Below are 228,593 nucleotides of genomic sequence, written 5' to 3'. Positions count from 1 at the left end.
TCTCGATGTATTGGGGCGAGAAGCGGTCGCCGTGGGATGTCTTCGCCATGTCGCGCACGCGGTCGATGACCACGAGATGGCCCTTGCCGTTGAAGTATCCGGCATCGCCGGTGCGCATCCAGCCCCCTTCCGCGAACGACTTCTTCGTCTCCTCATCGTTGCGGAAGTAGCCGGTGAAGCAGTTGGGGTGGCGCGTCACCACCTCGCCGAGGCCGTTGGGATCAGGATCCTCGATGCGGATCTCCACCCCCTCGAACGGCACGCCGACCGTATCGAAGTCCACGTCGTCCGCCTTGTGGAGCGTGTAGGCGCCCAGCGTTTCGGTCTGGCCGTAGAGCTGGCGCATGGGCACGCCCAGGGCGAGGAAGAAGCGGAAGGTGTCCGGCCCCAGCGCCGCGCCGCCGGTGGCCGCCGATTTCAGGTGGGTGAAGCCCAGCCGGTCGCGCAAGGCGCGGAACAGGATGAAGTCCGCCAGCGGCGAGCGCTTGCCCTCGTCCAGCGCCTTGAGGCCCAGCTTCATGCCGAGATCGAACATGGCGCGCTTGAGGGCCGAGGAATCCATCATGCGCGCGCGCACGTCGGCGGCGATCTGCTCCCACACCCGCGGCGCGAACAGCACGAAGGAGGGGCCGATCTCGCGCATGTCGGCCATCAGCGTCTCCGGCTCCTCCACGAAGTTCACCTTCATGCGGGAGATGAGCGCCTGCCCGAAGGCGTAGATCTGCTCCATGATCCACGGCATCTGCAGCACGCTGACGTATTCGTCCGTGGGCCCGCGCGGGTCCATGTCGAGATAGGCGCGGCAATGCTTCAGCACCGCGCCGGCGGTGAGCATGGCGAGCTTGGGGTGGGAGGTGGTGCCCGAGGTGGTGCACAGGATGGCGACATCCGCGCCCTGGCCCACGCTCACGAAGCGGGCGTAGCGGTTCGGATCCTTGGCGGCGACGGCGCGGCCGCGCTCCTCCAGCGCCTTCAGCGAGACGAGGCGCGGGTCGTCGTACTTGCGGATGCCGCGCGGGTCCGAATAGACGATGTGGCGGACGGTGGGGATCTTGTCGTCGAGCGACAAGAGCTTGTCCACCTGCTCCTCGTCCTCGGCGAACACCACGGCCACGTCGGCATAGGTGACGAGATAGGCCACCTCGTCCGCCAGCGCATCCCGGTAGATGCCGAGGCTCATGCCGCCGAGCGCATGGGCGGCGATCTCCCCCATCAGCCACTCGGGACGGTTGTCGCCCAGGAGGGCGACCACGTCGCCGCGCCGGACGCCCAGGCTTTCGAGGCCGAGCGTCATGGCCTCCACCCGGTCGGCGACCTCCTTCCAGGTGTAGGAAATCCAGATGCCGAGGTCCTTCTCCCTCAGCCAGGTGTCGCCCGGATGCCGCGCGGCATTGTGGGCCAGGAGCTTGGGGAAGGTGTCATGCTGCGTCACGTCCGGCCAGTCGCGGGCGGAGGAGGTCGCGGCGGTGGTCATTGCGGTCGTCATGGCGGCGCTCACGCGGAAAGGGCGGCGGGTTCGGGCTCGTCTTCCAGCAGAGGGTCTTCCTCGCCGAGATAGGCCTTGCGCACATGCGGGTCGGCCAGCACGGCGGCGGGCTCGCCCTCCACCAGCTTGCGGCCGAAATCGAGCACCATCACGCGGTGGGAGATGTCCATCACCACCCCCATGTCATGCTCGATCATGATGATGGTCATGCCCCACTCCTCGTTCAGGTCGACGATGTAGCGGGCCATGTCCTCCTTCTCTTCCAGGTTCATGCCCGCCATGGGCTCGTCGAGGAGGATGAGCTTGGGCTCCAGCGCCACGGCACGAGCCAGCTCCACCCGCTTGCGCAGGCCGTAGGAGAGGGTGCCGGCGGTGGCCTTGCGCACGTGCTGGATGTCGAGGAAGTCGATCACCTCCTCCACCTTGCGGCGATGCTCCAGCTCTTCCTTCTGCGCGCCGCCGAACCAGTAGAGGGCTCCGGTGAAGAGGTTGTTCTTCAGCAGATGGTGGCGGCCGACCATGATGTTGTCGAGCACGCTCATGTGGCTGAAGAGGGCGAGGTTCTGGAACGTGCGGCCGATGCCGATGGCGGCCCGCCGGTTCGGCTTCAGGCGGGTGACGTCCGCGCCGTCGAACACCACGCGGCCCTCGCTCGGGGTATAGCGGCCCGAGATGCAGTTCAGCATGGAGGTCTTGCCGGCGCCGTTGGGGCCGATGATGGAGAAGAGTTCTCCCGGCTTCACATGGAAGCTCACGTCGGTCAGCGCCTTGAGGCCGCCGAAGCGCAAGGAGATGTTTTCGACGCTCAGAAGCGCGCGCGCGTCCGCAACAGCTTGCGGGACCACGGAAGTGGTGCTCAAGCTCGTTCCTCCCTATGTGACGGGAGAATCGGGCTTTTGCCCCCTCCCCCGCTTTGTGCGCCCCGCTCCGCCAGTGGCTTTGCGTTTGGCTCGGCGCATGTGCCCGATCGTTGCGTCAGGCTTATGGAAACAATCAAGCGTTCTTTTTTTATCTGGTCAAGCGGCTTTTCATGCCGCAGGATGAACTTGCATCACCGGGCCGGCGCGACCAGTCTGGCGGGCATCGCAGCAAAAGGCACGCGCGTTCGCGCGGGCCTCGTTTCCCGGGCCGGGCCTGCCGGCCGCTCAACGTCCTGAAGGCCATGGCGCGCACCATCGGTTCCAACGGTACCCGCACCGCCGAGGCGATCCGCCAGGCCGGCGTGAAGCTCATCTACCGGCACGGCTACGAGGCCATGAGCCTCCGGCAGCTCGCGGCCGAGGTGGGGCTGCAGTCCGGCTCGCTCTACAAATATTTCGAGAACAAGCAGAACCTGCTGTTCGACATCGTGCGCGAGCACATGCAGGACCTGCTCGCGAAGGCGGAGGCGGACCTCGCGGGGATCGAGGCCCCCCTCGCCCGGCTGAAGGCATTCACCGCCTTCCACCTGCGCTACCACATGACGCGGATGGCCCACGTCTTCATCGCCAACATGGAGATCCGCTCGCTCGAGGACGAGCACCGGGCCGTCATCATCGCCCAGCGCCACCGCTACGAGGGGCTCTTGGAGGAGACCCTGCGCCGCGGCGCCGAGGCCGGCGTGTTCCAGGTGAGCGAACCCAAGGTCGCCACCTACGCCATCATCTCCATGCTCACGGGCATCTGCATGTGGTACCGGCCCGAGGGCCGCCTGTCCCAGGACGACATCGTGGAGACCTATACCGGGCTCGTGGTGGGCGGCGTCACCGGCGCGCAGGGCGCCCTGGCGGCGGCATCCCTCCAGGCGGCGCCGGCGGGCGAATCAACGCGCGGCGCCCTCGCCGGCGCCACCCCGGACACGGCGGGGATCGCCGCGGCGCCGGACAGGACCGCCCCCGCCAAGAGCACGGCAAAAGCGCGGAAAAGCGCCGCGAAGGACACCGCGAACGGAGCCCCGCGGCCGGCGGCGCGCGCACAGGGCTGAGCCCTCGGGGACCGCGGGCCGCATCGCGCCCCTGCGGTCCCGCGCAGAAAGAAGCCCCGCCCCCTCTTGCGTCCCACGGAAAAAAACGTACGATCGTTTCCAAGCCGACGACGATCGGCATGGAGGACACGCCCCGACCGAACGCCGCCGGCTCCCCGCCGGCGCAGGGCGCCGCGCCCGCGGTGCCGGCGGAGCCTCGTCCTCCCATCACGCGAACGGGCCCAGCGCCCTGAGGACGAGGCCGCTCATGGCGATCATCGAGGATGCGGTGGACCGCCGCTCCGACGCATTCCGCCGCAACAGGGAGGCGCTGGAGCAATCCGTCGCCGACCTGCGCGCCAAGGTCGAACAGGTGTCGGAGGGCGGCGGCGAGGTCGCCCGCGAGCGGCACCTGAAGCGGGGCAAGCTGCTCCCGCGCGACCGCATCCGCACCCTGCTGGACACCGGCTCCCCGTTCCTGGAGCTCTCCCAGCTCGCCGCCTTCGGCATGTACGAGGACGATGTGCCCGCCGCCGGCATCATCACCGGCATCGGCCGCGTCTCGGGCCGCGAGTGCGTCATCGTCGCCAACGACGCGACGGTGAAGGGCGGCACCTACTATCCCATGACGGTGAAGAAGCACCTGCGCGCCCAGACCATCGCGCGCGAAAACCACCTGCCCTGCATCTATCTCGTGGATTCCGGCGGCGCCAACCTGCCCAACCAGGACGAGGTCTTCCCCGACCGCGAGCATTTCGGCCGCATCTTCTTCAACCAGGCCAACATGTCCGCCGAAGGCATCCCGCAGATCGCGGTGGTGATGGGCTCGTGCACGGCGGGCGGCGCCTATGTGCCGGCCATGGCCGACCAGTCCGTCATGGTGAAGAACCAGGCCACCATCTTCCTAGGCGGCCCGCCGCTGGTGAAGGCCGCCACCGGCGAGGTGGTGACCGCCGAGGAGCTGGGCGGGGCGGACGTGCACACCCGCACCTCCGGCGTCGCCGACCACATGGCGGAGAACGACGCCCACGCGCTGGGCATCGCCCGGTCCATCGTGGCGGACCTCAACCGCGCCAAGGCGCACAGTCTCGACATCCGCGAGCCGCGCGCGCCGCTCTACGATGCAAAGGAGATCTATGGCATCGTCTCGGCCGACCCGAAGCACCCCTTCGATGTCCGGCAGATCATCGCCCGCATCGTCGATGCTTCCGAGTTCGACGAGTTCAAGCCGCTCTACGGGCCAACGCTGGTGACGGGCTTCGCCCGCATCTTCGGCTACCCCGTCGGCATCGTCGCCAATAATGGGATTCTCTTTTCCGAGAGCGCCCTGAAGGGCGCGCATTTCGTGGAACTGTGCGCCCAGCGCAACATTCCGCTCGTGTTCCTGCAGAACATCACCGGCTTCATGGTGGGGCGGAAGTATGAATCCGGCGGCATCGCCAAGGATGGCGCCAAGTTCGTCACGGCGGTATCGTGCGCCAGCGTGCCGAAGTTCACGGTGGTGATCGGCAATTCCTTCGGCGCCGGTAATTACGGCATGTGCGGGCGCGCCTTCGACCCGCGCTTCCTGTGGATGTGGCCCAATGCCCGCATCTCGGTGATGGGCGGCGAGCAGGCGGCCGGCGTGCTCGCCCAGGTGAAGCGCGACGGCATCGAGGCGCGCGGCGGCAAATGGACCGGCGCGGAGGAGGAGGCGTTCAAGGCCCCCATCCGCGCCCAGTACGAGCGCCAGGGCCACCCCTATTATTCCTCCGCCCGCCTGTGGGACGACGGCGTGATCGACCCGGCCGACACCCGCATGGTGCTGGCCCTCGCCCTCTCCGCCGCCCTCAACGCCCCCGAGCAGGAGACGCGCTTCGGCGTGTTCCGCATGTGATGGCGCCCCTCCAGCCGACCGGAAGGCAGCCATGAGCCTCCTCACCGCCACTGAGGACGGCGTCCGCGTCCTCGCCCTCAACCGGCCCGAGGTGCTCAACGCCTTCGACGACGCCCTCATCGCCGCGCTCACCCGCGCCTATGAGGACGCCATAGCCGATCCCGGCGTGTGGGCCATCCTGCTGAAAGCCGAGGGCCGCAGCTTCTGCGCCGGCGGCGACCTCAACTGGATGCGCCGCATGGCCTCTTACTCCCATGCGGAGAATCTGGAGGACGCGCGCCGGCTGGCCGCCCTCATGCGCACCATAGACCTCTCCCCCAAGCCCACATTGGCGCGGGTGCATGCCTCGGCCTTCGCCGGCGCCACCGGCCTCATCGCCGCCAGCGACATCGTGGTGGCGGTGCCGGAGGCGGAATTCGCGGTGACCGAGGTGCGTATCGGCCTCATCCCGGCGGTCATCAGCCCCTATCTGGTGCGGGCCATGGGCGCCCGGCAGGCGCGACGCTATTTCCTGACGGGGGAGCGCTTCTCCGCCGAAACAGCGTGCACCCTCGGCCTCGTGCACGAGGTGGTGCCCGCCACGGAGCTCGACGCGGCGCTCGCCCGCCACCTCAAGGCGCTGAAGGCCGCGAGCCCGGCGGCGCTCACCGCCACCAAGGACCTCATCGGCGCCGTGGACCGCCCCCTCGACGACGCCGTCGTCGAGGACACCGCCCGGCGCATCGCCGACATCCGCGCCAGCACCGATGGCAAGGAGGGCGTCTCGGCCTTCCTGGAAAAACGAAAAGCCCAATGGGGAAAAGGGGAAACGCCATGAGCCGAGCGATCCGCACCCTGCTCGTCGCCAACCGGAGCGAGATCGCGGTCCGCGTCATGCGCACCGCGCGGGCGCTGGGCCTCGGCACGGTCGCCGTCTATTCGCAGGCGGATGCCGACGCCCTCCATGTGGCGGAGGCGGACGAGGCCTATCCCATCGGCCCCGCCCCGGCCCGCGAGAGCTACCTGAGGATCGACGCCATCCTCGACGCCGCCCGCAAGGCGGGGGCGGACGCCATCCACCCCGGCTACGGCTTCCTCTCGGAGAATGCCGAATTCGCGGAAGCCTGCGAGAAGGCGGGGCTGGTGTTCGTGGGGCCGCCCGCCGCGGCCATCCGCGCCATGGGCTCCAAGAGCGCGGCCAAGGCGCTGATGGAGAAGGCCGGCGTGCCCCTCGTGCCCGGCTATCACGGCGAGGACCAGGACCCGGCGCTGCTGGCGCGCGAGGCGGCGCGCATCGGCTATCCCGTGCTCATCAAGGCCTCCGCCGGCGGCGGCGGCAAGGGCATGAAGGTGGTGCGCTCCGCCGCCGAGTTCCCGGACGCCCTCGCCTCCGCCCAGCGTGAGGCGAAAAGCGCCTTCGGCGACGACCGGGTGCTGGTGGAGAAGTATCTCACCACCCCGCGCCATATCGAGGTGCAGGTGTTCGCCGACAGCCACGGCAATGCCGTCTACCTCCACGAGCGCGACTGCTCCATCCAGCGCCGCCACCAGAAAGTGGTGGAGGAGGCCCCGGCTCCCGGCATGAGCGCCGAGCGCCGCGCCGCCATGGGCAGGGCCGCGGTGGATGCCGCGCGGGCCGTGGGCTACGTGGGCGCGGGCACGGTGGAGTTCATCGCCGAGGGCGACGCCTTCTACTTCATGGAGATGAACACCCGGCTCCAGGTGGAGCATCCGGTGACGGAGGCCATCACCGGCCAGGACCTGGTGGAATGGCAATTGCGCGTCGCCGAGGGCGCGCCACTGCCGCTTCGGCAGGAGGAGATCCCGCTGAAGGGGCACGCCATCGAGGTGCGCCTCTATGCGGAGGACCCGGCGCGGGATTTCCTGCCCCAGGTGGGCACCCTCGACCATCTGGTGCTGCCCGCCCACGTGCCGGGCACGCGCGTCGACACCGGCGTGCGGGCCGGCGACACGGTCTCCATCCATTACGACCCGATGATCGCCAAGATCATCGTGGCCGGCGCCGACCGTTCCGAGGCGGTGGGCCGCCTCCAGGCCGCGCTCGCCGCCACCGAGGTGGTGGGCCTGGCCACCAACCGGGTGTTCCTGAAGGCCATCGCCACCCACCCCGCCTTCGCGGCGGCCGAGCTGGACACCAATTTCATCGCCCGCCACGCGGCGGACCTGCTGCCCGCACCCCGGCCGGCGGGGGACCCCGTGCTCGCCCTCGCCGCCCTCGCCATCCTGAAGGACGAGGCGCGCCAGTCGGCCGAGGCGGTGGACCTCGCGGACCCCTTCTCCCCCTGGGGCCGCGCGCCGGGCTGGCGGCTCAACCGCGACGCCCACGTGGACCTCACCTTCCAGGATCCGCACGCGGAGGGCCGCACGGTGGTGCGCGCCCACTTCAAGCCGGAAGGCTTCCTGCTGGACCTGCCCGGCGGCCGCATGAGCGTGGAGGGCGAGGCCGACGGCGAGGGCCGCCTTCAGGCCCGGCTCGACGGGGTGAAGCTCTCCGCCCGCGTGGTGCGCGCCGGCAGCCAGCTCACGGTGTTCGTGCGCGGCGGCGAGTTCACGCTGGAATTCATCGATCCGCGCCTCGCCTCGCTGGCGGCCACCGGCACCGCCGGGCGGCTGGTGGCGCCCATGCCGGGCACCATCATCCGCATCGCGGTGGAAGCCGGCCAGCAGGTGGCCAAGGGCGCGCCGCTGGTGGTGGTGGAGGCCATGAAGATGGAGCACACGGTGGCCGCCCCGCGCGACGGGCGCGTCACCGCCCTCAACTTCGCGGTGGGTGACCTCGTGGACGAGGGCGCCGAGCTGCTCGTGCTGGAGGACGCCTGATGGCCCGCCCCGCTTCCGTCCGCATCGTCGAGGTGGGCCCGCGCGACGGGCTCCAGAACGAGCCGGGCCTGGTGCCGGTGGCGGCCAAGGTGGCGCTCATCGATGCCCTGGCCGACGCGGGATTGCGGGCGATCGAGGCCGGCTCCTTCGTCTCGCCCCGATGGGTGCCGCAGATGGCCGACACCGCCGAGGTGCTGGCCGGCATCACGCGGCGTGACGGCGTGCGCTACCCCGTGCTCGCCCCCAACCTGAAGGGGCTGGAGCTGGCGCTCGCCTCCGGCGTGGAGGAGGTCGCGGTGTTCGCCGCCGCCTCCGAGGCGTTCTCCGCCAGGAACATCAACTGCACCATCGCCGAGAGCCTGGAGCGCTTCGCGCCGGTGATGGACCTGGCGCGGGCGCGCGGGGTGGCGGTGCGCGGCTATGTGAGCTGCGTGCTGGGTTGCCCCTACCAGGGCGAGGTGCCCCTCGCCAAGGTGGTGGAGGTGGCCGAAACCCTCGCAGCCATGGGCTGCTACGAGGTGTCCCTGGGCGACACCATCGGCGTCGGCACGCCGGACAAGGCCAAGGCCATGGCGCGGGCGGTGGCGGAACACATCGGCCTCGCGCGCACCGCCGTGCATTTCCACGACACCTACGGCCAGGCGCTGGCCAACGTGCTCGCCTGCCTGGATCTGGGCATCGCCACGGTGGATGCGGCGGTGGCCGGGCTCGGCGGCTGCCCCTATGCCAAGGGCGCCTCCGGCAACCTCGCCACCGAGGACCTCGTCTACATGCTGGACGGGCTGGGGGTGGAGACCGGCGTGGACCTCGGCCGCCTCGCCGCCGCCGGCCGCGCCATCACCACCGCCCTCGGCCGCGCGCCGTCTTCACGCGTCGCCCAGGCGCTGGCGGCGAAGGCCGGCTGAGGGCGGGGCCGGCGCCTCACGCGGCCGCCCCGTCCTGCGGCTGGAAGCGCCATGGGGAGCGGCCCGCGGGAAAGTCTCGCGGGCCTTTGGCCTCACAGGGGGCCCAGCTCGGTCACCTCGCGGCGGAACGGCAGCGCGTCGCCCAGGTCCGGCGTGTCCAGCTCGCGGGCGTAGCGATGGCCGGCGTAGGTGGCCCAGGCGATGGGCGCGGGCGCGGCCGCATCGCCGAAGATCTTCACGGAGCGGATGCCGGCGTCGGCCCATTCGGCCTCGCGCGCCAGGAGGTCCCGGTAAAGGGCGTCCTGCGAGAGGCGGGAGGCCACCATCACCACGCCGTCGCACGCCAGCGGCCGGCGGGCATCGGTGTAGACGCAGTTCGTCTCCACCCCGTCCGCTCCGATGGCGGTGACGCCGGTATTGAGGCGGATGTCGACCCCGAGCCCGGCGAGGCGCACATGGATGGCACCCTGCTCCAGGGTGTTGCGCGTCCAGTCCGAGACATAAGCGGAGGGCGTGACGAGGGTCACCTTCGCGCCCGCCCGCGCCATCACCTCGGCCATCACCCCGCCCATGTAATAGTGGTCATCGTCATAGACCACGATGGTCCGGCCGGAGAGATCCTGCGGATGGGCGCCGGCCATCACGTCGTCGGGGGTCCACAGGGGCATGGCGGGGTCGATGGCCATGGGCACCACGTGCTGGCGCGCCACGCCGTCACCGCGCCAGCGCGCGCCGGTGGCGATGGCGACATGCTCGAAGCCGAAGGCGAGGATGTCGTCGGCCGAGAGGCGGCTGTCGAAATAGGTCTCCACATTGGGGCGCTGGGAGATCTGGTACTGGCGGTAGTCCACCACCCGACCCCAGGCGGAAAGCCCCGGAAGCAGCCGCTCGCGGGCGAGGCGCCCGCCCAGCACGGTGCCGGCCTCGGCCAGCGCCACGTCGTAGCCGCGCAGAGCGAGCGCCCGCGTGGCCTCCAGGCCCGCCGGCCCCGCGCCCACCACCAGCACGCTATGGCTCTCGCCCTTGGGATTCATCCGCTCGGGGTGCCAGCCCTTGCGCCACTCCTCCATGAAGGTGGGGTTCTGCGTGCAGCGGCTGATGGACATGGTCATGTCGCCGGTGATGCAGATGTTGCAGCCGATGCACTCGCGGATGTCCTCGATCCGGCCTTCCTCCACCTTCTTCGGCAGGAAGGGATCGGCGATGGAGGGGCGCGCGCAGCCGATGAAATCGAGCACGCCCTGGCGGATCATGCGCGCCATCACGTCCGGCGAGGTGAAGCGGCCCACCCCCACGACGGGACGGGACGACAGCTCGCGGATGCCCTTCACCAAGGCTTCCTGGGCGCCCTCTTCCTTGAAGCGCGAGGGGCCCGAGCAATCCTCCCAGGCGCCGTGGGCGAGGTCCCACAGGTCCGGCAGGTCCGCGTTCATGGCCACGTAGTCGCGCACCTCGGCATTGGAGAAGCCGAGCGTGCCGATGGTCTCGTCGAGGCTCACGCGCATGGTCACGGCCATGGTGTCGCCCACCGCGTCGCGGATGTCGGCCACCACCTCCTGCGCGAAGCGGGAGCGGTTCTCCAGGCTGCCGCCGTATTCGTCCGTGCGCTGGTTGGTGGCGCGCGAGAGGAAGTGCTGGAAAATGCCGAAGCCGTGCGCGCCGTAGAGGCAGATCAGGTCGAAGCCGGCGAGCCTGGAGCGCAGCGCAGCGTTCACGAACCAGCGGCGCAGGTTGCGGATGTCCGTGCGGTCCAGGGCGCGGGCCTGCACCGGATCGTTGGTGAAGGTGCGGATGGGCAGGGCCGAGGGCGCGAGCGGCACCTCCTTGGTGTAGAAGTTCGGGCCGTTGATACCCGAATAGGCAAGCTGGATGCCGGCCAGCGCCCCGTGCGTCTTCATCGCCTCCGACATCCGGCGCAGGGCGGGGATGTCCTTGTCCTCCCACAGCCTCAGCTCGATGAAGGGCGTGATCTCCGAGGTGTGGTGCATCTCGGTCTGCTCGGTGAAGATCACTCCCCACCCGCCTTCGGCCTTGATGCCCCGCATGGCCGCCGCCGCCGAGGGGTCGCGATAGCCGCCGCCGTTGCAGTGGGGCACCTGGTAGAAGCGGTTCTTCGCCGTCAGCGGCCCGATCTGCCGGGGCTCGAACAGGATGTCGTATCTCGCGTCGCGCATCGAAGCTGTTCCTGGCGCCCCCTGCCGGGTGCGCTGGGTGAGGGGGGCGGCGCGGGCCGGAAGGGACGGCCCGCGCTCCGGCCGATCAGGCCCGGTACTTGATCCAGGTGGTCTTCAGCGCCGTGTACTTGTCCAGGGAATGGAGCGAGAGGTCCCGCCCGAAGCCGGACTGCTTCATGCCGCCGAACGGCGTCTGGGCGGAGAGCGCGTCCACCGTGTTGACCGAGACCGTGCCCACGTGGAGCCGCTCGGAGACCCGCAGCGCCCGGCTGAGGTCGTCGGTCCACACCGAGGCGGCGAGGCCGTAGATGGAATCGTTGGCGAGGCGCACCGCCTCCTCCTCCGTGTCGAAGGCGACCACGGAAAGCACGGGCCCGAAGATCTCCTCGCGCACCAGCGGATCGTCGGTCCGCACCTCGTCGAAGATGGTGGGCGCCACGAAGCAGCCCTTGCCATCCACCTGCACGCGCGCGCCGCCGGTCACGAGGTTGGCGCTCGCCTTGCCCGCCTCGATGAAGCGCATGATGCCCTGGGTCTGCTTCTCGTCGACGATGGCGCCCATCTTCGAGGCCGGATCCAGCGGGTCGCCGGGCTGCATGGCCTGCGCGCGGGCCGCGAGCTTCTCCACCAGCGCGTCCTTGATGGAGCGCTCCACGTAGAGCCGCGAGTTGGCCGAGCACACTTCGCCCTGGTTGAAGAAGATGCCGAAGGCCGCCATGTCGGCGGCGGCGTCGAGGTCGGCGCAGTCGGCGAACACGAGGTTCGCGCTCTTGCCGCCGGTCTCCGGCCACACCGGCTTCAGGTTCGACTGCCCGGAATACTGCATGAACAGCTTGCCCACCTCGGTCGAGCCGGTGAAGGCGAGGCAGTCCACATCCATGTGCAGGCCCAGCGCCTTGCCCGCCGTGGCGCCGAAGCCGGGGACCACGTTGAGCACGCCGTCGGGCACGCCCGCCTCGGCCGCCAGCTCGGCGAGCCGCAGCGCGGAAAGGGGGGATTGCTCGGCCGGCTTCAGCACCACAGAATTGCCGGCCGCGAGCGCGGCGGAGGCCTTCCAGGTGGCCATGTCCAGCGGGAAGTTCCACGGCACCACGGCGCCGACCACGCCCAGCGGCACCCGGCGCACCAGCGCCAGGTCTCCGGCGGCGGTGGAGGCCACCTCGCCATAGAGCTTGTCGATGGCCTCGGCATACCACTGGAAGAAATGGGCCGAGCCGGGCGCGTCGATGGTGGCGGCATCCGTCACCAGCTTGCCCATGTCGAGGCTGTCCAGCAGGGCCAGTTCCTCGAGATTGGCGCGGATCAGCTCGGCGAGGCGCAGCATCACCGCCTTACGGTCGCCCGGCGCCATGCGGCTCCAGCGCCCGCCCTCGAACGCGCGCCGCCCCGCGGCCACCGCGCGGTCGATGTCGGCGGCGTCGCAGGCCGCCACCTGCGCCAGCACCGCGCCGGTGGCCGGGTTGATGCTGTCGAAGGTCTCGCCGGAGCGGGCATCGACGAACCGGCCGTCGATGAACGCCTGCCGGCGGAAGCTGATCCGCGCCGCGCGCGCCGCCCAGTCCTCTCGGGTGTAGTTCCGCATGGCGTGCCTCTCCCAAAGCGTCTTCAAGCGAAGCGGAAACCGGTTCGCGTGACGAAAACGCGCAACATAAAAGGGCCAGGGCGCTTCATCGCTTCCGGGAAGCCATGAAGCGCTCCTGTCTCATACCATCGGCCCCGGCCTTTGACCGGTGCCGAGCGGGTCCGCTCAAGCGCCGCGCAGGCTTCCCCAAGGGCCCTTGGTGTCACTCGTCTCCGGGCACGCCGTAGGACGGCGCTTCCCGCGGGTCGAGGGCGCGCTGGATGTAGGCGCCCATCTGCGGCTTGTAGATGCTCCACGCGGTGGCGACAGCCTCGATGGGGCAATCCAGCGTCCAGTCGCAGCGCAGGTCCGCCACCGGCCAGCTCACCTTGTCCACGATCCTGATCCCAGCCGAATGGACGGGACCCGCCTCGCCCCCGGCCGCGAGCCCGGCACGCAGCGCCGCCACGAGCCGGTCGCCCAGATGGCCGGTCGCGGCGCGGAAACCGTCGATCATGGCCTGGGGCACGTCGCCGTCGGCGAGCAGGTTGCCCCCCGCCGCGGCATCCTCGCCCCAGGCCTCCGCCCAAAGGCCCAGGGCCCTGGCGCCGGAATGGACGGCGGCGGCGCCGGTGCGATCCACCGCCAGCACCTGCCGGTACTCCATGAAGCGGCAGGACCGGCGCAGCTCGGCGATGGCCTCCCCGGCCCCCATGCCGCTTTCCATGAGATCGAGCGCGCGCGGGCCAAGGGCGGGGTCCGTCACATTCTGCGAGGCCACCGCCCCCACCCCGGCGCGGGCGAACGCGCAGCGCGCGGCCACCGCCGGGGAGGAGGAGGAGATGGCGACGCCGAACATGCCCGTCTCGCGGCAGCGGGCGACCAGGGAGAAGGTCATCGCATCACTCCGGGATGACGGCGGTTCCGTCGATCTCCACCAGCCACTCGGGCCGCGCCAGGGCGCTCACCACGAGGCCGGTGGACACCGGGTGCACGCCTTTGATGTACTCGCCCATGGTGCGGTAGACCGCCTCGCGGTGGCGGACATCGGTGATGTAGACCACCACCTTCACCAGGTGCTCCATGGAGCCGCCGGCTTCCTCGATGAGCTGGCGCATGTTCTGCATGACCTTGTGGGTCTGCTCCACCGGGTCATGGCTCGTGATGTTCACGGCGTCGTCGAGGTTCTGCGGGCACTGGCCGCGCAGCCACACGATCCTGCCGCCCTGCGTCACCACCGCCTGGGCGAGGTCGTTGTCGAGCTTCTGCTCGGGGTAGGTGTCCTTGGTGTTGAACTTGCGGATGCGGGTATGCGCCATTTCGCCCTCCGTTGGGTCGCGCGCGGGGTCTGAAGGGAACGGGCCGCGCGCTCAGGCGGGCTCGGGCGGGCGCCGCGCTGCGGCGTGGTAGTCCATATACTTGCGCTGAATCACGATCTGGTCCGCCAGATACCTGGCGTCGTGCCACACGCCCCAGATGAAGCTGGAGCCGCGCCGCGACTGCCAGGGCAGGCCCAGGAAATAGATGCCCGCCTCGCAGGAGACGCCGCGCTGGTGCCGCGGCTTGCCGGCGGCGTCGAAGGCATCCACCTTCAGCCAGCCGTAGTCGAGCGCGAAGCCCGTCGCCCAGATGACGGTGGAAACCCCCGCCTGCGCGAGATCCAGCGAGCGGAGCGGCTGGGTGATGCAGGGGGCGTCGGCCACGGTGAGGCGCGCCTCCGGCTCCTCCGGCAGGTCGAGGCCGTTGCGGGCGATATAGGCGTCCGCCTCGTCGAGCAGGGCGCGATGGCTCTCGTCGCCCAGCGCCAGGTTCGCGGCGAGATCGGGGGAGAAGGTCACCGCGCCGTCCTTGAAGCCCTCGGTGCGTCCCACCAGGGTCATGCCCCGCGCGGCGAGGCGGCGGAAGTCGATGGTGTGGCCGCAGTGGGCGCCGCTCACGGCGATGGTCACATGCTCCTTGCCCGGCTCCTGGGCGGCGGCGTCCCACTTGCCGAGCACGCCGAGCCACCAGACGAAGTCGCGCCCGCGATAGCTGCGCGGCGGGCGATCGTGTGGGCCCACCGAGAGATAGACCTGCCGGCCCGCCTCCATCAGCTCCTCCGCGATCTGGACGCCCGAGGAGCCCGCCCCCACCACCAGCACCGCGCCTTCCGGCAACTGGCCGGGATTGCGGTAGGCGACGGAGTGCATCTGCGTGATTCCGATCCCGGCCGGGACCACGGCGGGGATGATGGGCCGCTGGAAGGGGCCGGTGGCCGCGACGATGCGCTCGGCCTCGATCACGCCCGCGGAGGTCTCCACCCGGAAGCCGGAGCGGCCGGCGTTCCGCTCGGCCTTCAGCACCTCCACGCCGCAGCGTACCGGCGCGCCGGTCTTCTCGGCGAAGGCGACGAAATAATCGGCGACCGCCTCCTTGGGCACGAAGTCGTCCGGGCCGTTGGCGGGGTCGACGGCGGAGAAGTCGAGGTCCGGGAAGCGGTCGTGCCAGGCCGGGCCGTTGGCCACCAGGGAATCCCACCGCTCCGAGCGCCAGCGCTCGGCGATGCGGGCACGCTCCAGGACGAGATGGGGCACGCCGCTCCGCCTCAGGTGCTCGCTCATGGCCAGCCCCGCCTGCCCGGCGCCGACGATCAGCGTGTCCGTCCTTTCAACCGACATGTCTCATACCTCGCTTACCCTCAAAACCTTCCGAATGAAGAGCCTGAGGTTTGATCGTCACCCTAGCGGCCGCGCTGGATCATAAAAAATATCATTTTCTTCGGCACTGCTTCGGATCTCCCGAAACATGATGTCTTGATGAGATCTATTCTTCCATTCTCAAGACAAGCGCAGGCGCACCGGGATGAAGCCATCCCGGTGTCGCGCGTCCTCGCCGCCATCCCGCCGCCGGGCGGGAAGCCCTCAGGCCGCCGCCCAGGGCAGCGGCCCCGTGTCGAGGCCCGCCACCTCGCGGCGGAACGGCAGGTCGTCGAGCCCCCGCGGCGGAGCGTCCAGCTCCTCGGCGAAGCGGCGGCCGGCCCACACGGCGGCGGCGATGGTGCCCGGCGCCAAAGCGTCGCCCACGCGGGTCACGGAGAGGAGGCCGGCATCGGCCCATTCCGCCCGGCGCGCCTCCAGCTCCTCCGCGAGGCCCTTGCGCGGCAGGCGGGCGGTGACGAGGACGACGGAGGCGCAGGCCCGCCGTTCAAGGCGCCCGGAATAGACGCAGGCCAGCTCGATCTCGCCCCTTTCCACCCGCGTCGGCAGGCGATGGGGCACGATGGTGACGCCCACCTCCAGGAGCCGCGCCTGCACGAAGTGCTGCTCCATGGTCAGCTTCATCCAGGTGGAGGCCTCGCCATTGGCGGTGACGAGGGCCACCTCCCGGCCTTCCCGCGCCAGCAGCTCGGCCAGTACGCCGCCCATGTAGTAATGGTCGTCGTCGAAGACGATGACGGGGCCGGCGGCGGGGCGGCGGCCGGCCATCAGGTCGTCGGGCGTGAGCACCTCCACCCCCTCGGCCACGGGCAGCGGCTTCAGCAGGCGGCGGCCGATGCCGTCCGCCCGCCATGTGGCGCCGGCGGCCACCGCCACATGGGCGAAGCCGAAGCCCAGCACGTCCTCCGCCGTCAGCCGGCTCTCGCGATAGACCTCCACGTTCGCCATGGGGTCGATCTGGCCCACACGGTAGTCCACCACGCGGCCCCAGGCGGAAAGGCCGGGCAGCCGGCGCTCGGCCACCAGCCGGCCGCCGAGGTCGCGCGTGGCCTCGGCCAGCGCCACCTCATAGCCGCGCCGGCCGAGCATCATGGCGGCTTCGAGCCCGGCGGGGCCGGCGCCCACCACCAGCACCTTGGCCTCGCTCTCCTTCGCCCGGATGCGCTCGGGGTGCCAGCCGCGGCGCCATTCCTCGCCCATGGAGGGGTTCTGGGTGCAGCGGATGGGCGTGGTGGTGTGGTCGCCCGAGACGCACATGTTGCAGCCGATGCACTCGCGGATGTCCTCCATGCGCCCCTCCTCCACCTTCTTCGGCAGGAAGGGATCGGCGATGGAGGGGCGCGCCGCGCCCACGAGGTCGAGGATGCCCTGGCGGATCATGCGCACCATGGTGTCCGGCGAGGTGAAGCGCCCCACCCCCACCACCGGCTTGGTGGTGAGCTTCTTCACGCCGGTGACGAACGGCTCCTGGTAGCCCTCGTCGGCGAAGCGGGAGGTCTGGCTGTCGTTGTCCCAGCTTGAAAGGGTGAGGTCCCACAGGTCCGGCACCTCGGCGAGGTGGGAGATGATGTCCCGCGCCTCGGCGGCATGCAGGCCCTCGGGGCCGATCAGCTCGTCCACGGAGATGCGACAGGCCACCCCCATGGTGTCGCCCACCGCGTCCTTGGTGTCCTCGATCAGCTCCTTCAGCAGCCGGCAGCGGTTCTCCAGGCTGCCGCCATATTCGTCGGTGCGGTCGTTGTGGCGGCGGGAGAGGAAGAACATGGCGCCGCCGAACAGCTTGCCGGCATAGACATAGGTGATGTCGTAGCCCGCCTTCTTCGCGCGCAGGGCGGCGGCGCGGTGCCAGTGGCGCAGGTTGCGGATGTCGGTCTTGTCCATGGCGCGGGCCTGGACCGGATCGTCATAGATGGAGAACACCGGCAGGTCGGCGGGGCCGAAGGGAATCTCGCGCGAATAGAGATTCGGCGCGTTCATGCCGTTATGGGCGAGCTGGAGGCCCGCCAGCGCGTCGTGGGAATGGATGGCGTCCGCCATGCGGGCCAACGCCGGTACGTCCTGGTCGGACCAGTTGCGCAGCTCGACGAAGGGGGAGATGTCGCCGGTGGGATGGATCTCCACCTGCTCGGTGCACACCACGCCCCAGCCGCCTTCCGCCTTGATGGCGCGCATGGTGGCGAGGGCGGTCGGGTCGCGATAGCCCATGCCGTTGCAGTGGGGCACCTGGTAGAAGCGGTTGCGGGTGGTGACCGGCCCGATCTTCACGGGCTCGAACAGGATGTCGTAACGGGGATCGCGGGCCACCTGAGGACTCCTGGGCAGCGTTCTGGGAGGTCTGTCAAAAACTATCCGTGGGTTCGCCGCATCGAAATTCGCTTTTTTCTAAGCCATGGTTCGGGAGTTCCGAGCCCGTCGCCGCCGCCGCGCCTGCTAAGGAGAAGGCAGCCGGGCGCCCCCCAGCGCCCTCCCCTGCGCGCAACCGCCCGCCGCCGCCGGCGCGGAGACCTCCATGACCGCCCGATCCCTCGACCTTCTCGAACGGCTCGTCGCCTTCCCCACCATCTCGTCCGCCCCGAACCGGGAGCTGGTCGCCTTCGTGGTGGAGTTCCTCGCCGCGCGCGGCATCGCGGCCATGCTGGTGCCCAATGCCGAGGGCACCAAGGCCAACCTGTTCGCCACCATCGGCCCGCGCGACACCGGCGGCGTCATGCTCTCCGGCCACACCGACGTGGTGCCGGTGGAGGGGCAGGCCTGGAGCGGCGATCCCTTCCGGCTGCGGGAGGAGGACGGGCGCCTCATCGGCCGCGGCACCACGGACATGAAGGGCTTCCTCGCCTGCGCGCTGGCGGCGGCCGACCGGGCGTCGCGCATGGAGCTGGCGCTGCCGCTGCACCTCGCCTTCTCCTATGACGAGGAGATCGGCTGCGTGGGCGTGCGCGGCCTGCTCGATGCGCTGGCGCAGGCGCCGTTCCGGCCGCAGATGGCCATCATCGGCGAGCCCACCTCCATGCGGGTCGCCACCGGGCACAAGGGCAAGACCGCCCTCAGGGCCCTGTGCTGCGGGCGCGAGGCCCATTCCGCCCTGGCGCCCACGGCCCTCAACGCCATCCACCTCGCCGCCGCCTATGTGGAGAAGATCCGCGCGCGGCAGGCGTTGTACGCGGAGCGCGGCGCGCGCGATCCGGCCTATGACGTGCCCTACACCACCTTCCACGTGGGGCGCATCGCGGGCGGCACGGCGCTGAACATCGTGCCCAACGCCTGCACCCTGGAGCTGGAGTTCCGCAACCTCGCGCAGGACGATCCGGCGGTGCTGCTCGCGGAGCTGGAGGCCGATGCAGCGGCGGTGGCCGCCCCCTGGAAGGTCGGTTTCCCCGAGGCCGAGGTACGGCTCACGCAGACCAACAGCTATCCCGGCCTCGCCACGGCGGACGACGCGCCGGTGGTGGCCTTCGCCCAGTCGCTCACGGGCGCCAATGCGCGCGTCAAGCTCGCCTTCGGCACCGAGGGCGGGCTGTTCAGCACGCGCCTCGCCATTCCCACGGTGGTGTGCGGCCCCGGCTCCATGGACCAGGGCCACAAGCCGGACGAATGGGTGGCCAGGGACCAGATCGCCGCCTGCGACCGCTTCATGGATGCGCTCCTCGCGCGGCTCGCCGCCTGAGGGGACGGGGCTGGTTCGGCCTTTCCGAAGCAATGGACCGGAAAGCCATATTTTCCCCCCGCCCCGCCCGGCGACAGGATCGGCCCGGTGACGGGACGGCAGGCCCGCCCGTCCGCTCTCCGCAGGCAAAGGTCCCGCCATGATCCGCACGGGCGCGCAATATCTCGAGTCCATCCGCGACGGGCGGGAGGTCTACATCAACGGCGAGCGGGTGCGGGACGTGCCCACCCACCCCATGTTCAAGCCGCTGGTGGACATCCGCGCCCGCATCTACGACATGCAGTGGGAGGCCCGCACCCGCGACGTGATGACCTTCACCCAGGACGGGGAGGTCAACGGCGTCGGCAACAAGCTGCCCATCACCCAGGAAGACTGGTGGGACAAGCGCCGCGCCACCGACTGCGTGATGCGCGAGATCGGCGGCATCGTCACCCGCGTGGGCGACGAGACCGTGGGCGAGATGTGGTCGCTGTTCGACGGGCAGGACGTGCTCAACGAGGTGGATCCGCGCTTTTCCGAGAACATCCGCGAGCATATCGACCGGGTGCTGTACCACGACCCCTTCCACGTCTCCGCCAACACCGATCCCAAGGGCGACCGCTCCCGCCTGCCGCAGGAGCAGGACCCGGACATGCTGCTGCATGTGGTGAAGGAGACCGACGCCGGCCTCGTGGTGCGCGGCGCCAAGTACGAGACCGCCGCTGCCTACGCCAACCAGGCATTCACCAAGCCCACCATCGCCAACTGGGGCGACAGCGCCTATTCCGACTATGCGGTGGGCTTCATCTGCGATCTCGGCTCACCGGGCATCAAGCTCATCTGCCGCACCGGCTTCGCGGGGCAGAGGCCGGAGGCGGACTATCCCCTCTCCAGCCGGTTCGACGAGGTGGAGGCGCTGGTCGTCTTCGACGACGTGCTGATCCCCTGGGAGAACGTGCTGTTCTACCGCCACACGCGGGCGGCCATGTTCATCCGTGCCACGCTGCACCGCTACTCGGCCTTCGCCTTCGTGCAGCGCCACCTCGCCTTCGCCGACATGCTGATCGGCGCCGCCCTGTTCAACGCGCGCTCCACCGGCATCGACCGCCAGCAGGCGGTGCAGGAGAAGCTGGCCGCCCTCGCCGTCTACCGCGAGGGCATCAACGCCCACCTCACGGCGGCGCTAACCCTCTCGGAGCGCTCGCCGGGCGGGCTGCTGATGCCGAACCAGTCGCTGCTCTATGCGGGACGCGTGCACGCCTGCTCCCAGCTCCACGAGGTGATGCACATCGCCCGCGAGCTGTGCGGGGGGCAGATCTGCGTCACCCCGGACGCCGCCGCCTTCGCCCACCCGGAAACGCAGCCCTGGCTCGAGAAGTTCTACACCCTCAATGACGAGTGGGCGGCGGAGGACCGCAGGAAGCTCTTGGCCTTCGCCCGCGATCTCCTGAACTCCGACTATGCGGGCCACCGCCTCGCCTTCCAGCTATTCGCCCAGTCCCCGCCCTATGCGCATCTCGCGGCCGTGTACCGGAACTTCGACTGGGACGGCCCGCTCGACTTCGTGCGGAAATCCGCCGGCCTGTCGGATGCGGTGACGGGCGAGGCCACCCGCACCGCCGCCGACAGCGCCGTCTCGCGCTGGTTCGACACCCGCTCCCGCGCGGCGGAATAGGGCGGCGCCGCCGCCCATCCCCGACACATTGACGCCCCGCTGAATTGCCAGGATCAAGCATCGAGTTGTGCGCCGGAACCGCACACTCCGGAATCGCTCGCGCAGGGTTCCGGAAACGGGGTAGGAAAGGCGCATGCGCTACACGCTGAGGCAATTGGAGTATTTCATCGCGGCCGGAGAGACCGGCTCGATCACGCTCGCCTCGGAGCGGATCAGCATCTCCCAGCCCTCCATCTCCACCGCCATCAGCCATCTGGAGCAGGAGCTGGGCGTCCAGCTTTTCGTGCGCCATCACGCCCAGGGCCTGTCGCTGACGCCCGCCGGCCGCAAGCTGCTCGCCGAGGCCAAGCACCTGATCGAGCAGGCGGAAGGGCTCTACGCCGTCGCCTCCGAGGCGACCGACCAGGTGCGCGGCCAGCTCTCCGTGGGCTGCATGGTCACCCTCGCTCCCATGATCATGCCGGAACTGTCCCACGGCTTCATGTCCGCCTTCCCGGCCACCCAGGTGCGCCATGTGGAGGCGAATCAGGAATGGCTGCTGGAGGGCCTGCGGCGGGCCGAGATCGACATCGCCGTCACCTACGACCTGCAGATCCCCGACGGCATCGCCTTCACCCCCCTCGCCAGCCTGCCGCCCCACGTGGTGGTGAGCGAGGCGCACCCCTTCGCGCGGCTCTCGGCGGTGAGCCTCCAGGACCTGGTGGACGAGCCCCTGATCCTGCTCGACCTGCCCATCAGCCGCGAGTATTTCCTGGCCCTGTTCCTCAAGGAGGGGCTGCAGCCGAAGATCCACTCGCGCTCCGCCTACCAGGAGGTGGTGCGCACCATGGTGGCCAACGGCTACGGTTACACCCTGTTCAACGTGCGCCCGCGCTCGGAGCTGGCGCTGGACGGGCGGCGTGTGGTGCGGGTGCGCCTCTCGGGAGACCACCGGCCGATGGTGGTGGGCACCGCCACCGTCTCGCAGTTCAAGAAGTCCCGCCTGCTGCAGGCGTTCGAGTCCCACTGCCGGTCGTTCATCTCCGATGCCTACATCCCCGGCATGGTGCCCCCCGCCCTCGACCGGCGGGTGCGCAAGCCCTGATCCGCGCCGCCGAAGCGGGGAAGCCCCTACTTAGGCCAAGGCGAGGCAGAACCCTCGAAAAGACTATTTTTGCCGAAGAAGGGTGCGTGTTTAGCTCGTCATCGGAGCTGATCTCCGGGGTTTTACTGAGGTCTGGAAAGGCTTCCCAGCCTTTCCGCCACCTTGGAAAAGTGTCGGCGTCAGCGTGTTCCACCCCGGCCCGGACCGCCCCGTGCGGGCCCGGCCGAGACCCGCGACGGAACCCGAAACAATGATCAAGAAGACCTTCCAGACCGCCACCCTTCTCGCCGGCCTCGCCGCCGGCATCGTGCTCGGCGCGCCGGCCGAGGCGGCCGATGCCGCCAAGATCCGCCTGGGCATGACCACCTGGGTGGGCTACGGCCCGCTCTATCTCGCCCGCGACCTCGGCTACTTCAAGGAAGCCGGCCTCGACGTGGAGCTGAAGACCATCGAGGACGCGGCCATCTACATGGCGGCGGTCGCCTCCGGCGACCTCGACGGCATGGCCTCCACCGTGGACGAGGTGATGAAGTGGCGCTCGCCCGAGTTCTGCTTCAAGTCGGTGCTGGCGCTCGACGACAGCCATGGCGGCGACGGCGTGCTCGCCGGCAAGGACGTCAAGTCGCTGAAGGATCTCAAGGGCAAGCAGGTGGCGCTGAACGAGGGCTCGGTGTCCGAGTTCTGGTTCAACATCCTGCTCGACAAGGCCGGCATGAAGGAGACCGACGTGCAGGTCACCAACATGACCTCCGACGACGCGGCCGCCGCCTTCATCGCCGATCGCGTGCCCGCCGCCGTCACCTGGGAGCCCCACCTCACCGAGGTGCGCAAGTCCGGCAAGGGCCAGGTGCTGATCGATTCCACCTCCACCCCCGGCGCCATCGTCGACACCGTGGGCCTCAAGTGCGACTTCATCGCCGGCCACAAGGCCGAGATCGCCGCCTTCGTGAAGGCCTATTACAAGGCCGTCGACTACATGAAGGCGAACCCCGAGAAGGCCTACGCCATCATGGCCAAGGGCGTGGGCGGCTATCTCGCCGACCCCAAGGACTTCGCCGACTCGGCCAAGGGCGTGAACTTCTACGACAAGGCCCGCAACATCGAGTTCTTCGGCAATCCGCAGAAGGGCGAGGCCGCCGAGCTCATCCAGCTCGCCAACAAGATCTGGGGCGGCAAGGGGATGATGAAGATGAAGGTGGACTACGACACCCTGGTCGATCCCTCCTTCGCCACCGCCCAGTGACACCACCAGCCGGGACAGGCCGCCGCCGGCGCCCCACCGGGGCCGGCGGCACGCCCGCAGGAGACATGACATGAGTTCCCGACGCGCGCCCTGGACGCTGATGACCACCCCCTTCAGGGACATTTCCCGCAAGGCCGCGATCACCACCGGGGTCGTCGTATGGGTCGTCGTGGTGGCGGGCTGGTGGCTCGTCTCCCACGCCAGCGTGGTGCCCGCCATGTTCCTGCCCTCGCCGGAGAAGGTGTGGGCGGCGGGCAGCCGGCTCCTGGCCGACGGCAGCCTCTTCGTCCACACCCTGGCGAGCCTGGAGGTGGTGATGCTGGGCTTCGCCATCTCCTCCGTCCTGGCGATCCCGGTCGGCCTGTGGATGGGCAGCTACCGCGCGGTGCAGGCGGTGCTGGAGCCGCTGGTGAACTTCGTGCGCTACCTGCCGGTGACGGCGTTCGTGCCGCTGCTCATCCTGTGGATCGGCATCGGCATCCAGCAGCGGGTGAGCGTCATCATCCTCGGCACCTTCTTCCAGCAGGTGGTGATGATCGCCGACAGCGCCCGCGCGGTGCCGCGCGACCTCGTGAACGCCTCCTACACCCTCGGCACCAAGCGCTCCGAGGTGGTGTGGCACGTGATCTTCCCCGCCGCTTTGCCGGAGATCCTCGACACCCTGCGCGTCACGCTGGGGTGGGCCTGGTCCTACCTCGTGGTCGCGGAGCTGGTGGCTGCCTCCTCGGGCCTCGGCTACATCACCATCAAGGCCATGCGCGGCTTCCAGGTGGACGTGATCTTCATGGCCATCGCCACCATCGGCGTGCTGGGCCTCCTCTCCGACCTCTTCTTCCGCTTCCTTCGCGCGAAGGTCGCGCCGTGGGCACATCGATGACCGATCTTTCCCCCGCCTCCCCCATGGACCCGGCGCCCGTCGAGCTGTTTCCGAAGAAGCGCCGCCCGCTCGGCAGCCCGGCGCGGCTCGCCATCGAGAACGTCACCCTGCGCTATGGCGGGGCGGGCGGCACGCTGGCGGTGGACGACGTCTCCATCGACGTGGAGCAGAACGAGTTCTGCGTCATCGTCGGCCCCTCGGGCTGCGGCAAGTCGAGCCTGCTCTACCTCGCCGCCGGCCTCACCGAGCTGACCGCCGGCGACATCCGCGTGGACGGGCACCTCGTCAGCGAGCCGGGTCCGGACCGGGGCATGGTGTTCCAGGGCTACACCCTGTTCCCCTGGCTCACGGTGCGGCAGAACGTGGAATACGGCCCCCGGCGCAAGGGCCTCGGCAAGGCCGAGCGCCGCGCCATCGCCGATCGCTACCTCGGCGAGGTGGGGCTCGGCCAGTTCGCGGACGCCTTCCCCTCGCAGCTTTCCGGCGGCATGAAGCAGCGTGTCGCCCTCGCCCGCGCGCTCGCCAACGACCCGAGCGTGCTGTTCATGGACGAACCGTTCGGCGCCCTCGACAGCCAGACCCGCGGCACCATGCAGAAGCTGCTGCTGCGGGTGTGGGAGCACACCCAGAAGACGGTGCTGTTCGTCACCCACGACATCGACGAGGCGATCCTCCTCGGCGACCGGGTGGTGGTGATGACCGCCCGGCCGGGGCGCATCAAGGCGGAGATCCAGGTGGAGTTCCCCCGCCCCCGTTCCATGGACCTGGTGCTGGAGCCAGAGTTCATCGCCCTGAAGCGCCGCATCCTCGGCCTGCTCCACGACGAGATCGACGAGGAGCACTGAGGCCGGCGCCCCAGAGCATAGGGAAGCCCGGCTACCCGCGCGCCAGCTCGTTGATGAGGGAGCGGCCGAGATAGGTCGGCGCCTCGAACACGAAGGTGTCGAGGCCGCGGTAGGCCTCGATCTGCGGGCGGATCTCGGCGGCGGTGGCGGCGCGCAGCTTGTCGCCGCCGGCGGGGCGGAACGCCTCCAGGATCATGCGGAACCGCTCGCGGCCGAGCTTGGCGATGAGCGCCTCGCCATATTGGCGGGCCGATTGCGGCGTGCGCATGTAGAGCCCCACCCCGTCCTGGAAGAACAGGCCCACGTCCTTCGGCAGCCAGCTGTTCACCCAGTCGGCGAAGGGCCCGGCGCCGATGTTGGAATTGTCGTAGGCGCTCACCCACAGGGGCCGCGGCAGGGCGGAGAGCAGCGCCCCCATCTTGGGCGCATCGGCCCAGGTGGGATCGGCCTCCACCGGGAAATAGTAGCCCGAGGCGCGGAACGGCAGCGGCTTCTCCGCGATGCGGGCCGAGAAATCCACCAGCGCCGCCACGTTGCGCCGCGCGTCCGGCTCGCTGGAGAGGCTGGCGAGACCGACGATGATGGAGCGCGCCCAGGGCTCGCGGGAGATGCGGGCCCAGTTGGGCGGATCGGCGATGGTCTCGACGCCGAGGCCGGGCACGAAGGCGACCCCGTTCAGCACGATCCACTGCAGCAGCAGCGCGCGGGCCCCGAGCCGCTCCCACTCCCCATAGGGATCGAGCGAGCCGGCGTGGAGCTGCCAGACGATGCCGTCCACGAGGCCCTCGGGGGCGCGGGCGCGGCGGTTGATGAGCTGGTCGAGGCCCACGAGGCCGAGCACGCCGGCAGCCCCCGCGCCGACGAGCAGCGCCCTACGTCGATCCATCATCGCCCTGGCTTATCCCCTCGATCGCATCCGGCCGTCGGCATCCGTGCCCTGCGCCCGGTTCCTGCCCGGCCTGAGCGGGCTTCGCCCGCATGCCGCGCGGACATGGGCGAAGGTCCAGGCATTCGGCCCCGCACCCTGGCGGGCACAGGACCCGCGCCTCGCGGGGGAAGCCGGCGGCCGCAGCCGCCGGCCGGATCCCTCACGCGTCCCGCCTCAGGCCGGCATGAGCATCAGGCGGTTCTGCTGCTCCTTCATGGCCTCGGCGAGCGCCTCCGGCGTCACCACCCCGCAGCGCACGAGATACTCGCCGATGCGCCCGTCCACATCGGGGCGGTAGTGCTCCATGGCGGCCTCGAACGCCTCGCGCTGCATGGAGCCCTTCTCCAGCAGCAGGTCGCCCAGCAGCGGCGGGGACTGCGCGCCCTCGAAGGCGCGGCCGGTGCCGCGCACGAGGCGCAGGCCGTCGTTGATCTCGCTCTCGCGGGCGATGCGCTGCTCCGGCAGGTTACCGACCGCGACGCGCAGCTCCTCGAGGGCCCTCTCGCCCAGCGGCGAGGACACCGCCACCACCAGGGTGCCGGTCTCGTCGCGCCCGACGGGGATCACCCGGTGGCGCACCATGAGGTCCACCGGCAGAAGGTCGTGGAACTCCTTGACCATCTCGGCGGTGACATGGGTGCGCGGCAGGTTGCCCTGGTAGGCGATGGCCTCGGCCAGGGTCTCGTCGTCGAGCCAGCCCTTGGAGATGAGGATGCGGCCGAGCGGCTGCTGCTGCCCGCGCTGGATCGCCAGGGCCTCCTCCAGGTGCTCGGGCAGCACCGCCTGCCACGTCACCAGCAGCTCGCCGAGCCGCTGGCGCCGGTGGGCGAAGGGGTCGTTCTCCGGGAAGTCGTGCATGGTCTTGTCCCAGACGATGCGCCGACCGAGGAAGATGTGCCCGAGGAACAGTTTCCAGGCCCGAAGGGTGGCCGCGAAGTTCACGAAGTTGCCCATCACCACGCGGGGCACGGACATCAGCCCCTGCTCCCAGCCGTAGATGGCCGAGACGAAGTAGAAACGCTGGACAAGGCGCAATGCGAACGCCGTCGCGTTGGCCGCCAGCACCATGAGCAGCCAGCCGTCCGTCGCGAAGATGGAGGGATAGCGCTCCGGGATGAAGCCGATCTCACTGCCGAAGTAGATGAGCAGGAACATCACCGCCAGCACATAGGCGAGGACGGTCACGATGGACGTGAACACGCCCTTGCGGTCGCGCATCAGGAAGTATTTGGAAGCGAGGCTCCCCTGCCAGCCCATGTGCTGCCAGCCCTGGAAGGCGATGCCCAGCGCCCAGCGCGCTTTCTGTCGGTAGGAGGTGCGGAAGGTGTCGGGGAAGAACTCTCGCACGCACAACGGCATGGAGAGCTGGATCTCCTTGTCCGGGCCGAAGCCGAAGAAGGTCTCGCGCTTCACGCGGAACTCCACCGGGAAGCGGGCGATGATGGCCTGCATGTGCGCGTCCTTCAGGCGCGCGCTGATGTCGTAGTCCTCGGTGAGGCTCGCGGTGTTGAACACCTCGCCCTGGTCGTGGGTCCGCAGATGCATGATCGCCCGCCGGGAGAAGCAGGTGCCCACGCCCGCGGACGGCACCTCGCCCGCCACGCTCTCGCGGACCACGAGGTCCTTGGCGTGCCATTCGGCGAACTCGTCCATGTAGATGCCGGCCACCAGCTCCGACCAGTGGCGCTCGAGCGACACCACCGGCACCTGGATCATGTCCTTGCGCGGCAGGAGATAGTTGAAGAAGCGCAGCTCCAGGGGATGCAGCACGTCCTCGCTGTCGTGCAGGATGAGGCCGGCGAACTCGGTGCCGCTCATCTGTTCCTGCTGGAAGATGGCGCGGACCACCGCGTTGAGGCAGTCCGCCTTGTTGGTGGGGCCGGGATGGCGCAGTTCCACGCGCACCAGCTGCTTGTAGCGCCGGCGCATGCGCTCCACCTCGGAAATGGTCGCCGGATCGTTGGGATACGTTCCGACGAACACCATGTAGCGGCGGTAATCGAGAGTGCTCACCATGTTCTCGATCATGGCGGCGATCACGTCCGATTCCTGCCAGGCCGGGATCATGATGGCGAGCGGCTGCTCGTCCTTCTGATACAGGGCCTGCGCGGACAGCGGACGGATGAACGGCTCGATGGCGAACCGCCGGTACACCCGCCGCGTCCAGTACCACGCGTCGATGAACAGGTCATCGACGGAGGACAGGAGGATCAGGACCGCCACCACCGCCGACGCATATTCGACAACGACGATGAAGTCGGCGAGCAGGTAGGGCCAATAGAGAGACATGGTGGCGATCCCCCGATGCCTCAGTTGCCCCGGCGACGCACGTAGGACGCGCGCATCAGCAGCAGGAAGAACAGGGCGGCGGCGCCGACACCCAGCGGCAGGCCCCACTCGGCCGAGTTCTGCCACAGGCGCTGCAGGGTCGCCACCGGGCCCTCGGTCTCCGTCACGCGCACGGTGCCGGGCTCGGCGCCGGAGGCGGACAGCTCGATGAGGGTGCCGTCCACGCCGACGATGGCCACGTCGCCGCGGGAGAGGCGCACCGGCTTCTGGGGCGTCATGGGCGCCGGGCCGATGGACTGCCACAGGATGCCGCGGCTGCCGTCGGCGCGCACCGCCTGCACCAGCGCCACGTTCTTGAGGCCGGTGATGTCGAGGATGCGGGCGCTCTCGTTGCCGCCGACGATGACGCGGTCACCCTCCACCTTCGCCTTCAGGTCCGCGCCCTGGGCGGGCACGTCGAGGGCGAGGAAGGAGCCGTTGACATGGAACGGCACGCCGGTGGGGTTCACCTCGAAGGTGGAGCTGGTGCCGGCCGGGACGCCGGCCGCCGCCGCCGCGCGCACCACGCGCACCACGCTGGAGCGGGCGGAGGAGAGGTAGGTGTCGGGCACCACCACGCGGCCGCCGCCGGACATGGACGAGATCACGCCCAGGAAGTCCGCGCCGGAGACCGAGCCGCCGAGCTCGATGTTGGAAGAGGGCAGCACCTGGACCGGAAACGCCTGGGGCGTCTCGAGGCAGCGGTTGGAAACCGGCTGGCGCTGGAAGGTCACGCGCAGCTGGTTGCGGGCGCCGAGCGCATACACCGGAATGGCGGTGGAGAGGTGCTCCGGCCGGCCGTCGGCGTCGAGGCGCTTGGCGGCGAGCAGCACGTCGTTGAGGAACACCGCGACCACCGGCTCGGTGGAGGAGGCGCCGGGGGCGGCCGACACGTCGAGGTTCAGGCGGCTCGGCAGGGACGAGCCGGCGGTGGCGGAGGCGAGGTCGAAATTCACCGTCCAGTCGCCGCGGGCGAGCACGTCGAGGTTGCCGGCCGCGTTGCCGAAGGTGGAGAGCGGGATGGTGTTGCGCACCGCCGGCTGGGTGTCCACCGCGCGCACGGTCACGTTGCCGGCCGAGATGGAGCCGCGCCAGAAGCTGTCGAACAGCTGGGCCGCCTTGGAGCCGGCACCGGGCCCGACCGCGATCACCGGACGCCCGGCGAGGGTCTGCAGGCTCAGCTCGTCAGTGGCCACCACCGCGCCGCCGAGGCTCGCGGCCTTGCTGCGCCAGTCGTTGAAGAGCGCCATGTTGGGCCCGCCGAGCCGGGCCGAGAGCGCCTCGAGGGCGCCGCGCACCTGGCTGAGCAGGGTCGGGTCCGCCACCACGATGTCCGCGCCGATGGGCGAGGACGGCAGCAGCAGCAGCGCGCCCACTTCCGCGAGGTCGCGGATGCGGTAGGTGTTGGCGCCCACGAAGTTGGAGAAGGGCGCGACCACGCGCAGCGCGTCCGGCACGTCGAGGCCGGACACGTCCACCTCGTCGCCCACGTTGGGCAGGGTCTTCACCGCGATGCGCTTGCCCGCGGTCTCCACCGCCAGGCCGAGGCGCCAGGCGGTGTCGAAGCTCTCCTTGGCGAGGGTGCCGCCCGCCACCAGCACCGAGCCGGTGCCGGGCATGGCGCTCCAGGCGGTGGAGAGGTCGCGCACGTGGCTCGCGTCGTAGGAATAGATGAAGCGGCTGGTGGGCATCAGCTTCAGCACGTTGCCGATGGCCCGCTCGTCCGCGCACAGGTCCGAGCTGATGACCGACGACCAGGCGACGCCGAACCGCATGAAGCCGGTGGGCCGCGGCGTGCCGGGCACGTCGATGGTGGTGTTCACCGTGCCCTTGTCGCCTTCGAGCTGACGGGAGAACAGCGGGTTGCCGTCCACAGCGACCACCATGGTGGTACGACCCCCGTCGCCACGCAGGTAGTCCGCATTCACCATGAAGCGCGGATTGGAGAGCGGCACGCCCGCCGGCACCGGAATGTAGAGATCGCGCCGCGCGTCCATGCCTTGGAACACCACCGGCGCGTCGACGCCGAGCTCCGTCAGCGTCACCTCGCGGGTGATGAGGCGGTCCTGGATGCGCTCCTGGAGCGCGGAGGCGATGGGATCTGCGGATTGAGCAAGGGCCGACGCTGCGAACAAGGTCAAGGCGACCAGTCCGGCCGGGATTGCGCAAGCCGCGCGACGTGCGGGATGAGGTGTCATGTCAATCTCTCACGATGGCGGGTGATGCGAGCGCGACGCCCGAAGGTGCGCGTTGCGGCGATGAGGCGACCTGCGGGTCGAACTCCGAGACGGAGCGTCCGCAGATGCGATCCACGATGCGGCGGCAGGCCCTGCCGTCGCCGTAGGGGTTGACGCGGTTGGCGAAGCGCGCGTAGGCGCCGGCGTCGTCGAGCAGGGCGCTCACCGCCGAGACGATAGTCTCGCGGCGGGTGCCGACCAGCTGCACCGTGCCGGCATCCACCGCCTCGGGCCGCTCGGTGACGTCGCGCATCACCAGCACCGGCTTGCCCAGCGCGGGCGCCTCCTCCTGCACGCCGCCGGAATCGGTCAGCACCAGGTGGGCGCGCTGCATCAGCCGCTGGAAGGGCAGATAGTCGAGCGGCGCCACCAGGTGCACGTTGGGGCGCCCGTCGAGGGCCTCGTGCACCGGGCCGCGCACATTGGGATTGAGATGGACCGGGTAGACGATCTCCACGTCGCCGCGCGCGGAAAGGTCCGCGAGCGCCCGGCAGATGTTCAGGAAGCCCTCGCCGAAATTCTCCCGGCGGTGGCCGGTGACGAGGACGATGGGCTTGGCCGGGTCGAGCCCAGCGAACGGCCGGTCGAGCTCGGCGGCGAGGGCGGGATCGGCGGCGATGCGCGCCTGGGTGGCCTGGAGGGCGTCGATCACCGTGTTGCCGGTGACGATGACCTCGCCTTCGAGCCGCTCGTTCTCCAGGTTCGCGCGGGAGCGGGCGGTGGGGGCGAACAGCAGGTCGCTCGCCACGTCCACCACCCGGCGGTTCATCTCCTCGGGGAAGGGCTGGTCGAGGTGATAGGTGCGCAGCCCCGCCTCCACATGGCCCACCGGAATGCGGCGGTGGAAGGCGGCGAGCGCGGCGGCCATGGCGGTGGTGGTGTCGCCGTGCACCAGCACCCGGTCGGGCTTCACCTCGGCGAGCACCGGGTCGAGCGCGGCCAGCGCGGCGGCCGCCAGGGCGTTCAGCCCCTGGTTCTGCGCCATCAGCTTGAGATCGAAGTCGGGGCGGATCTCGAACAGGCGCAGCACCTGGTCCAGCATCTCCCGATGCTGGCCGGTGACGCAGACGAGCGACGTCAGCCCGCGCTCCTCCGCCAGGGCCTGCACCAGCGGGGCCATTTTGATCGCTTCCGGACGCGTGCCGAATATGGACAGAATTCTCAAGGGACCCGCCACCGCTGATTCGAGGCAGGCGGACATGACGGGAGAGTGTCAAGAGCCCAGCTACCCACCTTTGTGTGTGTCGCCAAAAGACGTGCGACGCAAGCCAAGCCTGAATCTATGCCTAATTTTGCCCTACACCATAATACCGCTGAAGGGAGCGATGACCCAGGGTGGCACGGGCAGGGCTGTCGAAGGCTTAAGCGGAAGGCGGCAAATTCCCTAAGGTAATATTAAGCCTGACCAATGGTTTACGCAGGGGCTCCGCGATACGCGCGGAGGCGCGCCTTGGGCGCCCGCACGGCCGGCGCTGATCTTCAAAAAGCCGGCATGGAAGTTCCGCGTCCCGCGCAGGGCTGCCCTGTCAATCGCGGCCGGCGCGATCGGCGCCGAGGGCGGCCTTCACCAGGGCCTGGGCATCGGCCCCGCCCCAGGCCGCCGGCCCGGCCAGGAAGCCGAGCTCGCAGCCGTCCCGGTCCACCAGCAGGGTGGTGGGCAGGCCGAAGCCGCGCCCCACCGACCTGAGCGCCTGGAAGCTCTGCCCCTTCGGATCGGTGAAGGCGGCAAGGTGCGTCACGCCGGTATCGCGCAGGAAGGCGCGCGGCTTCTCCGGATCGCGGGTGTCGAGATTGATGGCCACCACCTGGAAGTCCGGCCCGCCGAGCTCGGCCTCCAGATGGTCGAGCTCGGGCATTTCCTTACGGCAGGGCACGCACCAGGTGGCCCACAGGTTCACCAGCAGCACCCGTCCCTTGAGATCCGCCAGGGTGACGGGCCTGCCGGCCGCGTCGAGGAAGGAGAGGTCCGGCAGGGGTCGCGGCGGAACGGTGAGCTTCAGCGCCGCAAGCTCCCCCTTGGCGAAGGGCTCCAGCGCGCGGGCCCGGTCGGCGGAGGCCGCGCAGGCGCCTTCGGCCGGCGCCGCGGCGGGCGCGGGGTCGGAAGGCGCGGCGGCGAGCTGGTGGACCGGAGCGGTTTCGCGCGGCGAAACATTGCCGGAAAGGTGGTTCATCCCGTATAGGGCGAGCGCGCCGACCGTGGCCCCGATCACGATGCCCAGCGCGATCTGGGCGATGAGGGGGTTCATGGTCGCGCGGCTCTCGCCGTCCTCCCGGCCCTCCCCCGCCCCGCGGCGTTCGGGATCGGTCTTCGGGCGCGCCTGTTCGGAATTGGTCATCACCGGAGGTCCGTCATGAGCAACAAGATGTGGGGCGGGCGGTTCACCTCCGCCCCCGACGCCATCATGGAGGAGATCAATGCCTCCATCGGCTTCGATCAGCGTCTTTACGCGCAGGACATCGCCGGCTCCAAGGCCCATGCGGCCATGCTCGCCGCCCAGGGGATCGTCGCGGGCGAGGATGCGCAGAAGATCCGGGACGGTCTAGACACGATCCTGTCAGAGATCGAGGCGGGCGATTTCACCTTCCGCCGCGAGCTTGAGGACATCCACATGAACGTGGAATCGCGCCTCGCCGAGCTCATCGGCGCCTCCGCCGGGCGGCTCCACACCGCCCGCTCGCGCAACGACCAGGTGGCGACCGACTTCCGCCTCTACATGCGCGACACCATCGACGCCCTGGACGCCCAGCTCGCGGACCTGCAGAAGGCGCTGGCCGAAAAGGCCCTCGCCCATGCCGCGACCGTGATGCCCGGCTTCACCCACCTGCAGACAGCCCAGCCCGTCACGTTCGGCCACCACCTGATGGCCTATGTGGAGATGACGGCCCGCGACCGCTCGCGCCTGAAGGATGCCCGCGCGCGGCTGAACGAATGCCCGCTGGGCTCGGCGGCGCTGGCCGGCACCTCCTTCCCCATCGACCGGGAGGCCACCGCCTCCGCCCTCGGCTTCGCGCGGCCCACCGCCAATTCGCTCGACGCGGTCTCCGACCGGGACTTCGTGATGGAGACCCTCTCGGCCGCCTCCATCTGCGCGGTGCACCTCTCGCGCTTCGCGGAAGAGGTGGTGATCTGGACCTCGCCGTCCTTCGCCTTGGTGAAGCTCTCCGACGCCTTCACCACCGGCTCCTCCATCATGCCTCAGAAGCGCAACCCCGACGCCGCCGAGCTGGTGCGCGCCAAGGCCGGGCGCATCATCGGGGCGCTCACCGGCATCCTGGTGGTGATGAAGGGCCTGCCGCTCGCCTATGCCAAGGACATGCAGGAGGACAAGGAAGGCGCCTTCGACGCCCTTTCCGCCCTCTCCCTGGTGATCGCCGCCACCGCCGGCATGGTGCGCGACCTCACCCCCGATGCGGAGCGCATGAAGGCCGCCGCCGGCCAGGGCTATTCCACCGCCACCGACCTCGCCGACTGGCTGGTGCGCGCGCTCAACATCCCCTTCCGCGAGGCGCACCACATCACCGGGCGCATCGTCGGCCTCGCCGCCGACAAGGGCATCGCCCTGGAGGAGGTTCCGTTCGCGGAGATGAAGGCGGTGGATGCCCGCATCACCGACGACGTCTATTCCGTGCTGTCGGTGGAGCGCTCGGTGAACAGCCGCACCAGCTACGGCGGCACCGCCCCCGAGCGCGTGCGCGCCCAGGCGGAGCGCTGGCTGAAGCTGCTGAACGGAGAGTAAACGGCCGGCATTGTTTCATGTGAAACAATGCCTTGGCATGCCGTGCCGGCGCGCCGGCACCCATAGGGGCCCTCCACGCGGGCCACGCCGACCCCGGTCCCGGCCATATCGCGCGGCGGCGGCTCCTCATGCCGTCGGCCCCGGTCCAGTACCGGAGCCGATCGGGCGCCGCTCAAGTACCACGCGAGCGTTATCGAAGGCCCAAGTGTCACGTTCGCCGGCTGAGTCTCGCTCATCGCCCCTTGGCATCACTTGGCGCCGGCAGGCTCATCCATGCCACCGGCCCGGCCCTTGGCCGGCGCCTCACCCGAATGCCGCGCGCCTGTCGAGAAACCCGTGAGGCAAACTCATGGTCCCTGGCTCTGCGGCATAGCCGAGGCACGGCCCACGGCCGTGCCTCGGGCGTCGCGCGCCTACTTCTTGTTGCCCTCGGCATCGAACTGGGAGAGGAACGCGATCAGGTTCGCGCGCTCCTCGTCGTTCTTCACCCCGGCGAAGGCCATCTTGCCCTTGGGGGCCAGCACCTTCGGGTTGGTGATGTAATTGTCGAGGGTGGCGAGGTCCCACACCTTCCCGGCGGCGGCACCGTTCTTGATGTCGTCGGAATAGGGATAGCCCTCGAAATGAGCCCACTTGGCGCCCACGATGCCGTTCAGCGGCGGACCGACCTTGGTCTTCGCGCCCGGGCCGATGGCGTGGCACGCCATGCACTTCTTGAAGACGATCTCGCCCTTGGCCGGATCACCGGTGACCGCATCGCCCTCGGCGAAGGCGGCGCCGGCCGACAGGGCAAGCGCAAGGGTCGTGGCAAGCAGAACTTTCATTGGGCATCCTCCATTGGGCCGGCTTCCCTGCCGGCTCGCATTTCACACCATCGCCCTCCGACCTTCCACAGGTTCCGAGCGGGCATCACTCAAGCGCCGCGAGCCCGGAACGCCCCGGACGCACGAGGCGTCAACCGCTTCGCATGAAAACGCAGCGGGCGACGGCGACGCAATCCAGGCTCACCGGCCTTCGGCATTGCCGGCCGAGGCCTCACTGCAGCAGCAGAATCTCTCCCTCCCCGCCCGCCAGGCGGTTGCCGGCGAGGCGCCGCGCGCGGCCCGAAAGGCCGCCGCCGAACAGGCGCGCCAGCTCCGGCACCCGCCGCGCCAGCAGCAGCAGCGCCACGAAATCGTGACTGCCGGTGTCCACGAAGCCGGGCGCCAGCTCCTCGGGCGCGGAACCCAGCAGCAGGGTGCCGCGCCGCATGCCGCGCCCGGCATCCGGCCCCGCGCGCCCGGCCACCGCGATGGTGCCGGCCACGAGGTCCAGCGCGGCGCCGGCGCCGGCATCGCCGCCCACCAGCACCAGCCCGCCGCGCAGCCGCTCGCCGAGGCCCGGCCCAACGTTGCCCGCCACATGCACCAGCCCGCCGCGCATGCCGAGGCGCTCGCCCGGCAGCGCGCAGCCGAGGCGCGGCCCGGCGGCACCGGAGACCTCGATCCGCCCGGCCACCAGCCCGGCCGCGAGGCTTTCGCCCGCGTCCCCGCGCACCACCAGCCTGCCGCCGGCCATGCGCGCGCCGGCCAGGGCGCCCACGGGCCCCTCCACCAGGATCTCGCCCTCGGTGAGGTCGGCGCCCACGAAGTCGAGGCGCGGATCGCCGCTCACCACCAGCGCCTCCGAGGCCACCTCGCTCACCGCGAACAGCGCGCCGAGCGCCACGCGCCGGTTGCCGAGCAGCACCTCCCGGCGCGCCACGCCGGCGGCGCCCAGCCCCGCGAGGGCGGCGGGGGTGACGCCGGTGAAATCGAGCCGCGCCTCGAGCGGGGCCGAGAGCTTGAGACGATAGCCGGTCATGCCTTGCCTCCCGCCGCGAATTCTCCCGCGTCGGCCATCAGCTCGCGGAGCTTGAAGTGGAAGGGGCCGAGGTTGCCGCCGTAATTGCCGGCGTCGATGGCGATGATGCCCGCCTCCGCGCCCAGTTCGCACACCGCGGCGATGCCCGCCCGCGTGCTGCGCGCCACGTCCGCCTCGCTCAGGCCGTCGATGACGATCTCCATCACGCTGCCCGCCTCCGCCGGCAGAGCGGAGGGCACCACCCCGCGCAGGGTGGGGCAGTAGGCATCGTTGGTGGAGGCGATGAGGCCGGCGTATTTCGAGCCCACCTTGGAGCCCGAGCGCACCACCCCGCCAGGGAAGGGCAGCACCGCGCCCTCCACCTTGCCCATGGCGTCCACCGCCGCCTCGGCCGCCGCCAGCGCCGCGGCGCGGCTGCGGGCGAGGATGAGGAAGTTGCCGCCGCCCACCGCCGATGTGACGGAGCCGGTGATCTCGTCGCAGACGAACTCACCCTCCATCACCGGAATGCGCCAGATGCGATCCTCGCCGATCTTCTTCGCGATCTGGTGGCCGTCCGCGAAATAGCGCAGGGCCCGGCCGAGGGGGATGGCCGGCCCGCCCTTCAGCCCCGCGTAGCAGGCCGAGGTGGGCGAGGTGAGGACGCACTGGCCGACCCGGAGCGGCACCACTTTCTTCAGGTCCTTGAGCGACATGGCGAAGATGAGCACGCTCACCCCCGGCCGCCCGTCCGGGGTCTCGCTGGCCGGCAGCTCGCGCTCGATGGCGGCCTCGCAGCCGCAGCCGATGACGGAGGTGGCGAAGCCGGTCATGCTCGCCGCGGCCGTGCGCGCCCAGCGGGGCGTGTCGGCGGTGATGAGGAGGCGGGTGCCCGCCATGGGGAAGGCTTCCGCGAAGCTCTCGCGGATCTCGACGCCGTTGATGATCATCGGGCGCTCTCCGGCGCGGTCGCCACCAGCTCGGGTCCCTCGCCGCCGCGGATCTCGTGGTCGGCGATCTGGTAGTGCTTGGATTTCAGGCCCACCGCCTCGTCGAACCAGCGGTCCAGGCGCTTGTCCATGAGCGGGTCGGAAGGGGGATGCACCGCGAAGGTGCGGCCCTGCTTCAGGGCCACCACCGCGCCGTCGCGCACCACGATCTCGCCGTCCTTCAGCACCAGGCGCGGCGCGGAGAACATGGCCTCGCGGTCGGCCTCCTCGCGGTAGAGCACCACGTCGGCCCGCGCGCCGGGGCCGAGATGGCCGCGATCCTTCAGGCCCAGGGTGCGGGCGGGGGCGGCGCGGGTCATGATGGCGATCTCCTCCAGCGTGTACTCGCGGGAGATCTCGGCGAGGCGCGTATGGGCGCGGGCCGCCTTGTGGAGCCGCTCCAGCTGGGCGTCGCGGAAGGGCTTGTCCATCAGCAGGCGGATGAGGTGCGGATAGGAGGTGAACGGCCCGCCGTTGGGGTGGTCGGTGGTGAGGTAGACCCGCCAGGGGTCTTCCACCAGCAGGAACAGCTCCAGCCCGATGGCCCATTGCAGGGCGTTCACGAACGAGGTGTCGCGATAGTTGAAGGGCACCACGCCGCAGCCCGCGTCCAGCTCGATGTCCATGCCGATCCACTTCTTGGGATCGGCGATGCCGTGGTTGCGGTACTGGGACATGAGGTCGCCGGAGACGGTCACCGTCTGACCGAACATCACCTGCCCCACGTCGATGGAGATGTGGGGATTGGCGTTCACCGCCTCCGCGATCTCCACCGCGCCGGAGGAGAACTTGCGGTCGCCCTCGGTGCCGTAGGAATGGAACTGGATGTGGGTGAGGTGCAGCGGGAAGCCTTCCGTCGCCCCAATGGTGGCGAGCGTGGTCTTCACGTTGCCCGGCACGCCGAGATTGCAGCCGTGCAGGTGGATGGGGTGCGGCACGCCGAGCGCCGTCACCGCCCGCTGCAGGGTGGTGAGGATGCGGCGCGGGGTGAGGCCGTAGTGCGGGCCCGGCTCGTCGAAATCGAGCGTGCGGCCGTTGAACTTGAAGGCGTTGATGCCGCCGGGGTTCACGATCTTGATGGCGCAGCACTGGGTGGCCTTGAGCATCCAGGCCACATAGTCGTTCACCGCCTGCTGGCCCTCGCCCTCGGCGATCATGCGCAGCAGGAAGTCGTCATTGCCCAGCACCAGGAAGCCGCCGGTGTCCAGGTTGGGGATGTCCGCCATCTCCAGGTGGGCGTGGCGGGCATTGGCGCCCACAACGGCCGGCTCGAACACGGCGGTGTAGCCCATCTCCGAATAGCGGCAGCCGGTGGCGTGGGTGGTGGGCGCCGCCCGCCCGCCGCCGCAGCCGCACATGACGCCGCCGAACGGCTCGGGGAAGCGCGCGCGGTCGTCGTTCATCAGCAGCCGGCCGAGGTTCACCTTGCCGCCGGCGATGTGGGAGTGAAGGTCGATGCCGCCCGCCAGCACGATACAGCCGGCGGCGTCGATGATCTCGTCGCTCGCCTTGGCGGGGCCTTCCGCCGCGACGATGCGCCCGTCCTCGATGACGAGGTCGCGGACGACGTCCACGACGCCGTTGGCGGGGTCGAACAGGCGCCCGCCGGTGATGCGCGTGGTCATGCCGCCCTCCTGAGGCTTTCGAGAATCGCGCGGGCCGCCTGCGCCACGCTCGGCAGCTCGGCCGGGCGCAGGGCGGCCAGCGGCAGGCACACCACCGCGTCCATGCGGAAGGCGTGGCCGTCGTGGTCCACGCCCGGCGTGCCGACGGGGATGAACACGTCCGGCTCGCGGGCGAACACCGTGTCGGGATGGGCAAGCGCGATCACCGGCCCCCGCTCGAACTCCGGCGGGGCGTCGGGCCGGAAGCTCGACGCATGGAGCACCAGGTCCGCGTCCTTCAGGGCGGCGGCGGTGGCGTAGAGCTCGGGCACGTGGCGGGCGACGCCGCCGCCCACCGCCGTGCGCAGCGGATAGCCGAAGCGCCACAGCGCCATCTGGTGCGCGCCGGTGATGTTGTCGCGCCCGCCGAGGGGGAACACCGCGGAGCGGGTGGCGGGGCTCAGCAGGTCCACCGCGGTGGCGGCGGATTCCGCCACGCTCGCCGCGTCGCGCGGGCCGAGGGTGGCGGCATTCCAGGTGAAGATGGAATAGCGCGCCGCCTTCAGCGCCTCGGCGAGGGCCGCGAGGGCCTCGCCCACCACCCCTTCGAGGGTGGGCGCGCCCGCCGGCCGGCGCCCGGCGACAAGGGCGGCGAGCCCGCGTGCGGCGAGCGCCACCTCCGCCGGCGACACCACGATCTCCGTGACGTCGTGTCCGGCGAGCGCGCGGCGCGCGCCCTCGGAGAGAATGTCGCCCACCACCACCACGCGGCGGCGGCCCGCCACGAAGCGGGGCGCGGCGTCGCTCCCCTCCCCGCCCGCCGGCACCACGCGCTCGAAGAAGCGGTGGAAGGCGATCTCCGGGTCGGCGCCGAACACCACCAGAAGGTCGCAATGGTTGCGCACCTCCGCGAGGGTGGAGGCGATCCAGCCCCGGCGCGACAGGCGCTCCAGGTTCGCGAACAGGCCGTCGGAGGCGGCATGGTCGAAGCTCGCGCCGGCCGCCATGGCGATGTCGAACAGGCCGCGCAGGCCGTCGAGGTCGGCGCCGAGGCCGGTGATGGCCGCCGCGCGGGCCGCCTTCAGGTGGCCGGCAGCCGCCTCGGCCGCTTCGGCGAGGCTCGCCGCCCGCCCGGCGATGCGGGGGGCGGGAGCGGGCGCGTCCTTGCGCGCCAGGAGCCGGCCGGCTTCGGCGCAGGCCTTCACGGGGCGCACGCTGCGCCCGCGCACGGCCACTTCCAGATCGTCACAGCCGAGGCCGCAGAATGCGCAGACCACGTCCGTCACGATGCGTTCCGCATCGTCGCGGGACACGTCGTCACCTGTCATGATGTCACCGTGCGAACAGCGCAGGGAATGCCGGGCAGCGCGCCGCGACGGCGGCGCCGGTCCCCCGCGAGGGCTGCGGACGAGAGGGTGCTATGAGGGCAAAGGGGCGATCAGCGGCCATGGCACTGCCTTGGATGGGAGAAAAGGACCCGATCAAGACGCCGCGGCGGTTGCCCGCTTGTCGTTGCAGTGCGCTTCGGGGTCCGATTCCACTTTGGGAACTGCCCCGTGCGCCATGCGTCTGTTCTTGGAGCGGCAAGCTAACACAGGCGATCGCGCCTTGAAAACCCGTCTCATATGCCGCACCGCGCAGAAGTGTTGTGCGGCGCGGAAGACGAGGCCGGCGCGCCGCCTCACCTGAAGCAGCGCACCTCCGCCTCCGCCTGCGCGCGGCGCAGGTCGGCGATGATGTCGTCATACATCTTCACGCTCCGGAACACGCCGGCCGCCTGCCCCACCCCCTGGCGCATGGAGAGGATGGTCTCCGCCTGGACGTAGCGGTCGTAGGGCAGGATGGAGGCGAGCGTGTCCACCGAGCAGGAGCAACGGGTCATCGCCTCGCGCGTCTCGCCATTGGCGCCCATGCATCCGATGACATAATCCACCCGCGCCGCGGTGGGATAGTCGTTGGCGTCGAGGGCAAGGGCCGGGGTGGTGAGCGCGAGGGCGAGGGCCGCGCCCTCAAGAGCCTTGCGGATCATAGGTCAGGACCTCCTCCCACAGGCGGCCGTCCTTGGTGTCGGCCGTGATCGTGATGCGCGCGATCTCGCCGGGCAGGTCCGGCGCGACATCGAACGCGTAGGTGAGCGTGTCGAGGCCGCGCATCCGCTTCACGTTGGGATCGCCGGCGAAGGGCGAGACCTTCACCCGCCAGCCCGCATAAGCGCGCCCGCCGATGGTAAAGGCCTGCCGCGTCACCTCGGCCTTGTCGCGCAGGGCGGCGCGGATGGCGGTCTTGAAGTAGCGGGGGTTGCCGAGGAGCTTGCCGGAGAGGTCCGCGAGGTGATTCTCCAGGAACAGCACCGTCACCGGATTGCCCGTGACATCCTCGAACGGGCCGGCCGCGCGGTGGCGCTCGGCGCTGAAGAAGTTCGCCTTCAGCGAGCGCGCGCCGGCCGGCGCCGCCGCGCCCGCCGGCTCCACCTCCAGTTTGATGGTGTCCTCGAAGGAGGGCCCCAGCTCCGGGTCGGAGACCTTGCGGCTGTAGCGGTAGGTAAGCGTGCGGCCCGGCTGGGCGGCCTCCAGCTGCGGCGTCTCGAACAGCAGCGCGGCGGCGGAAGGCGGCGTGGCGACGGGCGGCGCCGGCTCCTGGGCACGCGCCGGAGCGGCGAGCGCCGCGCCGAGAAGGAGCACCCCCGCGAGCCCCCTGAAAGACGGACCGCTCACAGATGCCCCTCCCCTGCCTGCGGCGCCGGTGCGCCGCCGATGGTGCGATAGATGTAGTCGGGCGCCGCCCCCGTCGCCTCGGCGGTGGCCAGCGCCTCCATGCGGGCGTGGAAGGGCGACTTCGAGCAGGCGGGATCTGTGGCCGAGGCATCGCCCAGCAGCGCCATGGCCTGGCAGCGGCAGCCGCCGAAATCCATCTCCCGCCGCTCGCAGCTGCGGCACGGCTCGGGCATCCAGTCGGTCCCGCGATAGGCGTTGAAGGCCGGGTTCAGCCGCCAGATGTCGCCGAGCGCATGGTCGCGCACGCTCCAGAATTCGAGGCCCGGAATGCTCTCCGCCGCGTGGCAGGGCAGCACCCGGCCGGTAGGCGTCACGTTCAGGGTCTTACGGCCCCAGCCGCCGGTGCAGGGCTTGGGATAGCGCGCGTAGTAATCGGGGATCACCATGTCGATGACGAGCACGCCCTCGAGCCTCCGGCGCGCCGCCTCCACCAAGGCGATGGAGCGGTCCACGTCGGGCCGGGCCGGCATCAGCGCCGCGCGGTTGGCATAGGCCCAGCCGTAATACTGGGTGTGCGCCACCTCCAGCCGCTTGGCCTTCAGCTCCACCGCCAGCGCGATGATGGCTTCCACCTCATGGATGTTGCCGCGATGAATCACCGCGTTGAGGGTCAGCGGCAGACCCAGCTCCACCACCCGACGGGCGAAGGCGAGCTTGGCCACGTGCCCGCCCTTGTAGCCGCCGATGCGATCACCGGTCTCGGCGGTGGCGCCCTGCACCGAGAGCTGCACATGGTCGAGCCCGGCATCATAGAGGGCATCGATCATGCCGGGCGCGCGGCCGATGCCGGAGGTGATGAGATTGGTGTAGAGCCCCTCCTGCGCGCAATGGCGGCTCAGTTCCACGAGATCGGGGCGGGCCGTGGGCTCCCCGCCGGAGAGGTGGATGTGCAGCACGCCGAGGGCCGCCGCCTCGCTCAGCACCCGCTTCCAGGTGGCGGTGTCCAGCTCGGCGTCGCGGCGCTCCAGCTCCAGCGGGTTGGAGCAATAGGGGCAGCGCAGCGGGCAGCGGTGGGTCAGCTCCGCGAGCAGGCCGATGGGGTGGCCCACGGCCGGCATCCCGCGGGGCTTTGGCTCGATCACGTCCAGGGACGCGCTCTGGCTGATGTCGGTCATCTCTCGATCACCCGGCGGGCGACGAGATCGCCGATCATGGCGAGCACATCGCCGGCGATCACCTCCCGCTTCTCGTCATACTGGGCGGCGAGCGCATCCACGATCTCGCCGCAGGTGCGCTGCCCGTCCACCAGCGCCAGCACAGAGGCGGCGATGGCGTCGATGTCGAAGGCCCGCTCGGGGGCGAGCAGCACGTGGCGCTCGCGCACCGTGTCGTACTTCAGCTTCACCCCGCGCGGCAGGCGGGGCACGTCGGTCTCGGCGGCGATCATGCCGCCGCCATGCCCACGCCGGGAACCCACGCGCCGGGAGCCGGCCAGCCGGGCTCCACATAGGCGAAGTAGAGCGCGTCGAGCTGGGCCCAAAGAACCTCGGTCTTGAAGGTGAGGGCGCGGATGACGGCGCGCTGCTGCTCCACCGTGCGGGCATTCGCCTTCACGTATTCGAGGGCGAAGTCCGCATCCTTCGGCGCCTGGTCCAGCCGGCGGCGGAAATAGGCGACCACTTTCTCGTTGATGAAGTCGTAATGCTCCAGCATCCCCGAGATTCGCTCGGCGTGGATGCCGGGCGCGAACAGCTCGGTGAGGGAGGAGGCCACCGCCTCCAGCAGGGAGTGGTCCGCCACGAAGCGCACGTAGGCCTCCACCGCGAACTTCGTGGCCGGCAGCGCGCCCTGCTTCGAGATCACGTAGGCGCGGTCGAGGCCGAGCCCGTCGGTGAGCACCAGCCAGCGCTCGATGCCGCCGGAATCCGCGCCATGGCCGTCATGGTCGGTGATGCGGTGCAGCCATTCGCGGCGCAGCGCGCGGTCGTCGCAACGGCTCATCAGCGCCGCATCCTTGCGGGGAATGGCGGACTGGTAGCAATAGCGGTTGAGCGCCCAGGCCCGCACCTGGTCCTGATCGAGCCGGCCCGAATGCAGGAGCTTATGGAAGGGGTGCAGGTTGTGATAGCGCCGCGCGCCCACGGCGCGCAGGGCTTCTTCCAACCCTTCCGGGGTGAAGGGCACGTCGGTCGGCGCCGGCAGCGGCTCGCGGTTGATGTCGAGATGCACGGTCATAGCGCGAACTCCATGCCGTCGCCGGCGACGACCCAGCCCGCCGCCTCCACCGCCTGCCGCTCGGGCGAGCCGGAGACCAGGGCCGGGTTGGTGTTGTTGATGTGGATGAACACCCGCCGCGCCGCCGGCACGTCCGCCAGCTTCGCGATGGTGCCCTCGGGTCCGGACATGGAGAGATGGCCCATGCGCGCGCCGGTCTTCACGCCGGTGCCGGCGGCGATCATCTCGTCGTCACGGTAGAGCGTGCCGTCGAAGAAGAGGAGGTCCGCCCCGGTGATGCGCGCGCGCACGGCCGCGGAAATCGCCGCGCAGCCGGGGATGTAGACGAGGCGCCGCCCGCCGCAGGTGACGCTGACGCCCACCGTGCCGCCGGTCTCGGCGCCGATGACGAGCCCTTCGTCCTCCTGCCACAGGGGCACCTTGCCGGGCACGGCGAACATCTCCAGCGTCACGCCCGGCAACGGCTCGAACGGCACGCCCAGCTCCACCGTCCGGCGCGGCACGAAAGCCGCGTTCACCACGCCGAACACCGGGTTGGCGTTCACCATGGCCAGGGTCTCGGCGGTGCCGAACAGGGTGAAGGGCTGGGATTCGCGCAGCGTCAGCAGGCCGGCGATATGGTCCACATCGCCATTGGTGACCACCACGGCGGAAACCGGTGAATCGCGCTCGCCATGGCGCGGATGCAGCGCCCGCGTGGCGGCGATCTGCGCCCTGAGGTCCGGCGAGGCATTGAGCAGCAGCCAGTCCACGCCGTCTCCGGAAACCGCGAGCGAGGATTGTGTGCGCGGCGCGACCCTCGGGTCGCCCGTCCAGGCGAGGCTGCACACGGGGCAGCGGCAGTTCCATTGCGGAACGCCGCCTCCGGCCGCGGAGCCGAGAACGATGGCTTGCATGTGAAGGCTGGCGCCCCTGCTGCGCAGCCCGCCCCGGTTCCGGAAGCGGGCCCGCTCGAACCGGACCGCGCCTGCGGTCCTCGACCGGCGCCGGAAGGCATTCGCCCCGGCGCCGCGTGGGCTTCGGCGAAAGCCGGCGGCTGCGGCGCGCCGGCCCTCGGCCTTCAGAAATCGGCCGGCAGGTAGGCGGTGACTTCCATGCCGACGCAGACTTCGCAAACCTGGGGCTTCTGCCAACGCATCGTCTTTCCTCCTGGTTCGGCCGATGTCGGCCTTGGTCGTATTGAGTTCCAGATTTTCATAAGAAAATCATAAGAACCAAGCTGTAATGAGGTCTCACTACAGTCACGACAAATATTGGCGCGCAGGTGAAATCGCGCAAGGGGAATTTTTGCCTACCCCCGGAGAGCGGATGTTTCCGACGCCACGGAACACCTTTTGCGGCAGCGCACAAATCATGTCGCCGCCCTGCATACCATGCGCTGTGCGGCTCAGTGGGGCCCGGCGCCGGAGCCCGCGAGATCCAGCATGAAGCCGCGCCCGCGCACGGTGGCCACCTGCGGCCCGCCGGCGCGGCTCACCGGCGAGAGCTTGTTGCGCAGGTAGCCCACATAGACGTCCACCACATTGAGCGAGGCGCCGCCCTGGCTCGCCCACAGGCGGTCGAAGATGTCGCCGCGCGGCACCGGCCGGTTGGGAGTGGCCATGAGCAGGGCGAGCAGGTCCGCCTCCCGCTCCGTGAGGCGCACGTGGATCTCGCCGAACAGCACCTGCCGGGTGGCGAGGTCCAGCACCAGCCGCCCGGCGTTCAGGCGCTTGTCGGTGGCGCCGCCGAGCCGGTGCATGAGGTGGGCGCGCAGCCGCGCCACCAGCTCGGCGAACTCGAACGGCTTCACGATATAGTCGTCGGCCCCGGCGCCGAGGCCCTCGGCCCGGTCCGCCACCTCGTCCTTGGCGCTGAGGAAGAGGATGGGCCCCGCGTGGCCCGCCCCCCGCAGGGACCGGCACACGTCGATGCCCGAGCCGTCCGGCAGCATGATGTCGAGCACGACCGCGCACGGGTTGTAGGCGCGGGCGGCGTCGAGCGCGGCCTCGGCGCTGGTCGCCACCTCCACGTCGAAGCCCTCGGCGCTGAGCCCCCGGCTCAGCATGGCGCCGATGTCGCCGTCGTCCTCCACCACCAGGATGTTCATGGCGTCTCCTCTTTGCCCGCGCGCCTTCAGGCGTCCGTAGGGGCGTCCTCTATCTCTTGGGGTGCCGGCAGGGCGATGGCGACGGTCAGTCCCGTGCCCGCGCCGCCGGCGGCGTCCTCCAGTGTGATACGTCCACCGTGCTGCGTCACCACCCATTCCGCAAGGGCGAGGCCGAGCCCGAATCCGGAGTGCTCGCTCGCGCCGCGCGCGAAGCGCTCGAACAGGCCGGCGCGCTGGGCGGGGGGAATGCCGCGCCCGTCGTCCTCCACCGCGATCCGCACCCCGTCGCGGCTCGCGCCCTGCCGAACGGTGATGCGCGAGAGCGGCGCGCCGTGGCGCAGCGCGTTGTCGATGAGCCCCTCCACCACCTGCCGCAGCCACTCGCGATCGGCATGCACCAGGGGGCCGGGCGCCTCCGCCTCCAGGGCGAGGCGCACCCGCTGGCGCCGGGCCGGGGCATCGAAGCTCGCCACCGCCTCCTCCAGCAGCGGGCGCAGCGGCACGTCCTGGAACACGAGCTCGATCTCGCCGCTTTCCGAGCGCGCGATGCGCAGCAGGTCCTCCACCCGCCGGTGCAGCCGCGCCGCCCGCTTGCGGATGGTGGCGAGCACGCCGCGGGTCAGCTCCTCGGGAATGGCGCTGGCGCGCTGGGTCACGTCGCATTCGCCGATGATGACGGTGAGCGGCGTGCGCAGCTCGTGGCTCACGTCGGTGAAGAAGCGCCGGCGCGAGGCGTCGATGGCGGCGAGGCGCGTGTTGGCGGCGGTCAGGTCCTGGGTGCGCTCGGCCACGGTGCGCTCCAGCACCGCCCGGTCGGCGGCCACCTTGCGGGCGCGGCGGGCGAGGCGCTCGGCCATGCGGTTGAACTTGGCCATCAACAGCCCCAGCTCGTCGCGTGAGCCGATGGCGAGGCGGGTATCCAGCACGCCGGAGCCGATGGCCCCGGCCGCCTCGTCGATCCGCCGCAGCCGCTCCAGCAGCGGCCGCGCCAGGGTGCGGTGCAGCACCAGCGCCGCCGCCAGCACCAGCGCGGCCACCAGCACCGCCCCGGCGCGCAGCCGCATGGAAAGCGCGCGCGCCTCCCCCCGCGCCTCGACCACCGCGCGGCGCTCGTTCTCCACCAGCATGGAGAGGATGGGACCGGCGGCGGCGGCGAAGGCATTGAGCGCGCCGCGCACGGCATCGCCCCGGCGGGCGGTGTCGCCATCGGCCAGGGCGAGGCCGATCTGGCGATCGAGCAAAGTGAAGTCCGCCTTCAGGTGGGCCAGGAGCCGGGCGCGGCCCTGGCTCGCCGCCTCGGCCGCGGTGAGGCCCTCCGGGCTCTCGGCGGCCACGGTGTCCAGCACGGCGGAGACGCGGTCCCGCGCCGCGGAGACGCGGTCGCGGTCGGTGGTGGGGTGGTCCGCGTCCGCCACGGCCGTGATGCCGTAGGCGGAGAGGCGGGCGGAGGCCTCGGTGAGCAGGTCGAGCCGCCGCTGGGCGGCGATGGCGGCCTCGAGCGCGCTGTCGGTGACGCCCACGGCGAGCACGACCCCGGCGGCGGCCAGCACGGCGAAGGCGGCGACGGCGGCGATGAGGGCGCCGAGCTTGAAGCGGATGGAGCGGATGGGGCTTCGGGGGCGTTGCATCGGGTTGCTGCGTTGCGGCTCTGGCGCGGCTCGAAGGCGGGCCCCGCGCACGGCAACGGCGTCATGCGACATCCCCGGCGGCGCCCCTGGGCCGCACGGTGGAAGCGGCGCCCGCCCGCGTCAAGCGGCGGGCGCCGGAAAGGCTCAGGCCTGGCCGGAGGTGGAGAGCTTGGCGGCCTCCGCCTGCATCCGCTGCTGATAGAGCGCGGCGAAATCCACCGGGTCGATCATCAGGGGCGGGAAGCCGCCGTTGCGCACCGCGTCGGCGATGATCTGGCGGGCGAACGGGAACAGGATGCGCGGGCACTCGATGAGCACCACCGGCTGCAGGCTCTGCTCGGGCACGCCCTGCACGCGGAACACGCCGGCATAGGTGAGCTCGAACGCGAACAGCGTGTCGGCGCCGATCTTGGCGCCACCCTCGATCTTCAGCTCCACCTCGAAGTCGCCGGCGCCGCCGGGCTTCGCGTTGACCTGGATCTGGATGTTGACGTCGGGCTGGCTCGGAGGCGCGGCAAGCGAGCGCGGCGCGTTGGGATTCTCGAACGAGAAGTCCTTGGTGTACTGCGCGAGCACGTTCAGCGACGGCGCCGGATTCTGGGTGGGGCCGCCATTCTGCGTCGCCATGCGCATCTCCATATGTTGAGGGCTTTGATAGAGTGCGCTCGAAGGCGCGCGGTGCGCTACCATGCTTTGGCGCCGCCGCGCAAGATTGAGCGCGCCGCAGCCGGCGCCGTGTTCGGAGACGAAGAGATGGCCGAAGAGATCCAGGACGCCGCCGCCGGCGCGCCCGAAGCCGCCCAGAGGAAGCCCCTGAGCGAGGCCGCGAGGCGCGCCCTCGCGGAGGCCGAGGCCCGCCGCGCCGCCGCCGATGCCACGCGCCAGGAGCGGCCCAGGGAGATCAACGGGCGCGGCGGCCCCGAGCCGGTGCGCTACGGCGACTGGGAAGTGGGCGGCATCGCCTCCGACTTCTGACGCCCGCGCCGTGCGTTCCCCCTTCGGAGCGTCTTGCTGGCTTCATGCGGGTCGAGTACTTTCGCGGCGCTATCCGGTGAACCGGCCTGATTTGAGCGGGCGCTGAAACAAGGGTATGCGGCAGCCGACCGCTATCCGCGAGAAACCGGAGGCGGTCGTCCCCTGCCGGGTGTTTCAGGTGCCGCGTGGCGCGGCATGCGGTCATCACCCGGCGAATATCTGGGAGGACGAGACCAATGGCCAAGATCGACAAGGTTCTGGTTGGCGAGGCACTGGTGGGCGATGGCAACGAGGTTGCGCACATCGACCTTCTGATCGGGCCGCGCGGCAGCGCGGCGGAGACCGCCTTCTGCACCAGCCTGACCAACAACAAGGACGGGTTCACCTCGCTGCTGGCGGTGATCGCGCCGAACCTTCAGTGCAAGCCGAACACGGTGATGTTCAACAAGGTGACCATCAAGGACGCGCGCCAGGCGGTTCAGATGTTCGGGCCGGCGCAGCACGGCGTTGCGAAGGCCGTGCAGGACGCGGTCGCGGAAGGGATCATCCCGCTGGAAGAGGCGGACGACCTCTACATCTGCGTTGGCGTGTTCATCCACTGGGAGGCGGCGGACGACGCCAAGATCCAGTCGTACAACTACGAGGCGACCAAGCTTGCGCTGGCGCGGGCGGTGAAGGGCGAGCCGACCGCCAAGGAAGCGACCGAGAAGCGCGACGCGGTGAAGCACCCCTTCCAGGCCTGAGCCGGAAGCACGCGCAAAACCGAACCCGGCGACATCGCCGGGTTCCCCACGTTTGCAAGCCACCGTCCCCGGTCTTCGACCGGCATCAGGCAGGTCTCCCCCGAATCGGCCCGGTGTCCGCGTGAGCCAGACGCTCCCGACCTCGCCTCACTCCCCACGCCGGATGAAGGCGCTCAGGCCGGCCCGAGCAGCACGATCAGCGCCAGGGCGGTGCTGGCGAGGAGGGAGAGCACCGGGACCAGGGCTTCCTCACGCGTGCGGATGAACGGCCTTCCCAACGGCTTTCCCATCGCGTCGTTCCCGTCCCCTTGCCGCCACGCCGGCGGGCGCCGCACGTTAGGGCGGTCACGCGGCCCGCAGAATTCCACTTTCGGCGCAGAAGGGTGCGGAATAGCAGCCTCGCCACAGGCATTTTTCCTTTCGCCGCCCGACGCGCCGTGGGACCATGCCACAAAAGCGTCATGACGGGCCGGCAGCACCGGCCGTGCGCTCGCGAGGGGGCTTCCATGGCGGCGGTCCTGATCATCCTGCTGGTGGTGCTGACGGTGGTGGCGCTGCCCATATGGGACTACAGCGAAAGCTGGGGCTACGTTCCCGGCGGCATCGCCGCGCTGCTCCTCATCATCGTCGCCGTGCTCATGCTCGCCGGCTATCTCTGAGCCGCCCGTGCGGAGGCGCTGCCGCCATGTTTCGGCCGCCGCGATGGGCGAGCTTCCGGCTGCGCAGGGCACGGGCGACGCTCCCCGCAGGCGGTGATGGATCCGGCCTGGATGCGTCCCCCTCGGGCCTCCCCCTTGCACCCGCACGGCTTCTGACGGACAAAGGGCCCATGACCGAGGGGAATGCCGCCGACCAGAATCCGATCCGCGATCCGTCGTCCGCGGAAGCGCCTGCGGCTGGGCCCGATGCGCCCGCGGTCGGGTCGGATGCGGCGGCCGGGCCCGAGGTCGTGGCCGGCACGGCGGCGCCGGCAAACACCGGGCCCGCCCCCGCCGCATGGGAGGGGGAGGTGCGCGCGGCGCTGGAGCGGGTGATCGCCTCGCCGGATTTGTGCACCTCGCCCCGCCTGGGCGCGTTCCTGCGCTATGTGGTGGATTCGACGCTCGCCGGCCGCGCCGAGCAGATCAAGGGCTACACCATCGCGGTGGAAGCCCTCGGCCGCGCGCCCACGTTCGACCCCCAGTCCGACCCCATCGTCCGGGTGGAGGCGACCCGCCTGCGCCGGGCGCTGCAGAATTATTACAACACCGTCGGCGCCGGCGATCCGGTCCAGATCCACATTCCCAAGGGTGGCTACGTTCCCCGCTTCGAGGACCGCCGGACGGCCGAGGCCGCGCCCGCCGTGCCGGAGCCGGCCCCTCTTCCGCCGGAGGTGTCCCCTGCGCCGCCTTCCGCGCCCGAGGAACCCGCCCGGCACGCGCCGCCGGCTGGGCGGTGGCGCCGCGCCGGGCGCTTCGCGGCGCTGGCGGCGGGGCTCGTCCTCATGGTGGGCACGGCGGCCGTCGGTTTCGCGCGCCTCGCGGAGAATGCGGACCTGCCGGCACCGGTGCAGGCCCTGCTGGGGGAGCGCCCCTCGCTGGCGGATCGGGTGCGCCTGCCCATCATCGAGGTCGGCGCGCTCGACGCCGGCACCGGCCAGGGCCCGGCGCAGGGCGACCTGCGCGGCCTGGAGGAGCGCCTGCGCGACAGCTTCGCCCAGTTCGATTTCGTGGAGGTGAGGGCTGGCAGCAGCCGTGGCGAGGCGGCTGCCCGCGAATGCGGCGGGCGCCGCGCCCGCTCGGTCTTCTCCCTCGGCGGGCTGGCCGAGCCGCGCGGCGACGGCACCTATGCGCTGCTCCTGCACCTTACCGATCGCTGCGAGGGCATCATCGTCTGGTCCCACGCCGTGGAGGGGCTGAAGGTCGCGGATGCCAGCGCGGCCGAGCAGCGCGCGGTGCGGGAGACCGCGGCGGCGCTGCTGGAGAATTACGGCGTGGTGCCGGTGCGCGCCCGCGCGCAGGTGCGGGCCCATGCGCCGGCCTCCGGCTTCGGCTGCATCGCCGAGGCGTTCGCCGTGCTGCGCAACGAGGGCACCGCCCCGGCGCCGGCCGCCGGCCGCTGCCTGGCGGAGCTGGCGGGGCAGGACGGGGAGTTCGCCCTCGGCCATGCGGTGCGCGCGGCTTCCATGCTCGACGAGGCCATGCGCGAGACCGGAACGCCGCTGGCGCCCGAGCGCGCCGCGCAGATGCTGCACGAGGCGGAGCTGGCGGTGGACCTCGCGCCCACCAGCGCCTATGCCCAAAGGACCCTGGCGCTGGTGCAGCTGTTCCTGGGGGAGACCGAGGCGGCCGTCGCCTCCGGCGAGCAGGCGCTGCGCCTCAACCCGCTCGACAATGACATCGCCGCCACCGTCGGCACCGTCTTCATCGGCGCCGGGCGGGTGGAGGACGGGGAGGCGATGCTGGTGTCCGCCCGCGCCCAGGGCGCGGCGCGCACGCCGCTGCAGGAGACCTACCTCGCCATCGCCGCCTTCCTGCGCGACGATCCGTTCTCGGCCCAGGCGCTGGTGCCGCAGCTGCGCCTCCACCCCAATCCCGGCAACCGGCTGGCGCTGGCGCTGGCCCTGCACGCCCTCGACCGCGACAGCGACGAGCGCGAGGCGGTGCGCAGCCTCGCCCATCTGGACGGCGGCGGGCCGGAGGCGGTGCGCCGCCTGGTGCGCCGCCTGCTGCCGGCGCCCGTGGTGTCCGAGCGGGCGCTGAACGCGCTCGAAAGCGCCGGCCTCTCCCAGGAGGCGGCCACCGGCAAGCGCCCCCATGGCTGAACACCGCCGCGATTGAGCGCGCAGCCCACGGGCCTCGCCGTGGAAGGGCCCATGGTCGAAGGTCTCATGCGACCTGTTGAGACATGGCGCGCGCGGGCAAAGAAATCTTTACAGGGCATGGGGCAACCTGGATGCAGGCTGTCCCTCCTCCGTACGTGCCGACATGACCGCTGTGCGACCCACCCAGAGCATCCGCATCCTCGTCTGCGATCCCGATCCCGCCGTGCGGCGCATGATGCGCGCCGCCCTGGCGCGGCGCGACGTGCTGAACATGGTGGAGGTGGAGGAGGCCGGGGACATCTTCGCCTCCGCGGCCCATTGCGATGCCGCCCTCGTCTCGCTGACGCAGGGGCAGGAGGGAGTGCTGGCGCGGCTGCGTGCCGCCGGCCTTTCCGGCACGCTGGTGGCGGCGCTGGCCCAGGGCTCCGTGGCCGGCGCCGTGGCGGCCATGCGGGCGGGCGCCGACGATGTGGTGCTGAAGCCGGTCAAGGCGGAGGACGTGGTGGACCGCCTGCTGGCGGCGCCCAGCGGCCGGCCCGAGCGCCGGCGTGCCCTGCGCGAGGACCGGCGCCCTTCGCCCACCGCGCAGAACGGCGATTTCTGCGGCTTCCTCGGCCGCTCCGCCCCCATGCTCCAGCTCTATGAGCAGATCAACCGGGTGGCGCCCTCGCGCGCGCCGGTGTTCGTGACCGGCGAGAGCGGCACCGGCAAGGAGCTGGCGGCCAGCGCCGTCCATGCCCGCTCGCCCCGCCATACGGCGCCGTTCCACGCCCTCAACTGCGGCGCCATCCCGCGCGAGCTGATGGAGAGCGAGATTTTCGGCCATGCGCGCGGCGCCTTCACCGGCGCCCATGCCGACCGCAGCGGCGCGGCCGAACTGGCGGACGGCGGCACGCTGTTCCTGGACGAGATCGGCGAGATGGACCTCGCGTTGCAGTCCAAGCTTCTGCGCTTCCTCCAGGACGGCAAGGTGCGGCGCATCGGCGAGGGGCACGAGCGGCAGGTGGACGTGCGCATCGTCTGCGCCACCAACCGCGACCCCGTGGCCGAGGTGAAGGCGGGGCGCCTGCGCGAGGACCTGTTCTATCGCCTGCATGTGCTGAACCTGCACCTGCCGCCCCTGCGCGAGCGGGGCGATGACGTGATCCGCCTTGCCGAGGCGTTCCTCGCGCGGTTCGCGGGAGAGGAGGGCCGCCCCCTGCCGCGCCTCACGCCCGAGGCGGCCGAGGTGCTGCGGCACCGCCAGTGGCGGGGCAACGTGCGCGAGCTGCAGAACCTCATGCGCCGTGCCGTGGTGTTGAGCGAGGGCGCGGCGCTGCCCGCCGCCCTGTTTGCCCAGGACCGCATGGCCGAGACGGAGGCGGTGGCGGAGGCGCGGCCCGCCGCCGTGCCCCTGGTCCCGTCCGAGCTGCCGCCTTCCTCAGAGCCGTTTCCCAAGGTGGAGCCCCTGGCGGTGACCGAGCGGCGGGCCATCGAGCGCGCCATCGCCGCCTTCCAGGGCAACATCGCGCTCGCGGCGGCGGCGCTCGATCTCAGCCCCTCCACCCTTTATCGCAAGAAGCAGTCCTGGCAGGAGAGCGCGCGGCGCGAGGCCGGGGAGCGGACGAGCGACACTCACCACGTCGCCTGAGCTTTTCGCGGGGCCACAGGCACATGCCCAGGGGCGGCGCGAGGCCCGCGGGCGGGTCCTGTTCGAGCCCACGCGATGTCCGGCGCCCAGGCCCTCAGCCGCGCTTGCGCAGGATCTTCAGCCGGCCGAGCAGCTCGGCCACCGCCTCTGCCGGCAGATGGCGGATCTCGGCCGCCAGCAGGTTGGCGAGCTCGGTCGCCTCGGGACTCAGGCCCGCCGTGTCCACGCTGACCTTCGGCTGCGACAGCTCCGCGAGGCGCTGCAAGTCCTCCGCCTCGTCCCAGATCACGTTGAAATAGGCGATGATGCGCTGGACCATGGCCCAGGTGGGCTTGCCGCGCTTGCCGTTCTCCAAGGCGGATAGATAGGTGGCGCTGACGCCGAGCGCCTGCGCCATCTCGGTGAGGGTCGCCCCCCGCGCGGCCCGCAGCTCCCGCACCCGGCGGCCGAAGGGCGTCATCGCGTCCCCCGCGGGGCAGGCTGCTCCGGGGCGCGAGGACGCTCGGCCGGGATGGGCCGGAAGGCGGAAGGGCTTCTCATGACCGCAGGGTATCGCGCCGGGGGCGGGCGAGATCAAGGACCGGCGGTGTGGCGTACGGACCGGTTGCCAGAGCGTTCTCCGCTCGCGGCGGCGCGCGGCGACCGCTCCAATGCCAAGGCCCGTGAGTTTGACACATGGGTCTTTGGGTAAGCCCGCGCGGCGCTTGCGCTGACCCACCTGGCACCAATCAAAACCAGGGCCTGTGGTATAAGCTGCTGAGATCACGCATTTTCTTCACGCGCTTCGGCATCCGCTTCGGTTGAAGATGCCGGACTGCCGGCCGTCCCGCGCGCCCGCGCTCAGGACGGTCGGCGGCGGGCCAGCACCGCGACGGCGACGGCCGGGGCGCAATCGGCCGCGGCGGCCGCCCAGGTGTCGTTGGAGGCGAGCAGGCGCCCGGCGTCGAGGTACCAGCGGTGGGTGCGGGCGGCGAGCTTGGCGGCCAGGAAGCGGCCCACCCCGGCGCCCACCAGGGGCACCGCCGGCGCCAGCCGATGGGCGCTCAGCACCAGGGCTAGGGCGGCATGCACTCGTTGCACCTGCACCTCCGCCGCATAGGCGGCGAGGGCTTCCGCCTCGTCCAGGGTGCAGGGGCCGAGGTCTCGCCCCACCATGCGCAGCAGGCGGCGGGCGCTCGCCTCCCGCGTCTTGGCGCCGCCATCGGCAGCGGGGTGCAGGTCGGCGTTGGCCGGCAGGTCGCCGGTGAGGCGGTGCACGTCGGCGGTGGTGGCGAAATACTCCATCATCAGCGGCACATGGGCGCCGCGGAACGGCAGGGTGGGGCCCAGCGCCATCACCGGCGTGCGGGCCACGCCGCAATAGAGCAGCTCGCCGGAGACCATGCGCTCGGCATCCGCATAGCCGCGACACTTTATTTTTTCGTCGGCAAAATAAAGGATGTCGGTGGTGGTGGAGCCAATGTCCACCAGCACGCCCGCCGGCAGGCGCAGGGCCAAGGCGGCGGCGGTGGCGTGCCAGTTGGCGGAGGCGATGGACTTGGCGTGGCGGGCGGCGGCCTGCGCCGGCACGAAGCCCTCGGGGCCCGCATAGACGCCGGTGTCCGGCCCCAGCCGGTCGGCCAGCGCCTGGGCGAGGCCGGCGACGCCGGAGGCGCGGTCGGGCCACAGGTCCACCAGTTCGCCGGTCATGGTCACCACCGAAGGCGCATCGGGCACCGGCGGCAGCGCCGCGATGGCGGCATCCAGCCGGTCGAGCCCCTGCCACAGGGCGCAGGGCGCCATGTCCACGCGCATGAGGCGGCCGGAGGCGTCCACCACCGCCCGCTTCAGGTGGGCGCCGCCCACATCCCAGCCCAGGAGGAGGTCCGAGCGGCTCATCGCAGGCCCACCTCCACCGGGGAGGCCGGCGGCAGATGGGGCATGGCCGGCAGCCGCCCGTCGCGGATGAACTGGGGCAGGAAGGCGGCCGGGTTCACCGCCAGCGCCCGGTGCAGGCCGGCATAGGAGGTGGTGATGCGCGGGTTCACCTCCACCACCACCGGCCCGGCCTCGGTGAGGATGATGTCGATGCCGATGATGCCGGCGAGCCCCGGAAAGGCCGCCACCACCGCCGGCACCAGGTGCGCGATGCGCGGATCGGCGGGCAGTGCGCCCACGGTGAGCCCGGCGAGGCCCAGCTCGCCGTCCTTCTCCACCAGGTGCTGGCGGTTGACGGTGAGCAGCGTCGCCCCCTCCGGCCGCACCAGCACCGAGAGGCTGGCGGGGGTACCCGGCACGAACGGCTGGATGACGAGCCCCGGCTCGCGGGGGGCCAGATCGGGGCTGTCCCAGCGGTGGGTGTCCTCGCAGCCGGCGCCTGCGTCGGGCTTGGTCACCACCGGCCCGGCAAGCTCGGCCGGTGGCGCCTCGGCGCGGAAGGTGGGCACGTGGGGCAGCGCGGCGGCGGCGAGCCGGCCCGCGGTGAGCAGCTTGCTGGAGCAGACCTCGATGGCCTCCGGCCCGCAGGCCACCACATGCTCGCACTTCTCGCGCATCAGGCCGACCAGCCGCGCCAGCAGGCCATGGGTCTCCGGCGCCACCGGCCAGACCACGTCGGCCTGGGCCGCGAGGCTCGCCCACACCGCCCAGGGGTCGTCATGGGGGCCGATGGGGATGGAGGATTCCTGCGGCGCCGGCAGCCGGTCGTCATGAGCAAGCAGGAGGCCGCCGACACCGGGCAGCGCCTCGATGTCGGCCATGAGCGCGTCCCGCATGCGGGTGCCCTCGGGCACCAGGGTCTCGGGCAGATCGTAGCCGCGAAGCCCTCCGGCGGTGACGAACTCGCAGATGAAGACGCGCATGACGGTTCCTTCAGGCCGGCACCTTCCTCGCGGCGCACAGATGGGCCGCCAGAGGCTCCGCCATATTCCGCCCGGTCGCATCGTACAAGCCGCGCCATGCGGGCATGGAGTTCACTTCGAGGACAAGAAGGCGCCCCTCGGCGCCGGAAATGATGTCCACACCGGCATAATCGGCGCCGACTGCGGCGGCGGCGCGCACCGCCAGCTCAGCCAGCACCCCCTCCGCCGCCACCTCTATCCCGGTGGCACCCTGGTGGATGTTGGTGATCCAGGATGTGCCGCGCCGCGCCATCGCCGCCACCGCCGCGCCGCCCACCACGAACACGCGGAAATCCTCGTGCACTTCCTCGTGGGGGTCATCCGGCCCGGTGCGCGGATGGGAGGCGCCGACGAAATCCTGGAGATAGTAGACGCTGCCCACCTCCTCCGCCGCCGGCAGGGCATCCCCGCGCGAAAGGCGGGCGAGGCCGCGGCCCTGGGCGCCGAACATGGGCTTCAGAACGCTGTCGCCGGGGGCGCTGTCCACCAGCAGCCGCGCCGCCTCCCGGTCCTCCACCACCACCGTGCGGGGGGTGGGCAGGCCGGCATGGGCGAGCAGGAAGGTGGTGGCGCTCTTGTCCACGCAGCGCTCGATGGCGCGGGCGTCGTTCATCACCGGCACGCCCAGCGCGCGCAGCGCGTGCAGCACGCCGAGCCGCAGCGTCACTTGCTCCAGCGTGCCGTTGGGCACCGAGCGCACGAAGCAGGCGGCGGGCAGCCTCTCGCCGAAGCCGGGCAGCAGCAGGCCATGGGCGGTGCCGCCCACCGCGAAGCCGCAGGCGCGCAGCGAAAGCACCCGCGCGGCGCGGCCCCGCGCCTTGATGGCGGCGAGAAGCGAGCGGGTGTGCCAGTCCACCCGCTCGGCGAAGATGACGAGGTCTTCCACCTTATCCCTCAGGCTCCGAACGAGCGGGCGATGAGTACCGGATCGAACCCGCCGGCGGTGAAGCTCGCGCCGTGCTCCACCGCGGTCACGGTCACGCGGGCGGGGGAGAACAGCAGCGGATCCACCTTGTAGAAGTCGCAGTCGTAGCCGGCAAACACTTCCGCGAACGGGCGGCCGTAATCGCGCGAGGCGGAGGACGGCAGGCGCTTCGCGAGGTCCTGCGCGGCCTCGGCGGGGCCGCGCACGTAGAGCTGCACGTCGCCGCCGTAGAGCACGGCGTCGTTGGTGCGGCCCATGGCGGTGAGGAAATCCGGCGAGGGCGGCGCCACCGGCGCGCTGCCCACCCCGTCCAGGATGTGCTCCAGCGGGAAGTGGATGGCGTGGGCCTTGTGCAGCGCCACCTCCAGCACCCGCGACACGATCTGCACCGTGCCGGCCAACGACGATGTGGGGGTGAGGATGAGCGTGACCCGCGCCGGCTCCACGCGCGAGCGCGCGGCGATCTCCGCCACCACCGCCTCCGGCGGCACGATCCCCGTTTCGAGCACCAGCGTGGTGTCGTCGCTGTCCTCGCGGAAGCCGAGCTCGCCGTAGAGCTCCTCCACCGCCGCCACCGCGCGGCCGGGGCCGGAGCCGAGGGCGAAGAAATCGTCGGCGGACAGGCTCCAGCCCGCATACTGGCTGCCGAGGCAGGCCAGCACCGGATCGGACGTGGAGACGCTCACCAGCGTGCCCCAGGGCGAGAAGCGCGTGCTCGGCGCCAGCGCCACGCGGCCGAGGCCGCCGAGGCAGATCTCGGCGATGCGGCGTCCGGCCTCGAGGCCGCCCGGCGCGGTGATGCCGGCATCCACGATGCGGCAGCCGAGGGGGCCGGGCGAGACGGACAGGCGCAGGGCATCGGCATCGGCGACGAGCGCCTCCACCAGCGGGCGCACCCCGGCGGAGAGGCTGGGCCGGCGCGGACCGGCGGAAAGGGCCGCGGGATTCTGGAGGTTCATGACCATCCCCATTCAGGACAGGAGCAGCCGCGGGCGGGGCTCGGGCCACACCGCGCACGGAGGGCACAACGACGGGCGCCGCCCATGGCGGACGCCGGGCGAAGGCACGCCACGCGGGAAGACGGCCGATGAGCGGAACTCACCGGCCATGACCTCACGCCTTCAGCGTGCGGGCGAGGGCGAACACCATCTTGAGATCCACGAACATCGGCGTGGTGGTGACGCGCATCTGCTTGAGGATCTCGTGCTGCACCGCATACTTGAGATTGCCGATGGCGAGCGCGCCGATGCCCACCCCGTGGGGCAGCACGGCCGCCGCGTCATGGGCACCGATGCCGGCGATGCCGGCCGGGGGCACGGCGTTCACGTCCGCCGCCACCAGCAGGCGCTCGGCGGCCTCAAGGTGCGCGGGACTGAGGATCTCCACGCCCGCCTTGCCGGTGGCGAGGATCACTTCCGCCTCGGGCACGAGCTTCGCCTTCTCCGCGTCGGTGACGGCGGCGGCGCAGGTGAGGTCGACCCCGAACCGGCGCTTGAAGTCGGCGGCCTTGGCTTCCACCAGCGCGATCTCGCGATGGCTGACCAGGGTGACGCGGGCCCCCGCCTCCGCCGCGATGACGGCGGCGATGGAGCCCACCACGCCGGTGGCGCCGTAGATCTGCACCCTGGCGCCGGTGAGCCCATCGGGCCGCACCTTCAGCAGCGCCTGCTCCACCTTGGCGATCATGGCGGCGGCGGTGGTGAAGGAGCCGGCCGGATCGGGGAAGATGGAGATCTCGAACGGGGGGAAGATGGCGGCCCTGGCCTCCGCCGCCATGTCGAGGGCGAGGGCGGCGTCCTTGCCGCCGATGAAGAGGCCGGTGCGCGGCGCCGCCTGCGGCGGGCGCGAGAACATCATGTCCTGCGTCAGGTCCCGCACCTCTTCCAGCGCGACGCGGGAATAGGGCGTGATGACCGTGTACCCCGCATCCACCGCCATGTTCACGTCGAACGGGCTCGCGTGGTTGAGCGGGGTGAGGATGTGCAGGATGGGGGCGGATTCCGCCATGGCGCAGCTCCGTGCAGGGGGAAACATTAGCGGGTGGCCGCGCCTTTGACCGCTGAAGGTGTTTCATCGGTCGCGACGCCGCGGTTGTTTCCCCGCACGCAATCAGAACGCTTAGACTTTTGACTGAACGCCGCGCGCCGCGCAAGGGTCTTTCTGGCGCCCGCTCTCTACCTTCGCGCCGCACATTTTTGCTGCCCTGCGAAAGGCAGGGCAGCGGCGGATGGCGGCGGGCTCAGAAGGTCGCCCGGAGGCCGGCATAGGCGGAAAGCGGCTGGCCGGGGGTCTGCATCTGCGGATTGTTGAGGCCGAGATAGCCGGTATCGAAATAGGTGCCGTAGGTGGCGTAGGATTCGTTGAAGAGATTGTTGACGAGGCCGAAGACCTGGATGTTCTCGGTCACCTGGTAGGTGGTGCGCACGTTCACGATCCAGTAGCCCGGCAGCATGGGATTCTGGTTCGCCTCGTCGCCCACATAGTATTGGCTCGATGCGGCGATGAGGTCTCCGCCCACGGTCCACTTGGGGGTGACCTTGTAATCCGCGCCCAGCTTCAAGGTCTGGGTGGGAATGCCGGGGATGTGGTCGCCGGAGGTCACATAGACCTCGCCGTCCACCGCCAGAGGATTGTTGGGCGAGGCGAGATAGCCGGCGAACTGGAAGGTGGCGTCGATATAGGCGTAGTTGGCGTAGAACCGCCACGGCCCGTTGACGTATTGGAAGCCGGCCTCGAAGCCCTGGCGGCGGGTGGCGGGCACGTTGGTGTAGTAGCCGTAGCCGGTCTGCTCGCTGGCGAGGGCGATGATGTCGTCGTCGCTGTCCACGCGGTAGATGCCGAGCTTCCAGGTGATGTCGCCGCCGAGCAGCTTGTCGGTGCCGCGCAGGCCCGCCTCGTAGGTGTGGGACACCACCTGCTCCAGCGGCGGATCGGCCACCAGGGAGTTTTCCAGCAGGCACGGGCGGTTGGGGTCGGCGCAGTTCAGCTCCAGCGGGGTCGGGGCGCGGTTCGATTCCGAATAGCCCGCATAGGCGGTGGCGCCGGAGGTGATCTTGTAGGTGAGGCCCACCAGGGGGTTGATGCGCGAGAAGGTGTAGTCGCCGTTGAGCTGCGGCGCGACGCCGGAGGCATCCTCCATGTTGATGGCGGCGACGTTGAGCCGCGCGCCCACGGTGAGGGTGGCGCGGTCGGTCATATCGAAGGCGTTGGTGGCGTAGAGGCCGTAATAGGTGGTGGTCGCGTCGAGGTTCACCGGCGTGTAGAAGACCTGGTATTCGTCCGGCAGCGAGAAGTTCGGCAGGTTCGAGAGATAGGTGCCGCCGCCGGCGACCCCGAGGGTCGCCATGCTGGTGATGCCGAGCTCGGTGTTCGACTTGAAATTGATGGTCGAGTGATCGACGCTGCCGCCGATGACGAAGTAATTGTCGTGGCCGATCAGCTTGTCTGTGCTCACCGCCTGCACCGAGCCGCCGGTGGTGGTGGTGTCGGTCCAGGTGCGGTTGATGACGCCGTAGAGATAGCCGTCCGCCAGCTCGCCGAAGGGCACGGTGTTGCCGTTCTGGTCGTAGAGCACCATCTGGCCGCGGAACTTGGCGTATTCGGGGTTGCTGGCGGGGGTGCCGCCGCCGGGCGGGCCGTTGAAGCCGTCCTCCTCCAGGCACATCTTCGAGCTGCCCACCGTGGGGTTCCACCGGTTGGAGCAGGATTCGAGATCGGCATCGTTGCCGTCCACGTGGGACTGCTTGAACCGGCGCACGTAGACATTGCCCTGGAGCTGCCAGGTGTCGGTGAGGTCGTAGCGGCCGTTGAGGGCCAGCATTCCCATGTCGTTGCTGGTGGTCTGCGGCCATGTGTAGACCGAGCTGTTGTCCACCGCGAGCATCTCCACCGGGGTGGGGCCCACCACGCCGAGGGAGTTGCTTGCCGCGCTGGCGATGAGGTGGACCTCCGCCTTGTCGCCCTTCCACCCGAGGTCGCCATAGAGCCGCGCCAGCTCGGAGGAGGAGTGCTTGCGCCAGCCGTCGTCGCGCACCGCATCCGCCGCGATATAGACGCCGAAGCCGTCCTTCTCGCCGCCATATTGCAGCGAGCCGCCGATCTGGCCGAACGAGCCGCCCTGGAGAGAGCCCTCGAAGCCGTGGAAGTTGAAGCCGTTCTTCATCTGGATGGAGACGGCGCCGCCCAGGGCGTTGAGGCCGAACGCGGGATTGTTCGAGAACACCTCCGCCTGGCTGATGGCGACCTCGGGAATGAGGTCCCAGTTCACCGTGTCGCCGAAGGCCTCGTTCACGCGGATGCCGTTCTGGTAGACGGCGATGCCCTGCGGCGTGCCCTGCAGCGGCGAGGCGGCGAAGCCGCGGAACCGGAAATCCTGGAAGAAGGCGTTGCCCTGCACGTCGTTGGTGGTGGCGCTGGGCGTGTACTGGAACAGCGCGTCGGTGGTGGAGAAGGAGAACAGGCGGGCGAACTGGTCGGAGGAAATCACCGTCACCGCGCCGGGCACCTTGTCGGCATCGATGCCGGTGCCGGAGAGGGGCGTGGTGTCCACCACGTTCACGGCCGGAAGCTCCACCGTGCCCGCCGGCTGCGCGGCCGATTGGGCCAGGGCCGGGGCGGATGCGGCGAGCAGCGCCGGCACCCCCGAAAGGCCCAGCGCCACCGCGATCGCGCGCCAGGATGCCGCGCCCTTCGCGCGCTCCCCGTTCGAGGTTGGCCCCTTCATCGTGCTCCGCTCCCCCTTGCCGTTTCCCCGAAAATGCGCCTCGGCTGCCATGGCGGGCCGGGCCCGGGTTCTCGCCCCAAGCCGCCACGCGGACCTGGTGCATCGGAACCTCTTGCCTGGGAACATATGGCAACAGAAGTGCCAGTCAATATTTGGCATTCATAAGAGAGCTTTGAGATTTCTAAGAGAGTGCCGGTGAAGCTCTGTATTTATGGACAGGCCGGGGAAAAGACTTCAGACTGCCGGCCAATGTCATCTGCCCCGCGACGGGCGGAACAAGAATGACGGGGAGGATGAATGCTCACGCGCCGCGCCCTGCTGGCGCTCGCCGCCGGCACGCTGGCCGCGGCGCCCGCGCCTTTCGCCGCGCGCGCCGCGCCGCAGCGGACCATCCGCCTCTCCATCCTCCAGTTCGGCACCGCCGCCTGGGAACTCGCGGCCATGGCCGCGCTGGGGCTCGACACCGCGCACGGCATCACCGTGGAGGCTCGCCGCGCGGCCAATAACGACGCCGGCCGCCTCGCCTTCCTGGCCGAGGCGGTGGACGGGGTGGTGAGCGACCTCCTGTGGGCGGCGCGCCTGAAGGCGGAGGGGCGGGACCTTCTCTACCTGCCCTTCTCCACGGGCGAGGGCGCGGTGATGGTGGCGCCGGGCGGCCCGGTGAAGCGCCTTGCCGATCTCGACGGCCTGCGCCTCGGCGTCGCCGGCGGGCCGCTCGACAAGAGCTGGCTGCTGCTCCAGGCCCACGCCCGGCAGTCCGCCGGGCTCGACCTCGCCCGCGCCGCGCGCCTGTCGTTCGGGGCGCCGCCTTTGCTCGCCGCCAAGCTGGAGCAGGGCGAGCTCGATGCCGCCCTGCTCTACTGGACCTTCGCCGCGCGGCTGGAGGCGCGGGGCTTCGTGCGCCTCATGGGCATGGACGAGGTGGTGGCGGCGTTCGGCATCGCCCCGCCTCCGGCCCTGGTGGGCTATGTGTTCCATGGCGCATTCGCCCGCGCGGAGCCGGCCGCGATCGAAGCCTTCGCCGCCGCCTCGCGCGCCGCCAAGGCCGCCCTCGCGGGAACGGGCCCTGCGGCCGACACCGGCTGGGCCGCGGCGCGGAGCGTGATGCAGGCCGGGGACGAGGCCACCTTCGCGGCGCTGCGGCGGGGCTTCATCGCGGGCATTCCGAGCCGCCTGCCGGCCGAGGAGAAGGCCGCCGCCGCGCGCCTGCTGGAAGTGCTCGCCCAGGCCGGCGGCGGGTCGCTCCTCGGCCCCGTGCGCGGCCTGCCGGAGGGCCTCTACTGGACCGCCGGAGCCGGCGCCCCGTGAACCGCCCCGCCGCCGCGCGCCTGCTGGTGAAGGCGCTTTCCCTCGCCGTCCTGCTGCTCGCGTGGCAGGCGGCCGCCACGCTCGCCGCGAGCCCCGCCCTGCCGGCGCCGGGGGCTGTGCTCGCCTTTATCGTCCGCGAGGCGGCGGGTGGCGACCTCCTCGCCAATCTCGCGGCCACCCTGGGGCGGGTCGCGGCGGCGTTCGTCGTCGCCATGGCGGTGGGCACGGCGCTGGGCATCGCGCTCGGGCGGCGGGATGCGCTGAACCAGGTGTTCGACCCCTGGCTGGTGCTCGCGCTCAACACGCCGGCCCTGGTCATCACCGTGCTTTGCTACATCTGGCTCGGCCTCACCGAGGTGGCGGCGGTGCTGGCGGTGGCGCTCAACAAGATCCCCAACGTGACGGTGCTGCTGCGCGAGGGCGCCCGCGCCCTCTCCCCCGAGCTGGACGAAATGGCGGCCGCCTACCGCCTGTCCGCCCTGGACCGGCTGCGCCACGTGGTGCTGCCGCAGCTCGAGCCCCATGTCGCGGGCGCGGCGCGCTCGGGCCTCGCGCTGGTGTGGAAGATCGTGCTGGTGGTGGAGCTGCTGGGCCGGCCGAACGGGGTGGGTTATGCCATCTCCGTCTATTTCCAATTGTTCGACGTCACCGCCGTGCTCGGCTATTCGCTCGCCTTCATGGCGGTGATGCTGGCGGTGGAATATCTCCTGCTGCAACCGTTCGAAACCCATGCCCGCCGCTGGCGCCCCGCCCCTCGTTGAGGTCCACATCGCCGAGAAGCGCCATCGCGGGTCTCACGGCCACGCGGGCGAGGCGGTGCGCGGGCTCGACCTCGCCATCGGGCGGGGGGAGTTCGTGTGCCTCATCGGCCCCTCCGGATGCGGCAAGACCACCACGCTGCGCATCCTCGCCGGCCTCGACCGCGACTATGAGGGCTGGGTGCGGCCCGATCCGCGCGGGCTCGCCATCGGCATCGCCTTCCAGGAGCCGCGCCTGCTGCCCTGGCGCACGGTGGAAGAGAACATCCGCCTCACCCTGCCGCGCGCGCTGCGGCGGCAGGACCTCGGGCCGCTCATCGACGCCTTCGGCCTTGCGGCCCACCGGGGCAGCTACCCCCATGCGCTGTCGCTGGGGCTGGCGCGCCGGGTGGCGCTGGCGCGGGCGGTGGCGGGGCGGCCGGAGCTGCTGGTGCTGGACGAGCCCTTCGTCTCGCTCGACGCGCGGGCGGCCGGCGAGCTGCGCGCCCACGTGCGCCGGGTGGCGCGGGAAAGCGGCGCGGCGGTGCTGATGGTGACCCACGATGTGCGCGAGGCGCTCGCCCTCGCCGACCGGCTGGTGCTGCTGAGCGAGCGGCCCGCCCATGTCGTCGGGGCGGTGGTGCCCGACCGCCCGCGCGAGGCGCGGACCCCGGAATGGATCGAGCAGCAGCGCGCCGCGCTGGCCGCGCTCCACCCCATGCTGCGGGACGCCTGAGAAGGCGTGCGCGCCGCTGGCGCTCCCGCGCGGGATGCGCGAGCATGGCGTCGTCCGCCGCGTGTTTCGCGGGACGGCAACGCGGCAGGGCGACGCTGAGCGCCCGGAAAGAACGCGAAATCAATAAGATGGAACGCCACCGCGCCACCGGCGGAGGAACGGCGCTCCGAGGGACGGGAGGCGTCCATGCTTGGCAGGGTTCGGCGGTGTGCCGCGGGTCTGGCGTGTCTTTTCATCGGTGTTGCCGCCGCCGCGGCGCCCGCTCCGGCAACGGCGCAGGCCGCGCCGGAGCCGCTCGCGGTGAGCGAGGTGGCCCCCGGCGTCTTCGTCCACCAGGCGCCCTATGCGCTGGCGCTGCCGCGCAACCTGGGCTTCGTCGGCAATGCCGGCTTCATCATCGGCCGCGATGCGGTGGCGGTGGTGGATACGGGCGGCTCCTTCAAGGCCGGCGCGGCGCTGAAGGCGGCGGTGCAGGCGCGCACCGGCCTGCCCATCCGCTATGTCATCAACACGCACATGCACCCCGACCATGTGCTGGGAAACGCCGCCTTCGCGGGGCCGGGCGTGACCTTCATCGGCCATCGCAACCTGCCGGAGGCGCTGGCGGCGCGCGCGGAGAGCTACCTGGAGGCGACCCGCCGCCTGGTGGGGGAGGAGGGCACCGCCGGCACCCGCGTGGTGCTGCCCGACGAGACGGTGGCGGAGCGGCGCGTCATCGATCTCGGCGCCCGCCCCCTGCTGATCGAGGCATGGCCCACCGCCCACACCGCCACCGACCTCACCGTGCTGGACGAGGCCACCGGCACCTGGTTCCTGGGCGACCTCCTGTTCCTCGGCCACGTGCCGGCGCTCGACGGCAAGGCGCTCGGCTGGATCGCCCTGCTCGACGTGCTGAAGCGGCGGCCGGCGGCGCGGGTGGTGCCGGGCCACGGCCCGGCCTCCCAGCCGTGGCCGCAGGCGGCCGAGCCCACCGAGCGCTACCTGAACCGCCTCGTCGCCGACGTGCGCCGGCTGGTGCGGGACGGCGGCACCATGAGTGATGCAGCGCGGGAGGCGGGCCGGGCCGAGGCGGGCGACTGGCAATTGTTCGACGATTTCAACGCCCGCAACGCCACCAGCGCCTACCATGAGCTCGAATGGGAGTGAGCGCGTCGCCCCGGCGGAGGCGGTCTTTTCGCAGTGCGGCAGGGAATAAAGTTTTACTTCGCATCTGCAATATAGAAGAACCCTATCACTCCACAATTGGTGTATTGCGTCCGGAAGAAACTTTGCTTACGTTCCTCTCAGCTTCGGCTTCAACGGTATCGCGCGGGGAACGCGGTACTGGTTCGCAGGCCTGCGGGACACCTTGTGACCGCAAGGCTTCAGGGCATTCACGCCGGTCGTGACACGCTGCCGAAGTAGATGGAGTCCCCCAAAGGCGAAAACAACGCTCAGTGCGTTTCCCGTTCCACTGCGGTGGCCGCGGGCGCGCATCCATCGGAGGAAGCCCAGATGAGACGAGTTTTTACGGTGACCGCCATGGCGGCGTGCAGCGCGCTTTTCGGCGCGCCGGCCATGGCCAACGACAGTGTTCTGAAACTCACCCAGGACCCCAACCAGTGGGTGCTCCAGACCGGTGACTACGCCAACACCCGCCACTCCAAGCTGAAGCAGATCAATGCCGACAACGTCGGCAAGATGCAGGTGGCCTGGACCTTCTCCACCGGCGTGCTGCGCGGCCACGAGGGCTCGCCGCTGGTGGTGGGCGACACGATGTACGTGCACACGCCCTTCCCGAACATCGTCTACGCCCTCGACCTGAACAACGAAGGGCGGATCATCTGGAAGTACGAGCCCAAGCAGGACCCGAACGTCATCCCGGTGATGTGCTGCGACACCGTCAACCGCGGTCTCGCCTATGCCGACGGCAAGATCTTCCTGCACCAGGCCGACACCAAGGTGGTGGCGCTCGACGCCAAGTCCGGCAAGGTGCTGTGGTCGGCCGTGAACGGCGACCCCAAGAAGGGCGAGACCAACACCGCCACCGTGATGCCGGTGGGCGACAAGCTGCTGGTGGGCATCTCCGGCGGCGAGTTCGGCGTGCGCTGCCACATGACCGCCTACGACATGAACAGCGGCAAGCAGGTCTGGCGCGCCTACTCCATCGGCCCGGACAACGAGATCCTGTTCGACCCCGAGAAGACCACTTCGCTCGGCAAGCCGGTGGGCAAGGATTCGTCCCTGAAGACCTGGCAGGGCGACCAGTGGAAGATCGGCGGCGGCTGCACCTGGGGCTGGTATTCCTACGACCCCGAGACGAAGACCGTCTATTACGGCTCCGGCAACCCCTCCACCTGGAATCCGGCCCAGCGCCCCGGCGACAACAAGTGGTCCATGACCATCTTCGCCCGCGACCCGGACACCGGCATGGCCAAGTGGGTCTACCAGATGACGCCCCACGACCAGTGGGACTATGACGGCGTCAACGAGATGATCCTGGTGGACCAGGAAATCGACGGCAAGAAGCGTCCGCTGCTGGTGCACTTCGACCGCAACGGCTTCGGCTACACCCTCGACCGCAAGACCGGCGAGCTGCTGGTGGCCGAGAAGTACGACCCGGCCGTGAACTGGGCCACCAAGGTGGACATGGACAAGACCAGCCCCACCTTCGGGCGGCCGCTGGTGGTGGAGAAGTATTCCACCGAGGCCAGCGGCGAGGACGTGAACACCACCGGCATCTGCCCGGCGGCGCTCGGTACCAAGGACCAGCAGCCGGCCTCCTTCTCGCCGGAGACGGGCCTGTTCTACGTGCCCACCAACCACGTGTGCATGGACTATGAGCCCTTCCACGTGAGCTACACGCCCGGCCAGCCCTATGTGGGCGCCACGCTTTCCATGTTCCCGGCGCCCAACAGCCATGGCGGCATGGGCAATTTCATCGCCTGGGACGCCCGCAAGGGCAAGATCGTGTGGTCCATCCCCGAGCAGTTCTCGGTGTGGTCCGGCGCGCTCTCCACCGACGGCGGCATCGTCTTCTACGGCACGCTCGAAGGCTATCTGAAGGCGGTGGACGCCAAGACGGGCAAGGAACTCTACAAGTTCAAGACCCCGTCCGGCATCATCGGCAACGTGATGACCTATACCTACAAGGGCAAGCAGTACGTGGCGGTGCTCTCGGGCGTCGGCGGCTGGGCGGGCATCGGCCTCGCCGCGGGACTCACCGACCCGAACGCCGGCCTCGGCGCGGTGGGCGGCTATTCCGCCCTCAGCAACTACACCGCCCTCGGCGGCCAGCTGACCGTGTTCGCCGTGCCCAACTGACGGGCGGGCGGACCGAGCATCGGCCCCCGGCGCCGGCACGGCTCCCTCCCGTGCCGGCGCCCTTCGAGACCTCGAGGGCGCAGGCTTTCGTGAAGTCCCATCCCGCGGCGCGCGGCGCCGCGAACGGGAGGCTGCGCCCCGTCCCCGACTTCGTTTCTGGAGAGAGCGTGTGTTTTCATCTGCCCTCATGAAGCGCGCTGGCGCCCTTGCCTTCGCAGCGGCCCTGCTGCCGCTGTCCGCCGCGCTCGCGCCGTCCTCCTTCGCCGCCGAGACCCAGACCTTCAGCAAGCAGGGCGATCCGACGCCCGTGAAGGACGAGGACGGCAAGTATTTCGATAAATCCGGTGCTCCCACCTACAAGATCCAGCCCGATGGCATGGTGGACTGGTTCACCTATTCCGGCTACCGCCGCTACCACGCCGAATGCCACGTCTGCCATGGCCCCGACGGCATGGGCTCCACTTATGCCCCGGCCCTCATCGATTCGCTGAAGACCATGGATTTCGACCACTTCCAGGAAGTGGTGGTGGGCGGACGGCAAAACGTGGGAGGTGGCAATGAGAAGGTCATGCCGTCCTTTGGACTCAACAAGAACGTCATGTGCTACCTCGACGACATCTATGTCTACCTGCGCGCCCGCTCCGACGGCGCCCTCGGCCGCGCCCGTCCCGCCAAGCGCGAGGACAAGACGCCCGCCACCATCGCAACCGAAAAGGCCTGCCTCGGCGAGTGAGGGCTTCGTCCCCCTCCTCGCCTCGCTGGGGACGGCGGGGCTCGCGGCCATCCTGCTGCTGAGCTCCACCGGCGCCCAGGGCCAGACCATCCCGAGTTCGGTTTCGGCGGATGCCCTCAGGGTGTGCGCCGACCCCGCCAACATGCCCTTCACGAGCCGCAAGGGAGAGGGCTTCGAGAACCGCATCGCCGCCATCGTCGCCGACGAGCTGAAGGTGCCGGTGCGCTATTACTACATGCCCCAGGGGCCCGGCTTCGTGCGCAACAGCCTCGGCAAGCGGCTGTGCGACGTGGTCATCGGCTATGCCGCCGGGGCCGATCCGGTGCTGCACACCAATCCCTACTACCAGTCCACCTACGTGCTGGTGGTGAAGGCGGGCGGTCCGCTCGACGGGGTGGAGGCGCTCTCCGACCCGCGCCTCAAGGGCGCGCGGCTGGGGCTGGTGGCGGGCACGCCCCCGGCCGACCACCTGCTGGCGCTGGGCCTCATCGGCTCCGCGCGGACCTATTCTCTGCTGGTGGACCGGCGCTTCGATTCCCCGCCGGAGGAGATGCTGGCGGATCTCGCCAAGGGCGATCTCGACGGCGCCATCCTGTGGGGGCCGAGCGCCGGCTATTTCGCCCGGCATGCCGGGGCGCCGCTGAAGGTGGTGCCGCTGCTGCACGAGGCGGAGCGCCCGCCGCTCGCCTACCGCATCACCATGGGGGTGCGGCCCACCGACCATGAGTGGAAGCAGACCCTGAACCAGGTGCTGCGCAAGCGCGCCGCCGACATCGACGCAGTGCTGCTCGACTATGGCGTGCCCCTCCTCGATGACGGCGGCCAGCTCATCACCCCCGCGAGCGCATCGAGCGGGAGTGCGGGGCGATGACCGCTCCCTGCCGTCGCCCCGCGCGCGCATGGCGCCGCCTGCCCCTCGCGGCCTTCGCCGCGCTCGCGCTGTGGGCGGGCGCGGCGAAGGCGCAGGAGAGCGCCACCCCCCCGCCGCCGGAGCCGGAGGGCTATCGCTTCGAGCCCTATCGCGCGCCGACGCCGGAGACCCTTTCCGGCGCGCGGGTGCTCACCGTGCAGGAGGCCGAGGCCCTGTGGCGGGAGAAGGCGGCGGTATTCGTGGACGTGCTGCCGCGCCCGCCGCGCCCGGCGAGCCTGCCTGCCGGCACGCTCTGGCGCGATCCGCCCCACGAGACCATTCCCGGCGCGGTGTGGCTGCCCAATGTGGGCTTCGGCGCCCTCGACGCGTCGACCGAGCGCTACTTCGCCGAAGGGCTCGCCGCCGCCAGCGGCGGTGACCGGGCGCGGCCGCTCGTGATATTCTGCCTCAAGGACTGCTGGATGTCCTGGAACGCCGCCAAGCGCGCCCTCGCCGCCGGATACGGGCGGGTCGCGTGGTTCCCCACGGGGGTGGACGGCTGGAAGGCGGCGGGCCTGCCCCTCGCCGAGGCCGGGCCCTGGCAGGGGGAAGCGGCGCGCTGACCCGGAAGGGCGGCCGCCTCCGCTTCCCCGCGCCGGATGCCCGATCCGAGGAGCCCGAAGGGCCCCGGACGCCAGATCGTTTCAGCATTTTCTTCGCGCGAACCGGGATCCGCTTCGCTTGAAAATGCTCGTAGGGAGAAACGCCATGACCGAACATCTGTGCCGGCCGCGCGGCCGGTGGGGGGCATCCCTCCTCGCCCTGGCCCTGCTGGCGGGCGCGCCGCCGGCCCTCGCCACCGAAGCCGGCGTCGCCGCGCCGGACGCCGCGGACACCGCGCGGGAAGCCGATTCCGCGCGTGAAACCACCTGGCTCGCCATCGCCCCCGACATCTTCCCGGATCGCGCCATCGGCGCCGCGGACGGGCTGGTGGCGCTGACGGCGCCCTCCCGCGCGGAGGACGCCGCGCTGGTGCCGCTCACGGTGGCGCTGGCGCTGCCGGCGGGCGATGCGCGCAGCTTCCGGGCGGTGACGGTGGTGATCGACGAGAACCCCTCGCCGGTGGCGGGGCGCTTCACCTTCGGCGCGGGGCAGAAGGATTTCGCCCTCACGCTCCGGGCGCGGGTGAATTCCTATTCCTACGTCCGCGCGGTGGTGGAGACCGACGACGGCGCGCTCCACATGGCCAAGGCGTTCGTGAAGGCGGCGGGCGGCTGCTCGGCCCCCGCCACCAAGGACACGGCCGATTCCATCACCCACCTCGGCGACATCCGCTTCCGCTCCTTCGCGGATGCCGGGCGCGATGAGGCGCAGGTGCAGATCCGCCACCCCAACTTCTCCGGCCTGCAAATGGATGAGGCGACGCGCGGCTACACCCCGGCGTGGTTCGTGCGCGAGGTGCGGATCACCCAGGGCGGGCGCCTGCTGCTGGGCATGGAGGGGGGCATCTCCATCAGCGAGGACCCCACCTTCCGCTTCACCTACCACCCCTCCGCCGAGCCGGTGACGGTGCGTGGCGAGGACACGGAAGGCAAGGTCTTCAGCCGCACCTTCCCCGGCGGCGGAAGCTGAGCGGGCGCGCCCCGGCGCGATTCTCCATGGCCTCTCGGCCCCGGTGTTCAGCCCGGAGCCGGGCCGGCGCCTTCACAGCCGGTCCTGGATCTGCCGGCCGATCTCGAACACGCGCTGCTCCAACAGCACCGGCGTCTCGCACACATAGGCAAGGGAGCGCGTGCGCTCCTCGAAGATGCGGGTATCCCAGGTCAGCTTCTGCTCCAGCTCGCGGGTCGCGGGGGTGTCGGCGGCCTCGGGCGAATCCTTCGCCTGTCCGAGGGCGTCCCCCTCCTCGCGCAGCCGCGCGGCGAGGCGTTCCTGCCCGCGCGCGTAGCGCACGATGCCGTCCATCACCTTGGCCCGCTCCAGGCTCGTGATCTCGTACACCCCGGCGAACACGCGCACGAGGCGGGTCTTCGCCTCCGGCCCCGCCTCCTTGGCGAAGGCCGCGATGAGGCCGCCGGCCTCCTCCACCGGGGTGCGGCGGGAGGCGAGCTTCACCGCCAGCGTCGCTGCCTCCTGGTCGTCGGTCCAGCGGCCGGCGGTGTCGAGCGCCGGCCCGCTCCACACGGCGGCGAGGCTGATATCCGGCGTGCGCCGCTGGGGGCAGGGCCAGTCCGGATCGGCCTTCGGCTGGGCGAGGGCGGGGCCGCAGGCGGCGAGCATCAGCGCGGTGAGAAGCGCGCGGCGGGCGGAAGGCGGAACGGGAAACGCGCGTGTCATGGCTGACGGGCCTCCGGGCATGGCGCCTGGTCTGCGGAACATTTTCGTGCCTCTCATCACGTCGCCTCTCCCTTGGGCCCGCCGCGCAGGCCCATCACGCCCCGGCCGGGGTCGTAGGCGATGACCGCGAGGGCGAAGAACACGAGCGTGGTTGCCGCCACCACCGCGGCGGAGAGGGGATCGAACGCGCCGTAGAGCGCGAAGCGCGCCAGCTCCACCGCATGGGTGAAGGGGTTGAGAAGGCACACGAGGTAGAGCGTTTCGCTGGCGTCTCGCACTCGCCACAGGGGGTAGAGCGCCGACGAGGCGAAGAACATGGGGAAGATGACGAAGTTCATCACGCTCGCGAAATTCTCGAGCTGCCGCACCAGCGAGGAGATGACGAGCCCGATGGACCCCAGCATGAAGCCCGTGACCACGAACGCCGGCAGCGCCAGGAGATAGCCGGAGGGCGGGATTTCAACCCCCCAGGCCCAGGCCACCGCCAGGAACACGTAGACCTGCACCAGCGACACCGCGACCCCGGCGATGAGCTTGGAGAACAAAAGCCACCAGCGCGGGAACGGGCTCGTCAGCAGCACCCGCATGGAGCCCACCTCCCGGTCGTAGACCATGGAGAGGGACGACTGCATGCCGTTGAAGAGCTGGATCATCACCGCGAGGCCGGGCGTGACGTAGACCTCGTACAGCACGTAGGTGTCGTAGGGCGGGATGATGGAGACGCCGAGCGCGCTGCGGAAGCCGGCGGCGAAGATGAACAGCCACACCAGCGGCCGCACCAGCGCCGAGAGGAAGCGCTCCTTCTGCTGCACGAAGCGCAGCAGCTCGCGCCAGACGATGCCGCCGAGGCACACGGCGTAGCCATGTGCCCCCAGGGGCCGGCGCGGCGCGGAAATGGCGGCGGGCGCGCCGGGGCTGGTCTCGCCTCGGCTCATGCGGCCTCGCCCTCGTCCCGCTCGGTGAGGGCGCGGAAGGCCGTCTCCAGCGAGGTCCCGCCCGCGATCGCCGCCGCCTCCCCAGCCGCGATGATGCGGCCGCGGTGCAGCACGTGCGCGAGGTCGTGCGGCTCCACCTCGTCGAAGATGTGGGTGGCCCACAGCACGGAGAGGCCGGCATCGCGCACCAGGGCGCGCACCAGGGCGACGATGGCGCGGCGGGAGGCGAGATCGAGGCCCACGGTCGCCTCGTCCAGCAGCAGCAGGCGCGGGCGGTGCACCAGGGCGCGGGCGATCTCCACCCGCCGCGACTGCCCGCCGGAAAGGGTGCGCACCTTCTCCCCCGCGCGCTCGGCAAGGCCCACCAGGGCGAGCAGCTCATCGATGCGGGCCGCGCTCGCGGCGCCGGAGAGGCCGTGCAGGGCCGCGTGGTAGGTGAGGTTCTGGCGCACGGTGAGATCGAGGTCGAGGGTGCGGCTCTGGAACACCACGCCCAGCTCCGCCAGCGCCGCCGAGGACGTGCGGGCGAGATCGTGGCCGAAGATGCGCACCGCCCCGGCGCGGCACGCATAGAGCCGCGTCACCAGCGAGAACAGGGTGGTCTTGCCGGCGCCGTTGGGCCCGAGCAGGGCCACGAAGCGGCCCCGCGGCACGGTGAGCGACACGTCGTCCAGCGCCTTGCGGCGACCGAAGCTGTGGCTCACGTGCGCCACCTCCAGCGCCGGCGCGCCACCGGCCGTTACCGGCCCAGCCGCGCACCCTGTCTCTTCCCGCGCTGCCGCGCGCTCGGTCGTTTCCGGCGCCGCCGCGCTTTTGGCCTCCTCCATGGCGGGCCTCCGGCCTATTGCGGCGCGGCCACGACGCCCCAGGGGGCGCCGCCCGCCTTGATGGACTTCACCACCTTGCGGGAGGGCACGTCGATCACGGAGACGTCGTTGGAATTGCCGTTGGTGGTGAGGAGCAGCTTCTCGTCCGGGGTGAAGGCGAGCTGCCACACCCGCTGGCCCACCAGCAGATAGTCTTCCACCGCGTAGGTCTCGGCATTCACCACCGCGACGCGGTTGGCGGGGCCGAGCGCCACGAACGCCGTCTTGCCGTCGGCGGTGACGCGCACGCCCACGGGCTGGATGGTCTCCTTCGACACGCCGGGAATCCTGAACTCGATCTTCCGCACGATCGCGCGCGTCTTCGGATCGATCACCGAGACGGTGCCGCCCACCTCGGCGGACACGAACAGCTTCGTGCCGTCGCGGGTGAATTCGGCGAAGCGCGGGCGCGCGTCCACCAGCACGTTGGCGACGATCTTGTAGGTCTCGGTGTCGATGAAGTGGGCCATGTTGGTGGTTTCGGAGGTCGCCACCAGGATCTTGCCGTCAGGGCTCACGGCCATGCCCTCCGGCTCGGTGCCCACCGGCACCTGGGTGATGACGCGGTTCTTCTCCACGTCGAGCACGGTGACCTGGTTGTCGTCCTCGTTGGCGATGTAGAGCGGGTTGCCGGCGGGGTGGAGCGCGAACAATTCCGGGTCGGGACCGGACTTCAGCTTGCGCAGCACCTTGAGGGTGGCGGGGTCGATCACCTGCACCGCGTGCTCGTCGCTGGCGCACAGGTAGATCACCTTGCCGTCGGGGCTCATGATGATGCCGCGCGGGCGGCGGCCCACCTTGGCGGTCTGCGTCACCGCGAGGGTCGTGGTGTCGATGGCGGTGATGGAATTGCCGCGCTCGTTGGAGACATAGGCCATGCCGGCCTCCGCCCCCCCGGCCGCGAGCAGCATGGCGGCGCCCGACAGCGCGGCGGCGAGGGCCCGCGCGGAGGAGAGCGGGCGCGCGGGGGGCCGCGGGCGAAAGGCGGTCATCTTCATCCTCCCGGTGCGGGGCGTGTCGGGCACGCCCTCGTCTTTTGAGCACGCCGTTGGCGCGGCGACTGGAACCTTCGGCCTACTTCAGCCGGCACTTGGATTCGGGCGCGTCGAAGCCCAGGGTGTCGAGGGGCGTGAACTGGTGCAGGAAGCCCTCTTCCGGCGCCACCGACACGATGCCGAGGGGCTGGGCGATGAGCAGCGGCTGGCGCACCTGCTGGTCCCAGGGACGAACCGAGAGCGGCACGCCCTTGAAGGCGGCGATGGAGAAGCCCGGCCCGCGCAGATAGTCCGCGACGGCGGCGGAATCCGCGCTTTTCGTGCGGGTGGCGGCCTCGCCCACCATGCGCACGGCGAGCCAGGCCTGGTAGTCGGCCGGGCGCATGGTGCGGCCCGCCCCGCGCAGGAAGCGGCTCTGCAGCTGGGCCGAGCCCCAGGCGTCCTGCGCCGGGTGCCAGGTGGCGGCGATGAGCCCCTGCGTGCCCACCACGAGCCGCGGCTCGGCGGTGCGGAAGGGGATGTAGTTGCCGAAGTCGCCCGCCTCGTCCGCCACCACCAGCACGTCGGCATCCACGCCGCGGGTGAGCGCCAGCGCGTCGGAGCGGGTGATGCTGTCCGAGCGCTCGCGCGCCAGGGGGCCGAAGGTCCAGGGCTTTTCGGCCACGATCTTCAGGCCGAACTTGCGGGCGGCGCGCTTCACCGCATCGGCATAGGCCATGTCCGCCGGCTGCGGCCCCACCACCAGCAGCAGTCGGTTCCAGCGCTTGGCGGCGAGAAACTGGGCGAGGGCGTCGGCCAGCATGGCGCGGCTCGGCGCCACGTGGAACACGTCGGCGCGGCACGCATCGGCCCGCAGGGCATCGTCGGTCGCGCCCACGTTGAAGACGATGCCGCCCAGCGGCTTCACCGCATCCGCCACCGCGAGGAGCTGGTCCGCCGGCAGGTTCACGATGAGGAGCCGCCGCCCGCCCTCGACCAGCGCCTTGGCGGCGGCGACCGCATCGTCGCCCTCGGCGAGGGTGGTGGTCTCCAGGGTGAAATGCTGGCCGGTGAAGGCGCCGGTGGAGTTGTTGTCCTTCACCGCCAGCGCGGCGCCCGCCACAGCCTCGTCCTGGGGCACGGCCTCAAGGTCGTAGAGCGGGGGCGGGGGCACCTCGCGCGTGAGGACGCCGAGGGGGATCTCCAGTGCCGCCGGGGCGGCGGCCTCCGGTGCCGGCTGGGCATGGAGCGTCACCGCCGGACCCGCGCAGAACGCCGCCAGCGCGGCGGCGAGAAGGCGTGCGCGCAGGCTCCACATCGCTCCACCACCTCAAGGGTTCCGTTCCGGGGAAGGAGATGTAGGCACCATCGCGCCCGGCGTGCAACGGGATATATCTAAGAAAAGAATAAGATGTTCCGGCCTTGCCCGAGACGGATGGACTGTGACACGCTGCGTCCCGTTCAGGTGCGGATAATGAAAAAACAAGTGTTTCTCGCCGCAACGGCACTGCTTCTGCTGTCGCCCCTCGCCGCCCATGCGGCGGCGGTGCGCGCGGCCCTGTTCGGCTTCGAGTTCTTCGATGATACCCTGGACCGGCGGCCCGAGGCGCTGGCCGAGCAGGCCGAGCGCCTGAAGCGCGCCAATGCGGAGCTGCGGGCGTTGCTGGAAAAGTCCGGCGACATGGCGTTCGTGGATCTTTCCCCCCAGGCGGCCCGGATCGAGGATCTCTCCCCCTTCTACAAATGCAACGGCTGCGAACGCGAGATCGCCCGCGCCGGCGGCGCCCAGGTGGAGGTGGTGGGGGTGATCCGCAAGATCTCCAACCTCATCCTGTCGTTCGTGCTGGAGGTGCGCGAGACGGGAGAGGACGGCCGAATCCTGCGCGCAGGCCAGGTGGACATTCGCGGCAACACCGACGAATCCTGGCTGCGCGGCGTGCGCTATCTCGTGAAGAACCGCATCCTGGCCCCCGGCCAGCCCCCGCTCCAGCCATGAACGGCGGCAAAATCGAGAGCCGAGGCTCTCGCAGGAACGAGAGCATCTTCAAGCGAAGTGGATGCCGGCTCGCGCGAAGAAAATGCGTGATCTCAATAATCTGGAGCGATTTCCGCGCGCGGAAACCACTCTGGTTCGCAATCAAGATCGACAGGGAAGGAAACGCCTGATGAAACACGTTCTGAGCGCCGCGGTGGCAGCCGCCGTCATGCTCTCGCCGCTCGCCGCGGATGCCCATGGGCCCACCCGCAAGAAGGTGACGGAGACCGTGGAAATCGCCGCGCCGGCCGAGAAGGTGTGGGCCGCCATCGGCAATTTCCAGGACATGAGCTGGCATCCGGTGATCGGCGCCACCGTCGGCCAGGGCGGCAATGCGGTCGATGCCACCCGCAAGCTCACCCTCAAGGGCGGGGGCACCATCGACGAGGTGCTCTACAAGTTCGAGCCCGAGAAGAAGAGCTATTCCTACCGCATCACCGACGTGGACGTGAAAGTGCTGCCGGTGACCAACTATTCCTCCACCATCACGGTGGAACCCATTGATGCCACCCACTCCAAGGTGGAGTGGAAGGGCGCCTTCTATCGCGGCTATCCCAACAACGACCCGCCGCCGGAGCTGAGCGACGAGGCGGCGGTGACCGCCGTCACCGGCGTCTACCGCGCCGGCCTCGACGCCCTGAAGGCGAAGCTGGAGAAGGGGCCTTCGTGATGCGGCCAGGCGCGCGCATGGGGACTGTGCGCGCGGGAGTTGCACGCATGGCATTTGCGCGCGCCGTATTTGCCCGTGTCGTATTTGCCCTCGCCGCCGTCTGCGCCGCCGGGGCGAGCCTGCCAGCGCTGGCCGAGGAGGCCTTCATCACCGAGCAGCCGGCCAACCGGGTGGCGGTGGTGGACCTTTCCCAAGCCGGCGCCGGCGGTGGCAAGGTCAAGGCGCAGATCCCGGTGCCGGGCGAGCCGGCCGGCATCGCCGTCACCCGCGACGGGCGACGCGCCTATGTCACGAGCCCGAACGACAAGGCGGTCACGGTCATCGATGCCGCAAGCCGGCAGGTGCTGGCGCGCTGGCCGGTGGGCGGCGGGCCGCTCGGCATCGCTGTGGGCCCGGCGGGCGCGCCGGTGTTCGTCGCCGACTGGTATGCCAAGCGCCTGCTGGTGATCGACCCCGACGCGCCCGACCGGCCGCGGGAGGCGCAGACCGGCGCCTCGCCCTCGGGTGTGGCGGTGACGCCGGACGGCGCCTTCGTCCTCACCGCCGACCGCGACGACGATACCGTCTCGGTGATCGACACGCAGAGCCTCAAGCGGGTGGCGGTCATTCCCGTGGGCACCCGCCCGTTCGGCGTCACCATCGATGCGCAGGGGCGGCGCGCCTACACCGCCAACGTGGGCTCCAACGACGTTTCGGTGATCGACCTTCCCGCCCGGCGGGTGGTGGCGACGGTAAAGGTGGGCGAGCGGCCCTACGGCGTCGCCCTCGCGCGCGGGCGCGCCTTCGTCACCAACCAGTATGCGGGCTCGGTCAGCGTGCTCGACCTGGAGACCTTGCGGGAGCTCGTCCGCATCGGCGTCGGCGACTATCCCGAGGGCATCGACACCAGCGGCGACGGCAGCCGCGTCTATGTGGCGAACTGGTTCGACAACTCGCTCTCGGTCATCGATACCGAGACGCTGAAGGCCGTGGCGACCCTGCCCCTGGGCGACGGGCCGCGCGCCTTCGGGGCCTTCATCCGGCGGGGCAAGTGATCCGACGCCGGGAGCAACGGGGACACCGGGCCGATTCGGGGGAGGCCCGCCTGATGCCGGTCGAAGACCGGGGACGGTGGCTTGCAAAGGTGGGGAACCCGGCGATGTCGCCGGGTTCGGTCTTGCGCGTGCTTCCGGCTCAGGCCTGGAAGGGGTGCTTCACCGCGTCGCGCTTCTCGGTGGCTTCCTTGGCGGTCGGCTCGCCCTTCACCGCCCGCGCCAGCGCAAGCTTGGTCGCCTCGTAGTTGTACGACTGGATCTTGGCGTCGTCCGCCGCCTCCCAGTGGATGAACACGCCAACGCAGATGTAGAGGTCGTCCGCCTCTTCCAGCGGGATGATCCCTTCCGCCACCGCGTCCTGCACCGCCTTCGCAACGCCATGCTGCGCCGGCCCGAACATCTGAACCGCCTGGCGCGCGTCCTTGATGGTCACCTTGTTGAACATCACCGTGTTCGGCTTGCACTGAAGGTTCGGCGCGATCACCGCCAGCAGCGAGGTGAACCCGTCCTTGTTGTTGGTCAGGCTGGTGCAGAAGGCGGTCTCCGCCGCGCTGCCGCGCGGACCGATCAGAAGGTCGATGTGCGCAACCTCGTTGCCATCGCCCACCAGTGCCTCGCCAACCAGAACCTTGTCGATCTTGGCCATTGGTCTCGTCCTCCCAGATATTCGCCGGGTGATGACCGCATGCCGCGCCACGCGGCACCTGAAACACCCGGCAGGGGACGACCGCCTCCGGTTTCTCGCGGATAGCGGTCGGCTGCCGCATACCCTTGTTTCAGCGCCCGCTCAAATCAGGCCGGTTCACCGGATAGCGCCGCGAAGCTACCTCAGCTCCGCAGTAGCGGCAAGACGAACGGGGCCCGACGCGCGGTCCCCCGGCGGAGGCGGAGGCGTGATGGTAGGTCGTTCCAGGCTTTCCAACCCCGGAATACCCTTGGCGCCACAGATTTCGCTGCGGCGCACAATGAGCTTTTCACGGGCAAGGAAATGCGATTAACCTCAACACCGGCTTCGAGGGAAAGGCCGCGGCGCATTCATGGCGAATGCTTCACGGGGCCTCGCCACGAAGCCGGGCTGCGGGCGCCGCCGGGCGGTCCAGCGTCTCGGGAGCGACAACGACAGGACGGCAGAACCCGGAACAAGGGTGAAGGACACCGTTCATGTTCATCGTGCTTTATGCCTGCCTCATCAGCGCCCCGGCCACCTGCCGGGAGGAGCACCTCAGCTATTCCATGGAGGCCGCGGCGCCCATGGCGTGCATGATGACCTCCCAGGCCACCATCGCGGAATGGTCGCAGTCGCACCCGCAATGGCGGGTCGGCCGCTGGAAGTGCGTGCCGGCGGACCGCCTCTCCCACGAGATCTGAGGCCCTCGGCCGGCGCCGGGCGGGACCCCGGCTCGAACGCCGCGCGGGCGCGCGCCAACGGCCCGCAAGCCACGCGCATGGGCTCCTGGCGTGAGCCCCTCCCCTTGCGTCGCGCGGGTGCCGCTCCCATCCTCAAGGCCGACGCCGCGCACGCGCGGATGAACGGCGGACGAGGGACGGACGACGCGATGAACCATCTGAAGACGGTGATCCTGCTGGCGGGCCTCACCGCCCTGTTCATGGTGGTGGGCTTCGTGCTCGGCGGGCGGAGCGGCATGCTGATCGCGTTCGTGGTCGCGGCGGCCATGAACCTGTTCAGCTACTGGAACTCCGACAAGATGGTGCTGCGCATGTACGGCGCCCGGCAGGTGGACGAGGCCGCCGCCCCCGAGTTCGTGGGCATGGTGCGGGAGCTGGCGCAGCGCGCCGGCCTGCCCATGCCGAAGGTCTACATCATGGACAACCCGCAGCCGAACGCCTTCGCCACCGGCCGCAACCCGCAGAACGCCGCCGTGGCCGCCACCACCGGCCTGCTGCAGATGCTGACGCGTGAGGAGATCGCCGGCGTGATGGCCCATGAGCTCGCGCACATCAAGCACTACGACACCCTCACCATGACCATGACCGCAACCGTCGCCGGCGCCATTTCCATGCTGGCGAACGTCGGCCTGCTGTTCGGCGGCGGGAACCGGGGGAACAACTCCAACCCCTTCGGCGCCATCGGCACCATTCTCATGGTGGTGCTGGCGCCGCTCGCGGCCATGGTGGTGCAGATGGCCATCTCCCGCTCGCGCGAGTACGAGGCGGACCGGGGCGGCGCCGAGATCTGCGGCCGCCCCATGGCGCTGGCCGCCGCGCTCGCCCGCATCTCCGGGGAGGCCCACCACGTGCCCAATGAGGAGGCCGAGGCCAACCCCGCCACGGCGCACATGTTCATCATCAACCCCCTCTCCGGGGCGCGGATGGACAATCTCTTCTCCACCCATCCGGCCACCGAGAACCGCATCGCCGCCCTGCGGGAGCTGGCGGGCCGCATGGGCCCGCCGCCGCGTGCGGCGTGGGACCAGGCCGCCGGCCGGGCGCCGGGAGCGCCTTCGGGCAACGCGTCGTCCGGCACCTCGTCCGGCCCCTGGGGCGGCGGCACGCCCCGGCGGGGGCCTTGGGGCTGAAGGCGCGCGACCGCCGCCAAGGCCGCCCCCATAAGCGGGAGGCGGGGCCGGACGGAGGCGAGACGCGGGCCGGCGGCGAGATTTCCTGTCGACGGCGGACGCGGCGCGCTGACAGGGCGGCGCCCGCCCGATAGCCTGCGGCCATGACCTCCGCACCCGCCAACGCCCGCGCCCAAGCCGACGCGCTCCGAACCGACACGCACGACGTCGAAACGTCCCCGGCCGACAGCTCCCAGGCTGCCACTTCCCAGGCTGCCACGTCCCTGGTCGCCACGTCCCAGGCCGACGCATCGGAAGCGGAGGCGCCCCGAAGCGACACGGCGGCGGCCGATGGACCGCAGGCCGCCGCGCCCGAGACGCACGGCGCCGCTGCGGGCGATGAGCCCCCCGGCGTGCGCGAGGCCCCGGCGCGGTTCACGACCGGCACGCCCGCCGCGCCGCGCGCGGAGCCCGCCCGCGCCGACGAAGGCCGCGTCACGCCCATGATGGCGCAGTACATGGAGATCAAGGCGGCGCATCCGGACAGCCTGCTCTTCTACCGGATGGGCGATTTCTACGAGCTGTTCTTCGCCGATGCCGAACACGCCTCGCAGGCGCTGGGCATCGTGCTCACCAAGCGCGGCCGGCACCTGGGGGAGGACATCCCCATGTGCGGCGTGCCCATCGAGCGTTCAGAAGAATACCTGCACAAGCTCATCGCGCGCGGTTTCCGGGTGGCGGTGTGCGAGCAGATGGAGGACCCCGCCCTCGCCAAGAAGCGCGGGCCCAAGAGCGTGGTGCGGCGCGACGTGACGCGCCTCGTCACCCCCGGCACCCTCACCGAGGATTCTCTGCTCGACGCCCGGCGCGAGAACGTGCTCGCCGCCGTCGCCCGCACCCGCGCCGGTACCGCGGCCGACGACTTCGCCTATGCCCTCGCCTTCACCGACATGTCCACCGGCGCATTCCGCGTGGCCGCCAGCAGCCGGGAGGCGCTCGGCGCCGACCTCGCCCGCGTGGAGCCGGCGGAGATCCTCGTCTCCGACGCCCTGCTCGACGATGCCGAGCTCAGCGCCCTGCTGCGCGAGTTCCCGGCGGTGACGCCCCTGCCGCGCCAGAGCTTCGACGGCGCGGGCGCGGAAAAGCGCCTCGCCGATTTCTTTGGCGTCGCCGCCCTCGACGCCTTCGGCGCCTTCACCCGGCCGGAGCTGATCGCCGCCGCCGCCGTGGTGGCCTATGTGGAGCGCACCCAGCTCGGCGCCCGCCCGGCCCTCGCCCGGCCGGTGAAGGAGGCGGCCGGCGGCATCATGCTCATCGATGCCGGTACCCGCGCCAACCTGGAGTTGGTGAAGACCACCTCGGGCGAGCGGCGCGGCTCCCTGCTCGGCGCCATCGACCGCACGGTGACGGCCGCCGGGGCGCGTCTCATCGCCCGCCGCATCGCCGAGCCGCTGACCGACCTCGCCGCCATCCGCGACCGCCACGACGCCCTCGGCTTCCTGCTGGACGAAGGCGAGCTGCGCCGCGCCGTGCGCGCGCGCCTCTCGGCCGCGCCCGACATGGCCCGCGCCCTCTCCCGCATCGCCCTCGGCCGGGGCGGCCCGCGCGACCTCGCCGCCGTGCGCGACGGCCTTGAGGGGGCGCTTGATCTCGCCGCCCTGTTCGCCCTCCCCCCGCCGGCCGACATCGCGCGCGCGGCGGCGACGCTCGCTGCCGTCTCCCGCGCGCTGGCGGGCGAGCTGGCCGCGGCGCTGGCCGACGAACTGCCCCCCTACCGGCGCGACGGCGGCTTCGTGCGGCCCGGCTACGACGCCGAGCTCGATGCCACCCGCGCCCTGCGCGACGAGAGCCGCCGCGTGGTGGCCGCGCTGGAGCGGCGCTACGCCGAGGAAACCGGCGTCAAATCCCTGAAGATCAAGCACAATGCGGTGCTCGGCTATTTCGTGGAGGTGACGGCGCAGAATGCCGACCGCCTGCGCGAGCCGCCCCACGCCAGCGTGTTTGTGCACCGCCAGACCATGGCCGGCGCCATGCGCTTCTCCTCCGTGGAGCTGGGCGAGCTGGAGAGCCGCATCGCCAGCGCGGGCGAGCGGGCCTTGGGGCTGGAGCAGGCGGTGTTCGACCGCCTGTGCGCCGCCGTGGTGGAGGCCGCCCCCGCCATCCGCGAGGCGGCAGAGGCGCTCGCCGAGCTGGACGTGACCTCCGCCCTCGCCGAGCTGGCCGCCACCGAGCGCCACGTGCGCCCGCACATGGAGGAGGGCCCGGCCTTCGCCATCTCCGGCGGCCGCCACCCGGTGGTGGAGCAGGCGCTGGCGCAGTCCCGCGCCACCGGCGCCTTCGTGCCCAACGATTGCGACCTCTCCCCGCCGGAGGGCGAGAGCTGCGGGCGCATCGTGCTCGTCACCGGGCCGAACATGGCCGGCAAGTCCACCTTCCTGCGGCAGAACGCGCTCATCGCCGTGATGGCCCAGGCCGGCGCCTTCGTGCCGGCGCGGGAGGCGCGCATCGGCATCGTGGACCGGCTGTTCTCCCGCGTGGGGGCGGCCGACGATCTCGCGCGCGGGCGCTCCACCTTCATGGTGGAGATGGTGGAGACCGCCGCCATCCTGAACCAGGCCACCGCGCGCTCGCTGGTGATCCTCGACGAGATCGGCCGCGGCACCGCCACCTTCGACGGCATGTCCATCGCCTGGGCGAGCCTGGAGCACCTGCACGAGGTGAACCGCTGCCGCGCCCTGTTCGCCACCCATTTCCACGAGCTCACCGCTCTGTCGCAACGCTGCCGGCGGCTCGTCAACGCCACCGTAAAGGTGGCCGAGTGGAACGGCGACGTGATCTTCCTGCATGAGGTGGTGGCCGGCGCGGCCGATCGTTCCTACGGCATCCAGGTGGCCAAGCTCGCCGGCCTGCCGGAGGCCGTCATCACCCGCGCCAAGACGGTGCTGGCGGAACTGGAGGCGGCCGAGCGCGCCTCCCCGGTCCAGCGCATGGTGGACGACCTGCCCCTGTTCGCCGCCACCCGGCCGCGCCCCGCCGCCGCGTCGGCGCAAGCCGCCGGACCCGACCTTCTGGGCGAGGCCCTCGACGGCCTCGACCCCGACGACATCTCCCCGCGCGAGGCCCTCGACGCCCTCTACCGCCTCAAGGGCCTGCGCCAATCCGCAGGATGAGCCGCGCATGAGCGCGGCGGCCGGCCGCGCGCCGAATGGAGTGGCGCGACAGGCGGCCCCTAGGTAGAAGTGACGATTCAGAGATTTGGGATCCCCACAGGGGAGCAAATCAGATTCAACGCCGATTTTTGAGGATCGGCGATGGATTGCGATGCGCGTCGTAACGACCAATGGAAACGGATCTTCTGACACGTGGTTTCCGAGATCGGCGCTTGCGACCAGTCCTATCTTGACTGGCTGAGCTACTGGGCCATGATGACACTCGCTCAGGCCGAGCTGTACCGCCCCTTCCGGTTTTGCGGAAACGATCTCACGTTTTGTTTCGAGCATGAGGACTGGCACTTGAACTCTTAGAGCGTGTCGTCCGGAGTCGCGCACAAGCCGATCGCCGGTACGATGCACTTCAAGCGCGTGAGGGATCACAGATGAGCCGTGTTGATCAGCTGCAAGGCATCCGTTGGCCACTAGGCGACGGCGAGCTGGGACGCATCCGCTATCCAGAGATAGCCCCGATTCTGGCCGGGCGAGAGGAGGCAGAATGAACACTCTGAAGTCGTTGTTTTCCCACCGTGATCCCGTCGCTGTAGAAGCTCCACCACCGCAGCCGGAAGCTCACGCGACCTTTGGCTTTAATCGCTATGTCTCGCTGGGTTGCAACTGCGAGGTCGGATTCCAGATCAAGCGTGTCTGTAGGCGGACGGAATCGGGCTTTTTCACCTGGAACATCACGGAACCCGGTACGCTCGTCACTTTGCTCGAACGTGATTTCGACGGAGTGCTCCAGGCTGAGAACCTGTCGGTGCATACCGGCGGCCATCTGGTGCGCGATGCGTCACATGCTCACATGGTGCATCACGAGTTCGACCCGATCGCGTTTCGGGATGCGCCGGATTTCGAAGAAAAACTGACTAGACTGCAGGACAAGTTCGCGCATTTTGTCCGAAAATTCCGCGAGAACGCCGCGACTCCAGGTAGAACTGCATACTTCTATAAAAATACGCTCAGTGATGCGCGGGGATTCGCAATCAGGATTCACACTCTACTCCAGGGGTATCACGCTGGGACACCGTTCGAACTGATCGTGCTCCAGACCGCCGAGCATTCTGAAGCCGACTGGGGCCTGCCAGGGATCCGTAATCGCTACCTGAAGCGCTTCGCGCCCTATGACGACACCCCTGATGCCCATGTACCGTCCTGGGACGCCGTATTCCGCGAGTTTCCTCATTGCGAGCCGATGAATCTGGCAAACTACTGAACACAGGTTTTCACGAAGCCGGGCCACATGCTTCCGCCCTAAGACTTGCCGGTCGTGCGGAGGTAGCTCCAGCACTAATGCACTTATCGTCGCCTCCCGCGCGCGAATGGAGTGGCTCTACCGCGCGAAGGAAAAGGTCACGACCCCGAGTCGCCTGCCGCGCCCATGCGCGAATGGAGACGCCCACGCCAAGGCGGTGCTGACAAAGGCCGAGCCCCCCCTCCCTGGTCCAGCAATGGCGGACGACCCTGCTCCGGTTCGCAGCCGTCCGGCCGCACCCCGCCGAAACGCCGGCACAATCCGCCGCGCCCGACCTGCTGGGCGAGACCCTCGACGACATCTCCCCGCGCGCAGCCCCTGACCGCGCTCCACGGCCTCAAGCGCCTGCGCAGTGCCGCGAGGTGAAGCGCGGATATAAGGCGCACGGCGTGCCGGCGCCCCGCGCAAACGAAAATGCCCGAGGCAAGCCCCGGGCATCATCCTGTCTTGCATCGTTCCCCGCCCCTTACGGGCGCGGCGGATCACTCGCCGAACAGCGCCTGCTGCTCCGGCACGGGGGCTTCGCCCGCCCCGGCCTCGGCGGCATCTTCCGCCCGCTCGGCGCGGGTGCGGAAACGGCGGCGGCGGCGGGTCACGCGGCCTTCAGCCGCCTCCGCGTCCTCGGCGGCCGGCTCCTCCGGCTCCGCCTTCGGCTCGGCCCGCTCCTTGGTCACGGCCGGCGCACCGGTGATGAAGGCGGGCAGGCCGATCTCCTGATCCTCTTCCGCCCGCTCGGCGCGAGCGGCGCGCGGCGCCTCGGGCTCCTCGCTGCTGCTGTAGCGGCTGGCACGGGGCGCCCGCAGGGCCGGAGCGGGAGCAGGGGCAGCCTCGCTGGCCTCCTCGCGGCTCGCGCGGCCGGAGCGATACTCGCGGGGCTCCGCGCCCTCCTCGTCACGGTTGCGCCGATAGCCGGACTGCCGTCCCTCGCGGGTGGCGCGGGGCTCGCGAGGTTCACGCTGCTCACGAGGCTCGCGCTGTTCACGGGATTCGCGTTGCTCACGGGGTTCGCGCGCCTCGCGCGGTTCCCTGGGCTCCCGCGGCTCCCGGCCCTCCCGCGGCTCGCGGGCGGTGTAGGCCTGCTCCTGGCGGGGGTAGGGCTGGGGCGCATCCAGCGCGCCCACGTCGTCCATCATGTCGTCGTCGTCCAGGCCCTCGTCACGGTCGAAGCCGACCGGCGTGCCGAACTGGCCCTGGAGGGAGGCGATGAGGCGCAGATAGTGCTCGGCGTGCTGCAGATAGTTCTCCGCCGCCACCGGATCGCCCGAGGACTGTGCGTCGCGGGCGAGCTGCTGGTACTTCTCGGCGATGTGATGAGCGGTGCCGCGCACTTTCACGTCCGGCCCGTTCGACTCGTAGACCCGCGTCAGGGGATTAGAGCTGCGGCGGTTGTTTCGGCCGCGCATGCGCTTCTGCTGACCATTTCTCATCTGGATCGTCTCTACTCGCGCGGCGTGAAAACCGCCGTTGAATCCGGCGCGCCTCACCGTGGGATTCCATGATCCACGTGTGTCCGAAAATCGTGGTGTGCGAAAATCGGCGGCAGCGCCCGCATCTTTCACAGCAGGTGATGAACGTCTTCTTCATCGAGCCCCGCCTGCATCGGGCGCTCGCGCACATTCAGGTCGATAAAGGGGCCGGATTCCGTCCGCTTATCGAGCTCCATGCCCCCTGAACCCAGGAGGCCGCCCAAACCAGCACCGTCCGGCAAGAAACCAGGACACGTGCCCTTCGTGAAACAATCTTCCGCCGGTGCCCGCAGGAGCGCTGCACGTCTGCGCGCCACCACACAGATCCACCTTCAGCACCCGAAACTGCCTAGAAGCTTTCGGAAGCCGCACCCGCCGCTGCGGCAGGTGCCACGGTTCGATTCCTGTGAATGGACACTAACCAGTTCCCGCCCTTGTTCCAAGTGAATTTTTTCAGCCCCATCCCGGCGACCTTGGTCCCGTGCCCTCACGGCCGGCGCAGGACCAGGGCGCGCGGAATGCCGGCGAGATCGGGCCGCGCCGGCCCGGCCACGAGCAGACCCGCCCGAAGAGCGATGGCAGCCACGTCCGCCTCCTGCCCGGCACCCAGCTCCAGCACGGCGCCGCCGCCCGGCACGAGCAGGCGCGGCAGGTCCGCCGCGATGGCGCGATAGGCATCGAGCCCGTCCTCGCCGCCGTCGAGGGCCAGCACCGGATCGTGCAGGCGCACCTCCCGCGGCAGGCCCGCCATGGCCCGGTGCGTGATGTAGGGCGGGTTCGAGACCACGAGGTCGAAGCCGCCGGAAAGGCTCGCGCCCCAGTCGCCCACCACCACCGCGCAACGCGGGCCGACCCCGGCATGGGCGAGATTGTCGCGGGCGGCGCGGGCGGCGCCCTCGGCCCGGTCCACCGCCACCCCGAAGGCCGAGGGCCGCTCGCTCAGCAGCGCCGCCAGGATGGCGCCGGAGCCCGTGCCGAGATCGAGGATGCGCAAAGGCGCCGGCCGCTCGGGGAAGAAGGCGAGCGCCGCCTCCACCACGGTCTCCGTGTCCGGGCGTGGCACCAGGGTGTCCGGCGACAGCAGGAAATCGAGGCTCCAGAACTCACGGCGGCCGAGAATGCGCGCCACCGGCTCGCCGGCGATCCGCCGCAGCAGCAGCCCCATGGCCTCCCGCGCGGCGGCGGGCTGCACCGGCTCGTCGCGGCGCGCGATGAGGGCCTCCCGGCCGCAATGGAGCGCATGGGCCAGCAGGATGCCCGCCTCGACATCCGGCGCCTCGACGCCGGATACCGAAAGCTCCGCGGCCATCTGGCGGCGCAGGGCGATCACCGTGAACGGCGGGTCAGCAATCATGGCGCGCGAACTCGAGACAGGAAGCGGTCCGATCCCGCGTGATTTAGAACAATTCTCACGTTTCGTCAGCAGCCGCCAGCAACGCGGCGTGGTGCTCGGTCAGCAGGGCGTCGATGATCTCGTCGAGCGCCATGCCCGCCATCACCTCCTCCAGCTTGTAGAGGGTGAGGTTGATACGATGGTCGGTGACGCGGCCCTGTGGAAAATTATAGGTGCGGATGCGCTCCGAGCGGTCTCCCGAGCCCACCTGGCCCTTGCGTTCGGCGGCGCGGCCGGCGGCGGCGCGGGTGCGCTCCTCGTCCAGCAGGCGCGCGCGCAGCAGCGCCATGGCGCGGGCCTTGTTGCGGTGCTGGGAGCGCTCGTCCTGCACCACCACCACGGTGTTCGTGGGCAGGTGGGTGATGCGCACCGCGCTCTCGGTCTTGTTCACGTGCTGGCCGCCGGCGCCCTGGGCGCGGAACACATCGATGCGCAGCTCCGCCTCGTTGATGTCCACGTCCACCTCCTCCGCCTCGGGGAGGACGGCAACGGTGGCGGCCGAGGTGTGGATGCGCCCGCCGCTCTCGGTCTCCGGCACCCGCTGCACCCGGTGCACGCCGCTCTCGAACTTGAGCCGCGCATAGGCGCCGCGGCCATGCACGGCGGCGACGATCTCCTTGTAACCGCCCATGGTGCCCTCGCTCTCGGAGAGCACCTCCACGCTCCAGCCTTTCTCGGCCGCATAGCGCGTGTACATGCGATAGAGATCGCCGGCGAACAAGGCGGCCTCGTCGCCGCCGGTGCCGGCGCGCACCTCCAGGATGACGCCGCGCTCGTCCATGGCGTCCTTGGGCAGGAGCGCGAGCCGCACCTCGTGGGTCAGCTCCTCGATGCGCGCCTCCAGCCGCTCCACCTCGCTCTCCGCAAGGGCGCGCATCTCCGGGTCGGAGGCGGCATCCGCCAGCAGCTCGCGCGCGCCTTCGAGATCATGCTCGGCGCCCTTCAGGGCGCTCACCTGCTCCACCACCGGGGAGAGTTCCGCGAACTCGCGCCCCAGCCGCACATATTCGTCGCCCTCCGCGCCGGAGGCGAGCGCGGCCTCGATCTCCGCATGGCGCGCGACCAGCTGGTCGAGCTTGGCGAGGGGCAGAGCGGAGGACATGGCGGGGTCGCGCTTTCAGGCAAGGGAAACCGGGGCGGAGAGGCGAGGCATCAGCCGGCCCCGCCGGAGCATTTTCCGCACCCGCTGGCGCGCGGCAATCGCTCCGGATGATCGGGATAACGCATTTTCTTCACACGAGCCTGCATTCGCTTCGTGTGAAGACGCCCTGAAGCGTTTCATTGCGTCCATGAAATCATGAAACGCTTCAGGGCCTTGAGTTTTCGCATTTTCTTCACGCGAACCGGTGTCCACCTCGCTCAAAAATGCCCTAGAGCGGCACGCCCGTGCTTTCGGCGAAGGCCTGCAGCGCGGGGCGGACATGGGACGCGCCGGCCCCGCCTTCCAGCAGCGGCAGCAGCACCCGGCGCGCCGCGCTCACGTCCAGTTCCAGCAAGGCCGCCTTCACCGGCCCCACCGCCGCCGGCGAGAGGGACAGCGAACGGTAGCCGAGCGCGGCAAGCGCGATCGCCTCCAGCGGCCGCGAGGCCAGCTCGCCGCACAGGGTGATGGGCTTGCCGGCGCGCGCGCCCGCCTCCGCCACCATGCGGAACGCACGCAGCGCCGCCGGCGAGAGCGGATCGAAGCGGTCGGCCACCCGCACGTTGGCGCGGTCGGCGGCGAACAGGAACTGCACCAGGTCGTTGGAACCCACCGAGAGGAAATCCGCGCGGGCGAGGATCTCGTCGAGCTGGAACAGGAGCGAGGGCACCTCCACCATGGCGCCCACGAACACCCGCTCCGGCAGGCCGTGGCCGTGCTTGCGCAGGTGGGTCAATTCGCGCTCCACGATGGCGCGGGCGGCGTCGAACTCCTCCACCGCCGCCACCATGGGGAACATGAGGCGCAGGTCGCGCCCGGCGCCGGCGCGCAGCAGCGCGCGCACCTGGCTGCGCAGCAGGCCGGGCCGGTCGAGCCCGAGGCGGATGGCGCGCCAGCCCAGGGCCGGGTTCTCCTCCTCCACCGTGCGCATGTAGGGCAGCACCTTGTCGCCGCCGATGTCGAGGGTGCGGAAGGTGACCGGGCGCTCGCCGGCGGCGTCCAGCACCGCGCGGTAGAGCTTCAATTGCTCCGAGATGCGCGGGAAGGCCGAGGCGATCATGAACTGCAATTCGGTGCGGAACAGGCCGATGCCCGCCGCCCCGGTCTCGGCGATGTGGGGCAGGTCCACCACCAGGCCGGCATTGAGGTGCAGCGCGATGTGCACCCCGTCCTTGGTCACCGAGGGGCGGGTGCGCAGGGCGGCGTACTGGGCCTGCCGGCGGGCGCGGAAGCGCACCTTCTCGGCATAGGCCTCCTCCACGTCGCCGGGCGGGCGCAGGTGCACCTCGCCCGCCTGCCCGTCCACGATCATGGGGTCGCCGGAATCGGCGAGGCCGGTGATGTTGTCCACCTGCCCCACCGCGGCGATGCCGAGCGCGCGGGCGACGATGGTGACATGGCTGGTGGTGCCGCCCTCCTCCAGCACGAGGCCGCGGATGCGGTCGCGGTCGTAGTCGAGCAGCGCCGCCGGGCTCATGTTGCGAGCGACGATGATGGCGTTCTCGGGCAGCGAATCGCGGTCCGGCCCCGGCGCGCGGCCGAGCAGCTCGCGCAGCAGGCGGTTGGCGAGGTCGTCGAGGTCGTGCAGGCGCTCGCGCAGATAGGGGTCGGAAGCGCGCATCATGCGGGCGCGGGTGTCCGACTGCACGCGCTCCACGGCGCCCTCGGCGGTGAGGCCGGAGAGCACGGCCTCGCGCATCTTGTGCATCCAGCCGCGGTCGTGGGCGAACATGCGATAGGCTTCGAGGATGTCGCGGTGCTCGCCGGCCTTGGCGAGGCCGTCGTCCTCCAGCATCTTGTCGATGGCGTGCCTGAGCTTGCCGATGGCGGCGTCGAGCCGCTGGGTCTCGCGCGGGACGTCGTCGGCGATGACGTTGGTCACGCGCACCCGGGGCTCGTGCAGCACCACGTGGCCGAGGCCGAGCGCATCGGCGAGGCTGACGCCCTTCAGGTGCAGCGGCCGGCGCACCGCCGGCTCGGCGCCGGGGCGGGCGAGGGCGGTGAGCTCGCCGGAGGCGATCATCTCCGCCAGCACCATGGCGGTGGTCTGGAGCGCCTCGATCTCTTCTTCGGTGTAGGTGCGCCGCGCCCGGTTCTGCACCACCAGCACGCCGAGCGTGTTGCCCGCGCGCAGGATCGGCACGCCAAGGAAGGAGTTGTAGATCTCCTCCCCCGTCTCCGGCCGGTAGGAGAATTCGGGATGAGACTGGGCGTCGGAGAGGGCGAGGGATTCGGCCTCGCGCGCCACATGGCCGACGAGGCCCTCGTCCACGCTCAGCACGGTCTGGTGCACGGCGTCGCGGTTCAGGCCCTCGGTCGCGTACAGCTCGAGGATCTGATCGACGCGCAGCACGTAGACCGAGCAGACCTCCGCGACCATGTTGGCGGCGATCAGCACCACGATCTTGTCGAGACGATCCTGCGCGCTGATCTGCTCCGCCATCACCTCGCGGAGGCGCCGAAGCAGCACACGGGGACCGCCGAGCGCGCCACGCATCGGCCGCATCCTTACATTGCCGCGGGTTTCACACCCGCGAGGCCACCAGCAGACAACGGTATCCGGAGAGGGGCGAGCCCGCCCGCCGTCAGCTGTCGAGCCCGTATAGCGAATGCAGAGTCCGAACCGCAAGTTCGGTATACGCCGCATCGATGAGGAAGGAGATCTTGATCTCCGAGGTGGTGATGGCGCGGATGTTGATGCCCTTGGCCGCCAGCGCCTCGAACGCCTTGGCCGCAACCCCCGCGTGCGAGCGCATGCCGATGCCGATCACCGACACCTTGGTGACGTCGGTGGCACCCTCCACGACCTGGTGGCCGATGACGGCCTTGGCGCCGTCGATCACCGCCTTGGCGCGCTCGTAATCGGCCGTGGGCACGGTGAAGGTGATGTCCGTGAAGCCGTCGGCGGACACGTTCTGCACGATCATGTCCACGTTGATGTGGGCCTCGGCCAGCGGGCCGAACACGGATGCCGCGATGCCGGGCTTGTCCGCCACCCGGCGGATGGACACCTGGGCTTCGTCCTTCGAGAAGGCGATGCCGGTGACCACCTGGGATTCCATCTGGTTTGCCACGATCTCCTCCTCGTCGCAGATGAGCGTTCCGGCCTTTTCCACGTGCGCCATCTCGGGCGCGTCGGGGTCGACGAGGCTCGAACGCACGAAGGTGCGCACCTTGTGCACCATGGCGAGCTCCACCGAGCGCACCTGCAGCACCTTGGCGCCCAGCGACGCCATTTCCAGCATTTCCTCGAAGGCGATGCGGTCGAGCCGCCGCGCCTTCGAGACCACGCGCGGGTCGGTGGTGTAGACCCCGTCCACGTCGGTGTAGATGTCGCAGCGCTCGGCCTTCAGCCCGGCGGCGATGGCCACCGCGCTGGTGTCCGAGCCGCCGCGGCCGAGGGTGGTGATGCGTCCGGTCTCGGCATGGATGCCCTGGAAGCCGGCGATCACCGCCACCTGGCCGCCGTCGATGGCGCCGCCAAGGCGCTCGCCGTCGATGTCCATGATGCGGGCCGAGCCGTGGGCGTCGTCGGTGTAGAGCGGGATCTGCCAGCCCTGCCAGGAGCGGGCGGGAATGCCGAGCTGCTGCAGCGCGATGGCGAGGAGACCGGAGGTCACCTGCTCGCCGGAGGCGACCACCGCGTCATACTCGCGCGGGTCATAAAGCGGGGCGGCCTCCTTGCACCAGGCCACCAGCTCGTTGGTCTTGCCGGACATGGCGGAAACCACCACGGCCACCTTGTGGCCCGCGTCCACCTCGCGCTTCACATGGCGCGCCACGTTGCGGATACGCTCGATATTGGCGACCGAGGTGCCGCCGAACTTCATCACCAGCCGAGCCATCGCTCGCGCCTTTCTTCACACGGGATGCGGGGAGAACGTCTCAAAACGGCGCGCGGCGGGAAGCCTCCGTCCGGCGCCGGCCTCGGCGGAGCGTCATTTTCGCGGACGCGGCGTCCCCCGGCGCGGAAGGGCGCACCAAGACGAGGAAGAGAGCATGACGTTCGGAACCATCCCCGGAAACCTTAGTCCGCGCCGGATGGAGAGGGGCGCGGTTCGTTGCGGGCCTCAATAGCGGCAGTTGCGCCGTTGGGCAACCTTCGGGCTTGCCCGGATATCCACCGGGGCGGCCCCTTGACGCAGAAGCGCGAAACGCCCATTCCTCGCGCACCAGCCGGCCGGGCGGCCGCGGTGCGTTTCGCATCGAGGAAAGTCCGGGCTCCACGGAGACACGGTGCCGGATAACGTCCGGCGGGGGCGACCCCAGGGAAAGTGCCACAGAAATCAAACCACTCGTGCGTGCACGAGCCAGGGTGAAACGGTGGGGTAAGAGCCCACCGCGCGACCGGCAACGGGAGCGGCACGGCAAACCCCACCGGGAGCAAAGTCGAATAGGGACGACGCGGGAAACCACCCCTGTCCTCGGGGGGTCGTCCGGGTTGACTGCCAGAGGCGCCGGGCAACCGGCGTCCCAGATGAATGGCCGCCACGCGGGCCAGGATGCCTTGGTGTCCCTGCCCGCCGTACAGAACCCGGCTTACAGGCCGGCTGGTGCTTCCCCTTCCCCCGTGCCGTCCCGCATCGGAAAGGGGCTGCCGCCCGGCGCGGCCCGGTTGCCGGAACGCACCATCGCGCCCGCATCACCGCGCGGGCGGCGTCGCCCCCGCGCCGTTCACCTGCGCCAGCAGATCCTCGGCCTTGGGCAGGATGCCCTCCACCATCACCGCCACGCCCCTGGGATTGGGGTGCAGGCCGTCCTTCTGGTTCAGCGCCGGATCGCCCGCCACCCCTTCGAGGAAGAAGGGATAGAGCAGCACCCCCTGCTCGCCCGCCACTTCCGGGAAGATGGGGTCGAACTGGCCGGCATAGGCGGCGCCGAGATTGGGCGCGGCCCGCATGCCGGCCACCAGCACCCTGATGCCCCGCGCCTTCAGCCGCTCCACGATCTGAGTGACGGCGGCGCGCGTCACCTTGGGCGGCAGGCCGCGCAGCATGTCGTTGGCGCCCAGCGCCACGATCACCGCATCGGTGCCCTGCGGCACCGACCAGTCGAGCCGGGCGAGGCCCTGGGTCGCGGTCTCGCCGGAGACGCCGGCATTCTCGATCACCACGTCGTGGCCGCGGGCCCGGAGCGCGGCTTCGAGCTGCACCGGGAAGGCCTCCTTCGGCCCCACCCCGTAGCCGGCGGTGAGGCTGTCGCCCAGCGCCACCACCCGCACCGTGCGCGCCAGCGCCGGTGACGCGATCGTGATGAAGGCGGCGAGCACGAGCAGCCCTCTCAGCGCCTTAAATGCCGGTTCCCATCGGCCTCGTTTCCATGAGACGTGTCCCGAAGGCCGCCCCCGCATCGCGGCCGCCCCGTTCCGTTCGAAGGTCCTGTCACGCATGAACGATGCTTCCCTGTCCCCGCGCGCGCTCGATCTGAAGGCCGTGGACCTCTCCCTCGGCGCCGGCGCCGCCCGCGTGCATGTGCTGAAGGATGTCTCTGTCCATATCACGGCGGGGGAGACCGTGGGGCTGGTGGGGCCGTCCGGCTCGGGCAAGTCCACCCTTCTGATGGTGATGGCGGGGCTGGAGCGGCCCGACGCCGGCGCCGTGCGCATCGCCGGCACCGAGATCACCGCCCTCTCCGAGGATGCCCTCGCCCGTTTCCGGGGCCGCCACATCGGCATCGTGTTCCAGTCCTTCCACCTCATCCCCACCATGACCGCGCTGGAAAATGTCGCGGTGCCGCTGGAGCTGGCCGGACGGCGCGACGCCTTCGCCCGCGCGGCGCGGGAGCTGGAGGCGGTGGGCCTCGCGCACCGCGCCGCCCATTATCCCGCCCAGCTCTCCGGCGGCGAGCAGCAGCGCGTGGCGGTGGCCCGCGCCCTCGCCCCCGAGCCGCCCATCCTGGTCGCCGACGAGCCGACCGGCAACCTCGACGAGGCCACCGGCCGGCAGGTCATGGACCTGCTGTTCGCCGCCCACCGCGCCCGCGGCACCACGCTGGTGCTGGTGACGCACGATCCCACCCTCGCCGCCCGCTGCGGGCGGGTGCTGAAGGTGCGCTCCGGCGTCATCGCGGAAGACAGCGCCGGGGACGGCCCCCTGGCGGCCGCGCGCCCGGCGGTGACGGCATGAGGACGCCCCTGTTCCTGGCGCTGGCCCTGCGCGAGCTGCGCGGCGCGCGGCGCGGCTTCGGCATCTTCCTCGCCTGCCTGGCGGTGGGGGTGATGGCCATCGCCGGCATCGGCTCCTTCGCCCGCGCCCTCACCGAGGGGCTGGAGCGGGAGGGCCGCGCCATCCTGGGCGGCGACGCCGCCTATACGCTGGTGCAGCGCGAGGCGAGCGCGCAGGAGCTGGCAGAGATCGGCGCCGGCGGCACGGTGGGCCGGGTGGCGCTGCTGCGCGCCATGGCCCGCGCCGGATCGGGCGAGGCGACGCTGGTGGAGCTGAAGGCGGTGGACGCCGCCTATCCCCAGGTCGGCCAGCTCGACATCTCCCCGCCCCAGCCCATGGACGCCCTGTTCCGCCCCGCTGACGGCGCCTATGGCGCGGCGGCGGACGAGGTGCTGATGAGCCGGCTCGGGCTCGGCATCGGCAGCCGGGTGCTGGTGGGCGAGGCCACCTTCGAGATCCGCGCCCGCATCGTCTCCGAGCCGGACCGGCTCTCCAGCGGGGTCGGCTTCGGCTCGCGCCTGCTGGTGTCGGACGCGGGACTCGCCGCCGCCCGGCTGGTCCAGCCCGGAAGCCTCGTGCGCTGGAGCTACCGGGTGGTGCTCGACGCCCCCGAGCGCCTCGCCGAGACGGTGGCGCGGGTGAAGCCCGCCCTCGCCGCGGCCGGCTTCGAGATCCGCACCCGCGACGCGGCGACCCCGCAGCTCGAGCGCAACGTGCGGCGCATCAGCCAGTTCCTCACCCTGGTGGCCCTCACCGCCTTGCTGGTGGGGGGCGTGGGCGTCGCCAACGCGGTGTCGAGCCACCTCGCCGCCAAGCGCGAGACCATCGCCACCTTCAAGGCCCTGGGCGCCACCCGCGGCACCCTGTTCGCCACCTATGCGGCGGAGATCGCGCTGATCGCCCTCGCCGGCATCGCCATCGGCCTCGCGCTCGGGGCGGCGCTGCCGTTCGTGGCTGCGGGCGCCATCGCGGCGCTGGTGCCGTTCCCGCTGGCGCCCCGGCTCGACGGGGCGGCGCTGGCGCTCGCCGCCTTCTACGGCCTCGCGGTGGCGGGGCTGTTCGCGGTGTGGCCGCTCGCCCGCGCCCAGGAGGCGCCGGTCTCCGCCTTGTTCCGCGACGGCCTCGGCGGGCGGCGGCGACGCCCTGCTCCCGCCTACGGGATGCTGGTCGCCCTGCTGGCGGCGGGGCTCGCCGCCGTCGCCCTCTCCACCTCCGACGACCTGCGCACCGCCGCCGTCTTCCTGGCGGCGGCGGCGGCGGTGTTCGCGCTGCTGCGGCTGGTGGCGCTCGTCATCATGGCGCTGGCGCGGCGGCTGCCGCGGCCCCGCTCGGCCTTGGCGCGGCTGGCGCTCGGCAACATCCACCGGCCCGGCGCCCTCACCCCCACGGTGGTGCTCTCCCTGGGGCTCGGCCTGTCGCTGATGGTGGCGCTGGCGCTGGTGGACCGCAGCCTCACCAGCGAGCTGTCCGGCCCCATCCAGGAGGAGGCGCCGAGCTTCTTCTTCGTGGACATTCCCGCCGCCGAGCAGCCGGCCTTCGCCGCCTTCCTCGCGGCCGAGGCGCCCGGCGGGGTGCTGAAGTCCGTGCCCATGCTGCGCGGGCGCATCACCGCGCTCAACGGCGTGCCCGCCGACAAGGTGAAGGGCAGCACCGATTCCGCCTGGGTGCTGCAGAGCGACCGCGGCATCTCCACCTCCGCCGATGTGCCGGACGGCTCCCAGCTGGTGGCGGGCGAATGGTGGCGGCCGGACGAGACCGAGCCCCTCGTCTCCTTCGAGGACAAGCTCGCCGCCGGGCTCGGCCTGAAGCTCGGCGACACGGTGAGCGTGAGCGTGCTCGGCCGCACCATCACCGCGCGCATCGCCAATCTCCGGCGGGTGAACTGGGAGCGGCTCGGCATCAACTTCGTGATGGTGTTCTCGCCCGCCACCTTCGCCGGCGCGCCCTACACCATGCTCTCCACCCTCGCCTTCCCCGACGGCGGCGACACGGCGCGCGAGGCGGCGCTGATGAAGGCGGTGGCCGCCGCCTATCCCGCCGTCACCACCGTGCGGGTGAAGGAAAGCCTGGAGGAGGCGCGGCGCCTGCTCGGCAACCTCTCCCTCGGCATCCGCGCGGCCAGCCTCGTCACCCTGCTCACCTCGGTGCTGGTGCTGGCGGGGGCGCTGGCGGCGGGGCACCAGCACCGGGTCTACGACGCGGTCATCCTGAAGACCCTGGGCGCGACCCGGCCGCGCCTCGTCGCCGCCTATGCGCTGGAATATGCCGGGCTCGGCCTCGTCACCGCCCTATTCGCCGTGGCGGCGGGGGGCCTTGCCGCCTATGCGGTGGTGACGCAGGTGATGGAGATCGCCTTCACCTTCTCCCTGCCGGCGGCGCTGGGCGCGGTGGCGGGGGCGCTGGCGCTCACCGTGGGCTTCGGCCTCATCGGCACCTTCCGGGCCCTGAGCGTGCCGCCGGCGCGGGTGCTGCGGCACCTGTGAGACCTCGGCCCCGGCGCTCCGCAGATCCAGAGGGCTGAGGCCGGCGGCCGAAGGGGCGAGGGAAGCGAGAGAGCGAGCCGCGGGCCCCGGCGAGGGGCACCTGAGTGCCCGCGCGAAAATGGCCCCTTCCGATGCGGCGCGCGGCTGCTACCTTGTGCCCGCCCGCCGGCCGACTCGCAGGCCGCGCCGGGCGCCCCTCCGCGCGGCACGCCGCGTGCTTGCGCGCCAGACATGGAGCTTGTCACTCCCATGCGCTTCGTTCCTTCACTCGCCCTCGCCTGCGCCCTCGGCGCAGCCATCGCCGCGCCCGCCGCCGCCCAGCCGGCCGCGCCCCAGGGAATGCCTCACGACATGCCCCACGGGATGATGTCGCAGGAGGCGCCCCAGGGTGCCCCCTACTCGCCCGAGGACGCCGCCGCCATCCTGGACGCGCGCCTCGCCGCCCTGAAGACCGTGCTGAAGCTGACCCCCGAGCAGGAGAAGCTCTGGCCGCCGGTGGAGGCCTCCATCCGCGACGCCGTGAAGGGCGCCGTCGCCCGCCGCGAGGCCCGCATGGCCGCCCCGCCGCCGGCCACCGCCCTTGATGTACTCGCCATCGTCGCCGATTCGGAGGAGGCCCGCGCCAAGGCGCTCAAGGCCTTCGTCGTGGCGGCCAAGCCCTTCGCGGCGAGCCTGACCCCGGCGCAGCTCCACCGCCTGCCGGCCTTCATCGGCCTCCACGAGACCGGCACCATGCCCGAATCCACCCAGCTCTGGATCTTCGAGGAAGAGGAATGAGCGCCGGCGACGGCGCCTCGCACCGGAAGGGACCCACCGCCATGAAGTCTCTGCTCCTGCCCGCTTTGGTCGCGGGCGCCCTCCTCGCCGGGGTCTCCGGCGCCAGCGCGCTGCCCCTGCCGCAGGCGCCCGCCGCTGCGGCGGGTACCGCCTCCACACTGCCCGAAGCCCCGGTGGTGCCGGTGGCCCAGGGCTGCGGCTGGGGCTGGCATCGCGGCCCCTGGGGCGGCTGCCGCCCGAACGGGGGCTACTACCAGTGGAACCGGCCCTGGGGTCCCCACTGCTGGTGGCGGCCCGGCCCGTTCGGACCCGTGCGCGTCTGCAACTGAGGGCGGGGGCACGGCGTGCCCCCGCCCTCATGAATGGACGCCATCGCGCGCCCCGGAGGCGGCCAGGGCGCTTCCCCGTTTCATGGAATCGGGGAAGCGCTCCGGCTTCCCGAGCTGACGCGTTTCCTTCATGCGCGCCGGTTTCCGCTTCGCTCCAAACGCGCTCGCCCGCCGCCGCCGGGGCGTTGTCCCGCGCTCCCGGCCCCCCGTGCGACGGAATGTGGCCCTTGCGCCCGCTTGATCCCGCCGATGCGCCGTGCGACCCCGGACGAAAGGCGTAGGGAGGGGCGGATGCGGACCACGGGACATGACCATGGGTGAGGCCGACCTCGTCATCGGCGAGGGGCGCGCGCTCGCCGCCCATCCGCTCCGGGCCGCGGTGCTGCGCGAGCTGCACGCCCGCCCGTTCGTGCCGGCGCAGACCCCGCGGCGCATCCTCCATGCGGCCTTCCTGCTCGATGCCGGCGGCGCAAAGGCGGACCGCGAGGCCCTCGCCGCCCTGTGCACCTCGCGCGGGCTGCCGGCCCCGGCGCCGGGCGCCAGGCATCACCACGTCTCCTTCGGCGGGGCCGACCTGCGCTGGGAGAACCACGCCGAGTTCTCCACCTACACCTGGGACCTGCCCTCCCCCGGCGTGCTGCCGGGCATGCTGCCCTTCCAGCCGGCCGCCAGCGCGCTCGCCACCCCCCTCGGCGAGATGCGGCAGCCCGGCCCGCTGCTGGTGGCGGTGGACCTGCACCTGATCCTCGACACGGCGGAAGACCTCTTCCTGGACAGGGTGTTCGACCGCGCCAGCCTCGCCCGCGCCGACGTCAACGACGGCCTCGCCGAGATCGCCACCGATTTCCTCGCCGACCCCTCCGGCTTCGTGCGCATCCTGGTGCGGGACCGGGGCCTGGGGCCGGATGCCGCCGGCGCCCTGGTGCAGCGGCTGCTGGAGATCGAGACCTACCGCACCCTCGCCCTGCTGGGCCTGCCCGAGGCGCAGCGCCTCGCCCCCGCCATCGGCAAGATCGAGGGGCGGCTGGCGGAGGCGGCCAGCGCCATGACCCGCTCCGAGGGCCTTGCTTCCAACAACCGGCTGCTCGACGAGCTGGTCGCCCTCGCCGCCGAGCTGGAGGCGGCCACCACCGGCTCCCTGTTCCGCTTCGGCGCCAGCCGCGCCTACATGGAGATCGTGCGGCTGCGCCTCGCCACCATCCGCGAGGTGCCGGTGCCGGGCTTTCCGACCTGGCAGCAGTTCCTGGACCGCCGCATGGCCCCCGCCATGCGCACCTGCCTCTCCATCGAGGAGCGGCAGGAGAAGATCGCCCGCAAGCTCGCCAACGCCGCCGACCTGCTGCGCACGCGGGTGGACGTGGAGCTGGAGCAGCAGAACCGCGACCTGCTCACCTCCATGAACGCGCGCACCCGCCTCCAGCTGCGCATGCAGCGCACGGTGGAGGGGCTCTCGGTGGCGGCCATCTCCTATTACGTGGTCAGCCTCATCCAGCACCTCGCCGAGGGGCTGCACGAAAGCGGCGTCGCCGCGCGCATCGGCCTGCACCTGGACGTGGGGATGGTCACGGTGGTCGCGGTGCCGCTGACGGTGGTCGCGGTCTGGTGGGTGGTGCGCCGCATCCGCCGCAACCACGGCGACCACGATTGACGCGCGGCGGCGCGCCGCCCTCTGGGGATCGCGCGGATACCCGAAAAGGACGCGGAACCGTCGGGCCGCTCTCTCCACGCCGCGAGCAGCGCCGGCCACGGCCAACGGGACCATCTGCCGCGCGCGGGATCACGACGGGCGGCACCGGCTGCCGGCCCTCGCCGCCACCTGACGGCGCGAGGCGCCAGGGAAGGCACCAGGAATGAAGGGGCCGCCGGAAGGTGGACGGCGTGCCAATACGGAAAGCGGGAGAGAGCATGCGTGACGCCGTCCCTGCCGCCTTCGCCGCCACCCTCGCCGGCCTGCTCGCGGCCGCGTTCGCCCCTTTACCCGCCCGCGCGCAGGAAGCGGCGCCGCAGACCGCCGCCATCCCGCTGAAGCCGCGCCCCGGCGACAGCGGATTCGCCAATTTCGTGACGATCACGGTGGGCGGCGGCCCGGCGGGCGACGTGCTGCTCGACACCGGCTCCACGGGCCTGCGCATCCGCGCCGAGGCGGTGGGGCCGCAGGTGCGGCTCACCGACATCCCGCTTACCTATTCCTACACCAGCGGCAACGTGCTGACGGGCGTGCTCGGCTATGCCGTCGTGGCCTTCCCCGGCTCCGCGCCGGGGGTGGCGACGCCGCAGCCCATCGCCATCCATGTGGTGCGCGCCATCACCTGCAAGCCCGAGGTGCCGCGCTGCCCCGGCTGGCACCCCACGGAAATGGGGGTGATGGGCGCCGCCTACAGCGCCCTGTCGGTGTTCAACCCGCTGGCGCAGCTCGGCGGCAATCTCGGCTCCGGCTTCATCGTGGAAGCCAACGACCTCTCCGATCCGCATGTGCGGCCGCGCGTGGTGGTGGGCCTCACGCCCGAGAACGCGGCGGGCTTCGCGCGCACCGCGTTCGCCGCCCCCGCGGGCGCGCTCCGGCAGCCGGCGGGCCTGAAGGCCTGGAACACCAAGAGCATCCGCACCTGCTTCTCCGTGGACGGCGGCGCGCCGGGCTGCGAGGCCAGCGTGTTCGACACCGGTGCCGGCGCCGGCAGCTTCGAGACCCCGGGCCTTCCCGCCGCGCAGCTCCACCGGCCGGTGCCGCCGGGCGCGCGCGTGACCACGCAGGTGCCCGGCGTCTTGTCCCTGACCGTCACCGCCGGGCGGCGCCCCTGGATCGACCGCTACCGCTACGAGCCGCCCCACGGCACGGTGAAGGGCTTCAACGCGGGCGGGCTCGTCTTCCGCCATTACAAGGTGCTGTTCGACGCGGTGAACGGCGAGATCGGCTTCCGTCCCGCCGCCCCGTGAGGGTGCGCCGGGCCGGGAATGCGGGTAAGAGAGGGCACGCCAGAGCGCGGAGGCCCCATGCAGCCCGTCCAGATCGCCATCGTCCCGGTCACCCCCTTCCAGCAGAACTGCTCCATCGTCTGGTGCACGGCCACCATGGAGGGGGCGGTGATCGATCCCGGCGGCGATGTGGACCGCATCGAGGCCGCCATCGCGGAGACCGGCGCGACCATCGGCAAGATCCTGCTCACCCACGGCCATGTGGATCACGCCGCCGGCGCCGCCGAGCTCGCCGAGCGCCTCAAGGTGCCGGTGGAGGGCCCCCACGCCGCCGACCAGTTCCTCCTCGACGGCCTGCCCGCCATGGCCGCCCAGTACGGCTTCGCCGGCGGCGGCCGCGCGCTGACTCCGGACCGCTACCTGGACGAGGGCGCCCCCCTCGCCATCGGCGCGCTGAAGCTCGACATCCTCCACGTTCCCGGCCACACGCCGGGCCATCTCGTCTACGTGCTGAAGGATCAGAACATCGCCATCGTCGGCGACACCCTGTTCCGCGGCTCGGTGGGGCGCACCGATTTCCCCTATGGCGACCACGCCCAGCTCATCGCCGGCATCACCGGCAAGATGCTGCCCTTGGGGGATGAGGTGGTGTGCCTGCCGGGGCACGGGCCGCTGACCAGCATCGGCGACGAGCGCGCCCAGAACCCCTTCCTCGCGGGCTGAGGCGACCATGGCGCCCCGCTACGCGCTCTATCTCGCCCCCCCGGCCGAAAGCACCCTGTGGCGCTTCGGCTCCCGCATCATCGGCTATGACGCGGACACCGGCGCCGAGGCCGGAGATGGCCTTGCCGTGCCCGATATCGCCGGCTTCGACGCGGAGAAATGGCGCATCCTCACCGCCGAGCCGCGCCGCTACGGCTTCCACGGCACCCTCAAGGCGCCGTTCCGCCTGGCGGCGGGGCGCACCGAGGCCGACCTCGACGCCGCGGCGCGCGCCTTCGCCGCCGTCCACCACCCGTTCGAGCTGCCGCCGCTGGCGGCGCGGGCCATCGGCGCCTTCGTGGCCCTGGTGCCGCCGGTGCCGGTGCCGGCGCTGGAGGACCTCGCCCGCTGCGCGGTGAGCGATCTCGACCCCCTGCGCGCGCCGCTCACGCCGGAGGAGACCGCCCGCCGCCGGCCGGACCAGCTCTCGGCCCGCCAGCGCGATTACCTGGACCGCTACGGCTACCCCTACGTCCACGAGGAGTTCCGCTTCCACATGACCCTCACCGGCCCGCTGGACGAGGCGGCGCGCCCCCATGCGCTCAACGCCCTCGCCGCCGCCTTCTCCGCCAGCGGGGCCGAGACCCCGCTCGCGATCACGGACGTGGGCCTCTATGTGCAGCCGGAGCCGGGCGCGCGCTTCCGCCTCGCGCGGCGCTTCCCCCTCGGCGCGGGGGCGCGGCGATGAAGCAGCTCGGGCTCGAACCCCTCATCGACCCCACCGCCGAGGTGCGCTCGTCCCGCCTCGGCCGCTACACCGAGGTGGGCGCGCGCACCACGCTGCTCGACGTGGAGATGGGCGACTATTCCTACGTGGTGAACGACGCGGACATCGCCTCCGCCACCATCGGCAAGTTCTGCTCCATCGCCGCCATGACGCGGCTCAACCCGGGCAACCACCCCACCTGGCGGGCCACCCAGGCCCACTTCACCTATCGCGCCTCCACCTATTTTCCGGGCGAGGCGGACGACGAGGAATTCTTCGCCTGGCGCCGGGCGCAGCGGCTCGTGATCGGCCATGACGTGTGGATCGGCCACGGCGCCATCGTGCTCGCAGGGCGCGCCATCGGCACCGGGGCGGTAGTGGCGGCCGGCGCGGTGGTGAGCAAGGACGTGCCGGCCTATGCCATCGTCGCCGGCGTGCCCGCGCGGATCGTCAAATGGCGTTTTCCGGACGACATCGCCGCGCGCCTCCAGGCGCTCGCGTGGTGGGACTGGAGCCATGAGGCGCTCCATGCCGCCCTCGCCGACTTCCGTGCCCTGCCGGTGGAGGCCTTCCTGGAGAAGCACGGCGCGTGACGCCGAAGGCCGGCGCGGCGTGAAGCCACCGAACGCGCGCCCGCCGAAAACCTGGGCCGATACGGCGTGAGCCGTGGGCGGGCCGCGTTCCCCGCCCACGGCAATCGATGCTATGAGTGCGCCATGACCACATCGCAAACGACCTCGGCGGGCGTCGCCGCCCTGGAGCCACGGCCCGGCGCCGTCGCATCCGCCATCGCCACCGTGGAAGCCGAGCGCAACGGCCTCGGCGCGCTGATCGCGGCGCTGGAGGGACCGCTGGCGCCGGCCTTCGCGAAGGCGGTGGAGACCATCCGCTCCGCGCGCGGGCGCGTGGTGGTGACCGGCATGGGCAAGAGCGGCCATGTCGCCCGCAAGATCGCGGCGACCCTCTCCTCCACCGGCACCCCCGCCTATTACGTGCACCCGGCCGAGGCCAGCCACGGCGACCTCGGCATGATCACCGCCGACGACGTCATCATCGCCCTCTCGTGGTCGGGCGAGACGGCGGAGCTGCGCGACCTCGTGACCTATTCCCGGCGCTTCGACGCGCCGCTGATCGCCTTCACCGCCCATGGCGAGAGCACGCTGGGGCGCACCGCCTCGCTGGTGCTGGAGCTGCCGCAGGCGGCGGAAGCCTGCCCGCTGGGCCTCGCGCCCACCACCTCCACGGTGATGCAGCTCGCGCTGGGCGATGCCATCGCGGTAGCGCTGCTGGAAAGCCGGGGCTTCACCGCGCTCCAGTTCCGCGCCTTCCACCCCGGCGGCAAGCTGGGCGCCAGCCTCTCCTTCGTGCGCGACGTGATGCGCGGCGCCGCCGCGCTCCCCCTGGTGCCGGCCGGAACGGCCATGGGCACGGCCCTGGTGGAGATGAGCGGCAAGGGCCTCGGCTGCGTGGGCGTGGTGGATGCGGATGGCCGGCTCAAGGGCATCATCACCGACGGCGACCTGCGTCGTCACATGGGCAACGACCTCGCCGCCCGGCCCGTGGAGGCGGTGATGACCTCCAGCCCCAAGACCGTGCGGCCCGACCAGCTCGCCTCCGAGGCGCTCAACATCATGAACACCCGGAAGATCACCTCGCTGCTGGTGGCCGAGGACGGCCGGCCGGTGGGCGCGCTGCACATCCACGACCTCCTGCGCATCGGCCTCGCCTGAGCGGGCACTCACCCGGCCGGTGCCGGCCGGGTTGCGTTCAAGCACCGCGCGGGCGCGACCAAAGCCCGTGAGGATAGCGCACGGGCTCTGCCCTCACGCCCCGGCGGGGCGGGATGACACCAGCCGGTGCAGGGTGGTGATGGTGGAGGCATCCGCCACCCCGTCCACCCGCGAACGGCGGAAGTGGCGCTGGAAGGCGCGCACCACCTGCTCGGTCTCCAGGTCGTAGCTGCCGGTCACGGCGATGGTGTAGCCGTAGAGCGCGAGCAGCGCCTGCAGCGCCTCCACCGGCGGACCGCCGTCGCCCGGCATCAGGAAGCGCCCGCCCGCGGGCGGGGCCTCCGGCACCAGATGGCCCACCCCGGCGGCGTGGAGCGCCTCCCACGGGAAATGCTCGCCCGGATCGTCCTTGCGCGCGGGCGCGACGTCGGAATGGGCGAGCACCCGGTCGGCGCGGATACCGTGGCGCGCCACGATGTCCGCGCTCAGCGCCACGACCGCCGCGACCTGCGCCGTCGGATAGGGCGGCAGGCCGCCGGAATGGCCTGAATTGACGATCTCGATGCCGATGGAGCGCGAGTTGGTGTCGGCAATCCCCTCCCACGCTGAGCGGCCGGCGTGCCACGCGCGCGCGGCCTCCGGCACCATCTGGAGGATGCCCCCGTCCTCCAGCACCACATAGTGGGCCGAGACCTCCGCCTCGGGCCGGCGCAGCAGGTCGATGGCGGCCTGCGCCGTGTCCATGCCGGTGTAGTGCAGCACCAGCATGTCCACGCCCAGGCGCCGCGCCCCGAAATTGGGCGAGGGCGCGAGGGCGGTGACAAGGGCGCTGTCGGGCGCGAAGGCGGGCAGGTCGGTCACTTGAGATCGCTCACTTGAGGTCGCGCAGCTCCGCGATGCGCCCGTAGGCGGCGTTCAGCGCCGCCACCCGGTCGTTGGCGAGCTTCACCGCCGCCGGCGGCAGGCCGCGGGCCTGGATGCGGTCGGGATGGTGCGTGACGACCAGGGCGCGCCAGCGCTGCTTCACCTCGGTATCGGAGGCGTCGGGCGAAAGGTCGAGCACGGCATAGGGGTCGTCAGCGCGGCGCACGTGTCGCGACTCGATGCGGGCATAGGCGGTGCCGGCGAAGCCCAGGATGCGCCCCACCTCCTCCAGGAAGAGAAGCTCGCGCGGATGCAGGGCGTGGTCGGCCTTGGCCACGTGGAACAGCGCGTCCATGAGGTCCTCCCGCGTGTCGGGGTCGTCGGCGAACAGCTCCGCCACCTGCCGGGCATAGCTCTCGTAGCCGGCGACATCGGCCTTGGCGAGATTGTAGAGCCGGGAGACGGCGTCGAAATCCTCCGGCGGAATGTCGAACACCTCGCGGAATGCCTGGACCTCGGACGGCACCACCACGCCGTCGGCCTTGGCCATCTTGGCGGAGAGAGCGATGAGCGCCACCGAGAAGGCCGCCGGCTTGGGCGCCGGGGCGAGCAGCAGGCGGTCCAGCGCGTGCCCGGCCAGGGCCCCCAGCAGCGCCCCGAGCGGGCCGCCCAGGAAGAGGCCGAGGCCGGTTCCGCCGATCAGTCCATAGGTCACGCGCGTCTCCATCGTGGTCCCGGCGGAAGCTGGAGCAGCACTTTGGCGTTCTCAAGATCGCACCCGGCCGGAATCATGATCTCATGTGTCTGCCTCCACCCGCGGCAGCCACACGGTGAAGACGCTGCCGGCGCCCTCGGCGCTCTCCACCCCCATGGCGCCGCCGGCCCGCTCCACCAGGGTGTAGCTGATGGAGAGGCCGAGCCCGGTGCCGCCCTGGCCCTTGGTGGTGAAGAAGGGATCGAACACCCGCGCCAGATGCCCGGCGGGGATGCCGCGCCCGGTGTCGCGCACCGCCACGGCGACGCCGGGGCGCCCGCCGCGGGCCTCGTCGCGGCTCTCGATGGCGAGGGTGCCGCCGGCGGGCATGGCATGGACCGCGTTCACCATCAGGTTGATGAGCACCTGCTGCAGCTCCACCCGGTTCATGAACACGAGGCCCTCGGCCGTCTCCCGCCGCTCCACCGCGATCTCGGCGCGGGAGACGAGGTGCTGCACCAGAAGCAGGCTGTCGCCGATCACCTCGGCCGGCGCCACCGGCTCGCAGGCGCCGGCGAACTCGCCGGGCCGGGCGAACTGGAGCAGCTTCGAGACGATGACGTTGATGCGGTGCACCTGCTGGTCGATGAGGTTGAACTCGGTGCGCACCGGGGCCGCCGCCCGGCCCAGCAGCTCGCGCGCCACATCGAGGTTGCCCTGGATGACCGCCACCGGATTGTTGATCTCGTGGGCGATGCCGGCCGTGATCTCGCCGATGGCGGCGAGCTTGCCGCTCATCACCAGCTGCTTCTGGGCGGCGGCGAGCTCGGCATTGGCCTGCTCCAGCTCGCGGGTGCGCGCCGCCACGCGGGCGTCGAGCGCATCGGCCCAGTGGCGCAACTGGGCGTCGCGCTGACGCAGCAGGTCCAGCATGGCATCGAGATGGTGGGCGAGGCGGCCGATCTCGTCATCCGGCCCCGACAGGCCGGTGCGGGCGGAAAGGTCCCCCTCCTCCACGCGGGAGATGGTGGCGTTCATGGCTTCCAGCGGCCGGAAGATGCCCGCCGCCCAGCGCAGCAACACGGGGATGGTGACCGCCGCCACCAGCACGAAGCCCACCCCCACGGCGATAAGGATCGCGCGCTTCAGCGCCAGGAAAGGCGCCTCCAGGAAGCCCACGTAAAGCATGCCCACCCGGCGCCCGGCGGAATCGAGGATGGGCTCGTAGGCGGAGATGTACCAGTCGTTCACCACGAAGGCACGATCGAGCCACACCCGCCCCTCGTCCAGCACCGCCCCGCGCACCTCGCCCGAGACGCGGGTGCCGAGCGCCCTTTTGCCCTCGAACAGGCGCACGTTGGTGGAGATGCGTACGTCGTCGAGGAACAGGGTGGCGGTGCCCTCGCTGCCGGCGGGCAGGGCGCCGCGGCCGTAGACCAGCTCGTTGATGGTGTCGATGAAATCGAGGTTGCGGTTCAGCAGCACCCCGCCCACCAGGGCGCCGCTGAACGCGCCCTCCGCCCCGCCCGCGAGCCGCACCGGGGCGGCCGACTGCACCACCATGCCGCGCCCTTCCTGGGTGCGTTCGGTGGGCACGGCGCCGGGGGTGGGCACGAGGTCCACGCGGGCCCGCGCCTCCAGCTCGGGCGAGATACGGGCGAGGGCCTCGGGCCCGAACACCTCGATGGACGAGCCCGCCCGCCCGGCCAGCGCGCGTTCCACCACCGGCATGGCGGCGATGGCGCCCGCATCCGGCCGGGCGCCTGGGGGCGAGGCCGCCACCAGCGCCCCGGAGGCGTCGAGCACATAGAGGAAATCGAGCCCCAGCGCGGCGCGGCGCGCGGCGAGGAAGGCCGCGAGCGCCGCCCGGTCCCCGCCCTGGGCCACCCTCTCGAACGCCACCGAATCACCGAGCGCGTGCAGGGTCTCGTCCGAGCGCTCCATCAGGCGGTCGAGATACTGGCGGGCGATGGTGAGGTCGCCCTGTACCTTGGAGATGAGCAGGCGGTCGAACTGGCGGGTCCACCAGCCCACCGCCAGCAGCAGCACCAGGGGCAGGATGATGAGGGTGGGCAGCAGCGCGATGGCGAGCAGGCGCATGCGCACGGAGCCGAGGCGCCCGAGCGCCCCGGACGGGCGCGGCCCGGCCCCGGCGCCCTCAGCCATGCCAGGCCTTCAGCTTGCGGTCGAGGGTCTTGCGCGAGACGCCGAGCCGGCGCGCGGCTTCCGCCCGGTTGCCGGCGGCCTCGGAAAGCACCTTGAGCATGTGGTGCTTCTCCACCGCCTCCAGCGCCTGGGAGTGGGCCTCCTCGCCCTCCCCGTCGGCGGCGGGCACCACGTCGCGCGGGAAATCCCCCAGGATGAGCGCGCGCTCGATCACGTTGCGCAGCTCGCGCACGTTGCCGGGCCAGGGGTAGCGGGCGAGCGCGCGCAGCACGCCCTCGGAAAGCTCCAGCGGCGGCACGCCCAGGGTGGCGGACAGCTCCGCCATGAACAGGCGGGCCAGGGGTGCGACATCCGCCGCCCGCTCGCGCAGGGGGGCGAGGTGGATGTTCACCACGTTGAGGCGCCAGTAAAGATCCTGCCGGAACCGGCCGGAGGCCACCATCTCCTTCAGGTCGCAATTGGTGGCGGCGACCAGGCGCACGTCCACCGGCACCTCGCGCTCGGCGCCCACCGGGCGCACCTTCTTGTCCTCGATCACGCGCAGCAGCTTGGCCTGGAGGCCGGGCGGCAGCTCCCCCACCTCGTCGAGGAACAGCGTGCCGCCCTGGGCATAGAAGAACAGCCCCTCGCGGGAGGAGGCCGCGCCGGTGAAGGCGCCCTTCAGGTGGCCGAACAGCTCGCTCTCGATGATCTCGGGGGCGATGGCGGCGCAGTTCACCGGCACGAACGGCTTCTGGGCGCGGGGCGAGGCGGTGTGGAGGGCGCGGGCGGTCACCTCCTTGCCGGTGCCGCTCTCCCCCGTCACCAGCACGGTGGTGGGCATGGGCGCGACGCGGGCCACCATGTCGCGCACGGCGCGGATGGAGAGGGATTCGCCCACCAGCGGCGAGGGGCCGGCGGCGCGCGGCAGGCCGGAAAGCTCGCGCCGCAGCACGAAATTCTCGCGGAACAGGCGCCCGCGCTCCAGGCAGCGGGCGATGGCGTTGAGGATCTGGCTGGAGCGGAACGGCTTCAGCACGAAATCCGCCGCCCCGGCCCGCAGCGCCTCGATGGCGGTCTCCAGGTCGGCGAAGGCGGTGATGAGAATCACCTCGCCGTAGAAGCCGGTGGCGCGCAGCTCCTTCAGCCAGTCGAGCCCGGAGCGGGCGGCCATGATGTTGTCGAGGATGATGAGGTCGAAGGGCGTCGCCTCCAGCAGGCGCGCGGCACCCGCGACGTCCGAGGCTTCCGCCACCTGCCGGCAGCGGGGGCCAAGCATGCGGGTGAGGAAGTTGCGCATGCCGGGCTCGTCGTCCACCACCAGCACGGCGGATTCCGAAAGATGGGGGCTGAAGGTGCCGTCGGTGGCGCTCTCCGCCGGGGCGGGGCTGGTCATGCTCATGGGTCGGCCGCAGTTTCCCGGCCCGCGCCGGCCGGGCGGCGGGGACCATGCCCGAAGCGCGGCGCCGGGCGCCGGGCTTCCTCCCCGATGCCGGCGGGCTTCTCAGGCGGGGCAAGCCCGCGCGGCCCGTTCGTCATCGAGCTTATCAATCGCTCAAATCGCTGCGGCGATCAAATGGCGGGCGGGAACCGGCAAGCGACCGGCCCCCGCCCGCCCGGATGGGACGATCAGTGGAAGAGGATCACCGCCTTCTGCAGGGTGATCCACACGCCCCAGACCAGGGGCAGGCCCACGGCGAGCCAGGCCACCGCCACCAGCGCCACCGGGGTCGAGCCCTGCGCCACCGGCGTGGAGCCGCGGCTAGAGGCGGAAACGCCGTCCTTCGCCTCTTCCTCGAAATCCTCGAAGTCGGCGTGGACTTCTTCTTCCTTCTTCTGGGCGGCGAGCTTGCCGGCCTTCTTCAGCTCCTCGTCGGTCATGTAGAGGTGCTCGGGAAGGGGCCGCACCAGCAGGTTGGCGATGAAGCCCAGCACCAGGAGCCCGGCCAGGATGTACATGGTCTGGTCATAGGCCGCGAAGCGCGGGATGCCGGAGGCGATCTGGTATTCGCGCAGGTAGTTCACCAGCACCGGGCCGAGCACGCCGGCGGTGGCCCAGGCGGTGAGCAGCCGGCCGTGGATGGCGCCCACCATGTGGGTGCCGAAGATATCCGCCAGATAGGCCGGGATGGTGGCGAAGCCGCCGCCGTACATGGACAGGATGATGCAGAAGGCCAGCACGAACAGCACCACCGAGCCCATGTGGGCGGTGGTGGGCACCAGCGCATAGAGCGCGAAGCCCAGCACGAAGAAGACCGCATAGGTCATCTTGCGGCCCAGCCGGTCGGAGAAGGAGGCCCAGCCGAAGCGCCCGCCGATGTTGCACAGGGAGAGCAGGCCCGTGAAGCCGGCGGCGATGGCGGCGATCTGCGCCTTCTGCCCGGCGTCGAGCTCCGAGAAGGTGAGGTCGAGCCCGATCAGCCGCCCGCCGAACACTTCCTGCAGCATGGGCGAGGCCATGCCGATGACGCCGATGCCGGCCGAGACGTTGAGGCACAGCACCGCCCACAGCAGCCAGAACTGCGGGGTCTTCCAGGCCACGTTCAGGTGCACGTGGCGATGGGTGACCATGGCGTTGGCGCTGGCGGCGGGGGGCGTCCAGCCGGCCGGCTTCCAGCCCTCGCGCGGGACGCGGTAGCCGAGCGCGCCGGCCACCATGAACACGAAGTAGATGGCGGCCATGGCGAGGAAGGTCTGCCACACGCCCACCGAGGTGGGCGTGGCGAAATGCTGCATCAGCATGTTGGCCAGCGGCGCGCCGATCATGGCGCCGCCGCCGAAGCCCATGATGGCCATGCCGGTGGCCATGCCGCGCCGGTCCGGGAACCACTTGATGAGGGTGGAGACCGGCGAGATGTAGCCGAGGCCGAGCCCGATGCCGCCGATGACGCCGGAGCCGAGCCACAGCATCCAGATCTGGTGCAGGTAGACGCCCAGCGCCGAGATCACGAGCCCGCCGCACCAGCAGAAGGCCGAGACGAGGCCCGCCTTGCGCGGGCCGGCATGCTCCAGCCAGCCGCCCCAAACCGCCGCCGAGGAGCCGAGCAGCACGAAGAACAGGGTGTACATCCAGCCGAGCTGGGAGATCTGCCAGTCGCAGGAGGTGGCGAACAGGCCGGCGATGAAGCCCATGTCGGCCGGGCAGGCGACCGGCGCGGTGATGCCGACGGCGCGCGAGAGCGGCAGCCAGAACACGCTGAAGCCATAGGCCATGCCGATGCACAGATGGATGGCGAGGGCGGCCGGCGGCACCAGCCAGCGGTTGAAGCCGGCGCCGGCGACGGTGCGCTCACGGCTCAGGAATGGCGGTGGGGCGAGGGTGGTGACGGACATTCTTCCTCCTGGCGTGTTCTTGTTCTGGCGTTTTGCCGGCCCGCGCCGGGGCGTGGGCGGGTGAGGAATTGCAAACAGGAGGCCAAGCGCGCGCCGCGCGCGGGAGCGCGGCAAAGGGCTGGAATCAAAGGGCATCCGCACGCACGCGCCGGCACACATATGGACATTTTGTCCATCGAGGCGGCTCCGTCCCGGCGAATATGGTCAAAATGACGCAGTCCGGGCGGGTGCCCGGCCGGCGCTCTCAGCCCAGCTCGAAGCTGGTGATGCCGAAGATGCGCGCCAGCGGCAGGCGCGGCGCCGGCCCGCGATACATGCGCGCGGTCTCGAACACGGGGGCGAGGCCCGCCTCCTCCGCCAGCGCCCGTGCCTCCGCATTGGGCTCGGGCACGTCGAGATAGAGGGGCTCTGTGCCCGCCGCCGGCGCCAGGGCTGCGAGGAGGGCACGCGCGTCTCCCGGCGTGGCCGCGAACAGGGGGCCGATCTTGAAGCCCTCGCGGCACCGCCGCGCCACCCCGTAGCCGGTGACGGCGCCTTCCTCCACCAGCACCCGCACCGCGCCGCCGGGCGGATGGAGCCAGCGGGCGAGGAAGGCGGGGCGCGGAAAGCCGAAATGGGCCTCGTCGCAGGCCGCCACCCGCGCCAGCAGCTCCGGCCCCGGCGCCACGACGCGCGGATCGTCCACGCCCGCAGGGCGCGCGCGGCCGCCGTAGCGGATGTTGCGGTGGGCGAGCACGAAGCCGCAGGCGGCGTAATTGGCCTGCTGCGCCACCACCCCGTCGAGCCCCGCCGTCAGGCCGTCGAGCCGCGCCAGGCCCGCCCGCCACAGGGCGAGCCCGAGCCCACGGCCGCGCAGGTCCGGCCGGCAGATGTAGAAGCCCAAGAAACCGAAGCCCAAGCCGAAGCCGCCCGCGTAGCGCACGGCGGAAAGGGTCGCCGCCATCTCGCCCGCCAAGAACAGGCCGAGAAAGCCCTCGCCGTCCTGGGCGCGAAAGGCCGCGGCATCGGCAGGGCCGGGATTCCAGCCCTCGCGGGCGGCCCACTCCACGGCGGTCTCCACCTCGCCCGCCGCGAGGGGCCGCACCCGGGCCTCAGCCACGGTCGGCCTCCTCATCGTCCGCCGGCGCACGGGCGGGGAACATCACCATGCGGTTGCGCCCGCCGCCCTTGGCGGCATAGAGCCCGTGATCCGCCCGCTCGATGATGGCCTCGATGCCACGATCCCCGTCCATCAGGAACGACACACCGATGCTCGCCCGCACATCGAGCGCGGCCTCGCCCACCATCACCGGGCGGTCGGAGAGGGAGGCGATGAGATTCTGCGCCACCTGCGCCGCGCCGAAGGCATCGGTGTGGGGCAGGAGCACGGCGAATTCCTCCCCGCCCATGCGCGCCGGCAGGTCGCGCGAGCGCAGGGAATCCCTCAGCCGCGCCGCCACCTCGCGCAGCACGGCGTCGCCCGCGGCATGGCCGAAGCCGTCGTTGACGGACTTGAAATGATCGAGGTCGAGCATCAGCACCGAGAGGTCGGATTCGGTGGCGACGGCGATGCGGAAGGCGCGGTCCGCCTCCTCGAAGAAGCGCCTGCGGTTGCACAGGCCGGTCAGCTCGTCGGTGACGGCGAGGTGACGCAGCTCCTCCTCCAGCCGGCGGCGCTCCGACACGTCCCAGTAGACGACGATGTAGGTGTCGCCGATGAAGCGGAACCGGAACTGGAGCGTGCGCGTCTGCCCGTCGCGGCAGGCCACCTCCCACTCCACCTGCTCCACCACGTGCGGGTCGGCCCGCACCCGCTCGATGCGGGCGCGCCAGTCGGCGATCACCTGGGCGCGGACGGCATCGTCGGGAAAGCCCTTTTCCCACCAGTCGTCGTGGTGGGGCGCGGCGCCACGGTAGTCGTAGCCCAGAAGGTGGTCCGACATGGCATTGCAGAACAACTCGCGCATGTTGCGGTCGTAGATCTCCACCCCCACCGGCAGCGAGCGCACGATGTCCTCGAGCATGGTGCAGAAATCGACCACCGCGGCGGTGGCGCCGCCGCGCCCCGGCGCCGGCCCGCGGGTGCCGTGATCGCGCAGGGTGACGAGGAAGCCGAGCCCGTCGGGCAGGGGAGCGGCCTTGAAGCCCAGGGTGGCGAGGCCGATGGGGGTGCGGCAATAGAGCACCATCTCCTCGGTGTCGTGCGCCTCGTCCATCAGCAGGCCGCGCACCCGCCCGGCGGCATAGGCGCCGAGAAGCTCGGTGAGATCGCGGCCGGTGAGGTCCTGTCCGGTGACGTCGCGCCCGGCAACGTCGCGCCTCTGGGGATCGCGGCCGAAGAGGCCCGCCGCCTGGGCGTTGGCGCGACGGACCGTCAGCCCGTCCGGCTCGATGGCGAGCAGGGGGGTGAAGACCAGATCGAGCCACGCGAAACGATCCGCGCTCTTCCCTGCGGACACCTGGTTCCCCTCCAGCCACCGTTCACGGAACCGCCCCTCATGAAGGTAGCGTGCCCCGCGTGGCTGTACAGGTGAAAATTACCGCAGCGGCGCGCATAAAGTGTGCTTTTTCCCGGCAGGTTGCGGGCGGTTCGCATGCCATCGGCCCGGTCTTCGGCCAGCGCGGTTGAGTTTCACTCGAATGCCGCGTCGGCCCTGATCTCAGGCCAGCCGTTCGAGGAAGGCGGCGAGGTCGTCCGTCACCTCATCCACGTGGGCGGCCTCCCGGCCCTCCAGCTCCCATGCCTCGCGGTGGCCGGCGCCCGCGGCACCGGGCGTCACCACGAGCACCGTCGCCATGCCCAGGCGGTGCGGCACCTCCAGGTTGCGGGCGAGGTCCTCGAACATGGCCGCGCGCCGCGGCTCCACGCCATGGGCGTCGAGGAAGCGGCGGTAGGCCGCCTCGGTGGGCTTGGGATGGAACTCGGCCGCTACGATATCGTGCACGGCGTTGAAGCGGTCGTCGATGCCGAGCTTCTCCAGCACGTTGCGGGCATGGCGTTCGGAGCCGTTGGTGTAGACGAGCTTGCGCCCCGGCAGGGCATCGATGGCGGCGCCGAGCCGGGGGGTGGCGGCGAGGCCCGAGAGGTCGATGTCGTGCACGGCGTTGAGGAAGGCCTCCGGGTCCATCCGGTGCTCGATCATCAGCCCGCGCAGGGAGGTGCCGTAGCGCCGGTAATAGTCCTTCTGCAGCCGGAAGGCGTCGTCGGGCGCGATCCGCAGGAAATCGGAGATGTACGCCTTCATGCGGGCGTCGATCTGCGGCCACAGGTCGTGGTCGGCGCTGTAGAGGGTGTTGTCGAGGTCGAACACCCAGGTATCGACGTGATGGAAGCGGGACGGCTCTAGGGTCATGAAAGGCTCGCGGGCGCGCCGGCGGGGCGCGCCGGATCGAGGATGGGACGGGTCAGAACGGCCCGCGCGCGTAGATGGCGGAAAGGCCTGCCTCCAGCTCGCGGATGCGGGCCTCATAGGCCTGGCGCACGCAGGCGGCATCGCTCCCGCACAGGGCGCGGCGCGAGAGCCACGCCCGCTGCGCGTCCTGGATGTCGCCGCGCTGGCCCATGGCCACCAGCTTCGTGATGACGCCGTAGAGGGTGGAGAGCTTCACGTCGAGCTGCTGCAGGCCGCAATCGGCGCATACCGTCTTCTCGTCGGCCGCCCTGGCGGTGGCGCAATCGAAGCTGGCGGCCGCCGCCGGGCCGGCGAAAAGCCAGCCGGCCGCGAGCATCGCGGCGGCGATGGAAACGAAACCAGCGCGCATGGGGCCCCTCCTCATCGCTCCGCCGGCACGGCGGCGCCGCGGACCTGGGCACGGTAGCGCGCATATCCGTCGGCGCGAAGACGGCAGGCCGGGCAGTCGCCGCAGCCATAGCCCCAGTCGTGCCGCTCGCCGCGCGCGCCGAGGTAGCAGGTGTGCGTCTCTTCCTGGATCAGCGACACCAGGGCCGCCCCGCCGAGGCTCTCCGCCAGCCGCCAGGTCTCGGCCTTGTCGATCCACATGAGCGGGGTGTGGAGCACGAACCGGCTCTGCATGCCGAGGTTGAGCGCCACCTGCATGGCCTTCACCGTGTCGTCGCGGCAGTCGGGATAGCCGGAGAAGTCGGTCTCGCACATGCCGCCGACCATGTGCCGGAGCCCGCGCCGGTAGGCCAGGGCCGCCGCGAAGGTGAGGAAGACGAGGTTGCGCCCCGGCACAAAGGTGTTGGGCAGGCCGTCCGCCTCCATCTCGATGGCGACCGAGCGGGTGAGCGCCGTCTCGGAGATCCGGCCGAGGGCGTCGAGGCTCACCATGTGGTCGGCCCCGAGCCGGGCGCGCCAGGCGGGGTTGAGGCGGGCGAGCGCCTCGCGCACGCGGGGACGGCATTCCAGCTCCACCGCATGGCGCTGGCCGTAGTCGAAGCCCACCGTCTCCACCCGCTCGAAGCGCTCCAGCGCAAAGGCGAGGCAGGTGGTGGAATCCTGGCCGCCGGAGAACAGCACCAACGCCCCCTCCGGGGCACCTTCGGGTTCGCGCGCTTCGGGGGTGGTCATCTCGGCTCGTGTCTCGTCCTGCGGGTCCGCGCCGGCGCGGACCCGTTCCTGGTCCCGGAACCGCCGGCGCCGTCCGCCGGGGCAGGCTTACTCCCCCGGAGCCTTGGCGTCGATGGAGATGGCGTGCAGGCCCTTGGCGATCTCCCCCTCCAGGAGGGCGTTCACCATGCGGTGGCGCTCCACGCGGCTCTTGCCGGCGAAGCCGGGCGCCACCACGCGCACCTTCACGTGGGTCACGCCGCCGTCCTCGCGGTGAGCGCCCTTGTGGTCGTGGCTCACGCCCATGTGGCCCGCGTGCTTGTGGCTCTCGTCCACGAGGTCGAGGACGAGGGGGTGGAGGCCGCTCTGCAGCGTCTCGCGGATGGCGGAGAGGGAGGTCTGTGACATGAGGAATCCGATGCCTGAAACAACGCCTGAAATGAAGCGATCACAATGCCGCGCCACGATGGCGTGCCGGCCGGCGGGCATTATATAAGCGTTATCGTGGCCCGCCTATCCTGGCGCCGCGCGCCCCCTCGGGGGTGCCTCGCCCCTCCGTCCCGGAGCCAAGCTCATTCCTTGCCGCGCCGCGGCGCGGCGCTCATAATCGCCCGACCATGAAGCTGAACTCCCCGCTCTTCGACCGCATCCGCGTGAAATCCGGCGACGACCGCTCGCGCGCGCCGCAGCAGACGTGCTGCCAGTGGCCGGGATGCGACGCGCCGGGGACCCACCGCGCGCCGAAGGGGCGGAGCCTGGAGGGGCAGTATTGGAACTACTGCCTCGACCATGTGAAGGAATACAACCAGTCCTACAATTATTTCGCCGGCATGCCCGACGATGCCGTCTCCGCCTTCCAGAAGGACGCCCTCACCGGCCATCGCCCCACCTGGCGCATGGGCGTGAAGGGCGAGCAGCCGGGCGAGAGGGGCCACCCCTTCGCCGAGGCGATGAAGCAGGAGGGCATGCGCGATCCGTTCGGCTTCGGCCCCGAGATGGGCGGCGCCTTCCGCGCCCGCCACGCGCCGGAGGAGCCAGAGGGCCGCGCCATCCGCAACACCGAGCGCCGGGCGCTGGAGGTGATGGGGCTGGAGATGTCCGCCGGCGCGGACGAGATCAAGGCCCGCTACAAGGAGCTGGTGAAGCTGCACCATCCCGACGCCAACGGCGGCGACCGCTCGTCGGAGGACCGGCTGCGCTCCGTCATCCAGGCCTATGCCAACCTCAAGCAGGCGGGCTTCTGCTGACCCCGGCGCGCCGGGCACGACATTTTTTCATATTGCCCGAAAGGCGGCTTCGGCCGAGCCTGCCGGGCTGAGCTTCAGACGCGAAGGGCGCACAGCACCCGCCCACGGAGGACTTATGAGCGGCACCGAAACCCTGAGCCCCACCCCGGACATGAAAGTGTCGGTGCGCCAGACCTTCGGCATCGACATCGACATGGAGGTGCCGGCCTATTCCGAGCCGGACGAGCACGTGCCGGATCTCGACCCCGACTATCTGTTCGACCGGCCGACCACCCTCGCCATCCTGGCGGGCTTCGCCCACAACCGCCGCGTCATGGTCACGGGCTACCATGGCACCGGCAAGTCCACCCACATCGAGCAGGTGGCGGCGCGGCTCAACTGGCCGTGCGTGCGCATCAACCTCGACAGCCACATCTCGCGCATCGACCTCATCGGCAAGGACGCCATCGTGGTCAAGGACGGGCTGCAGGTGACCGAGTTCCGGGACGGCATCCTGCCCTGGGCCTACCAGAACAACATCGCTCTGGTGTTCGACGAGTACGACGCCGGCCGCCCGGACGTGATGTTCGTCATCCAGCGCGTGCTGGAATCCTCCGGCCGGCTCACCCTGCTCGACCAGAGCCGGGTCATCCGCCCCCATCCCGCCTTCCGGCTGTTCGCCACCGCCAACACCATCGGCCTCGGCGACACCACCGGCCTCTACCACGGCACCCAGCAGATCAACCAGGCGCAGATGGACCGCTGGTCCATCGTCACCACGCTGAACTACCTGGCCCACGACCAGGAAGTGAATATCGTGCTGGCCAAGGCCAAGCACTTCCAGAACCAGGAAGGGCGCGACACGGTGAACCGCATGGTGCGCCTCGCCGACCTCACCCGGCAGGCCTTCATCAACGGCGACCTCTCCACCGTCATGAGCCCGCGCACGGTCATCACCTGGGCCGAGAACGCGGACATCTTCAAGGACATCGCCTTCGCGCTGCGCGTCACCTTCCTCAACAAGTGCGACGAGCTGGAGCGGCCCCTGGTGGCCGAGTTCTTCCAGCGCTGCTTCGGCCAGGAGCTGACCGAGAGCACGGTGAACGTCGCCCTCTCCTGAGGGCGCCCCTCCACCGGGTGCCGGCCCCCGCGGCCGGCGCCCGGCCCCGCGTGACGAGAGCCGAGAAAGAGCCGCGCCATGGCCCCCACCAACCGCACCCCCGCAAAGACGCCAGCGGAAGCGTCCGTCGAGCCGTTCAAGCGGGCGGTGACGGGCTGCTTCAAGGCCATCGCCGGGGTGCCCGAGTTCGAGGTGACGTTCACCAGCGAGCGGCCCGGCCTCTCCGCCGGCCGGGTGCGCCTCGCGGAGCCGCCGCGCCGCCTCACGGCCCATGACGCCGCCATCGTGCGCGGGCAGGCCGATGCGCTCGCCCTCAAGCTCGCCTGCCACGATGCCGCCGTGCACCGCCGCATGCTGCCGGCGGGCGAGACCGCCCGCGCCGTGTTCGAGGCGGTGGAACAGGCGCGCGTGGAGGCGCTCGGCGCCAACCGGATGCCCGGCACCAGGCACAACATCGCGGCCATGCTCCAGGACCGCTACCACCGCGCCAACCTCGCCGACATCACCGAGCGCTCGGAGGCCCCCATCGAGGACGCCCTCGCCCTGCTGGTGCGTGAGCGCCTCACCGGCGAGGCGCCGCCGCGCGACGCAAAGAAGCTCGTGGACCTCTGGCGCCCCTATATCGAGGAGCGGGCCGGCAAGGACCTCGCCCGGATGCTCGCCTCCATCGGCGACCAGAAGCGCTTCGGCGAGATCGCGCGACATCTCCTCTCCGCCCTCGACATGGGCGAGGATTCCAGCCTCGACACCGAGAGCGACGAGGAGGACGACGAGAACCAGGGCGGCGCCGAGGAGGAGGGCGCCGAGCAGGGACAGTCCAAGCAGGACGAGAGCCAGCAGGGCGCCTCCGACGCCGAGGCCCAGCTCTCCGAGGAGGAGCTTCCCCTCGGCGAGATCGACGCCGAGGCCGCCCCGCCCGACGACATGCCCGAGGGCGCCGAGCCCGGCGACAGCGACGAGGCCGCCGAGCCCTGGCAGCCCCGCCCCCAGGTGACCCACGACAACCGCGGGCCGGAATACCACGCGTTCACAACCAAGTTCGACGAGGAGGTGCACGCCGAGGACCTCTGCGACCCGGAGGAGCTGACCCGCCTGCGCGCCTACCTGGACAAGCAGCTCTCCAACCTCCAGGGGGTGGTGGCGCGGCTCGCCAACCGGCTGCAGCGGCGCCTGCTGGCCCAGCAGAACCGGGCCTGGGAGTTCGACCTGGAGGAGGGCGTGCTGGACCCCGCGCGCCTCTCCCGCGTGGTCACCGACCCCACCGCCGCCCTCTCCTTCAAGCGCGAGCGCGACACCGACTTCCGCGACACGGTGGTGACGCTGCTCATCGACAATTCCGGCTCCATGCGGGGCCGCCCCATCACGGTGGCGGCCACCTGCGCCGACATCCTGGCCCGCACCCTGGAGCGCTGCGGGGTGAAGGTGGAGGTGCTGGGCTTCACCACCCGCGCCTGGAAGGGCGGCCAGTCCCGCGAGGCGTGGCTCGCCGCCGGCAAGCCGGCGGGCCCCGGCCGCCTCAACGACCTCCGCCACATCATCTACAAGGCCGCCGACGCCCCCTGGCGGCGCGCGCGGCGCAGCCTGGGCCTGATGATGCGCGAGGGGCTGCTGAAGGAGAACATCGACGGCGAGGCGCTCGACTGGGCGCACCAGCGCCTGCTGGCCCGCACCGAGGCCCGGCGCATCCTGATGATGATCTCCGACGGCGCGCCGGTGGACGATTCCACCCTCTCGGTGAATCCCGGCAACTACCTGGAGCGCCACCTGCGCCACATCATCACCGAGATCGAGACCCGCTCGCCGGTGGAGCTCATCGCCATCGGCATCGGCCATGACGTGACACGCTACTACCGCCGCGCCGTCACCATCGTGGACGCCGAGGAGCTGGGCGGAGTGATGACCGAGAAGCTCGCCGAGCTGTTCGCGGAGAAGCCGGCGGCGCCGGCGCGCGGGCGCCGGGTGCATTGATGGGGGAGGTTTCCCGCCGCCGTTTCGCGCGGATCGCCGGCATCGCCGTGGCCGGCGCGTTCGTGCTTGCCCTGGGCGGGGTGGAGCTGGTCTCCACCGCCATCTCCAAGCCCACCGCTTTGCCCGAGCAGCCGGAGGCGCTCACCGTCACGGCGACGCCCATCACCCGCTTCAGGGTGGGCGAGGACGGCACCCGCTTCGGCCCCCTGAGCTTCCGCGGCGGGCTGGTGCTGAAGTCCGCCTATCCCGCCTTCGGCGGCATTTCCGGCTTCACCCTGGGGCAAGACAACCGCTTCCTCGCCGTCACCGACGCCGGCGTGTTCATCTCCGGCCACCTCGACGTGGACGGCGACCGGCCGGTGGGCCTGTCCGACGTGACCGCCGCCGCCCTCAAGGACGACGCCGGGCGCCTCCAGGCCCAGCGCGGGCGCGGCGACAGCGAATCCCTCACCATCGCGCCCGACGCGGTCTATGTGGGCATGGAGGACGTGAACGAGATCTGGCGCTACCCGCGCGATCCGATGGGCCAGAACGGCACCCGCGTGCCGGCCCCCATGGTGAAGGACCTGCGCAACAACCTGGGCCTCGAAAGCCTCGCCTACGTGCTTTCCGGCCCCCTCAAGGGCGCCCTCATCGGCATCGGCGAGGACGGCATCCGCAAGGGCGAGGACCTGCCGGGCTTCATCATCGGCGGGGCCGAGCCGGGGCGCTTCACCATCACCAAGAGCCCGCCCTTCAACGCCACCGACCTCGCGATCGCCCCCAACGGCGACATGTACCTGCTGGAGCGGCACTTCTCCCTCGCCACGGGGGTGCTGATGCAGCTGCGCCGCTTCTCCCTCTCGGAGGTGAAGCCGGGGGCGGTGCTCACCGGCACCGTGCTCGGCACCTTCGACAGCGGCTACGAGATCGACAACATGGAGGGCCTCGCCATCACCACCAACGCGGCCGGCGAGACCCTGCTCACCATGATCTCCGACGATAATTTCAGCCCCATCCAGCGCACCGTGCTGCTGCGCTTCGCGGTCTCGCCCGACTGAGGTCAGAGGCCCGTCCGGGGCGCGGGCGTGTTCGAACGAAGCGGAACCGGGTTGCGTGACAAATGCGCGTCAACGCAAGGGCCAGGAGGGTTTCCCCGCGTCCATCAAACGGGGAAACCCTCTCGGGCAAAACCTGCTCGTGAGCGAAGCCCGTTCATCCGGCGCCGGTCGAAGACCGGGGCCGAAGAGGGGTGGCGCGCGCCGTGAAACCGCAGTGCGTCCCGCTCCGGGACGGGCGCTGCCTCCGATAAGAACAAACAGGGGGTGAACCACGTCCGAATCGCTGCCCCCAGCCGCGTCCCGGTTCGGGACACGGCCCGGCGGCCGCGGCGGCACCAAGGGCGAACGAAACGCGTCCGAATCGGCGCGGACGGGATGATCGCCCTTCGTTCCGGACATCATCCCGAACATCATCCGGGTCGTCGGCGGCCGGCGCCGGCACGCCCTTGCGGGCGTGGCGGGGCCATGCTCGACTGCGCCCGCCGGCGCGCCTCCCCATATGCAGGGGCGCGGCGGGCGGCTAGAGCATTTTCAAGCGAAGTGGATCCCGGTTCGCGTGAAGAAAATGCGTGATTTCAATAATCTAGAGCGCTTATCGCGAGCCTGTGCGAGCGGAAGGCGCTCTAGAGGAGGCCCCATGATCGAGATCGGCCCGAACCTGTTCGTGATCGTGCTCCTGGTGCTCGCCATCGCCATCGTCTTCGCCGGGGTGAAGACCGTGCCGCAGGGCTACGAATACACGGTGGAGCGCTTCCGCCGCTACACCAAGACCCTTTCCCCCGGCCTCAACCTCATCGTCCCGTTCATCGACCGCATCGGCAACAAGGTGAACGTGATGGAGCAGGTGCTGGACGTGCCCACCCAGGAGGTCATCACCAAGGACAACGCCACCGTCTCGGTGGACGGGGTGGCCTTCTTCCAGGTGTTCGACGCCGCCCGCGCCTCCTACGAGGTGGCCCGGCTCGACCGCGCCATCCTGGCCCTGACCATGACCAACATCCGCACCGTCATGGGCTCCATGGACCTCGACCAGCTCCTGTCCCACCGCGACGAGATCAACGTGCGCCTGCTGGCGGTGGTGGATGCGGCGGCCGCCCCCTGGGGGGTCAAGATCAACCGCATCGAGATCAAGGACATCGTGCCGCCGGCCGACCTCGTGAACGCCATGGCCCGCCAGATGAAGGCCGAGCGCGAGAAGCGCGCCGCCATCCTGGAGGCGGAGGGCCTGCGGCAGTCCGAGATCCTGAAGGCGGAAGGCCAGAAGCAGAGCCAGATCCTGGAGGCGGAGGGCCGGCGCGAGGCCGCCTTCCGCGATGCGGAGGCACGCGAGCGCCTCGCCGAGGCCGAGGCCCGCGCCACCCAGGTGCTCTCCGACGCGGTGGCGAGCGGCGATCCGGCGGCGCTGAACTATTATATCGCCGAAAAATACGTGAAGGCGTTCGCGACCCTGGGCGCGGCCCCCAACCAGAAGGTGGTGCTGGTGCCCTACGAGGGCACGGCCCTGCTCTCCTCCCTCGCCGGCATCGGCGAGATCGCCCGCAACGCCTTCGGGTCCGAGGCGCAGCCCCCGCTCCACCGGCCGCGCCCCACCGGGCCCGCCACCCCGCCCTCGGCGTGAGGCCGTCATGAGCCTCCTCTCCGGCCTCGGGCCCTGGGCCTGGTTCGTGCTCGGCGGCGTCCTGCTGGTGGCCGAGATCGCGGTGCCCGGCGCCTTCCTGCTGTGGCTCGGCCTCGCGGCGCTGGCCACCGGCGCCCTCTCCTATGTGGCGGACCTCGCCTGGCAGGGTGAGGTGCTGGCCTTCGCCGCCCTGGCGGTGGTGGCGGTGCTGGTGGGGCGCAAGGTCTCCCCCGCGCCCGGCAAGGCCTCCGACCGGCCGTTCCTGAACCGGCGGGCGCAGGCCTTCGTGGGCCGCGTGTTCACCCTGGAGGAGCCCATCACCGGCGGCACCGGCCGCGTGCGCATCGATGACACGGTGTGGCGCGTCGCCGGGCCCGACGCCTCGGCCGGCACCGACGTGCGGGTGGTGGGCGTGGACGGGACGGTGCTGAAGGTGGAGCCCGCCTGATCCCCACCGGCGCCGGCCCTCGCCGGCGCTCCGGACACGAAAAAGCCCGCCGGAAGCGCTCCCGGCGGGCTGGAACCTCAGTTGACCGCCGGGGCTCAGCCCACCAGCGCGAGCCCGATGAGCCCGGCCACGCCCACCGCGATACGCCACCAGCCGAACGGCTTGTAGCCATGGCGGGAGACGAAATCGAGCAGCGAGCGCACCACCATCACCGCCGCGCAGAAGGCCGCCACGAAGCCGATAACGATGAGCATCCCGTCGTCGAAGGTGAGCGCGTTGCGGTTCTTGTAGAGGTCGTAGGTGAAGGCGCCGAGCATGGTGGGCAGGGCGAGGAAGAAGGAGAATTCCGCCGCCGCGCGCTTGTCCACGCCCATCAGCATGGCGCCCACGATGGTGGAGCCCGAGCGCGACATGCCGGGGATCATGGCGAGGCACTGCCAGAAGCCGATCTTCAGCGCCACCGGCCAGGGCAGGCCCATGGCGTTGTTGTAGCGCGGCTCGGGCACCACCTTGTCGATGAACAGCAGCACGATGCCGCCGAAGATGAGGGTGCAGCAGATCAGCACCGGCGTCTCGAACAGCACGCTCTTGATGAAGCCGTGGGCGAACGCACCGATCACCGCCGCCGGCAGGAACGCCACCACCACGCCGATGACGAACCGCCGCGCGCCGGGGCTGGAGGGCAGCATCTTCGCCACCCGCACGAAGCGCTCGAAATAGACGGTGAGGATGGCCAGCACCGCGCCGAGCTGGATCAGCACCTCGAAGGTGCGCCCGGTGCTCTCGAAGCCGATGAAATGGCCGAGCAGCAGCAGGTGCGCGGTGGAGGAGACGGGAATGAACTCGGTCAGGCCCTCCACGAGGCCGAGCACGAGCGCTTCAAACATGTCGCCGAGGGTCATGGGCGGGAAGATCCGAAGGAGAGGAGACGGAAGGGCGCGGCGCGACCGCGCGCCATGCTGGCGCAGAGCCTTTAAGCCCCCATTACCCCGCGCGCTACCCCTGACGCGGCGTCGCCTGCCGACGCCGGCGCCCGGAGACGGTAGGCCCCTGCCGAATGCACAAACATTCCCCAGCGCAACCCCTTGCGGCCCGCGGCCGCGGGCTCTAGACCGCGAAGGACAGCACGCATCCGCCGCCGTTTGGCGTTCCGTTCACGATGCGGGCGGAGATTTCCACCGGCTCTGCCGCGATGCGGCGTACGGGTCCCGGAATGGAACCAATCGGAAAGAATCCGCCCCTAAACATGAAGGGGCCGGGTGAGCGCGCGGCGCTCGAACGCCCCGGCGAATAAGCCTCATGTATCTGCACCATCATCCCTTCTGCCCCCATTCCCGCTTCGTCCGCCTGCTGCTCGCCGAGTACGGGCTGGAGCCGGAGCTCGTGGAGGAGCGGGTATGGGAGCGCCGGCCGGGCTTCCTCGCCCTCAATCCCGCCGGCGAGACGCCCGTGATCGTGGAGGAGCAGTGCGCCTCCGTGCCCGGCGCCACCATCATCGCCGAATATCTGGATGAAACCCGCGGCCTCGCCCTGGCGGACCATCGCCTGCTGCCGGAGAACCCCGGCGAGCGGGTGGAGGTGCGCCGGCTCACCAGCTGGTTCCACGAGAAGATGTACGTGGAATCCACCGAGCCCCTGGTGCGCGAGCGCATCCACAAGCGCTACATGACCCGCCAGCAGGGCGGCGGCCCGCCGGACGCCACCGCGCTGCGCATGGCCCGCACCAACCTGCGCTATCACCTGAAGTACATCGGCTGGCTCGCCAAGGCCCGCAAGTGGCTCGCCGGAGAACGGCTGAGCCAGGCGGACCTCGCCGCCGCCGCCCATCTCTCGGTGGCGGACTACCTGGGCGACGTGCCCTGGGACGAGGACGAGCACGCGCGGGACTGGTACGCGCGCATCAAGTCGCGCCCCACCTTCCGCGCCCTGCTCAACGAGAGCATTCCGGGCATGCCGCCCTCCAAGACCTACGCGGACCTGGATTTCTGAAAGCCGCGCCGACCCCGGAGGCGCTCAGGGCGCGCATCCTCGACCTCGCCCGCGCGGAGGGGTTCGACGCCGTCGGCATCGCCGATCCGCGCGCCGGCCTGCCCGCGGGCGCGCGCCTCGCGCAATGGGTGGGCGAGGGCGCCCACGGCGACATGGCCTGGATGGCCGAGACCCTGGAACGCCGCGCCGATCCGCTCGTCCTGTGGCCCGACATGCGCGCGGTGGTGATGCTCGGCCTCAACTACGGGCCGCTCGCGGACCCCCGCGCCGCGCTCGCGGACCGCGCGGCCGGCGCCGTCTCCGTCTATGCGCGTGGCGAGGATTATCACGAGGTCATCAAGCCGAAGCTGAAGCGCATCGCCCGCGCCCTGCTGGCGGCGGCCGGCGGCGGCGACGTGAAGGTGTTCGTGGACACCGCCCCCCTCATGGAGAAGCCGCTGGCGGCGGCGGCCGGGCTCGGCTGGCAGGGCAAGCACACCAATCTGGTCTCGCGGCCGTTCGGCTCCTGGCTGTTCCTCGGCGCCATCGCCACCACGCTGGAACTGCCCTTCGACACGCCGGAGCGCGACCATTGCGGCTCCTGCCGCGCCTGCCTCGACGCCTGCCCCACGGGCGCCTTCCCCGCCCCCTACCGGATCGACGCGCGGCGCTGCGTCTCCTACCTCACCATCGAGCTGAAGGGGCCCATCCCGCGCGCGCTGCGCCCGCTGGTGGGCAACCGCATCTATGGCTGCGACGACTGCCTCGCCGCCTGCCCCTGGAACAAGTTCGCGGTGGCGGGCCACGAAGCGAAGCTCGCCGCCCGCGCCGAGAACGGCGCCCCGCCCCTCGCGGAGCTGGTCGCCCTCGACGACACCGCCTTCCGCGCCCGCTTCCCCAAGAGCCCGGTCAAGCGGGTGGGGCGCGACCGCTTCATCCGCAACGTGCTCGTCGCCATGGGCAATGCCGCCGGCGCCGCCGAGGCCCCCGCCTTCGCCCGCATGGCCGCCGCCCGCCTCGCCGATGCCTCGCCTTTGGTGCGCGGCGCGGCGGTGTGGGCGCTGGCGCGCCTGCTGCCGCCCGCCGAGCTGCGCGCCCTCGCGGCCCGCCACGTGCCGGAGGAGCCCGACGACACCGTGCTTGCCGAATGGCGGGCCGAGGGCGCGCTCTGACCGGACGGCGGCACGCTCACCTTCGTGCAGACGGCTTTATCTCGTTCATGATCGCGCGTTTCGCACAGGCCGGCGCACCGAACGCGCAAGCGTTCCGGGACAGCGAGAGCGTTTCACGGAAACGCCGAAACGATCCATCCTCTCGCAATGACGCGTTTCCTTCACGCGAACCGGTTTCCACTTCGCTCGGAAACGCTCCGATTATTGGGTTGACGCAATTCCGGACGCAAAACCGCTCCGTACTTTTGCTGGAATTGCTTCAGGCGGGCGCCCCAAGGGCGCGGCCGCTGGGAAAGGTGACGCGGGCGCTGGTGCCGCCGCCGGCGCGGCGCACCAGGGTCAGCTCGCCGCCGTGCAGCACCGCCAGCGCGCGCACGATGGCGAGCCCCAGGCCCGCCCCGCGCCCGCTGGTCACGTCCAGCCGGCTCTCGCGGTGGCGCAGCTCCTCCAGCGGCAGCTCGCTCTCGCTCACCCCGGCGCCGGTATCCTCCACCGCCAGGAAGGGCGCGCCGGCCTCGTCGCGGCCGGTGACCAGCCGCACCGCGCCGCCCGCGGGCGTGAACTTCACCGCATTGGCCAAAAGGTTGAGGGCGATCTGCCGCACCGCCCGTTCGTCGCCCCACAGCCGCGCCGCGCCGCCGGCCTCCTGGGTGAGGGTGACGCGGCGGGCGGCGGCATCGGGCCGCAGCATGGCGAGGCACTCCTGCCCCAGCCGCTCCAGGTGCACCGGCGTCTCCAGCAGCACCCGGTGGCCGCTTTCGATGCGGGCAAGGTCCAGGAGGTCGTCGGCCAGCGCCAGCAGGTGGCGGCCTGAGGACAGGATGTCGCGCGCGTAGCCGCCATAGGCGGGCACGGCGTGGGCGCCCAGCACCTCGTCGGCCATCATCTCGGAAAAGCCCATCACCGTATTGAGGGGCGTGCGCAGCTCGTGGCTCATCTCGGCCAGGAAGCGCGATTTGGCGAGGCTCTCCGCCTCCGCCCTCGCGCGGCCGGCCTCGGCGGCGGCGAGGTCTGCTTCGAGGCGCGCCCGCTCGCGTTCCGCGGCGGACATCCGAGAGGCCAGGACGGCACCCGCCGCGAGAGCGGCCACGCCGGCGGCCGAGCCCGCAAGGATGCCGCCGAAGACGAAGCCGCAGGCCCCCGCCCCCAGGCCCGCCGCGAGCGCCAGCGCCCCGGCAAGCACCGGGCCGCGCGAACGCACGCGTCCGCCGGCCCCGCCAGCGGAGCCGGGCGCGTCGGACACGCGAAGCCGAACGGAGCCGTGCATGCGAACCTGTGGCGCTTCCCGCCGCCCCCCTGGCCCGGACGGCGGCGGAGAAAGCCGGCCGCCGCCGTGGATGAACCTTTCCAACGGATCTTCCGTTTCCTCGCCGAAAGGCGGTTAACGAACCCTTAAGGCTCCCCCCTCCAGGCTCGCCCGTCAACCATCGCGGCCGGTCCGGCGGCCGGAACGGGAGCTGCATGCGCGTCCTCGACACCGTCCTCGCGTTCGCGCTCCTGGCCACGCTGGCGGCGGCGGTGGCATGGCTGGAGCGCGGAACCGCGCTTTCCGGCGCCGCGCGGGCGGTGGACGGCGACACGCTGGAGCTCGACGGCCGGCGTATCCGCCTCGAAGGGATCGACGCGCCCGAGCTGCACCAGACCTGCGGGCGCGAGGACGGCGGCGCCGCCGTCTCCTGGCCCTGCGGCACCGCCGCGCGCACGGCGCTGGCGGAACTGGCGCGGAGCGGCCCCCTCACCTGCGCCACCAGGCGGAACGACGCCTACGGGCGCGCCCTGGCGCGCTGCACGACCCGAAGCCCCGGCGCGGACACCGAGATCGACCTGGGCGCCGAGATGGTGCGGCGGGGGCTGGCCGTGTCCTACGGCCGGCATGGCTACGCGGCGGAGGAGGCGCAGGCCCGCGCCGCCGGGCGCGGCCTGTGGGCCGGCCCGTTCCAGCAGCCGCGCGACTTCCGCGCCGCCCATCCGCGCTCCGGCTGAGGCCCGCAGGGAGAGCATGGGGCGCACCGGAGTGCGCGCGGAAGGTACGGCGACGCAGCGCCACGCGCCGTCTTGCGCGCCATCTTGCGCGCCGGGGCGCGGCGTGATCTCTCGGCAGGCGCCGGGCAACGCCCCGGCGAGGAGACGCCGGACCATGAAGCTCCACGACACCGCCCGCGCCCCGAACCCGCGCCGGGTGCGCATCTTCCTGAGCGAGAAGGGCATCACGGTGCCGGTGGCGCCGGTGGACCTCGCCAAGCTCGAGCACAAGTCGGACGCCTTCACCCGCGTCAACCCGCGCCAGCGGGTGCCGGCGCTGGAGCTGGACGACGGCACCGTCATTGCCGAGAGCATCGCCATCTGCCGCTATTTCGAGGCGCTGCAGCCCGAGCCCAACCTGTTCGGCAGGAGCCCCCTGGAACAGGCCCTGGTGGAGATGTGGCAGCGGCGGGTGGAGCTGGAACTGCTCACGCCGATCATGGCCGTGCTGCGGCACCTCAACCCCGCCATGGCGGCCATGGAGGTGCCCCAGGTGCCCGAATGGGGCGAGGCCAACCGGCCCCGCGTCCAAGCCTTCCTCGAATTCCTGGACACGGAGCTGGCGGAGCGCGCCTATGTAGCGGGCGAGCGCTTCACGGTGGCCGACATCACGGCCATCGTCGCCATCGACTTCATGCGCGCCATCCGCGCCGAGGTGCCCGAGAGCCTCACCCACATCCGGCGCTGGCGCGACATCGTCTCCCAGCGCCCCAGCATGAAGGCGTGATTCCATGCGACTGACGGTGGCCGGCTGTGGCGATGCCTTCTGCTCTGGCGGGCGGAGCAACACCTGCTATGTGGTCGAGACCGGCGGCAGTGTCATGGCCCTGGACTTCGGCGCCACCGCCCCGCTGGCGCTCGCCCGGCTGGGCATCGACACCGCCCGCCTCGACATGGTCGTGCTGAGCCACCTGCACGGCGACCATTTCGGCGGCCTGCCGATCCTGCTCCTCGACGGGCAGATCGCCCGGCCGCGCACCCGGCCGCTCCTCATCGTCGGCCCGCCCGGCACCGGCGCGCGGCTCGACACCCTCATGGAAGCCATGTTCCCCGGCATGGGCGCGACCCCCTGGCTCTTCTCCTGGCGGGTGGAGGAGGTGGCACCCGGCACCACCGCCGCCTTCGGTCCGCTCACTCTGACCACCGCCGAGGTGCGCCATTCCGCCGGGGCGCCGGCCACCGCCCTGAGGCTGACAGACGGGGCGCGCACCCTCGCCTTCTCCGGCGACACGGAATGGACCGATGCCCTCGGCCCCATCGCCCGCGACGCCGATCTCTTCATCTGCGAATGCTCGGCCTTCGAGAATCCGCCGCCCGGCCACATGGCCTACCGCACCCTCGCCGCCCGCCGGGCGGAGCTCACGGCCGGCCGCGTGCTGCTCACCCACATGGGCGGCGAGATGCTGGCGCGGCGGGGCGAGGTGGACACCGCCCGGTTCCTGCTCGCCGAGGACGGCCTCGTGCTCGATGTCTGAGACAGAGCTCGACGCCCTGGTGGCGCGCATCCGCGCCTGCCGGGTGTGCGTGGAGGCACCTCGCGGGGCGCCGCTGCCCCAGGCCCCGCGCCCGGTGCTGCGGGTGTCCGCCACGGCGCGCATCCTGGTGGCGAGCCAGGCGCCCGGCACCAGGGTGCACGCCAGCGGCCTGCCCTTCACAGATGCCTCGGGCGACCGGCTGCGCGCCTGGATGGGCGTGAGCGCGGACGAATTCTACGACGTCACGCGCATCGCCATCGCCCCCATGGGCTTCTGCTTTCCCGGCCAGGACGCCAAGGGGGCGGACCTGCCGCCCCGCCGCGAATGCGCGGCCACGTGGCACGACGCCCTGTTCGCCGCCCTGCCGCCGTTCCGCCTGGTGCTGGCGGTGGGCCGGCCGGCCCAGGCCTATCACCTGCGGCGGCTCGGCCTGCCCCACCTCGCCGGCGCAAGCCTCACGGAGACGGTGGCCGCATGGCGCGCCGTGCGGGCGGAGGGCGCGCGGCTGCCCCGGCCGGTGATCCTCTATCCCCTGCCCCATCCGTCCTGGCGCAACACCGGCTGGCTGAGGCGCAACCCCTTCTTCGAGGCCGAGCTGCTGCCGGAGCTGAGGGCCGACATCGCCCGCATCCTGCGCCTCGGCGCCGAAGCGGGATGAGACGAAAGTGTCCCCTTCGCCGCGCGGGTATGCAATATCTTGCTTGCGCACGAAGCTTGGGCGCGCAAATTGCCTTCTGCTTGAGCAGCGCTCATTAGTGAGGCTTTGCATAAGGGTCGCATCGTGCGAAGCAAGAGCACATTCGATTGGTTCCAGAGTGCCGCCCGCGCGCTCGGCGCCCTTCTGCCGGGCGCCCGCGCAGGCCGGCGGCGCGGGAGAGACGAGATGGCCGACAACGGCGCAGCCGAAACCGCCGCGGTGACAGAAGAGGCCGTGCGGGCCGCCCTTAAGCAGGTGCGGACGCCGGAAGGCGTGCCCCTGTCCGCCTCCCCCGCCCTCGCCGGCGTGGTGGTCACCTCCGGCAAGGCCTATCTGTCCATCAACGTGGACCCCGCCCAGGCCCGTGCCTGGGAGGACGTGCGCATCGCCGCCGAGAAGGCCGCCGCCGCCGTGCCGGGCGTGTCCTCGGCCCTGGTGGCGCTCACCGCCGAGCGCGCCGCCCCCGCTCCGCGGCCGGCGCCGGCCCACGGCCACGCGCCCGCTCACGGCCATGCCCCGGCCGCGCCCAGGGGCACCGCCGTGCCGGGGGTGAAGGCCATCATCGCGGTGGCCTCGGGCAAGGGCGGCGTGGGCAAGTCCACCACCTCCATCAACCTCGCTTTGGGCCTGCGCGACCTGGGGCTGAAGGTGGGCCTGCTCGACGCCGACATCTACGGCCCCTCCCTGCCCCGCCTCGCCGGCCTCAGCCAGAAGCCCGAGATGGAGGACGGCAAGACCATCATCCCGCTCGAGAATTTCGGCCTGAAGCTGATGTCCATCGGCTTCCTGGTGGAAGAAGAGACGCCGATGATCTGGCGCGGCCCCATGGTGATGAGCGCCATCACCCAGATGCTGCGCGACGTGAAGTGGGGCCCGCTCGACGTGCTGGTGGTGGACATGCCCCCCGGCACCGGCGACGCCCAGCTCACCATGGCGCAGAACGTGAACCTGGCCGGCGCCGTCATCGTCTCCACCCCGCAGGACCTCGCCCTCATCGATGCCCGGCGCGGCGTGGCCATGTTCGAGAAGGTGAACGTGCCCATCCTGGGCGTGGTGGAGAACATGGCCTATTTCGTGTGCCCCCACTGCGGCGGGCGCTCGGAAATCTTCGGCCACGGCGGCGCCCACGCGGAGGCGGACAAGCTGGGCGTGCCCTTCCTGGGCGAGATCCCGCTCAAGATGCGCATCCGCGAGATGTCGGACGCGGGGCTCCCGGTGGTGGTCGCCGATCCCGAGGGCGAGGAGGCCGCCGCCTACCGCCACGTGGCGAGCGGCGTGAAGGCCGCGCTCGACCGCCTGGAGACCGGCGCCAAGGCCGCTCCGCGCATCGTCATCGAGTAACGCGAGTAATTTTATTCCCCGATATCTGGTGTTGGCGCATTTTTGAGTGCGCCAACGTCGTTTTTGCGGTGCAAAAATACTTTCCCTTTGCGGAAGGTCGCTCTAGACAGGTCCTTGATGCCGTCTTTCCCCCGGTGACTGACCCGAGGTGGCGGGACGCGTCGCGAAAGACGTCCTAGGGAGCCGCCCGCATGAAACGCCGTGATTTCCTGACCGCCGCCGGTGCCGGCGTCGCCGCCTCCACCGCCGTGGCCATGCCGGCCATCGCCCAGTCGATGCCGGAAGTGAAGTGGCGCTGCACGTCGTCCTTCCCCAAGTCGCTCGACACCATCTACGGTGCCGCCGAGCTGATGGCGAAGAGCCTCGCCGAGGCCACCGACGGCAAGTTCCAGATCCAGGTGTTCGCGGCGGGCGAGATCGTGCCCGGCCTGCAGGCCCTCGACGCGACCCAGAACCGGACCGTCGAGATGTGCCACTCGGCCTCCTATTATTACGTGGGCAAGGACCCGACCTACGGGCTCGGCACCGCCATCCCCTTCTCCCTCAACACCCGGCAGATGAACTCCTGGTTCCTGTTCGGCAACGGTCTCACCCTGCTGAACGACTTCTACAAGAAGCAGGGCGTCTACATGCTGCCCGGCGGCAATACCGGCGGCCAGATGGGCGGCTGGTTCCGCAAGGAGATCAAGTCCGTCGCCGACCTGCAGGGCCTCAAGATGCGCATCGCCGGCATGGGCGGGCAGGTGATGGCCAAGCTCGGCGTGGTGCCGCAGCAGCTCGCCGGCGGCGATATCTACCCGGCGCTGGAGAAGGGCACCATCGACGCCGCCGAGTGGGTAGGCCCCTATGATGACGAGAAGCTCGGGCTCTACAAGGTGGCCCAGTATTATTACTATCCCGGCTGGTGGGAGGGCTGCGCGGCGCTGAACTTCTTCTTCAACCTGGAAGAACTGGAGAAGCTGCCGAAGCCCTATCGCGCCGCGCTCACCTCGGCCTGCGCCCGCGCCAACGAGAGCATGCTCGCGAGCTACGACGCCAAGAACCCCATCGCCGTCCAGAGCCTGGTGAAGGCCGGCACCCAGCTGCGCCGCTACCCCAACGACGTGCTGGACGCCGCCTACAAGGCCGCCCACGCGCTCTATGACGAGATCTCCGCCAAGAACCCCGAGTTCAAGAAGATCTGGGACGACGTGAAGGTGTTCCGCAACAACGGCTATCTGTGGTGGCAGATCGTCGAATTCACCTATGACGACTTCATGGTGCGCGCCCGCACCCGCGGCTGATCCCCGCCGCCCGCCCCATGGAGCCCCGGCGCCCCCGCGCCGGGGCTCCTGCTTTTTCGGGAGGGCCCTCCGGCGCCCGCCCCTTGATCTCAGCCGGGCGAAAATCCCGGGCGTTTCCCGTTCGCCCCCGTTCCCGGCCATCGCCCGCGTTTCCCGAATCCACGCATTTTCTTCACGCGAACCGGTATCCACCGCGCTTGAAAATGCTCTAGTGTCCGCCCGCGCGGCGGCGCGAACGGCCCGTTCCGGCTCCGCGCCCGTTCGCCCGTCTTCTCGCGAGCTTCTCGATGATCGATCCCGCCCTTCCGCCCCACATGCGGCCCGACCGCTCCTTCCAGGCCCTGCTGCTGACCCTCCAGCGCTTCTGGGCGGACCAGGGCTGCGTGATCCTCCAGCCCTATGACATGGAGGTGGGCGCGGGCACCTTCCACCCGGCCACCACGCTGCGGGCGCTGGGCCCGAAGCCCTGGAAGGCGGCCTATGTGCAGCCCTCGCGCCGGCCCAAGGACGGGCGCTATGGCGAGAACCCCAACCGGCTGCAGCATTATTACCAGTTCCAGGTGATCCTGAAGCCCTCGCCCGCCAACCTCCAGGAGCTGTACCTGAAGTCGCTGGCCGCCATCGGCGTGGATCTCGCCCTCCATGACGTGCGCTTCGTGGAGGACGACTGGGAGAGCCCGACGCTCGGCGCCTGGGGCCTCGGCTGGGAGTGCTGGTGCGACGGCATGGAGGTGTCGCAGTTCACCTATTTCCAGCAGGTGGCCGGCTTCGAGTGCGCGCCGGTGGCGGGCGAGCTGACCTACGGCCTGGAGCGCCTCGCCATGTACGTGCAGGGGGTCGAGAACGTCTACGACCTCAACTTCAACGGCCGCGAGGGCGCGGAGAAGACCACCTACGGCGACGTCTTCCTCCAGGCCGAGCAGGAATATTCCCGGCACAATTTCGAATACGCCGACACCGACATGCTGCTGGAGCAGTTCCGCATGGCGGAGAGCGCCTGCAACAAATACCTCGCCGCCGGCGATGCCGGCGAGAAGCACCTGATGGCGCTGCCGGCCTACGACCAGTGCATCAAGGCTTCCCACGTCTTCAACCTGCTCGATGCGCGCGGCGTCATCTCGGTGACCGAGCGGCAGAGCTACATCCTGCGGGTGCGCGAGCTGGCCAAGGCCTGCGGCGCGGCCTGGCTCAAGACCGCCGGCGGCGGGGCTGAAACGAAGGAGAATGCGGCATGAGCGGCGCGAAAACCCTGTTCCAGCTCGCGGGCGTGCCGCAGGCGAAGCCGGCCCTCTCCGAATGCGCCGTGGTCGTCATCGATGCCCAGCGCGAATATGTGGACGGCTTCCTGCCGCTCGTGGGGGTGGAGGCCGCGCTCGCCGCCATCGGCCGGCTGCTGGAGGCCGCCCGCGCGGCCGGTGCGCCGGTGATCCATGTGGCCCACAAGGGCGCGGAAGGCTCGGGCGGGCCGTTCGACCCCAAGGGGCCGGGCTTCGCCTTCGCGGCCCCCGCCATTCCCGCGCCGGGCGAGGGGGTGGTGGAAAAGCTTCTGCCCAATTCCTTCGCCGGCACCGACCTTCAGCCCCGGCTCGCCGCCACCGGGCGCAGAAGCGTGATCTTCGTGGGCTTCATGACCCACATGTGCGTGAGCACCACGGCGCGCGCCGCGCTCGATCTCGGCTACGTCTCCTATGTGGCGGGCGACGCCGTCGCCACCCGCGCCCTGCCGGACCCGCTGGGCGGGCCGGACCTCGCCGCGCACGACATCCATCGCACCGCGCTCGCGGAGCTCGCCGACCGCTTCGCCACCGTCGTCACGACGGCCGAGATCGCCTGAAAAGCTGCCATGCCTGATCTTCTGCTCGAACTCTTCTCCGAGGAAATCCCCGCCCGCATGCAGGCCCAGGCGGCGGACACCCTGCGCAAGCTCGTCACCGACGCACTGGTGGACCGGGGCCTTCTCTATGAGGGCGCGAAGGCCTTCGTGACGCCCCGCCGCCTCGCCCTCGCCGTGCACGGCCTGCCCGGCAGGCAGGCCGACCAGCGCGAGGAGAAGAAGGGCCCCCGCGTGGGCGCGCCCGAGGCCGCGCTCGCCGGCTTCCTCAAGAGCGCGGGGCTTTCCTCCATCGATGAGGCCAAGGTCCAGTCCGACCCCAAGAAGGGCGATTTCTACGTCGCCGTGGTGGAGAAGAAGGGCCGGCCCACGCCCGAGGTGATCGCCGAGATCGTCCCGGACATCATCCGCAATTTCCCCTGGCCGAAATCCATGCGCTGGGGCACCGGCACGCTGCGCTGGGTGCGGCCGCTCCACTCCATCCTGTGCACCTTCGGCGCCGAGGGTGACGAACCGGAGGTGGTGACCTTCGAGGTGGAGGGCATCGTGTCCTCCAACACCACCCGCGGCCACCGCTTCATGGCGCCCGCGCCCTTCACCGTGAAGCGGCTCGACGACTGGATGGCGAAGCTGGAAGCCGCGAAGGTGGTGGCCGACCGCGACCGTCGCAAGGCCATCATCCTCAACGACGCCAAGGACCTCGCGCTCGCCGCCGGGCTGGAGCTGGTGGAGGATGAGGGCCTGCTGGAGGAAGTCTGCGGCCTCGTGGAATGGCCGGTGGTGCTCATGGGATCGTTCGAGGAGCGCTTCCTCGACATTCCCGACGAGGTGATCCGCGCCACCATCCGCGCCAACCAGAAGTGCTTCGTGCTGAAGGACCCCAGGACCGGCCGGCTGGCGAACCGCTTCATCCTGATCTCCAACCTCGTGGCCACCGACGGCGGCGAGGCCATCGTCGCCGGCAACGGGCGGGTCATCCGCGCCCGCCTGTCGGACGCCAAGTTCTTCTGGGACACGGACCGGGCCAACGGCCTCGAAAGCCGCATGCCCAAGTTCCAGCACATCACCTTCCACGAGAAGCTGGGCACCCAGGCCGCGCGCATCGAACGCATCGCCCGCTTGGCGAAGGAGATCGCGCCGCAGGTGGGGGCGGACCCCGCCCTGGCGGAAGAGGCGGCGCTGATCGCGAAGGCGGATCTGCTGACCGAGGTGGTGGGCGAATTCCCCGAGCTGCAGGGCCTCATGGGCCGCTATTACGCCGAGGGCGAGGGGCTGGCCCCGGAGGTCGCCGCCGCCTGCGAGGAGCATTACAAGCCCCAGGGGCCGAACGACCGCGTGCCCACCGCGCCGGTTTCGATGGCGGTGGCGCTGGCCGACAAGATCGACACCCTGGTCGGCTTCTGGGCCATCGACGAGAAGCCCACGGGCTCGAAGGACCCCTATGCCCTGCGCCGGGCGGCGCTGGGGGTCATCCGCATCATCCTGGAGAATGGGCCGCGGGTGCGCCTCGGCGCGCTCATCGCTGCGGCGGCCGGGGGCGGGCTGCCCGCCGGCAGCGGCGAATGGCAGCGCGACCTCCTCTCCTTCTTCGCCGACCGGCTGAAGGTGCACCTGCGCGAGCATGGGGCGCGGTTCGATCTGGTGGACGCGGTGTTCGCCCTTCCGGGCCAGGACGACCTTTATCTCCTGGTGCTGCGCATGAAGGCGCTGGCCCGCTTCCTGGAGAGCGAGGACGGCAAGACCCTGCTCGCCGGCTATCGCCGCGCGGTGAACATCCTGCGCATAGAGGAGAAGAAGGACGGCCGCGCCTATACCGGCCCCACCAGCGCCGCCCTGCTGAAGGAGGAGGCGGAGGAGAAGCTCGCCGCCGCCATGGACGACGTGAAGGAGCGCGTGGCCGCCGCCCTGGCGGCCGAGAACTTCGAGGCCGCCATGACGGCGCTCGCCGACCTGCGCGCCCCGGTGGACGCCTTCTTCGAGGCGGTGACGGTGAATGCGGAAAACCCCGCGCTCCGCGAGAACCGCCTCAAGCTCCTGGACGAGATCCGCGCCGCCACCCGCGCCATCGCCGATTTCGACCGCATCGAGGGTTGATCCGCCCCCTTTTCCGCACCTGCGACGGCCGCCCTTCGGGCGGCCGTTTGCGTTTGGAGCGGGGCTGGGACGAGGGCCGCGGGAGCGCCGGCAGATGCTGAAAGAGCCGGTAACACTTCCGCAAGCATCATTTACTTTCCGGACAGGTTTCCTTCAACCTCCCTTAACACAAGTAAATGATATTTAATTCCAATACTTTAGCGAAATATTCAGCAGCCACCCTCATCTTTGGTCGGGTATAGGCCAGAGTACAGGTGGCGTAACGATGACCGATGCGTATCGGCCGAGAGTGAAGTACGTGATCGGTCCGGATGGTGGTCCCCTCACCATCGCGGACCTGCCGCCGCCGGACACGCGCCGTTGGGTGATCCGGCGCAAGGCGGAAGTGGTGGCGGCGGTGCGGGGTGGCCTCCTGTCCCTGGAGGAAGCCTGCCGGCGCTACACGCTCACGGTGGACGAGTTCCTGTCCTGGCAGGCGTCCATCGACCGGCATGGCCTGCCGGGGCTGCGCACCACGCGCATCCAGCATTACCGGCAATAGGGCAGGTCCAGCACATGCGCTGGATTTGCAGAGCGGCGAAGAGCCGGGGCGCATCCGATGAACCCAGGTTCACCGGATGCGCCCAGGGCCGCCGGCCGGGACCGGCGCCCGCCTCACATGAGGCGGGACGCCATCGACACATGAAAGCCGCCTCCGCCCGTTCGTCCGGCTCTCACCGGCGGACGGGCTTTTTTTCGGGCGGACGAGCGGCCATGGCGCCCTCCGCGCTTCACCGGAGCGCCGCGCTCATGCGCCCTGGAGCGTCTTCGCGCGACGGGAAATCCGGTTCGCGTGAAGAAAACGCATCAAATCCGGCCCTTATGACGTTTGCGCCCACGCCCTGAAACAGGGCGACGCCCCTGGTGTCACACGAGCGCGGCGGCGATGAAATCGCACAGGCGCGCCCCGGCGGCCTCCGGCGTGCCGGTGTTCTCGATCACGAGGTCGGGCGCCACCGCCAGCTCCGGCTGGCGCGACAGGCGCGCGCGGATGTCGGCCGCGTCCTCGCGGCCGCGGGCGGCGAGGCGCGCCGCCAATACCTCCGGCGGCGCCGTCACCAGCACCACGGCGAGCCGGGCGAAGCGGCGCCGCGCCTCCTCCAGGGTCGCGCGGGAGCCGTTCGCCACCACCGCCCCGCCGGCGCGGATCCGTTCGCCCACCTCCGGCCCCAGCGCATAGGAAAGCCCGTGCGCCCGCCACCACAGGGGAAAGCGCCCGGCCGCGCGGGCGGCCTCGAATTCGCTCTCCTCCAGGGTGCCGTGCGCCTCGCCCGCCCCCGCAGGGCGGGTGACGAGCCGGCGCGCGAATAGCACCCGCTCCTCTCCCGCGAAACGGGTGCGGGCGATGTCGAGCAGCGTGTCCTTCCCGGCGCCCGAGGGGCCCACCACCAGGATGAGCGCGCCCGGCCCCAGGGCAGGCGGGGGCGCGACGCCCGGAAGGGTCGAAGGATCGAAGCTCATGCCACCCGCCGCCCCTCGCGATAGACGCTGCGCACCACCGGAATATCACCGAGCGGGGCGACCCGCACCAGATCGGCGCGGCGGCCGGCAGTGATCTCCCCACGATCGTCGAGCCCCGCGGCCTCGGCCGGGATCTTGGTGACCTTCTGCACCGCCTCCGGCAGGGAGATGGCCGGCACCCGCCGCGCGAGATCGAACGCCGACCACAGGAGCGAGCCGGGCACGTAATCGGAGGAGAGGATGTCGAGCAGCCCCGCCCGCGCCAGCACCTCGGCCGAGGCGTTGCCGGTGTGGGAGCCGCCGCGCACCAGGTTCGGCGCCCCCATGAGCACGCGGATGCCCGCCTCCCGCGACAGCCGCGCGGCCGCCTCCGAGGTGGGGAATTCGGCGATGGCGACGCCGTCATCGATGGCCTCGGCCACGTGCTCGGGGGTGGTGTCGTCGTGGCTCGCGGTCACGCAGCCATGCTCGCGCGCGAGGGCGACGAGGCCGGCGCGGTTCTTCTGCGCGTAGCGCGCGTGATATTCGAGGCGGGTGGCCACGATCACGTCCATCTCCTCGGCGGTGGCCCCGCTCTTCTTCATGTAATAGGCGCGGAACTGATCGACGCTCGCGAACTGGCGCTGGCCGGGCGTGTGGTCCATGAGGGAGACGAGGTGGACGCGCGCCCGGTCCATGATGGCGGCGGCGTCCTCCACCACCGTGTCGGTGGCCACCTCGCAGCGCAGGTGGATGCGGTGGTCGGCCCGGAGCGCGCCGGCCTTGCCGGCGGCGTCGAGGGCGGCGATGAGGGCCGGTGCGTCGCCGTCCATGCCCACGGCCCGCTTGTCCGGCCACACCCGCAGGGAATCGAACACCGTGGTGATGCCCGATGCGGCGATCTGCGCATCGTGCGCGAGCACGGCGGCCAGCGGGTTCCACTTCACCTTGGGCCGGGGGGCGAGGTGGCCTTCCACATGGTCGGTGTGCAGCTCCACGAGGCCGGGCAGCAGATAGTCTCCGCCGAGATCCTCAGCGCCGGCCGGCACCGCGCCGGTACCGATCTCCGCGATGCGGCCGTCCACCACGCGCAGATGGCCTTCGCGCACCTCCCCGGCGAGCACGAGGCGGGCGTTGGCGAGCACCAGTTCGGTCATGTCCCTGTTCCCTTCAAGCATTTTCGAGCGAGGTGGAAACCGGCCCGCGTGCGGAAAATGCGTGGTCTCGATAAACCGGAGCGACCGGCGCGCGGCGGGGACCGCCGATGGAGGGCGCGTCGGCGGCGCGCTCAGGCGGAGAAGCGGGTGACGTCCACCACCCGGTCGGCCACCGCCGCGCGGGTGTCGGCGTCGTGGAAGATGCCGAGCAGGGCGCAGCCGGCGGCCTTCTTCTCGGCGATGAGATCCACCACCACCGCGCGGTTGGCGGCGTCGAGGGAGGCGGTGGGCTCGTCCAGCAGCAGCAGCGGCTGGGCGCCGATGAAGCCGCGCGCCACGTTCACCCGCTGCTGCTCGCCACCGGAGAAGGTGGCCGGTGGCAGCCGCCACAGGCGCTCCGGCAGGTTGAGGCGGGCGAGCAGCCGCCCGGCGCGGGCGCGCGCCTCCTCCCGCTCCACCCCCTCGTCCAGCAGCGGCTCGGCCACCACGTCGAGGGCGGGGACGCGCGGAATGACCCGCAGGAACTGGCTGACATAGCCGATGCGCTCGCGCCGCAGGCGGATGAGACGGCGGGCATCGGCGCGCGCCACGTCCACCATGGCGCCCGCGTCGTCCACCAGGATGCGGCCGGCATCGGTGCGGTAGTTGCCGTAGACCATCTTCAGGATGGAGCTCTTGCCGGTGCCCGAAGGCCCGCCCAGGGCCACGCACTCCCCCGCGAACACCTCGAACGCGGCGCCGGAAACCACCGGCAGCTCCACCCCGCCCTGGAGATGCAGCGTGAAGCGCTTGGCGATGGCCTCCACCGCCAGCAGCGGGCGCGGCGAGGCAGAGCGGGGCGTGGAAGCGGACGCAGGTGCGGTCATGGCGTGAGCACCGATGAGACGAGGAGCTGGGTATAGGGCTCGCGCGGGTCGTCGAGCACCTGGTCGGTCAGGCCCTCCTCGATCACGTGGCCGGCCTTCATCACCATGATGCGGTGGGAGAGCAGCCGCGCCACCGCGAGGTCGTGGGTGACGATCACCACCGCGAGGCCGAACTCGGCCACCAGCTGGCGGATGAGGTCGAGCAGGCGTGCCTGCACGGAGACGTCGAGGCCCCCGGTGGGCTCGTCCATGAACACGAGGCGCGGGCGGGTGACGAGGTTCCGCGCGATCTGCAGGCGCTGGCGCATGCCGCCGGAGAAGGTGCGCGGGTCATCGTCGATGCGATCGGGCGGGATTTCCACCCGGCCCAGCCAGTCGAGGGCCTCGTCGCGGATGCGGCCGTAATGGCGCTGGCCCACCGCCATCAGCCGCTCGCCCACGTTGCCGCCGGCGGAAACCGCCATGCGCAGCCCCTGCTCCGCGTGCTGGCGCACGAAACCCCAGTCGGTGCGCAGCAGCAGGCGCCGCTCGCCCTCGGAAAGGGCAGCGAGATCGCGCGTCACGCCGTCGCGCATGCGGTAGAGCACGCGGCCGGCGCTGGGGGCGAGCTCGGTGGAGAGCAGGCCCAGCAGGGTGGACTTGCCGGAACCGGATTCGCCCACGATGGCGAGCACCTCGCCAGGATGAAGGGTGAGGTTCACGTCGCCGCAGCCGAGCCGCGCGCCATAGCGGCGGGTGAGGCCCTCGGCAATCAGCAGCGGGGTGTCGGCCGGAGAGAGGGGCGCGTTCACGGGCGGCCTCCCGATGCGGGGGCGGAGGGCGCGGCGTCCGCCGGCGCGGCGGAGGGCGCGGCCGGGGCATAGGGCGCGCTCATGGAGCCCACATGGCCCTCGGCCTGCCGGGTGGCGCAATGGTCGGTGTCCGAGCACACGAACATGCGCCCGCCGGCATCGTCCAGGATCACCTCGTCGAGATAGACCTCCTCCGCCCCGCACAGGGCGCACGGCTGCGCGAAGCGCTGCACCGCGAAGGGATGGTCCTCGAAGTCCAGCGGCACCACGCTGGTGTAAGGCGGCACCGCATAGATGCGCTTCTCGCGCCCGGCGCCGAACACTTGCAGGGCCGGGCTCATGTGCATCTTCGGATTGTCGAACTTGGGGATGGGCGAGGGGTCCATCACGTAGCGGCCGTTCACCGTCACCGGATAGGCATAGGTGGTGGCGATGTGGCCGTGGCGGGCGATGTCCTCATAGAGTTTCACGTGAATCAAGCCGTAGTCGGCGAGCCCGTGCAGGCGGCGCGTCTCGGTCTCGCGCGGCTCCAGGAAGCGCAGCGGGTCGGGGATCGGCACCTGGTAGACCAGCACCTGCCCGGCCTTCAGCGGCGCCTCGGGAATGCGGTGGCGGGTCTGGATGACGGTGGCGTCCTGCGTGCGGGTGGTGGTGGCCACCCCCGCCGTGGTCTCGAAGAAGGAGCGGATGGCCACCGCGTTGGTGGTGTCGTCCGAGCCCTGGTCGATCACCTTCAGCACGTCGTCGGCGCCCAGGATGGCGGCCGTCACCTGCACGCCGCCGGTGCCCCAGCCGTAGGGCATGGGCATCTCGCGGCCGGCGAACGGCACCTGGTAGCCGGGGATGGCGATGGCCTTGAGGATCGCGCGGCGGATCATCCTCTTCGTCTGCTCGTCGAGATAGGCGAAGTTGTAGGAGATGGCCGGCATGGCCGCCGGGGCATCGGCGGCTTGAGGAGTCGGCGGCTTGAGGCTTGGAGCCGGGGCGTTCATTCGGCGGCCTCCTTCCGGGCTTCCGCGCCGGGCGCCTGCTCGGCGCGCATGCGGCGCACCAGCTCCAGCTCGGCCTGGAAATCCACGTAGTGGGGTAGCTTGAGGTGCTCCACGAAGCCCGTGGCCTGCACGTTGTCGCAGTGGGAGAGCACGAATTCCTCGTCCTGCGCCGGGGCGGTCTGCTCCTCGCCCAGCTCGGCATGGCGCAGGGTGCGGTCCACCAGCGCCATGGACATGGCCTTGCGCTCGCTCTGGCCGAACACCAGCCCGTAGCCGCGCGTGAACTGGGGCGGCACGCTGGCCGAGCCCTTGAACTGGTTCACACTCTGGCATTCGGTGAGGGCGATGTCGCCCAGCGGCACCGCGAAGCCCAGCTCCTCCGCGAACAGGCTCACCTCCACCGTGCCGAAGCGGATCTCGCCCACGAACGGATGGGTGCGGGCGTAGCCGCGCTGGCTGGAATAGCCGAGCGCCAGCAGGAAGCCCTCGTCGCCCCGCGCCAGCGCCTGCAGCCGCAGCGGCCGGCCGGCCGGAAACGAGAGCGGGGCGCGGGTGAGGTCCGGCGGGGCCGCGCCATCGTCGGCGGGCGAAGGCTCGATGAGCCCCTCGCCGCCCAGCAGATCGGTGACGCGGGGCATGGCGGCGGGCGCGGGCACGGCCGCATCCTCGCCCGCATCTCCCTCGGGCGCCGCGCCGGCCGTGAGGTCGGCGGCGGGGGCCTCCGCCTCCGGCGCCGCGGCAGGCCCGGCGGACGCCTCTTCCCGGCCGGCCCAGGTGGCGAGGCTCGGGTCCAGGAGGCGATGGGTGTAGTCGAAGGTGGGCCCCAGCACCTGCCCGCCGGGCAGGTCCTTGTAGGTGGCGGAGATGCGCCGGGCGATGCGCATGGCGCCGGTGTCCACCGGCAGGCTCGCGCCGAAGCGCGGCAGGGTGGTGCGGAACGCCCGCGCCAGGAAGATGGCCTCGATCAGGTCGCCCCGCGCCTGCTTGATGGCGAGGGCGGCCAGCTCGCGGTCGTAGAGCGAGCCTTCCGCCATCACCCGGTCCACCGCGAGGCCGAGCTGCTCGGCGATCTGGTCGAGCCCGATCTCCGGCACGCCCGGATCGCCCCGCCGCCGCCGCGCGAGCAGCGCGTGCGCGTTGCGGATGGCGTCTTCCCCGCCCTTCACGGCAACATACATGGGCTCTCCCTCCCGTTCTGCGGCGCCGCTCAGGCGCCCACGGATGCCCTCACGGTGCGCGGCAGGGCCGCCACCGCGCCGGGCGCGCACAGGATGAAATCGACGCCGAGCGGGAAGCCCGCCCCATTGGCGGCGAGCCGCCCGGCGAAATCGGCCGGCAGCGGCGCGGCGCCGAACGCGCGCTCACCCGCGATGCCCGGCCCCTGAAGCAGCAGCGGCCCGGCCTCGAACCGCTCCACCGCCATCACCAGGGTCGCGGAACGGTCCGGATTGTCCGCCTCGCCTTGCGCGAAGGCAGGGAGCGGCGGCAGCTCCGCTCCGGCGGCGAGGAAGACGAAGCGCGCCTCCGCCCGTGCCCTCGCCAGCGGCGCCCCCGTGTGGAAGCGCAGGAAATCCTCCACCTCCGGCCGCGCGAGCGCGCCTTCCAGGAACACCGGCGTCTCGTAATCGAGCAGCGCCAGGGCCACCGCCGCCAGCTCCGGCGAGAGGGGGGCGGGCGGGGCGATGTCGCTCGCGAGCGACACCGCAAGGCCCGGCTCGGCCATGGCCCGCATGAGGGCCGCGAAGGTCCGCTGGGCGTCGTGCACCGGATCGGCGAAGCCGGCCGCGAGGCCGGAGGCGAAGGCCGGCATCAGTCCTCTCCCCGCGTCATGGTGAAGAAGTTGACCTTGGTGGCCTCGGCCTCGGCGGCGGCGGTGGCGGCCTCGGCGGCGAGGCGCCGGCATACCGGGCGCACGGCATCGTCCACCGCGATGCGCAGCGCCGGGTCCTGCCACAGGGCGTCGAGCACGGCGGCGGCGCGGGCGCGCTCCGGCGCGCGGCCGAGCAGGTAGGAGACGCCGGTGGCGCCGCCTTCCACCTGCACCGCGGCGCGGGTCACGGTGGCCTCGCCCAGGTTGAAGGGGCCGCCGTCGCCGCCGGCGCGGCCCTGCACCATCACCAGCCCCACCTCGGCCGGACGCAGGTCGCGCAGCTTCGGCAGCGGCTTGAAGCGCTCGATGGCGGCGCGCAGCTCGTCGAGGGTGGCGCGGGCCAGCAGCGCCATCAGCGCCTGCCGGGCGGCGATCTCCCCGGACACGGCGGCAGGAGAAGGAACGGCGGGCGCGGCCGGCGAAGGCGCGCTGGCGTGGTCCAGTGTCATGGCGTTCCCGAAGACTGGTGGATCGCACGGCCGCGAACCGCGCGGCGGCTTCATGGACGCTTCACTAGACTCAATTTGTCTATTCGTCTATACAAATGTGCAAGACACCGAACAATCGGGGGGAACAGCGCGTGCCGGGATCGCCGAAGAGTGTGGAGGCCGAGGGTCACAGCCAGATGACGGAGGAGCCGCCGGCCGGGGCCGCCGTGCCGCGCGGCACGGGCGTCACCCTCTGGCGGCAGATCGCCGAGCGCCTGGAGGCCGACATCGCCGCCGGCCGCTGGCAGCCGGGCGAGCGCCTGCCGGTGGAGGCGGAGCTGGCGACGGCCTTCGGCGTCAACCGCCACACCCTGCGCCGGGCGCTCGCCGCGCTGGCGGAAGCCGGGCTCATCGAGGCCACCGCCGGGCGCGGCACCTTCGTGAAGGCACCGCCGCTGCGCTATCCCATCGGCCCGCGCACCCGCTTCTCGGAGATCGTGAGCGCCGAGGGGCGCTGGCCGTTCGGCCGCTTCCTGGGCGCGCGCGTCGAGCCGGCGGACGCCGAGGCGGCGCGCGAGCTGGCCGTGCCCGCGGGCACGCCAGTGCTGCGCATCGAGAGCATCCATGAGGCGGACGGGGTGCCCATCTCCTATGGCACCGCATGGTTCGTGGCCGCGCGCTGCCCGGACCTCGACCTCGTCTATGCCGCCACCGGCTCGCTCACGCGCGCGCTCGCGACCCTGGGCATCGAGGACTTCCGCCGCCGCGAGACCCGCATCACCGCCCGCCCCGCCAACGGGCGCGAAATGGAGCTGCTCTCCATCGCCGCCGGGCGCTCGGTGATCGTGCTGGAGCGGGTGGACGTGGAGCCCAACGGGCGACCCCTGCAATGGGGCCGCTCCTCCTTCGCGGCCGACCGCGTGCAGCTCGTGTTCAAGCCCTGATCCCCGGAGGAGGCCCATGGCCCGTATCGAGACCGTCGAGGAGCTGCGCCGGCTCTATGGCGAGCCCGGCGGCCGCGCCCGCGACAAGGTGCTGGCGCGGCTCGATCCCCACTGCCGCCGCTTCATCGGCCTCAGCCCGTTCGTGCTGATCGCCACCTGCGACGCGGCGGGCGCGGCAGACGTGTCCCCGCGCGGCGACGCGCCGGGCTTCGTGGCGGCGGAGGAGACGCGCCTGCTGATCCCCGACCGGCCGGGCAACAACCGGCTCGACAGCCTCTGCAACATCCTCTCCAACGGGCGCGTGGGCCTGCTGTTCCTCATTCCCGGCGTGAACGAGACCCTGCGCGTGAACGGCCGCGCCGCCATCCGCGACGATGCGGAGCTGCGCGCGCGCTTCGCCGTGGCCGGGCGCGCGCCCCGCACGGTGATCGCGGTGGAGGTGGAGGAGGCATTCCTGCACTGCGCGAAGGCCTTCATGCGCTCCAGCCTCTGGAGCGCCGAGGCCCGGGTGCCGCGCGCGGCCCTGCCCGCCATGGGCGAGATGCTGCGCGACCAGATCGGCAACGCCGGCCCCGCCGAGAGCCAGGAGGACATGGAGCGCCGCTACCGCGCCGCGCTCTACTGATGCCGTCGGCGTCGGGCTTCGACCAGCGCCGAATACGTCACGCCCACAGGCCGCACGGGCCGGCGCCGAAGGCCCATGAGGCAGGCCCGCCGGCGTGAAGCGCGCGGGTCACCCGCGGCGACGGTCGCCCGGCGGACCCGCGACGCGACGCCTCAGGTGGTGATGCGGGCCTTGCCGATGATGGCGAAGCGCAGGCGCGAGGAGATGAAGTCGATCACCCCCACCATCACCAGCATCATCAGCACCAGGAACGACACCTTCTGCCACTCCAGCACCCGGATCTGCTCCGCGAGGTGCAGACCGAGGCCGCCGGCACCGACGATGCCGACGATGGTGGACTGGCGGGAGTTGGATTCGAAATAGTAGAGTAGCTGGCTCGCCAGCACCGGCAGCACCTGGGGCAGCATGCCGAAGCGCACCCCTTCGAGCGCCGAGCCGCCGGTGGAGACCACGCCCTCCACGGGCTTGCGGTCGAGCGCCTCCACCGCTTCCGAGAACAGCTTGCCCAGCTCGCCGAAGCTGGCGGTGGCGATGGCGAGGATGCCCGCGAACGGGCCGAGGCCCACCACCGTCACATAGATCAGCGCCCAGATGAGGCGGTCCACGCCGCGCACGGTATCGAGTAGGCGGCGCACCGCGAAATGGGCGAAGATGTTCGGAATGACGTTCTTCGCCGCCAGGAAGCCGAACGGCGCCGCCAGCAATGCCCCGCCAAGGGTGCCGAGGAAGGCGATGGCCAGCGTCTCGCCCAGGGCATGGATGTAGAGCGGAAGCTGGGTGCCCGGATCGGGCGGGAACATCATGACCACGAAATGGGCGAGCTGCCCCATGCCGGAGCCGAGCCGCTCCAGGCTGAAGCCGAGCCGCCAGAAGGCATAGGCGGCCACCAGCACCGCCAGCACCGCGACCAGCGCGGCCCGCATCCGCCCGGCCGGCGAAGGACGCATGGCGGCGGGAAAGGCGGCGGCGAGGCGCGCGTGGTCGGCCGCGCCCAGGGTGAAGCGGGCGCGGTTCATCGGCGGTCCTCCAGCCCGATCAGGCGGTGGCGAAGCTGCTCGGTCAGGAGGTCGATGACCATCACCGTGGCGATGATGAGCAGCAGGATGGCCGAGACATCGGAATAATAGAACTTGCGGATGGCCTCGATGAGATCCTGGCCGATGCCGCCGGCGCCCACGAAGCCCATGATGGACGCCTCACGCACGTTGATCTCGAACCTTAGCAGGCCGTAGGAGGCGAAATTGGAGGCCACCTGCGGCACCACGGCGAAGCGCACGCTCTGCATCCAGGAGGCGCCGGAGGCGGTGGCCCCTTCCACCGGCTTCATGTCGATATTCTCGACCACCTCCGCGAACAGCTTGCCCAGCGACCCCATGGTGTGGATGGCGAGCGCCAGCACCCCCGGCAGCGGGCCGAGCCCGAACGCCACCACGAACAGCAGCGCGAACACCAGCTCCGGCACCGTGCGGCAGAATTCCAGGAAGCGCCGCGCCGTGACCCGGATGAAGGGGTTCGCCACCAGGTTGGCGCTGGCGAGGAAGCACAGCACGAACGCCCCGATGCCGCCGAGCAGCGTGCCGAGATAGGCGATCAGGATCGTATCCACCAGCAGCTTCAGCCAGTGGTCGAGGTTCCAGTACCATTCGGCGAGGTCGGCGGGGAGCGTGTTCCAGTGGAGGGTCGGCAGGATGCTCCAGAAATAGTTGGGCAGCCGGTCGATGTGGGCGATGAACACCAGCGGCCGCACCTCGCCCATCCAGCCGGACAGGACGATGCACACCGCCACCACCGCCGCGACCATGAGCGAATGGCGCCGCCGCGCGCGCACCGCCAGGTCGTAGCGGGCGAGCATGGGCGCGAGCTGGTCGTCGGGCAGGATGGGAACGGCGTGGGGCAAGGGCGCCTCTCCAGGGCGTTTTCAAGCGTGGCGGCTGCCGGTGCGCTCGAAGAAAACGCGGTCATGCGGGAACTTATGCCACGGGCCCGCGATCCGGCGCGGGCGCGGACAACGCGACGGCCCCGGCGCCGAGGCGCGGGGCCGTCCTTTCATCATTGCCCGCCGGTGCGGGCCTCAGTTCTTCTGCTTGCGCAGGTTGTCCACGAAGGTGATGAGCTCCACCACCGGCGCGTAGGCCTCGTTGTCCACGGGCTGCCACATCTGCTGCTTGCCTTCGTAGATCTTGTCGAAGGCGCCCTTGTCGTTCTTCTCGATGTTGAAGAACGCGTCGCGGATCTTCGCCTTCAGCTCCGGCGGCAGGGTGGAGAGGTAGGCGTAGGGCGAGTTCACGATGAGGTCGGAGGTGTAGATGATGCGGTAGTCGTCATACTTGGCCATGCCCTTGCGCTCCATGCGCTTGAGGGCGGATTCTTGCTCGTCGTTCCACCAGTTGAAGGCGGCGTCGCAGGTGCCCTGCTGCACGGCCAGCACGGCGTTCTCGTGGGAGCCGGCATAGACCACCTTGCCGAAGAACTCGTCGGGCTTCAGGCCCATCTTGTTCAGGGCGTAGCGCGGCACGTTGTTGCCGGAGGTGGAATTGGGATCGACGAGGCAGAGGTTCTTGCCCTTCAGGTCCTCGATGGACTTGTAGGGGCTGTCCTTCTTCACGTAGAGCACCGAGTGGTAGCCCTTGGTGCCGTCGGCATTCACCTCGATGGCGAACGCCTCCACCGGCACGCCGGTCTTGAGCGCGCGCGCGAAGGAGGCGGGGCCGTAAGAGGCGATCTGGATGTTGCCGGCGCGCTGGCCCTCGATCACCGCCGCATAGTCGTTGGCGATGCGCAGGGTCACCGGAACGCCCAGCTCCTTGGTGAGATAGGCCATCAGCGGCGCATAGCGCTCGGTGACGCCGGTGGCGTTCTCCGCCGGGATGATGGCGAAGGTGAGCTCGGGATACTTGGCCTTGTAGTCCTGCGCGGCGGCGGCGCCGGCCGAGAAGGCGAGCGCGGCGGCAGCCGCGATCAGGGTACGACGGTTCAGCATGGTTCGGCTCCGTTCGGAGGATGGACGCAAAGGATAGCGGGCGTGGAAACGCGTGATCCGCCACGCTCCTCCGGGCCGCAGGCCCGGCGGAGGGCGGACATCCGGCCGTGTGTCGAGACGGGCGCCGCGGCCGGACGAAGCCCGTCTGGAGCGTGGCGCCTCGGGCCCACGCGAAAGGCAGGAACGGCGCTCAGGCGAGCGCGGTATCAGGCACCTGGAGTGGCGCGGTCGCGGGGACAGCGGCGGGCACCGCATCCATCACCTCGCCGGCCTCCAGGCCGTAGAGGTCGCGCGCCACGCCGTCGGTGAGCGCCTCGGGCGCGCCGTCGAACACCACGCGGCCCTGCGCCATGCCCACCAGGCGGTCGCAATAGGTGCGCGCGAGATCGAGGGAATGCAGGTTGCACAGCACCGTGATGCCGAAGTGCTTGTTGATGCGCAGCAGCGCATCCATCACGATCTTGGTGTTGCGCGGGTCGAGGGAGGCGATGGGCTCGTCGGCGAGGATGAGCCCCGGCTCCTGGGCCAGGGCGCGGGCGATGGCCACGCGCTGCTGCTGGCCGCCGGAAAGGCTGTCCGCCCGCTGGGCGGCGAGGCCGGCGATATCGAACTGCTCGAGGGCGGAAAGGGCCACCGCCCGGTCCTCGCGGCTCCACATCTTGGTGAGCGCCCGCCAGGTGGGCACGCCGGCGAGACGGCCCATGAGCACGTTGGTGAGCACGTCGAGCCGGCCCACCAGGTTGAACTGCTGGAAGATCATCGCCGCCTGGGCGCGCCACTGGCGCAGGTCCGGGCCCTTGAGGGCGGTCACGTCCCGTCCGTCGAACAGGATGCGGCCGCTGGAGGGGTCCTGCAGGCGGTTGACCATGCGCAGGAGCGTGGACTTGCCCGCGCCGGAACGCCCGATCACCCCCACGAACGCCCCATGGGCGATCTGAAGGTTCACATCGGACACGGCCGCCTTGTCGCCGAAACGGCGACCGAGGCCCTCGATCACAAGCATCGGGTCACTCCGTTGCGTCCCGGAGGCCCTAATCCGCGTGCGCAACACTCTTGTGACAGATGGAAAAGAATACATGTGCATGCAGAAGTGCGCGATCTCGCAGCGCAACAACAGCGCAAAAGCTGCGAAGTCAAAGGCTCGCGCGCAGGTCGGCTTCGCGGCGCGGAGGACAGCATCCGCGATGCAGCACCGAATCCCGCTTCAAGTGGATTCAGGATTTGGTAACGTCCATTCCGCCATCGATCCCGCGGGGTAACCCGATGATATCGGAACTCGTCACCGTGCTTGAGACCTGCGCCGCCTTTGGCGTCATCGGCGCCATCCTGCTGGGCATGATCTGAACGCGCCCCGCGGGCGCCCTGCCGCGGCGTCCCGCGCGCGGGCGGAGAGAAGAAAGGCGTATCGATGATCGCGGCGGGGGGCTTCCCCGCCGCCCGCGCGCTCAGCGCACCGGCAAAACGCGCCGTCCCGCGCGCGCCGCCTCGTCATAGACGCGGGTGTCCCCCGGCTTCATGGAATAGCAGGTGTCAGCGATCACCGGGCGGCCGGCGGCGAGCAGCTCAGAGACGGTCACGAGGCGGTAGCCCTTGGCGCGCAGCGCCGGCACCAGCCGGCCGAGCGCCTCCGCGGTATGCTTGCCGCGCCCGTTGGCGTGCATGAGCACGATGGAGCCGGGCCTGATCTGCCGCAGCATGTCGTCCGCCATCACCTTCGCGCCCAGCAGCGCCGGATCGCCCGAATCCACGTCCCACTGGATGGCGAGATGGCCGGTGTCGTTCACATAGGCGAGGGATTCGGCGCTGCACGAGCCGTAGGGAAAGCGGAACAGCGCCGGGCGCGCCGGCACCGCCGAGATGCCGCAGCCCTTGGCCTGGGCATCGGAGCGGCGCAGGGCGAAGGCGACGTCGGCGTCGTCCACCTGCCGCTGCATCTCCTCGCCGGCGCGCACCGTGAGGTTGGCGTGCGACCAGGTGTGGTTGCCCATCTCGAAGGCGGGGTCGGCGATGAGCTGGGCGCCACGCTCGGGGTGGCTCATCAGCCACTTCCCCCCGCCGAAGAAGGTGGCCGGCACATCCTGCGCCCGCAGGAAATCGACGATGGCGCCGTCATAGCCGGAGCGCTCGGCGGAGGCCTCGCACAGGTCGAAGGTGAGAGCCACGAGCTTCACGCCCGCCGGCAGCTCCACCCGGCGGATGGAGCCGCGCAGGGCGGCTGGAACCGGCGTGGCGGGCGTGAGCGCCAGGGCCGGCAGGCTGACCGGCTCGCCGCGCGGATGCGGCTCCACCCGCTCCTCCCCCGGCCGCGCCGCCAGGGCGTCGGCCGGATAGCAGGCCGGCCCGGCCGCCCGCGCGCCCCCGGACCCGCCCGCGACGGCGGCGGCGAGGAGGCAGGCGAAAGCGGCGCGGTGGCGGAGAGGATGGGGCACGGGCATGTCTCGAACAACGGGCGGCGGGCGTGTCGCCCTCGGGCGGAGTGAACGCCGCCGGCATGGCGAAAAGGTGCCCGCGCCACGGCGGCGCGGCTGCGGGCTCCGGCGGGTCATCTAGATCCGCCGCCCCCGCCCCGGCAAGCGCGCTGTCGCCCGTTTCCGCACCCCATCGCCCCACCCGGCATCGGGGCACCTTTGGTCGCATGGAATGCCGCTGCGGCACGCCGCTCCGGTCGGCTACACTGCGCGCGCCGGCGCGCGCCGGCCCCCTGGCGTATCGAGGAGGTCGCGTTGCCGAAGGATATTCCCGCCCGTTCCCCCATGCGCTTCGCCGTGGTGACGGGGGCGTCGAGCGGCATCGGCCTCGCCCTGGCGCTGCGGCTGGCGCGGGAGGGATACGACCTGGTGCTGGTGGGCCGCGACGCCCAAAGGCTGGAGGAGGCGGCGGGCATGGTCGCCGATCTCGGCCGGCGGGTGGCGGTGCGCCAGGTGGACCTCGCCGACGCCTACGCGCTCGAGGATCTCGCCGCCGACCTCGCCGCCCAGGTGCCGGACGTGCTCGTCAACAATGCCGGCTTCGGCGCCTACGGCCCCCTCTCGGATGCGGACCCCGGCCTCGCCCTCGCCATGATCGACACCAACGTCGCCGCCCTCACCCGCCTCACGGCGGCGGTGCTGCCGGGCATGCGCGCGCGCGGCGCGGGGCGCATCCTGAACGTCGCCTCCACCGGCGCGTTCGCGCCCCTGCCCAACGCCGCTGTCTACGGCGCCACCAAGGCCTATGTGCTCTCCTTCTCCGAGGCGGTGGCCGAGGAGCTGGCGGGCAGCCCGGTGACGGTGACGGCCCTGTGCCCCGGCGCCACCGCCACGCGCTTCTTCGCCCGCGCGGGCTGGACGCGCACGCGCCTCTCCGGCGGCATCATGGCGACTCCCGATGCGGTGGCCGACTGCGGCTACCGGGCCATGGCGGCGGGCCGGCGGGTGGCGGTCGCCGGGTTCGCGAACCGGCTGCTGGTGCTCGGCGCCCGCCTCGCGCCGCGATGGCTGGTGACCGCCGCCGCGGGCCGGGTGCTCGCCGCGCGCAAGGCGTGAGGCGGCCCGCGAGGCGCATCCATCAGCGGCGGCGCCGGCAGCCATGACGAAATTCCATTTGTCCGGCGCGGCGGGCGGGAGTAACGGCGAAAAGGGCTTTCTCTTGCGCCGGCCGACCTCATGAACCTCCTGTCGATCCAGTCCCACGTCGCCTACGGGCATGTGGGCAACGCTTCCGCCGTCTTCCCGCTGCAGCGCCTCGGGGTGGAGGTGTGGCCCATCCACACCGTGCAGTTCTCCAACCACACCGGCTACGGCGCCTGGCGCGGCCAGGTGTTCGAGGCCGGCATGATATCGGACCTCCTGGAGGGCATCGCCGAACGCGGCGCGCTGCCGCGCTGCGACGGCGTGCTCTCCGGCTACATGGGCTCGGCCGACATCGGCGCCGCCATCCTCGACGCGGTGGCGCGCGTGCGCGGCGCGAACCCCAAGGCGGATTATTGCTGCGATCCCGTCATCGGCGACGTGGGGCGGGGCATCTTCGTGCGGCCGGGCATTCCCGAGTTCATGCGCGAGCAGGCGGTGCCGGCGGCGGAGGTCATCACCCCCAACCAGTTCGAGCTGGAGCTGCTTTCGGGCCACAAGGCCACGGACCGGGCCGGCGCGGCGGCGGCCTGCGCGGCGCTGCACGCCGCCGGCCCGCGGGTGATCCTCGTCACCAGCCTCCACACCGCCGAGACGCCGGCCGATTCCATCGACCTCCTGGCCTCCGGGCCGGACGGCCGCTTCCTGGTGCGCACGCCGCGGCTCGACGTGTCGCCGAACGGGGCGGGCGACGCCATCGCCGCCCTGTTCTATTTCCACGTGAAGCGCACGGGCAGCACGGCGGCGGCGCTGGCGGCCGCCGCCTCCTCCATCTTCGGCCTTCTGGCGAGGACCGAAAAAGCACACTCGCGCGAATTGCTGCTGGTGGAGGCCCAGGAGGAGTTCGTGGCGCCCTCGCGGGTCTTCACGCCCCAGGCCGTTTGAGGCAACTTTGTGGCGCCGGATGCGGGTGCAGGGCGCCCCGCCGATGGCCTCCCCCACCCCGAGCCCTCGCGCGCCCGCGACCTTCACCCTGGCCCCGGACCCTGCCATGCCGCGCCGTTTCGTGACGCTGGACGTCTTCACCACCCGCCCCTTCGGCGGCAATCCCCTTGCCGTGGTGCTCGACGCGCACGGGCTCGACGACGCGGCCATGCAGCAGGTCGCGCGCGAGTTCAACCTGTCCGAGACGGTGTTCGTGCTGCCCCCGCGCGACAAGTCCCACCGCGCCCGCATCCGCATCTTCACCACCGCCCACGAGATGCCCTTCGCCGGCCACCCCACGGTGGGCACCGCCGTGCTGCTGGCGCTGGAGGACAAGGTGGAGAAGGGCACCATGCAGATCGAGCAGCCCATCGGCACCGTGAGCTGCGCCGTCACCACCCAGGGCGCCGGCTCGCGCAAGGGCACCGCCGTGTTCACCGTGCCGCGCCGGGCGACCCTGGAGCCCGCCGACATCTCGCGAGAGGCCTGCGCCGAGGCGCTCAACCTCGACCCCTCCGACATCGGCTTCGACGCCCACCGGCCGGTGGTGGCCTCCGCCGGCGTGCCCTTCCTGTGCATCCCGCTCGCCAACCTCACCGCCCTGGCGCGGGCGCGGCCGGACGAGGCGGCGGCCATCGCCGGCATCGGCGCCTTCGGGGACGCGGCCTTCCTCTACACCGTGGACGAGGACGGGGACGCCGACTACCGCGCCCGCATGTTCTCCCCCGGCCTGGGCACGCTGGAGGATGCCGCCACCGGCGCGGCGGCCGCCGCCTTCCCGGCCGTGCTCATGGACGCCGAGACCCGCGTGGACGGCCACCACAAGGTGCGCATCGACCAGGGCTTCGAGATGGGCCGCCCGAGCCGCATCGACCTCGGCTTCACGGTGAAGGACGGCCGGCTGGTGGACGGCACCACCACCATCGGCGGCGGCGCCGTGCTGGTGGCCGAAGGCATGCTGCACATCTGACCGGGAACTCGGCGCCCCCGCCCCCAGGAGCCACGGAAGCGCCCCGGCGGACCGACACCCGCCCGGGGCGGCATGCCCATGCGCCTTCCGCGCGCCACCACAGGCGTGCGGATGCCGGACGCCCGCGCTCCCGCGCATTTCCCAGAATGGGCCAGGAAATGCCGGAAAGCCCGTGCCTGAAGGCCGCACGCCCATATATTGGCATCGCTCATGGATGCTGATTGAAATTACCCGTCCTTGAAATGCGTGAAATCGCCCGTCCTCCCCGCCTGGGCCCCTTGGCGCGGCCGGCCGGGCTCCTATGTTCGCCGCATCGCATCATCAAGCCCGGCCGCAGCCGGGCCTTTCCGAAGGGAATTCTCATGAGCGCGAGCACGCCGTCCCTGTTCGACAGCTACCGCCTGGGCGACATCACCCTCTCCAACCGCATCGTCATGGCGCCCCTGACGCGCAACCGCGCCGAGCCCGGCTTCGTGCCGAGCCCCATGGCGGTGGAATATTACGCCCAGCGCGCCAGCGCCGGCCTCATCGTCACCGAGGCCTCGCAGATCAGCCAGCAGGGCCAAGGCTACCAGGACACCCCCGGCATCTATACCGAGGCGCAGGTGGCCGCGTGGCGCAAGGTCACCGATGCCGTGCACGCCAAGGGCGGCCGCATCGTGATCCAGCTCTGGCACGTGGGCCGCGTCTCCCACACCTCTCTGCAGCCGGGCGGGGCGGCGCCGGTGGCGCCCTCGGCCATCGGCTCCGGCGGCAAGACCTTCGTCAACAACGCCTTCACCGACACCTCCACCCCTCGCGCCCTGGAGCTCTCCGAGATCCCCGGCATCGTCGCCGACTACCGCCGCGCGGCGGCCAACGCCATCAAGGCCGGCTTCGACGGGGTGGAGATCCACGCCGCCAACGGCTACCTGATCGACCAGTTCCTGAAGGACGGCGCCAACGCCCGCACCGATGCCTACGGCGGCTCCATCGAGAACCGCGCGCGCTTCCTGCTGGAGGTGACGGACGCCATCGTCGCCGAGATCGGCGCCGGGCGCACCGGCATCCGCCTCTCGCCCGTCTCGCCGGCCAACGGCATCTCCGACAGCAATCCGCAGCCGCTGTTCAATTATGTGGCGGAGGAGCTGGAGAAGCGCGGCCTCGTCTATATCCACGTGGTGGAGGGGGCCACCGGCGGCCCGCGCGACGTGGCGCCGGGCTTCTCCTTCGACGAACTGCGCAAGCGCTATTCCGGCACCTGGATGGTCAACAACGGCTACGACCTGAAGCTCGCCACCCAGGTGGTGGCCGAGGGCAAGGCCGACCTCGTGGCCTTCGGCCGGCCCTTCATCGCCAACCCGGACCTGGTGGAACGCCTGCGCCGCGACGCGCCCTGGAACGAGCTCGACCGCGACACCCTCTATGGCGGCGGCGCCAAGGGCTATCTCGACTACCCGACCCTGGACAGCGCGGCGTGAGCGCCGGCACTGCCGGAAACCGCGAGCACGAGGAGGACCGGCGCGTTGCGCCGGTCCTTTCCCTTTGCCTGACCCTGGAGCCCGGCGGCTGGCCCGAGGCCGACGCCCGACGCGCTGAGATCGAGGCCACCTTCGCCCGGCGGCAGGCCGCCAACCCACACCTGTGGAACGGCGACATCCTGATGCTGCGCGGCTACCGCTTCGCCGACGGGCGGCTGGAGGGCCGCGTGCGCCGCACCGATTTCGCGAGCTTCCTGTGGTGGCGCGAGCAGGGCTGGCCCACCACGCTCGGCATGGTCAACGTGTTCGCCCAGGCCGCCCTCGAAGGTGCCGACGGCGCCTTCCTGATGGGCGTGATGGGCGCCCACACCGCATCGCCGGGGCGGATCTACTTTCCCGGCGGCACCCCCGACCCCTCCGACCTCACCGCCGACGGGCGGCTCGACCTCGACGCGTCCCTGTGGCGCGAGCTTTCGGAGGAAACCGGGCTCGGCCCCGCCGACGTGGCCCATGACGCGGGCTTTACCGCCGTGTTCGACGGGCCCCGCCTCGCCTTGCTGCGGCGTCTGGTGCTGCGCGAGCCGGCGGAGGCCGCCGCCCGGCGCATCCATGCCTTCCTCGCCGCCGACGCCCTGCCCGAGCTTGCCGGAATGGCCATCGTCCGCAACGTCAGGGACATCTCGCCGCAGATGGTCCCGTTCGCGGTGGCGTATATGCGCCACCGGTGGGGCGCCACGCGCGAGACGTGAGCGCCGGCCACGAAGGAAGAGGCGGATTCATACATGACGGAGAAGGACGCGCAGCCGGCACAGGGGCTGCGGAACGCTCTTCGGCGCGGCGCCGGAGGCATGATGGCGGCCGCCGCGCTGCTGGCGGGCGTGGCGCATGCGGCGCCGGCCCGCGCGGAGCCGGCCTGGAGCGAGCTTCAGGCCCCGCTGCGCGGCGCCTCCTTTGGCGAGCCCGGCGGCATCGCGCTGTTCGTGCTCGGCTGCGGCGCCGCTTCCGGCCCCTTCATCCAGGCGCCCCTGCCCGAGGGGGTGCGCGCCCGCCCCGGCCGCAACGCCGCCCTCTCCCTCGATGTGGACGGCAAGCGCTTCTCCGCGCGCGGCCGCATCGCCGTGGACGAGAATGCCGAAGGCGGCCCGCGCGGCGCGGTGGTGGCGCCGGTGCGCCTCACCGATCCGCTGGTGAAGGCCCTCGGCGCCGGCAAGCAGCTGAAGGTGGGCGAGAAGGCCGGCGCCCTCGTGGTGCCCCTCGACACCGGCGCCACGCTGCTGGGCAAGGCCATCGCCGCCTGCGGCGCCCCCGCCCCGGTGGTGACCCCGGCCGGCGCCAAGCCCGCCGCGGCCGAGGCCGCGCCCAAGCCGGCGGAAGCCGCGCCCCAGGCGACCGCCCCCGCGACCGAGGCCGCCAAGCCCGCCCGCGCCGGCACAGTGCCCCCCGCCCGCGAGATCGCGGCCGCGATCTTCGTCGATCAGGCGGAAGGCCAGCGCGTGGCCGACAAGCTGAAGATCACCCAGGTGGACCTCAGCGGCGACGGCGCGCCCGAGGCCATCATCACCCTCAACGATCCCGCCTGGTGCAGCGAGACCGGCTGCACCTGGTTCGTGGTGGACCTTTCCGCCAAGCCGCGGGTGATGGGGCAGTTCATCGGCCTCGGCCTCGCCCCCGGCAAGGAGGTCACCAACGGCTGGCGGGACCTGACTCTCAAGACGCCCGGCGGGACCGAGCGCATGTACTACAAGGACGGCACCTACCACTGATGCCATTGGCCCCGGTCTTCGGCCGGGGCCAAGCGATACCCGCTCACAAGCGGGTTTCGCTCAAGGGCCGCGCCGAAGCCGCCCCGGCCAAGGCAGTCAAGAAAAGGGCCCGTCCGGCATCCGCCGGCGGGCCCTTGGCGTTCAGGACTTGCAGGCGCCGACGTCACGGCCGCACCCGGAGGGCGAGGCCATCGGCGCCGCGTTTCCTCACCGGTAGTCGAGCAGGCTTCGCTCCAGCACCGCGCGGGCAGCGCCTCGGGGGACGCCCGCTTTCACTTGCCCAGCTCGGCCTCGTCGAGGGGGCGGGCGTCGTCGGCCAGCATGATCGGGATGCCGTCGCGGATGGGATAAGCGAGCCGCGCCGCCCGCGAGATCAGCTCCTGGCGCTCGCGATCATATTCGAGCGGGCCCTTGGTGAGCGGGCACACGAGGATCTCCAGGAGCTTGGGGTCCACTTCGTGGCCGGAACGCTGGGACTGGGGCATGGCTTTCACCTGTATCGGAAAGGCGCCGGAAGCGGGCCGCCCCGCGGCGCCCGGGCCAGACGAAAACGGCCCTCCGGAGAGGGCCGTTTCCTGTTCGTCACGCCGCCTGGCGGCGGGGCGTCACGAGCTTGCGGTTCACCAGCACCTCGGCGATCTGCACCGCGTTCAGCGCCGCGCCCTTGCGCAGGTTGTCGGAGACGCACCAGAAGTTGATGGCGTTCTCCACCGTCGGGTCGTCGCGCAGGCGCGAGATGTAGGTGGCATCCTCGCCGGCCGCATCGTGCGGGGTGGCGTAGCCGCCCGGCTCGCGGGTGTCGATGACCAGGATGCCCGGCGCCTCGCGCAGGATCTTGCGCGCGTCCTCGGCGGAAAGCTCCTTCTCGAACTCCACGTTCACCGCTTCCGAGTGGGAGATGAAGACCGGCACCCGCACGCAGGTGGCCGTGAGCTTGATCTTGGGGTCGAGGATCTTCTTGGTCTCGACCACCATCTTCCACTCTTCCTTGGTCGATCCGTCGTCCAGGAAGACGTCGATCTGCGGGATGAGGTTGAAGGCGATGCGCTTCGGGAACTTCTTCGCCTCCACCGGATCGGAGACGAAGATGGCCCGCGTCTGGGTGAACAGCTCGTCCATCCCGTCCTTGCCGGCGCCGGAGACGGACTGGTAGGTGGAAACCACCACGCGCTTGATGGTGGCGGCGTCATGCAGCGGCTTCAGCGCCACCACCAGCTGGGCGGTGGAGCAGTTGGGATTGGCGATGATGTTCTTCGCCTTGAAGCCGGTGATGGCGTCCGCATTCACCTCGGGCACGATCAGCGGCACGTCCGGATCGGTGCGCCACTGGGACGAGTTGTCGATGACGACGCAGCCCTGCGCGCCGATCTTCGGCGCCCACTCCTTCGACACGGAGCCGCCCGCCGACATCAGGCAGATGTCGGTGTCGGAGAAGTCGTAAGTGTCGAGGGCCTTCACCTTCAGGGTTTTGTCGCCGTAAGAGACCTCGGTGCCCTGCGAGCGGCGCGATGCGAGTGCGACCACCTCGTCCGCGGGGAAGCCCCGCTCGGCGAGGATCGAGAGAATCTCCCGGCCCACGTTGCCCGTGGCGCCGACGACGGCGACCTTGTAACCCATGAAACGTCCTCGGGATTGCCGGCCTTGGGGCCGGTGAACGCGCCTTGTATGACGAACGCGCGCGCGATTCAATTGCACCGAATCAATTCGGCGGCGCGGGGCGCGGGCGCAAGGCCCCCGGCCTGCGCGGGCCGCCGGGCAGGGGCGCCGCCGCCGCAACCCCGACGAACGCTCGGGAAGGCCACGCGAATGTGTTGCCACCCCGCCACGGGCGAGATTTCTCCCCACCGGAACGCCCGCGCCGCGGCGGCGTTTCCTTGCGCAAGGCGCGCAAGTGCCCTAATCCAAGCTGGACGGCAGGTATTTTCAGGAATGCCGTTTCGAGGAGGGTCCCATGCGTTTCGCGCCGCTTCACACCCTTGCCGCCGCGCTGGCCGTGGCGCTGGCCGGCTTGGTCGCGGCCGCCGGCTCCGCCGATGCGCAGCAGACCCAGAAGCGCACCAAGCTTACCATCGAGAAGCAGCGCTCCTACCTGGACGCCGGCACCGTGGTGAAGCCCGGCTCCAAGTCCTACCTCGATTACGCGCTGCCGCTGAACTACAACTTCCCGAACTACCAGGGCTCGGCCGTGGGCCCCGGCCCCATCACAGGCCTGCGCTGGCCCCTGCCCGGCCCGTTCGACCTGCCCGGCTATTGAGGCCGGGGTTCCGGTTCGCGGAAGAAGGAAGGGCCGGCCCCGTGGCGCGGCCCTTTTTCATGCCCAAATTTAACGGGATAAATTCGTTTTTGCGCGCCTCCACAGGTTTTGCATGACAAATCCGGCGAACGCCGCCATAACACCATGAGACTCCCTCCCCGGCGGTAAGGCCGGGCGCGCCGGGGCGCGGCGCAGGCCGCCCGGATCCGCCGCAACCGTCGATGCTCCGCCCTTCATGCTCCTCTCCCTCGGTTCCGCCCGCCGCAGCGTCATTCCCGGCTTCCGCCTCTCGCTGGGGCTGACGCTCGCCTACCTCGGCCTCATCGTGCTGCTGCCCATCGCGGCGCTGCTGCTGAAATCGGCGGATGTCGGCTTCCATCGCTACATCGCCATCATCACCTCGCCGCGCACCCTGGCCTCGTTCCAGGTCACCTTCGCCACGGCGGCGGCGGCGACCCTGTTCAATGCCGTGTACGGCCTCGCCCTGGCCTGGGTGCTGGTGCGCTACGAGTTTCCCGGCAAGCGCCTGCTCGACGCTTTGGTGGACGTGCCCTTCGCCCTGCCCACGGCGGTGGCGGGCCTCGCGCTCACCACCCTGTTCGCCAAGAACGGCTGGTTCGGCGGCCCCCTGGCGCAGCTGGGCATCCAGGTGGCCTATGCGCCGGCCGGCATCGCCTGCGCCATGGCCTTCACCTCCATCCCGTTCGTGGTGCGCACCGTGCAGCCGGTGCTGGAGGATCTGGAGCCGGAGCTGGAGGAGGCCGCCGCCACCCTCGGCGCGGCCGACGGGCGCATCTTCCGCTCGGTGATCTTCCCGGCCCTGTTCCCGGCCTTCCTGGCGGGCGCCTCGCTCGCCTTTGCGCGCTCGCTGGGCGAGTTCGGCGCGGTGGTGTTCATCGCCGGCAACCAGCCGTTCCGCACCGAGATCGTGGCGCTGCTCACCTATATCCGGCTGGAGGAATACGATTACGCGGCGGCTGCGGCGATCGCCGTCACCCTGCTCGCCGTCGCCTTCGTGCTGCTGTTGGTGGTCAATCTCATCCAGGCGTGGCACCAGCGCCACGCGGTGGGGGAGGATTGAGCATGGCGCGACAGCTCAATCGCTACCGGGTGCGGGTGGGGGATGCGCCCCTGTTCCGCATCGGCCTCACCGGCCTCGTGCTGGGGGTGACGGCGCTGGTGCTGGTGGCGCCGCTCGCGATCATCTTCGTGGAGGCGTTCCGGCGCGGCCTCGGCCCCTATCTCGAGGCCCTGGCCCGGCCGGACACGTTGCACGCGGTGGGGCTCACCCTGTTCGCCGCGCTGGTGTGCGTGCCGGTGAACGTGGCATTCGGCATCGCCGCGGCGTGGACGGTCACCAAGTTCACCTTCCCCGGCCGCAGCCTGCTGCTGGCGCTGGTGGAGCTGCCCTTCTCCATCTCGCCCATCATCGCCGGCGTCGCCTATCTGTTCGTCTACGGGGCCCAGGGGCTGCTGGGGCCGTTCCTGGCGGCGCACGACATCAAGATCATGTTCGCGGTGCCGGCCATCATCCTCGCCAGCCTGTTCGTCACCGCGCCGTTCGTGGTGCGCGAGCTGGTGCCGCTGATGATGGCCCAGGGCCGCGACGAGGAGGAGGCGGCGGTGAGCCTCGGCGCCTCCGGCTTCCAGACCCTGCGCCTCGTGACCCTGCCCAACGTGAGGCTGGCGCTGCTCTACGGCGCCGCCCTGTGCAACGCGCGGGTGATGGGCGAGTTCGGCGCCGTCTCCGTGGTATCCGGCAACATCCGCGGCCAGACATCGACCCTGCCGCTCCAGATCGAGCTGCTCTACGAGGACAGCCAGGTGGTGGCGGCGTTCGCGGCAGCGACCCTGCTGGCCGCGGTGGCGCTGTTCACGCTGGTGGCGAAGTTCCTGATCGAGCGGGCGGAAGCCCGCCGCATCGCCGCGAGCCTGGACGCGGCGGCCTGAGCGGCCCCTCGCGAAGCCCATCGGCTTCAGGGCCGGTGCGGGACGCAGGTTCAACGCATCCCCGCCGGGACCCGCACCAGATGTTCGGCTCGTCCCAGGCGGAACCGGTCTCAGGCGGAACGCCACGCGCCGGCACACACCCTCGGCTCCGGCTGCGACCGGTCGGTCAAGCCCGAGCCCGGCACGGGCTTAAGCAATCGCCGCCATGAGAGAAGCGCATGGGCATCCGGCCGTGGATTGGAAAAGCGCCGGAGGCGATCGCCCGGCGCGGCCTCTCAGCCGCGCGGCGCGGGAAGGCCGAGGCCGCCGGACGCCGCTGCGGCGGCCTTCTGCTCGCGCCGCGCCTTGCGGGCCTCACGGCGGAAGCGGCCCTGGCGCACCCAGGTGACGGTGCCGCCGACGACGACGCCCACCAGCAGCGACGCGAAGATCACCGCATAGAGCGGCACGCTCGCCGAGAGCACCGGCGCGCCGGGGGAGAAAGGGTCGAGGGAGACCAGCACCTCGCGCCGGTTGGCCACCGCCAGCGCGATGACCAGGACCGCCACGGGCAGGCCGATGAGTACGGACAGCACACGCGCCACTGAGGATCACTTCCCGTCGTTGAGACGCTCGCGCATCTCCTTGCCCGTCTTGAAGTAGGGCACGGTCTTCTCGCTCACGTCCACCTGCTTGCCGGTGCGCGGGTTGCGCCCCACGCGGGCCTCGCGCTTCTTCACGGAGAAGGCGCCGAAGCCGCGCAGCTCCACCCGGTCGCCGCGCTCAAGGGCGGAGACGATCTGCTCCAGGATGGCGTTGACGATGTTCTCGACATCGCGCTGGTAGAGATGGGGATTGGCTTCCGCGATTTTCTGGACGAGTTCGGACTTGATCATGATGGCTTCATTTCCCCTCACGACCGATCCGCAGGGAGCGGTGGACACGTTCCAATTTAGAAAAAGATCGTGACCTTAATTGAAAGGCCCGCACCCCGATCATTTATCGAGGGGAGGGTGCCAGAGCGCCAAAAGGCCGTCAAGCTGCACAAGGTCCAGGGCCGCGCGCGTGCCCTGCGAGAAAACCGCCGCGAGCTGCGGAAGGCCGACCGCCTCGGCGGCGGCGCGGCCGAGGCCCAGGAGCCAGCCGAACTCGCTGCCCACGCGCCCCGTGCTCCAGGTGCGCACCTTCAGGTTTTCCGGCACGCCCTTCTCGCGCGCGAGCCACGCGCGGGCGGTGCGCTCGTCGCCGATCTCATCCACCAGTTGCAGCTCCAGGCCCTGGTGGCCGGTGAAGACGCGGCCGTCGGAGACCGTGGAGAGCGCGTTGCCGGAGAGCTTGCGCCGCTCGCCCACCAGGCCCTTGAACCAGCCGTAGCTGTCGGCCACCAGGGATTCCACGGCGGCGCGGGCCTCCGGCGTCACCGGCGTGTAGGGGTTCGGCGCGGCCTTGAGGGGGGAGGACTTGATGTCCTCCATGGTCACGCCCACCGTCTTCAGCAGCTCGGTGACGTTCGGGAACTGGTAGATGACGCCGATGGAGCCCACCAGCGTGTTGCGGCCCGCGACGATGTGGTCGGCACCGAGGGCGGCGATGTAGGCCCCGGAGGCGCCGACGCCCTCCACCACGGCCACCACGGGCTTTTTCGCGGCAAGGCGCCGCAGGGCGTCGTAGAGCTGCTCGGAGCCGGTGACGGTGCCGCCGGGGCTGTCGATGGCGAGGATCACCGCCTGCGCGCGCGAGCGGCCGATCTCCTCCAGCATCTCCACCCGCGGGCGGTCGTTGCGGATGAGGCCGCCGATGACAACCCGCGCCACGTGGGGATTGCCCGCCGGCACCCGCTCCCGCGCAAGCACGCCGACGCCCACCGCCAGCGCCGCCACCACGGCCAGCACGCCGAGCGTGCGCCAGAAGGTGACCTTGCGACGCAACCTGCGGCGATCGACGATCTGGTCGGCGTCGAGCGACATGCCTGCCTCCTGCCCTGGACCCTCGCCCGAAGGCGGGCCTGCATGGCAGGCCGGGGGCGCGCCGCGGGTCGAAACGCGCCTTGCCTGGACTTAAGCGGCCGGGCCAGCCTTGGCAAGACGACGGCGACGGCGACGCCGCTGCCGGTTCGGAACCGCCGGCGCTACCAGCGCTCGCCCGGCGATGCGCCGGATCGCCACTCCGCGATGCGCCGGCCGGTGGCGGGCGTGATCTCCTGCGGCAGCGCGTCGAGCGGGAAGAAGGTGGCGGCCACGATCTCCAGGTTCGACGGCAGCGCGGGGCCCGGCCGAACCCGCCCGTGGAAGCAGGCCACATGGTCACGTCCGCCGTAGGAGGGGTGAAAGAAGAGGCCGTGCAGGCGCAGCGCGCCCTCCACCTCGGCGTTGGCCTCCTCCTTCAGCTCGCGCCGGGCGGCGGCCTCCGCGCTCTCGCCCACGTCCACGCCGCCGCCGGGCAGGTGCCAGCCGGGGGTGTAGCCATGCTTCACCAGCAGCAGCCGGCCCTCGCCATCGAGGGCGAGCACCCGCACCCCGAGGGTGAGGCCGTGGCGGAGGCGGCGGAAGAGAGGCAGGAAGGGGAGCATGGCGCCTTATAGCATCGCCCGCGGCGAGGGCCGATCCCCGTCACGGCGTGCGGCCCGTCACACGGCGTCCCGCCGCGCCGGGGCGGGCTCGGCCACGCTCACGCGGTCGCGCCCGGCGCGCTTGGCGGCATAGAGGGCGTCGTCGCACTGGCGCATCAGCCGGTCGAGATCCTCCGGCCCCGCGGGCAGCGCCACCGCGCAGCCGATGGAGATGGAGCAGCTCATCCCCGGCGCCTCCGCGACCGCGACCTCGCGCGCCGCGAGGCGGATGCGCTCGGCCGCCGCCAGCGCGTCGCGGGGGCTCGCCGCCTGGGGCAGCAGCAAGGCGAACTCCTCCCCGCCCAGGCGGCCGAAGATGTCGCCGCGCCGGGCGCTTGCGCCCACCGCCGCCGCCAGCGCCTGCAGCACCCGGTCCCCGGCCGGGTGGCCGTAGGTGTCGTTGACGCGCTTGAAGTGGTCCACGTCGACCAGGAGCAGGGCCAGCGGGCGCTCGCTCCGCGCGGCGGCGGCGAGGGCCGCGCGGGCGGCCTCGAAGAAGGCGCGCCGGTTCAGGATGCCGGTGAGGTGGTCGGTGGTGGCCGCCCGGCGCAGGCTCACCTCGTCATCCTCCTTCAGCAGCAGCAGGAAGCCGACGCCGCCCGCCACCGCGTAACAGTACATGACGATGAGGCCGAACATCTGCGCCAGGTCCTTGTCGAGCACCGAGCGGCCCTCGATGAAGCCGGCATAGGCGCGCATGAGGAAGGACACCGCGACCACCGCGCAGAAGGCCGCCATGGCCCGCTGCAGCCGCGAGGCCGCGCGCGGCGACCCGAGCAGGACCGCCGCCGGGCCGAACAGCGCGGCCACGGTGAGGCCGGCGACGCCGACGAGCGTTCCCGGCGACGCCAGGGGAAGGCTGATGGCGAAGCTGCCCACCCCCGCCGCCCCCAGGAGAACCGGCGCGAGCCACCGCGCGCGCGCCCTGAGGCTCACGATGGCCGCCAGCTCGATGGCGAAGCCGAAATACACCAGCACGTTGGCGACATTGATCGACAGCCATGCCGGGATCTCCCCGCGCGAGCCGATGAGCAGGCAGCCCAGCGCATGGAGGCTGCGCGCCGCCACGAAGCGGTGGATCAGCTGCCGCTGCCGCCCGCGCTCCCCATAGGAGAGCAGCATGATGCAGACGACCACATCCGTGATGAAGATGAGCCGGAACAGGGTCCGCAGGTCGAAGGGGGCAAAATAGTCGAACAGGAACACTTGCCACACCTGACTACCGTGCGCCGACCTTCCGGCCAATGCAAAGGCCGGGAACAGCGCAAAGGCCAAGAACAGCTTGGCCAGCCGCCATGACATTCCTGGCGCATCATAGCGGTAAAAGCCAAGCTTCGCCTTCGGCAAATACTCCAATCAGGAGCTTTCGCGGCGTCAGCTCAGAGGCGGTCCGCCGGGGGGCGCGGGGCCGCCCGGCGGGAGAAAGGCGCCCGCCGGGGGACGGGCGCGGGAGGGCGAACGCGGAAAGCGGCCTCAGGCGGCGGGCTTCAGCGCATTCAGCTCGCCGGGCAGGGCATAGGCCCAGCCGCTGATGGAGCCGGCGCCGAGGCACACCACATAGTCGCCCGGCCGGGCGATGCCGGCGACGATGCCGGCCAGCGCCTCCGGCCCCTCGAGGGCGGTGACGCTGCGATGGCCATGGGCGACGAGCCCTTCCACCAGATGGTCGCGGTCCACCCCCGCGATGGGCGCCTCGCCGGCGGCATAGACCGGCGCCACGATGACGTGATCGGCATCGTTGAAGCAGGTGCAGAACTCGTCGAACAGGGATTGCAGGCGCGTGTAGCGGTGCGGCTGCACCACCGCGATCACCTGCCCCTCGCTCGCCCCGCGCGCGGCGCGCAGCACGGCGGCGATCTCCACGGGATGGTGGCCGTAGTCGTCGAAGATGGCGGCGCCGTTCCATTCCCCGGTGCGGGTGAACCGCCGCTTGACGCCCCCGAAGCCGCCGATGGCCTCCACGATCTTCTCGTCGCTCACGCCGAGCTCGCGGGCGACCGCGATGGCGGCGGTGGCGTTGAGGGCGTTGTGCTTGCCCGGCATGGGCAGCCGCAGGCCGCTGATCTCGTGGGTCACGGCGCCCGAGCGGTCACGGAACACGACGCCGAACTTGGTGATGCCGCCCTTCAGGTCCACGTCCACCAGCCGCACGTCCGCCTGCGGGTTCTCGCCATAGGTGATGACGCGCCGGTCCTCGATGCGGCCCACCAGCGCCTGCACCACGGGATGGTCGATGCACATCACCGCGAAGCCGTAGAAGGGCAGGTTCTCCACGAAGCTCTCGAAGGCGTCCTGCACCTTGTCGAAGGTCTTGAAGTGGTCGAGGTGCTCGGGGTCCACGTTGGTGACGATGGCGACCTCGGTGGGCAGCTTCAGGAAGGTGCCGTCGCTCTCGTCGGCCTCCACCACCATCCAGTTGCCGTCGCCGAGGCGGGCGTTGGTGCCGTAGGCGTTGATGATGCCGCCGTTGATGACGGTGGGGTCGAAGCCGCCGGCGTCGAGCAGGGTGGCCACCAGCGAGGTGGTGGTGGTCTTGCCGTGGGTGCCGGCGATGGAGACGCAGCTCTTCAGGCGCATCAGCTCGGCCAGCATCTCGGCGCGGCGCACCACCGGCAGGCGGCGGGCGCGGGCGGCGGCGAGCTCGGGATTGTCGCGCTTGATGGCGGAGGAGACCACCACCACCGCGGCGCCGTCGATATTGGCCGCATCCTGGCCCACGCTGACCGTCACGCCCAGCTCGCGCAGGCGCTTCACGTTCGCGTTCTCGGCCGCATCCGAGCCCTGCACCGTATAGCCGAGATTGTTCAGGACCTCGGCGATGCCGCTCATGCCGATGCCGCCGATGCCGACGAAATGGATGGGGCCGAGGCGCTCCGGCAGCTTCATGAAGATTGTCCTTGGAAGGTTGCGGCCGCGCCCCCGCCGGCCAGATGTTGCACCAGATCGCCCAGGCGTTCCGCGGCGTCGAGCACGCCGGCGCTTCTGGCGCGTTCAGCCATGCGCGTCAACGTTTCCGGCGCATCCGCGAGGCGCGCCAGCTCGGCGGCGAGGCGGGCGGCGTCGAACTCCACCTGCCGCAGCGCCAGCGCGCCGCCGATGTCGGCCAGGGCGCGGGCGTTGGCGGCCTGGTCCTGGTCCAGGGCGTGGGGCAGCGGCACCAGGATGGCGGGGCGGCCGATGGCCGCCAGCTCCGCCACCGTCCCGGCGCCGGAACGGGAGATGACGAGATGGGCGCGGGCCATGCGCGCCGGCAGGTCGTCGAAGAAAGGGGCAAGCTCGGCATTCAGGCCGAGGGCGTCATAGGCGGCGGCGACCTGGGGGAGGTCCTCCTCCCGCGCCTGCTGGGTGAGGACGATGCGCCCGCGCACCTGCGCCGGCAGCGCCGCCAGCGCCTGCGGCACCACTTCCGACATCACCCGCGCGCCCTGGCTGCCGCCGAACACCAGCACCCGCAGCGCCCCGCCCGGCAGCGGCGGATCATAGGGCACGGCGGCGGCGGCGAGGGCCGCCGGCCGCAGCGGATTGCCGGTCCACACCGCCTTGGCGGCAAGGGCGGGGTCGTCCTTCGCGAGGCCCGGAAAGCCGGTGGCGATGGCGGAGGCGCGGCGCGCCAGCAGCCGGTTCGCCCGCCCCATCACGCCGTTGGCCTCGTGGATCACGGTGGGCACGCCGAGCAGGGAGGCCGCGAGCAGGGGAGGAACGGTGGGGTAGCCGCCGAAGCCCACCACCACCGCCGGCTTCAGGCGTCGCACCAGGGCGAGCCCGCGCATGAGGCCGGAGGCGAGAGCGAGCCCGGTGCGCGCCAGCGCCACCGGGGAGCGCCCGCGCACGGTGTCGGCCGGCAGCACATGCAGCTCGCGCGCGGGGAAGTGGCCGGCATAGCGCGCGGCGCGCTCGTCGGTGGCGAGGTCCACCTGAAGGCCGCGCGCGGTGAGCACGGCGGCCAGGGCCTCGGCGGGAAAGAGATGTCCGCCGGTGCCCCCGGCGGCGAGAAGAACGAGCTCTGTCACGGTCCCCTCATGTTGCGCGTCGTGGAGCGCGCGTCCCCCTGAGGGGACCCTATGCCAAGGCCCGCGGGCGCCGGTCAGGGACCGGGCCGAAGGCATGATCGCCTCCCAACGCCCATTCTTGGACGTCAATAAGGCGGCCGCCCCGCGCCGGCGTCAGGCCGGATGGGCGGCGGCGCCGGGCGCGGCATCGTCGGCGAAGGCGCTCGCCGGCGCCATCTTGGGCACCGCCACCTGCGGGCCGTTCACCGTCTTCGGCTCGGACAGGGCGGCGAGCGCCGCCGCCCCCGGCCGCTTGCGCGACAGGGCGATGAGCATGCCCATGCCGAACGCCAGCGAGATCAGCGAGGAGCCGCCGTAGGAGATGAAGGGCAGCGTCATGCCCTTGGCGGGGGCGATGTGCACGTTCACCGCCATGTTGATGGCCGCCTGCAGGCCGAACAGCAGCGCGAGGCCGGTGATGGCGAAGCGGGCGAAGGGGTCGGTCTCGTTCATGGCGCGGGTGAGCGCGCGCAGGATGATGAAGGCGAACAGCGCCAGGATGATGAGGCACAGGATGATGCCGAACTCCTCCGCCGCCACGGCGAACACGAAATCGGTGTGCCCGTCGGGCAGGAGGCGCTTCATGGTGCCCTCGCCGGGCCCCTGGCCGAACCAGCCGCCGTTGCGGAAGGAGTTGAGCGCCGCGTCGATCTGGTAGGTGTCGCCCGATTCCGGGTTCAGGAAGCGGTTGATGCGCTTCTGGACGTGGGACACGGTCATGTAGGCGATGGCGCCGCCGCCCGCGCCCACGCCGACGAGGCCGATCATCCAGATCCAGCGCAGGCCGGCGAGGAAGAACAGCGCCGACCACACCAGGGAGATGAGCAGGCTCTGGCCGAAGTCCGGCTGCTTCACCAGCGGCCCGAGCACGCTGGCCAAAAGGCCGATGGCCAGGAGCTGGGCCGGCATCTCCGGCCGCTTGGCGCTCTCGGAGAACAGCCAGGCGGCGATGATGACGAAGGCCGGCTTGATGAATTCCGACGGCTGCACGGTGATGCCGGCGATGGTGAGCCAGCGCCGCGCGCCCTTCACCTCCGGGCCCAGGACCAGGGTCGCGAGCAGCAGCACGAAGAAGACGGCGAACACCACCATGCACACCCGGCGGATGGCGCGGGGGGTCATGAACGAGGTGAGGATCATCACCACCGCGGCGGGGATGAGGAACAGCACCTGCCGGTTCACGAAGTGGAAGGGGTCCGCGATGTTGAGGCGCGCCGCCACCGCCGGGCTGGCGGCGAGGCACAGCACGATGCCCACCACCATGAGGGCGAACAGGCCCGCGAGCAGGCCCCGGTCCACCGTCCACCACCATTCGCTCAGGACGGTGCGATCGGCACGCGACATCATGGGACGGCTACTCCGGCACGGGACATTTCCCGCACCATGCGACCGGGACGGTTGACGGCCCCTTAATGCCCGATCGCGGGCCCGGCCTCGATCACGGCCCCGTCGCGAATCCGGACGCGGGCGCCTATGCTGCCGGGCGTGGCCCGCCGCACCAGAACCGTCCGGGCGCCCCACGCCGGCGCCGATGCCCTGCCCGAAGCCTTCCGGCGCTGGTTCACCGCGCGCGGCTGGGCCCCGCGCGCCCACCAGCTCGACCTGCTCGCCGCCGCGCGGGCGGGCCGCTCGGTGCTGCTCATCGCCCCCACCGGCGCCGGCAAGACGCTGGCCGGCTTCCTGCCCACCCTGGTGGAGCTGGCCGAGGGGCGGCCCGCCCGCGCCGCGCGGGCGAAGGCCTTCCGGACGTCGTCGGAACCGGCCGAGGGCGCGACAGCCATCTGCGTGCCGCCGGAGCATCCCCAGGCCTCCGCGCCGCCCGACCCCGCCGCGCCGCCCGGCCCGGCCGCAGGAGTCCGCGCCCGCCGGAAACGCGCGGCGCCACGGGACGGCACGGCCGAGGCCGGGGCCGCCACCCCGCCGGCGGCGCAGGAGGCGGACGCGGCACGCGGCGCGCGGGACATATCCACCACAGGCCCCCGCTCCGGCGGCGAGGAAGACGCGCTCTCGCCCTTCGCCCGCTGGGCGGCGGAGCCGCGCGTCTCGCCCCTGCACACGCTCTACATCTCCCCGCTGAAGGCGCTGGCGGTGGACATCGCCCGCAACCTGGAAGCTCCCGTGGCCGAGATGGGCCTTCCCATCCGCGTGGAGACCCGCACCGGCGACACCCCCGCGAGCCGCCGCCAGCGCCAGCGGCGCGACCCGCCGGACATCCTGCTCACCACGCCCGAGCAGATCTCCCTGCTGCTGGCCTCGAAGGATGCCGAGACCCTGTTCTCCGGCCTGCGGCGGGTGGTGCTGGACGAGCTGCACGCCCTCGTCACCTCCAAGCGCGGAGACCTTCTGGCCCTGGCGCTGGCGCGGCTGCGGGCGCTCGCGCCCGGCCTGCAGTGCGTGGGCCTTTCCGCCACCGTGGCCGCGCCCGACGACCTGCGCCGCTATCTCGTGCCCCAGGACCCGAACGCGCCGGATGGGCCCCCTCTTGCCGACCTCGTGGTGGCACAGGGCGGCGCGGCGCCGGACATCGCCATGCTCGACACCGCCGCCCCCATGCCCTGGGCGAGCCACATGGCGCTCCACGCCGTGCCGGACATCTACGCCGCCATCCGCGCCAGCGGCCTCAGCCTCGCGTTCGTGAACACGCGCCGGCAGGCGGAGTTCCTGTTCCAGGAGCTCTGGCGCATCAATGACGACAACCTGCCCATCGCCCTCCACCACGGCTCGCTGGCCGTGGACCAGCGCCGCCGGGTGGAGGCGGCCATGGCGGAAGGGCGGCTGAAGGCGGTGGTGGCCACCTCGTCCCTCGACCTCGGCATCGACTGGGGGAATGTGGACCTCGTCATCAACGTGGGCGCGCCCAAGGGGTCCTCGCGGCTCATGCAGCGCATCGGCCGCGCCAACCACCGGCTCGACGAGCCTTCCCGCGCGGTGCTGGTGCCGGCGAACCGGTTCGAGGTGCTGGAATGCCGCGCCGCGCTGGAGGCGGTGCGCGCCGGCGCCCAGGACACCCCGCCCGAGCGCACGGGCGCCCTGGACGTGCTGGCCCAGCACATCCTCGGCATGGCCTGCGCCGCCCCGTTCGACGCCGACGCCTTGTTCGCGGAAGTGGCGACCGCCGCGCCCTACCGCGCCCTGTCGCGCGCGGATTTCGATGCCGCGCTCGATTTCGTCGCCACCGGCGGTTACGCGCTCAGGGCCTATGAGCGCTTCGCCAAGATCCGCCGCACCAGGGACGGCCTGTGGCGGGTGGCGAACCCCATGGTGGCCCAGGCCTACCGGCTCAACATCGGCACCATCGTGGAAAGCCCCATGATCAAGGTGCGCCTCGTCTCGGCGCGCGGGGCGGCGAAGACCGGCGTCGCCGGCCGCGTGCGGTGGGGCGGGCGGGTGCTGGGCGAGGTGGAGGAATATTTCATCGAGAGCCTGGTGGCGGGCGACACCTTCGTGTTCGCGGGCGAGGTCCTGCGCTTCGAGGCCATGGTGGAGGACGAGGCCTATGTCTCCCGCGCCAGCGCCGCCGCGCCGAAGGTGCCGGCCTATGCGGGCGGCAAGTTCCCCCTCTCCACCTTCCTCGCCGCCGGGGTGCGGGCGATTCTCTCGACGCCGGAGCGCTGGGCGAGCCTGCCGCCCCAGGTGGCCGAATGGCTGGAGCTGCAGCGCGCGCGCTCTCGCCTGCCCGGCCGCGACGACCTGCTGGTGGAGACCTTCGAGCGCGCCGCGCGGCACTACCTCGTCACCTACCCGTTCGAGGGCCGGCTCGCGCACCAGACGCTGGGCATGCTGCTGACCCGCCGCCTGGAGCGGGCGGGGCTGAAGCCGCTGGGCTTCACCGCCAACGACTATGCGCTGGGCATCTATGCGGTGGGCGACATCGGCCTCGCCATCCGCCAGGGGCGGCTCTCCCTCGCCGCGTTGTTCGACGAGGACATGCTGGGCGACGACCTGGAGGCATGGCTGGACGAGAGCAGCCTGATGAAGCGCACCTTCCGCTATTGCGCGGTCATCGCCGGGCTCATCGAGCGCCGCTTTCCGAGCAAGGAGAAGAGCGCGCGGCAGGTCACCATGTCCACCGATCTCGTCTATGACGTGCTGCGCCGCCACCAGGGCGACCATATCCTCCTGCGCGCCGCGCGCGCCGATGCCGCCACCGGCCTGCTGGACGTGAAGCGCCTCGCCGACATGCTGGCGCGCATCCGCGGGCGCATCGTCCACCAGCCGCTCGCGCGGGTGTCGCCCCTCTCGGTGCCGGTGCTGCTGGAGATCGGCCGCGAAGGCGTGGGCGGCGACGCGGAGGAGGCCCTCCTGGCGGAGGCGGAGGAGGAACTGGTGCGCGCCGCCATGGACTGAGGCCGGTGCGCATGGCGATGGGACGGCCGGCGGGGGGGACACTTCTCGCACGGAGGCCGGACATCCCAGGCGATGGCCGCCAGCGATTCGACGAGGCCACCGCGCGCGACAGGAATGCTCCGGACGCTCACGGCCGTGCGCCAGCCATCCCGCCCCAGCCAGGGCGCCGCCGACATCGGGCGAGGACCTTTTCGAGCGAGGCGAAAACCGGTTCGCGTGAAGAAAACGCGCCAGCTCAAGAATCCGGAGCATGTCCCCGTTTCATGGAAAAAGGAGACATGCTCCGGCGGAGGCTTCATTCGGCGCGGAAAGCGCAAAGCCACCACGACGCCAAGACGCGCCGCCCGGACCACGGCCATGACGCCACCACGCGCCTCGCGTGATTCCCGCGCGCATCGGCCGCAAGAATTCTATATGTTATTGAAATAACACATTTTCTTCAGAAGGATCGAAATCCGCTAAGCCTGGAAATGCTCCGGGCGCGTCATCGGGCCCGCGGTCCCGGACACGGTGGGACGAGGGCCTCCGCGCCATAAGCGGCGCCGGACGCCGCGACGTCCGCCGCCCCCCTCGGTCCCGGCGGCACATTGGCGGTGCGGGCACCGGGCGGCGCCGACACCTCCCGGCGGCGCGGCCCGTCACAGCCCGTTCAGCAGGCGCTCCAGATAGTCGAGCTCGATCTGCGGGCGCTCAGGCTGCTCCAGGCGGCGGCGCAGCTCCTCCAGCACCCGGCGGGCGCGCTGGGCGTCCACTTCGTCGGGCACCTTCACGGTGAAGTCGTCGCCATAGTCCTGGCTGCGCAGGGGGCGGCCGAGGGGGTCGGTGCGCTGGGCGCTCTCCTCGCCGGGGCCGCCGGCGCCGGGCTGGCCCTGGTTGCCGCGCTGGCCTTCCGCAAGCGCCTGGGCGCCCTGGCGCAGGGACTGGAGCGCGCGGCCCTGGGCGTCGAGCGAGGGCTGGCCCTCGCCGCGCCCCAAAGCCTCCTCCGCCTCGCGCATGGCCTGCTCGGCCCGGCCCAGCGCCTCGCCGGCGCGGTCGAGGGCTTCCGCCTGCGCGTTCCCGCTTTCCTCGCCGGCCTCGCCGCCCTGGCCCTGCTGCCCCTGCTGGTTCTGGCGGCCCTGCTGGTACTGGCGCAAGGCGTCGAGCATCTTGCCCAGGCGCTGGCGCAGCTCCTGCTGGCCCTGCTTCAGCCCGTCGAAGTCATTCTGGCCCTGCTGCCCCTTCTGCTGGCCACCCTGCCGGCCTTGCTGGCCCTGCTGCTCGCCCTGCTCGCGGCCCTGGCGATAGGTGCGGTCGCGCAGGCGCTGCTGCTCCTGGATCATGCCCCCCAGCTCGTTCTGCTGCTGGCCGTCCTGCCGGCCGGCCTGGCGGTTGCCGGGGCGCATGTTCTCCATCATGGCCTGAAGCTCGTTCAGGAGCTGCTGGGCCGCCTCGCGATTGCCGGAACGGGCGAGGTTCTCGATCTGCTCCAGCATGCGCTGGATGTCCTGCGGCCGCACGATGCGGGTGTTGGGGTCCAGCGGCCGGGAATCGGTGCCGCCGTCGCGCTGCGCCTGCTGGGCGAGCTGGCGCATCATCTTGTCCATGGCGGCGCGCAGATCCTGGGTGAGGCGCTGGATCTCCTCGTCGCCCGCGCCCCGCTCCAGGGCCGCGCGCAGGGCCTCCTGGGCGGCCTTGAGCGCGCGCTCGGCCTCGGTCAGCGTGCCGTCCTCGATCTCGACGGCGATGTCCCAGAGATAATCCACCAGCGCGCGCAGGTCGTCGTCGTTGCGGGCGGTCTTGGCCCGCATCAAGGCGGTGCGCAGGCCGAGGTATTCCCCCGCCGGCGGCGCGAACTGCTCGGGAAAATCGGTGAGCGCGGTGAGCACACTCACGAGGCGGCGGCGGTTGCGCGCGTCGAACGCCAGCAGCCGCCGCTCGTCGATGAGGGCGCGGGCGAGCGGCTTGGTGAAGGGCCGCTCGGGCAGCCGCACGTTCCGGGTGTCGCTGAAGCCCTCGTTGCCGGCCTCGTCGCGGGCGCGCAGGGTGAGCTTCACGTTGGCCCCGGCCCAGGGGTGGGCCAGGAGGTCCTTCGCGGTCTGCGCCGCGCCCGAGCGCCCGCCCGGCGGCAGCGCGAGCTTAATCTCCGGCGGCGCCACCAGCGGCTTCTCCGGCATGCGCCGGGCCTGGGCGCCGGGGCGCGGAAACAGCGGCGGCTCGGGCGGCAGGGGGGCAAACAGCGCGTCCGCCTCCTTCACGCCGTAGTCGTCCTCGACCCGGTAGGCGAGCTGGAGCACGTTGCGCGGCCCCGCCTGCGGCTCCTTCGCGAAGGCGATGGCGGGCGCCTCGTCGGTCACCACATTGAAATGCCACATCACCCGGCGCTGGTCGGGCCCGGTGAAGCTCGCATCCGCCGTGCCGCGGATGACGAACCGCCGCTCGGCGGCGTCGGCGGGCGCGGTGTTGGCGGCAGGGGTTTTGGCGGGTGAGGTCTTGGCCTCGTCCTTGCCCGTCACGTCCTTTTCCGTGCGGTCCTCGGGGGCGATGCCGCCTTCCAGCTTCAGGGCGGACACGTCCACTCCCGCGCCGCGCACCACCAGCACGCTGCCCGCCGGCACCTGCAGCGCCACGGCATTGAGGGACGTGGGCTCGTCCCAGCGCAGGCCGGGCAGAACCACCGGCGGGCGGCCGGTGTAGCCGGGCGGGTCCACCCAGGCATCGAGCCGGAACGGCGCCGGCGGGGTCAGGGCGCGCCAGTCGAAGGCCGCGCGGACGCGGGCGAGGTGCTCGCCCGGCGCCATGAAGACGGTGGCGCACAGTGCCAGCAGCGCCAGCGCGCGCAAGGCATAGGGATCGCGCCGCGCGAGGCCCGGCGCCGGCAGGCCGGCGCGCAGGCGGCCGGCGGCGTTCACCGCCCGCGCGAGATGGGCGCGCCACAAGGCCGCGCCCACGGGGTCGTCGGGCCGGGTGGCGAGACTGTCGGAAAGGGTGGTGGCCGGGCGGTGGGCCAGGGCGCTGCGCGCATCGAGCCGCGCCAGCGCCTCCGCCGCGTCGGGAACCCGCAGGCGCACCAGCGGCAGGGCCGCCGCCGAGAAGGCGACCACGAACAGGCCGACGCCGACCATGCGGCCGAAGGTTGGCAGGTCCTGCCACAGCCCGGCGAACGAAAGGGCGAGGAACACCGCGCCCACGGCCAGCATCGCCGCCAGGCCGGGCCACGCCCGCTCCCACAGGAGCACGAAGCGGGCGCGTTCCATGGCGCGCGCGAGCAGCAGCCGCGCACCCGCCACGCGGCCGCCCTCGGCCGGGAGCCTTTGGTCTTCCTCTGCGCCGTCCAGGGGCCGCTTCGCCGGGCTCACGCCATCTCCTCAGCTTGGGCCCGAAGGCCGTGACACGGGCCGCAACCGGGCGAGCTTACCACGCCGCCGCACGCGCACCAGCGCCGGCCTTCACACGGCGGACACGCCATCTTCCGCCGGCGACGCGGCGTCCGCCAAGTCTGCGCCGGCCAGAGCATCCGCGGGGTTAACCGGGCACGCCGAGACCGCCGGATTCGCCTGGAACGCGGCATCCGCCTCACTTGAACTGAATGCGGCGTCCGCCGAATTTAATCGGAATGCGGCATCCGCCGCTTGGCCGATCTCCTCCGGAGAGAGGCCGAGGGCGCGCAGCGTCTCGCACATATGCGGCGGCAACGGGGCGCTCACGGCCACCGGCGGCCCCTTGCGCGCCAGCGGCACCACGATGCGGCGCGAATGCAGGTGCAGCCCCGGCCCGCCCGGCAGGCGCGAGGCGCCGCCATAGATGGCATCCCCCAGGATCGGCGCGCCGATATGCGCGAGGTGGGCGCGCAGCTGGTGGGTGCGCCCGGTCAGCGGCGAGAGCGCCACCACGGCGATTCCCTCCCCCCGGTGGAGCACCCGATAGTCGGTCACCGCCTCCTGGGCGCCGGCGGTTCCCTTGGGCACGGCCTGCATCCACCAGCCCCGGTGGGGCGAGCGCTTGGCGAGCGGCTGGTCGATGCGGCCGGCGTCGGCCGCCGGCGCGCCACGGGTCACGGCCACATAGGTCTTGTCCACCCGCCCCTCGGCGAACAGCTTGCCCAGCAGCGCCAGCGCCTTGGCGTGGCGCCCCAGCACCAGGCAGCCGGAGGTGTCCTTGTCCAGCCGGTGGGCCAGCTCCGGCCGCCGCGGCAGGCCGAAGCGCAGGGCCTCGAGGTGGTCGGAAAGGGTCTCGCCCCCCTTGGGGCCGGCATGCACCGGCAGGCCGAACGGCTTGTCGATGACGAGCATCATGGCGTCCCGGTGGAGAATGGGAAGCGCCGTCTCAGAGGGGTTCGGCGCGGCTTCGGGCGAGGGCGTCATGGTGCAGCTCGGCGGCGGAAGGGGAAAAACAGCAGAACACCACGCGGGCGACGCTGGTGGCGCCGGCCAGGTGGTCGAGCACCGCCGCCACCGCCAGCGGCGCCGCCCGCTCCGGCGGAAAGCCGTACACCCCCGTGGAGATGGCGGGAAAGGCGACCGAGGACAAGCCCTCCCCCGCCGCCAGGGCGAGGCTCTCGCGATAGCAGGCGGAAAGCAGCGCGTCTTCCCCCGCCCCGCCACCGCGCCAGACCGGGCCCACGGTGTGGATGACGCGCCGCGCCGGCAGGTCGAAGCCCGGGGTGATGCGCGCCTCTCCGGTGGGGCAGCCGCCGAGGGTACGGCAGAAGGCGAGGAGCCGCGGACCGGCCGCCCGGTGGATGGCGCCGTCCACGCCCCCGCCGCCGAGCAGCGAGGCATTGGCCGCGTTCACGATGGCGTCGAGATCGAGCCGCGTGATGTCGGCCACGCGCACTTCCAGGCGCGCGCCGCGCCAGCGGAAGGCGGAGGAGGCCGGCGGAACGCCGGGGGCGGATGCGGCGGACGGCATGGCGGGGAATGCTCGCGATAGGGCGCTGTGTCGTACTCTCTTCACATTCCTTGTAATAGCCATTCAGGCTGTTTTCAGACCTCAAGGCACCCAATCATGGCGCACACGCGGAAAAATGAACGGCGACTGCTCACCGATGCGGAGATGGAGTTCGTGGCGAAGGCCCGCCATCCCGAGCTCATGGCGCTGTCGGACGCCGACCTCCATGCGCTCATCGGCCATCTGCGGGAGCGGCGCGAGCGGGCGCTCACGATCGCCAACAACCAGCGCCGGTCGCTGCGTGGCAAGGGCGGCCGCGGCGAGGTGACCTTCGAGAAGGCTGATTCGGGCAACCGCCAGAAGGCGTCCGTGCTGACCGACGCGCTCACCCGCGCCCGCCGCGAGGCCACCCGCCGGCAGGCGGAAGCCGCCCGCGCCGTGCTGATGGAGAACGCCCATCGCGCCCTCGAGCTGAAGCGCGACGCCAAGCGCGCCACCCGCCCCGCCAGCCTGCCCCGCCCCCATGAGGACATGGCCAACAAGGCCAAGCGCCGCATCGACCGCTTCGGCTCGGCGGCGGGCGAAGCCGGCCGCGTCACCAAGTTCGTGGCCGTGGCCCAGGCCAAGAAGGATGCGCGCGGCGCCTGAGCCGCCGGCGGAGCGCAGGCGGCACCGCCTGCGCTCCGCGACCCTCAACCGTCCGGTATCCTCCGCCGCGATCGGCCCACGGGCGGGACGGCGGCGCGATTGTCCGCTTTCCTCAAACAGGCTTCGACGGGTTTCCCGCGCAACGCCTCATGCCGAGGGCCCGCGCTTGTCACGGCATGCTTTCCGATAAGCCTCCGGTCAAACTCGCGGAGCAGAGGCGCGAAGCCTGAGCCGGAAACCTGGACCGGCGGCCTCAGTCGTCCGCCAGCTCCAGCCGCAGGTCCAGGGTGGAGCGGCGGCCGAGGTCGTCGAAATGGGTGTCGAGGAACACCTCGGCGGCGGCCCGGCCGAGGTCCCGCAGGTGCTGCAGGAAATTCCATTCCGCATTGAGCTTGGAGGTGGCGTCGAGCGCCGCGAGCTGGTCCTCGCCGCCGATGCGGTGCAGCCGCACCCGCCGGAAGCTGGAGCCGCCCAGGGTCCAGCGGCTGATGAGACCCTGGTCGATCAGCTTGGAGGCGTGGTCGATGGCGCGCAGCTGCGCGAGAAGCGAGGCGTTGAAGGTGATCTCGTTGATGCGATTGTGGATCTCGCCGGCGGTGCGGGGCGTGGTCTTGCGCGCCACGGGATTGATCTGCACCAGCACGATGTCGTCCGCGTCCGCCTTCTCGTAAAGCGGAAAGAGGGGCGGATTGCCCATGTAGCCGCCGTCCCAATAGGGCACGCCCTCGATCTCCACCGCCTGGAACATGAAGGGCAGGCAGGCCGAGGCCATCACCGCGTCGGCGGTCATCTCCTCATGGCCGAAGATGCGGGCGCGGCCGGTGTGGACGTTGGTGGCGGAGATGAACACCTTCACCTGCGAGCACCGGAGCGCCTCGAAGTCCACGTGCGCCTCGATGATCTCGCGCAGGGGATTGATGTTCAGCGGGTTGAAATCATAGGGCGAGAAGAAGCGCGAGGCCACCTCCAGCGCCAGGTAGGTGGGGTTGTGCGCCAGCGACCAGTTGCCCATGAGCCGGTCGAATGCCGTGCGCTGCAGCGGCGACATGCGCCCGTCGCGGGAGACATCGCGCCAGAACTGGGTGAGGCCGTGCCGCGCCTCCTCCGGGTCGCCCTTGGCGAGGCCGTTGGCGAGCACCACCGCATTCATGGCGCCGGCCGAGGTGCCGGAGATGCCGGCAATGGCAAGGCGCTCGTCCTGCAAGAGCCGGTCGAGCACGCCCCAGGTGAAGGCGCCGTGGGCGCCTCCCCCCTGGAGCGCGAGCGATATGGTCTTTCTTTCGCCGTCGCGACGGGTCATCCGTGACCGCCTCCTCAGCATGAAGCCCCCGAAGGCCCGTGCGAGACCCGCCGCGCCGGGCTCACTCCGCGACCCAGCCGCCGTCGATCTGCTGCATGGAGCCGGTGATGGAGCGGGCGTCGTCGGACGCGAGGAACACCGCCAGGGCGGCCACTTCCTCGACCGTGACGAACTCCTTGGTGGGCTGGGCGGCGAGCAGCACGTCCTTCTTCACCTGCTCCTCGGTCATGCCGCGGGCCTTGGCGGTGTCCGGAATCTGCTTCTCCACCAGGGGGGTCCACACGTAGCCGGGGCAGATGGCGTTCACGGTGATGCCGAACTGCGCCGTTTCCAGGGCGGCGGTCTTGGTCAGGCCGGCGATGCCGTGCTTGGCCGAGACGTAGGCCGACTTGAAGGGCGAGGCCACCAGGGCATGGGCCGAGGCGGTGTTGATGATGCGGCCCCACTTGCGCGCCTTCATGCCGGGAATGGCCGCGCGCATGGCGAAGAAGGCCGCCGACAGGTTGATGGCGATGATCATGTTCCACTTGTCGACCGGGAACTCCTCGATCGGCGCCACGTGCTGGATGCCGGCGTTGTTCACGAGGATGTCGCAGGAGCCGAGCTCGGTCTCCGCGAGCTTGATCATGCCCTCGATTTCCTCATGCTTCAGCATGTTGGCCGGCGAATAGAGGCACTTCACGCCGAATTCGCTCTCGATCTTCGCGCGCTCGGTCTCGATGGCGGCCGCGTCGCCGAGGCCGTTGATCACGACGTTGGCGCCTTCCTTGGCGAAGGCGCGCGCATAAGCGAGCCCGATGCCGCTGGTGGAACCGGTAACGACGGCGACCTTCCCTTTGATCATGGCTATTCCCCAATCAGGCGCGGATGATCCGACGCTTCGCGCGATGCACCCTGTAGCGAGGCGCTGTGACGCTGTTGTCACGGCGGCGGCCCGGCGCGGAGCCGACGCGCGGCGCAGATTGCCCCGCCCGCTCCGGCAGCGCAATGCGCACGGCGGCCCTCCAGCTCCCGGCGGCGTGCGCCATGGTTAAGGGGCGGGCGATGGCGAAACGCCTCCCGATGCACTAGATTTCTCCCGTGACCACAGAACACGCCCATGGCCCCGCCGCCGACCCCGCCACCGAGCACGACCATGCCCTCTGCATCTCGGGCGCGGTGGCGCGGATGGAGGCCTGCTGCGCCAGCCGCGGCCTGCGGCTCACGGCGCTGCGCCGCAACGTGATGCGCGCCCTCGCCTCCAGCCACACCCCGCTCGGCGCCTACGACATCGTGGAGCGGCTGGCGGCGGAGGGGGAGGGCGCCCCGCCCATGTCGGTCTACCGCGCGCTCGACTTCCTGGTGGCGGAAGGCCTCGCCCACCGCATCGAGAGCCGCAACGCCTACCTCGCCTGCGCCCACCCCCACGAGGCGGACGAGGTGGTGGTGTTCCTCATCTGCGAGCGCTGCGGGCTGACGCGGGAGGTGGCCTCCCATGCCGTGGGGCGCGACCTCGCCTGGGCCGCCCGCGCCGCCGGCTTCACCCCCCGCCAGCGGGTGCTGGAGGTGGCCGGCCTGTGCGCGCGCTGCCGCGAGGGGGAGGAAAGTCATTTGCCCTGATATCGTGAGATGCTAGGAGAGCGTGCGTGCGCTGTGCCAGCTGTATCCAGGCATACTGCCTGGATCTCATTCCACCGTTGAGAATGGCAATGCTTCGCTGCTCGATCTGTGGCGCCTCCGAATTCACCTCGCAAGCTGTGCTTTGGCCGGAGCTGGCCTCCGCCTGGGGCCTGTCGGCGGAGGAGGTGTCTTACGTCAATCAGCAGCAGGGGTGTGCATGCACCGGTTGCGGCGCGAGCTTGAGGGTCGTGGCACTGGGCGATGCCATTCGTGACGCCTTGACCACCACGGCCCATGTGCAGGATTTTGTGCGGGATTCCCGCCTTCAGCAGCTGCGCATTCTGGACCTGAACGGCGCCGCGGCGATCTCCGGGGCGCTTGCCCGATTGAGCGGCTATGTTCTGGGTAATTTTCCCGAAGTGGACATGGAAGCGCTGCCTTATCCATCGCACAGCTTCGACTTGGTCGTTCACTCGGATACCCTTGAGCATGTCCCTCACCCCATCCGCGGGCTGGAGGAATGTCGTCGCGTCCTCAAGCCGGGTGGTCGGTTGTGCTTTACCATTCCCGTGATCGTGGGCCGCCTCACGCGCGGTCGCGAGGGACTGCCGAAAAGCTGGCATGGCGATCCCTCCGTCACGGCGGACGATTTCCTGGTCCATACCGAGTTCGGCGCCGACATGTGGACATTCGCCATGCGCGCGGGCTTCGACCGTGTGACCATCCACCAGGTGGCCTACCCCGCCGCTACGGCGATCACGGCCTGGAACGGAAGCACCGACGTGTGATGGCGCCATCCGAGCCGGCGCAGGGTGCAGACCGAGTGAACTCCGTCGCCCCTGTGACGGACAGGCTGATCCACTTCGCGAATTTCTGAGGTTGCATGATGTCTCTCACCCCTGTCGTCCCCGAAGAGCTGCTGGAGGCCGGGCCCGCGCCGCGCCGGGCCACGGTGGGCGTGCCGGTGGGCAAGGTGATGGTGGGCAAGGTGATGGTGGGCGGCGGGGCGCCGGTGGTCGTGCAGTCCATGACCAACACCGACACCGCCGACATCGAGGCCACGGTCGCCCAGGTGGCGGCGCTGGCCCGCGCCGGCTCGGAGCTGGTGCGCATCACCGTGGACCGCGACGAGGCGGCCGCCGCCGTGCCCCACATCAGGGAGAAGCTGCTGGCGCGCGGCATCGACGTGCCGCTGGTGGGCGACTTCCATTATATCGGCCACAAGCTCCTGGCCGACCATCCGGCGTGCGCCGAGGCCCTCGACAAATACCGCATCAATCCCGGCAACGTGGGCTTCGGCGACAAGAAGGACCGGCAGTTCGCCGCCATCGTCGAAACCGCCATCCGCCACGACAAGCCGGTGCGCATCGGCGCCAACTGGGGCTCGCTCGACCAGGAGCTGCTCACCCGCCTGATGGACGAGAACTCCCGCCTGCCCCGCCCGGCGGAGGCCCGCGCCGTGACACGCGAGGCGCTGGTGCGCTCGGCCCTGCTCTCGGCGGCGCTGGCGGAGGAGATCGGCCTGCCCCGCGCCCGCATCATCCTCTCGGCCAAGGTCTCGGCGGTGCAGGACCTCATCACCGTCTATTCCGAGCTGTCCCGCCGCGCGGACTATGCCCTGCATCTCGGCCTCACCGAGGCGGGCATGGGCTCCAAGGGCATCGTCGCCTCCACGGCGGCCATGGGGGTGGTGCTGCAGCAGGGCATCGGCGACACCATCCGCGTCTCGCTCACGCCCGAGCCCAACGGCGACCGCACCCGCGAGGTGCAGGTGGCGCAGGAGATCCTGCAGACCATGGGCCTGCGCACCTTCGTGCCGCTGGTGGCCGCCTGCCCCGGCTGCGGGCGCACCACCTCCACCGTGTTCCAGGAGCTGGCGCAGGGCGTTCAGGAGATGATCCGCGAGGCGATGCCCGTGTGGAAGGCGCGCTATCCCGGCGTCGAGACGCTCAATGTCGCGGTCATGGGCTGCATCGTGAACGGGCCGGGCGAATCGAAGCATGCCGACATCGGCATCTCCCTGCCCGGCACCGGGGAAACCCCCTCCGCCCCCGTCTTCATCGACGGCCGGAAGGTGGCGACCCTGCGCGGCGCCAACATCCAGGCCGAGTTCCGCCAGATGGTGGAGGCCTATGTGGAGCAGCGCTTCGGCCTCGGCGGGGCGAAGAACCCGGCGGACGCCGCGGAGTAGGCGCCCTCACCTTACGTTAGGTTACCAAAATTTCATGCGCGGCCGCCCTACCCGCGCCGCCGTCGGCTGCTCATATCCCCAACGGTCCAACCACCGGAGGCGGAGATGACCCCCGAGGAACGTGCCCTGATCGACGGCCTTTTCGACCGCATGCGGGAATTCGAGAACGCGCCGCGCGATGCGGAGGCGGAAGCGCTTATCGCGCGACGCGTCGCCCAGGCACCCCACGCGCCCTACGCGCTCGCCCAGAGCGTGCTGGTGCAGGAACACGCCCTGCAGCAGGCCTATGCCCGCGTGCAGGAGCTGGAAGCCCAGTTGCGCGACGCCGAGGCGCGCGCGCAGGCGGCAAGCCAGCCGGCGGCCCAGCCCGCTTCCGGCGGCTTCCTGGGCGGCCTTTTCGGCGGCGGCCGCTCCTCCGTGCCCACGGCGGGCTCCCGCATGCCGGGTGACGCCGCGCCCGCGGGCTATGCCCAGCAGGGCTACGGCCAGAACCCCGGATATCCCCAGCAGGGCGGCTACGGCCAGCAGGGCTATGCCCAGCCCGGCTATCCCGCGGGCCAGCAGCCCGGCGGCCAGCCCGCCGGCCAGCTCGGCGGCCCTTGGGGCCAGCAGCCGGCGATGCAGCAGCGCGGCGGCTTCGGCGGCGGCGGCTTCCTGCAGAGCGCGCTGGCGACCGCGGCCGGCGTGGCCGGCGGCGCCCTGCTGTTCGACGGCATCAAGGGCATGATGTCCGGCGGCGAGGGCGCCATCGCCCAGTCGGCGGCCGAAGCCATCAAGCCGGCGGCCGACGCTGCGGCCGGCGGCTTCGGCGACCTCGGCAACGCCGCCCAGCAGGCGCTGGGCGGCCAGTCGCCCGAGGACATCTGGAACGCCGACCAGCAGCTCGCCAGCAATGACGACGGCGGCTGGGACGCCGGCGGCGGCGACGACAGCGACTGGAGCTGACACGGCGGGCCGGGCACACCCGGCCCTCCCCCTCCCCGGCCGGCGCGGGCGCTTCCCGACGCCGGCACCTCCCCTTCCTTCCATAGGCGGCCGCGCCCCACGCGGATGTGCCGGATGCGTCGGCGGTGGCCATCCGGGCGCTGCGGCAGCATGCCGGCCTCTCGCGGCTGGCGAACGCGGCCGTATCGCCTTAATCATACCGCGAAGGAACCATCGCCCGCCGTTGCCATGACCGGCCCGGCCCCCTACCAGTCATGGGCCGGTCATATCCGCCGTCGGCTATCCTCGCAGGTCACGCCATGTGGAGATCAGGTCGCCTCGCCGCAGCTTTTGCCGCCCTTCTCGCGGCATCGGTCCTCGGCGGCGCTCAAGGGCAGTCCCAGGAGCTCACCCGGCTCTATGCGCCGAAGCCCCCGGCGGGCTCGGCCTATGTGCGGGTGGTGGATCTCTCCCGCTCCGGCGCGCTCATCGGCTTCGATGCCGGTTCCGGCGTCGCCGCGGCGCAGGGCGAGCCGGCCACCATCTACCGCATCGTGAAGGGCGACACGCCGCTCCACCTCACCCTCGGCGGCAAGCCGGTGAAGGGCCCGGTGACCCCGCCGGCGGATGCCTTCTCCACCATCGTCATCGGCACCGGCGGCAGCGTGGTGCTCATCCCCGATTCCACCGAGGGGCGGAACGACCTGAAGGCGCAGCTGCGCTTCTACAATCTCGTGCCCGGCTGCGCCGGCGCGGTGGCGGTGGTGGACGGGCCGACCGTGTTCGACGCGGTGCCCACGCTGGAAACCCGCCAGCGGGCCATCAACCCCATCGAGGCGACGCTCGCCGCCCGCTGCGGCGACGCCGCGAGCGACAGCCTGAAGCTGCCGCCGCTGAAGGCGGGCGATCATTTCAGCCTGTTCCTGGTGCCCGGCCCCGGCGGCGTGACGCTGACGGGCCAACGCGACGAGACCGAACCCTATCGCGGCCCGAACTGACCCCGCGCCATGGTCTTCGCCTCCGACAGCTTCCTGTTCCTGTTCCTGCCGGTCTTCCTCATCGTCTATGCCCTGACGCCGGGAGCCGCGCGCAATCTGGCCGTCCTCGCCTTCTCCTGGCTGTTCTATGCTTGGTGGCGGGCGGACTTCCTGCCGCTCATCGTCTCCATCGCGGTGTGGTCCTGGGCGACCGGCCTGTGGATCGCGCGGGCCGACGGGCCGGCGCGGCGCCGGGCGCTGCTCGCGGGCATCGCCTGGCCTCTCATCTCCCTCGTCTGGTTCAAGTACGCCAACATGCTGGTGGCGACCGGGCAGGCGGTGACGGCCTCGGTGTGGGGCTGGGAAGACGTGCTGCTGCCCATCGGCCTCAGCTTCTTCGTGTTCGGCGCCATCTCCTATTCCATGGACGTCTACCGCCGGACGGTGCCGGCCGAGCCCTCGTTCGTGAACTACGCCACCTACCAGTCCATGTTCGGCCACCTCGTGGCGGGCCCGGTGGTGCGCTACAAATGGGTGGCGGAGCGGCTGAAGGCGCGCACCTTCCAGCGTGAGGAATTCATGTTCGGCGTCGAGCGCTTCATGCTCGGCTTCGCGCAGAAGGTGCTCATCGCCGACACCCTCGCCCCCATGGTGGACGCCGGCTACGCCCTCACCCACCCCACCACCGCGGATGCGGCCCTGGCGGTGGCGGGCTACACGCTCCAGCTCTATTTCGACTTCTGCGGCTACAGCGCCATGGCCATCGGCCTCGGCCTCATGGTGGGGCTGAAGTTCCCCGAGAACTTCGACAATCCTTACCTTTCCACCTCGCTGGCCGAATTCTGGCGGCGCTGGCACATCTCCCTGTCGAGCTGGCTGCGGGACTATCTCTACATCCCGCTCGGCGGCAACCGGGGCTCCACCTCCCGCACCTCCGCCAACCTGGTCATCACCATGGGCCTCGGCGGCCTGTGGCACGGGGCGAGCTGGACCTTCCTCGCCTGGGGCCTGTGGCACGGCCTCGGGCTGATGGCCGGGCGGGTGTGGAAGGCCCGCGCCCTGCCCTGCCCCGGCCCGGTGCTCGGCCACGTGCTGACCCTCCTGTTCGTGATGGCGGGCTGGACCCTGTTCCGCGCCCAGAGCTGGAGCGAGGCGGCCACCATCTTCGGCGGGCTCCTCGGCGCCAATGGGGCCGCGCTCTCCCCCGCCATGGGGGCGGCGGTGCGGCCGGTGGAGATCCTGGCGCTCCTGGTGGGCATCGGCTTCGTCTACCTGCCGAAGGTGCTGCGCATCGACCCCGCCGCGCCCGAGCCGGGCCACGCCCTGCGCGCCTGGACAGCGCTGCCGCTGTTCCTGTTCGCCGTCCTGGTGCTGCAGGGGCGGACGGTGGTGCCCTTCCTCTATTTCCAGTTCTGACGGGGGACGGATAACATGGCTCGCCTCGCCCGCGTCGTCGCCACCCTGGCCTTCCTCGCCCTCATGCTGGCCGGGCTGGGCTTCGTCGCCGTCCATCTCGCGGGGCCGGCGGGCCAGCGGATCGCCGCGCAGGCCAGCCTCAAGGGCGTGCTGGACGGCTCCCTCGCCGGCGCCGTCGACAAGGCGGTGACGGAGGCGCTTCCCAGCACCCAGGACCTGGAGGATGTCGTCGCCGGCCTCTCCTACCGCATGCTCGGCGATGCCGGCCCGCAGGTGCGCGCCGGCTGCCCCGGCTGGCTGTTCCTGGCCGAGGAGCTGATCTCCCTGCGCGAGGCCCCCAAGCTGCTCGACGCGCGCGCCAGGCTCGCCGCGAAAATCAAGGCGGCGGTGGAGGCGAAGGGCGTGACGCTGGTGGTGCTGCCCATTCCGGACAAGGCGGACCTCGCCCGCGCGGGCCTGTGCCGCCTTTCCGTCGCCGCCCAGGCGCGCGCGCGTCCCGAGGCCTGGCGGCGCGCGACCGCGGACATCGGCCTGGAGCAGGTGGACATCGCCACCAACTGGCCCGAGGGCGGCTTCCTGCGCACCGATACCCACTGGAGCGACGACGGCGCCGCCTTCGCCGCGCACCGCGTGGCCGAGCACGTCACCGCCCATCTCGGCCCCGGCACGCAGCCGGCGCGGGTGGTGGTGGGCGAGCCGAAGGACCATATCGGCGACCTGATGCGCATCGCCGGCCTCTCGCGCACCTGGCCCTGGTCCGGCCCGCAGCCCGACCGGCAGGCGGAGGTCTCCACCGAATTCACCCGCTCCGGCGGGCTCCTCGACGACGTGCCGGCGCCCACCGTGCTGCTCGCCGGCTCCTCCTTCTCCAACAATTCCGGCTTCCTCGACTACCTGCAGGACACGCTGGACCGCGAGGTGGCGCAGAAGAGCCAGAGCGGCGGCGGCTTCGCCGGTGCCCTCCTCGACATCCTCACCAAGGAGCCCCAGTTGCTGGACCAGACCCGGCTCGTGGTGTGGGAATTCCCCCTGCGCGCCCTGGCCCACCCGCTGACGCCCGCCGAACGCAAATTCCTGGGAGACGACCGATGACGCACCTTTCCCCGCGACCTCTCGGCACCGCCATGAAGCTGCTGCGCAGCGCCGCCCTCGCTTTCGGCCTCGCCACGGCGGGGCTCGCGGCCGCCACCCTGCCGGCCGCGGCCCAGAGCGGCGTCATCCAGGGCCAGGGCGGCTGGCTGTTCCCCGGCTGGGAGAGCCTTGCCGTGCTCGACAAGGCCGGCATCGCCCGCACCATCGCCCTGCTGAAGGACACCCAGGCCGCGCTCGCCGCCAAGAACATCAGGCTGATGCCCATCGTGGTGCCCCTGAAGGCGAGCTTCTACGCCGACAAGCTGCCGGACAGCACCAGGATCTCGGCCGAGGTTTCCGGCCAGTACGACTACATCCTCGGCGAGCTGAAGAAGGCGGGGCTGGACACCGTGGACCTGCGGCCGGCGCTGAAATCGGTCCAGACCGGCAAGCAGGTCATCTTCTACCGCGCCGACTACCACTGGAGCGCGTGGTCCGCCGAGGCGGCGGCCGACACGGTCGCCCAGGCCATCAAGGCGAGCGGCGTCAAGCTGGCCGGAGCGGCGGGCGGCGGCGACAAGCTCGGCCAGTGGGTTACCCAGCGCCACCTGGGCGACCTCGCCGAGCGCTTCCTCACCCCGGACCAGCAGAAGCAGGTGGGCCCCGATCTCTACACCGTGCGCATGCAGGCCGAGGCCAAGGGCGGCCTGGTGGACGGCGGCCCCGCGCCGGTGCACGTGGTGGGCAACAGCTTCGTGCAGCCCTACCTCGGCTTTCCGCAGAAGCTCTCGAGCGCCCTCGACCGCCCGGTGGCCCTCACCTGGAATCCCGGCAACGTGGGCCCCTGGGTCACCTTCCTCCAGTTCGTGAGCGCGCCGGACTTCGCCCGCAACCCGCCCCAGGTGGTGGTGTGGCAGTTCAACGAGGGCCCCTTCCACTCCTCGCCCGAGGCGACCGACCAGTGGGACGCCTCGTCCATCATGACCGCGCAGCAATTCCGCGACCGGATGCAGGCGGCGATCCGCAAGTGAGCTGATATGCGGGTGAGCTGATCCGCAGACGACTGCCGGGGCCCGAGGCGGCCCACGTGAGAGAGGCCGGGCCCGCGGCGTGACGCGGCCCGGCCTTCATTCTTTTTAAACCTTCCCGGCACTGGCATGACCGGGCGCCGAGGACCTTCACCCCTCGGCCGCTGCCGCGCGCCGGGGGGCAATGCCTTGTCCCTCAAGGAAAAGAGCGGCGCCTGGGGACCGCCGCGTCATCACCGGGACGGCCTTAATGGAACGTAAAGCCGCAAAGGCGATTTTTACTTCATCTTAACTTTGCAATACTTGTTAAGCTTAACCGCACTTTAAGTAGTATCGGCGATGGTGGTGCCATGATGACCGCCATCCAGTCTCCCCTCGTCCATCTTCCCGCCCTGCGCCGGGAAGGCACGCCGCTTCCGCACCGGCTCGCACGGGGGCTGATGCTGGCCGCATCGGTCAGCGCGCTCGCCCTGGGCGCGGTGGGCGCGGCACAGGCCCAGCCCGGCGGCCAGCCGGTCGTGGGGGCGCCCACCCCCGCCGCTCCCACCCCGGCCCCCGCCACCGCGGCGCCGGGTGCGGTGAACCCCGTTCCGGCCCCGCAGGCGCAGGCGCCCGCTGCCGTGCCCCCCGCGGCGGATGGCATGGAGCCGGTGGCTCCCGCCCTCACGGGCGCGGCCTGGAACACCGCGAACCAGGCCTACCAGGCCTTCCAGCAGAAGAATTTCGCCCGCGCCGCCTACCTCGCGCGCGAAGTGCTGCGGCTGCGGCCGGACGCGCCGCAGATGTGGGTGCTGCTGATGGATTCCCTCGACGCCGAGGGCAAGCTGGCCGAATCGGTGGCGGCCGGCAACGAGGCGATCGCGGCCGGCGTGAAGGACCAGGCGCTGAGAGCCCGTCTGATCGCGCAGAGCAAGATGCTGGCGCAGGCGCCCTCCCTCGCCGCCAACAAGGCGCTGGAGGCCAACGACCCGGCCAAGGCGGTCGACGAGGCCCGCAAGGCCATCATGCTGGTGCCGGACGACCTCAGCTACCGCATGCTGCTGGTCTATGCCCTGATCGCCCAGAAGAATTACGAGGCGGCCGAGAAGGCCGCCAGCGACGCGGTGGAGGTGGACCCCCGCTCGTTCCTGCCGCGCACCCTGCGGGGCTTCCTGCGCGTGCGCCTCGGCCATGTGGCGGAGGCCGAGCGCGACTTCGACGAGGCGCTCAAGGACGAGGTCCTCACCGGCGACACCGAGCGTGACGTCCGCGTCATCATGGCGGACGCCGCCCTTTCCGTCGGCCATGTGGACCGCGCGCTGAAGCTGCTGGAGCCCCTGGCCGACAGCGGCGACAAGGCCGTGCTCTCGCGCCTCTCGGTGGCGCGGGCGGCGCAGAAGAACCCGCGCATCATCCCCGACAAGGCCAACCAGACCCTGCCGGTGCCCTACCAGAAGTGCATGGACACACCCTACGGGCCGGCCTGCGCCCTGGTGCCCGCCGACGCGCCGCCCGGCAGCGGCGTCACCGACACCCCCGGCTTCTACGCCGCCCAGGACGCGTTCGAGGCCTATCGCAACGGCGACGACGCCACCGCCGAGAAGCGCATCCGCGAGGCGCTGCAGCTCAACCCGAAGAACGCCGCCTGGCACCGCCTGCTCATCGACACCCTGGAGCGCGCCGGCAAGCTGAAGGAGCTGGAGGCGGCCATCAACGACGCCGTCGCCAAGGCCGGCGAGGACCCCTCGCTCCAGGCCCTGCGCGCCGTCACCGACAAGCGCATCGCCGAGCCCGACGCCACCCAGGCCATCAAGGAGCTGACCGCCGGCCGGCCGAAGAACGCCGCCGCCCTCGCCCGCAAGGCGGTGGAGCGCGCGCCCAACGTGATGCCCTTCCGCCTCATCCTCATCAACGCCCTGATGGCCTCCGGCCAGACCCAGGACGCGCAGATCGAGGCCGCCGCCGCGGTAGCGGAGGACGAGAACGACCCCCTGCCGCGCCTGCTGAACGCGTGGCTGCTGGACAAGCTCGACCGGCGCCCGGAAGCGGTCTCGGAGTTCGACAAGGTCCTCGCCTCCAACATCCTGACCGACGTGGAGGAGGCGAACTTCCGCCTCATCGCCGCCAATGCCGCGCTGGCGGCGGGCCAGGGCGAGGAGGCTCTGAAGATCCTCCAGCCCCTCGACGACGCCAAGAACAAGGACGTCACCGCCTACCGCCGCACCGCCGAGGCGCTGGCGAAGACCCCGAACATGAAGCGCCCGGCGCTGGTGGCGCCCACCGTGCTGTGCCAGCCCACCAAGTACGGGGTGATCTGCTCGGTGTTCTTCGGCGCCCCCGGCGGGCCGGGCGGTGCCGGCCTCAACCCGGCGAGCCCCGGCTACGCCGCTGCCAGCGCGGCCTACACCGCGTTCGGTCGCCGCGACTATGCCACCGCCGTCCGCGAGATCCGCAAGGCCATCGATGCCGAGCCGGGCAACAACAGCTATCGCATGCTGCTCATGAACGCGCTGATGGCGTCCGGCCGCTACGCGGAGGCGGAGCGCATCCTGGACCAGCTCCTGGCGGCGAGCCCGCGCGACGCGGCGCTGCTGGTGCAGCGCGGCAACCTGCGCATGCAGGCGCGCCAATACGCCGCCGCCATCCGCGACTTCCGCGCCGCCCTGGCCTCGGGCCAGCTGCCGGCGGCGCAGGCGCGCACGGTGCGCCTCGCCCTGGTGGACGCGGCGCTCCAGGCCAAGGACCCTGAGCTCGCCCTCTCCATGCTGCAGTCCATGGCGGGCGACCAGAGCTACGACGTGCAGGCGCGCCTCGGCTACACCTATCTCGCGCTCGGCGAGAAGGAGGCCGCGCTTTCGGCCTTCGAGGCGGCCGCGCGCCGGGCCCAGGGCCTGGAGCAGCGCAACGCCATGCTCACCGCCCGCGTCAACCTGCTGGTGCAGCTCGGCCGCAAGGAGGAGGCGCAGGCGCTGTTCGCCGCCGCCTACGAGCGCGGCGACCTGAAGAACATGCGCACGGTGGACCTCGCGGTGCTGGCGAGCCAGGCGGGCGAGGACGAGCTGGCCTTCCAATACTTCAAGCAGGCCAACGACAAGTGGCAGCTTCGGGGCACCAACCTCATCAATGCCGCCTACAACGCCCGGCGCACCTACAACAACACGGTGGCGGTGGACTATTTCAAGCGCGCCATCGACGAGAACCGCAAGGGCGACCTGCCCCTCGACCCGCAGTATCTCTTCGGCCTCAGGCGCGAGGTGGCGGAGTTGAGCCGCACCTGGGGCGCCTATGCGTCCATCAGCTACGGCGCGGTGGGCATCGCGCCGGGCTCCTACCTCGCCTCGCCGTCCCAGGGCGCCTCTCACACCCTGGGTGGCGGCGGCGAGATCTATTGGCGTCCGCCGGGCATCGGCTACCGCGACGGCGCCCTGTTCGAGCTGTTCGTGCGCGGCTTCACCACGCTCTATGACGAGAATGGCGGCCCCACCGGCTTCGACACCTTCCAGGGCAGCGTGGGCGCGCGCTGGAAGCCGTTCAAGACCGAGAACCTGGTGCTGGAGGTGTCCTACCTATTCCCCACCGGCGGCACCTCGCGGCAGGACGTGCTGCTGCGCGCCGCCTACTCCAAGGGCGAGGGCACGGACCTGAGGGTGGACGAGCCCAACTGGCGGGCGTGGCAGATCTATGCCGACGTCAACTATTACACCATGCTGCCGGAGACGATCGCGAGCTTCGAGGCACGCTACGGCCACGCCTTCCGCCTCGACTCCATCAACGACCACATGGTGCTGTGGCCGTTCCTCGCCATCGGCGGCGCCTATGACAACGGCTACGCCACGCCCTTCGCCCTCGGTGTCGGCCCCGGCGTCAGCCTGCGCTACTGGTTCAACGAGGATGAGTACCAGGCGCCGCACTCCTATGTGGACCTGGTGGCCCAGTATCGCTTCAAGCTGGCCGGAGACGACCGCGCCGAGGGCCTGTTCGCCGGCGCCTTCCTCTCCTATTGAGGCCGGCGGCGGCACCGTCCGGCGGAGACACGGCGGGGGCCCTTGCGGCCCCCGCTTCATTTTCGCGGGTCCCGCGCTACCGGGGTGGCGACTTCTTGCGGCAGGTCAAAGCGGTTGCGCGGCGCGGGGCACATGGATGACATGACACAGCCCCGTCAGCCCCGAGACGATGCCATGACCGCTTCCGCAACGGCGCACGCGCCCCTCGACACGGCACAGCTGCTCGCCCGCTACGGGCGGCCGGTGCCGCGCTACACCTCCTACCCCACCGCGCCCCACTTCTCCGCCGCGGTGACGGGCGAGACCTATGCCGCCTGGCTCGCCGCCGTTCCGGCCGGAAGCGAGGTCTCGGTCTACGTCCACGTGCCGTTCTGCGCCGAGCTGTGCCTCTATTGCGGCTGCCAGACCGCGGTGGTGCACAATGCCCGACCGGTTTCCGCCTACGCCGAGCGCCTGGAGGAGGAGATCGCCCGCGCGCGCGCGCACCTGCCGGGGCGGCTGAAGCTGAAGCACCTCCATTTCGGCGGCGGCACCCCCACCATGCTCGCCGACGCCGATTTCGCCCGCGTGATGGGCGCCCTGCGCCGCGCCTTCGACTTCGCGCCCGACGCCGAGATCGCCATCGAGATCGACCCGCGCACCATGGATGCCGGGAAGGTCGCGGTGCTGGCGCGCGAGGGCTTCAACCGCGCCAGCCTGGGCGTGCAGGATTTCGAGGAGAAGGTGCAGGCCGCCATCGGCCGGCGCCAGTCCTATGCCGAGACGAAGGCCGTGGCCGACGCCTTGCGCGCCGCCGGCATCACCGCCATCAACCTCGACCTCATGTACGGCCTGCCGCACCAGACCGCGCAATCCGTGCAGCGGACGGTGGAGGCGGCGCTCGGCCTCGACCCGGACCGCATCGCCGTGTTCGGCTATGCCCACGTGCCGTGGATGAAGAAGCACCAGACACTCATCCCCGAAGCCGACCTGCCCGGCCCGCACGAACGCCTCGCCCAGGCGGAGCTGGTCTCGGCCCTGCTGGCGGCGCGCGGCTACCGCATGGTGGGGCTCGACCATTTCGCCCGCGCCTCCGACCCCATGGCGCAGCGGGCGGAGGCGGGCACGCTGAAGCGCAACTTCCAGGGCTACACCACCGACGACGCGCCGGTGCTGCTGGGCTTCGGCGCCTCCTCCATCGGCGCGCTGCCGCAGGGCTACGTGCAGAACGTGCCCGGCACCGCGCAATGGCACCAAGCCGTGGAAGCGGGCGGCCTGCCCATCGCCCGCGGCATCGCCCTCACGGACGAGGACCGGCTGCGCCGCGCGGTGATCGAGCGGCTGATGTGTGACCTGAAGGTGGACCTCGGCGCCCTCGCCGCCGCCCACGGCATGGCGCCCGAGATGTTCGACGCGGAGCTCGACGCCCTCGCCCCCCTGGTGGCGGACGGGCTCGCCCTGCGTCACGGCCGGGTGGTGGAGGTGCCGGAAGCGGCGCGCGCCTTCACCCGCGTGGTGTGCGCGGCATTCGACCCGCGCCTCAGGGCCGCGCAGGCGCAGGAGCCGGAAAAGAAAAGGCACGCCGCTGCGGTGTGATGCAGGAGCGTGCCGAGGAAAGGGCATGGCGGCCGAGATGACGGTGCCGCCGCGCCGCCCGGGGCGGGGACCCCGGAAGAGAGCGCCCGGCCGGGCCGGGCGTAAGCGGAAGTCTCAGGCGTTCAGGCCGCGCAGCGCGCCGCTGTCCTTCAGCAGCACCCGCCGCGAGGACGGCAGCGCAATGGCCGCGGTTTCCTCCAGGTGGGTGAGGGTGCGCGAGACGGTCTCGATGGTGAGGCCGAGATAGTCCGCGATGTCCTGGCGGGACATGGGCAGGGTCACCTCGCTGCCGCCCACGGCCGAGCGCTCGGCCATGTCCAGCAGGAAGGTCGCGACCCGCTCCTGGGCGGTCTTGCGGCCGAGCACCAGGAGGTGGTTCTGCGCGCGGGTCAGCTCGGCGGCGGTCAGCGCCCACAGGGCGTGGGCGAGATCGGGATCGTCGCTGGCGCGGGCGAACAGGATGGAGCGCTTCACCCGCACCACCTTGCACTCGCTCACCGCCTCGGCGGAGAAGCGGTGGCGGGCGGCGGTCTCCCAGCCGAACACGTCGCCGGCGAGACAGAAGGTCTCGATCTGGCGGCGGCCGTCGCCGAGCAGCTTGCAGATGCGCACCGTGCCCGAGAACACGATGAAGATGTGCTCCGCCGGGGCGTCCTCGGCGAAGATCTCGGAATTGCGGTCGAAGGAGGTCACCACGCCGAGGGCGGCGAGGATGTCGCGCGGGGCGCGCGGGGCCAGATCGTCGCTCCACTGGGCGGGCGGCAACGACGGGACATATCCCTTTTGGGTCATTGCGGCAGCGGGGCTCGGCATCGGAAAAACCCTCCTGAAGTCGATACCAGGGATACGCGCCGGCCGCCTTGCGGGATATTCGGACAGAACACTTAAGTCGTGCCCCTTAGGTAGGTTTACGGAGGCACGACGATTGCGTAACAAGGTATGAACGCGTGGCGCGCGAGGCTGCCGCGACCCTGCCGGACGACCGGCGGGGCGCGTGACCACGCAAGGGATGGGGCATGGCGCGCCCCGGCACGGACACGGGTGAGGTCGCGGCGTTGACGGAAGGGAACACGGCGGTTCCGGAGGCGGCACGCGCCCCGGGCCTGCCACAGGGCCTGGCGCTGAATCTGGGACGGGGCCTCGGCACCGCCGCGGTAACGCTCGCCCTGTGCCACCTGCTGCACCTGCCCCCGTTCGAGGCGCCGGGCCTGCTGGTGCTGCTGGCCGGCGTTCTCCTCGTGAGCGGGTTCGGGCTCGCCACCGCGCTGGCGGCGCTCGCCGGCGCCTGGGGCGGCGGCCTGCTGCTGGCGCTGCTGGCGCCCGGCTTCGGCCCGCCCGGCTGGCCCTCAGTGCTGCTGGGCGCGGCGGTCGGCGCCGGCATCGCGGTGAGCGGCGAGCGCCTGCGCCGCACCCGGCTCGACGCCGCCGCGCGCAACCGCGACCTGCTGGCGCGGGAGGCCCACCTCTCCTCCATTCTCAGCACCGTGCCCGACGCCATGGTGGTGATCGACGAGCGGGGCGTCATGCAGTCCTTCTCGGCCACCGCCGAGCGCCTGTTCGGCTACGCCGCCGAGGAGGCGGTGGGGCAGAACGTCTCCATCCTCATGCCCTCCCCCCACCGGGAAGGGCACGACGGCTACATCACCCGCTACCTCCGCACCGGCGAGCAGCGCATCATCGGCATCGGCCGCGTGGTGGTGGGCGAGCGCAAGGACGGCTCCACCTTCCCCATGGAGCTTTCAGTGGGCGAGATGCGCTCCGCCTCCCAGCGCTTCTTCACCGGCTTCATCCGCGACCTGACCGAACGGCAGGAGACCGAGGCCCGCCTGCAGGAGCTGCAGGCCGAGCTGGTGCACATCTCCCGCCTCACCGCCATGGGCGAGATGGCCTCCACCCTCGCCCACGAGCTGAACCAGCCGCTCTCGGCCATCGCCAACTACATCAAGGGCTCGCGCCGGCTGCTGGACGGCGGCGCGGTGCGCACCGAGATGCTCCAGGGCGCCCTGGAGAAGGCCGGCGAGCAGGCCCTGCGCGCCGGGCAGATCATCCGCCGCCTGCGCGACTTCGTTTCCCGCGGGGAGAGCGAGCGCCGGCTGGAGAGCCTCTCCAAGATGGTGGAGGAGGCGAGCGCCCTCGCTTTGGTGGGGGCCAAGGAACATGGTATCCAGGTCCGGTTCCATTTCGACCCGAAATGCGATGTGGTCCTGGCCGACAAGGTGCAGGTGCAGCAGGTGCTGCTGAACTTGATGCGCAACGCCCTGGAAGCAATGATGGGAGCGCCCCGGCGGCAGCTTCTGGTGCAGTCCGAGCCGGCGGAGGACGACATGGTGATGGTGAGCGTCATGGACACCGGCTCCGGCATCTCCCCCGAGATCAGCCACCAGCTTTTCACGCCCTTCATCACCACCAAGCGCCACGGCATGGGGGTGGGGCTCTCCATCTCCCGCACCATCATCGAGGCCCATGGCGGGCGCATCTGGGCCGAGCCCAACCCCGAGGGCGGCTCGGTCTTCCGCTTCACCCTGCGCGCGGTCGGCGAGGAGGGGCAGAGCGATGCCTGAGAGCGCGGTGATCCACGTCATCGACGACGACGAGGCGGTGCGTCAGTCGCTCGCCTTCCTGCTCGCCACCGCCGGCCATCTGGTGCACGAGCACGCCTCCGCCCGCGCCTTCGTGGAAGCGGGCCTGCCGGCGGCCGATCCCACCGCCTCCTGCATCATCACCGATGTGCGGATGCCTGACATGACCGGCATCGAGCTGCTCCAGCACCTGAAGGAGAAGGGCTCGGCGGTGCCGGTGATCGTGGTGACGGGCCACGGCGACGTGCCGCTGGCGGTGGAGGCCATGAAGCTCGGCGCCGCCGACTTCCTGGAAAAGCCGTTCGACGACGTCGCCATCCTCGACACGGTGAAGGCCGCTCTCGCGCGCATGCTCAAGGTGCATCAGCACGACGCCATGCGCGAGGAGGTGAACGAGCGCATCGCCGCCCTCTCCCAGCGCGAGCGGCAGGTGCTGGAATGCCTGGTGGCCGGGCAGGCCAACAAGATGATCGCCTACGACCTCGGCATCAGCCCGCGCACGGTGGAGGTCTACCGTGCCAACGTGATGACCAAGATGAAGGCCCAGAGCCTCTCGGAGCTGGTGCGCATGGCGCTGCTCGCGGGCATCGCCCCCGGTGCCGCCTGAGGCTTGATCTAACTCAAGGCCACGCCGGCGGCGGATCGGCTAGCTTGATCGCACCGACCACGTGGACCCACGAGCGGGTCGTGGGAGGCCTGCCGATGAACTCGATGTGCAAGGTGGAAGCGGCGCCGCGGCGCGAAGCCGAGATCCCGACCGAGGCCCTGGCCGATGCCGGTTTCGGCACATGCGCGCCGCCGATTCGCATGGCGCGCGCCGCGCGGCCCGAGCCGGCGATGGCGGCAACCCGCATCATGCAGCCCTTCGCGGTGCCCGCGACACAGCCCGGCGACGACGCGGCGCAGGTCACCAGCGCACCCTGGGTGGTGCACATCGTGGACGACGACGCGGCGGTGTGCAGCTCCCTGAAGTTCACCTTCGAGCTCGACGGCTTCGACGTGCGCACCTATGGCGGCTTCCACGAGCTGATGGCGGCGGACCTGCCCCACTGCGGCTGCATGATCGTCGACTACAACCTGCCCGAGGTGAACGGCCTGGAGCTGCTGCGCGAGCTCGACCGGCGCAACGTCCACCTGCCGTCCTTCCTCATCACCAGCAATCCCAGCCAGAGCGTGCGGCAGCGGGCGAACGCCCAGGGCGTCTCAATCATCGAGAAGCCGCTGCTCGGCAACCAGCTCAGCGAAGCGGTGCGCGACAGCTTCGTGCGCGCCCTGCCCTGCTGACCCCCTTGCTCATCCGCCCGGCGGACGCCTGCGGACACACGACGCCCGCGCGGGCGTCGACATCCCGTCGCGTTGCGCGGGCATGATGCGGCGGTCGGAGGCCTGCGGCATCCGGCCACCCTCCCCCGCCGCGCGCGAAGCCGCGGCGCGGGCTTGACCGAAGGCCCGCGAGCGATCCTCATGGGCCGGCCCTGATATCAAATGACTGGACGCGGGAGCGACCCCGTGCGCCGCAGACGACCGGAAGGCCAGGCATGACCACCCGCAATCTCGACGCCCTGTTCCACCCCGCCGCCATCGCCCTGGTGGGGGCCAGCAACAAGCCCGGCACCATCGGCGCCGTGATCGCCCAGAACCTGTTCGAGGCGGGCTTTCCCGGCCCCATCCTCACGGTGAACGCCAAAGAGCGGGTGCTGCGCTCCTCCCTCAACTATGCGCAGGTCTCGGACCTGCCCATTCCGGTGGATCTCGCCGTGGTGACGGCGGAGCCCGAGCAGGTGCCGCAGATCATCTCCGACCTCGGCGCCAAGGGCTGCCGCGCGGCGGTGGTGACGGCCGCCGCCTTCGGCGAGGGCATCAAGCTCGAAGGCACCGAGGTGATGCAGCGCATGCTGGATGCGGCCAAGCCCCATCTCCTGCGCATCCTCGGCCCCAACTGCATCGGCTTCATCTCCACCGGCGCCCGCATCAACGCCAGCGTCGCCCATCTCATGCCCGCCAAGGGCGACGTGGCCTTCGTCACCCAGTCCCGCACCATGGCCAACGCCGTGCTCGACTGGGCGAGCACCCGCGGCATCGGCTTCTCCCACGTCATCTCGCTGGGCGACAAGGGCGACATCGACTTCGGCGACCTGCTGGACTACCTCGCCCTCGACAACACCACCCGCGCCATCCTGCTCTATGTCGAGAACATCACGGATGCGCGCAAGTTCATGTCGGCGGGGCGCATCGCGGCGCGCACCAAGCCGGTAGTGGTCATCAAGGCCGGGCGCAGCGCCGCCGGCGCCCAGGCCGCCCTTTCCCATACCGGAGCGCTCGCCGGCGCCGACCTCGTCTATGACGCCGCCTTCCGCCGCGCCGGCATGCTGCGCGTGCCCGAGCTGCGCGAGGTGTTCGAGGCCATCACCACCCTTTCCTCCGGCATCCGCCTGCATGGCGACCGGCTCGCGGTGCTCACCAACGGCGGCGGCGCCGGCGTGCTGGCGGTGGACGCGCTGGAGGACATCGATGGCGAGCTCGGCACCCTCGAGCCCGCGACCGTGGCCAAGCTCGATACGGAGCTGCCCTCCACCTGGTCGCACGCCAATCCGGTCAACATCCACGCCAACGCCCCGCCCAAGCGCTATGCCGACGCGCTGAAGGCGCTGCTCGCCGACAAGGGCACGGACGGCGTGCTGGTGCTGAACTCCCCCACCGCCGTCACCGACGCCAAGGGCGCCGCCGATGCGGTGATGGAAGTGCTGGAAACCCGCCCCCGCGCGCCGGTGCTCACCTGCTGGCTGGGCGAGAGCGCGGCCGGCGATGTGCGGCGCAAGTTCGCCGCCCGCCGCATCCCCACCTACGAGACCCCCGACGAGGCGGTGCGCGCTTTCGGCCACCTCGTGGCCTACCAGCGCAACCAGACCCTGCTGATGGAGACCCCGCCCGCCCGCACCTTCGAGGAGCCGGACCGGGCGGAGGCACGGCGGATCGTGGAGGAGGTGCTCGCCTCCGGGCGCAAGGCGCTGGGGGAGTTCGAGGCGAAGGCCGTGCTCGCGGCCTACGACATCCCGGTGGTGGAAACCCGCATCGCCGCCACCCCCGAGGAAGCCGGCCGCATCGCCGCCGAGATGGGCCTGCCGGTGGTGGTGAAGGTGCTCTCCCACGACATCACCCACAAATCCGACGTGGGCGGAGTGCGGCTCGACCTGCACAGCCCGGCGGCGGTGGAGGCCGCGTGCCGCGAGATCATCGCCTCGGTGGCGGAAAAGCGGCCCGCCGCCAGGGTGGACGGCTTCACCGTGCAGCAGATGGTGCGCCGGCCCAACGCCCAGGAGCTGATCGCCGGTATCGCCAACGATCCCACCTTCGGCCCGGTGGTGCTGTTCGGCCAGGGCGGCACGGCGGTGGAGGTGATCGGCGACCGGGCGGTGGCCCTGCCGCCGCTCAACGGCGTGCTGGCGCGGGAGATGATCTCCCGCACGCGGGTGTCCAGGCTGCTCGCCGGCTACCGCGACCACCCGCCGGCGGACATGGGCGCCATCGCCTCCACCCTCATCAAGATCGGCGAGCTTCTGGCCGACCTGCCGCAGATCGCCGAGCTCGACATCAACCCCCTGCTCGCGGACGAGAACGGGGTGATCGCCCTCGATGCCCGCATCGTGGTGAACGAGGCGGCGCAGGACGGCACGAAGCGCTTCGCCATCCGGCCCTATCCGCCGGAGCATGTGAAGCAGATCCCCCTCACCGACGGGCATTTCGTCACCCTGCGCCCGATCCGGCCGGAGGACGAGCCCGGCCTCGTGGACGTGGTGCGCCGCTCCGATCCGCAGGACGTGCGCATGCGCTTCCTCGGCTCGGTGAAGGACTTCCCCCACCTCATGGCCGCCCGCCTGTCACAGATCGACTACGACCGCGAGATGGCGTTCGTGGCGGTGGAGGAAGGCGGTGACATCTGCGGCGTCGTGCGCATCATCGCCGATCCCGACAGCGAGGAGGCGGAATACGCCATCATGGTGCGCTCGGACATGAAGGGGAAAGGCCTCGGCTACCGCCTGATGACCGAGATCCTCGACCACGCCCGCGCCCGCGGCCTCAAGCGCGTGTTCGGCGACGTGATGCGCGAGAACGGGCCCATGCTGCACATGGCCGAGGACCTGGGCTTCAAGGTCGCGCCGAGCAGCGAGGACCCCTCGGTGATGCGCGTCGTCATCACCCTGTGAAGACTCCCGTACCGGCGGTGGCTTGACGATCTTGGCCGGCGGGCACAATATCCGGGCTTGCACACGGAATGGGCGCCGGGGGAGCGGGCTTCACGCGACGTGTGCTGGCCCCGCGGCACGCCCGCGCGCCTGGGGCGTGCGACGATCCTGAAGCATCCGCCGCCGGTCCCGCCCCATGGGGCATCCGGCGGCCCATTCACCGGCTTGCGCGAGATGGCGACTGACAGCACAGACGATGTGATGGGCGGCCCGTGGCGGTCGGAATACCTCGCCCTGCACGATCCCCTCACCAACCTGCCCAACCGGCTGCTGATGCTGGAGTTCCTGGCCGGCGCCCTCGACGCGGCGCAGGACGGGACGCGCATGGTCGCGGTCGTCACCCTCGACATCGACAATTTCCGCCAGCTCAACGACAGCTTCGGCGCCGCCGCGGGCGATGCCGTGCTGGCCGAGATGGCCCGGCGCCTCAAGCGCTGCGTGCGCGACAACGACCTCGTGGCGCGGGTGGGCGCCGACGAATTCGTGCTGGTGGCCACCGGCCTTTCCGATGCCAAGACCGCCGAACGCCTGTGCGGCCGCCTGCAGAATGCCCTCAGCGCCCCCGTGGTGCTGGCCATGGCCACGCTCTATCCCCAGGCGACCCTGGGCATCGCCGTGGCCCCCGCCGATGGCGAGGAGGCGGAAGCGCTGGTGCACCGCGCCGGGCTCGCCCTGGAGCGGGCCAAGGCCATCGGCCCCGGCGTCTCCTGCTTCTTCACCTCCGAGATGAACGAGGAAACCAGCGGCCGGCGCTCCCTGGAGGGGGACCTGCGGCGCGCCATCATCTCGGATCAGTTCGTGCTCCTGTTCCAGCCCCGCTGGAGCACGGACACCCTGCGCATCATCGGTGTGGAGGCTCTGATCCGCTGGGACCACCCCCAGCTCGGCCGCCTGGTGCCGGACGAGTTCGTGCCGCTCGCGGAAAAGAGCGGCCTCGTGGTTCCCATGGGCGAATGGGTGCTGCGCAAGGCCTGCGACACCATCGCCCGCCTGCCCGGCCTCAATGTCTCGGTCAACGTTTCGGTGGTGCAGTTCCGCGGCGGCGAGCTGGTGGAGACCGTGGGCTCGGTGCTCAAGGCCACCGATCTCGCGCCGCACCGGCTGGAGCTGGAGATCACCGAGAGCGTGCTCATCGAGAACACCGACAAGGCGCTCGACGTGCTGGTGCAGCTCAAGAACATCGGCGTGCGCCTGTCCATGGACGATTTCGGCACCGGCTATTCCTCGCTCGGCTACCTGCGCACCTTCCCCTTCGACGCGCTCAAGATCGACCGCAGCTTCGTGGGCGACCTCGACCAGAGCAAGGGCGCGCTCGCCATCGTGCAGGCCATCCTGGGCCTCGGCCGCGCGCTCGGCATGCAGGTGGTGGCGGAAGGGGTGGAAACCGAGAGCCAGCTCGCCAGCCTGAAGGCGGATCGCTGCGACGAGGTGCAGGGCTTCTACCTGGGCCGCCCCATGACCGAGGACGCGCTGGTGGCGTTCATCGCCAAGCACGGCCGCGCCACCGCCTGAAGCCGCCTGCCCCCTGGCGCGCGGCGGCATGCCCGCTTCCGACTCTTTTCGAATGGCGCGCGGCGCCCCGGCGGCTCAGCCGAGCCAGGGGGCCATGCTGTCGAGGGCGATGAGGGCGTCCACGTCCACGCGCGGGCGCACCACGGCCGCCACCGTGCCGTTCACCAGCACTTCCGGCACCAGGGCGCGGGTGTTGTAGGTGGAGGCCTGCACCGCGCCATAGGCGCCGGCGGTCATCACCGCCAGCAGGTCGCCCGCCCTCACGTCCGGCATCTCGCGGTCGAGGGCGAGGAAATCGCCGGTCTCGCACACCGGCCCGACCACGTCGGCCACCATGGTGGGGGTGTCCGCCGCCGGCTCGGCCACGGGCAGGAGGTCGTGGTGGGCCTCGTAGAGGGTGGGGCGGATGAGATCGTTCATGGCCGCGTCCACGATCACGAAGGTCTTGCCCTCGCCATGCTTCACATAGAGCACGCGGGTGACGAGAATGCCGGCGTTGGCCACCACCATGCGGCCCATCTCGAACACCAGCGGCAGGTCGAGCCCGCCCAGGGCCCGGCGCACCACCGCGGCATATTCTGCGGGGGGCGGCGGCACCGGGTCGCTCGCCGCATAGGGCACGCCGAGGCCGCCCCCGAGGTCGAGGTGGTGCAGCCGGTGGCCGGCGGCCATGAGGTCGCGGGCAAGGTCCGCCAGCAGCGCCACGGCATTCTCCACGGGCGCCATGTCGGTGATCTGGCTGCCGATATGCATGTCCACGCCGGTGACGGCGAGGCCGGGCAGGCGCGCCACGAGGTCGTAGACCTCCCGCGCGCGGGAGATGGGAATGCCGAACTTGGTGGCCGAGCGGCCGGTGGAGATCTTCTTGTGGGTCTTGGCGTCCACGTCCGGATTGACACGGATGGAGACCGGCGCGGTGCGCCCGAGGGCGGTCGCCACCTCGGAGAGCACGTGCAGCTCGGGCTCGCTCTCCACGTTGAAGCAGAGAATGCCGGCGGCGATGGCCTCCGCCATCTCCTCGCGCGTCTTGCCGACGCCGGAGAAGACGATGCGGCCGCCCGGCACGCCGGCCGCCAGCGCGCGCCGCAGCTCGCCCGCGGAGACGATGTCCGCCCCCGCGCCGAGCCGCGCCAGGGTGGCGATGACCGACTGGTTGGAATTGGCCTTCAGCGCGTAGCACAACAGCGCCTCGCGATCGGCGAAGGCCTCCATGAAGACCTTGTAGTGCCGCTCCAGCGTGGCGGAGGAATAGCAGTAGAAGGGCGTGCGGACTTCCGACGCGAGGGTCACCAGGTCCACGCCCTCGGCGTGGAGGTGTCCGTCGCGGTAATCGAAATGGTGCATGGAACGAAGGTCTTCGCGTTGCGCGCCGGGCCAGGCCGGGACGCCGGCAGCCTCAGAGCAGGCCGTCGAGAATGAAGGGCTGATCGGGCCGCGGGTAGCCCTTCAGCGGATCACCCGAGGCGCCTCTCTGGTCCTTTTCCCAGGCCGCGTGGGTCGAGGAATTGGAGACCATGTCGGTCGCGGAGCCGCCCAGGGCGCCCGCGCTGTGGCGAACGTTGGGGGGCGGCGCCACCTGCGCCTGCGGCGTCGCGACCGGAGCGCCGGGGGGCGGCTCAAGCGGACCCTTCACGCCGCACGCCGCCAGGGCGAAGGCGGCGACGAGCGCCAGGGGCAAGGTGAGACGAAACATGGAGCTTAGGGCCATCCGGTCAATTCGCGGCCAATATAACCTGTGCCGCGCCAAAGGCGAGCCCCCTTCACGGCCCCTTTTCGGCACCGCACGCCAGATGACCGCGCGACGGCGTCGCACCGTGTCGCCGGGGACACGGATCGCCCCGCTTCCGTCGCCGGGCGGCCACCGCGCCGCCAGCATTCTCGCCGCGCCTCGAATCCAGTCGGAGATTTCATTTCCGCGTCGCCGCAGCGCGGCATAAGGTCCGCGCATCTTGCCCGGAAGGCGTGCTGCGGCGCCGGAGCCGGCGGGAGCCCACCCCTATCCCGGTGTTTCGTCCCATGGATGTCTCATCCTCCCCCGCCGGCGGCGCGAAGGCCGTGCGCCTCGCCCTGCTCGCGCTCGCGCTCGCCTCGTTCGGCATCGGCACGACGGAATATGTCATCGTCGGCCTGCTGCCCAACGTGGCCGCCGACCTCTCGGTGAGCATTCCCCAGGCCGGCTTCCTGGTCACGGGCTATGCGCTGAGCGTCACCTTCGGCTCGCCCTTCCTCGCCATCGCCACCGCGCGCATGAACCGGCGCCACGCGCTGATGGTGCTGATGGGCGTGTTCATCGCCGGCAACCTCCTGTGCGCGCTGGCGCCGGACTTCTGGCTGCTGATGGGCGCGCGCGTCGTCACCGCCTTGTGCCACGGTGCCTTCTTCGGGCTCGGAGCGGTGGTGGCGGCAGAGCTCTCGCCGCCGAGCCGCAAGGCCCAGGCCATCGCCATGATGTTCGCCGGCCTCACCATCGCCAACGTGCTGGGCGTGCCGCTCGGCACCGCCATGGGCGAGATCTTTTCCTGGCGCGACACCTTTCTCGCGGTGGTGGCCATCGGCGTGGTGGCGGCCGTCGCCCTCGCCATGTGGCTCCCGCGCGAGCTGCCGGCACCGCCCCTGGAGCTGAAGCGGGAGGCCAGGGCCATCGGCTCGGTCCAGGTGCTGCTGGCCATGCTCATCTCCATCGTCGCCTCCTCCAGCCTGTTCAGCGTCTTCACCTACATCGCGCCGATCCTGACCACCCACACGGGGGTGTCGGCCCATGGCGTCACGCTCATGCTGCTGGTGTTCGGCGTCGGGCTCACGGTGGGCAATTTCGGGGGCGGGTGGCTTGCCGACCGCAGCCTGATGCCCACCATCATCGGCATCTCGGCGGTGGAGGTGGTGCTGCTCGCGCTGTTCCCGCTCACCAGCGCCCATCCCCTGCCGGCGGCCATCACCCTGTTCGCCTGGGGCGCGCTGGGCTTCGCGCTGGTGGCGCCGCTGCAGATGCGGGTGGTGAAGGAAGCGGCCGAGGCGCCCAACCTCGCCTCCACCATCAACCAGGGCGCCTTCAACCTGGGCAACGCCATCGGCGCCGGCATCGGCGGGGTGGGGCTGACCCTGGGCCTCGGCTACATGGACCTGCCGTGGATCGGCGCTTCGCTGGCGAGCATCGCCATGCTGCTCGCCATCGTCTCCCACCGCATCGATCTCGCCGGAAAGGCGGGGGCGGAATCCGGCCCCCTCACCCCGGCGGTGTGAGCGCATCCGGCGCGCGCGGCCTGCCGCCTGCGCCGGACCGTGAGGCAAGCAATGGAAATCGCGCAGCACCAGGCGTTTCCCCGCGATCCGGACGGGTCATGCCGTGGTGCGGAACCATGCGCGGTGGCTGCCCGCCGTCGATTGACACCGCCGGCCGGCCGCCGCTTGATGTCGGCGCGCCGGAACCCCGGCGCAGCCCCCCACATCCGGAGCCTCGGCCATGAGCGGCCCGTCGCGCGTCACCATCTGGCACAACCCCTCCTGCGGCACCTCCCGCAACACCCTGGCGCTGCTGGGGGAGGCGGGCATCGAGCCGGAGATCATCCAGTATCTGAAGACCCCGCCAAGCCGCGCGGAGCTGGCCGCTGCCATCGCCGCCGCCGGCATCACGGTGCGCGACGCGGTCCGCAGCAAGGGCGCCCTCTACGCTGAGCTCGGCCTCGACGACCCCACCCTCTCCGACGATGCCCTGCTCGACGCGCTGACCGCGCATCCCCCCCTGATCGAGCGGCCGTTCGTGTTCACCGCCAAGGGCGTGCGCCTGTGCCGCCCCATGGAGCGCGTGCGCGAGATCCTGCCCTAGAGGCAGGTGCGAAGGTCCGCCGACCCCGTTGCCGCTTCAGGACTTTTTTCCGATTGCGTGATTGAATGGCGCGCGAGGTCGGACGGTAGCAACATGGGGATTTGAATGGCCGGAGCGAAATCCGAGGCGGAGCCGGATACGAAGGTCGGATCGAGCGCATCCTGGCTTGCCAACCTGTCGCTGCAGTGGAAGCTGGGCAGCATCTTCATGGTGCTGCTGTTCCTCTTCCTCCTGCTCCTGGGCGCCAACAGCCTGACGATGCAGCGCGCCAGCACGCTCCAGGCCCAGGCCAACGTCTTCATCCACAACACGAACCTCGCCAATGCCGCGATTCGCGCCGTCAGCGAGCGCAGGCTGGCGCTGGTGCAGGACGCGCTCGCGCAGCCCGCGGTGGCGCGCCAGCGCCTGGAAACCAGCGATGAGCAGGTCGGCTCCGCGCTCGACGACCTGCAGCAGGCGGCGTCCGACATCCCCGCGCTGCGCGCCCTGGCGGATCAGGCGATCAAGTTCAACGAGCCCTGGTCGACGGTCGCGGCGGCGCCTCTGCTGGCCCTGGTGGATCGCAGCGTCCGCGGCGAGATCACGCCCGAGTTCAGCGGCAACGCCTTGCGCGAATTCGCCACCAGCGACACCGGCGACCGGGGAAGCCGCGCCATCACCAACGTGCTCACGCAGATCGTCAGCCGGGCGGATGCGGAGCTTCAGCTTTCCCGGGCCGAGCTGGAACACACCGAGCGCCTGCTGCGGATGGTCAACCTGGCGGCGCTCATCGCCTCCATCGCCGCCGGCGTGGGCGCGCTGATCCTGTCCGCCCGCCTCATCACCCAGCCGCTGCAGCTCCTGGCGAGCCGCATGGAGCAGCTGGCCGGTCACGACCATTCGATCGTCGTGCCCTACACCCAGCGCCGCGACGAGGTGGGCACCATCGCCCGCGCCCTCCAGGTCTTCAAGGCCATGGCCATCGAGACCTACGACAGCAACTGGGTGAAGACCGGCGTCGGCGCCGTCTCGGAGAAGCTCCAGCGCGCCGAGAGCCTCGCCAGCTTCGCCGACGAGCTGCTGACGGAGCTGGCGCCGCGCCTGAAGGCCGGGGTCGGCGTGTTCTACGCCTTCGACGAGGCGGACCAGCAGCTCGTTCTCAGCGGCACCTACGCCTTCACCGCGCGGCGCCATCTCTCCACCCATTACAAGCTGGGCGAGGGGCTCGCCGGCCAGGCCGCGAAGGAGCGCAAGCCCATCGTGCTCTCGCCGGTGCCCGAGGACTATATCCGCATCCATTCCGGCACCGGCGAGGGGCGGCCGTTCACGGTGGCGGCGGTGCCTGTCATCAGCAAGAACCGGCTCCTGGGCGTCATCGAGCTTGCCAGCTTCGAGCCGCTCGCCGGCGCGCGGGAGCGCCTGCTGCACGACGTGGCGCCGGTGGTGGCGCTCTCCCTCGACAATCTCAACCGCGCGGTGCGCACCCTGGAGCTGCTGGAACAGACCCAGCGCCAGACCGCCGAGCTGCGGGTGGCGGAGGAAGAGCTGCGCACCCAGCAGGAGGAATTGCGCGCCACCAACGAGCAGCTCCAGGAGCAGTCGCAGAAGGTCGCCGCTTCCGAGGAAGAGCTGCGGGTGCAGGCGGACGAGCTGCAGCGCTCCAACGAGGTGCTGCGCCACAGCTCCGAGGAGCTGGCCGCGCAGAAGGCGGCGGCGGAAGCCGCCAACCTGGACGCCGAGGCCCGCGCCGACGAGCTCGCCCGCGCCAACCAGTACAAGTCGCAGTTCCTGGCCAACATGTCCCACGAGCTGCGCACGCCGCTCAACAGCCTGCTCATCCTCGCCCACGACCTCTCCGAGAACCACACCGGCCACCTCGACGCGGAGGAGGTGGAGGCCGCCGCCATCATCCATTCCTCCGGCACCAACCTGCTGCGCCTCATCAACGACATCCTCGACCTCTCCAAGGTGGAGGCGGGCAAGATGGACGTGGTGCGCGAGCCGGTGTCCATCCCCGCCGTCGCCACGCGGATGGAGCGCAACTTCCGCCACGTGGCGCAGGAGAAGGGGATCAACTTCACCGTCACCGTCGCGCCCGACGCACCGGCCTACGTCCTCTCCGACGACGGCAAGCTGGAGCAGATCACCAACAACCTGCTGGGCAACGCCTTCAAGTTCACGACCGAGGGCGGCATCACCGTCACCTTCGCGCACGGCGCCGGCGACACCCTGGTGGTGCGCGTGGCGGACACCGGCATCGGCATTCCCGAGGACAAGCTGGAGACCATCTTCCAGGCCTTCGAGCAGGTGGATTCCTCCACCCGCCGGCAGTTCGGCGGCACCGGGCTGGGGCTCGCCATCACCCAGCGCCTCGCCCGCCTGCTGGGCGGCGACGTGACCGTGGAGAGCCGGCTCGGCGCCGGCTCCACCTTCCGCCTCACCGTGCCCATCGGCGCGCCGGTGGTGGAGGAAGCGCCGGCCGCCCGGGCGCCCGAGCCGCCCCGCGCCGTCGCCGCGTCGCATCCCCGGCCGGCGCTGGTGATCGAGGACGACCGGGCATCCCTGCGGGAAGGGCTCACCACCATCCTGGTGGTGGAGGACGACCCCGCCTTCGCGCGCACCCTCGTCAGCCTGGTGCGGCGCAAGGGCTACCAGGTGCTCGCGGCCACCGATGGCGAGAGCGGGCTGGAGCTTGCCCGCCGGCACCGTCCCACCGGCATCCTGCTGGACGTGATGCTGCCGGGCATGGACGGCTGGACCGTCATCGAGCGGCTGAAGTCCGATGCCGCCACCCGCCACATCCCGGTGCATTTCGTCTCCGCCCTCGACGAGGCCAAGCGCGGGCGCGACCTCGGCGCCGTGGGCTTCCTCACCAAGCCGGTGAGCGCGGAGGATCTCAACGGCGCGCTCGCCACCCTCGCCCATTTCTCCCAGGACCAGCCGCGCCGCGTGCTGGTGGTGGACGACGACCCGGCCGCCCGCCTCGCCGTGCGCAAGCTCATCGGCGCCGGCGCGGTGGAGGTGCTGGAGGCCGGCAGCGGCGAGGAGGCGCTGGAGATCATCGGCCGCGAGGCGGTGGACTGCATGGTGCTCGACCTCGGCCTGCCCGGCATGTCGGGCTTCGAGCTGCTGGAGCGGGTCGCCGCCGGAGAGCGGCAGGTGCCGGTGGTGGTCTATTCCGGGCGCGACCTGACGGCGGAGGAAAGCCTCAAGCTGCGGGCCTTCACCGACAGCATCGTCATCAAGGGCGCCCGCTCGCCCGAGCGGCTCATGGACGAGGTGAGCCTGTTCCTCCACTCCGTGCGGAACGAGGCCAAGGCCCTCTCCGAGAACCCCGACGCCGACCTCAAGGGCCGCCGCCTGCTGCTGGTGGACGACGACATGCGCAACATCTACGCCCTCGCCAAGGTGCTGCGCGGCAAGGGCATCGAGGTGATCCTGGCCCAGGACGGCGCCAAGGCCGTGGCCCAGCTCGACACCCGCCCCGACATCGAGATCGTGCTCATGGACATCATGATGCCGGTGATGGACGGCTACGAGGCCATGGCGGAGATCCGCAAGCAGCCCTGCTTCGCCAAGCTGCCCATCATCGCCCTGACCGCCAAGGCCATGAAGGACGACCGCGAGAAGTGCCTCGCCGCCGGGGCCAGCGACTATCTCTCCAAGCCCATCGACGTGCCGAAGCTGCTCTCCATGATCCGCGCCTGGCTGCCGCCCCGATGACCGCGCCCGAAGATCCCGCCGTCATCTGCGCCGCCCTGGAGGAGCTGGAGCTCGACCTGTTCGTCACCGCCCTCGACCGGCGCTACGGCTACGACTTCTCCGGATACAACCGCGCCTCGCTCGGCCGGCGGGCGCGCAACCTCGCCATGCAGTTCGGCACGCCCACCGTCACCGCGCTCACCGACATGCTGCTGCACAATCCGGAGCGGATCACCGAGGCCATCTCCGGCCTCTCGGTGCCGGTCTCCGAGCTGTTCCGCGACCCGCATGTGTTCCGGGCGCTGAAGGAGCAGGTGTTTCCCATCCTCTCCTCCTATCCGGCCATCAACATCTGGCAGGCGGGGTGCGCCCACGGGCAGGAGGTCTATTCCCTCGCCATCCTGCTCACCGAGGCGGGGCTCTACGAGCGCGCGCGCATCTATGCCACCGACATCTCGGCCAATGCTTTGGCGCGGGCGCGGGAAGGCATCTTCCCCCTGCAGCACGCGCGCGAGGCGGCCCAGCGCTATCTCGACAGCGGCGGCGCCGGCAGCCTCTCCGACTATTACCACGCGCGCTACGACTTCCTGAAGCTCGACGAGCGGCTCATCTCCCGCGTCACCTTCGCCGAGCACAACCTCGTCACCGACACGGTGTTCTGCGAGGCCCACCTCATCTTGTGCCGCAACGTGCTCATCTATTTCTCCACGCCGCTGCAGGACCGCGTTCTTCGCATGTTCGCCGACAGCCTGGTGCGCGGCGGGTTCCTGTGCATCGGCACCCGCGAGAACATGCAGCTCGCCGGAGCGCGGGAGAAGTTCAGGGTGGTCGACGGCGCGGCGCAGATCTACCGCCGCACCAGCGCGCCCTGACCATGGCAGGGGCGCTCGCACAGGCGGTGGTCATCGGCGCCTCGGCGGGGGGCCCCGCCGCCCTGCGCCGGCTGCTGGAGCGCCTCGACCCCGGCCTTCCGGCCGCGGTGGTGGTTGTGAACCATGTGGGCGCACGCGGGCCGGACCTTCTGCCGGAGGTGCTCGGGCAGAGCAGCCCCCTGCCGGTGGCGCTGGCGCAGGAACGCATGCCAGTGACAGAAGGTCGCGTGCATGTGGCCCCAAGCGGTTACCATCTGCTGATCGAGCCAGACCGGCACTTTTCCCTTTCGGTAGATCCGAAAGTGTGCTTCTCCCGCCCCTCGATCGACGTGCTGTTCGAAACCGCTGCGCGGGCGTACCACAAATGCCTTATTGGTGTCGTTCTCACCGGAGCGAGCAGCGACGGGGCGGAAGGTCTTGCGCAGATCCGCCAGCGGGGAGGTCTTGCCTTGGTCCAATCTCCTGAGGAAGCCGAAGTCCCCACCATGCCGCGCGCGGCCCTGGAGCGGGCTGGCGCCGACCTGTGCGCGCCGCTCGACGCCCTCGCCGCCCGCATCAACGCGGCGGTGCGGCCATGAGCGAACCTTCCACGGAGCCGCGCCCCAAGATCCTGGTGGTGGACGACGTCTCCGCCAACCTCGCCAGCATGCGCCGGCTGCTGGCGGCGGTCGAGGCCGACATCTACGAGGCGAAGTCCGGCAACGAGGCGCTCGCCCTGTGCCTCGACCACCGCTTCGCGCTGATCCTGCTCGACGTGCAGATGCCGGACATGGACGGCTTCGAGGTCGCCTCCCTGCTCAATAACGACCCGGCCACCTGCGACATCCCGATCGTGTTCGTGACCGCGGCCTATCTCGACGACATCAACCGCCTGAAGGGCTACACCTTCGGCGCGGTGGACTACATCGCCAAGCCCATCAACGACGCGGTGCTGCTCTCCAAGGTCACCGTGTTCCTGGAGCTGCACATCTCCAAGATGCGCCTCAAGGCGGCGATGGAGGAGCTGGAGAAGCGCAACAGGCAGCTCGAGGTCGAGATCGAGGAGCGGCGCCGGGTGGAGAAGCAGGTGCGCCACATGGCCACCCATGACCCCCTCACCGGGCTCGGCAACCGCATCCTGTTCATGGAGCACCTGACGCGCGCCTTCGCCCAGGCCGAGCAGAGCGGGCGTGCCTTCGCGCTGCTCTACATCGACATCGACGGCTTCAAGCAGGTCAACGACCGCCACGGCCACGCCGTCGGCGACGAACTTCTGTGCGCCATCGCCCAGCGACTGCGCGCGAACCTGCGGCACGAGGACTTCGCCGTGCGCCTGTCCGGCGACGAGTTCGCGGTCATCATGGTGGACCTCCCCGACGACCAGACCGCGCTCGCCCAGGGGGAGCGGCTGTGCGGCGCCCTGCGTCAGCCCTACGGCCTGCGCCAGGCCGCGCCGCCGATCACGGTCACGGTGGGCGCCTCCATCGGCATCGCCCTCTACCCCTGCCATGCCACCGACGCGGCGACGCTCATGCGCTTCGCGGATGACGCCATGTATGAGGTGAAAAAGAGCGGGAAGGGCAATGTCCGCCTCGCCTCGCTGCAGGCGCTCTCCTCCCGCGAGGACATCGCCGCCGATGCCTGAGGCCCGCCCCGCGCGCGCCGGCCCGACCCTGACGACGCCCGTCTCCTCGAGCGCCGCGCCATGAGCGACGAGAAGGAACGGGCGGAGCCGGCGGCCGTCCACGCCATCCAGGTGGACCTCATCGCGGTGCTGGTGGCGGTTTCCTCCGGCGCGCCGCGGGTGCTGACCCTGGAGGAGGGCCGGGCGCTGCCGTCCGGGCCCTTCGAGCTCGGCCACCGCTCGCTGCAATCGGGGCTCCGGGCGTGGGTGGAGCAGCAGACCCACCATCCCATCGGCTATGTGGAGCAGCTCTACACCTTCGCCGACAAGGACCGCGCCGGGGAGGGCGGGCCGCGGACCATCTCCATCAGCTACCTCGGCCTCACGCATGAATTGTCGGGCGGGGAAGGGGGCTGGCGCAGCTGGTACGACTACTTTCCCTGGGAGGACCACCGCGACGGCCCGCCGAATGTAATTAGCCGGCTTATTTCCCCTGCGCTGGCCGCCTGGAGCGAGGCGGGACGGCCGGGCACGGAGCGGGCCGCGCGGCGCCTGCGCGCCGCCACCGCCTTCGGCCTCGACGACCAGCCCTGGAACGAGGAGATGACGCTGCAGCGCTATGAGCTGCTCTATGAGGCCGGGCTGGTGCCCGAGGCCCGCCGGAACGGAGCGGTGAACGGCAGCACGGCGGGAGACACGGCGGGCGGCGTTCCCATGATCGGCGACCATCGCCGCATCCTCGCCACCGGGATCGCCCGGCTGCGCGCCAAGATCAAGTATCGCCCGGTGGTGTTCGAGCTGATGCCGGACACCTTCACCCTGCTGCAGCTTCAGCGCTGCGTGGAGGCGCTGGCCGGGCGCACCGTGCACAAGCAGAATTTTCGCCGGCTCATGGAACAGCAGGAGCTGGTGGAGGAAACCGGTGCCTCCACCTCCGAAGGCATTGGCCGGCCTGCGAAACTCTTCCGCTTCCGCCACGCGGTGCTGGCCGAGCGTGCCTTCTCCGGAACCAAGCTGCCCCTCGCGCGCACTTGACAGGAATTATGCTCAGTATAAGCATATAGCCAATATATGCTCAAACTGAGTATAGTGCCATGTCCAAGCTCACGCCCGTGGAAATGTCCGCCGTCGGCTCGGCCACCGCCCGCGCCTCCCAGCTCTACGAACGGGTGAGGCGCGTCATCCCCCCCGCCGAGTGGGGGCTGCTCGCCGACGACGTGGAGGCCATCCAGCACCTGAAGATCGAGCGCAACGCCGTCATCCTCGCGCACAATTACCAGACCCCCGAGATCTACCACTGCGTGGCGGACATCGTGGGCGACAGCCTGACCCTCGCCCGCGAGGCGGCCACCACCGACGCCGACGTGATCGTGCTCGCGGGGGTCTATTTCATGGCCGAGACGGCGAAGCTGCTGAACCCCGAGAAGACGGTGCTGATCCCCGATCTCGACGCCGGCTGCTCGCTCGCCGAGTCCATCACGCCGGAGGGGGTGCGCCAGATGCGCATCGCCAATCCGGGCCTGCCGGTGATCGCCTATGTGAACACCTCGGCGGCGGTGAAGGCGGAGGTGGACATCTGCTGCACCTCCGGCAACGCCCGCAAGGTGGTCCAGTCGTTCGGCCTGCCCAGGGTCGTCATGCTGCCCGACCAGTATCTGGCGGAGAACGTGGCGGCCGAGACGGGGGTGGAGATCGTCTCCTGGCCCGGCAGCTGTGAGGTCCACGAGCGCTTCACCGCCGCCGACGTGGCGGAGCTGCGGGAGGCCCACCCCGGCGTCGCGGTGCTGGTGCACCCCGAGTGCCCGCGCGAGGTGGTGCAGGCCGCGGACTTCTCCGGCTCCACCGCCGCCATGGCCGACTATGTGGGCGAGATGCGGCCGCCGAGCGTGGTTCTGCTCACCGAATGCTCCATGAGCGACAATATTTCCCTGCAATATCCCGACCTCGACTTCGTGCGCCCCTGCAATCTGTGCCCGCACATGAAGAAGATCACCGTCGCCAACATCCGCCGGGCGCTGGAAGAGAACCGGCACGTGGTGGAGATCGAGCCCGGTGTCGCCGCGCGCGCCCGCGTCGCGGTCGAACGGATGCTGGCGCTGTGACCGGCGCCGCGGCCGCCGCCCTCGCCGGGCTCGAAGACCGGCCCGTCATCATCGGCGGCGGGGTGGCGGGGCTCTCGGCGGCGCTGTTCCTGGCGCCGCGCCCGGTGGTGCTGCTCACCCGCGCGCCCCTGGGCGGTGACGGATCGAGCCCGCTGGCCCAGGGCGGCATGGCGGCCAGCGTCGGCGAGGATGACGACGCCGCGCTCCATCTGTCCGATACCCTGGCCGCCGGCGACGGCCTGTGCGACGCACGGATCGCGGGCCGCATCCTCGCCGCCGCGCCCGATGCCATCGCCGATCTCGCGCGCATCGGCACCCGCTTCGACCGCGACGGGGCCGGGCGCCTCGCCCTCGGCCTGGAGGCCGCCCACAGCCGCCGCCGCATCGTGCATGCGGATGGCGACGCCACCGGCCGCGAGCTGGTGCGCGCCCTCGCGGCGGCGGTGCGGGCGTGCCCCTCGGTCACCGTGGTGGAGGGCGTGGAGGCGCGCCGCCTCGTGACCGCTGATGGCGCCATCGCCGGCGTGCTGGTGGCGGGGCCGGGCGGCGGGGCCCTGCTGCGCACCCGGCAGGTGGTGCTCGCCACCGGCGGGGCAGGGGCCCTGTTCGAGCACACCACCAATCCCGGCTCCTCCTTCGGCCTCGGGCTCGCCCTGGCCGCGCGGACGGGGGCGGTGCTGGCGGACCTGGAGTTCGTGCAGTTCCACCCCACCGCGCTCGTCGGCACCGGGCGGCCGCTTTCGCTCGTCAGCGAGGCGGTGCGCGGGGAGGGGGCCACCCTCGTCACCGCCGACGGCACGCGCTTCCTGGCCCATGTGCCGAGCGCCGAGCTGGCCCCGCGCGACGTGGTGGCCCGTGCGGTGTGGGCGGAGCTTCAGGCGGGGCGGGAGGTCTTTCTCGACGCCCGCGCCGCCCTCGGCGCCGGCTTCGCGCGCCGCTTCCCGGCCATCGCCGGCCTGTGCGCCGCCGCCGGCATCGATCCGGCCCGGCAGCCCATCCCCATCCGCCCCGCCGCCCACTACCACATGGGCGGCATCGCCGTGGACGGCGAGGGGCGCAGCACCGTGGACGGGCTGTGGGCCTGCGGCGAGGTGGCCTCCACCGGGCTGCACGGCGCCAACCGCCTCGCCAGCAACTCGCTGGTGGAGGGGGTCGTCTGCGGCCGCTGGGTGGCGGAAAGCCTCGCCGGCCAGCCGGCCGCAGCGCCCGCGCCCCGCCTGCCGGCAGAGATGCCGCCGGCGCCCGATCCCGCCGCGGCACGGGCCATCGTGTCGCGCCATTTGGGCGTGCTGCGCGAAGGGGAGGGGCTCCGGGCCGCCATCGCCGCCCTGGCGCCGCTGGTCCTTGCCGGCGGGCCGGCGGCCGATCCCGCCATCGCCGGGCTCATGATGGCGGTGTCGGCCCTCACCCGTGAGGAAAGCCGGGGCGCCCACAGCCGCACCGATTTCCCCCTGTCCGCGCCGGTCGCACGCCGCAGCCGCCTCACCCTGATGCAGGCGCTGGCGGCGGCGGAGCAGCTCGCCGGCCCTCCGGCCGCACGGGCCCGCGGCCACTGAGCGCGATCACGCAAGGCAAAGGCCGACCCGTGGCGGAATGCGCGGTCAGGCGATCCGCTAAGGCGCCTTCCATGCGCCCATGCATCTAGAACGCGCGCGACACGGCATAGCGGATGCGCTCACGCAAAGAGAGCGCACGCGCGCACCGGCATCCCCCAGGCCGGCGCCCGGAGGCCGGCACGAACAAGGAAAGCTCGGGCGGATGGCCTTCCGCGCCCGCCGCACGACCCAGCCGAAGGAAACGCCATGACGAACCTCCCCGTGAACTCGCCTGTGGTTCTGCCCCTCGACCTGCCGCCCCTCCCGACCCTGCTGGTGGAGCCCGTCGTCCGCGCCGCCTTGCTGGAGGACCTCGGCAGGGCCGGGGACATCACCAGCGACGCCATCATACCTGCCGGGCACATCGCCCGCATGGACCTGGTGGCGCGCCAGCCCGGCGTGGTGGCGGGGCTCGACTGCGCCCGCCTGGCATTCGCCCTCATGGACCCGGCCATCGCCTTCGACGCGCGCCTGCGCGATGGCGCGGCGGTGGAGGCCGGCACCCTCATCGCCTGCATCCGCGGGCCGGGGCGAGGCATCCTCGCGGCCGAGCGCACGGCGCTGAACCTCATGTGCCGCCTGTCCGGCATCGCCACCGCCACCGCCACGCTGGTGGAAGCGGTGCGCGGCCACCGGGCGCGCATCGTGTGCACCCGCAAGACCACGCCGGGCCTGCGGGCGCTGGAGAAGCACGCGGTGCGGGCGGGCGGCGGCTCCAACCACCGCTTCGGCCTCGACGACGCGGTGCTGGTGAAGGACAACCATGTCGCCATCGCCGGCTCGGTCACCGAGGCGGTCCGCCGCGTGCGTGCTCATGCCGGGCACATGGTGAAGATCGAGGTGGAGGTGGACACGCTCGACCAGCTCCGCGAGCTGCTGCCCCTCGGGGTCGATGCCGTGCTGCTCGACAACATGCAACCACCGGCGCTGAAGGAGGCCGTGGCCCTGGTGGACGGGCGGATGACCACCGAGGCCTCCGGCCGCGTTTCACGTGAAACGGCCCCCGCCATCGCGGCAGCCGGCGTGGATCTCATCTCCGCCGGCTGGCTGACCCACAGCGCCCCCATTCTCGACATCGGCCTCGACGCCGCCGAATAGCCCCGGCGGCGGGGCGGACGCGCCACCGCTCCGCTTGGAATCATTCCAAGGCATTGAACGCGCGGCACTTTCGTAGATTTCCGGATTGCCCTGCGCCGGCAAAGGCGGCTTCATGCCCTGAAGTCATGCGTCCGAATGCCGGATCGGGCCTCGCGCTCACCCGCGTCGGGCCGGCCAGGAGCACGATGGTGAGCCTTTCTTCCGCCGCGAAAATCCGCGGCATTCGCATCGCCTCCGCGCGCGGGGCCACATCGCGCCGGCCTCCCGCGCGACGCGGCGCCCTGGCGGCCATGGCCATGCTCGCGCTGCTCGGCGGGGCGGGCAGCGCCGGGGCAGGGGACGCGCCGGGCCTCACCACGCCGGAAAAGCTCGGCGAGGCGCTGTTCTTCGATACCAACCTCTCCCGGAACCGCACCCAGGCCTGCGCCACCTGCCACGCGCCCGACCGCGCCTTCACCGACCCGCGCGAAACGCCGGCCGTCGGCGGCGCGGTGTCGCTGGGCGACGACGGCACCTCCCTCGGCGACCGCAACGCGCCGACGGCGGCCTATGCCCGCTTCAGCCCGCCGTTCGGCAAGGCCACGAAGCCCGGCCTCTACCACGGCGGCCAGTTCCTCGACGGCCGCGCCGCCGATCTCGCCGCCCAGGCCGGCGGCCCGCCCCTCAACCCGGTGGAGATGGGGATGCCCGACAAGGCGAGCGTGGTGGCACGCCTGAAGGAGAATTCCGCCTATGTGAGCGCCTTCGACGCGCTCTACGGCAAGGGCGTGCTCGACAGGCCGGAGAAGGGCTTTGCCGCCATGACCCGCGCCATCGCCGCCTATGAGGCGACACCCGCGTTCGCCGCGTTCGATTCGAAATACGACCGCTACCTGCGCGGGGAGGAGAAGCTGACGGACCAGGAGGAGCTGGGCCGCGTGCTGTTCTTCTCCCAGCAGTTCACCAATTGCAGCCTGTGCCACCAGTTGAACGCGCAGGGCGGCACGGACGGCGAGACCTTCAGCAATTACGAGTTCCACAATATCGGTGTGCCGAAGAACACGGCCGCGCGCGCCGCCGCCGGCCTGAAGCCCGAGAGCCGCGACCTGGGCCTTGCCCAGAACCCCACCCTGAAGGGACGGGAGAAGAAAGCCCAGGCCGGCCGCTTCAAGGTGCCCACCCTGCGCAACGTGGCCGTGACCGGCCCCTACATGCACAATGGCGTGTTCAAGGACCTGCGCACGGTGATCCTCTTCTACAACACCTACAACACGCAGAACCCGGCCCGGCACATCAACCCCGAGACGGGCAAGCCCTTCGAGCCACCGGAGGTGGCCGAGAACATCTCGCTGAAGGAGTTGGAGACCGGCCCCGCCCTCGACGACAAGCGCATCGACGCCCTCGTGGCCTTCCTGAAGACCCTGACCGACAGGCGCTACGAGCACCTGCAGAACTGAGGGCGGTTGAAGGCTGAGCCACGCGTGGAGCGCAGAGGTCGGCCATTGCGCACCATTTCATTTTAATTCAAATGAATTGGATGCAAATAGATTCATCAGCCCGCCGCCACTTCGGCATCCAGCTGGTGGGCCTCGCCCGCCGCTGGCGCCGCGCCCTCGATCATCGCCTCGCCGCCATCGGCCTCAGCGACGCGAGCTGGGCGCCGCTGGTGCACCTCGCGGAGAAGGGCGACGGCCTGTGCCAGAAGGAGCTCGCGCTGGCCGTCGGCATCGATGACTCCACCCTGGTGCGGCTCATCGACCTGCTCGCCGAACGCGGGCTGGTGGAGCGCCGCCCCAGCACGCGGGACCGCCGGCTGAAGCTGCTGAGCCTCACCCCCGCCGGACGCGCGGCGGTGACGGACATCCGCACCAAGCTCGCGCGCATCGAGGACCAGCTGCTCGAAGACCTTTCGGATGCCGAGATCGAGGCGGTGATGTCCGCCTTCGCGCGCGTCGACGGGCGCATCCTGGCGGCGGATGCCGCCCCGGACGAGGGGACGCCGCGCTGATGCCTGCCCCCTCTGCCCCTTCCCGCCTCGCCCGGCTCGGCTTCGACGGGCCGCGCCTCGCCTTCACCCTGCGCACCGCGGCGGCCTCGGCCCTGGCCCTCGCCCTGGCCGCGGCGCTCGGCATCGACAACCCGCAGTGGGCGGCCATGACGGTGTGGGTGGTGGCCCAGCCCACACGCGGGCAGCTTCTGGAGAAGGGGCTGTTCCGCATCGCCGGCACGCTGGCCGGCGCGCTCGTCGGCGTGGTGCTCATCCTCGGCTGCGCCGACCGGCCGGTCCTGCTGGTGGCGGGGCTCGCCGCCTGGATCGGGCTGTGCGCGGGGGCCGGCAACCTCATCGGCGGCTTCACCGGCTACGGCACCATCCTCGCCGGCTATTCGGCGGCCATGGTGGCGCTGGTGGACTTCAGCCACCCCGCACACATCTACGGCCTCGCGCTGGACCGGGTGCTCACCATCTGCGTCGGCGTCGGCGTCTCGTTCGCGGTGGGCTGGCTGTTCACCCCCGCGCGCGCGGAGGCGGACCTGCCCGGCCGGGTGCGGCGGCTCACCGCCCGCGTGCTGCGCCACCTCGCGGGCGCGCTCGACAGCGCGGATGCGCCGCGCCTGCTCGCGGAGGAGCAGGCCATCGTCTCGGAAATGGCCGCCATCGACGACGCGCTGGAGCCCCACGGCGCGGGCTCGGCCCGGCGGCGGCGGGCCGTGCGGCGCACGCGCACGCTCATGGCGGCGCTGCTCGGGGCGGTGGTGTTCGCCCGCGGGCGCCTGGGGGCCGCGCCCACCGCCAGCCAGAAGGCCGGTGGCATCACCGCCCTGCGCAATGCCGCCGATGCCCTCGATGCCGCCACGCCCGACACCGTGCGCCTCGCCCACCTGCCGCGACGGCTTGCCGAAGACGCGGACGACGCCGGCCTCGCCTCCGTGGCGGAGAGCCTCGCGCGCGCCTACCGGGACCTCGACGGGCCCGACGCGCCTGAGGATGCCGACCGGCCCCAGTTCCTTCTCCACCGTGACATCACGGGGGCGCGCGCGGCCACCCTGCGCGCCGCCGGCGCGGTGCTGGTGGTGGGCGCCGTGTGGCTCGCCACCGGCTGGGCCTACGGCCCCTTCATGCTGATGGGCGCGGCCATCATGACCTCGCTGTTCTCCACCTTCGACAACCCCGCGCTGACCATGCGCTTCGTGCTCGGCGGCTCGGTGGCCGGGGCGCTCGCCGCGCTCGCGGCGCGCTGGCTGGTGCTGCCCCACGCCGGCGACCTCGTCCAGGTGATCGCGCTGACGGTGCCGTTCATTCTCCTCGGCGCGGGGGTGATGGCCCATCGCCGCACCATGCTCGCCGGCATGGACTACAACATGTCGCTGCTGCTGCTGCTCCAGCCCGCCTTTCCGCTCCATGGCACGCCGGCAGGCATGGCGCAGATGGTGCTCGCCATGCTGCTCGGGCCGCTCATCGCCATGGTGGCCTTCCGCGTCGCCTTCCCCATGGATGCGCGGCGGCGGCGGGCCATGCTGATCGGCATGATGGTGGGCGAGCTCAAGGCCATGGCGCGCGCGCCCCTGGGCCCGGCCGAGGTGGCGCGCTGGCGGGCGCGGCTCTATCACCGGCTGCTGCGGCTGGTGCGCTGGAGCGAGAAATCCGGCGACCGTGGCTTCGCGGCGGTGGACGGCGGCCTCGCGGCGCTGGCGCTGGGCACGGCGGTGCGCACCCTGCACACGCGCGGCGCCGCGCGCGGCCTCTCCGACAGCCTCGCGCGCGCGCTCTCGGCCGCATTGGCGAGCTTCGGTTTCCTGTCGGAACGGCCAGAGCGGGTGGCCGATGCCCTGGAGCGCGCCGCGCGACGGCTTTCCAGCGAGGATCCCGAGGGCGCCGATGCGCTGCGCCGTGGCGCGGCGGCGCTGCGCGCCAACCGCGCCTTCTTCCTGGAACCCCGGCCGCCGGCCGGCGCCTGAGGGCATCGGAGCCGGCCTTCGGGCCTGCATCAGGCACGAACGCGGGCGGCTACATCTGGGTGCGGGCGCGAATGGCGGCCGAAAGCGTGCCCTCATCGAGATAATCGAGCTCGCCGCCCACCGGCACGCCCTGCGCGAGGCGCGTGACCCGCACCGGAAGATCCCGAAGAAGATCGGTGATGTAATGGGCGGTGGTCTGCCCGTCCACGGTGGCGCCGAGGGCGAGGATCACCTCGCCGATCTTCTCGTCATGCACCCGCGCCACCAGCTTGGGCAGGTTGAGATCCTCGGGGCCGACCCCGTCGAGCGGCGAGAGCACGCCGCCGAGCACATGGTAGCGGGCGTTGAGCACGCTCGCACGCTCCAGCGCCCAGAGGTCGCCCACATCGGCCACCACCACCAGCAGCCGGCCGTCCCGCACGGGATCGGTGCACACCGTGCAGGGGTCGCACACGTCCACATTACCACAGACCCGGCACTCCACCACCTTGTCGAGCACATCGGTCATGGCGCGGACCAGCGGCGCCATCAGCCCCTCGCGCTTCTTGATGAGCTGGAGCACCGCCCGACGGGCAGAGCGCGGACCAAGGCCGGGCAGGCGCGCCAGGAGCTGGATGAGGCGTTCGATCTCGGGTCCGGCGACGGCGCGGGGCATGGCCTGTCTTCATCTCGTGGCGGCAAGGGTGACCGCATGTAAACCCTCGCCGCGCCGCCGCCAATGGGCGAGCGCCATCTGGCAGGACAACGCCATGAGCGGCGCGACGCGAAAGTGCTCGCCGCCCACCGTTTATGCGGACATCCCCCTTCGGGCCAGAACAACTTGCTCCACGGCATCTGTCTTCAATCCAAGGCGGAGAACAAGCGAAGCGGAAAGGACACCTGGCAACGCGGACTTCATTCTTGCTCGACCGTTGCGGATGGCACAGCCTTCTTCATTTTCCCGAAACCGGCGGCAGCCCGGTGCCGTCAATTCATGTCATGTGAAGTGCGTGCCGGCACGCCTCGATTGGCAGGCATTTCGCCCCAAATTTCCGTCGTTGCTGCGAAAGACCAGCAGAAGGAGCGCGGGCTTGCGTGTTTCCCCCGCATTCGGCCCGTCTTGGGCACACCTCTCATCACGACAACTTGGCGGCGGCGCGCGCGGCGGAGCCCCGCAAGCTCTTTGCCGGAATTCACCGCGAGAGAGCATCCTCCTCCGGCAATTCTTACACCTTTTGGTTGCCGCCACGACTTGACCGAGGGGTATCCCACCCCATTTGCAAAGGCGAATCACCAGCCTTCACACCGGCTTTCGGCTTATTGATTTTCGTGGCATACGCACCTTGGCGCACGCATGAAACCTTTGCAGACATTCAGTTTCCAAGTTTTTTGAAGGCCCTGATTGTAACTGCTCTGGCGTCTGCTATAGAATATTTGCAAAGCTTCGACTTCACAGATATTTCTATAAAATGCAGTGCTGTCGCAACCGGCAGCCGCAGCGTGCAAGCAGAAAGGGACGCCCCGTGAGCGACTCCACCACCAATCCGCAGTCGCCGAGCCACATCGACTTCACGGCCGACATCGTCGCCGCATATGTCAGCAACAATAGCGTGGCCGCGGCAGATCTTCCGGCCCTGATCGAGTCCGTTCACCGCGCCCTCGGCCAGCTCGGCGCTCCGGTCGCTCCCCCCGTCGAAGAGCAGAAGCCGGCCGTCCCCGTGAAGAAGTCGGTGACGCCCGAATACATCATCTGCCTTGAGGACGGAAAGAAGTTCAAGTCGCTGAAGCGCCACCTGCGCACCAGCTACGGCATGACCCCCGATGTTTATCGCGAGAAGTGGGGCCTGCCGAAGGACTATCCCATGGTCGCCCCGGCCTATGCCGCCGCGCGCTCCGAGCTCGCCAAGAACATGGGCCTCGGCCAGAGCCGCAAGAAGGCGCCCGCCGCCCCGGTGAAGAAGCCGACCCGCCGCAAGGCCCCCGCCGCCTGATCGCCCCGCGGATCGACAATTGTGAAACATCTCCGCGGCTTGAGGTAGCTCAAGCCGCAGAGCTTCTCGATGCTTGAGACGCTTGGCGCCGGTCGAGTGCCCTCTTAGCGAAGGCGCCTTCAGCACCTGTCCCGTCGCTCAGCCGCTCAATGGACCCCGAGGCGGCGGCACAAGTCGTCCAGCTGCTCCAGGCTCACGTAGCGGATACGCAGCTCACCGCTCTCGCCCCGACTCTCCAGGGAAACGGCGAGGCCCAGCGCGTCGCCCAGCCGCTTTTCCAGCGCCCGCACATCGGCGGATTTCGCACTCTCCCGTGGGGCCTTGGGGCGCGCATCTTCCGCACGCGCCTTCACCAGGGCTTCCACGTCGCGCACGTTGAGGCCCTTCTCCACCACCTGCCGGGCGATCTGCTCGGGATGCTCCTGCCCGACGAGGGCGCGGGCGTGGCCCGCCGTGAGGCGTCCGTCCTCCAGGTAGATCTTCACTTCAGCCGGCAGCTTCAGAAGTCGCAGCGTGTTCGCGATATGGCTCCGGCTCTTGCCGATAACCTTTGCCAGATCGCTTTGTGTATAAGCAAATTCAGCCATCAGGGATTCGTAGCCCTGCGCTTCCTCCACCGGGTTCAGGTCCGCCCGCTGGACGTTCTCGATGATCGCGATCTCCAGCGCTTCCCGATCGGTCAGCTCCAGCACGACCACCGGCACTTCGTGCAGCGCCGCCCGCTGCGCCGCCCGCCAGCGCCGCTCACCCGCGACGATCTCATAGGCGCCTCCCCCGGAAAGGGGACGCACCACGATCGGCTGAATGATCCCCTTCTCCCGGATGGAGGCGGTGAGGTCCTCCAGCCCCTCCTCCAGGAATGCCCTGCGGGGATTGCGCGGATTGGCCCGCACCTGCTCGATGGGCAGGCGCCGGGGTGCGCCGCCGCGCGCCGGCGCTTCAACGGCCGTCGCGGGCTGGGGATCGTTCATCTCGCCGATCAGCGCGGCGAGCCCCCGGCCAAGCCGGGAGCGCGGTTCATCCGCCATGGACTGGGCTTTCCTTCAGTCAGAACTCAATTTTACGCCGCCGCCCGCGCGGCCCGCTCGCGCTGGATCACCTCCGACGCCAGCTTCAGATAGGCCTGCGACCCCGCGCACTTCAGGTCATAGAGCAGGGCGGGCTTGCCATAGGACGGCGCCTCGGAGATGCGCACGTTCCGCGGAATCACGGTGTCGTACACCTTCTCCCCCATGAAGGCGCGCACATCCTGCACCACCTGGTCCGACAGGTTGTTCCGCCCATCGTACATGGTGAGGACGATGCCGTGGATCACCAGGTTCGGGTTGAGACCCGCGCGCACCTGGTCCACCGTCTTCATGAGCTGGGAAAGACCCTCCAGCGCGAAGAACTCGCACTGCAGGGGCACCACGATGGCGTCGGCCGCCGCCATGGCGTTCACCGTCAGCAGAGAGAGCGACGGCGGGCAATCCACCAGCACATAGCTGTAGCGCGGCGCGGAAGGGTCATCCATCAGCGCCTGCAGGGCGTTGCGCAGGCGAAACGGCCGGTCGCGCGCCGTGGCGATCTCAAGCTCCAGGCCCGAAAGGTCCAGGGTCGAGGGTGCCACATGCAGGGACGGCACGCCCGTTTCCATGATCGTCTCGCGGAAGGTGGCCTCGCCCACGAGCACGTCATAGGTGGAGCGCTGGCGCGCGCGGCGGTCGATGCCCAGCCCGGTGGAGGCATTGCCCTGTGGATCGAGATCCACCACCAGAACCTTCTCGCCAATGGCGGCGAGCGCGGTGCCGAGGTTGATGGCGGTGGTGGTCTTGCCCACGCCGCCCTTCTGATTCGCCAGCGCGAGCACACGTGCGCGGGAGGAGGGGGGCAGGACCGGAGAAGCGGTGTTGAGATCGCTCATGGGTGGAGGATCCTCGGGTCAGATCGAAACGGGCATCGCTTGCGGCATAGCAGCGGGTCAGATTTCCGGCTTGTCCGTGCGAACAGCCGCGGACAGCGCGGCATCGGCGACAGGTCTGGCGCTCCGCACCACCACGATTCGCCCATCGGCATCCGTGCGGCTGGGCGCAAGCTCGATATCAAGTGTCCAGCCTTTGGCCGCCTCGGTCAATTCGCGCGTGACATCCTTCCCCTTCAGAAACAGCCCAAGAGCCCCCGCGGCGAGAAATGGCGCCGAAAGATCGAGCAATTTCGGAAGAGCCGCGAGAGCGCGAGCCGAGACCACCTGGCATCCGGCGGCGAGAGCGGGGGCCGCTTTCTCGATTCGCTGCGCGTGAACCTCCACCGGCAGCGCGCCCTGGCGCGCCGCCTCCCGAAGGAAGGCCGCCTTTCGAGTATCGCTCTCCACCAGATGAACGCGCGCCTGCGGCCGCTCCGCGAGCACAGCGGCCACCACGAGGCCGGGAAAGCCCCCGCCGGAGCCGAGGTCCACCCACCGGGTGGTGGTGGCGGGGGCGAGCGCCACGAGCTGGAGCGAATCAGCCACGTGCCGTTCCCACACCTGCGGCAGGCTCGCGGGGGCGACCAGATTGATGGTCTTCTGCCACTTCGCCAGAAGATCGACGATCAGCACCAGGCGCTGGAATGTTTCACGTGAAACAGCACGCTCCACCGCGCGCTTTTCCGCGCTGTTCTGCCCATCGATTTCCGTCCTGCGTATCAAGCCGTCCCGCCCTTCTGGAAAAACCGCTCAGCCGGCGGCGCGCTCGGCGCCGCTTTCCCTCCGCGCATGGGTCGCCAGCAGGGTGAGGGCCGCAGGTGTCATACCTTCCATACGCCCCGCCTGTCCCACGGTCTGTGGCCGCGCGCGCATCAGCTTCTGCTTCAGTTCATTCGATAGGCCGGCGAGCGTGTCATATGCAAGATCGTCCGGCAGGCGCAGCGCCTCATCCCGCCGCAGCACCGCGATATCCACCGCCTGCCGGTCCAGATAGACGGCATATTTGGCGTCCACCTCGATCTCCTCCGCGATCCGCGGATCGAGCCCCGCCAGCTCCGGCCAGATGGACGACAGGCGCTTCACGTCCACATCCGGATAGGCCAGCAGGTCGAAGGCTGTCCGCCGCTGCCCGTCCTTGTTCAGGGTGAGCCCGTGGCGGGCGGCTTCATTGGGCGTGAGGCTCAGCGCATGTGCAAGATCGCGGGCGCGCTCCAGCATCGCGCTGCGCTGCGCGAACACCTCCGATCGCTCCCGCCCGACGAGGCCGAGACGCTCGCCCAGCCCTGTCAGGCGCCGATCGGCATTGTCCGTGCGCAGCGTCAGGCGATATTCCGCGCGTGACGTGAACATGCGGTAGGGCTCACTGACGCCGCGCGTCACGAGGTCATCCACCATCACCCCCATGTAGGCGGTGGCACGGTCGAGCATGACGCCATCAGTGCCTCCCGCGCGCCGCGCGGCGTTCAACCCCGCGAGCAGGCCCTGCGCGGCCGCCTCCTCATAGCCGGTGGTGCCGTTGATCTGCCCGGCGAGGAACAAGCCCCGCACGCGCCGCGCCTCCAGGGTCGCCGACAGCTCCCTCGGGTCCACGTGGTCGTATTCGATGGCATAGCCCGGCCGCAGCACCGCCACCTGCTCCAGCCCGGGAATGGTGCGCAGGAAGGCGAGCTGGACATCCTCGGGCAGGGAGGTGGAAAGGCCGTTCGGATAGACCGTATGGTCGTCCAGCCCCTCCGGCTCCAGGAATATCTGGTGCCCATCCCGGTCGCCGAAGCGGACGATCTTGTCCTCGATCGAGGGACAATACCGCGGGCCAGTGCTCTCGATGCGGCCGGAATACATGGCCGAACGGCCGAGGTTGGCGCGGATCAGCTCATGGGTCGCCGGCGTGGTGCGGGTGATGCCGCAGGCCACCTGCGGGTTGGGCAGCACCTTGGTGAGGGCCGAAAAGGGCTCGGGCGGGTCGTCACCCTGCTGCATCTCCAGGCTGGCCCAGTCGATGGTGCGC

The 228,593-nt window shown here is 71.0% G+C and carries 200 protein-coding genes, 1 other RNA gene and 1 pseudogene (2 of these 202 cut by a window edge); 105 read left to right on the top strand and 97 right to left on the bottom strand.

Annotation, left to right across the window (positions count from 1 at the left end):
• Both V5F75_RS04815 and V5F75_RS04810 read right to left on the bottom strand, forming a co-directional pair.
• Positions 1-1,486: the 5' portion of a long-chain fatty acid--CoA ligase gene (locus tag V5F75_RS04815; protein WP_394033346.1), read on the bottom strand. 482 nt of this gene lie to the left of the window's left edge; only the first 1,486 of its 1,968 coding nucleotides appear in the window; the start codon lies at positions 1,484-1,486; its stop codon lies off the left edge, out of view.
• Positions 1,487-1,494: 8 nt separating this feature from the next.
• Positions 1,495-2,346, bottom strand: a complete 852-nt coding sequence (locus tag V5F75_RS04810; RefSeq protein WP_394033345.1) for an ABC transporter ATP-binding protein — start codon at positions 2,344-2,346, stop codon at positions 1,495-1,497.
• Between the two features lie 302 nt (positions 2,347-2,648).
• Here V5F75_RS04810 and V5F75_RS04805 point away from each other — a divergent pair, with 302 nt between their 5' ends.
• The 5 genes from V5F75_RS04805 (at position 2,649) to V5F75_RS04785 (ending at position 9,029) form a co-directional block, all read left to right on the top strand.
• Positions 2,649-3,449, top strand: coding sequence for a TetR/AcrR family transcriptional regulator (locus tag V5F75_RS04805; protein WP_394033344.1), 801 nt, complete (start codon positions 2,649-2,651; stop codon positions 3,447-3,449).
• 247 nt (positions 3,450-3,696) lie between these two features.
• Complete coding sequence (locus V5F75_RS04800) at positions 3,697-5,304, top strand: carboxyl transferase domain-containing protein (protein ID WP_394033343.1); 1,608 nt, start codon at positions 3,697-3,699, stop codon at positions 5,302-5,304.
• Positions 5,305-5,335: 31 nt separating this feature from the next.
• Entirely contained in the window at positions 5,336-6,121 is a 786-nt protein-coding gene (locus V5F75_RS04795) for an enoyl-CoA hydratase/isomerase family protein (RefSeq protein WP_394033342.1), read from the top strand.
• Positions 6,118-8,124 carry an acetyl/propionyl/methylcrotonyl-CoA carboxylase subunit alpha gene (locus V5F75_RS04790; protein WP_394033341.1) on the top strand — a complete coding sequence of 669 codons (2,007 nt, stop codon included), beginning with the start codon at positions 6,118-6,120 and terminating at the stop codon, positions 8,122-8,124. The genes V5F75_RS04795 and V5F75_RS04790 overlap by 4 nt, the downstream gene beginning before the upstream one ends.
• Positions 8,124-9,029 carry a hydroxymethylglutaryl-CoA lyase gene (locus V5F75_RS04785; RefSeq protein WP_394033340.1) on the top strand — a complete coding sequence of 302 codons (906 nt, stop codon included), beginning with the start codon at positions 8,124-8,126 and terminating at the stop codon, positions 9,027-9,029. Before V5F75_RS04790 ends, V5F75_RS04785 begins: the two co-directional genes overlap by 1 nt.
• A 92-nt stretch (positions 9,030-9,121) precedes the next feature.
• On the opposite strand, the gene V5F75_RS04780 is transcribed toward V5F75_RS04785, so the two are convergent.
• The 6 genes from V5F75_RS04780 to V5F75_RS04755 all read right to left on the bottom strand — a co-directional run bounded on the left by V5F75_RS04780 (position 9,122) and on the right by V5F75_RS04755 (position 17,764).
• Positions 9,122-11,203: an oxidoreductase gene (locus tag V5F75_RS04780; RefSeq protein ID WP_394033339.1), complete on the bottom strand. Its 2,082-nt coding sequence runs from the start codon at positions 11,201-11,203 to the stop codon at positions 9,122-9,124.
• 85 nt (positions 11,204-11,288) lie between these two features.
• Positions 11,289-12,785 carry an aldehyde dehydrogenase gene (locus V5F75_RS04775; protein ID WP_394033338.1) on the bottom strand — a complete coding sequence of 499 codons (1,497 nt, stop codon included), beginning with the start codon at positions 12,783-12,785 and terminating at the stop codon, positions 11,289-11,291.
• A gap of 202 nt (positions 12,786-12,987) precedes the next feature.
• Positions 12,988-13,662, bottom strand: coding sequence for a DUF1028 domain-containing protein (locus V5F75_RS04770; protein WP_394033337.1), 675 nt, complete (start codon positions 13,660-13,662; stop codon positions 12,988-12,990).
• A gap of 4 nt (positions 13,663-13,666) precedes the next feature.
• Entirely contained in the window at positions 13,667-14,083 is a 417-nt protein-coding gene (locus V5F75_RS04765) for a RidA family protein (RefSeq protein WP_394033336.1), read from the bottom strand.
• 51 nt (positions 14,084-14,134) lie between these two features.
• Entirely contained in the window at positions 14,135-15,421 is a 1,287-nt protein-coding gene (locus V5F75_RS04760) for a flavin-containing monooxygenase (RefSeq protein ID WP_394033335.1), read from the bottom strand.
• A 243-nt stretch (positions 15,422-15,664) separates the two neighbouring features.
• Entirely contained in the window at positions 15,665-17,764 is a 2,100-nt protein-coding gene (locus V5F75_RS04755) for an oxidoreductase (protein WP_394033334.1), read from the bottom strand.
• A gap of 205 nt (positions 17,765-17,969) precedes the next feature.
• On the opposite strand from V5F75_RS04755, the gene argE reads away from it, so the two are divergent.
• From argE to V5F75_RS04725, 6 genes are all read left to right on the top strand, one after another.
• On the top strand, positions 17,970-19,124 hold the full coding sequence (gene argE / locus V5F75_RS04750; RefSeq protein WP_394033333.1) for an acetylornithine deacetylase: 1,155 nt from the start codon (positions 17,970-17,972) through the stop codon (positions 19,122-19,124).
• A 139-nt stretch (positions 19,125-19,263) separates the two neighbouring features.
• Positions 19,264-20,778 (top strand): 4-hydroxyphenylacetate 3-hydroxylase family protein, encoded by a 1,515-nt coding sequence (locus V5F75_RS04745; RefSeq protein ID WP_394033332.1) that lies wholly within the window; start codon positions 19,264-19,266, stop codon positions 20,776-20,778.
• 133 nt (positions 20,779-20,911) lie between these two features.
• A complete protein-coding gene (locus tag V5F75_RS04740) occupies positions 20,912-21,862 on the top strand; it encodes a LysR family transcriptional regulator (RefSeq protein ID WP_394033331.1) in 951 nt (316 codons plus the stop codon).
• 250 nt (positions 21,863-22,112) lie between these two features.
• Positions 22,113-23,105: an ABC transporter substrate-binding protein gene (locus V5F75_RS04735; RefSeq protein ID WP_394033330.1), complete on the top strand. Its 993-nt coding sequence runs from the start codon at positions 22,113-22,115 to the stop codon at positions 23,103-23,105.
• Between the two features lie 70 nt (positions 23,106-23,175).
• On the top strand, positions 23,176-23,982 hold the full coding sequence (locus V5F75_RS04730) for an ABC transporter permease (protein ID WP_394033329.1): 807 nt from the start codon (positions 23,176-23,178) through the stop codon (positions 23,980-23,982).
• The gene (locus V5F75_RS04725; RefSeq protein ID WP_394033328.1) at positions 23,979-24,827 is read left to right on the top strand and encodes an ABC transporter ATP-binding protein; all 849 of its coding nucleotides are present in this window, start codon (positions 23,979-23,981) and stop codon (positions 24,825-24,827) included. The genes V5F75_RS04730 and V5F75_RS04725 overlap by 4 nt, the downstream gene beginning before the upstream one ends.
• A gap of 31 nt (positions 24,828-24,858) precedes the next feature.
• On the opposite strand, the gene V5F75_RS04720 is transcribed toward V5F75_RS04725, so the two are convergent.
• The 5 genes from V5F75_RS04720 to tlpA form a co-directional block, all read right to left on the bottom strand.
• A complete protein-coding gene (locus tag V5F75_RS04720) occupies positions 24,859-25,716 on the bottom strand; it encodes an alpha-amylase family protein (protein WP_394033327.1) in 858 nt (285 codons plus the stop codon).
• Between the two features lie 213 nt (positions 25,717-25,929).
• On the bottom strand, positions 25,930-28,044 hold the full coding sequence (locus V5F75_RS04715) for a glycosyl transferase family protein (RefSeq protein WP_394033326.1): 2,115 nt from the start codon (positions 28,042-28,044) through the stop codon (positions 25,930-25,932).
• 20 nt (positions 28,045-28,064) lie between these two features.
• Positions 28,065-30,224, bottom strand: a complete 2,160-nt coding sequence (locus V5F75_RS04710) for a uroporphyrinogen decarboxylase/cobalamine-independent methonine synthase family protein (RefSeq protein WP_394033325.1) — start codon at positions 30,222-30,224, stop codon at positions 28,065-28,067.
• Positions 30,225-30,282: 58 nt separating this feature from the next.
• The gene (gene wecB, locus V5F75_RS04705) at positions 30,283-31,440 is read right to left on the bottom strand and encodes a non-hydrolyzing UDP-N-acetylglucosamine 2-epimerase (protein ID WP_394033324.1); all 1,158 of its coding nucleotides are present in this window, start codon (positions 31,438-31,440) and stop codon (positions 30,283-30,285) included.
• 406 nt (positions 31,441-31,846) lie between these two features.
• Positions 31,847-32,656, bottom strand: a complete 810-nt coding sequence (gene tlpA, locus V5F75_RS04700) for a thiol:disulfide interchange protein TlpA (protein WP_394033323.1) — start codon at positions 32,654-32,656, stop codon at positions 31,847-31,849.
• Positions 32,657-32,671: 15 nt separating this feature from the next.
• Between tlpA and argH the strand changes: the two genes are divergently transcribed.
• Complete coding sequence (gene argH / locus V5F75_RS04695) at positions 32,672-34,057, top strand: argininosuccinate lyase (RefSeq protein WP_394033322.1); 1,386 nt, start codon at positions 32,672-32,674, stop codon at positions 34,055-34,057.
• A 413-nt stretch (positions 34,058-34,470) separates the two neighbouring features.
• On the opposite strand, the gene V5F75_RS04690 is transcribed toward argH, so the two are convergent.
• The 15 genes from V5F75_RS04690 to secB form a co-directional block, all read right to left on the bottom strand.
• Positions 34,471-34,881 carry a c-type cytochrome gene (locus tag V5F75_RS04690; protein ID WP_394033321.1) on the bottom strand — a complete coding sequence of 137 codons (411 nt, stop codon included), beginning with the start codon at positions 34,879-34,881 and terminating at the stop codon, positions 34,471-34,473.
• Between the two features lie 211 nt (positions 34,882-35,092).
• Positions 35,093-35,899: a formylmethanofuran dehydrogenase subunit C gene (locus V5F75_RS04685; protein WP_394033320.1), complete on the bottom strand. Its 807-nt coding sequence runs from the start codon at positions 35,897-35,899 to the stop codon at positions 35,093-35,095.
• Positions 35,896-36,828: a formylmethanofuran--tetrahydromethanopterin N-formyltransferase gene (gene fhcD / locus V5F75_RS04680; protein ID WP_394033319.1), complete on the bottom strand. Its 933-nt coding sequence runs from the start codon at positions 36,826-36,828 to the stop codon at positions 35,896-35,898. The genes V5F75_RS04685 and fhcD overlap by 4 nt, the downstream gene beginning before the upstream one ends.
• Positions 36,825-38,492, bottom strand: coding sequence for a formylmethanofuran dehydrogenase subunit A (locus V5F75_RS04675; protein WP_394033318.1), 1,668 nt, complete (start codon positions 38,490-38,492; stop codon positions 36,825-36,827). The genes fhcD and V5F75_RS04675 overlap by 4 nt, the downstream gene beginning before the upstream one ends.
• Complete coding sequence (locus V5F75_RS04670; protein WP_394033317.1) at positions 38,489-39,799, bottom strand: formylmethanofuran dehydrogenase; 1,311 nt, start codon at positions 39,797-39,799, stop codon at positions 38,489-38,491. The genes V5F75_RS04675 and V5F75_RS04670 overlap by 4 nt, the downstream gene beginning before the upstream one ends.
• A gap of 353 nt (positions 39,800-40,152) precedes the next feature.
• A complete protein-coding gene (locus V5F75_RS04665) occupies positions 40,153-40,500 on the bottom strand; it encodes a hypothetical protein (RefSeq protein ID WP_393987535.1) in 348 nt (115 codons plus the stop codon).
• The gene (locus tag V5F75_RS04660; protein WP_394033316.1) at positions 40,481-41,185 is read right to left on the bottom strand and encodes a hypothetical protein; all 705 of its coding nucleotides are present in this window, start codon (positions 41,183-41,185) and stop codon (positions 40,481-40,483) included. The genes V5F75_RS04665 and V5F75_RS04660 overlap by 20 nt, the downstream gene beginning before the upstream one ends.
• On the bottom strand, positions 41,182-42,333 hold the full coding sequence (pqqE, locus tag V5F75_RS04655) for a pyrroloquinoline quinone biosynthesis protein PqqE (RefSeq protein ID WP_394033643.1): 1,152 nt from the start codon (positions 42,331-42,333) through the stop codon (positions 41,182-41,184). The genes V5F75_RS04660 and pqqE overlap by 4 nt, the downstream gene beginning before the upstream one ends.
• Before the next feature lie 23 nt (positions 42,334-42,356).
• The gene (gene pqqD / locus V5F75_RS04650; RefSeq protein WP_394033315.1) at positions 42,357-42,632 is read right to left on the bottom strand and encodes a pyrroloquinoline quinone biosynthesis peptide chaperone PqqD; all 276 of its coding nucleotides are present in this window, start codon (positions 42,630-42,632) and stop codon (positions 42,357-42,359) included.
• Positions 42,629-43,420: a pyrroloquinoline-quinone synthase PqqC gene (gene pqqC, locus V5F75_RS04645; RefSeq protein WP_394033314.1), complete on the bottom strand. Its 792-nt coding sequence runs from the start codon at positions 43,418-43,420 to the stop codon at positions 42,629-42,631. The genes pqqD and pqqC overlap by 4 nt, the downstream gene beginning before the upstream one ends.
• Positions 43,417-44,316: a pyrroloquinoline quinone biosynthesis protein PqqB gene (gene pqqB / locus V5F75_RS04640; protein WP_394033313.1), complete on the bottom strand. Its 900-nt coding sequence runs from the start codon at positions 44,314-44,316 to the stop codon at positions 43,417-43,419. Before pqqB ends, pqqC begins: the two co-directional genes overlap by 4 nt.
• A 164-nt stretch (positions 44,317-44,480) precedes the next feature.
• A complete protein-coding gene (gene pqqA / locus V5F75_RS04635; protein ID WP_370640776.1) occupies positions 44,481-44,558 on the bottom strand; it encodes a pyrroloquinoline quinone precursor peptide PqqA in 78 nt (25 codons plus the stop codon).
• 249 nt (positions 44,559-44,807) lie between these two features.
• The gene (locus V5F75_RS04630) at positions 44,808-45,509 is read right to left on the bottom strand and encodes a response regulator transcription factor (protein WP_394033312.1); all 702 of its coding nucleotides are present in this window, start codon (positions 45,507-45,509) and stop codon (positions 44,808-44,810) included.
• Positions 45,510-45,535: 26 nt separating this feature from the next.
• Positions 45,536-47,137: a sensor histidine kinase gene (locus V5F75_RS04625; RefSeq protein WP_394033311.1), complete on the bottom strand. Its 1,602-nt coding sequence runs from the start codon at positions 47,135-47,137 to the stop codon at positions 45,536-45,538.
• 144 nt (positions 47,138-47,281) lie between these two features.
• Entirely contained in the window at positions 47,282-47,764 is a 483-nt protein-coding gene (gene secB, locus V5F75_RS04620) for a protein-export chaperone SecB (RefSeq protein ID WP_393987542.1), read from the bottom strand.
• A 126-nt stretch (positions 47,765-47,890) separates the two neighbouring features.
• Between secB and V5F75_RS04615 the strand changes: the two genes are divergently transcribed.
• From V5F75_RS04615 to V5F75_RS04595, 5 genes are all read left to right on the top strand, one after another.
• Entirely contained in the window at positions 47,891-48,112 is a 222-nt protein-coding gene (locus tag V5F75_RS04615) for a DUF1674 domain-containing protein (RefSeq protein WP_394033310.1), read from the top strand.
• A 236-nt stretch (positions 48,113-48,348) separates the two neighbouring features.
• Positions 48,349-48,855: a formaldehyde-activating enzyme gene (gene fae, locus V5F75_RS04610; RefSeq protein ID WP_393987544.1), complete on the top strand. Its 507-nt coding sequence runs from the start codon at positions 48,349-48,351 to the stop codon at positions 48,853-48,855.
• A 506-nt stretch (positions 48,856-49,361) separates the two neighbouring features.
• The gene (locus tag V5F75_RS04605; RefSeq protein ID WP_394033309.1) at positions 49,362-49,514 is read left to right on the top strand and encodes a DUF3309 family protein; all 153 of its coding nucleotides are present in this window, start codon (positions 49,362-49,364) and stop codon (positions 49,512-49,514) included.
• Between the two features lie 170 nt (positions 49,515-49,684).
• On the top strand, positions 49,685-51,658 hold the full coding sequence (locus V5F75_RS04600; RefSeq protein ID WP_394033308.1) for a hypothetical protein: 1,974 nt from the start codon (positions 49,685-49,687) through the stop codon (positions 51,656-51,658).
• Between the two features lie 163 nt (positions 51,659-51,821).
• Entirely contained in the window at positions 51,822-53,288 is a 1,467-nt protein-coding gene (locus V5F75_RS04595) for a sigma-54-dependent transcriptional regulator (protein ID WP_394033307.1), read from the top strand.
• A 94-nt stretch (positions 53,289-53,382) separates the two neighbouring features.
• Here V5F75_RS04595 and V5F75_RS04590 read toward each other — a convergent pair whose 3' ends face one another.
• The 7 genes from V5F75_RS04590 to V5F75_RS04560 form a co-directional block, all read right to left on the bottom strand.
• The gene (locus V5F75_RS04590; protein ID WP_394033306.1) at positions 53,383-53,748 is read right to left on the bottom strand and encodes a helix-turn-helix domain-containing protein; all 366 of its coding nucleotides are present in this window, start codon (positions 53,746-53,748) and stop codon (positions 53,383-53,385) included.
• A 380-nt stretch (positions 53,749-54,128) separates the two neighbouring features.
• On the bottom strand, positions 54,129-55,166 hold the full coding sequence (locus V5F75_RS04585) for a hydantoinase/oxoprolinase family protein (protein ID WP_394033305.1): 1,038 nt from the start codon (positions 55,164-55,166) through the stop codon (positions 54,129-54,131).
• Complete coding sequence (locus V5F75_RS04580) at positions 55,163-56,128, bottom strand: ATP-grasp domain-containing protein (RefSeq protein ID WP_394033304.1); 966 nt, start codon at positions 56,126-56,128, stop codon at positions 55,163-55,165. The genes V5F75_RS04585 and V5F75_RS04580 overlap by 4 nt, the downstream gene beginning before the upstream one ends.
• 10 nt (positions 56,129-56,138) lie before the next feature.
• Positions 56,139-57,053, bottom strand: coding sequence for a RimK family alpha-L-glutamate ligase (locus tag V5F75_RS04575; protein WP_394033303.1), 915 nt, complete (start codon positions 57,051-57,053; stop codon positions 56,139-56,141).
• An 8-nt stretch (positions 57,054-57,061) separates the two neighbouring features.
• A complete protein-coding gene (mch, locus tag V5F75_RS04570) occupies positions 57,062-58,051 on the bottom strand; it encodes a methenyltetrahydromethanopterin cyclohydrolase (RefSeq protein WP_394033302.1) in 990 nt (329 codons plus the stop codon).
• 154 nt (positions 58,052-58,205) lie between these two features.
• Positions 58,206-59,099, bottom strand: coding sequence for an NAD(P)-dependent methylenetetrahydromethanopterin dehydrogenase (locus V5F75_RS04565; protein WP_394033301.1), 894 nt, complete (start codon positions 59,097-59,099; stop codon positions 58,206-58,208).
• Positions 59,100-59,331: 232 nt separating this feature from the next.
• Positions 59,332-61,815 carry a TonB-dependent receptor gene (locus tag V5F75_RS04560; protein WP_394033300.1) on the bottom strand — a complete coding sequence of 828 codons (2,484 nt, stop codon included), beginning with the start codon at positions 61,813-61,815 and terminating at the stop codon, positions 59,332-59,334.
• 297 nt (positions 61,816-62,112) lie between these two features.
• Between V5F75_RS04560 and V5F75_RS04555 the strand changes: the two genes are divergently transcribed.
• From V5F75_RS04555 to V5F75_RS04515, 9 genes are all read left to right on the top strand, one after another.
• Positions 62,113-63,123, top strand: coding sequence for an ABC transporter substrate-binding protein (locus tag V5F75_RS04555; protein ID WP_394033299.1), 1,011 nt, complete (start codon positions 62,113-62,115; stop codon positions 63,121-63,123).
• A complete protein-coding gene (locus tag V5F75_RS04550; RefSeq protein WP_394033298.1) occupies positions 63,120-63,884 on the top strand; it encodes an ABC transporter permease in 765 nt (254 codons plus the stop codon). The genes V5F75_RS04555 and V5F75_RS04550 overlap by 4 nt, the downstream gene beginning before the upstream one ends.
• The gene (locus V5F75_RS04545) at positions 63,853-64,596 is read left to right on the top strand and encodes an ABC transporter ATP-binding protein (RefSeq protein WP_394033297.1); all 744 of its coding nucleotides are present in this window, start codon (positions 63,853-63,855) and stop codon (positions 64,594-64,596) included. The genes V5F75_RS04550 and V5F75_RS04545 overlap by 32 nt, the downstream gene beginning before the upstream one ends.
• Positions 64,597-64,896: 300 nt before the next feature.
• Positions 64,897-65,742: a quinoprotein relay system zinc metallohydrolase 2 gene (locus tag V5F75_RS04540; protein WP_394033296.1), complete on the top strand. Its 846-nt coding sequence runs from the start codon at positions 64,897-64,899 to the stop codon at positions 65,740-65,742.
• A 348-nt stretch (positions 65,743-66,090) separates the two neighbouring features.
• Positions 66,091-67,899, top strand: a complete 1,809-nt coding sequence (gene xoxF5 / locus V5F75_RS04535; RefSeq protein ID WP_394033295.1) for a lanthanide-dependent methanol dehydrogenase XoxF5 — start codon at positions 66,091-66,093, stop codon at positions 67,897-67,899.
• A 187-nt stretch (positions 67,900-68,086) separates the two neighbouring features.
• Entirely contained in the window at positions 68,087-68,632 is a 546-nt protein-coding gene (locus tag V5F75_RS04530; RefSeq protein ID WP_394033642.1) for a c-type cytochrome, methanol metabolism-related, read from the top strand.
• Positions 68,633-68,753: 121 nt separating this feature from the next.
• On the top strand, positions 68,754-69,503 hold the full coding sequence (locus V5F75_RS04525) for a quinoprotein dehydrogenase-associated putative ABC transporter substrate-binding protein (protein WP_509212140.1): 750 nt from the start codon (positions 68,754-68,756) through the stop codon (positions 69,501-69,503).
• Entirely contained in the window at positions 69,500-70,105 is a 606-nt protein-coding gene (locus V5F75_RS04520; RefSeq protein WP_394033294.1) for a PQQ-dependent catabolism-associated CXXCW motif protein, read from the top strand. Before V5F75_RS04525 ends, V5F75_RS04520 begins: the two co-directional genes overlap by 4 nt.
• A 145-nt stretch (positions 70,106-70,250) precedes the next feature.
• Positions 70,251-71,114, top strand: a complete 864-nt coding sequence (locus tag V5F75_RS04515) for a quinoprotein dehydrogenase-associated SoxYZ-like carrier (RefSeq protein WP_394033293.1) — start codon at positions 70,251-70,253, stop codon at positions 71,112-71,114.
• 72 nt (positions 71,115-71,186) lie between these two features.
• Here the strand turns inward: V5F75_RS04515 and V5F75_RS04510 are convergent, their stop codons facing one another.
• The 5 genes from V5F75_RS04510 to pedA1 all read right to left on the bottom strand — a co-directional run bounded on the left by V5F75_RS04510 (position 71,187) and on the right by pedA1 (position 75,912).
• Positions 71,187-71,819: a hypothetical protein gene (locus V5F75_RS04510; protein WP_394033292.1), complete on the bottom strand. Its 633-nt coding sequence runs from the start codon at positions 71,817-71,819 to the stop codon at positions 71,187-71,189.
• Between the two features lie 56 nt (positions 71,820-71,875).
• Positions 71,876-72,754, bottom strand: coding sequence for a lanthanide ABC transporter permease protein PedC (gene pedC / locus V5F75_RS04505; RefSeq protein WP_394033291.1), 879 nt, complete (start codon positions 72,752-72,754; stop codon positions 71,876-71,878).
• Complete coding sequence (pedB, locus tag V5F75_RS04500; protein ID WP_394033290.1) at positions 72,751-73,581, bottom strand: lanthanide ABC transporter ATP-binding protein PedB/LutE; 831 nt, start codon at positions 73,579-73,581, stop codon at positions 72,751-72,753. The genes pedC and pedB overlap by 4 nt, the downstream gene beginning before the upstream one ends.
• Positions 73,582-73,595: 14 nt before the next feature.
• Positions 73,596-74,612: a YVTN family beta-propeller repeat protein gene (locus tag V5F75_RS04495; RefSeq protein ID WP_394033289.1), complete on the bottom strand. Its 1,017-nt coding sequence runs from the start codon at positions 74,610-74,612 to the stop codon at positions 73,596-73,598.
• A gap of 82 nt (positions 74,613-74,694) precedes the next feature.
• On the bottom strand, positions 74,695-75,912 hold the full coding sequence (pedA1, locus tag V5F75_RS04490) for a lanthanide ABC transporter ABC transporter substrate-binding protein PedA1 (protein ID WP_394033288.1): 1,218 nt from the start codon (positions 75,910-75,912) through the stop codon (positions 74,695-74,697).
• Positions 75,913-76,080: 168 nt separating this feature from the next.
• Here pedA1 and V5F75_RS04485 point away from each other — a divergent pair, with 168 nt between their 5' ends.
• From V5F75_RS04485 to V5F75_RS04475, 3 genes are all read left to right on the top strand, one after another.
• Entirely contained in the window at positions 76,081-76,590 is a 510-nt protein-coding gene (locus V5F75_RS04485) for a DUF3280 domain-containing protein (RefSeq protein ID WP_394033287.1), read from the top strand.
• 169 nt (positions 76,591-76,759) lie between these two features.
• Complete coding sequence (locus tag V5F75_RS04480; RefSeq protein ID WP_394033286.1) at positions 76,760-77,299, top strand: SRPBCC family protein; 540 nt, start codon at positions 76,760-76,762, stop codon at positions 77,297-77,299.
• Between the two features lie 47 nt (positions 77,300-77,346).
• A complete protein-coding gene (locus V5F75_RS04475) occupies positions 77,347-78,333 on the top strand; it encodes a YVTN family beta-propeller repeat protein (protein WP_394033285.1) in 987 nt (328 codons plus the stop codon).
• Between the two features lie 139 nt (positions 78,334-78,472).
• On the opposite strand, the gene fae (V5F75_RS04470) is transcribed toward V5F75_RS04475, so the two are convergent.
• Positions 78,473-78,979, bottom strand: a complete 507-nt coding sequence (fae, locus tag V5F75_RS04470) for a formaldehyde-activating enzyme (RefSeq protein ID WP_393987544.1) — start codon at positions 78,977-78,979, stop codon at positions 78,473-78,475.
• Between the two features lie 515 nt (positions 78,980-79,494).
• Here fae (V5F75_RS04470) and V5F75_RS04465 point away from each other — a divergent pair.
• From V5F75_RS04465 to V5F75_RS04450, 4 genes are all read left to right on the top strand, one after another.
• Positions 79,495-79,701, top strand: a complete 207-nt coding sequence (locus V5F75_RS04465; RefSeq protein WP_394033284.1) for a hypothetical protein — start codon at positions 79,495-79,497, stop codon at positions 79,699-79,701.
• A gap of 188 nt (positions 79,702-79,889) precedes the next feature.
• On the top strand, positions 79,890-80,870 hold the full coding sequence (gene htpX, locus V5F75_RS04460) for a zinc metalloprotease HtpX (protein ID WP_394033283.1): 981 nt from the start codon (positions 79,890-79,892) through the stop codon (positions 80,868-80,870).
• Between the two features lie 482 nt (positions 80,871-81,352).
• Positions 81,353-84,019, top strand: coding sequence for a DNA mismatch repair protein MutS (mutS, locus tag V5F75_RS04455; protein WP_394033640.1), 2,667 nt, complete (start codon positions 81,353-81,355; stop codon positions 84,017-84,019).
• A 538-nt stretch (positions 84,020-84,557) separates the two neighbouring features.
• Positions 84,558-85,274, top strand: coding sequence for a DUF1796 family putative cysteine peptidase (locus V5F75_RS04450; RefSeq protein ID WP_394033282.1), 717 nt, complete (start codon positions 84,558-84,560; stop codon positions 85,272-85,274).
• Between the two features lie 521 nt (positions 85,275-85,795).
• Here the strand turns inward: V5F75_RS04450 and V5F75_RS04445 are convergent.
• The 5 genes from V5F75_RS04445 to V5F75_RS04425 form a co-directional block, all read right to left on the bottom strand.
• On the bottom strand, positions 85,796-86,716 hold the full coding sequence (locus tag V5F75_RS04445) for a DUF4167 domain-containing protein (RefSeq protein WP_394033281.1): 921 nt from the start codon (positions 86,714-86,716) through the stop codon (positions 85,796-85,798).
• 550 nt (positions 86,717-87,266) lie between these two features.
• Positions 87,267-88,133 carry a peptide chain release factor N(5)-glutamine methyltransferase gene (gene prmC / locus V5F75_RS04440; RefSeq protein WP_394033280.1) on the bottom strand — a complete coding sequence of 289 codons (867 nt, stop codon included), beginning with the start codon at positions 88,131-88,133 and terminating at the stop codon, positions 87,267-87,269.
• Positions 88,134-88,188: 55 nt separating this feature from the next.
• Positions 88,189-89,274, bottom strand: a complete 1,086-nt coding sequence (prfA, locus tag V5F75_RS04435) for a peptide chain release factor 1 (protein ID WP_394033279.1) — start codon at positions 89,272-89,274, stop codon at positions 88,189-88,191.
• A gap of 268 nt (positions 89,275-89,542) precedes the next feature.
• Complete coding sequence (gene ptsP / locus V5F75_RS04430) at positions 89,543-91,810, bottom strand: phosphoenolpyruvate--protein phosphotransferase (RefSeq protein WP_394033278.1); 2,268 nt, start codon at positions 91,808-91,810, stop codon at positions 89,543-89,545.
• Positions 91,811-91,898: 88 nt separating this feature from the next.
• Positions 91,899-93,158 (bottom strand): aspartate kinase, encoded by a 1,260-nt coding sequence (locus tag V5F75_RS04425; RefSeq protein WP_394033277.1) that lies wholly within the window; start codon positions 93,156-93,158, stop codon positions 91,899-91,901.
• Positions 93,159-93,485: 327 nt separating this feature from the next.
• Here V5F75_RS04425 and rnpB point away from each other — a divergent pair.
• Positions 93,486-93,871: RNase P RNA component class A (rnpB, locus tag V5F75_RS04420), an RNA gene on the top strand.
• A gap of 84 nt (positions 93,872-93,955) precedes the next feature.
• Here the strand turns inward: rnpB and V5F75_RS04415 are convergent.
• Positions 93,956-94,582, bottom strand: coding sequence for an arylesterase (locus V5F75_RS04415; RefSeq protein ID WP_394033276.1), 627 nt, complete (start codon positions 94,580-94,582; stop codon positions 93,956-93,958).
• 118 nt (positions 94,583-94,700) lie between these two features.
• Between V5F75_RS04415 and V5F75_RS04410 the strand changes: the two genes are divergently transcribed.
• The 10 genes from V5F75_RS04410 to V5F75_RS04365 all read left to right on the top strand — a co-directional run bounded on the left by V5F75_RS04410 (position 94,701) and on the right by V5F75_RS04365 (position 105,177).
• Positions 94,701-95,438 (top strand): ABC transporter ATP-binding protein, encoded by a 738-nt coding sequence (locus V5F75_RS04410; protein WP_394033275.1) that lies wholly within the window; start codon positions 94,701-94,703, stop codon positions 95,436-95,438.
• On the top strand, positions 95,435-97,960 hold the full coding sequence (locus V5F75_RS04405; protein WP_394033274.1) for an ABC transporter permease: 2,526 nt from the start codon (positions 95,435-95,437) through the stop codon (positions 97,958-97,960). The genes V5F75_RS04410 and V5F75_RS04405 overlap by 4 nt, the downstream gene beginning before the upstream one ends.
• A 249-nt stretch (positions 97,961-98,209) precedes the next feature.
• Entirely contained in the window at positions 98,210-98,737 is a 528-nt protein-coding gene (locus V5F75_RS04400) for a Spy/CpxP family protein refolding chaperone (protein ID WP_394033273.1), read from the top strand.
• Between the two features lie 41 nt (positions 98,738-98,778).
• Positions 98,779-99,066, top strand: coding sequence for a GCG_CRPN prefix-to-repeats domain-containing protein (locus tag V5F75_RS04395; protein ID WP_394033272.1), 288 nt, complete (start codon positions 98,779-98,781; stop codon positions 99,064-99,066).
• 313 nt (positions 99,067-99,379) lie between these two features.
• Positions 99,380-100,714 carry a DUF3422 family protein gene (locus tag V5F75_RS04390; RefSeq protein ID WP_394033639.1) on the top strand — a complete coding sequence of 445 codons (1,335 nt, stop codon included), beginning with the start codon at positions 99,380-99,382 and terminating at the stop codon, positions 100,712-100,714.
• A 257-nt stretch (positions 100,715-100,971) separates the two neighbouring features.
• On the top strand, positions 100,972-102,000 hold the full coding sequence (locus tag V5F75_RS04385) for a hypothetical protein (protein ID WP_394033271.1): 1,029 nt from the start codon (positions 100,972-100,974) through the stop codon (positions 101,998-102,000).
• A gap of 57 nt (positions 102,001-102,057) precedes the next feature.
• Positions 102,058-102,702, top strand: a complete 645-nt coding sequence (locus tag V5F75_RS04380) for an MBL fold metallo-hydrolase (RefSeq protein ID WP_394033270.1) — start codon at positions 102,058-102,060, stop codon at positions 102,700-102,702.
• 7 nt (positions 102,703-102,709) lie between these two features.
• Positions 102,710-103,429, top strand: a complete 720-nt coding sequence (locus tag V5F75_RS04375; protein WP_394033269.1) for a DUF1045 domain-containing protein — start codon at positions 102,710-102,712, stop codon at positions 103,427-103,429.
• Positions 103,426-104,040: an LbetaH domain-containing protein gene (locus V5F75_RS04370; protein ID WP_394033268.1), complete on the top strand. Its 615-nt coding sequence runs from the start codon at positions 103,426-103,428 to the stop codon at positions 104,038-104,040. The genes V5F75_RS04375 and V5F75_RS04370 overlap by 4 nt, the downstream gene beginning before the upstream one ends.
• A gap of 123 nt (positions 104,041-104,163) precedes the next feature.
• Positions 104,164-105,177 carry a KpsF/GutQ family sugar-phosphate isomerase gene (locus tag V5F75_RS04365; protein WP_394033267.1) on the top strand — a complete coding sequence of 338 codons (1,014 nt, stop codon included), beginning with the start codon at positions 104,164-104,166 and terminating at the stop codon, positions 105,175-105,177.
• A 93-nt stretch (positions 105,178-105,270) separates the two neighbouring features.
• Here V5F75_RS04365 and V5F75_RS04360 read toward each other — a convergent pair whose 3' ends face one another.
• The 11 genes from V5F75_RS04360 to V5F75_RS04310 form a co-directional block, all read right to left on the bottom strand.
• The gene (locus V5F75_RS04360; protein ID WP_394033266.1) at positions 105,271-106,038 is read right to left on the bottom strand and encodes an N-acetylmuramoyl-L-alanine amidase; all 768 of its coding nucleotides are present in this window, start codon (positions 106,036-106,038) and stop codon (positions 105,271-105,273) included.
• Between the two features lie 10 nt (positions 106,039-106,048).
• A complete protein-coding gene (locus V5F75_RS04355; RefSeq protein ID WP_394033265.1) occupies positions 106,049-106,756 on the bottom strand; it encodes a TerB family tellurite resistance protein in 708 nt (235 codons plus the stop codon).
• Between the two features lie 81 nt (positions 106,757-106,837).
• Positions 106,838-108,901, bottom strand: a complete 2,064-nt coding sequence (locus V5F75_RS04350; protein ID WP_394033264.1) for a cache domain-containing protein — start codon at positions 108,899-108,901, stop codon at positions 106,838-106,840.
• Complete coding sequence (locus V5F75_RS04345; protein WP_394033638.1) at positions 108,894-110,276, bottom strand: sigma-54-dependent transcriptional regulator; 1,383 nt, start codon at positions 110,274-110,276, stop codon at positions 108,894-108,896. Before V5F75_RS04345 ends, V5F75_RS04350 begins: the two co-directional genes overlap by 8 nt.
• A gap of 233 nt (positions 110,277-110,509) precedes the next feature.
• Complete coding sequence (locus V5F75_RS04340) at positions 110,510-112,213, bottom strand: OFA family MFS transporter (RefSeq protein ID WP_394033263.1); 1,704 nt, start codon at positions 112,211-112,213, stop codon at positions 110,510-110,512.
• A gap of 244 nt (positions 112,214-112,457) precedes the next feature.
• Positions 112,458-113,312, bottom strand: a complete 855-nt coding sequence (locus tag V5F75_RS04335; RefSeq protein ID WP_394033262.1) for a GNAT family N-acetyltransferase — start codon at positions 113,310-113,312, stop codon at positions 112,458-112,460.
• Positions 113,305-114,651 (bottom strand): GGDEF domain-containing protein, encoded by a 1,347-nt coding sequence (locus V5F75_RS04330; protein WP_394033261.1) that lies wholly within the window; start codon positions 114,649-114,651, stop codon positions 113,305-113,307. The genes V5F75_RS04335 and V5F75_RS04330 overlap by 8 nt, the downstream gene beginning before the upstream one ends.
• Before the next feature lie 201 nt (positions 114,652-114,852).
• Positions 114,853-115,545, bottom strand: coding sequence for a pyrimidine 5'-nucleotidase (locus V5F75_RS04325; protein ID WP_394033260.1), 693 nt, complete (start codon positions 115,543-115,545; stop codon positions 114,853-114,855).
• Positions 115,546-115,597: 52 nt separating this feature from the next.
• On the bottom strand, positions 115,598-115,954 hold the full coding sequence (locus tag V5F75_RS04320) for a lysozyme inhibitor LprI family protein (protein ID WP_394033259.1): 357 nt from the start codon (positions 115,952-115,954) through the stop codon (positions 115,598-115,600).
• Positions 115,955-115,965: 11 nt separating this feature from the next.
• Positions 115,966-116,724 carry a 7-cyano-7-deazaguanine synthase QueC gene (queC, locus tag V5F75_RS04315; RefSeq protein WP_394033258.1) on the bottom strand — a complete coding sequence of 253 codons (759 nt, stop codon included), beginning with the start codon at positions 116,722-116,724 and terminating at the stop codon, positions 115,966-115,968.
• A gap of 87 nt (positions 116,725-116,811) precedes the next feature.
• The gene (locus V5F75_RS04310) at positions 116,812-117,111 is read right to left on the bottom strand and encodes a BolA family protein (RefSeq protein WP_394033257.1); all 300 of its coding nucleotides are present in this window, start codon (positions 117,109-117,111) and stop codon (positions 116,812-116,814) included.
• A gap of 209 nt (positions 117,112-117,320) precedes the next feature.
• Here V5F75_RS04310 and V5F75_RS04305 point away from each other — a divergent pair, with 209 nt between their 5' ends.
• The 6 genes from V5F75_RS04305 (at position 117,321) to V5F75_RS04280 (ending at position 124,123) form a co-directional block, all read left to right on the top strand.
• Positions 117,321-117,950: a J domain-containing protein gene (locus tag V5F75_RS04305; RefSeq protein ID WP_394033256.1), complete on the top strand. Its 630-nt coding sequence runs from the start codon at positions 117,321-117,323 to the stop codon at positions 117,948-117,950.
• Between the two features lie 115 nt (positions 117,951-118,065).
• Positions 118,066-119,049 (top strand): cobaltochelatase subunit CobS, encoded by a 984-nt coding sequence (gene cobS / locus V5F75_RS04300; RefSeq protein ID WP_394033255.1) that lies wholly within the window; start codon positions 118,066-118,068, stop codon positions 119,047-119,049.
• A gap of 78 nt (positions 119,050-119,127) precedes the next feature.
• Positions 119,128-121,017, top strand: a complete 1,890-nt coding sequence (gene cobT / locus V5F75_RS04295) for a cobaltochelatase subunit CobT (RefSeq protein WP_394033254.1) — start codon at positions 119,128-119,130, stop codon at positions 121,015-121,017.
• Positions 121,017-122,057: an esterase-like activity of phytase family protein gene (locus V5F75_RS04290; RefSeq protein ID WP_394033253.1), complete on the top strand. Its 1,041-nt coding sequence runs from the start codon at positions 121,017-121,019 to the stop codon at positions 122,055-122,057. Before cobT ends, V5F75_RS04290 begins: the two co-directional genes overlap by 1 nt.
• A gap of 637 nt (positions 122,058-122,694) precedes the next feature.
• The gene (locus V5F75_RS04285) at positions 122,695-123,675 is read left to right on the top strand and encodes an SPFH domain-containing protein (protein ID WP_394033252.1); all 981 of its coding nucleotides are present in this window, start codon (positions 122,695-122,697) and stop codon (positions 123,673-123,675) included.
• 7 nt (positions 123,676-123,682) lie between these two features.
• Positions 123,683-124,123: an NfeD family protein gene (locus tag V5F75_RS04280; RefSeq protein WP_394033251.1), complete on the top strand. Its 441-nt coding sequence runs from the start codon at positions 123,683-123,685 to the stop codon at positions 124,121-124,123.
• Between the two features lie 95 nt (positions 124,124-124,218).
• Here V5F75_RS04280 and V5F75_RS04275 read toward each other — a convergent pair whose 3' ends face one another.
• Positions 124,219-125,025 carry an undecaprenyl-diphosphate phosphatase gene (locus V5F75_RS04275; protein WP_394033250.1) on the bottom strand — a complete coding sequence of 269 codons (807 nt, stop codon included), beginning with the start codon at positions 125,023-125,025 and terminating at the stop codon, positions 124,219-124,221.
• A 397-nt stretch (positions 125,026-125,422) separates the two neighbouring features.
• Between V5F75_RS04275 and V5F75_RS04270 the strand changes: the two genes are divergently transcribed.
• Both V5F75_RS04270 and queG read left to right on the top strand, forming a co-directional pair.
• Positions 125,423-126,112 carry a glutathione S-transferase family protein gene (locus tag V5F75_RS04270; protein WP_394033249.1) on the top strand — a complete coding sequence of 230 codons (690 nt, stop codon included), beginning with the start codon at positions 125,423-125,425 and terminating at the stop codon, positions 126,110-126,112.
• Positions 126,109-127,263, top strand: coding sequence for a tRNA epoxyqueuosine(34) reductase QueG (queG, locus tag V5F75_RS04265; RefSeq protein WP_394033637.1), 1,155 nt, complete (start codon positions 126,109-126,111; stop codon positions 127,261-127,263). Before V5F75_RS04270 ends, queG begins: the two co-directional genes overlap by 4 nt.
• 259 nt (positions 127,264-127,522) lie before the next feature.
• Here the strand turns inward: queG and V5F75_RS04260 are convergent, their stop codons facing one another.
• Positions 127,523-128,464 carry a sensor histidine kinase gene (locus V5F75_RS04260; RefSeq protein WP_394033248.1) on the bottom strand — a complete coding sequence of 314 codons (942 nt, stop codon included), beginning with the start codon at positions 128,462-128,464 and terminating at the stop codon, positions 127,523-127,525.
• A gap of 260 nt (positions 128,465-128,724) precedes the next feature.
• Here V5F75_RS04260 and V5F75_RS04255 point away from each other — a divergent pair, with 260 nt between their 5' ends.
• The 10 genes from V5F75_RS04255 to sciP all read left to right on the top strand — a co-directional run bounded on the left by V5F75_RS04255 (position 128,725) and on the right by sciP (position 138,547).
• The gene (locus V5F75_RS04255) at positions 128,725-129,246 is read left to right on the top strand and encodes a thermonuclease family protein (RefSeq protein WP_394033247.1); all 522 of its coding nucleotides are present in this window, start codon (positions 128,725-128,727) and stop codon (positions 129,244-129,246) included.
• Positions 129,247-129,400: 154 nt separating this feature from the next.
• Positions 129,401-130,012: a glutathione S-transferase gene (locus V5F75_RS04250; RefSeq protein WP_394033246.1), complete on the top strand. Its 612-nt coding sequence runs from the start codon at positions 129,401-129,403 to the stop codon at positions 130,010-130,012.
• Positions 130,013-130,016: 4 nt separating this feature from the next.
• Complete coding sequence (locus tag V5F75_RS04245; protein ID WP_394033245.1) at positions 130,017-130,760, top strand: MBL fold metallo-hydrolase; 744 nt, start codon at positions 130,017-130,019, stop codon at positions 130,758-130,760.
• Positions 130,753-131,418: a uracil-DNA glycosylase family protein gene (locus V5F75_RS04240; protein WP_394033244.1), complete on the top strand. Its 666-nt coding sequence runs from the start codon at positions 130,753-130,755 to the stop codon at positions 131,416-131,418. The genes V5F75_RS04245 and V5F75_RS04240 overlap by 8 nt, the downstream gene beginning before the upstream one ends.
• 225 nt (positions 131,419-131,643) lie before the next feature.
• Positions 131,644-132,798 (top strand): Mrp/NBP35 family ATP-binding protein, encoded by a 1,155-nt coding sequence (locus V5F75_RS04235; protein WP_394033243.1) that lies wholly within the window; start codon positions 131,644-131,646, stop codon positions 132,796-132,798.
• A gap of 191 nt (positions 132,799-132,989) precedes the next feature.
• Positions 132,990-134,081 carry a TRAP transporter substrate-binding protein gene (locus tag V5F75_RS04230; RefSeq protein WP_394033242.1) on the top strand — a complete coding sequence of 364 codons (1,092 nt, stop codon included), beginning with the start codon at positions 132,990-132,992 and terminating at the stop codon, positions 134,079-134,081.
• A 287-nt stretch (positions 134,082-134,368) separates the two neighbouring features.
• Positions 134,369-135,316 carry a glycine--tRNA ligase subunit alpha gene (locus V5F75_RS04225; RefSeq protein WP_394033241.1) on the top strand — a complete coding sequence of 316 codons (948 nt, stop codon included), beginning with the start codon at positions 134,369-134,371 and terminating at the stop codon, positions 135,314-135,316.
• Positions 135,313-135,915, top strand: a complete 603-nt coding sequence (locus tag V5F75_RS04220) for a cysteine hydrolase family protein (RefSeq protein ID WP_394033240.1) — start codon at positions 135,313-135,315, stop codon at positions 135,913-135,915. The genes V5F75_RS04225 and V5F75_RS04220 overlap by 4 nt, the downstream gene beginning before the upstream one ends.
• A 9-nt stretch (positions 135,916-135,924) precedes the next feature.
• Positions 135,925-138,006: a glycine--tRNA ligase subunit beta gene (gene glyS / locus V5F75_RS04215; protein WP_394033239.1), complete on the top strand. Its 2,082-nt coding sequence runs from the start codon at positions 135,925-135,927 to the stop codon at positions 138,004-138,006.
• 265 nt (positions 138,007-138,271) lie between these two features.
• The gene (sciP, locus tag V5F75_RS04210; protein ID WP_138397733.1) at positions 138,272-138,547 is read left to right on the top strand and encodes a CtrA inhibitor SciP; all 276 of its coding nucleotides are present in this window, start codon (positions 138,272-138,274) and stop codon (positions 138,545-138,547) included.
• 365 nt (positions 138,548-138,912) lie between these two features.
• Here sciP and phnN read toward each other — a convergent pair whose 3' ends face one another.
• From phnN to phnG, 8 genes are all read right to left on the bottom strand, one after another.
• Positions 138,913-139,506 carry a phosphonate metabolism protein/1,5-bisphosphokinase (PRPP-forming) PhnN gene (gene phnN, locus V5F75_RS04205; protein WP_394033238.1) on the bottom strand — a complete coding sequence of 198 codons (594 nt, stop codon included), beginning with the start codon at positions 139,504-139,506 and terminating at the stop codon, positions 138,913-138,915.
• Entirely contained in the window at positions 139,503-140,642 is a 1,140-nt protein-coding gene (locus V5F75_RS04200) for an alpha-D-ribose 1-methylphosphonate 5-triphosphate diphosphatase (RefSeq protein WP_394033237.1), read from the bottom strand. Before V5F75_RS04200 ends, phnN begins: the two co-directional genes overlap by 4 nt.
• Positions 140,643-140,773: 131 nt before the next feature.
• The gene (phnL, locus tag V5F75_RS04195) at positions 140,774-141,508 is read right to left on the bottom strand and encodes a phosphonate C-P lyase system protein PhnL (protein WP_394033236.1); all 735 of its coding nucleotides are present in this window, start codon (positions 141,506-141,508) and stop codon (positions 140,774-140,776) included.
• Positions 141,505-142,299: a phosphonate C-P lyase system protein PhnK gene (gene phnK / locus V5F75_RS04190; protein ID WP_394033235.1), complete on the bottom strand. Its 795-nt coding sequence runs from the start codon at positions 142,297-142,299 to the stop codon at positions 141,505-141,507. The genes phnL and phnK overlap by 4 nt, the downstream gene beginning before the upstream one ends.
• Positions 142,296-143,228, bottom strand: coding sequence for an alpha-D-ribose 1-methylphosphonate 5-phosphate C-P-lyase PhnJ (locus V5F75_RS04185; RefSeq protein WP_394033636.1), 933 nt, complete (start codon positions 143,226-143,228; stop codon positions 142,296-142,298). The genes phnK and V5F75_RS04185 overlap by 4 nt, the downstream gene beginning before the upstream one ends.
• 59 nt (positions 143,229-143,287) lie before the next feature.
• Positions 143,288-144,469, bottom strand: a complete 1,182-nt coding sequence (locus tag V5F75_RS04180; RefSeq protein WP_394033234.1) for a carbon-phosphorus lyase complex subunit — start codon at positions 144,467-144,469, stop codon at positions 143,288-143,290.
• A 29-nt stretch (positions 144,470-144,498) separates the two neighbouring features.
• Positions 144,499-145,101, bottom strand: a complete 603-nt coding sequence (gene phnH, locus V5F75_RS04175; protein WP_394033233.1) for a phosphonate C-P lyase system protein PhnH — start codon at positions 145,099-145,101, stop codon at positions 144,499-144,501.
• Entirely contained in the window at positions 145,101-145,610 is a 510-nt protein-coding gene (gene phnG / locus V5F75_RS04170) for a phosphonate C-P lyase system protein PhnG (protein WP_394033232.1), read from the bottom strand. The genes phnH and phnG overlap by 1 nt, the downstream gene beginning before the upstream one ends.
• Before the next feature lie 131 nt (positions 145,611-145,741).
• On the opposite strand from phnG, the gene phnF reads away from it, so the two are divergent.
• Positions 145,742-146,533 (top strand): phosphonate metabolism transcriptional regulator PhnF, encoded by a 792-nt coding sequence (gene phnF, locus V5F75_RS04165; protein ID WP_445329406.1) that lies wholly within the window; start codon positions 145,742-145,744, stop codon positions 146,531-146,533.
• A 16-nt stretch (positions 146,534-146,549) separates the two neighbouring features.
• Positions 146,550-147,158, top strand: coding sequence for a pyridoxamine 5'-phosphate oxidase family protein (locus V5F75_RS04160; protein ID WP_394033231.1), 609 nt, complete (start codon positions 146,550-146,552; stop codon positions 147,156-147,158).
• A 152-nt stretch (positions 147,159-147,310) separates the two neighbouring features.
• Here V5F75_RS04160 and phnE (V5F75_RS04155) read toward each other — a convergent pair whose 3' ends face one another.
• The 5 genes from phnE (V5F75_RS04155) to V5F75_RS04135 all read right to left on the bottom strand — a co-directional run bounded on the left by phnE (V5F75_RS04155) (position 147,311) and on the right by V5F75_RS04135 (position 152,567).
• Positions 147,311-148,174: a phosphonate ABC transporter, permease protein PhnE gene (phnE, locus tag V5F75_RS04155; RefSeq protein ID WP_394033230.1), complete on the bottom strand. Its 864-nt coding sequence runs from the start codon at positions 148,172-148,174 to the stop codon at positions 147,311-147,313.
• A complete protein-coding gene (gene phnE, locus V5F75_RS04150) occupies positions 148,171-149,055 on the bottom strand; it encodes a phosphonate ABC transporter, permease protein PhnE (RefSeq protein ID WP_394033229.1) in 885 nt (294 codons plus the stop codon). The genes phnE (V5F75_RS04155) and phnE (V5F75_RS04150) overlap by 4 nt, the downstream gene beginning before the upstream one ends.
• Before the next feature lie 174 nt (positions 149,056-149,229).
• Positions 149,230-150,138, bottom strand: a complete 909-nt coding sequence (gene phnD / locus V5F75_RS04145; RefSeq protein WP_394033228.1) for a phosphonate ABC transporter substrate-binding protein — start codon at positions 150,136-150,138, stop codon at positions 149,230-149,232.
• A 190-nt stretch (positions 150,139-150,328) separates the two neighbouring features.
• Positions 150,329-151,141 (bottom strand): phosphonate ABC transporter ATP-binding protein, encoded by an 813-nt coding sequence (gene phnC, locus V5F75_RS04140; RefSeq protein WP_394033227.1) that lies wholly within the window; start codon positions 151,139-151,141, stop codon positions 150,329-150,331.
• Between the two features lie 442 nt (positions 151,142-151,583).
• On the bottom strand, positions 151,584-152,567 hold the full coding sequence (locus V5F75_RS04135; protein ID WP_394033226.1) for a polysaccharide deacetylase family protein: 984 nt from the start codon (positions 152,565-152,567) through the stop codon (positions 151,584-151,586).
• Positions 152,568-152,861: 294 nt separating this feature from the next.
• Here V5F75_RS04135 and V5F75_RS04130 point away from each other — a divergent pair, with 294 nt between their 5' ends.
• The 6 genes from V5F75_RS04130 (at position 152,862) to V5F75_RS04105 (ending at position 158,863) form a co-directional block, all read left to right on the top strand.
• Positions 152,862-153,662 (top strand): SDR family NAD(P)-dependent oxidoreductase, encoded by an 801-nt coding sequence (locus V5F75_RS04130; RefSeq protein ID WP_394033225.1) that lies wholly within the window; start codon positions 152,862-152,864, stop codon positions 153,660-153,662.
• Between the two features lie 120 nt (positions 153,663-153,782).
• Positions 153,783-154,631 (top strand): pyridoxal kinase PdxY, encoded by an 849-nt coding sequence (gene pdxY / locus V5F75_RS04125; protein WP_394033224.1) that lies wholly within the window; start codon positions 153,783-153,785, stop codon positions 154,629-154,631.
• A 106-nt stretch (positions 154,632-154,737) separates the two neighbouring features.
• Positions 154,738-155,640, top strand: a complete 903-nt coding sequence (locus tag V5F75_RS04120; protein ID WP_394033223.1) for a PhzF family protein — start codon at positions 154,738-154,740, stop codon at positions 155,638-155,640.
• A gap of 362 nt (positions 155,641-156,002) precedes the next feature.
• Positions 156,003-157,100 carry an alkene reductase gene (locus V5F75_RS04115; protein ID WP_394033222.1) on the top strand — a complete coding sequence of 366 codons (1,098 nt, stop codon included), beginning with the start codon at positions 156,003-156,005 and terminating at the stop codon, positions 157,098-157,100.
• Entirely contained in the window at positions 157,097-157,849 is a 753-nt protein-coding gene (locus V5F75_RS04110) for an NUDIX hydrolase (RefSeq protein WP_394033221.1), read from the top strand. The genes V5F75_RS04115 and V5F75_RS04110 overlap by 4 nt, the downstream gene beginning before the upstream one ends.
• Before the next feature lie 33 nt (positions 157,850-157,882).
• Positions 157,883-158,863: a hypothetical protein gene (locus tag V5F75_RS04105; RefSeq protein WP_394033220.1), complete on the top strand. Its 981-nt coding sequence runs from the start codon at positions 157,883-157,885 to the stop codon at positions 158,861-158,863.
• A gap of 272 nt (positions 158,864-159,135) precedes the next feature.
• On the opposite strand, the gene V5F75_RS04100 is transcribed toward V5F75_RS04105, so the two are convergent.
• Both V5F75_RS04100 and V5F75_RS04095 read right to left on the bottom strand, forming a co-directional pair.
• On the bottom strand, positions 159,136-159,348 hold the full coding sequence (locus tag V5F75_RS04100) for a Trm112 family protein (protein ID WP_394033219.1): 213 nt from the start codon (positions 159,346-159,348) through the stop codon (positions 159,136-159,138).
• Positions 159,349-159,445: 97 nt separating this feature from the next.
• A complete protein-coding gene (locus V5F75_RS04095) occupies positions 159,446-160,480 on the bottom strand; it encodes an aspartate-semialdehyde dehydrogenase (protein ID WP_394033218.1) in 1,035 nt (344 codons plus the stop codon).
• Positions 160,481-160,814: 334 nt separating this feature from the next.
• Between V5F75_RS04095 and V5F75_RS04090 the strand changes: the two genes are divergently transcribed.
• The 3 genes from V5F75_RS04090 (at position 160,815) to cysW (ending at position 163,067) form a co-directional block, all read left to right on the top strand.
• Positions 160,815-161,117 carry a hypothetical protein gene (locus V5F75_RS04090; protein WP_393987641.1) on the top strand — a complete coding sequence of 101 codons (303 nt, stop codon included), beginning with the start codon at positions 160,815-160,817 and terminating at the stop codon, positions 161,115-161,117.
• Between the two features lie 235 nt (positions 161,118-161,352).
• Complete coding sequence (cysT, locus tag V5F75_RS04085; protein WP_394033217.1) at positions 161,353-162,198, top strand: sulfate ABC transporter permease subunit CysT; 846 nt, start codon at positions 161,353-161,355, stop codon at positions 162,196-162,198.
• A gap of 2 nt (positions 162,199-162,200) precedes the next feature.
• Positions 162,201-163,067 (top strand): sulfate ABC transporter permease subunit CysW, encoded by an 867-nt coding sequence (gene cysW, locus V5F75_RS04080; RefSeq protein WP_394033216.1) that lies wholly within the window; start codon positions 162,201-162,203, stop codon positions 163,065-163,067.
• 275 nt (positions 163,068-163,342) lie between these two features.
• On the opposite strand, the gene V5F75_RS04075 is transcribed toward cysW, so the two are convergent.
• The 8 genes from V5F75_RS04075 to ftsW all read right to left on the bottom strand — a co-directional run bounded on the left by V5F75_RS04075 (position 163,343) and on the right by ftsW (position 171,050).
• Positions 163,343-163,651, bottom strand: a complete 309-nt coding sequence (locus V5F75_RS04075) for a lipopolysaccharide assembly protein LapA domain-containing protein (protein WP_394033215.1) — start codon at positions 163,649-163,651, stop codon at positions 163,343-163,345.
• Between the two features lie 6 nt (positions 163,652-163,657).
• Complete coding sequence (locus V5F75_RS04070; protein WP_394033214.1) at positions 163,658-163,942, bottom strand: integration host factor subunit beta; 285 nt, start codon at positions 163,940-163,942, stop codon at positions 163,658-163,660.
• A gap of 99 nt (positions 163,943-164,041) precedes the next feature.
• The gene (gene sppA, locus V5F75_RS04065; RefSeq protein WP_394033213.1) at positions 164,042-165,013 is read right to left on the bottom strand and encodes a signal peptide peptidase SppA; all 972 of its coding nucleotides are present in this window, start codon (positions 165,011-165,013) and stop codon (positions 164,042-164,044) included.
• 161 nt (positions 165,014-165,174) lie between these two features.
• Positions 165,175-165,615 (bottom strand): NUDIX domain-containing protein, encoded by a 441-nt coding sequence (locus tag V5F75_RS04060; RefSeq protein ID WP_394033212.1) that lies wholly within the window; start codon positions 165,613-165,615, stop codon positions 165,175-165,177.
• A 57-nt stretch (positions 165,616-165,672) separates the two neighbouring features.
• Positions 165,673-166,869, bottom strand: a complete 1,197-nt coding sequence (locus V5F75_RS04055) for a GGDEF domain-containing protein (protein ID WP_394033211.1) — start codon at positions 166,867-166,869, stop codon at positions 165,673-165,675.
• A 258-nt stretch (positions 166,870-167,127) separates the two neighbouring features.
• A complete protein-coding gene (gene murC / locus V5F75_RS04050) occupies positions 167,128-168,540 on the bottom strand; it encodes a UDP-N-acetylmuramate--L-alanine ligase (protein ID WP_394033210.1) in 1,413 nt (470 codons plus the stop codon).
• Entirely contained in the window at positions 168,537-169,664 is a 1,128-nt protein-coding gene (murG, locus tag V5F75_RS04045; protein WP_394033209.1) for an undecaprenyldiphospho-muramoylpentapeptide beta-N-acetylglucosaminyltransferase, read from the bottom strand. Before murG ends, murC begins: the two co-directional genes overlap by 4 nt.
• 153 nt (positions 169,665-169,817) lie before the next feature.
• Complete coding sequence (ftsW, locus tag V5F75_RS04040; RefSeq protein ID WP_394033208.1) at positions 169,818-171,050, bottom strand: putative lipid II flippase FtsW; 1,233 nt, start codon at positions 171,048-171,050, stop codon at positions 169,818-169,820.
• A gap of 126 nt (positions 171,051-171,176) precedes the next feature.
• On the opposite strand from ftsW, the gene V5F75_RS04035 reads away from it, so the two are divergent.
• Positions 171,177-174,050: a ligase-associated DNA damage response DEXH box helicase gene (locus V5F75_RS04035; RefSeq protein WP_394033207.1), complete on the top strand. Its 2,874-nt coding sequence runs from the start codon at positions 171,177-171,179 to the stop codon at positions 174,048-174,050.
• A gap of 638 nt (positions 174,051-174,688) precedes the next feature.
• On the opposite strand, the gene V5F75_RS04030 is transcribed toward V5F75_RS04035, so the two are convergent.
• From V5F75_RS04030 to V5F75_RS04020, 3 genes and pseudogenes are all read right to left on the bottom strand, one after another.
• Entirely contained in the window at positions 174,689-177,385 is a 2,697-nt protein-coding gene (locus V5F75_RS04030) for a TIGR02302 family protein (protein WP_394033206.1), read from the bottom strand.
• A 291-nt stretch (positions 177,386-177,676) separates the two neighbouring features.
• Positions 177,677-178,390: pseudogene (locus V5F75_RS04025) on the bottom strand (RluA family pseudouridine synthase); the annotation flags it as partial.
• Positions 178,353-178,937 (bottom strand): O-acetyl-ADP-ribose deacetylase, encoded by a 585-nt coding sequence (locus tag V5F75_RS04020; protein WP_394033205.1) that lies wholly within the window; start codon positions 178,935-178,937, stop codon positions 178,353-178,355. The pseudogene V5F75_RS04025 and the gene V5F75_RS04020, both read right to left, overlap by 38 nt.
• A gap of 96 nt (positions 178,938-179,033) precedes the next feature.
• On the opposite strand from V5F75_RS04020, the gene V5F75_RS04015 reads away from it, so the two are divergent.
• Positions 179,034-179,564: a hypothetical protein gene (locus tag V5F75_RS04015; protein ID WP_394033204.1), complete on the top strand. Its 531-nt coding sequence runs from the start codon at positions 179,034-179,036 to the stop codon at positions 179,562-179,564.
• A 253-nt stretch (positions 179,565-179,817) separates the two neighbouring features.
• Here the strand turns inward: V5F75_RS04015 and V5F75_RS04010 are convergent, their stop codons facing one another.
• Together V5F75_RS04010 and V5F75_RS04005 are read right to left on the bottom strand one after the other, a co-directional pair.
• The gene (locus V5F75_RS04010; protein WP_394033203.1) at positions 179,818-180,864 is read right to left on the bottom strand and encodes a patatin-like phospholipase family protein; all 1,047 of its coding nucleotides are present in this window, start codon (positions 180,862-180,864) and stop codon (positions 179,818-179,820) included.
• Positions 180,865-180,925: 61 nt separating this feature from the next.
• Complete coding sequence (locus tag V5F75_RS04005; RefSeq protein ID WP_394033202.1) at positions 180,926-181,708, bottom strand: 3-hydroxybutyrate dehydrogenase; 783 nt, start codon at positions 181,706-181,708, stop codon at positions 180,926-180,928.
• Between the two features lie 236 nt (positions 181,709-181,944).
• Here V5F75_RS04005 and V5F75_RS04000 point away from each other — a divergent pair, with 236 nt between their 5' ends.
• The 10 genes from V5F75_RS04000 (at position 181,945) to hemN (ending at position 195,628) form a co-directional block, all read left to right on the top strand.
• Positions 181,945-182,463 carry a Fur family transcriptional regulator gene (locus tag V5F75_RS04000; RefSeq protein WP_394033201.1) on the top strand — a complete coding sequence of 173 codons (519 nt, stop codon included), beginning with the start codon at positions 181,945-181,947 and terminating at the stop codon, positions 182,461-182,463.
• Positions 182,464-182,552: 89 nt separating this feature from the next.
• Positions 182,553-183,251 (top strand): class I SAM-dependent methyltransferase, encoded by a 699-nt coding sequence (locus V5F75_RS03995; RefSeq protein WP_394033200.1) that lies wholly within the window; start codon positions 182,553-182,555, stop codon positions 183,249-183,251.
• A 95-nt stretch (positions 183,252-183,346) separates the two neighbouring features.
• Positions 183,347-184,654 (top strand): flavodoxin-dependent (E)-4-hydroxy-3-methylbut-2-enyl-diphosphate synthase, encoded by a 1,308-nt coding sequence (ispG, locus tag V5F75_RS03990; protein WP_394033199.1) that lies wholly within the window; start codon positions 183,347-183,349, stop codon positions 184,652-184,654.
• Positions 184,655-184,759: 105 nt separating this feature from the next.
• A complete protein-coding gene (locus V5F75_RS03985; RefSeq protein ID WP_394033198.1) occupies positions 184,760-185,599 on the top strand; it encodes a DUF2076 domain-containing protein in 840 nt (279 codons plus the stop codon).
• A 299-nt stretch (positions 185,600-185,898) separates the two neighbouring features.
• On the top strand, positions 185,899-186,576 hold the full coding sequence (locus tag V5F75_RS03980) for a hypothetical protein (protein ID WP_394033197.1): 678 nt from the start codon (positions 185,899-185,901) through the stop codon (positions 186,574-186,576).
• 9 nt (positions 186,577-186,585) lie between these two features.
• Positions 186,586-187,971: an MBOAT family O-acyltransferase gene (locus V5F75_RS03975; protein ID WP_394033196.1), complete on the top strand. Its 1,386-nt coding sequence runs from the start codon at positions 186,586-186,588 to the stop codon at positions 187,969-187,971.
• Positions 187,972-187,986: 15 nt separating this feature from the next.
• Positions 187,987-189,063 carry an alginate O-acetyltransferase AlgX-related protein gene (locus V5F75_RS03970; RefSeq protein WP_394033195.1) on the top strand — a complete coding sequence of 359 codons (1,077 nt, stop codon included), beginning with the start codon at positions 187,987-187,989 and terminating at the stop codon, positions 189,061-189,063.
• On the top strand, positions 189,060-190,073 hold the full coding sequence (locus V5F75_RS03965; RefSeq protein WP_394033194.1) for an alginate O-acetyltransferase AlgX-related protein: 1,014 nt from the start codon (positions 189,060-189,062) through the stop codon (positions 190,071-190,073). The genes V5F75_RS03970 and V5F75_RS03965 overlap by 4 nt, the downstream gene beginning before the upstream one ends.
• 347 nt (positions 190,074-190,420) lie before the next feature.
• Entirely contained in the window at positions 190,421-194,053 is a 3,633-nt protein-coding gene (locus tag V5F75_RS03960) for a bacteriophage N4 adsorption protein A (RefSeq protein ID WP_394033193.1), read from the top strand.
• Between the two features lie 174 nt (positions 194,054-194,227).
• A complete protein-coding gene (gene hemN / locus V5F75_RS03955) occupies positions 194,228-195,628 on the top strand; it encodes an oxygen-independent coproporphyrinogen III oxidase (protein WP_394033192.1) in 1,401 nt (466 codons plus the stop codon).
• A gap of 114 nt (positions 195,629-195,742) precedes the next feature.
• Here the strand turns inward: hemN and V5F75_RS03950 are convergent, their stop codons facing one another.
• Complete coding sequence (locus tag V5F75_RS03950; RefSeq protein WP_394040906.1) at positions 195,743-196,420, bottom strand: helix-turn-helix domain-containing protein; 678 nt, start codon at positions 196,418-196,420, stop codon at positions 195,743-195,745.
• Between the two features lie 224 nt (positions 196,421-196,644).
• On the opposite strand from V5F75_RS03950, the gene V5F75_RS03945 reads away from it, so the two are divergent.
• The 5 genes from V5F75_RS03945 (at position 196,645) to V5F75_RS03925 (ending at position 203,963) form a co-directional block, all read left to right on the top strand.
• Positions 196,645-198,189, top strand: a complete 1,545-nt coding sequence (locus tag V5F75_RS03945) for a PAS domain S-box protein (protein ID WP_394033190.1) — start codon at positions 196,645-196,647, stop codon at positions 198,187-198,189.
• Positions 198,182-198,814: a response regulator FixJ gene (fixJ, locus tag V5F75_RS03940; RefSeq protein ID WP_394033189.1), complete on the top strand. Its 633-nt coding sequence runs from the start codon at positions 198,182-198,184 to the stop codon at positions 198,812-198,814. Before V5F75_RS03945 ends, fixJ begins: the two co-directional genes overlap by 8 nt.
• Before the next feature lie 95 nt (positions 198,815-198,909).
• Positions 198,910-199,491, top strand: coding sequence for a response regulator (locus tag V5F75_RS03935; RefSeq protein ID WP_509212139.1), 582 nt, complete (start codon positions 198,910-198,912; stop codon positions 199,489-199,491).
• A gap of 254 nt (positions 199,492-199,745) precedes the next feature.
• Positions 199,746-202,412, top strand: a complete 2,667-nt coding sequence (locus V5F75_RS03930; RefSeq protein WP_394033187.1) for a bifunctional acetate--CoA ligase family protein/GNAT family N-acetyltransferase — start codon at positions 199,746-199,748, stop codon at positions 202,410-202,412.
• Positions 202,413-202,625: 213 nt separating this feature from the next.
• Positions 202,626-203,963, top strand: coding sequence for a putative bifunctional diguanylate cyclase/phosphodiesterase (locus tag V5F75_RS03925; RefSeq protein WP_394033186.1), 1,338 nt, complete (start codon positions 202,626-202,628; stop codon positions 203,961-203,963).
• Between the two features lie 75 nt (positions 203,964-204,038).
• On the opposite strand, the gene lysA is transcribed toward V5F75_RS03925, so the two are convergent.
• Positions 204,039-205,307: a diaminopimelate decarboxylase gene (gene lysA, locus V5F75_RS03920; RefSeq protein WP_394033185.1), complete on the bottom strand. Its 1,269-nt coding sequence runs from the start codon at positions 205,305-205,307 to the stop codon at positions 204,039-204,041.
• A gap of 52 nt (positions 205,308-205,359) precedes the next feature.
• On the bottom strand, positions 205,360-205,656 hold the full coding sequence (lptM, locus tag V5F75_RS03915; RefSeq protein ID WP_394033184.1) for an LPS translocon maturation chaperone LptM: 297 nt from the start codon (positions 205,654-205,656) through the stop codon (positions 205,360-205,362).
• A gap of 323 nt (positions 205,657-205,979) precedes the next feature.
• Between lptM and V5F75_RS03910 the strand changes: the two genes are divergently transcribed.
• From V5F75_RS03910 to nadC, 10 genes are all read left to right on the top strand, one after another.
• A complete protein-coding gene (locus V5F75_RS03910; protein WP_394033183.1) occupies positions 205,980-207,203 on the top strand; it encodes an MFS transporter in 1,224 nt (407 codons plus the stop codon).
• Positions 207,204-207,423: 220 nt separating this feature from the next.
• On the top strand, positions 207,424-207,786 hold the full coding sequence (gene arsC / locus V5F75_RS03905; protein WP_394033182.1) for an arsenate reductase (glutaredoxin): 363 nt from the start codon (positions 207,424-207,426) through the stop codon (positions 207,784-207,786).
• A gap of 105 nt (positions 207,787-207,891) precedes the next feature.
• The gene (locus V5F75_RS03900) at positions 207,892-211,488 is read left to right on the top strand and encodes a response regulator (RefSeq protein WP_394033181.1); all 3,597 of its coding nucleotides are present in this window, start codon (positions 207,892-207,894) and stop codon (positions 211,486-211,488) included.
• Positions 211,485-212,339, top strand: coding sequence for a CheR family methyltransferase (locus V5F75_RS03895; protein ID WP_394033180.1), 855 nt, complete (start codon positions 211,485-211,487; stop codon positions 212,337-212,339). The genes V5F75_RS03900 and V5F75_RS03895 overlap by 4 nt, the downstream gene beginning before the upstream one ends.
• Before the next feature lie 2 nt (positions 212,340-212,341).
• Positions 212,342-212,917, top strand: a complete 576-nt coding sequence (locus V5F75_RS03890) for a chemotaxis protein CheB (RefSeq protein WP_394033179.1) — start codon at positions 212,342-212,344, stop codon at positions 212,915-212,917.
• Complete coding sequence (locus V5F75_RS03885; protein WP_394033178.1) at positions 212,914-213,963, top strand: two-component system response regulator; 1,050 nt, start codon at positions 212,914-212,916, stop codon at positions 213,961-213,963. The genes V5F75_RS03890 and V5F75_RS03885 overlap by 4 nt, the downstream gene beginning before the upstream one ends.
• A 60-nt stretch (positions 213,964-214,023) precedes the next feature.
• The gene (locus V5F75_RS03880; protein WP_394033177.1) at positions 214,024-214,977 is read left to right on the top strand and encodes an NUDIX hydrolase; all 954 of its coding nucleotides are present in this window, start codon (positions 214,024-214,026) and stop codon (positions 214,975-214,977) included.
• Positions 214,978-215,060: 83 nt separating this feature from the next.
• The gene (gene nadA / locus V5F75_RS03875) at positions 215,061-216,044 is read left to right on the top strand and encodes a quinolinate synthase NadA (RefSeq protein ID WP_394033634.1); all 984 of its coding nucleotides are present in this window, start codon (positions 215,061-215,063) and stop codon (positions 216,042-216,044) included.
• The gene (locus V5F75_RS03870) at positions 216,041-217,600 is read left to right on the top strand and encodes an L-aspartate oxidase (RefSeq protein ID WP_394033176.1); all 1,560 of its coding nucleotides are present in this window, start codon (positions 216,041-216,043) and stop codon (positions 217,598-217,600) included. Before nadA ends, V5F75_RS03870 begins: the two co-directional genes overlap by 4 nt.
• A gap of 246 nt (positions 217,601-217,846) precedes the next feature.
• The gene (nadC, locus tag V5F75_RS03865) at positions 217,847-218,737 is read left to right on the top strand and encodes a carboxylating nicotinate-nucleotide diphosphorylase (protein WP_394033175.1); all 891 of its coding nucleotides are present in this window, start codon (positions 217,847-217,849) and stop codon (positions 218,735-218,737) included.
• A gap of 40 nt (positions 218,738-218,777) precedes the next feature.
• On the opposite strand, the gene V5F75_RS03860 is transcribed toward nadC, so the two are convergent.
• Entirely contained in the window at positions 218,778-219,035 is a 258-nt protein-coding gene (locus V5F75_RS03860) for a hypothetical protein (RefSeq protein ID WP_394033174.1), read from the bottom strand.
• Here V5F75_RS03860 and V5F75_RS03855 point away from each other — a divergent pair.
• The 3 genes from V5F75_RS03855 to V5F75_RS03845 all read left to right on the top strand — a co-directional run bounded on the left by V5F75_RS03855 (position 219,028) and on the right by V5F75_RS03845 (position 222,673).
• Positions 219,028-220,173 (top strand): cytochrome-c peroxidase, encoded by a 1,146-nt coding sequence (locus V5F75_RS03855; RefSeq protein WP_394033173.1) that lies wholly within the window; start codon positions 219,028-219,030, stop codon positions 220,171-220,173. The genes V5F75_RS03860 and V5F75_RS03855 overlap by 8 nt on opposite strands.
• 80 nt (positions 220,174-220,253) lie before the next feature.
• Entirely contained in the window at positions 220,254-220,724 is a 471-nt protein-coding gene (locus tag V5F75_RS03850) for a MarR family winged helix-turn-helix transcriptional regulator (RefSeq protein WP_394033172.1), read from the top strand.
• A complete protein-coding gene (locus tag V5F75_RS03845) occupies positions 220,724-222,673 on the top strand; it encodes an FUSC family protein (protein ID WP_394033171.1) in 1,950 nt (649 codons plus the stop codon). Before V5F75_RS03850 ends, V5F75_RS03845 begins: the two co-directional genes overlap by 1 nt.
• 49 nt (positions 222,674-222,722) lie before the next feature.
• On the opposite strand, the gene recR is transcribed toward V5F75_RS03845, so the two are convergent.
• A complete protein-coding gene (gene recR / locus V5F75_RS03840) occupies positions 222,723-223,328 on the bottom strand; it encodes a recombination mediator RecR (protein WP_394033170.1) in 606 nt (201 codons plus the stop codon).
• A gap of 419 nt (positions 223,329-223,747) precedes the next feature.
• Between recR and V5F75_RS03835 the strand changes: the two genes are divergently transcribed.
• Positions 223,748-224,179 (top strand): hypothetical protein, encoded by a 432-nt coding sequence (locus tag V5F75_RS03835; protein WP_394033169.1) that lies wholly within the window; start codon positions 223,748-223,750, stop codon positions 224,177-224,179.
• On the top strand, positions 224,176-224,643 hold the full coding sequence (locus V5F75_RS03830) for a Ros/MucR family transcriptional regulator (protein ID WP_393987688.1): 468 nt from the start codon (positions 224,176-224,178) through the stop codon (positions 224,641-224,643). Before V5F75_RS03835 ends, V5F75_RS03830 begins: the two co-directional genes overlap by 4 nt.
• A 146-nt stretch (positions 224,644-224,789) precedes the next feature.
• Here the strand turns inward: V5F75_RS03830 and V5F75_RS03825 are convergent, their stop codons facing one another.
• The 4 genes from V5F75_RS03825 to mnmG form a co-directional block, all read right to left on the bottom strand.
• Complete coding sequence (locus V5F75_RS03825; RefSeq protein WP_394033168.1) at positions 224,790-225,671, bottom strand: ParB/RepB/Spo0J family partition protein; 882 nt, start codon at positions 225,669-225,671, stop codon at positions 224,790-224,792.
• A gap of 32 nt (positions 225,672-225,703) precedes the next feature.
• Complete coding sequence (locus V5F75_RS03820) at positions 225,704-226,546, bottom strand: ParA family protein (protein ID WP_394033167.1); 843 nt, start codon at positions 226,544-226,546, stop codon at positions 225,704-225,706.
• Between the two features lie 57 nt (positions 226,547-226,603).
• Positions 226,604-227,257: a 16S rRNA (guanine(527)-N(7))-methyltransferase RsmG gene (rsmG, locus tag V5F75_RS03815; RefSeq protein WP_394033166.1), complete on the bottom strand. Its 654-nt coding sequence runs from the start codon at positions 227,255-227,257 to the stop codon at positions 226,604-226,606.
• A 78-nt stretch (positions 227,258-227,335) separates the two neighbouring features.
• Positions 227,336-228,593, bottom strand: partial view of a tRNA uridine-5-carboxymethylaminomethyl(34) synthesis enzyme MnmG gene (gene mnmG, locus V5F75_RS03810; RefSeq protein WP_394033165.1) — the 3' portion only. It continues 653 nt past the right edge of the window; only the last 1,258 of its 1,911 coding nucleotides appear in the window; the start codon falls outside the window, past its right edge — the gene reads right to left on this strand; the stop codon is at positions 227,336-227,338.

Source organism: Xanthobacter albus, from assembly GCF_043194895.2.
Lineage (GTDB): Bacteria > Pseudomonadota > Alphaproteobacteria > Rhizobiales > Xanthobacteraceae > Xanthobacter.
This window is presented reverse-complemented; position numbering and strand designations above follow the sequence as displayed.

Bases quoted from the DNA above. Each gene is read 5' to 3' on its own strand.
- V5F75_RS04805 (WP_394033344.1), top strand. From the start codon at position 2,649: ATGGCGCGCACCATCGGTTCCAACGGTACCCGCACCGCCGAGGCGATC.
- V5F75_RS04800 (WP_394033343.1), top strand. From the start codon at position 3,697: ATGGCGATCATCGAGGATGCGGTGGACCGCCGCTCCGACGCATTCCGC.
- V5F75_RS04795 (WP_394033342.1), top strand. From the start codon at position 5,336: ATGAGCCTCCTCACCGCCACTGAGGACGGCGTCCGCGTCCTCGCCCTC.
- V5F75_RS04790 (WP_394033341.1), top strand. From the start codon at position 6,118: ATGAGCCGAGCGATCCGCACCCTGCTCGTCGCCAACCGGAGCGAGATC.
- V5F75_RS04785 (WP_394033340.1), top strand. From the start codon at position 8,124: ATGGCCCGCCCCGCTTCCGTCCGCATCGTCGAGGTGGGCCCGCGCGAC.
- V5F75_RS04780 (WP_394033339.1), bottom strand. From the start codon at position 11,203: ATGCGCGACGCGAGATACGACATCCTGTTCGAGCCCCGGCAGATCGGG.
- V5F75_RS04775 (WP_394033338.1), bottom strand. From the start codon at position 12,785: ATGCGGAACTACACCCGAGAGGACTGGGCGGCGCGCGCGGCGCGGATC.
- V5F75_RS04770 (WP_394033337.1), bottom strand. From the start codon at position 13,662: ATGACCTTCTCCCTGGTCGCCCGCTGCCGCGAGACGGGCATGTTCGGC.
- V5F75_RS04765 (WP_394033336.1), bottom strand. From the start codon at position 14,083: ATGGCGCATACCCGCATCCGCAAGTTCAACACCAAGGACACCTACCCC.
- V5F75_RS04760 (WP_394033335.1), bottom strand. From the start codon at position 15,421: ATGTCGGTTGAAAGGACGGACACGCTGATCGTCGGCGCCGGGCAGGCG.
- argE (WP_394033333.1), top strand. From the start codon at position 17,970: ATGACCGCCCGATCCCTCGACCTTCTCGAACGGCTCGTCGCCTTCCCC.
- V5F75_RS04745 (WP_394033332.1), top strand. From the start codon at position 19,264: ATGATCCGCACGGGCGCGCAATATCTCGAGTCCATCCGCGACGGGCGG.
- V5F75_RS04740 (WP_394033331.1), top strand. From the start codon at position 20,912: ATGCGCTACACGCTGAGGCAATTGGAGTATTTCATCGCGGCCGGAGAG.
- V5F75_RS04735 (WP_394033330.1), top strand. From the start codon at position 22,113: ATGATCAAGAAGACCTTCCAGACCGCCACCCTTCTCGCCGGCCTCGCC.
- V5F75_RS04730 (WP_394033329.1), top strand. From the start codon at position 23,176: ATGAGTTCCCGACGCGCGCCCTGGACGCTGATGACCACCCCCTTCAGG.
- V5F75_RS04725 (WP_394033328.1), top strand. From the start codon at position 23,979: ATGACCGATCTTTCCCCCGCCTCCCCCATGGACCCGGCGCCCGTCGAG.
- V5F75_RS04720 (WP_394033327.1), bottom strand. From the start codon at position 25,716: ATGATGGATCGACGTAGGGCGCTGCTCGTCGGCGCGGGGGCTGCCGGC.
- V5F75_RS04715 (WP_394033326.1), bottom strand. From the start codon at position 28,044: ATGTCTCTCTATTGGCCCTACCTGCTCGCCGACTTCATCGTCGTTGTC.
- wecB (WP_394033324.1), bottom strand. From the start codon at position 31,440: ATGGCCCCGCTGGTGCAGGCCCTGGCGGAGGAGCGCGGGCTGACGTCG.
- tlpA (WP_394033323.1), bottom strand. From the start codon at position 32,656: ATGACCAATTCCGAACAGGCGCGCCCGAAGACCGATCCCGAACGCCGC.
- argH (WP_394033322.1), top strand. From the start codon at position 32,672: ATGAGCAACAAGATGTGGGGCGGGCGGTTCACCTCCGCCCCCGACGCC.
- V5F75_RS04690 (WP_394033321.1), bottom strand. From the start codon at position 34,881: ATGAAAGTTCTGCTTGCCACGACCCTTGCGCTTGCCCTGTCGGCCGGC.
- V5F75_RS04685 (WP_394033320.1), bottom strand. From the start codon at position 35,899: ATGACCGGCTATCGTCTCAAGCTCTCGGCCCCGCTCGAGGCGCGGCTC.
- fhcD (WP_394033319.1), bottom strand. From the start codon at position 36,828: ATGATCATCAACGGCGTCGAGATCCGCGAGAGCTTCGCGGAAGCCTTC.
- V5F75_RS04675 (WP_394033318.1), bottom strand. From the start codon at position 38,492: ATGACCACGCGCATCACCGGCGGGCGCCTGTTCGACCCCGCCAACGGC.
- V5F75_RS04670 (WP_394033317.1), bottom strand. From the start codon at position 39,799: ATGACAGGTGACGACGTGTCCCGCGACGATGCGGAACGCATCGTGACG.
- V5F75_RS04665 (WP_393987535.1), bottom strand. From the start codon at position 40,500: ATGATCCGCAAGGCTCTTGAGGGCGCGGCCCTCGCCCTCGCGCTCACC.
- pqqD (WP_394033315.1), bottom strand. From the start codon at position 42,632: ATGATCGCCGCCGAGACCGACGTGCCCCGCCTGCCGCGCGGGGTGAAG.
- pqqC (WP_394033314.1), bottom strand. From the start codon at position 43,420: ATGACCGTGCATCTCGACATCAACCGCGAGCCGCTGCCGGCGCCGACC.
- pqqB (WP_394033313.1), bottom strand. From the start codon at position 44,316: ATGCAAGCCATCGTTCTCGGCTCCGCGGCCGGAGGCGGCGTTCCGCAA.
- pqqA (WP_370640776.1), bottom strand. From the start codon at position 44,558: ATGCGTTGGCAGAAGCCCCAGGTTTGCGAAGTCTGCGTCGGCATGGAA.
- V5F75_RS04630 (WP_394033312.1), bottom strand. From the start codon at position 45,509: ATGAACATCCTGGTGGTGGAGGACGACGGCGACATCGGCGCCATGCTG.
- V5F75_RS04625 (WP_394033311.1), bottom strand. From the start codon at position 47,137: ATGCAACGCCCCCGAAGCCCCATCCGCTCCATCCGCTTCAAGCTCGGC.
- secB (WP_393987542.1), bottom strand. From the start codon at position 47,764: ATGGCGACGCAGAATGGCGGCCCCACCCAGAATCCGGCGCCGTCGCTG.
- V5F75_RS04615 (WP_394033310.1), top strand. From the start codon at position 47,891: ATGGCCGAAGAGATCCAGGACGCCGCCGCCGGCGCGCCCGAAGCCGCC.
- fae (WP_393987544.1), top strand. From the start codon at position 48,349: ATGGCCAAGATCGACAAGGTTCTGGTTGGCGAGGCACTGGTGGGCGAT.
- V5F75_RS04605 (WP_394033309.1), top strand. From the start codon at position 49,362: ATGGCGGCGGTCCTGATCATCCTGCTGGTGGTGCTGACGGTGGTGGCG.
- V5F75_RS04600 (WP_394033308.1), top strand. From the start codon at position 49,685: ATGACCGAGGGGAATGCCGCCGACCAGAATCCGATCCGCGATCCGTCG.
- V5F75_RS04595 (WP_394033307.1), top strand. From the start codon at position 51,822: ATGACCGCTGTGCGACCCACCCAGAGCATCCGCATCCTCGTCTGCGAT.
- V5F75_RS04590 (WP_394033306.1), bottom strand. From the start codon at position 53,748: ATGACGCCCTTCGGCCGCCGGGTGCGGGAGCTGCGGGCCGCGCGGGGG.
- V5F75_RS04585 (WP_394033305.1), bottom strand. From the start codon at position 55,166: ATGAGCCGCTCGGACCTCCTCCTGGGCTGGGATGTGGGCGGCGCCCAC.
- V5F75_RS04580 (WP_394033304.1), bottom strand. From the start codon at position 56,128: ATGCGCGTCTTCATCTGCGAGTTCGTCACCGCCGGAGGGCTTCGCGGC.
- mch (WP_394033302.1), bottom strand. From the start codon at position 58,051: ATGAACCTCCAGAATCCCGCGGCCCTTTCCGCCGGTCCGCGCCGGCCC.
- V5F75_RS04565 (WP_394033301.1), bottom strand. From the start codon at position 59,099: ATGGCGGAATCCGCCCCCATCCTGCACATCCTCACCCCGCTCAACCAC.
- V5F75_RS04560 (WP_394033300.1), bottom strand. From the start codon at position 61,815: ATGAAGGGGCCAACCTCGAACGGGGAGCGCGCGAAGGGCGCGGCATCC.
- V5F75_RS04555 (WP_394033299.1), top strand. From the start codon at position 62,113: ATGCTCACGCGCCGCGCCCTGCTGGCGCTCGCCGCCGGCACGCTGGCC.
- V5F75_RS04545 (WP_394033297.1), top strand. From the start codon at position 63,853: ATGCCCGCCGCTGGCGCCCCGCCCCTCGTTGAGGTCCACATCGCCGAG.
- xoxF5 (WP_394033295.1), top strand. From the start codon at position 66,091: ATGAGACGAGTTTTTACGGTGACCGCCATGGCGGCGTGCAGCGCGCTT.
- V5F75_RS04530 (WP_394033642.1), top strand. From the start codon at position 68,087: ATGAAGCGCGCTGGCGCCCTTGCCTTCGCAGCGGCCCTGCTGCCGCTG.
- V5F75_RS04520 (WP_394033294.1), top strand. From the start codon at position 69,500: ATGACCGCTCCCTGCCGTCGCCCCGCGCGCGCATGGCGCCGCCTGCCC.
- V5F75_RS04515 (WP_394033293.1), top strand. From the start codon at position 70,251: ATGACCGAACATCTGTGCCGGCCGCGCGGCCGGTGGGGGGCATCCCTC.
- V5F75_RS04510 (WP_394033292.1), bottom strand. From the start codon at position 71,819: ATGACACGCGCGTTTCCCGTTCCGCCTTCCGCCCGCCGCGCGCTTCTC.
- pedC (WP_394033291.1), bottom strand. From the start codon at position 72,754: ATGAGCCGAGGCGAGACCAGCCCCGGCGCGCCCGCCGCCATTTCCGCG.
- pedB (WP_394033290.1), bottom strand. From the start codon at position 73,581: ATGGAGGAGGCCAAAAGCGCGGCGGCGCCGGAAACGACCGAGCGCGCG.
- V5F75_RS04495 (WP_394033289.1), bottom strand. From the start codon at position 74,612: ATGACCGCCTTTCGCCCGCGGCCCCCCGCGCGCCCGCTCTCCTCCGCG.
- pedA1 (WP_394033288.1), bottom strand. From the start codon at position 75,912: ATGTGGAGCCTGCGCGCACGCCTTCTCGCCGCCGCGCTGGCGGCGTTC.
- V5F75_RS04480 (WP_394033286.1), top strand. From the start codon at position 76,760: ATGAAACACGTTCTGAGCGCCGCGGTGGCAGCCGCCGTCATGCTCTCG.
- V5F75_RS04475 (WP_394033285.1), top strand. From the start codon at position 77,347: ATGGCATTTGCGCGCGCCGTATTTGCCCGTGTCGTATTTGCCCTCGCC.
- fae (WP_393987544.1), bottom strand. From the start codon at position 78,979: ATGGCCAAGATCGACAAGGTTCTGGTTGGCGAGGCACTGGTGGGCGAT.
- V5F75_RS04465 (WP_394033284.1), top strand. From the start codon at position 79,495: ATGTTCATCGTGCTTTATGCCTGCCTCATCAGCGCCCCGGCCACCTGC.
- htpX (WP_394033283.1), top strand. From the start codon at position 79,890: ATGAACCATCTGAAGACGGTGATCCTGCTGGCGGGCCTCACCGCCCTG.
- mutS (WP_394033640.1), top strand. From the start codon at position 81,353: ATGATGGCGCAGTACATGGAGATCAAGGCGGCGCATCCGGACAGCCTG.
- V5F75_RS04450 (WP_394033282.1), top strand. From the start codon at position 84,558: ATGAACACTCTGAAGTCGTTGTTTTCCCACCGTGATCCCGTCGCTGTA.
- V5F75_RS04445 (WP_394033281.1), bottom strand. From the start codon at position 86,716: ATGCGCGGCCGAAACAACCGCCGCAGCTCTAATCCCCTGACGCGGGTC.
- prmC (WP_394033280.1), bottom strand. From the start codon at position 88,133: ATGATTGCTGACCCGCCGTTCACGGTGATCGCCCTGCGCCGCCAGATG.
- prfA (WP_394033279.1), bottom strand. From the start codon at position 89,274: ATGTCCTCCGCTCTGCCCCTCGCCAAGCTCGACCAGCTGGTCGCGCGC.
- ptsP (WP_394033278.1), bottom strand. From the start codon at position 91,810: ATGCGTGGCGCGCTCGGCGGTCCCCGTGTGCTGCTTCGGCGCCTCCGC.
- V5F75_RS04425 (WP_394033277.1), bottom strand. From the start codon at position 93,158: ATGGCTCGGCTGGTGATGAAGTTCGGCGGCACCTCGGTCGCCAATATC.
- V5F75_RS04410 (WP_394033275.1), top strand. From the start codon at position 94,701: ATGAACGATGCTTCCCTGTCCCCGCGCGCGCTCGATCTGAAGGCCGTG.
- V5F75_RS04405 (WP_394033274.1), top strand. From the start codon at position 95,435: ATGAGGACGCCCCTGTTCCTGGCGCTGGCCCTGCGCGAGCTGCGCGGC.
- V5F75_RS04400 (WP_394033273.1), top strand. From the start codon at position 98,210: ATGCGCTTCGTTCCTTCACTCGCCCTCGCCTGCGCCCTCGGCGCAGCC.
- V5F75_RS04395 (WP_394033272.1), top strand. From the start codon at position 98,779: ATGAAGTCTCTGCTCCTGCCCGCTTTGGTCGCGGGCGCCCTCCTCGCC.
- V5F75_RS04390 (WP_394033639.1), top strand. From the start codon at position 99,380: ATGGGTGAGGCCGACCTCGTCATCGGCGAGGGGCGCGCGCTCGCCGCC.
- V5F75_RS04385 (WP_394033271.1), top strand. From the start codon at position 100,972: ATGCGTGACGCCGTCCCTGCCGCCTTCGCCGCCACCCTCGCCGGCCTG.
- V5F75_RS04380 (WP_394033270.1), top strand. From the start codon at position 102,058: ATGCAGCCCGTCCAGATCGCCATCGTCCCGGTCACCCCCTTCCAGCAG.
- V5F75_RS04375 (WP_394033269.1), top strand. From the start codon at position 102,710: ATGGCGCCCCGCTACGCGCTCTATCTCGCCCCCCCGGCCGAAAGCACC.
- V5F75_RS04370 (WP_394033268.1), top strand. From the start codon at position 103,426: ATGAAGCAGCTCGGGCTCGAACCCCTCATCGACCCCACCGCCGAGGTG.
- V5F75_RS04365 (WP_394033267.1), top strand. From the start codon at position 104,164: ATGACCACATCGCAAACGACCTCGGCGGGCGTCGCCGCCCTGGAGCCA.
- V5F75_RS04350 (WP_394033264.1), bottom strand. From the start codon at position 108,901: ATGGCTGAGGGCGCCGGGGCCGGGCCGCGCCCGTCCGGGGCGCTCGGG.
- V5F75_RS04345 (WP_394033638.1), bottom strand. From the start codon at position 110,276: ATGACCAGCCCCGCCCCGGCGGAGAGCGCCACCGACGGCACCTTCAGC.
- V5F75_RS04340 (WP_394033263.1), bottom strand. From the start codon at position 112,213: ATGTCCGTCACCACCCTCGCCCCACCGCCATTCCTGAGCCGTGAGCGC.
- V5F75_RS04325 (WP_394033260.1), bottom strand. From the start codon at position 115,545: ATGACCCTAGAGCCGTCCCGCTTCCATCACGTCGATACCTGGGTGTTC.
- V5F75_RS04320 (WP_394033259.1), bottom strand. From the start codon at position 115,954: ATGCGCGCTGGTTTCGTTTCCATCGCCGCCGCGATGCTCGCGGCCGGC.
- queC (WP_394033258.1), bottom strand. From the start codon at position 116,724: ATGACCACCCCCGAAGCGCGCGAACCCGAAGGTGCCCCGGAGGGGGCG.
- V5F75_RS04310 (WP_394033257.1), bottom strand. From the start codon at position 117,111: ATGTCACAGACCTCCCTCTCCGCCATCCGCGAGACGCTGCAGAGCGGC.
- V5F75_RS04305 (WP_394033256.1), top strand. From the start codon at position 117,321: ATGAAGCTGAACTCCCCGCTCTTCGACCGCATCCGCGTGAAATCCGGC.
- cobS (WP_394033255.1), top strand. From the start codon at position 118,066: ATGAGCGGCACCGAAACCCTGAGCCCCACCCCGGACATGAAAGTGTCG.
- cobT (WP_394033254.1), top strand. From the start codon at position 119,128: ATGGCCCCCACCAACCGCACCCCCGCAAAGACGCCAGCGGAAGCGTCC.
- V5F75_RS04290 (WP_394033253.1), top strand. From the start codon at position 121,017: ATGGGGGAGGTTTCCCGCCGCCGTTTCGCGCGGATCGCCGGCATCGCC.
- V5F75_RS04285 (WP_394033252.1), top strand. From the start codon at position 122,695: ATGATCGAGATCGGCCCGAACCTGTTCGTGATCGTGCTCCTGGTGCTC.
- V5F75_RS04280 (WP_394033251.1), top strand. From the start codon at position 123,683: ATGAGCCTCCTCTCCGGCCTCGGGCCCTGGGCCTGGTTCGTGCTCGGC.
- V5F75_RS04275 (WP_394033250.1), bottom strand. From the start codon at position 125,025: ATGACCCTCGGCGACATGTTTGAAGCGCTCGTGCTCGGCCTCGTGGAG.
- V5F75_RS04270 (WP_394033249.1), top strand. From the start codon at position 125,423: ATGTATCTGCACCATCATCCCTTCTGCCCCCATTCCCGCTTCGTCCGC.
- V5F75_RS04255 (WP_394033247.1), top strand. From the start codon at position 128,725: ATGCGCGTCCTCGACACCGTCCTCGCGTTCGCGCTCCTGGCCACGCTG.
- V5F75_RS04250 (WP_394033246.1), top strand. From the start codon at position 129,401: ATGAAGCTCCACGACACCGCCCGCGCCCCGAACCCGCGCCGGGTGCGC.
- V5F75_RS04245 (WP_394033245.1), top strand. From the start codon at position 130,017: ATGCGACTGACGGTGGCCGGCTGTGGCGATGCCTTCTGCTCTGGCGGG.
- V5F75_RS04240 (WP_394033244.1), top strand. From the start codon at position 130,753: ATGTCTGAGACAGAGCTCGACGCCCTGGTGGCGCGCATCCGCGCCTGC.
- V5F75_RS04235 (WP_394033243.1), top strand. From the start codon at position 131,644: ATGGCCGACAACGGCGCAGCCGAAACCGCCGCGGTGACAGAAGAGGCC.
- V5F75_RS04230 (WP_394033242.1), top strand. From the start codon at position 132,990: ATGAAACGCCGTGATTTCCTGACCGCCGCCGGTGCCGGCGTCGCCGCC.
- V5F75_RS04225 (WP_394033241.1), top strand. From the start codon at position 134,369: ATGATCGATCCCGCCCTTCCGCCCCACATGCGGCCCGACCGCTCCTTC.
- V5F75_RS04220 (WP_394033240.1), top strand. From the start codon at position 135,313: ATGAGCGGCGCGAAAACCCTGTTCCAGCTCGCGGGCGTGCCGCAGGCG.
- glyS (WP_394033239.1), top strand. From the start codon at position 135,925: ATGCCTGATCTTCTGCTCGAACTCTTCTCCGAGGAAATCCCCGCCCGC.
- sciP (WP_138397733.1), top strand. From the start codon at position 138,272: ATGACCGATGCGTATCGGCCGAGAGTGAAGTACGTGATCGGTCCGGAT.
- phnN (WP_394033238.1), bottom strand. From the start codon at position 139,506: ATGAGCTTCGATCCTTCGACCCTTCCGGGCGTCGCGCCCCCGCCTGCC.
- V5F75_RS04200 (WP_394033237.1), bottom strand. From the start codon at position 140,642: ATGACCGAACTGGTGCTCGCCAACGCCCGCCTCGTGCTCGCCGGGGAG.
- phnL (WP_394033236.1), bottom strand. From the start codon at position 141,508: ATGACCGCACCTGCGTCCGCTTCCACGCCCCGCTCTGCCTCGCCGCGC.
- V5F75_RS04185 (WP_394033636.1), bottom strand. From the start codon at position 143,228: ATGCCGGCCATCTCCTACAACTTCGCCTATCTCGACGAGCAGACGAAG.
- V5F75_RS04180 (WP_394033234.1), bottom strand. From the start codon at position 144,469: ATGTATGTTGCCGTGAAGGGCGGGGAAGACGCCATCCGCAACGCGCAC.
- phnH (WP_394033233.1), bottom strand. From the start codon at position 145,101: ATGCCGGCCTTCGCCTCCGGCCTCGCGGCCGGCTTCGCCGATCCGGTG.
- phnG (WP_394033232.1), bottom strand. From the start codon at position 145,610: ATGACACTGGACCACGCCAGCGCGCCTTCGCCGGCCGCGCCCGCCGTT.
- V5F75_RS04160 (WP_394033231.1), top strand. From the start codon at position 146,550: ATGGCCCGTATCGAGACCGTCGAGGAGCTGCGCCGGCTCTATGGCGAG.
- phnE (WP_394033230.1), bottom strand. From the start codon at position 148,174: ATGAACCGCGCCCGCTTCACCCTGGGCGCGGCCGACCACGCGCGCCTC.
- phnD (WP_394033228.1), bottom strand. From the start codon at position 150,138: ATGCTGAACCGTCGTACCCTGATCGCGGCTGCCGCCGCGCTCGCCTTC.
- phnC (WP_394033227.1), bottom strand. From the start codon at position 151,141: ATGCTTGTGATCGAGGGCCTCGGTCGCCGTTTCGGCGACAAGGCGGCC.
- pdxY (WP_394033224.1), top strand. From the start codon at position 153,783: ATGAACCTCCTGTCGATCCAGTCCCACGTCGCCTACGGGCATGTGGGC.
- V5F75_RS04120 (WP_394033223.1), top strand. From the start codon at position 154,738: ATGCCGCGCCGTTTCGTGACGCTGGACGTCTTCACCACCCGCCCCTTC.
- V5F75_RS04115 (WP_394033222.1), top strand. From the start codon at position 156,003: ATGAGCGCGAGCACGCCGTCCCTGTTCGACAGCTACCGCCTGGGCGAC.
- V5F75_RS04105 (WP_394033220.1), top strand. From the start codon at position 157,883: ATGACGGAGAAGGACGCGCAGCCGGCACAGGGGCTGCGGAACGCTCTT.
- V5F75_RS04100 (WP_394033219.1), bottom strand. From the start codon at position 159,348: ATGCCCCAGTCCCAGCGTTCCGGCCACGAAGTGGACCCCAAGCTCCTG.
- V5F75_RS04095 (WP_394033218.1), bottom strand. From the start codon at position 160,480: ATGGGTTACAAGGTCGCCGTCGTCGGCGCCACGGGCAACGTGGGCCGG.
- V5F75_RS04090 (WP_393987641.1), top strand. From the start codon at position 160,815: ATGCGTTTCGCGCCGCTTCACACCCTTGCCGCCGCGCTGGCCGTGGCG.
- cysT (WP_394033217.1), top strand. From the start codon at position 161,353: ATGCTCCTCTCCCTCGGTTCCGCCCGCCGCAGCGTCATTCCCGGCTTC.
- cysW (WP_394033216.1), top strand. From the start codon at position 162,201: ATGGCGCGACAGCTCAATCGCTACCGGGTGCGGGTGGGGGATGCGCCC.
- V5F75_RS04070 (WP_394033214.1), bottom strand. From the start codon at position 163,942: ATGATCAAGTCCGAACTCGTCCAGAAAATCGCGGAAGCCAATCCCCAT.
- sppA (WP_394033213.1), bottom strand. From the start codon at position 165,013: ATGTCGCTCGACGCCGACCAGATCGTCGATCGCCGCAGGTTGCGTCGC.
- V5F75_RS04060 (WP_394033212.1), bottom strand. From the start codon at position 165,615: ATGCTCCCCTTCCTGCCTCTCTTCCGCCGCCTCCGCCACGGCCTCACC.
- murC (WP_394033210.1), bottom strand. From the start codon at position 168,540: ATGAAGCTGCCGGAGCGCCTCGGCCCCATCCATTTCGTCGGCATCGGC.
- ftsW (WP_394033208.1), bottom strand. From the start codon at position 171,050: ATGATGTCGCGTGCCGATCGCACCGTCCTGAGCGAATGGTGGTGGACG.
- V5F75_RS04035 (WP_394033207.1), top strand. From the start codon at position 171,177: ATGCTGCCGGGCGTGGCCCGCCGCACCAGAACCGTCCGGGCGCCCCAC.
- V5F75_RS04020 (WP_394033205.1), bottom strand. From the start codon at position 178,937: ATGCCGTCCGCCGCATCCGCCCCCGGCGTTCCGCCGGCCTCCTCCGCC.
- V5F75_RS04015 (WP_394033204.1), top strand. From the start codon at position 179,034: ATGGCGCACACGCGGAAAAATGAACGGCGACTGCTCACCGATGCGGAG.
- V5F75_RS04010 (WP_394033203.1), bottom strand. From the start codon at position 180,864: ATGACCCGTCGCGACGGCGAAAGAAAGACCATATCGCTCGCGCTCCAG.
- V5F75_RS04005 (WP_394033202.1), bottom strand. From the start codon at position 181,708: ATGATCAAAGGGAAGGTCGCCGTCGTTACCGGTTCCACCAGCGGCATC.
- V5F75_RS03995 (WP_394033200.1), top strand. From the start codon at position 182,553: ATGCTTCGCTGCTCGATCTGTGGCGCCTCCGAATTCACCTCGCAAGCT.
- ispG (WP_394033199.1), top strand. From the start codon at position 183,347: ATGATGTCTCTCACCCCTGTCGTCCCCGAAGAGCTGCTGGAGGCCGGG.
- V5F75_RS03985 (WP_394033198.1), top strand. From the start codon at position 184,760: ATGACCCCCGAGGAACGTGCCCTGATCGACGGCCTTTTCGACCGCATG.
- V5F75_RS03980 (WP_394033197.1), top strand. From the start codon at position 185,899: ATGTGGAGATCAGGTCGCCTCGCCGCAGCTTTTGCCGCCCTTCTCGCG.
- V5F75_RS03975 (WP_394033196.1), top strand. From the start codon at position 186,586: ATGGTCTTCGCCTCCGACAGCTTCCTGTTCCTGTTCCTGCCGGTCTTC.
- V5F75_RS03970 (WP_394033195.1), top strand. From the start codon at position 187,987: ATGGCTCGCCTCGCCCGCGTCGTCGCCACCCTGGCCTTCCTCGCCCTC.
- V5F75_RS03965 (WP_394033194.1), top strand. From the start codon at position 189,060: ATGACGCACCTTTCCCCGCGACCTCTCGGCACCGCCATGAAGCTGCTG.
- V5F75_RS03960 (WP_394033193.1), top strand. From the start codon at position 190,421: ATGATGACCGCCATCCAGTCTCCCCTCGTCCATCTTCCCGCCCTGCGC.
- hemN (WP_394033192.1), top strand. From the start codon at position 194,228: ATGACCGCTTCCGCAACGGCGCACGCGCCCCTCGACACGGCACAGCTG.
- V5F75_RS03950 (WP_394040906.1), bottom strand. From the start codon at position 196,420: ATGACCCAAAAGGGATATGTCCCGTCGTTGCCGCCCGCCCAGTGGAGC.
- V5F75_RS03945 (WP_394033190.1), top strand. From the start codon at position 196,645: ATGGCGCGCCCCGGCACGGACACGGGTGAGGTCGCGGCGTTGACGGAA.
- fixJ (WP_394033189.1), top strand. From the start codon at position 198,182: ATGCCTGAGAGCGCGGTGATCCACGTCATCGACGACGACGAGGCGGTG.
- V5F75_RS03935 (WP_509212139.1), top strand. From the start codon at position 198,910: ATGAACTCGATGTGCAAGGTGGAAGCGGCGCCGCGGCGCGAAGCCGAG.
- V5F75_RS03930 (WP_394033187.1), top strand. From the start codon at position 199,746: ATGACCACCCGCAATCTCGACGCCCTGTTCCACCCCGCCGCCATCGCC.
- V5F75_RS03925 (WP_394033186.1), top strand. From the start codon at position 202,626: ATGGCGACTGACAGCACAGACGATGTGATGGGCGGCCCGTGGCGGTCG.
- lysA (WP_394033185.1), bottom strand. From the start codon at position 205,307: ATGCACCATTTCGATTACCGCGACGGACACCTCCACGCCGAGGGCGTG.
- lptM (WP_394033184.1), bottom strand. From the start codon at position 205,656: ATGTTTCGTCTCACCTTGCCCCTGGCGCTCGTCGCCGCCTTCGCCCTG.
- V5F75_RS03910 (WP_394033183.1), top strand. From the start codon at position 205,980: ATGGATGTCTCATCCTCCCCCGCCGGCGGCGCGAAGGCCGTGCGCCTC.
- arsC (WP_394033182.1), top strand. From the start codon at position 207,424: ATGAGCGGCCCGTCGCGCGTCACCATCTGGCACAACCCCTCCTGCGGC.
- V5F75_RS03900 (WP_394033181.1), top strand. From the start codon at position 207,892: ATGGCCGGAGCGAAATCCGAGGCGGAGCCGGATACGAAGGTCGGATCG.
- V5F75_RS03895 (WP_394033180.1), top strand. From the start codon at position 211,485: ATGACCGCGCCCGAAGATCCCGCCGTCATCTGCGCCGCCCTGGAGGAG.
- V5F75_RS03890 (WP_394033179.1), top strand. From the start codon at position 212,342: ATGGCAGGGGCGCTCGCACAGGCGGTGGTCATCGGCGCCTCGGCGGGG.
- V5F75_RS03885 (WP_394033178.1), top strand. From the start codon at position 212,914: ATGAGCGAACCTTCCACGGAGCCGCGCCCCAAGATCCTGGTGGTGGAC.
- V5F75_RS03880 (WP_394033177.1), top strand. From the start codon at position 214,024: ATGAGCGACGAGAAGGAACGGGCGGAGCCGGCGGCCGTCCACGCCATC.
- nadA (WP_394033634.1), top strand. From the start codon at position 215,061: ATGTCCGCCGTCGGCTCGGCCACCGCCCGCGCCTCCCAGCTCTACGAA.
- nadC (WP_394033175.1), top strand. From the start codon at position 217,847: ATGACGAACCTCCCCGTGAACTCGCCTGTGGTTCTGCCCCTCGACCTG.
- V5F75_RS03855 (WP_394033173.1), top strand. From the start codon at position 219,028: ATGGCCATGCTCGCGCTGCTCGGCGGGGCGGGCAGCGCCGGGGCAGGG.
- V5F75_RS03860 (WP_394033174.1), bottom strand. From the start codon at position 219,035: ATGGCCATGGCCGCCAGGGCGCCGCGTCGCGCGGGAGGCCGGCGCGAT.
- V5F75_RS03850 (WP_394033172.1), top strand. From the start codon at position 220,254: ATGCAAATAGATTCATCAGCCCGCCGCCACTTCGGCATCCAGCTGGTG.
- V5F75_RS03845 (WP_394033171.1), top strand. From the start codon at position 220,724: ATGCCTGCCCCCTCTGCCCCTTCCCGCCTCGCCCGGCTCGGCTTCGAC.
- recR (WP_394033170.1), bottom strand. From the start codon at position 223,328: ATGCCCCGCGCCGTCGCCGGACCCGAGATCGAACGCCTCATCCAGCTC.
- V5F75_RS03825 (WP_394033168.1), bottom strand. From the start codon at position 225,671: ATGGCGGATGAACCGCGCTCCCGGCTTGGCCGGGGGCTCGCCGCGCTG.
- V5F75_RS03820 (WP_394033167.1), bottom strand. From the start codon at position 226,546: ATGAGCGATCTCAACACCGCTTCTCCGGTCCTGCCCCCCTCCTCCCGC.